At 54.9% G+C, this 230,686-nt stretch carries 199 protein-coding genes, 8 tRNA genes and 3 pseudogenes (2 of these 210 cut by a window edge); 89 read left to right on the forward strand and 121 right to left on the reverse strand.

Translation table 11 applies throughout. The annotated features are described in order from the left end of the window. The 5 genes from rhaD to N1249_RS16770 all read left to right on the forward strand — a co-directional run. A protein-coding gene (gene rhaD / locus N1249_RS16750) for a rhamnulose-1-phosphate aldolase (RefSeq protein WP_014071428.1) crosses the window boundary here: on the forward strand, nucleotides 1-392 show its final stretch. Its footprint begins 436 nt before the window's first position; only the last 392 of its 828 coding nucleotides appear in the window; its start codon lies off the left edge, out of view; the stop codon is at nucleotides 390-392. A 270-nt stretch (nucleotides 393-662) separates the two neighbouring features. Beyond that, nucleotides 663-866 (forward strand): glycogen synthesis protein GlgS, encoded by a 204-nt coding sequence (locus N1249_RS16755; RefSeq protein ID WP_259831328.1) that lies wholly within the window; start codon nucleotides 663-665, stop codon nucleotides 864-866. A gap of 1 nt (nucleotide 867) precedes the next feature. Continuing rightward, nucleotides 868-1,146: a hypothetical protein gene (locus N1249_RS16760; protein WP_217188767.1), complete on the forward strand. Its 279-nt coding sequence runs from the start codon at nucleotides 868-870 to the stop codon at nucleotides 1,144-1,146. 196 nt (nucleotides 1,147-1,342) lie between these two features. Next, nucleotides 1,343-1,699, forward strand: coding sequence for a hypothetical protein (locus N1249_RS16765; RefSeq protein ID WP_259838184.1), 357 nt, complete (start codon nucleotides 1,343-1,345; stop codon nucleotides 1,697-1,699). A 129-nt stretch (nucleotides 1,700-1,828) separates the two neighbouring features. Continuing rightward, nucleotides 1,829-2,404 (forward strand): YceI family protein, encoded by a 576-nt coding sequence (locus tag N1249_RS16770; protein WP_259831331.1) that lies wholly within the window; start codon nucleotides 1,829-1,831, stop codon nucleotides 2,402-2,404. Here the strand turns inward: N1249_RS16770 and N1249_RS16775 are convergent. The 3 genes from N1249_RS16775 to N1249_RS16785 are packed head-to-tail and all read right to left on the reverse strand — an operon-like array spanning nucleotide 2,384 to nucleotide 4,241. Further along, nucleotides 2,384-3,172, reverse strand: coding sequence for an anti-sigma factor (locus N1249_RS16775; protein WP_259831333.1), 789 nt, complete (start codon nucleotides 3,170-3,172; stop codon nucleotides 2,384-2,386). The two genes, N1249_RS16770 and N1249_RS16775, sit on opposite strands and share 21 nt — an antisense overlap. Beyond that, nucleotides 3,169-3,645, reverse strand: a complete 477-nt coding sequence (locus N1249_RS16780) for a sigma-70 family RNA polymerase sigma factor (protein ID WP_311202563.1) — start codon at nucleotides 3,643-3,645, stop codon at nucleotides 3,169-3,171. The genes N1249_RS16775 and N1249_RS16780 overlap by 4 nt, the downstream gene beginning before the upstream one ends. 59 nt (nucleotides 3,646-3,704) lie before the next feature. Next, nucleotides 3,705-4,241 (reverse strand): tetratricopeptide repeat protein, encoded by a 537-nt coding sequence (locus N1249_RS16785; RefSeq protein WP_259838197.1) that lies wholly within the window; start codon nucleotides 4,239-4,241, stop codon nucleotides 3,705-3,707. A gap of 687 nt (nucleotides 4,242-4,928) precedes the next feature. Between N1249_RS16785 and N1249_RS16790 the strand changes: the two genes are divergently transcribed. From N1249_RS16790 to nudI, 7 genes and pseudogenes are all read left to right on the forward strand, one after another. After that, entirely contained in the window at nucleotides 4,929-14,966 is a 10,038-nt protein-coding gene (locus N1249_RS16790; RefSeq protein WP_259831335.1) for a BapA/Bap/LapF family large adhesin, read from the forward strand. A 79-nt stretch (nucleotides 14,967-15,045) separates the two neighbouring features. After that, on the forward strand, nucleotides 15,046-16,446 hold the full coding sequence (locus tag N1249_RS16795; protein ID WP_259831337.1) for a TolC family outer membrane protein: 1,401 nt from the start codon (nucleotides 15,046-15,048) through the stop codon (nucleotides 16,444-16,446). After that, a complete protein-coding gene (locus N1249_RS16800) occupies nucleotides 16,443-18,629 on the forward strand; it encodes a type I secretion system permease/ATPase (protein WP_259831339.1) in 2,187 nt (728 codons plus the stop codon). Before N1249_RS16795 ends, N1249_RS16800 begins: the two co-directional genes overlap by 4 nt. Nucleotides 18,630-18,639: 10 nt before the next feature. Beyond that, nucleotides 18,640-19,809, forward strand: coding sequence for an HlyD family type I secretion periplasmic adaptor subunit (locus N1249_RS16805; protein ID WP_259838199.1), 1,170 nt, complete (start codon nucleotides 18,640-18,642; stop codon nucleotides 19,807-19,809). Nucleotides 19,810-20,629: 820 nt separating this feature from the next. Next, nucleotides 20,630-21,067, forward strand: a complete 438-nt coding sequence (locus N1249_RS16810; protein WP_259831342.1) for a hypothetical protein — start codon at nucleotides 20,630-20,632, stop codon at nucleotides 21,065-21,067. Nucleotides 21,068-21,470: 403 nt separating this feature from the next. After that, nucleotides 21,471-21,668: pseudogene (locus N1249_RS16815) on the forward strand (HigA family addiction module antitoxin); the annotation flags it as partial. 84 nt (nucleotides 21,669-21,752) lie between these two features. Next, complete coding sequence (gene nudI, locus N1249_RS16820) at nucleotides 21,753-22,178, forward strand: nucleoside triphosphatase NudI (protein ID WP_259831345.1); 426 nt, start codon at nucleotides 21,753-21,755, stop codon at nucleotides 22,176-22,178. A 3-nt stretch (nucleotides 22,179-22,181) separates the two neighbouring features. Here nudI and N1249_RS16825 read toward each other — a convergent pair whose 3' ends face one another. The 8 genes from N1249_RS16825 to N1249_RS16860 all read right to left on the reverse strand — a co-directional run bounded on the left by N1249_RS16825 (nucleotide 22,182) and on the right by N1249_RS16860 (nucleotide 30,166). Then, nucleotides 22,182-22,691, reverse strand: coding sequence for a DUF6622 family protein (locus N1249_RS16825; protein WP_259831346.1), 510 nt, complete (start codon nucleotides 22,689-22,691; stop codon nucleotides 22,182-22,184). 82 nt (nucleotides 22,692-22,773) lie between these two features. Next, a complete protein-coding gene (locus N1249_RS16830; protein WP_259831348.1) occupies nucleotides 22,774-23,808 on the reverse strand; it encodes a fimbrial protein in 1,035 nt (344 codons plus the stop codon). A gap of 11 nt (nucleotides 23,809-23,819) precedes the next feature. Then, nucleotides 23,820-26,348 carry a fimbria/pilus outer membrane usher protein gene (locus N1249_RS16835; RefSeq protein ID WP_259831350.1) on the reverse strand — a complete coding sequence of 843 codons (2,529 nt, stop codon included), beginning with the start codon at nucleotides 26,346-26,348 and terminating at the stop codon, nucleotides 23,820-23,822. A gap of 43 nt (nucleotides 26,349-26,391) precedes the next feature. Next, nucleotides 26,392-27,051, reverse strand: coding sequence for a molecular chaperone (locus N1249_RS16840; protein WP_259831353.1), 660 nt, complete (start codon nucleotides 27,049-27,051; stop codon nucleotides 26,392-26,394). Between the two features lie 39 nt (nucleotides 27,052-27,090). Continuing rightward, on the reverse strand, nucleotides 27,091-27,630 hold the full coding sequence (locus N1249_RS16845; protein WP_259831355.1) for a fimbrial protein: 540 nt from the start codon (nucleotides 27,628-27,630) through the stop codon (nucleotides 27,091-27,093). 35 nt (nucleotides 27,631-27,665) lie between these two features. Next, nucleotides 27,666-27,995, reverse strand: a complete 330-nt coding sequence (locus tag N1249_RS16850) for a hypothetical protein (RefSeq protein WP_259831357.1) — start codon at nucleotides 27,993-27,995, stop codon at nucleotides 27,666-27,668. Nucleotides 27,996-28,015: 20 nt separating this feature from the next. After that, nucleotides 28,016-28,630: a LuxR C-terminal-related transcriptional regulator gene (locus N1249_RS16855; RefSeq protein WP_259831359.1), complete on the reverse strand. Its 615-nt coding sequence runs from the start codon at nucleotides 28,628-28,630 to the stop codon at nucleotides 28,016-28,018. 354 nt (nucleotides 28,631-28,984) lie between these two features. Then, nucleotides 28,985-30,166: a PLP-dependent aminotransferase family protein gene (locus N1249_RS16860; protein ID WP_259831361.1), complete on the reverse strand. Its 1,182-nt coding sequence runs from the start codon at nucleotides 30,164-30,166 to the stop codon at nucleotides 28,985-28,987. Nucleotides 30,167-30,655: 489 nt separating this feature from the next. On the opposite strand from N1249_RS16860, the gene N1249_RS16865 reads away from it, so the two are divergent. The 5 genes from N1249_RS16865 to N1249_RS16885 all read left to right on the forward strand — a co-directional run bounded on the left by N1249_RS16865 (nucleotide 30,656) and on the right by N1249_RS16885 (nucleotide 41,772). Further along, on the forward strand, nucleotides 30,656-32,278 hold the full coding sequence (locus N1249_RS16865; protein WP_259831362.1) for a ShlB/FhaC/HecB family hemolysin secretion/activation protein: 1,623 nt from the start codon (nucleotides 30,656-30,658) through the stop codon (nucleotides 32,276-32,278). After that, on the forward strand, nucleotides 32,278-32,826 hold the full coding sequence (locus N1249_RS16870) for a toxin-activating lysine-acyltransferase (RefSeq protein ID WP_259831372.1): 549 nt from the start codon (nucleotides 32,278-32,280) through the stop codon (nucleotides 32,824-32,826). The genes N1249_RS16865 and N1249_RS16870 overlap by 1 nt, the downstream gene beginning before the upstream one ends. Then, nucleotides 32,819-40,747 carry a hemagglutinin repeat-containing protein gene (locus N1249_RS16875; RefSeq protein ID WP_259831374.1) on the forward strand — a complete coding sequence of 2,643 codons (7,929 nt, stop codon included), beginning with the start codon at nucleotides 32,819-32,821 and terminating at the stop codon, nucleotides 40,745-40,747. The genes N1249_RS16870 and N1249_RS16875 overlap by 8 nt, the downstream gene beginning before the upstream one ends. 11 nt (nucleotides 40,748-40,758) lie before the next feature. Then, nucleotides 40,759-41,118 carry a hypothetical protein gene (locus N1249_RS16880; RefSeq protein ID WP_259831376.1) on the forward strand — a complete coding sequence of 120 codons (360 nt, stop codon included), beginning with the start codon at nucleotides 40,759-40,761 and terminating at the stop codon, nucleotides 41,116-41,118. Between the two features lie 93 nt (nucleotides 41,119-41,211). Then, a complete protein-coding gene (locus N1249_RS16885) occupies nucleotides 41,212-41,772 on the forward strand; it encodes an Ail/Lom family outer membrane beta-barrel protein (protein WP_259831379.1) in 561 nt (186 codons plus the stop codon). 38 nt (nucleotides 41,773-41,810) lie between these two features. Here N1249_RS16885 and N1249_RS16890 read toward each other — a convergent pair whose 3' ends face one another. The 6 genes from N1249_RS16890 to N1249_RS16915 all read right to left on the reverse strand — a co-directional run bounded on the left by N1249_RS16890 (nucleotide 41,811) and on the right by N1249_RS16915 (nucleotide 49,113). Beyond that, nucleotides 41,811-42,641 carry an EAL domain-containing protein gene (locus tag N1249_RS16890; RefSeq protein WP_259838201.1) on the reverse strand — a complete coding sequence of 277 codons (831 nt, stop codon included), beginning with the start codon at nucleotides 42,639-42,641 and terminating at the stop codon, nucleotides 41,811-41,813. A 616-nt stretch (nucleotides 42,642-43,257) separates the two neighbouring features. Beyond that, nucleotides 43,258-44,445: a fimbrial protein gene (locus N1249_RS16895; RefSeq protein WP_259831380.1), complete on the reverse strand. Its 1,188-nt coding sequence runs from the start codon at nucleotides 44,443-44,445 to the stop codon at nucleotides 43,258-43,260. 97 nt (nucleotides 44,446-44,542) lie between these two features. Then, a complete protein-coding gene (locus tag N1249_RS16900; protein WP_259831382.1) occupies nucleotides 44,543-47,095 on the reverse strand; it encodes a fimbria/pilus outer membrane usher protein in 2,553 nt (850 codons plus the stop codon). Between the two features lie 30 nt (nucleotides 47,096-47,125). After that, a complete protein-coding gene (locus tag N1249_RS16905; protein ID WP_259831384.1) occupies nucleotides 47,126-47,845 on the reverse strand; it encodes a molecular chaperone in 720 nt (239 codons plus the stop codon). Between the two features lie 59 nt (nucleotides 47,846-47,904). Then, a complete protein-coding gene (locus N1249_RS16910) occupies nucleotides 47,905-48,498 on the reverse strand; it encodes a fimbrial protein (protein WP_259831386.1) in 594 nt (197 codons plus the stop codon). A 60-nt stretch (nucleotides 48,499-48,558) separates the two neighbouring features. After that, on the reverse strand, nucleotides 48,559-49,113 hold the full coding sequence (locus tag N1249_RS16915; RefSeq protein WP_259831388.1) for a fimbrial protein: 555 nt from the start codon (nucleotides 49,111-49,113) through the stop codon (nucleotides 48,559-48,561). Nucleotides 49,114-49,499: 386 nt separating this feature from the next. Here N1249_RS16915 and N1249_RS16920 point away from each other — a divergent pair, with 386 nt between their 5' ends. Both N1249_RS16920 and N1249_RS16925 read left to right on the forward strand, forming a co-directional pair. Next, complete coding sequence (locus N1249_RS16920) at nucleotides 49,500-50,039, forward strand: winged helix-turn-helix domain-containing protein (RefSeq protein WP_259831398.1); 540 nt, start codon at nucleotides 49,500-49,502, stop codon at nucleotides 50,037-50,039. A 330-nt stretch (nucleotides 50,040-50,369) separates the two neighbouring features. Further along, entirely contained in the window at nucleotides 50,370-50,801 is a 432-nt protein-coding gene (locus tag N1249_RS16925) for a hypothetical protein (RefSeq protein WP_259831400.1), read from the forward strand. A gap of 36 nt (nucleotides 50,802-50,837) precedes the next feature. On the opposite strand, the gene N1249_RS16930 is transcribed toward N1249_RS16925, so the two are convergent. Next, nucleotides 50,838-51,719: a LysR family transcriptional regulator gene (locus tag N1249_RS16930; protein WP_259831402.1), complete on the reverse strand. Its 882-nt coding sequence runs from the start codon at nucleotides 51,717-51,719 to the stop codon at nucleotides 50,838-50,840. A 97-nt stretch (nucleotides 51,720-51,816) separates the two neighbouring features. Here N1249_RS16930 and N1249_RS16935 point away from each other — a divergent pair, with 97 nt between their 5' ends. Then, nucleotides 51,817-52,419: a short chain dehydrogenase gene (locus tag N1249_RS16935; RefSeq protein WP_259831404.1), complete on the forward strand. Its 603-nt coding sequence runs from the start codon at nucleotides 51,817-51,819 to the stop codon at nucleotides 52,417-52,419. 60 nt (nucleotides 52,420-52,479) lie between these two features. Here N1249_RS16935 and N1249_RS16940 read toward each other — a convergent pair. The 7 genes and pseudogenes from N1249_RS16940 to N1249_RS16970 all read right to left on the reverse strand — a co-directional run. Continuing rightward, nucleotides 52,480-52,554: pseudogene (locus tag N1249_RS16940) on the reverse strand (SAM-dependent methyltransferase); the annotation flags it as partial. 125 nt (nucleotides 52,555-52,679) lie between these two features. Further along, nucleotides 52,680-54,059 (reverse strand): amidohydrolase family protein, encoded by a 1,380-nt coding sequence (locus N1249_RS16945; protein ID WP_259831406.1) that lies wholly within the window; start codon nucleotides 54,057-54,059, stop codon nucleotides 52,680-52,682. Between the two features lie 16 nt (nucleotides 54,060-54,075). Beyond that, the gene (locus N1249_RS16950) at nucleotides 54,076-55,026 is read right to left on the reverse strand and encodes a carbamate kinase family protein (protein WP_259831407.1); all 951 of its coding nucleotides are present in this window, start codon (nucleotides 55,024-55,026) and stop codon (nucleotides 54,076-54,078) included. Nucleotides 55,027-55,105: 79 nt separating this feature from the next. Beyond that, entirely contained in the window at nucleotides 55,106-56,650 is a 1,545-nt protein-coding gene (locus tag N1249_RS16955; RefSeq protein WP_259831409.1) for a xanthine permease, read from the reverse strand. 11 nt (nucleotides 56,651-56,661) lie between these two features. Further along, on the reverse strand, nucleotides 56,662-58,077 hold the full coding sequence (locus N1249_RS16960) for a DUF1116 domain-containing protein (protein WP_259831411.1): 1,416 nt from the start codon (nucleotides 58,075-58,077) through the stop codon (nucleotides 56,662-56,664). Next, the gene (fdrA, locus tag N1249_RS16965; protein WP_259831413.1) at nucleotides 58,077-59,618 is read right to left on the reverse strand and encodes an acyl-CoA synthetase FdrA; all 1,542 of its coding nucleotides are present in this window, start codon (nucleotides 59,616-59,618) and stop codon (nucleotides 58,077-58,079) included. Before fdrA ends, N1249_RS16960 begins: the two co-directional genes overlap by 1 nt. 106 nt (nucleotides 59,619-59,724) lie before the next feature. Further along, nucleotides 59,725-60,330 (reverse strand): ankyrin repeat domain-containing protein, encoded by a 606-nt coding sequence (locus N1249_RS16970; protein ID WP_259831414.1) that lies wholly within the window; start codon nucleotides 60,328-60,330, stop codon nucleotides 59,725-59,727. Nucleotides 60,331-60,699: 369 nt separating this feature from the next. Between N1249_RS16970 and N1249_RS16975 the strand changes: the two genes are divergently transcribed. Further along, nucleotides 60,700-61,629: a LysR substrate-binding domain-containing protein gene (locus N1249_RS16975; protein WP_014071462.1), complete on the forward strand. Its 930-nt coding sequence runs from the start codon at nucleotides 60,700-60,702 to the stop codon at nucleotides 61,627-61,629. Here N1249_RS16975 and N1249_RS16980 read toward each other — a convergent pair. After that, nucleotides 61,626-61,784, reverse strand: a complete 159-nt coding sequence (locus tag N1249_RS16980) for a YqaE/Pmp3 family membrane protein (protein ID WP_259831416.1) — start codon at nucleotides 61,782-61,784, stop codon at nucleotides 61,626-61,628. The genes N1249_RS16975 and N1249_RS16980 overlap by 4 nt on opposite strands. Before the next feature lie 177 nt (nucleotides 61,785-61,961). Here N1249_RS16980 and N1249_RS16985 point away from each other — a divergent pair, with 177 nt between their 5' ends. The 3 genes from N1249_RS16985 to N1249_RS16995 all read left to right on the forward strand — a co-directional run bounded on the left by N1249_RS16985 (nucleotide 61,962) and on the right by N1249_RS16995 (nucleotide 63,052). Then, entirely contained in the window at nucleotides 61,962-62,261 is a 300-nt protein-coding gene (locus N1249_RS16985) for a helix-turn-helix transcriptional regulator (RefSeq protein ID WP_259831418.1), read from the forward strand. Nucleotides 62,262-62,271: 10 nt separating this feature from the next. After that, the gene (locus N1249_RS16990) at nucleotides 62,272-62,793 is read left to right on the forward strand and encodes a rhodanese family protein (protein WP_259831420.1); all 522 of its coding nucleotides are present in this window, start codon (nucleotides 62,272-62,274) and stop codon (nucleotides 62,791-62,793) included. Between the two features lie 79 nt (nucleotides 62,794-62,872). Next, on the forward strand, nucleotides 62,873-63,052 hold the full coding sequence (locus N1249_RS16995) for a hypothetical protein (protein WP_259831423.1): 180 nt from the start codon (nucleotides 62,873-62,875) through the stop codon (nucleotides 63,050-63,052). Nucleotides 63,053-63,091: 39 nt separating this feature from the next. Here the strand turns inward: N1249_RS16995 and stpA are convergent, their stop codons facing one another. Further along, entirely contained in the window at nucleotides 63,092-63,496 is a 405-nt protein-coding gene (gene stpA / locus N1249_RS17000; protein ID WP_014071466.1) for a DNA-binding protein StpA, read from the reverse strand. 632 nt (nucleotides 63,497-64,128) lie between these two features. Here stpA and alaE point away from each other — a divergent pair. Then, nucleotides 64,129-64,578, forward strand: a complete 450-nt coding sequence (gene alaE / locus N1249_RS17005) for an L-alanine exporter AlaE (protein WP_014071468.1) — start codon at nucleotides 64,129-64,131, stop codon at nucleotides 64,576-64,578. A 33-nt stretch (nucleotides 64,579-64,611) separates the two neighbouring features. On the opposite strand, the gene N1249_RS17010 is transcribed toward alaE, so the two are convergent. Then, nucleotides 64,612-64,956: a DUF2002 family protein gene (locus N1249_RS17010; RefSeq protein ID WP_014071469.1), complete on the reverse strand. Its 345-nt coding sequence runs from the start codon at nucleotides 64,954-64,956 to the stop codon at nucleotides 64,612-64,614. A 160-nt stretch (nucleotides 64,957-65,116) separates the two neighbouring features. Here N1249_RS17010 and N1249_RS17015 point away from each other — a divergent pair, with 160 nt between their 5' ends. From N1249_RS17015 to leuA, 13 genes are all read left to right on the forward strand, one after another. Then, nucleotides 65,117-65,443, forward strand: a complete 327-nt coding sequence (locus N1249_RS17015) for a DUF883 domain-containing protein (RefSeq protein ID WP_014071470.1) — start codon at nucleotides 65,117-65,119, stop codon at nucleotides 65,441-65,443. A 251-nt stretch (nucleotides 65,444-65,694) separates the two neighbouring features. Next, nucleotides 65,695-65,934, forward strand: a complete 240-nt coding sequence (gene nrdH, locus N1249_RS17020; RefSeq protein ID WP_014071471.1) for a glutaredoxin-like protein NrdH — start codon at nucleotides 65,695-65,697, stop codon at nucleotides 65,932-65,934. Beyond that, nucleotides 65,931-66,341 (forward strand): class Ib ribonucleoside-diphosphate reductase assembly flavoprotein NrdI, encoded by a 411-nt coding sequence (gene nrdI / locus N1249_RS17025; protein WP_014071472.1) that lies wholly within the window; start codon nucleotides 65,931-65,933, stop codon nucleotides 66,339-66,341. The genes nrdH and nrdI overlap by 4 nt, the downstream gene beginning before the upstream one ends. Further along, on the forward strand, nucleotides 66,314-68,458 hold the full coding sequence (gene nrdE, locus N1249_RS17030; RefSeq protein WP_259831427.1) for a class 1b ribonucleoside-diphosphate reductase subunit alpha: 2,145 nt from the start codon (nucleotides 66,314-66,316) through the stop codon (nucleotides 68,456-68,458). Before nrdI ends, nrdE begins: the two co-directional genes overlap by 28 nt. A gap of 9 nt (nucleotides 68,459-68,467) precedes the next feature. Continuing rightward, nucleotides 68,468-69,427 carry a class 1b ribonucleoside-diphosphate reductase subunit beta gene (nrdF, locus tag N1249_RS17035; RefSeq protein ID WP_259831429.1) on the forward strand — a complete coding sequence of 320 codons (960 nt, stop codon included), beginning with the start codon at nucleotides 68,468-68,470 and terminating at the stop codon, nucleotides 69,425-69,427. A 365-nt stretch (nucleotides 69,428-69,792) separates the two neighbouring features. Then, nucleotides 69,793-70,995, forward strand: a complete 1,203-nt coding sequence (gene proV / locus N1249_RS17040; protein ID WP_259831431.1) for a glycine betaine/L-proline ABC transporter ATP-binding protein ProV — start codon at nucleotides 69,793-69,795, stop codon at nucleotides 70,993-70,995. Continuing rightward, a complete protein-coding gene (gene proW, locus N1249_RS17045; RefSeq protein WP_259831433.1) occupies nucleotides 70,988-72,052 on the forward strand; it encodes a glycine betaine/L-proline ABC transporter permease ProW in 1,065 nt (354 codons plus the stop codon). Before proV ends, proW begins: the two co-directional genes overlap by 8 nt. Nucleotides 72,053-72,061: 9 nt before the next feature. Continuing rightward, entirely contained in the window at nucleotides 72,062-73,057 is a 996-nt protein-coding gene (gene proX / locus N1249_RS17050) for a glycine betaine/L-proline ABC transporter substrate-binding protein ProX (protein WP_259831436.1), read from the forward strand. Between the two features lie 141 nt (nucleotides 73,058-73,198). Continuing rightward, nucleotides 73,199-74,383, forward strand: a complete 1,185-nt coding sequence (locus N1249_RS17055) for an MFS transporter (RefSeq protein WP_217186773.1) — start codon at nucleotides 73,199-73,201, stop codon at nucleotides 74,381-74,383. 327 nt (nucleotides 74,384-74,710) lie between these two features. Beyond that, nucleotides 74,711-75,241: a transcriptional repressor MprA gene (gene mprA, locus N1249_RS17060; protein WP_259831457.1), complete on the forward strand. Its 531-nt coding sequence runs from the start codon at nucleotides 74,711-74,713 to the stop codon at nucleotides 75,239-75,241. Between the two features lie 128 nt (nucleotides 75,242-75,369). After that, on the forward strand, nucleotides 75,370-76,542 hold the full coding sequence (gene emrA, locus N1249_RS17065; RefSeq protein WP_166717653.1) for a multidrug efflux MFS transporter periplasmic adaptor subunit EmrA: 1,173 nt from the start codon (nucleotides 75,370-75,372) through the stop codon (nucleotides 76,540-76,542). 15 nt (nucleotides 76,543-76,557) lie between these two features. Next, the gene (gene emrB / locus N1249_RS17070; RefSeq protein WP_259831470.1) at nucleotides 76,558-78,105 is read left to right on the forward strand and encodes a multidrug efflux MFS transporter permease subunit EmrB; all 1,548 of its coding nucleotides are present in this window, start codon (nucleotides 76,558-76,560) and stop codon (nucleotides 78,103-78,105) included. Nucleotides 78,106-78,290: 185 nt separating this feature from the next. Then, nucleotides 78,291-79,940, forward strand: a complete 1,650-nt coding sequence (gene leuA / locus N1249_RS17075; protein ID WP_259831472.1) for a 2-isopropylmalate synthase — start codon at nucleotides 78,291-78,293, stop codon at nucleotides 79,938-79,940. Here leuA and N1249_RS17080 read toward each other — a convergent pair. The 19 genes from N1249_RS17080 to mltB all read right to left on the reverse strand — a co-directional run bounded on the left by N1249_RS17080 (nucleotide 79,937) and on the right by mltB (nucleotide 94,590). Continuing rightward, nucleotides 79,937-80,701 carry a helix-turn-helix transcriptional regulator gene (locus tag N1249_RS17080; protein WP_259831480.1) on the reverse strand — a complete coding sequence of 255 codons (765 nt, stop codon included), beginning with the start codon at nucleotides 80,699-80,701 and terminating at the stop codon, nucleotides 79,937-79,939. The genes leuA and N1249_RS17080 overlap by 4 nt on opposite strands. Nucleotides 80,702-80,766: 65 nt before the next feature. After that, nucleotides 80,767-81,282, reverse strand: coding sequence for an S-ribosylhomocysteine lyase (gene luxS, locus N1249_RS17085; RefSeq protein WP_259831482.1), 516 nt, complete (start codon nucleotides 81,280-81,282; stop codon nucleotides 80,767-80,769). A gap of 152 nt (nucleotides 81,283-81,434) precedes the next feature. Continuing rightward, nucleotides 81,435-82,979, reverse strand: a complete 1,545-nt coding sequence (gshA, locus tag N1249_RS17090; protein ID WP_166717650.1) for a glutamate--cysteine ligase — start codon at nucleotides 82,977-82,979, stop codon at nucleotides 81,435-81,437. 83 nt (nucleotides 82,980-83,062) lie between these two features. Then, the gene (locus N1249_RS17095) at nucleotides 83,063-83,491 is read right to left on the reverse strand and encodes a YqaA family protein (RefSeq protein WP_166717649.1); all 429 of its coding nucleotides are present in this window, start codon (nucleotides 83,489-83,491) and stop codon (nucleotides 83,063-83,065) included. Then, nucleotides 83,488-84,054 (reverse strand): fructose-1-phosphate/6-phosphogluconate phosphatase, encoded by a 567-nt coding sequence (gene yqaB, locus N1249_RS17100; protein WP_259831486.1) that lies wholly within the window; start codon nucleotides 84,052-84,054, stop codon nucleotides 83,488-83,490. Before yqaB ends, N1249_RS17095 begins: the two co-directional genes overlap by 4 nt. Before the next feature lie 117 nt (nucleotides 84,055-84,171). Then, nucleotides 84,172-84,248 (reverse strand) — tRNA-Arg (locus tag N1249_RS17105). Between the two features lie 195 nt (nucleotides 84,249-84,443). After that, nucleotides 84,444-84,520: transfer RNA gene (locus tag N1249_RS17110), tRNA-Arg, on the reverse strand. Nucleotides 84,521-84,583: 63 nt separating this feature from the next. After that, a tRNA-Arg gene (locus N1249_RS17115) sits at nucleotides 84,584-84,660 on the reverse strand. A 64-nt stretch (nucleotides 84,661-84,724) separates the two neighbouring features. Beyond that, a tRNA-Arg gene (locus N1249_RS17120) sits at nucleotides 84,725-84,801 on the reverse strand. Between the two features lie 4 nt (nucleotides 84,802-84,805). Then, nucleotides 84,806-84,898, reverse strand: a tRNA-Ser gene (locus N1249_RS17125). Between the two features lie 342 nt (nucleotides 84,899-85,240). Continuing rightward, complete coding sequence (gene csrA / locus N1249_RS17130; protein WP_000906486.1) at nucleotides 85,241-85,426, reverse strand: carbon storage regulator CsrA; 186 nt, start codon at nucleotides 85,424-85,426, stop codon at nucleotides 85,241-85,243. A gap of 241 nt (nucleotides 85,427-85,667) precedes the next feature. Further along, nucleotides 85,668-88,295, reverse strand: coding sequence for an alanine--tRNA ligase (gene alaS / locus N1249_RS17135; RefSeq protein WP_259831488.1), 2,628 nt, complete (start codon nucleotides 88,293-88,295; stop codon nucleotides 85,668-85,670). A 131-nt stretch (nucleotides 88,296-88,426) separates the two neighbouring features. Beyond that, entirely contained in the window at nucleotides 88,427-88,927 is a 501-nt protein-coding gene (recX, locus tag N1249_RS17140; protein WP_259831490.1) for a recombination regulator RecX, read from the reverse strand. A gap of 68 nt (nucleotides 88,928-88,995) precedes the next feature. After that, nucleotides 88,996-90,054 (reverse strand): recombinase RecA, encoded by a 1,059-nt coding sequence (gene recA, locus N1249_RS17145; protein WP_217186778.1) that lies wholly within the window; start codon nucleotides 90,052-90,054, stop codon nucleotides 88,996-88,998. Nucleotides 90,055-90,145: 91 nt separating this feature from the next. After that, a complete protein-coding gene (pncC, locus tag N1249_RS17150) occupies nucleotides 90,146-90,643 on the reverse strand; it encodes a nicotinamide-nucleotide amidase (RefSeq protein WP_014071491.1) in 498 nt (165 codons plus the stop codon). A 130-nt stretch (nucleotides 90,644-90,773) separates the two neighbouring features. After that, nucleotides 90,774-91,652: a metal ABC transporter substrate-binding protein gene (locus N1249_RS17155; RefSeq protein WP_259831497.1), complete on the reverse strand. Its 879-nt coding sequence runs from the start codon at nucleotides 91,650-91,652 to the stop codon at nucleotides 90,774-90,776. Nucleotides 91,653-91,666: 14 nt separating this feature from the next. After that, nucleotides 91,667-92,527, reverse strand: a complete 861-nt coding sequence (locus N1249_RS17160; protein WP_259831500.1) for a metal ABC transporter permease — start codon at nucleotides 92,525-92,527, stop codon at nucleotides 91,667-91,669. Further along, complete coding sequence (locus N1249_RS17165; RefSeq protein WP_259831501.1) at nucleotides 92,524-93,177, reverse strand: metal ABC transporter ATP-binding protein; 654 nt, start codon at nucleotides 93,175-93,177, stop codon at nucleotides 92,524-92,526. Before N1249_RS17165 ends, N1249_RS17160 begins: the two co-directional genes overlap by 4 nt. A 312-nt stretch (nucleotides 93,178-93,489) precedes the next feature. Further along, on the reverse strand, nucleotides 93,490-94,590 hold the full coding sequence (mltB, locus tag N1249_RS17170) for a lytic murein transglycosylase B (RefSeq protein WP_259831503.1): 1,101 nt from the start codon (nucleotides 94,588-94,590) through the stop codon (nucleotides 93,490-93,492). Between the two features lie 273 nt (nucleotides 94,591-94,863). On the opposite strand from mltB, the gene srlA reads away from it, so the two are divergent. From srlA to gutQ, 7 genes are all read left to right on the forward strand, one after another. After that, nucleotides 94,864-95,427, forward strand: coding sequence for a PTS glucitol/sorbitol transporter subunit IIC (gene srlA, locus N1249_RS17175; protein ID WP_014071496.1), 564 nt, complete (start codon nucleotides 94,864-94,866; stop codon nucleotides 95,425-95,427). Beyond that, a complete protein-coding gene (locus N1249_RS17180) occupies nucleotides 95,424-96,395 on the forward strand; it encodes a PTS glucitol/sorbitol transporter subunit IIB (protein ID WP_259831505.1) in 972 nt (323 codons plus the stop codon). Before srlA ends, N1249_RS17180 begins: the two co-directional genes overlap by 4 nt. A gap of 12 nt (nucleotides 96,396-96,407) precedes the next feature. Next, complete coding sequence (srlB, locus tag N1249_RS17185) at nucleotides 96,408-96,770, forward strand: PTS glucitol/sorbitol transporter subunit IIA (protein ID WP_217186784.1); 363 nt, start codon at nucleotides 96,408-96,410, stop codon at nucleotides 96,768-96,770. Nucleotides 96,771-96,785: 15 nt separating this feature from the next. Then, the gene (srlD, locus tag N1249_RS17190) at nucleotides 96,786-97,565 is read left to right on the forward strand and encodes a sorbitol-6-phosphate dehydrogenase (protein WP_217186785.1); all 780 of its coding nucleotides are present in this window, start codon (nucleotides 96,786-96,788) and stop codon (nucleotides 97,563-97,565) included. Between the two features lie 92 nt (nucleotides 97,566-97,657). Beyond that, a complete protein-coding gene (gutM, locus tag N1249_RS17195) occupies nucleotides 97,658-98,017 on the forward strand; it encodes a transcriptional regulator GutM (RefSeq protein ID WP_217186786.1) in 360 nt (119 codons plus the stop codon). 63 nt (nucleotides 98,018-98,080) lie between these two features. Then, entirely contained in the window at nucleotides 98,081-98,854 is a 774-nt protein-coding gene (locus N1249_RS17200) for a DNA-binding transcriptional repressor (protein ID WP_259831513.1), read from the forward strand. Then, complete coding sequence (gene gutQ, locus N1249_RS17205; protein ID WP_259831515.1) at nucleotides 98,847-99,812, forward strand: arabinose-5-phosphate isomerase GutQ; 966 nt, start codon at nucleotides 98,847-98,849, stop codon at nucleotides 99,810-99,812. Before N1249_RS17200 ends, gutQ begins: the two co-directional genes overlap by 8 nt. Here the strand turns inward: gutQ and norR are convergent. Continuing rightward, nucleotides 99,809-101,323, reverse strand: coding sequence for a nitric oxide reductase transcriptional regulator NorR (gene norR, locus N1249_RS17210; RefSeq protein WP_259831517.1), 1,515 nt, complete (start codon nucleotides 101,321-101,323; stop codon nucleotides 99,809-99,811). The two genes, gutQ and norR, sit on opposite strands and share 4 nt — an antisense overlap. A 186-nt stretch (nucleotides 101,324-101,509) precedes the next feature. On the opposite strand from norR, the gene norV reads away from it, so the two are divergent. From norV to N1249_RS17235, 5 genes are all read left to right on the forward strand, one after another. Then, nucleotides 101,510-102,958, forward strand: a complete 1,449-nt coding sequence (norV, locus tag N1249_RS17215; RefSeq protein WP_259831519.1) for an anaerobic nitric oxide reductase flavorubredoxin — start codon at nucleotides 101,510-101,512, stop codon at nucleotides 102,956-102,958. After that, nucleotides 102,955-104,088 (forward strand): NADH:flavorubredoxin reductase NorW, encoded by a 1,134-nt coding sequence (gene norW / locus N1249_RS17220; protein WP_259831521.1) that lies wholly within the window; start codon nucleotides 102,955-102,957, stop codon nucleotides 104,086-104,088. Before norV ends, norW begins: the two co-directional genes overlap by 4 nt. Before the next feature lie 244 nt (nucleotides 104,089-104,332). After that, on the forward strand, nucleotides 104,333-104,491 hold the full coding sequence (locus N1249_RS17225; RefSeq protein WP_259831523.1) for a hypothetical protein: 159 nt from the start codon (nucleotides 104,333-104,335) through the stop codon (nucleotides 104,489-104,491). Between the two features lie 278 nt (nucleotides 104,492-104,769). Next, nucleotides 104,770-106,260: an N-acetylglucosamine-specific PTS transporter subunit IIBC gene (gene nagE / locus N1249_RS17230; RefSeq protein ID WP_259831526.1), complete on the forward strand. Its 1,491-nt coding sequence runs from the start codon at nucleotides 104,770-104,772 to the stop codon at nucleotides 106,258-106,260. Nucleotides 106,261-106,406: 146 nt separating this feature from the next. Further along, on the forward strand, nucleotides 106,407-108,080 hold the full coding sequence (locus N1249_RS17235; RefSeq protein WP_259831529.1) for an SgrR family transcriptional regulator: 1,674 nt from the start codon (nucleotides 106,407-106,409) through the stop codon (nucleotides 108,078-108,080). Here N1249_RS17235 and N1249_RS17240 read toward each other — a convergent pair. The 4 genes from N1249_RS17240 to N1249_RS17255 form a co-directional block, all read right to left on the reverse strand. Further along, nucleotides 108,053-109,075 (reverse strand): HoxN/HupN/NixA family nickel/cobalt transporter, encoded by a 1,023-nt coding sequence (locus N1249_RS17240; RefSeq protein WP_259831531.1) that lies wholly within the window; start codon nucleotides 109,073-109,075, stop codon nucleotides 108,053-108,055. The genes N1249_RS17235 and N1249_RS17240 overlap by 28 nt on opposite strands. 1 nt (nucleotide 109,076) lies before the next feature. Further along, nucleotides 109,077-111,311, reverse strand: coding sequence for a carbamoyltransferase HypF (gene hypF / locus N1249_RS17245; protein ID WP_259831533.1), 2,235 nt, complete (start codon nucleotides 111,309-111,311; stop codon nucleotides 109,077-109,079). Nucleotides 111,312-111,318: 7 nt separating this feature from the next. Then, the gene (hydN, locus tag N1249_RS17250; RefSeq protein WP_259831535.1) at nucleotides 111,319-111,864 is read right to left on the reverse strand and encodes an electron transport protein HydN; all 546 of its coding nucleotides are present in this window, start codon (nucleotides 111,862-111,864) and stop codon (nucleotides 111,319-111,321) included. 133 nt (nucleotides 111,865-111,997) lie between these two features. Next, nucleotides 111,998-113,011, reverse strand: coding sequence for a LacI family DNA-binding transcriptional regulator (locus N1249_RS17255; RefSeq protein WP_259831537.1), 1,014 nt, complete (start codon nucleotides 113,009-113,011; stop codon nucleotides 111,998-112,000). A gap of 214 nt (nucleotides 113,012-113,225) precedes the next feature. Between N1249_RS17255 and ascF the strand changes: the two genes are divergently transcribed. Beyond that, nucleotides 113,226-114,677: a PTS cellobiose/arbutin/salicin transporter subunit IIBC gene (gene ascF / locus N1249_RS17260; protein WP_041162276.1), complete on the forward strand. Its 1,452-nt coding sequence runs from the start codon at nucleotides 113,226-113,228 to the stop codon at nucleotides 114,675-114,677. 18 nt (nucleotides 114,678-114,695) lie between these two features. After that, complete coding sequence (locus N1249_RS17265) at nucleotides 114,696-116,120, forward strand: 6-phospho-beta-glucosidase (protein ID WP_259831539.1); 1,425 nt, start codon at nucleotides 114,696-114,698, stop codon at nucleotides 116,118-116,120. Nucleotides 116,121-116,203: 83 nt separating this feature from the next. On the opposite strand, the gene hycI is transcribed toward N1249_RS17265, so the two are convergent. From hycI to hycA, 9 genes are all read right to left on the reverse strand, one after another. Next, nucleotides 116,204-116,659, reverse strand: coding sequence for a hydrogenase maturation peptidase HycI (hycI, locus tag N1249_RS17270; RefSeq protein WP_259831540.1), 456 nt, complete (start codon nucleotides 116,657-116,659; stop codon nucleotides 116,204-116,206). Then, complete coding sequence (locus tag N1249_RS17275) at nucleotides 116,652-117,062, reverse strand: formate hydrogenlyase maturation HycH family protein (protein ID WP_217186800.1); 411 nt, start codon at nucleotides 117,060-117,062, stop codon at nucleotides 116,652-116,654. Before N1249_RS17275 ends, hycI begins: the two co-directional genes overlap by 8 nt. Beyond that, nucleotides 117,059-117,826 (reverse strand): NADH-quinone oxidoreductase subunit B family protein, encoded by a 768-nt coding sequence (locus tag N1249_RS17280; RefSeq protein ID WP_259831544.1) that lies wholly within the window; start codon nucleotides 117,824-117,826, stop codon nucleotides 117,059-117,061. The genes N1249_RS17275 and N1249_RS17280 overlap by 4 nt, the downstream gene beginning before the upstream one ends. Beyond that, nucleotides 117,826-118,368: a formate hydrogenlyase complex iron-sulfur subunit gene (locus N1249_RS17285; RefSeq protein WP_259831546.1), complete on the reverse strand. Its 543-nt coding sequence runs from the start codon at nucleotides 118,366-118,368 to the stop codon at nucleotides 117,826-117,828. Before N1249_RS17285 ends, N1249_RS17280 begins: the two co-directional genes overlap by 1 nt. Nucleotides 118,369-118,377: 9 nt before the next feature. Then, nucleotides 118,378-120,087: an NADH-quinone oxidoreductase subunit C gene (locus tag N1249_RS17290; protein ID WP_259831548.1), complete on the reverse strand. Its 1,710-nt coding sequence runs from the start codon at nucleotides 120,085-120,087 to the stop codon at nucleotides 118,378-118,380. A gap of 15 nt (nucleotides 120,088-120,102) precedes the next feature. Next, on the reverse strand, nucleotides 120,103-121,026 hold the full coding sequence (locus N1249_RS17295; protein ID WP_259831550.1) for a respiratory chain complex I subunit 1 family protein: 924 nt from the start codon (nucleotides 121,024-121,026) through the stop codon (nucleotides 120,103-120,105). Nucleotide 121,027: 1 nt separating this feature from the next. After that, nucleotides 121,028-122,854, reverse strand: a complete 1,827-nt coding sequence (gene hycC / locus N1249_RS17300) for a formate hydrogenlyase subunit 3 (RefSeq protein WP_259831552.1) — start codon at nucleotides 122,852-122,854, stop codon at nucleotides 121,028-121,030. Then, a complete protein-coding gene (locus tag N1249_RS17305) occupies nucleotides 122,851-123,459 on the reverse strand; it encodes a 4Fe-4S dicluster domain-containing protein (RefSeq protein ID WP_014071523.1) in 609 nt (202 codons plus the stop codon). The genes hycC and N1249_RS17305 overlap by 4 nt, the downstream gene beginning before the upstream one ends. A 70-nt stretch (nucleotides 123,460-123,529) precedes the next feature. Next, nucleotides 123,530-123,994 carry a formate hydrogenlyase regulator HycA gene (gene hycA / locus N1249_RS17310; protein ID WP_259831555.1) on the reverse strand — a complete coding sequence of 155 codons (465 nt, stop codon included), beginning with the start codon at nucleotides 123,992-123,994 and terminating at the stop codon, nucleotides 123,530-123,532. 210 nt (nucleotides 123,995-124,204) lie between these two features. On the opposite strand from hycA, the gene hypA reads away from it, so the two are divergent. From hypA to N1249_RS17360, 10 genes are all read left to right on the forward strand, one after another. Next, nucleotides 124,205-124,555 carry a hydrogenase maturation nickel metallochaperone HypA gene (hypA, locus tag N1249_RS17315; RefSeq protein ID WP_166717628.1) on the forward strand — a complete coding sequence of 117 codons (351 nt, stop codon included), beginning with the start codon at nucleotides 124,205-124,207 and terminating at the stop codon, nucleotides 124,553-124,555. A 2-nt stretch (nucleotides 124,556-124,557) separates the two neighbouring features. Next, the gene (gene hypB, locus N1249_RS17320; protein WP_257272121.1) at nucleotides 124,558-125,421 is read left to right on the forward strand and encodes a hydrogenase nickel incorporation protein HypB; all 864 of its coding nucleotides are present in this window, start codon (nucleotides 124,558-124,560) and stop codon (nucleotides 125,419-125,421) included. Next, nucleotides 125,412-125,684 (forward strand): HypC/HybG/HupF family hydrogenase formation chaperone, encoded by a 273-nt coding sequence (locus tag N1249_RS17325; protein WP_259831559.1) that lies wholly within the window; start codon nucleotides 125,412-125,414, stop codon nucleotides 125,682-125,684. Before hypB ends, N1249_RS17325 begins: the two co-directional genes overlap by 10 nt. Before the next feature lie 2 nt (nucleotides 125,685-125,686). After that, nucleotides 125,687-126,808, forward strand: coding sequence for a hydrogenase formation protein HypD (gene hypD, locus N1249_RS17330; protein ID WP_259831561.1), 1,122 nt, complete (start codon nucleotides 125,687-125,689; stop codon nucleotides 126,806-126,808). After that, complete coding sequence (gene hypE, locus N1249_RS17335; RefSeq protein WP_259831563.1) at nucleotides 126,805-127,815, forward strand: hydrogenase expression/formation protein HypE; 1,011 nt, start codon at nucleotides 126,805-126,807, stop codon at nucleotides 127,813-127,815. Before hypD ends, hypE begins: the two co-directional genes overlap by 4 nt. Nucleotides 127,816-127,881: 66 nt before the next feature. Next, a complete protein-coding gene (gene flhA / locus N1249_RS17340) occupies nucleotides 127,882-129,954 on the forward strand; it encodes a formate hydrogenlyase transcriptional activator FlhA (RefSeq protein ID WP_259838204.1) in 2,073 nt (690 codons plus the stop codon). A gap of 153 nt (nucleotides 129,955-130,107) precedes the next feature. Continuing rightward, complete coding sequence (locus N1249_RS17345; protein ID WP_259831566.1) at nucleotides 130,108-131,106, forward strand: ABC transporter substrate-binding protein; 999 nt, start codon at nucleotides 130,108-130,110, stop codon at nucleotides 131,104-131,106. Beyond that, nucleotides 131,106-132,143: an iron ABC transporter permease gene (locus N1249_RS17350; RefSeq protein WP_014071533.1), complete on the forward strand. Its 1,038-nt coding sequence runs from the start codon at nucleotides 131,106-131,108 to the stop codon at nucleotides 132,141-132,143. The genes N1249_RS17345 and N1249_RS17350 overlap by 1 nt, the downstream gene beginning before the upstream one ends. Further along, the gene (locus N1249_RS17355; RefSeq protein WP_259831568.1) at nucleotides 132,143-132,904 is read left to right on the forward strand and encodes an ABC transporter ATP-binding protein; all 762 of its coding nucleotides are present in this window, start codon (nucleotides 132,143-132,145) and stop codon (nucleotides 132,902-132,904) included. Before N1249_RS17350 ends, N1249_RS17355 begins: the two co-directional genes overlap by 1 nt. Nucleotides 132,905-132,919: 15 nt before the next feature. Next, entirely contained in the window at nucleotides 132,920-134,167 is a 1,248-nt protein-coding gene (locus N1249_RS17360) for an MFS transporter (RefSeq protein ID WP_259831569.1), read from the forward strand. A gap of 2 nt (nucleotides 134,168-134,169) precedes the next feature. On the opposite strand, the gene N1249_RS17365 is transcribed toward N1249_RS17360, so the two are convergent. Next, entirely contained in the window at nucleotides 134,170-134,517 is a 348-nt protein-coding gene (locus N1249_RS17365) for a nitrous oxide-stimulated promoter family protein (protein WP_259831571.1), read from the reverse strand. Nucleotides 134,518-134,693: 176 nt separating this feature from the next. Between N1249_RS17365 and N1249_RS17370 the strand changes: the two genes are divergently transcribed. After that, nucleotides 134,694-134,924 (forward strand): SymE family type I addiction module toxin, encoded by a 231-nt coding sequence (locus N1249_RS17370; protein ID WP_014071537.1) that lies wholly within the window; start codon nucleotides 134,694-134,696, stop codon nucleotides 134,922-134,924. 113 nt (nucleotides 134,925-135,037) lie between these two features. Beyond that, the gene (gene mutS, locus N1249_RS17375) at nucleotides 135,038-137,599 is read left to right on the forward strand and encodes a DNA mismatch repair protein MutS (protein ID WP_259831573.1); all 2,562 of its coding nucleotides are present in this window, start codon (nucleotides 135,038-135,040) and stop codon (nucleotides 137,597-137,599) included. A 158-nt stretch (nucleotides 137,600-137,757) separates the two neighbouring features. Here the strand turns inward: mutS and N1249_RS17380 are convergent, their stop codons facing one another. From N1249_RS17380 to N1249_RS17390, 3 genes are read right to left on the reverse strand one after another with little or no spacing between them, the layout of a single operon-like run. Further along, nucleotides 137,758-137,979, reverse strand: a complete 222-nt coding sequence (locus N1249_RS17380) for a non-oxidative hydroxyarylic acid decarboxylases subunit D (RefSeq protein ID WP_259831575.1) — start codon at nucleotides 137,977-137,979, stop codon at nucleotides 137,758-137,760. Between the two features lie 10 nt (nucleotides 137,980-137,989). Further along, nucleotides 137,990-139,417 (reverse strand): non-oxidative hydroxyarylic acid decarboxylases subunit C, encoded by a 1,428-nt coding sequence (locus tag N1249_RS17385; protein WP_166717616.1) that lies wholly within the window; start codon nucleotides 139,415-139,417, stop codon nucleotides 137,990-137,992. Next, nucleotides 139,407-140,009, reverse strand: coding sequence for a non-oxidative hydroxyarylic acid decarboxylases subunit B (locus N1249_RS17390; RefSeq protein ID WP_259831578.1), 603 nt, complete (start codon nucleotides 140,007-140,009; stop codon nucleotides 139,407-139,409). The genes N1249_RS17385 and N1249_RS17390 overlap by 11 nt, the downstream gene beginning before the upstream one ends. Before the next feature lie 171 nt (nucleotides 140,010-140,180). Here N1249_RS17390 and N1249_RS17395 point away from each other — a divergent pair, with 171 nt between their 5' ends. Both N1249_RS17395 and N1249_RS17400 read left to right on the forward strand, forming a co-directional pair. Continuing rightward, entirely contained in the window at nucleotides 140,181-140,588 is a 408-nt protein-coding gene (locus N1249_RS17395; RefSeq protein ID WP_259831580.1) for a MarR family winged helix-turn-helix transcriptional regulator, read from the forward strand. A 2-nt stretch (nucleotides 140,589-140,590) separates the two neighbouring features. After that, nucleotides 140,591-140,968 carry a DUF4440 domain-containing protein gene (locus tag N1249_RS17400; protein ID WP_259831583.1) on the forward strand — a complete coding sequence of 126 codons (378 nt, stop codon included), beginning with the start codon at nucleotides 140,591-140,593 and terminating at the stop codon, nucleotides 140,966-140,968. Between the two features lie 53 nt (nucleotides 140,969-141,021). Here N1249_RS17400 and rpoS read toward each other — a convergent pair whose 3' ends face one another. Beyond that, a complete protein-coding gene (gene rpoS / locus N1249_RS17405; protein WP_013098493.1) occupies nucleotides 141,022-142,014 on the reverse strand; it encodes an RNA polymerase sigma factor RpoS in 993 nt (330 codons plus the stop codon). Nucleotides 142,015-142,073: 59 nt separating this feature from the next. Beyond that, nucleotides 142,074-143,147, reverse strand: a complete 1,074-nt coding sequence (gene nlpD, locus N1249_RS17410) for a murein hydrolase activator NlpD (RefSeq protein WP_306674095.1) — start codon at nucleotides 143,145-143,147, stop codon at nucleotides 142,074-142,076. Here nlpD and N1249_RS23225 point away from each other — a divergent pair. After that, nucleotides 143,089-143,220, forward strand: a complete 132-nt coding sequence (locus N1249_RS23225) for a peptidase (protein ID WP_306674094.1) — start codon at nucleotides 143,089-143,091, stop codon at nucleotides 143,218-143,220. The genes nlpD and N1249_RS23225 overlap by 59 nt on opposite strands. A 94-nt stretch (nucleotides 143,221-143,314) precedes the next feature. Here N1249_RS23225 and N1249_RS17415 read toward each other — a convergent pair whose 3' ends face one another. The 11 genes from N1249_RS17415 to cysG all read right to left on the reverse strand — a co-directional run bounded on the left by N1249_RS17415 (nucleotide 143,315) and on the right by cysG (nucleotide 152,102). After that, complete coding sequence (locus tag N1249_RS17415; protein WP_014071545.1) at nucleotides 143,315-143,941, reverse strand: protein-L-isoaspartate(D-aspartate) O-methyltransferase; 627 nt, start codon at nucleotides 143,939-143,941, stop codon at nucleotides 143,315-143,317. Further along, nucleotides 143,935-144,696, reverse strand: a complete 762-nt coding sequence (gene surE / locus N1249_RS17420) for a 5'/3'-nucleotidase SurE (RefSeq protein WP_259831591.1) — start codon at nucleotides 144,694-144,696, stop codon at nucleotides 143,935-143,937. Before surE ends, N1249_RS17415 begins: the two co-directional genes overlap by 7 nt. Beyond that, a complete protein-coding gene (truD, locus tag N1249_RS17425) occupies nucleotides 144,677-145,726 on the reverse strand; it encodes a tRNA pseudouridine(13) synthase TruD (protein WP_259831593.1) in 1,050 nt (349 codons plus the stop codon). Before truD ends, surE begins: the two co-directional genes overlap by 20 nt. Beyond that, nucleotides 145,723-146,202, reverse strand: a complete 480-nt coding sequence (gene ispF / locus N1249_RS17430; RefSeq protein WP_043956768.1) for a 2-C-methyl-D-erythritol 2,4-cyclodiphosphate synthase — start codon at nucleotides 146,200-146,202, stop codon at nucleotides 145,723-145,725. The genes truD and ispF overlap by 4 nt, the downstream gene beginning before the upstream one ends. Continuing rightward, a complete protein-coding gene (ispD, locus tag N1249_RS17435) occupies nucleotides 146,202-146,912 on the reverse strand; it encodes a 2-C-methyl-D-erythritol 4-phosphate cytidylyltransferase (RefSeq protein WP_259831605.1) in 711 nt (236 codons plus the stop codon). The genes ispF and ispD overlap by 1 nt, the downstream gene beginning before the upstream one ends. A 19-nt stretch (nucleotides 146,913-146,931) precedes the next feature. Further along, the gene (ftsB, locus tag N1249_RS17440; RefSeq protein ID WP_003862095.1) at nucleotides 146,932-147,243 is read right to left on the reverse strand and encodes a cell division protein FtsB; all 312 of its coding nucleotides are present in this window, start codon (nucleotides 147,241-147,243) and stop codon (nucleotides 146,932-146,934) included. Nucleotides 147,244-147,410: 167 nt separating this feature from the next. Further along, nucleotides 147,411-147,737, reverse strand: coding sequence for a DUF3561 family protein (locus tag N1249_RS17445; RefSeq protein WP_166717716.1), 327 nt, complete (start codon nucleotides 147,735-147,737; stop codon nucleotides 147,411-147,413). A 58-nt stretch (nucleotides 147,738-147,795) separates the two neighbouring features. Next, nucleotides 147,796-148,401, reverse strand: a complete 606-nt coding sequence (gene cysC, locus N1249_RS17450; protein WP_259831607.1) for an adenylyl-sulfate kinase — start codon at nucleotides 148,399-148,401, stop codon at nucleotides 147,796-147,798. Continuing rightward, nucleotides 148,401-149,825: a sulfate adenylyltransferase subunit CysN gene (gene cysN / locus N1249_RS17455; RefSeq protein ID WP_259831609.1), complete on the reverse strand. Its 1,425-nt coding sequence runs from the start codon at nucleotides 149,823-149,825 to the stop codon at nucleotides 148,401-148,403. The genes cysC and cysN overlap by 1 nt, the downstream gene beginning before the upstream one ends. 9 nt (nucleotides 149,826-149,834) lie before the next feature. Continuing rightward, nucleotides 149,835-150,743 carry a sulfate adenylyltransferase subunit CysD gene (gene cysD / locus N1249_RS17460; RefSeq protein ID WP_008499613.1) on the reverse strand — a complete coding sequence of 303 codons (909 nt, stop codon included), beginning with the start codon at nucleotides 150,741-150,743 and terminating at the stop codon, nucleotides 149,835-149,837. Nucleotides 150,744-150,752: 9 nt separating this feature from the next. Beyond that, nucleotides 150,753-152,102, reverse strand: coding sequence for a siroheme synthase CysG (gene cysG / locus N1249_RS17465; RefSeq protein ID WP_259838207.1), 1,350 nt, complete (start codon nucleotides 152,100-152,102; stop codon nucleotides 150,753-150,755). A gap of 246 nt (nucleotides 152,103-152,348) precedes the next feature. Between cysG and N1249_RS17470 the strand changes: the two genes are divergently transcribed. Further along, complete coding sequence (locus N1249_RS17470; protein ID WP_259831618.1) at nucleotides 152,349-153,392, forward strand: aminopeptidase; 1,044 nt, start codon at nucleotides 152,349-152,351, stop codon at nucleotides 153,390-153,392. Between the two features lie 93 nt (nucleotides 153,393-153,485). Here N1249_RS17470 and cysH read toward each other — a convergent pair whose 3' ends face one another. From cysH to cysJ, 3 genes are all read right to left on the reverse strand, one after another. Next, nucleotides 153,486-154,220 carry a phosphoadenosine phosphosulfate reductase gene (gene cysH / locus N1249_RS17475; protein WP_259831620.1) on the reverse strand — a complete coding sequence of 245 codons (735 nt, stop codon included), beginning with the start codon at nucleotides 154,218-154,220 and terminating at the stop codon, nucleotides 153,486-153,488. 76 nt (nucleotides 154,221-154,296) lie between these two features. Next, entirely contained in the window at nucleotides 154,297-156,009 is a 1,713-nt protein-coding gene (gene cysI, locus N1249_RS17480) for an assimilatory sulfite reductase (NADPH) hemoprotein subunit (RefSeq protein ID WP_259831622.1), read from the reverse strand. Then, on the reverse strand, nucleotides 156,009-157,814 hold the full coding sequence (gene cysJ, locus N1249_RS17485) for an NADPH-dependent assimilatory sulfite reductase flavoprotein subunit (protein ID WP_259831624.1): 1,806 nt from the start codon (nucleotides 157,812-157,814) through the stop codon (nucleotides 156,009-156,011). Before cysJ ends, cysI begins: the two co-directional genes overlap by 1 nt. 304 nt (nucleotides 157,815-158,118) lie before the next feature. Between cysJ and queD the strand changes: the two genes are divergently transcribed. After that, entirely contained in the window at nucleotides 158,119-158,484 is a 366-nt protein-coding gene (queD, locus tag N1249_RS17490; protein ID WP_259831626.1) for a 6-carboxytetrahydropterin synthase QueD, read from the forward strand. Nucleotides 158,485-158,573: 89 nt separating this feature from the next. Here queD and queE read toward each other — a convergent pair whose 3' ends face one another. Then, complete coding sequence (gene queE / locus N1249_RS17495; protein WP_259831628.1) at nucleotides 158,574-159,245, reverse strand: 7-carboxy-7-deazaguanine synthase QueE; 672 nt, start codon at nucleotides 159,243-159,245, stop codon at nucleotides 158,574-158,576. 538 nt (nucleotides 159,246-159,783) lie between these two features. Between queE and N1249_RS17500 the strand changes: the two genes are divergently transcribed. Continuing rightward, entirely contained in the window at nucleotides 159,784-160,893 is a 1,110-nt protein-coding gene (locus N1249_RS17500; RefSeq protein ID WP_259831630.1) for an SDR family oxidoreductase, read from the forward strand. 55 nt (nucleotides 160,894-160,948) lie between these two features. Here N1249_RS17500 and eno read toward each other — a convergent pair whose 3' ends face one another. The 5 genes from eno to rlmD all read right to left on the reverse strand — a co-directional run bounded on the left by eno (nucleotide 160,949) and on the right by rlmD (nucleotide 168,627). Further along, nucleotides 160,949-162,244, reverse strand: a complete 1,296-nt coding sequence (gene eno, locus N1249_RS17505) for a phosphopyruvate hydratase (protein WP_014071561.1) — start codon at nucleotides 162,242-162,244, stop codon at nucleotides 160,949-160,951. Nucleotides 162,245-162,326: 82 nt separating this feature from the next. Further along, entirely contained in the window at nucleotides 162,327-163,964 is a 1,638-nt protein-coding gene (gene pyrG / locus N1249_RS17510) for a glutamine hydrolyzing CTP synthase (protein ID WP_259831638.1), read from the reverse strand. A 223-nt stretch (nucleotides 163,965-164,187) separates the two neighbouring features. Next, nucleotides 164,188-164,979 carry a nucleoside triphosphate pyrophosphohydrolase gene (mazG, locus tag N1249_RS17515; protein ID WP_259831640.1) on the reverse strand — a complete coding sequence of 264 codons (792 nt, stop codon included), beginning with the start codon at nucleotides 164,977-164,979 and terminating at the stop codon, nucleotides 164,188-164,190. A 66-nt stretch (nucleotides 164,980-165,045) separates the two neighbouring features. Next, nucleotides 165,046-167,277, reverse strand: coding sequence for a GTP diphosphokinase (relA, locus tag N1249_RS17520; RefSeq protein ID WP_259831642.1), 2,232 nt, complete (start codon nucleotides 167,275-167,277; stop codon nucleotides 165,046-165,048). A gap of 51 nt (nucleotides 167,278-167,328) precedes the next feature. Next, on the reverse strand, nucleotides 167,329-168,627 hold the full coding sequence (gene rlmD / locus N1249_RS17525) for a 23S rRNA (uracil(1939)-C(5))-methyltransferase RlmD (RefSeq protein ID WP_259831649.1): 1,299 nt from the start codon (nucleotides 168,625-168,627) through the stop codon (nucleotides 167,329-167,331). Nucleotides 168,628-168,684: 57 nt separating this feature from the next. On the opposite strand from rlmD, the gene barA reads away from it, so the two are divergent. Continuing rightward, the gene (barA, locus tag N1249_RS17530; protein WP_259831651.1) at nucleotides 168,685-171,444 is read left to right on the forward strand and encodes a two-component sensor histidine kinase BarA; all 2,760 of its coding nucleotides are present in this window, start codon (nucleotides 168,685-168,687) and stop codon (nucleotides 171,442-171,444) included. An 82-nt stretch (nucleotides 171,445-171,526) separates the two neighbouring features. Here the strand turns inward: barA and N1249_RS17535 are convergent, their stop codons facing one another. The 8 genes from N1249_RS17535 to syd form a co-directional block, all read right to left on the reverse strand. Further along, nucleotides 171,527-172,672, reverse strand: a complete 1,146-nt coding sequence (locus N1249_RS17535; RefSeq protein ID WP_259831653.1) for a glycerate kinase — start codon at nucleotides 172,670-172,672, stop codon at nucleotides 171,527-171,529. 87 nt (nucleotides 172,673-172,759) lie between these two features. Then, nucleotides 172,760-174,097 carry a glucarate dehydratase gene (gene gudD, locus N1249_RS17540; protein ID WP_259831656.1) on the reverse strand — a complete coding sequence of 446 codons (1,338 nt, stop codon included), beginning with the start codon at nucleotides 174,095-174,097 and terminating at the stop codon, nucleotides 172,760-172,762. Nucleotides 174,098-174,109: 12 nt separating this feature from the next. Beyond that, nucleotides 174,110-175,453: a glucarate dehydratase family protein gene (locus tag N1249_RS17545; protein WP_259838209.1), complete on the reverse strand. Its 1,344-nt coding sequence runs from the start codon at nucleotides 175,451-175,453 to the stop codon at nucleotides 174,110-174,112. Beyond that, the gene (gene gudP / locus N1249_RS17550) at nucleotides 175,453-176,808 is read right to left on the reverse strand and encodes a galactarate/glucarate/glycerate transporter GudP (RefSeq protein WP_014071570.1); all 1,356 of its coding nucleotides are present in this window, start codon (nucleotides 176,806-176,808) and stop codon (nucleotides 175,453-175,455) included. The genes N1249_RS17545 and gudP overlap by 1 nt, the downstream gene beginning before the upstream one ends. A gap of 338 nt (nucleotides 176,809-177,146) precedes the next feature. Further along, on the reverse strand, nucleotides 177,147-177,596 hold the full coding sequence (locus N1249_RS17555) for a flavodoxin (protein ID WP_014071571.1): 450 nt from the start codon (nucleotides 177,594-177,596) through the stop codon (nucleotides 177,147-177,149). A gap of 21 nt (nucleotides 177,597-177,617) precedes the next feature. Further along, complete coding sequence (truC, locus tag N1249_RS17560) at nucleotides 177,618-178,397, reverse strand: tRNA pseudouridine(65) synthase TruC (RefSeq protein WP_259831664.1); 780 nt, start codon at nucleotides 178,395-178,397, stop codon at nucleotides 177,618-177,620. Then, nucleotides 178,394-178,723: a YqcC family protein gene (locus N1249_RS17565; protein ID WP_259831666.1), complete on the reverse strand. Its 330-nt coding sequence runs from the start codon at nucleotides 178,721-178,723 to the stop codon at nucleotides 178,394-178,396. The genes truC and N1249_RS17565 overlap by 4 nt, the downstream gene beginning before the upstream one ends. Nucleotides 178,724-179,342: 619 nt before the next feature. Next, the gene (gene syd / locus N1249_RS17570) at nucleotides 179,343-179,888 is read right to left on the reverse strand and encodes a SecY-interacting protein (RefSeq protein ID WP_259831668.1); all 546 of its coding nucleotides are present in this window, start codon (nucleotides 179,886-179,888) and stop codon (nucleotides 179,343-179,345) included. 69 nt (nucleotides 179,889-179,957) lie between these two features. On the opposite strand from syd, the gene queF reads away from it, so the two are divergent. The 5 genes from queF (at nucleotide 179,958) to xni (ending at nucleotide 186,386) form a co-directional block, all read left to right on the forward strand. Continuing rightward, complete coding sequence (gene queF, locus N1249_RS17575) at nucleotides 179,958-180,800, forward strand: NADPH-dependent 7-cyano-7-deazaguanine reductase QueF (RefSeq protein WP_259831675.1); 843 nt, start codon at nucleotides 179,958-179,960, stop codon at nucleotides 180,798-180,800. 116 nt (nucleotides 180,801-180,916) lie between these two features. Further along, entirely contained in the window at nucleotides 180,917-182,281 is a 1,365-nt protein-coding gene (gene ppnN, locus N1249_RS17580) for a nucleotide 5'-monophosphate nucleosidase PpnN (RefSeq protein ID WP_014071576.1), read from the forward strand. Nucleotides 182,282-182,797: 516 nt separating this feature from the next. After that, the gene (locus N1249_RS17585; protein ID WP_259831677.1) at nucleotides 182,798-184,087 is read left to right on the forward strand and encodes an HAAAP family serine/threonine permease; all 1,290 of its coding nucleotides are present in this window, start codon (nucleotides 182,798-182,800) and stop codon (nucleotides 184,085-184,087) included. A gap of 63 nt (nucleotides 184,088-184,150) precedes the next feature. Next, a complete protein-coding gene (locus N1249_RS17590; protein ID WP_259831693.1) occupies nucleotides 184,151-185,518 on the forward strand; it encodes an L-serine ammonia-lyase in 1,368 nt (455 codons plus the stop codon). A gap of 112 nt (nucleotides 185,519-185,630) precedes the next feature. Continuing rightward, nucleotides 185,631-186,386, forward strand: coding sequence for a flap endonuclease Xni (xni, locus tag N1249_RS17595; RefSeq protein WP_259831695.1), 756 nt, complete (start codon nucleotides 185,631-185,633; stop codon nucleotides 186,384-186,386). 41 nt (nucleotides 186,387-186,427) lie between these two features. Here the strand turns inward: xni and rlmM are convergent, their stop codons facing one another. From rlmM to gcvA, 3 genes are read right to left on the reverse strand one after another with little or no spacing between them, the layout of a single operon-like run. Further along, the gene (gene rlmM / locus N1249_RS17600; protein ID WP_259831697.1) at nucleotides 186,428-187,528 is read right to left on the reverse strand and encodes a 23S rRNA (cytidine(2498)-2'-O)-methyltransferase RlmM; all 1,101 of its coding nucleotides are present in this window, start codon (nucleotides 187,526-187,528) and stop codon (nucleotides 186,428-186,430) included. After that, nucleotides 187,521-187,916, reverse strand: coding sequence for a DUF423 domain-containing protein (locus N1249_RS17605; protein ID WP_014071581.1), 396 nt, complete (start codon nucleotides 187,914-187,916; stop codon nucleotides 187,521-187,523). The genes rlmM and N1249_RS17605 overlap by 8 nt, the downstream gene beginning before the upstream one ends. Before the next feature lie 40 nt (nucleotides 187,917-187,956). Beyond that, the gene (gene gcvA / locus N1249_RS17610; protein WP_259831701.1) at nucleotides 187,957-188,874 is read right to left on the reverse strand and encodes a glycine cleavage system transcriptional regulator GcvA; all 918 of its coding nucleotides are present in this window, start codon (nucleotides 188,872-188,874) and stop codon (nucleotides 187,957-187,959) included. Nucleotides 188,875-189,314: 440 nt separating this feature from the next. Here gcvA and csdA point away from each other — a divergent pair, with 440 nt between their 5' ends. Both csdA and csdE read left to right on the forward strand, forming a co-directional pair. Next, on the forward strand, nucleotides 189,315-190,520 hold the full coding sequence (gene csdA, locus N1249_RS17615) for a cysteine desulfurase CsdA (protein WP_259831703.1): 1,206 nt from the start codon (nucleotides 189,315-189,317) through the stop codon (nucleotides 190,518-190,520). Beyond that, nucleotides 190,520-190,966 carry a cysteine desulfurase sulfur acceptor subunit CsdE gene (csdE, locus tag N1249_RS17620; RefSeq protein ID WP_259831705.1) on the forward strand — a complete coding sequence of 149 codons (447 nt, stop codon included), beginning with the start codon at nucleotides 190,520-190,522 and terminating at the stop codon, nucleotides 190,964-190,966. The genes csdA and csdE overlap by 1 nt, the downstream gene beginning before the upstream one ends. On the opposite strand, the gene tcdA is transcribed toward csdE, so the two are convergent. Further along, nucleotides 190,957-191,763, reverse strand: coding sequence for a tRNA cyclic N6-threonylcarbamoyladenosine(37) synthase TcdA (gene tcdA / locus N1249_RS17625; protein ID WP_259831707.1), 807 nt, complete (start codon nucleotides 191,761-191,763; stop codon nucleotides 190,957-190,959). The genes csdE and tcdA overlap by 10 nt on opposite strands. A gap of 76 nt (nucleotides 191,764-191,839) precedes the next feature. Further along, nucleotides 191,840-192,937 carry a murein transglycosylase A gene (gene mltA, locus N1249_RS17630; RefSeq protein WP_014071586.1) on the reverse strand — a complete coding sequence of 366 codons (1,098 nt, stop codon included), beginning with the start codon at nucleotides 192,935-192,937 and terminating at the stop codon, nucleotides 191,840-191,842. Nucleotides 192,938-193,145: 208 nt separating this feature from the next. Here mltA and N1249_RS17635 point away from each other — a divergent pair. From N1249_RS17635 to N1249_RS17645, 3 genes are all read left to right on the forward strand, one after another. Further along, a tRNA-Met gene (locus N1249_RS17635) sits at nucleotides 193,146-193,222 on the forward strand. A 171-nt stretch (nucleotides 193,223-193,393) separates the two neighbouring features. Next, nucleotides 193,394-193,470 (forward strand) — tRNA-Met (locus N1249_RS17640). Between the two features lie 42 nt (nucleotides 193,471-193,512). Further along, nucleotides 193,513-193,589, forward strand: a tRNA-Met gene (locus N1249_RS17645). 87 nt (nucleotides 193,590-193,676) lie between these two features. Here N1249_RS17645 and amiC read toward each other — a convergent pair. Then, nucleotides 193,677-194,930 (reverse strand): N-acetylmuramoyl-L-alanine amidase AmiC, encoded by a 1,254-nt coding sequence (gene amiC, locus N1249_RS17650; protein WP_259831717.1) that lies wholly within the window; start codon nucleotides 194,928-194,930, stop codon nucleotides 193,677-193,679. A gap of 227 nt (nucleotides 194,931-195,157) precedes the next feature. Between amiC and argA the strand changes: the two genes are divergently transcribed. Further along, nucleotides 195,158-196,489, forward strand: a complete 1,332-nt coding sequence (gene argA / locus N1249_RS17655; protein ID WP_014071588.1) for an amino-acid N-acetyltransferase — start codon at nucleotides 195,158-195,160, stop codon at nucleotides 196,487-196,489. Nucleotides 196,490-196,524: 35 nt separating this feature from the next. Here argA and recD read toward each other — a convergent pair whose 3' ends face one another. The 12 genes from recD to rppH form a co-directional block, all read right to left on the reverse strand. After that, complete coding sequence (gene recD / locus N1249_RS17660; protein WP_259831725.1) at nucleotides 196,525-198,345, reverse strand: exodeoxyribonuclease V subunit alpha; 1,821 nt, start codon at nucleotides 198,343-198,345, stop codon at nucleotides 196,525-196,527. Further along, on the reverse strand, nucleotides 198,342-201,884 hold the full coding sequence (gene recB, locus N1249_RS17665; protein ID WP_259831727.1) for an exodeoxyribonuclease V subunit beta: 3,543 nt from the start codon (nucleotides 201,882-201,884) through the stop codon (nucleotides 198,342-198,344). The genes recD and recB overlap by 4 nt, the downstream gene beginning before the upstream one ends. Further along, nucleotides 201,881-204,763, reverse strand: a complete 2,883-nt coding sequence (gene ptrA, locus N1249_RS17670; RefSeq protein WP_259831729.1) for a pitrilysin — start codon at nucleotides 204,761-204,763, stop codon at nucleotides 201,881-201,883. The genes recB and ptrA overlap by 4 nt, the downstream gene beginning before the upstream one ends. A gap of 140 nt (nucleotides 204,764-204,903) precedes the next feature. Continuing rightward, nucleotides 204,904-208,278 carry an exodeoxyribonuclease V subunit gamma gene (recC, locus tag N1249_RS17675; protein ID WP_259831731.1) on the reverse strand — a complete coding sequence of 1,125 codons (3,375 nt, stop codon included), beginning with the start codon at nucleotides 208,276-208,278 and terminating at the stop codon, nucleotides 204,904-204,906. Nucleotides 208,279-208,290: 12 nt separating this feature from the next. Then, a complete protein-coding gene (locus N1249_RS17680; protein WP_182062286.1) occupies nucleotides 208,291-208,614 on the reverse strand; it encodes a prepilin-type N-terminal cleavage/methylation domain-containing protein in 324 nt (107 codons plus the stop codon). Beyond that, complete coding sequence (locus tag N1249_RS17685; RefSeq protein ID WP_259831735.1) at nucleotides 208,599-209,003, reverse strand: DUF2509 family protein; 405 nt, start codon at nucleotides 209,001-209,003, stop codon at nucleotides 208,599-208,601. The genes N1249_RS17680 and N1249_RS17685 overlap by 16 nt, the downstream gene beginning before the upstream one ends. Next, nucleotides 209,000-209,560: a prepilin peptidase-dependent protein gene (locus N1249_RS17690; protein WP_259831737.1), complete on the reverse strand. Its 561-nt coding sequence runs from the start codon at nucleotides 209,558-209,560 to the stop codon at nucleotides 209,000-209,002. Before N1249_RS17690 ends, N1249_RS17685 begins: the two co-directional genes overlap by 4 nt. Beyond that, nucleotides 209,551-210,015 (reverse strand): prepilin peptidase-dependent protein, encoded by a 465-nt coding sequence (locus N1249_RS17695; protein WP_259831739.1) that lies wholly within the window; start codon nucleotides 210,013-210,015, stop codon nucleotides 209,551-209,553. The genes N1249_RS17690 and N1249_RS17695 overlap by 10 nt, the downstream gene beginning before the upstream one ends. A gap of 184 nt (nucleotides 210,016-210,199) precedes the next feature. Further along, the gene (gene thyA, locus N1249_RS17700) at nucleotides 210,200-210,994 is read right to left on the reverse strand and encodes a thymidylate synthase (protein ID WP_061097204.1); all 795 of its coding nucleotides are present in this window, start codon (nucleotides 210,992-210,994) and stop codon (nucleotides 210,200-210,202) included. A 6-nt stretch (nucleotides 210,995-211,000) separates the two neighbouring features. Further along, nucleotides 211,001-211,876, reverse strand: coding sequence for a prolipoprotein diacylglyceryl transferase (gene lgt / locus N1249_RS17705; protein WP_259831743.1), 876 nt, complete (start codon nucleotides 211,874-211,876; stop codon nucleotides 211,001-211,003). 194 nt (nucleotides 211,877-212,070) lie between these two features. Continuing rightward, complete coding sequence (ptsP, locus tag N1249_RS17710) at nucleotides 212,071-214,317, reverse strand: phosphoenolpyruvate--protein phosphotransferase (RefSeq protein WP_166717577.1); 2,247 nt, start codon at nucleotides 214,315-214,317, stop codon at nucleotides 212,071-212,073. A 12-nt stretch (nucleotides 214,318-214,329) separates the two neighbouring features. Then, the gene (rppH, locus tag N1249_RS17715) at nucleotides 214,330-214,860 is read right to left on the reverse strand and encodes an RNA pyrophosphohydrolase (RefSeq protein ID WP_014071600.1); all 531 of its coding nucleotides are present in this window, start codon (nucleotides 214,858-214,860) and stop codon (nucleotides 214,330-214,332) included. 442 nt (nucleotides 214,861-215,302) lie between these two features. Between rppH and N1249_RS17720 the strand changes: the two are divergent. From N1249_RS17720 to N1249_RS17735, 4 genes and pseudogenes are all read left to right on the forward strand, one after another. Next, a pseudogene (locus N1249_RS17720) lies at nucleotides 215,303-215,389 on the forward strand (hypothetical protein); the annotation flags it as partial. 154 nt (nucleotides 215,390-215,543) lie between these two features. Then, nucleotides 215,544-216,236, forward strand: a complete 693-nt coding sequence (mutH, locus tag N1249_RS17725; protein WP_259831746.1) for a DNA mismatch repair endonuclease MutH — start codon at nucleotides 215,544-215,546, stop codon at nucleotides 216,234-216,236. A gap of 129 nt (nucleotides 216,237-216,365) precedes the next feature. Next, nucleotides 216,366-216,584 (forward strand): YgdI/YgdR family lipoprotein, encoded by a 219-nt coding sequence (locus N1249_RS17730; protein ID WP_114978579.1) that lies wholly within the window; start codon nucleotides 216,366-216,368, stop codon nucleotides 216,582-216,584. 123 nt (nucleotides 216,585-216,707) lie between these two features. After that, the gene (locus N1249_RS17735) at nucleotides 216,708-217,748 is read left to right on the forward strand and encodes an NADP(H)-dependent aldo-keto reductase (protein ID WP_259831749.1); all 1,041 of its coding nucleotides are present in this window, start codon (nucleotides 216,708-216,710) and stop codon (nucleotides 217,746-217,748) included. A 145-nt stretch (nucleotides 217,749-217,893) separates the two neighbouring features. On the opposite strand, the gene lplT is transcribed toward N1249_RS17735, so the two are convergent. Together lplT and aas are read right to left on the reverse strand one after the other, a co-directional pair. Next, nucleotides 217,894-219,087 carry a lysophospholipid transporter LplT gene (gene lplT, locus N1249_RS17740; protein WP_014071604.1) on the reverse strand — a complete coding sequence of 398 codons (1,194 nt, stop codon included), beginning with the start codon at nucleotides 219,085-219,087 and terminating at the stop codon, nucleotides 217,894-217,896. After that, a complete protein-coding gene (aas, locus tag N1249_RS17745; RefSeq protein ID WP_259831752.1) occupies nucleotides 219,080-221,239 on the reverse strand; it encodes a bifunctional acyl-ACP--phospholipid O-acyltransferase/long-chain-fatty-acid--ACP ligase in 2,160 nt (719 codons plus the stop codon). The genes lplT and aas overlap by 8 nt, the downstream gene beginning before the upstream one ends. 624 nt (nucleotides 221,240-221,863) lie before the next feature. Between aas and galR the strand changes: the two genes are divergently transcribed. Beyond that, the gene (galR, locus tag N1249_RS17750) at nucleotides 221,864-222,880 is read left to right on the forward strand and encodes an HTH-type transcriptional regulator GalR (protein ID WP_259831760.1); all 1,017 of its coding nucleotides are present in this window, start codon (nucleotides 221,864-221,866) and stop codon (nucleotides 222,878-222,880) included. Here the strand turns inward: galR and N1249_RS17755 are convergent. The 4 genes from N1249_RS17755 to N1249_RS17770 all read right to left on the reverse strand — a co-directional run bounded on the left by N1249_RS17755 (nucleotide 222,841) and on the right by N1249_RS17770 (nucleotide 226,939). Then, nucleotides 222,841-223,317: a GNAT family N-acetyltransferase gene (locus N1249_RS17755; RefSeq protein WP_259831762.1), complete on the reverse strand. Its 477-nt coding sequence runs from the start codon at nucleotides 223,315-223,317 to the stop codon at nucleotides 222,841-222,843. The two genes, galR and N1249_RS17755, sit on opposite strands and share 40 nt — an antisense overlap. Then, entirely contained in the window at nucleotides 223,314-224,087 is a 774-nt protein-coding gene (locus N1249_RS17760; RefSeq protein WP_259831764.1) for an FCD domain-containing protein, read from the reverse strand. Before N1249_RS17760 ends, N1249_RS17755 begins: the two co-directional genes overlap by 4 nt. A 91-nt stretch (nucleotides 224,088-224,178) precedes the next feature. Further along, nucleotides 224,179-225,606, reverse strand: coding sequence for a glycoside hydrolase family 1 protein (locus N1249_RS17765; protein WP_259831766.1), 1,428 nt, complete (start codon nucleotides 225,604-225,606; stop codon nucleotides 224,179-224,181). A 7-nt stretch (nucleotides 225,607-225,613) separates the two neighbouring features. Further along, a complete protein-coding gene (locus tag N1249_RS17770; protein ID WP_259831768.1) occupies nucleotides 225,614-226,939 on the reverse strand; it encodes a PTS sugar transporter subunit IIC in 1,326 nt (441 codons plus the stop codon). Nucleotides 226,940-227,238: 299 nt separating this feature from the next. On the opposite strand from N1249_RS17770, the gene N1249_RS17775 reads away from it, so the two are divergent. After that, nucleotides 227,239-228,255 (forward strand): LacI family DNA-binding transcriptional regulator, encoded by a 1,017-nt coding sequence (locus tag N1249_RS17775; RefSeq protein WP_014071611.1) that lies wholly within the window; start codon nucleotides 227,239-227,241, stop codon nucleotides 228,253-228,255. Here N1249_RS17775 and lysA read toward each other — a convergent pair. Then, nucleotides 228,247-229,509, reverse strand: coding sequence for a diaminopimelate decarboxylase (gene lysA / locus N1249_RS17780; RefSeq protein WP_259831771.1), 1,263 nt, complete (start codon nucleotides 229,507-229,509; stop codon nucleotides 228,247-228,249). The two genes, N1249_RS17775 and lysA, sit on opposite strands and share 9 nt — an antisense overlap. Before the next feature lie 123 nt (nucleotides 229,510-229,632). Here lysA and N1249_RS17785 point away from each other — a divergent pair, with 123 nt between their 5' ends. Next, the gene (locus N1249_RS17785) at nucleotides 229,633-230,565 is read left to right on the forward strand and encodes a LysR family transcriptional regulator (protein ID WP_259831772.1); all 933 of its coding nucleotides are present in this window, start codon (nucleotides 229,633-229,635) and stop codon (nucleotides 230,563-230,565) included. Between the two features lie 19 nt (nucleotides 230,566-230,584). Here N1249_RS17785 and N1249_RS17790 read toward each other — a convergent pair whose 3' ends face one another. Then, on the reverse strand, nucleotides 230,585-230,686 hold the final stretch of the coding sequence (locus N1249_RS17790; RefSeq protein ID WP_409193148.1) for a flavodoxin family protein. It continues 447 nt past the right edge of the window; the window shows 102 of its 549 coding nt (coding positions 448-549); its start codon lies beyond the right edge, outside the window; the stop codon is at nucleotides 230,585-230,587.

Below are 230,686 nucleotides of genomic sequence, written 5' to 3' on the forward strand. Positions count from 1 at the left end.
GTGTGGTGCACACGCATCCACTTGAGCTTATCGCCCTTTCCCACCATCCAAAATATGCCCATGACAGCAAAGCCTACACCCAGGCCTGCTGGCAGATGCTCCCGGAAGTTCGCGCCTTCGTTCCGCGCGGTATTGGCATCGTTCCTTACTGTATGCCAGGCAGTCAGGTAATGGCGGATGGCACAACCACGCAGCTACGCCATCACGACGTGGCCATCTGGGAAAAACACGGCGCCGTTGCCACCGGTATTGATGCGTTGCAGGCTTTTGATTTTGTCGATGTCGCCAACAAAGGCGCCAAGCTGCATCTGATGTGCCTTGCAAGCGGCTTCGAGCCTGAAGGCGTAAGCATGAACGATATGCGCGAGCTGGAAGAGACGTTCGGGCTTTAATTCTCCAGCAAGAAGTCATGCTGTTCCCCCGCAGGCAGTGTCAGAAATACACTGCCTGCGTCGTATTGCCCCCTCCCTATCCGCATTGCCGCGCACATTACCCGATAAAATAATCACCCAGGTAAATAACCACATATTTGAACTAACAAATAATAATAACCTGAAAAGCTAAATTGATTTATATCAAGGTTCTTTAAAGCGGTAAGTGGAAAATTATCAGTGCTAGGAAAATTCTTATCTGATAAATAACGGAACTGGATAGAGAATAAAATGGAAATTACACTTCAAAGCCTGGACTTTATCGCGCAATCGTTTGCAATGATGGATGCAACAACCCACGCGCACTCAGTAGACTCTCTGACGGGGAATATGCCGGCAGAGGTGAGAGAGGAGTTTAACACCCTCTACAACAAGTATCTGGATGAAATAACGCACGATACGCATCCTGCCACTGACGGCATTAAAAGAGGCTAACATGATGCTGAAAACTTACGCGGTATCAACCTCTGCGGCCATGAAACGGCTGAACAAAGTGTTCCTCAAAAAAGGGCAAAAAGTTCACAAAATACGGGATAAGCGTGCCCAGGACGTTCTGGGTAAATATTGTATAAAAGATATCATGACCGGCGATATTATTTCATTCTCCAGCCAGCTGACCGACTGGTTAAAAGAGGAGTGGCTGCTGGGGTATGAGGAGTTCGTCACCGACGAAAATACCAACATGGATGGATATCAACAATGTACAGGCCAATAGTGATTGTTCTGTTCATTCTCCTGACGCTCGCGGCCCTGGTCGAAATAGGTTATTTAACACTCGGGTGATCAGGTACTGAAATATCATGCGCGGGAAGTCGCTGACCATTTACAGTTTTTTCCTAAAGCCTTCCCCGCATTCATTATGCCATTCTTAATCACGCTCATAATACGAAAACGTTAATTGAGGATGAATGATGAAAAAAACAATTATTGCATTATCTGCCATTCTGCTGGCTTCTCCTGTTTTTGCCGCGACCACACATGCAACCGACGATACCGTTGCTGCCGCTGCGGCTAATGCCAACGAAGCGAAGCAAAAGCTGCACGAAGAGCAGAATAAAGGCGAAGAGCTTAAGCTGAAAAAGCAACATGCCGCTGAAGGAAAGAGCGAGAGCTTTTCCAGTAAGGTGAGTGAGGACTCCCAGAAAGCCTGGCATAAAACCAAAGAAGGCACCGAGAAAGGTTGGGATGCCACCAAAGAAGGGGCTGAAAAAGGCTGGAATAAAACCAAAGACGGTGCAGCCGAGCTGGAAAAGAAAGTCACTGAATAATGTCCGAAAAGGTCGCGAAAGCGGCCTTTTTTATTTCCCCACCCTTTTTATGCGGGGTTTGTTGTTGCGGGCCGAATAAAATCTCTGCTCCAGGCGTTAACACTATGCCGGATTGATGGAGAGCCCTGTATGACCCGTTTTACCACCCTGTTGATTGTCATTTTATTCAGCCCAATGCTGCTTGCGGCCCCCGTCCACTATGACATCGACCAGCAAAAAACAGGCATTGTGCTGTCGTGGCGCGCATTTGGCGGGATCCTTTCCCAGGCATGGCTGAAAGACGTCACCGGAAAAGTCACCCTCGATCCTGATAACGAATTTAACGATCAGATCCAGGTGACGATCCCGGTAGCGACGCTGGTGGCGTCTAACAGCCTTCTCACCTGGCAGCTCAAAAGTAATATGTTTTTCGACGCCGTGCGCTACCCGACAATCGCCTTTATCAGCGACCGGGTCGTTGCGCTTCAGAAGGGACATTTTCGGGTATTTGGCGTGCTGGACGTGAGGGAGATACGTCGTCCGGTCATTCTGGACGTCACGCTTGAAGAGCAATCTCCGTCATCTCTGACGCTCCATGCCACCACCGCCATCTCGCGTTCGGCATTTGGTCTGGACCGTTTCGCACTGGTTGTAGACGACCGCATTGCTATTGATATCAATATTGGCGCGCATCCACTGGCCGGGTCAGCTAATCACCCGCAGTAGCGCCTGAGCCGTTGCCTCTAGTTCTGAGGCCGGGTTTCGGCCAATCAGGACATACTGATGCCCGCGATGATTCCACCAGGCAAGGTTCATGCTGTGCCGTTTCTCCCGTTTAACCGGCGTTGTTTCCCCCATTTCCGTGGCGGAAATGCACAGCGCCATCGGGCCATAATCGTGATGGAGCCAGGCAATCTGCGCAATCGACGTGCGTTCGTAACGTAAAATACGCACCATCTTCAGCTCAGCCCCCGGCAGCATCAGCTGCTGTTCATCCAGTTGCAGCCCCAGATCCTGTGCGGTGCGGGCCAGACCACGTTTCAGTACCGGCGCGGCACTGTCGGCGTCCACCAGCGTTTCGGTACTGTAAAGCGACATATATTGCGCCTCCAGATCGCGGATCTGCGCACTCTCGTCGCCCTCTCCAGACGATGTTCGCACCAGATACCCCACGCCGGTTCCCAGCACCAAAAAGCTCAGCGATGCCGCAATTAATGCGCGGCGGCTGAAGCGTGCCTGCGGCAGTGGATTGGCGGCCAGATGTGCCTCCAGCCGTCCCTGCATTCGGGCCAGCGGCGCTTCATCAAGTAACGGGGCAAACGCGCGTTGATAATCCTGATGGCTGTTGCGTAATTCAGCCGTGCGCCCGGCAAGCTGCTCATCATGTTGCAGGCACTGCTCAAACTGACGCGCATCCTCGCTTTCCATCTCGCCATCCAGCCAGGTGACAATGGCATCGTCGTGATACGGGGGAGTAAAACGGGTCGCTTTCAAGAGCGTTTCTCCTTTGCAGTGGGCGGCAGATCAAACGACTTCACCAGCGTCGCGCGCGCGGTGGCTAAACGGCTCATGATCGTGCCAACAGGAACCGCTAACGTCTCCGCCGCCTCCTGATAGGTAAACCCTTCGACATACACTAAAAACACGGCATTGCGCTGCGCCTCGGGGAGCGCATTCACCCGCTGCATAATTTGCCGGTAACGCAGGCTGTCATCATTGCTTTCACGGGTATCGGGCGCTTCCAGTTCGTCGCTTTCCACAAAGCCCTGCCCCTGCCGGACACGACGTGCGCGCAGATCGGACACCCATATCGAATGCAGAATAGAAAACAGCCACCTGTCGATGCGCGTACCCGGCGTGAACTGCGCGCTCTTTTCAAGCGCGCGCACGCAGGTGGACTGAACCAGCTCTTCGGCAATATCACGATTTCGCGACAACACCAGCCCGTAGCGCCACAGGCGCGTCAGGTGTGCTGCAAGCTGCTGGCGAACGTCACTGGTTGTGATTTTCTGCTCCTCCCACGGGATCAGGACTCAGGATGTCCGTTAATGGCGGCCTGCAAATCGCGATACTCTTCGCAGCTTTGGCCACAAATACCGGCAATAACTTTCAGCTGTTCTTTCGCGAGGTCAGGGCGACCTTTTACCATCCAGGCTTCGCCCAGGTATTCCCGGGCTTTGGCGTAGTCAGGCGCCAGGGCAAGCGAGCGCTGGTAATAGCCAATCCCCTCATCCGTGCGGCCAAGCTTACGCGTGGCGTAGCCCCGGTAGTTCCAGGCTTCTGCCGTATTGCTGTTTTTCAGGGTATCGAGCAGGTTCAGCGCCGCCTGATACTCCCCTTTTTTCGCCAGATGATAGGCATAGTTGGTTCTGTCCTGATCGCTCAGACTGCTGGTTTTATCCGGTACACATTTCTGGCTTACGCTGTCGTAGACCTGCCCGGACGGGCAATCCGGCGTTTTACTCTCAGTACTATTATTACCCATCGCCAGCACAAGTGGGGATTGCAGGAAAAGCACCAGTGCTGAAACGGCCAGGTAACGAGTCGTGGTCAACGTGTTCATGTTCTGCTCCAGGATAAATGCACAGTGGGTGTTCATGCCGTTAACGCACGGGCTGGATTTTTTATTCATCACCTGGTGCATTTTTTTCAGCGGAAAAACGAAGCGGTACCCACAACAGATAATGCGTATTTTTAATACATATTCATGCTAATAATGATTATAAAAATAGTGGTAGCAGATTATATTTATCACGCCACTACGCTATTAAATAATTTTAAAACACAATATATCATATTCTCCCATTAATATAATGAGACTTAAACATCTGTTAAGCTGCCGTTAAGTTACTATATAAATAAAATAATCCAGCATCACAAAACCGAGGTTCCCTATCGCAAACTCATCACTTTCCCCCTTGAGTCTAAACGTCGAAAATCAAAATAACCAACTGATAAATAAAACTTAAAGCATCAAGCACGATTATCCACTTCATTTGGCATTTATTCACTGGCGCTAAATTTGCGCAATCGCCTGTTTATAGCTATATCCTTTTTATAGGCAATTAAATAATAACAACATTAATGAAAGGGCTTTATCGAAAATAAATACTGAGAATATCGCCATCGACACCAAATAATAGGTCTTACGCACATAGCCACTCTTCAAACTGGCGGGCCTCGTTCGCTCTGAAGAAACCAAAAGAGAGTTGCTAATCCAAATAGCATCGCTGCCGGGAGCCGTTACCCTATGAGCAAAATATCTGTCATCTCAAAACTGACTGGCGTGGAGTCAACCACAGAAGGCACTCAGGTCACTCTGACCCACTCTTCTGTCATTAAGCTTCACCTTGAGCGCTCCGATATTGATCACTTTGCCCGCAGTAGCAACGATCTGGTTATCACCCTGCACTCCGGTGAAACCATCACCATTAAGAACTTCTACGTTGCGGATGCGCAGGGACTTAGCCAGCTGGTGCTTGAAGAGGATGGCGGCCTGCTTTGGTGGGTTGATGATCCTGCGGTGGTGCATTTCGAATCCATCGCCTCGACGGATGTACTGCTTGCCGCTGCGGGTACAGAGTCCACAACCGGTGGCGCCGTATGGCCCTGGGTACTTGGCGGCGTTGCCGCGGCAGGGGGCATTGCCCTTGCCGCAGGTGGCGGTGGCGGCGGCGGTGGCGGTAGCAGTAACGGCGGCAATGGCGGCAATGGCGGAAACCCAGGCACCGATCCAACAGAGCCCGGTACGCCGGTAAACCCGACCGATCCTGATACCACCGCCCCTGCAGCCCCGACGATCAACGGTGCCAGTGATAATGTTGGCTCAGTTCAGGGGGCGCTCTCTCGCGGTCAAAGTACCGATGATACGCGCCCTACCTTCAGCGGCGTGGCGGAAGCTGGCTCGAAGGTGACGATTTATGACAACGGTAAGGCCATTGGCACGGTGACTGCGGGCAGTGACGGCAAATGGCAATTCACCCCCTCTTCAGATTTGAGCGAAGGCGCGCACAGCATTACCTCAAAAGCCACCGATAGCGCGGGTAACACGGGTCCTGCGTCTCCGCCGTTTATCGTGATAATAGATACCACACCACCCGCCACACCCGGCGTACTGAGCGCCAGCGATCACACAAGTTCCAGCGCCGTTCCGATCCTGAGCGGCCAGTATACCCATGCCGGCAAGCCCGTATTGAGCGGAAAGGGTGACCCGGGGGATACCATCACCCTGTATGACAAAGGGGTGAAAATTGGCGAAACCACGGTAGATGCGAAAGGTAACTGGAGCTTTACCCCGGGTAAGGCGCTTTCAGAAGGCGCGCACTCCCTGACGCTCACTGAAACCGATCCCGCCGGCAACACCAGCGGCATGTCCAACCCCCTGAACTTTATTATCGACACTCAACCGCCCGCCACCCCGGTTGCACAGATTAACGGCACGGGGGATCAGGTCACCGGCACGGCCGAAGCGGGCAGCATTGTTACCATCAAAAACAGCGCCGGAACGGTAATTGGGACCACCACCACAGACGGGACTGGCCACTTCACCCTTACGCTCTCGCCTGCTCTCACCAACGGTGAAAAGATATCGGTAATCGCCACTGACGAAGCCGGTAACCCGAGCGCGCCGGCAAACCTGAATGCCCCGGACACCACACCGCCGGCCATTCCTGATGGCGTGGCGGTATCTCATGATGGCGACCACGTTACCGGTACAGCCGAGCCGGGCAGCACCATTATCGTGAAAGGGGAAAATGGCCAGCAAATTGGTACAGGGACCACCGACAATAACGGTCATTTCGACGTCACCATTTCTCCGCCGCAAAAAAACGGTGAGTTACTGGACGTCACGGCAACCGATGGCGCAAACAACACCAGCCAGCCTGCCCATGCCACCGCTCCGGATACCACCCCACCGGCCGCACCAACCGACCTGGATGTCTCGTCAGATGGCACGGAGCTAACCGGTAAAGCTGAAGCGGGCAGCACCGTCACCGTGACCAACAGCACCGGCACCGTGGGAACGGCGCTGGTGGACGATCAGGGTAACTTTACAATCACGCTCAACCCGGCACAAAACAACGGTGAAACCTTAACCGCGCGGGCAACCGACCCGGCAGGTAATACCGGCGCTCCGGCCAGTACCGTTGCGCCAGACACAACGCCTGCGCAAACGCCAGAGATCATCGGCGTGACGGATAACGTCGCTGACTTCACCGGCAGCGTGGCTAACGGCGGCATCACAAACGACAACCACCCCACCATCTACGGTAAAGGCGAAGCGGGCACCACGCTGGATCTGTACACCAACGGCAATAAAATTGGCTCGACGGTGATTTTGTCCGACGGAACCTGGAGCTTCCCGGCGGATGTGCATCTGGTGGAAGGCGGGAACGTCATTACAGCAAAAGCGGTGGACAGCAAGGGCCAGGAGAGCGGCTGGTCCGCCACCTGGAGCGTCACCGTGGATACCCAGGCGCCAGGCACCCCTGTGATTAGCCAGGTGATTGACGATGCCGCGGCCAGCACCGGGAACATCACCAGCGGGCAGCTCACCAACGACACCACTCCAACCTTTAACGGCACCGGGGAGGCCGGTGCAACCATTAACATAATGGAAAACGGCAATATCATTGGTACTGCGCTGGTCGCGCCAAACGGCTCATGGACATGGACGCCGGACAATGCCTCCGCCTTTGTCACCGGGACACACAACCTGAGTTTTGTGGCCGTTGATGCCGCGGGCAACCACAGCACCATCCCCGCCAGTTTTGTGCTTAACCTTTCAACGGTGGCGCCCGGCCAGCCAACCATTGTTAAGGTCACCGATGACGTGGGCAGTGTGAAAGGCCCTATTACCAGCGGTAAACCGACCGATGACACCCAGCCCCTTTTCGAAGGGAAAACGGATGTGGGGAGCACCGTTGCCATTTATGATGGCAACAAATTCCTGGGCAATGCAACGGTCGATGGCTCCGGCAACTGGAGTTTTACGCCGCCTCTGCCTCTTAGCGAAGGGTCGCACAGCATTACGGCGGTCGCCATCAATGCTGCCGGGAACTCTAGCACTTCCACTCCGTTCAACGTGGTGGTAGATACCATCGCGCCAGATGCTCCGTCCACCCCGGTTGTCACCGTCAACCCGGACGGCCCGGACGTCATACTCGCACCCGGGCAGCCAACCCGTGATACCACGCCAACCCTGAGCGGAACCGGTACAAAAGGCGATGTGATTACCATCTACAACGGTAACGCGGTGCTGGGCACCGCCGAAGTTGACGATACAGGCCACTGGAGCTGGACGCCTTCAACACCATTGCCGAACGGCACCTACAACATCACCCTGACCGCCACCGACAAAGACGGCGCGGGCAATGAGAGCGCCGCCTCGAACGGGGCGACTATTATTATTGATACCGATCCACCGGCCACGCCATCGGCCCCGACCATTACCGATAACGTGGATGCCTTCACCGGGGTCATCGCTAATAACGGCACCACCAACGATCCGCGTCCGGTCCTGAGCGGCACGGGCACCGCCGGGGATGTGATCACCATTTACGACGACTATAACGGCACCAAAAGCCCGATTGGTACGGCGACGGTCGATATCAACGGCAACTGGAGCTTCCAGCCGTCGGCGCTGGGCCAGGGCAATCACACCTTTAACACCACCGCCAAAGACGAAGCCGGGAACGTCAGCGCGAATGGCGCGCCAATTACCGTGACGGTCGATACCTTAGCGCCCGCGCAGCCTTCAGATATCACCATTAACGTGCAGGGCACGACGCTGTCCGGTACGGCTGAAGCGGGCTCGACGGTGGAAATCCGCGATGCCAACAACAACCTGATTGGTACAGGCACCGCCGATTCAAACAACCACTTCAGCATCCCCCTGACCAGCCCCCAGACGTCGGGCAATAACCTGACTGTGACCGCCGAAGACAAAGCCGGGAACACCAGCGATCCTGCCAGCTACCAGGTCACGGGCACCGTTCAGCCGCCCACCATCGACACCATTATCGATGACGTTGGCACCCTGGTCGGTAACGTGAAAGGCAGTACTTCGGACGATACACTGCCGGTGCTGAACGGTACGGCAGCCGCAGGCAGCACCGTAACCCTGTATCAGGACGGGTTAATCCTGACCACCATCACGCTGGGCGCCAGCCAGACGAGCTGGAGCTATCAACTGACAACACCGCTTCTCAGTGGCGCACACAGCTTTACCGCCACGGCCACGGTGGGCTCTGCCACCAGCGATCTCTCCGCCGCCGCCAGCGTGACTATCGATCCGATTTCTGTTGGCGTTCCGGTTATTGATGCAGTCACTGACAATGTTCCACCTTACACCGGGCCGCTGACCAACGGGCAGTCCACTAACGACAACACCCCAACCCTGACGGGCACCGCAGGCGTGGGCGATATCATCACCGTGTTTGATAACGGGCTGCCGATTGGCGTCGCGACGGCAGTGGCAAATGGGGCATGGACCTTCACCCCTGCGATCCAATCGGATGGGCTTCACACCTATACCATTACCGTGACTCACCTGGGCATTACCAGCCTGCCTTCCATGCCGTTTGCGGTGGTCATCGACACCACGGCACCGGCTAAACCAACGATTGATACCATCACCGACGACGTCCCGCTGTACGTGGGCGGCATCGACAAGACTGCGTCAACCAACGACACCACGCCAACCCTGAACGGTAAAGCCGAAGCAGGCAGCACGGTGACCATCAGCGACAACGGCACGGTGCTGGGTACGGCACTGGCCGACGTCAACGGCAACTGGACATTCACGCCGTCGAAAGCGCTGGCAGACGGTCAGCACAGCTTCACGGTGGTGGCAACCGATCCTCTGGGCAACCAGAGTACGGCATCGGACAGCTACGACATTACCATCTCCACCACACCGCCCGCCCAGCCGACGCTGGATGCGATCTATGACGATGTGCCGGGTAGTGTTGGCAATCTCACCAACGGCCAGTTGACCAACGACAACCTGCCGACCCTGAGCGGTACGGGCAGCGAAGGCAATGTCATTCACATTCTGGATAACGGGGTGCAGATAGGCACGGCGATTGTGAGCGGCGGTGTCTGGAGCTTTACCCCAACCACGGTGCTGAGCGATGGCGTGCATAACCTGCGTATTTATGCCAATGACGATGCGGGCAACGTATCCACCACCACGCCTGTTTTCGCCATCACCGTCGATGCCACAGCACCGGCCACACCTGCCGTCACCGGCGTGCTGGACGATGTGGGTTCAATTACCGGACAGATAGCCGCTAGCGGTCGTACCGATGACAACCGTCCGACCCTGAGCGGCACCGGGGATGCAGGCACCACCATTCATATCAAGGATGGCGCAAACGAAATCGGCACCGCAGTGGTCACTGCGGGAGGCACATGGACCTTTACGCCGACCGCAAATCTGGCCGACGGGCTGCACAGCCTGGTCATCACCGCCACTGACCCGGCCGGGAATACCAGCACCGGCAGCACTACCGTGACCTTCACGGTAGATACCAGCGCGCCAGTTGCGCCGCTAATCTCAAGCGTTACTGACAACGTGGGCACGACGGTGCCCCTGGGCAATGGCGATTCCACCAACGACACCACACCCGCCTTTACCGGCACCACGGAAGGCAATGCCCAAATCACCATCTACGACAATGGCAAGCAAATTGGCCAGGTCACAGCAGACGGCGCAGGGCTCTGGAGTTACACCCCCGCCGCACTGGCAGAAGGCAGCCACAGCTTCACCTTTACCGCCACCGATGCGGTCGGCAACGTCGGTCCGGCCTCCCCGCCGTATGTGCTGGTGGTTGACCTGACGCCCCCTGCCGCACCGGCCATCACACAGGCAGTGGATGATTTCGGCACCATTCAGGGGTCACTGGGCACCGGGCAACTCACCGATGACGCCCAGCCGCTGCTGAAAGGCACCAGCGAGCCGCTCGCCACGGTCAACGTCTATGACGGAGGCTCGCTCATCGGCACGGCTAACGCCGATATCAACGGCAACTGGTCGTTGCAGTTAAGCACCAGCCTGAGCGAAACCACCCACAGCTTCACGGCACGGGCGGTAGATGCAGCCGGTAACATCAGCACCCCGTCTGCACCGTTCCTGCTGACCGTCGATACCACACCGCCAGCTCCGCCGGTTATCCTCACCGTGGCCGATGACACAGGCCCGAACACTGGCAATCTCACCAACGGCCAGCTGACGGACGACAATAAACCGACCCTCAGCGGCACGGCAGTGGCGGGTTCACTGGTGCGTATTTACGATGGCAGCACCCTGCTGGGCAGCGTTGTCGCCACCAACGGTAGCTGGAGCTTTACCCCAACCAGCCCGCTGGCGGATGGCTCGCACACGCTCAGGGCCACCGCCAGCGATCCGGCAGGCAACGCCAGCGGTGATTCAAACACCTTTACCCTGGTGGTGGATGCGACTGCACCGAACGCGCCAGCCATTACCTCCATCGTGGACGATGTGGGCAGTATCACCGGGCCAGTGACCAGTACAACCCCGACCAACGACACGCAGCCTTCGCTGAACGGCACCGCAGAAGCCAACAGCGTGGTGAGAATTTACGATGGCACCACGCTTGTCGGCCAGGTTACCGCAGATGCCAACGGCAACTGGAGCCTGCCACAGACCACCACCATCCTCAGCGACGGGCAGCATAACTTTACCGTTACCGCCACGGATGCGGCAGGCAACACCAGTGCCGCCTCCCCTGTTACCTCGATTGTGGTGGATACCCTTGCGCCGCAGGTACCGGGTGGGCTGGCGGTGGTTAACGTCGGGACGCGCGTAACGGGTACAGCGGAAGCGGGAAGCACCGTGACCATTACCACCAGCGGCGGCACGGTGCTCGGCACCGCCACGGCGGACGGTAACGGCAACTTTACCGCCACCATCAACCCGGCGCAGACCAGCGGTGAAACGCTGCTGGCCTTTGCCACCGATAAAGCGGGCAACGTCGGGCTGTCTTCCTCTGTCATCGCACCGTTTACCACCCTGCCAGGTGCGCCAGTCATCAACACCGTGACCGATGATTTCGGTACGGTGAAAGGCACGCTGAGTAACGGGCAGAGTACCGACGACACCACCCCAACGCTTGCGGGGACCGCACAGCCAGGCTCAACGGTGACCCTGTTTAATAACGGGGTGTCGATGGGCACAGTGACTGCGGATGTAAACGGCAACTGGAGCTTTACCGCGCCTGCCCTGAGCGAAGGCGCACATACGTTCACGGCAACTGCCTCCAACGGCACGGGCACCGGCCCGGTTTCGGGCAGCATTGCCGTGGTTGTGGATACCACCGCACCCGGCATCCCGACCGGCACCTTTAACGCCGATGGCAGCGTACTGACCGGTCAGGCCGAAGCGGGCAGCACGGTCACTATTCGTCTGCCGGATGGCACTACCTACACCACCACCGCCAACGCCAGCGGTGTCTTCACTCTGACCTTTGCCAACAAGCAAACCGAAGGGGGAACACTGACGCTGAACGCGACCGATGCCGCAGGTAACACCTCGCTGCCGGGGCAGGCCATCGCCCCTAACCTGCCGCTGTCTGCCGCGAATAACCTCGACGAGCTGAACTTCACCACCACGGCGACGGTGACCGATGCCCAGTACAGCGATTACGGTCTGCTGCTGGTGGGCGCGGTAGGTAATGTGCTCTCGCTGCTGGGGAACAACAGCGCGCAGGTCACCTTCACCGTTGACCCGGACGCGTCGGCCAATATCAGCATTAACGCCTACGGGACGGGCGCGGTGCTCAGCTTGCTCAACACCATGCAGATAGTGGTGCAGCACTGGGATGCCAACAACAACATCTGGACCACGGTGGTGGACTCCGGTGATGGCAGCACGCTGAACCTGTTAACCCTCGGGGCGAACGGCGTCTCCCTGAACCTGACCGGGCTGACTCAGGGGCAGTATCGGGTGCTGACCTACAACACCAGCCTGTTGGCGACCGGGGCTTACAGCAGCCTCGATGTGGACGTCACGCAAACCAGCGCGGGCACCATTGTGGGCAGCAATCTGAACGTTGCGGGTAACGTGATCACCGACAACGATGCGGTGTCAGGCAGCGACAATGCGCCGTCCGGCACGCTGGTTACCCAGGTGACGAACGCGCAGGGCCAGGTGACGACGGTTAATGCCACCGGCACCACCGTGGTCCACGGTCTGTACGGTGATTTGACCATTAGCGCCAACGGGACCTACACCTACACGCTGACCACCACCAGCGCCAGCGCCAACGGCCGTACGGAGAACTTCACCTACACCATCGCGCACAACGGCTCAACCGCCAGCGCCCAGCTGGTGATCTCGCTCGGTACCAGCTCCGGGGCAACGGTTGCCCATGCGACGGCGGTGGATGACGCGGCAAGCTTCACCTTCGATACCAGCGTTCATGCCATCGACAACGGGACATCATCCCAGGGCGGGTTCACGGTGGTGGGCGTTGGGCTTGGGAATGTGCTCACCCTCGACGTGCTGAGCAACCTCAGCAACCCGATTATCTATAACGTCGATCAGGGCACCACCCGCACTATGACCTTGCAGGCAAGCGTTGGTGGGGTCGCCATCGGCTCGGTGTTTGACCTTTACGTCTATAAGTTCAACGCCGCGACCCAGACCTACCAGCAGTATCGTTACGATAAAAGCTGGCTGACCGCGCCATTGCTGGGCGGCACGTCCGGCAAGCTCACGCTGGATCTCCCGGCCGGGCAATATCTGTTCCTGCTGAATACCGCATCGGGGATCACCGCCCTGACTGGCTACACCCTGAACGTGCTTGAGGATCACGTTTACACGGTGTCCAGCACCGACGGTTCGACCACCGGTAACGTGATGGCGGACGACATCCTGCCAACCGGCGTGACCGCCACGGTGACCGAGGTGAACGGCGTGCAGGTTAACGCAACCGGCACCACAACCATTCAGGGGCTGTACGGCACGCTGACCATTGATGCTCAGGGTAACTACAGCTACACCCTGAAAGCCGGCACCGGGGCAGACAAAATCCGCACTCCGGATACCTTTGTCTACACCATTACCGATTCAACCGGGCACAAGGACAGCGCGTCGCTCAACATCACCCCAACGCCGCACGCGCTGGATGCCATCGACGATGTCAGCAAACTGGTAACCTTTGATGCCACACAGCACATCGCGGCCTGGAGCGATACCTCCGTCGGCAGCGCAAGCTGGCAGGCCGCCCTGCTGAGTACCACCCGCGCCTCCGGTAGCGGCACCTTTACCGTCGACCCGAACACCGCGCTGCACAATGTGGTGCTGCACTTTGACATTGCATCCGTGCTGCCGCTGGGCGGGCTAGGCGTCACCTGGTCGATTACCCTGCAAGGTTCTTCTACGGCGATTGCCTCCAGTTCGTTTACCGGTGGCTCCACCACCATCAACCTGAGCGGGCTGGATCTGGATGCGGGGACATACACCCTGAGCTTTACCGGTACCGCGGGGCCACTGGGTGTGGGCGGTATTACGATCACCCCATCCGTGACGGGCACATCGGTGTTCCTCAATAACTTCGAAACCACCGCCGGACATCTGGTGACGGGCAATATCTACGACGGTACGGATTCGCAGGGGGCGCTGGATCAGCTGGCATCGGTGAACACCCGTCTGAGCATCACCGGCTATGACGGCCATGTCACCACGCTTGATCCGTACACCACCAGCAACGCCAGCGCGTCGATTGTCGGGCATTACGGCACGCTCTCTATTGGCGTGGACGGCAGCTACACCTACACGCTGAACAGCGGGATCTCGCTTTCCACCATGACCAGCAAGGAGGTCTTCAACTACACCCTGACCGCCGCCAACGGCACGACAGATAGCGCCTCGCTGACCATCAACCTGTCACCGCAGATGACCAGCACCAACCACAACGACATCATGACCGGCAGTGCCTATGGCGACACGCTGATTTATCACGTGCTCGATACCACTACAGGTGCCGGAACCGGCGGCAACGGTAACGGCGATCACTGGACCAACTTCTCTGTTTCGCAGGGGGATAAGATCGATATCGGCGATTTGCTGGTGGGCTGGAACGGCCAGACATCTACGCTCGGTAACTATGTGTCCGTCACCACCAGCGGAAGCAACACCGTGATTTCCATCGACCGCGACGGCACAGGCAGTGCCTACGCTAAAAGCACCCTGGTTACCCTGGATAATGTTCAGACCACCTTCGACGAGCTTGTAAATCAGCACCACAACATCATTACCTGACAGCAGCGAATAATGACCCGGGCGCTCGCCGCCCGGGCATAGACAACATAAAGCGGTACTCTTTTATTAGGGACAAGACATGAGAAAAAGATGGCCTCGCTGGTGGCTCTCGTGCTGCCTGTTTTCTGTACCCGTGTCGCCTGCTCAGGCGGTGGTGATTAACGCCGAACAGCTGAGTGCTGAGCAGGAACTTCCCTCCCTTGAAGGCCGCGTTGCGCTTCCGGCCAGCAAAACGCCTCCGGGCGTATTAAACCTGGATGACGCCGTCGTCCGCGCCGTGAGCTGGCATCCGGCCATCAGCGAAGCGGTGGGAAAACTCTTCCAGCAATCAGAACAGGTCGATGTCGCCAAATCGAAATACTATCCGCAGGTTAACGCCGGGATGGATAACGGCTACACGCACAATGGCGGCGATTCCGGCTTTACCCCTTCTCTGGTGCTCTCGCTTTCGCAAATGCTGTATGACTTCGGCAAAGTGGCAAGCCAGGTGCGCGCCGAAAACGCCGGGGTCGCACAACAACAGGCCAATGTGCTGGTCAGTATCGATACCATTGCCCACGACACCGCCACCGCGCTGGTGCAGGTTCAGACCTGGCAGCAGATGGTTGAAACCGCCAGAGAGCAGCTTGATGCCCTGAATGAAATCGGCAAGCTCACCCGCCAGCGTAACGACGAAGGGGCGACGTCGCTCTCAGACGTGGTACAAACCGATGCCCGTGTTGAAGGCGCACGCGCGCAGTTAATGCAGTATCAGGCCAACCTGGACAGCTCGCGCGCCACGCTGATGAGCAACCTCGGCTGGAATACGCTGGGCGTTATCAGCAATGATTTCCCGGACAGAATGAAACGCAGTTGCGACATCGCCGAGCCTGACGACCGGCTGGTGCCTGCGGTGCTGGCAGCCTGGGCGCAGGCTAATATCGCGCAGGCCAACCTGGACTACGCCAACGCCCAGATGACCCCGACCGTCTCGCTGGAGCCGGAAGTTCGCCACTATCTGAATGACAACTATGCGGGACACGGTTCGCTGGATCGCACCCAGTATTCCGCGTGGGTCAAAGTGGAGATGCCGATCTATCAGGGCGGCGGGTTAACCGCACGGCGCAATGCAGCCGGACACGCGGTTGAAGCGGCGCAGTCCACCATCCAGCGCACGCGGCTGGACGTCAGACAAAAGCTGCTGGAGTCACGCAGCCAGGTGATGAGCCTGCTCAGCACATTGCAGATCCAGTCCCGTCAGGAAACGCTCAGCGTGCGCACCCGCGAGCTCTACCAGCAACAGTATCTTGAGCTTGGCTCACGCCCGCTGCTGGACGTGCTAAACGCCGAACAAGAGGTCTACCAGGCGCGTTTTACCCAGCAGCAAACGCTCGGCCAGTTACACCAGCTCCAGCTGAACTGCCTGTACAACACAGGCCGTATGCGTCACGCCTTCAGCCTGGATAACCGCACGATCCAGTCTGTGGAGATCCAGCCATGAAACACACCGACCCAACGCAAAACGAACCGATTACGGATCAGGCACTGGCGCACTGGGCTCAGGCATTTAGCCATGTTGCCGATCACTACCGGGTAGCCTGTTCCCCCGGCGCGCTGGTGGCGGACGCCCCGTGGCTCAGCGGCAAACCAATGATCAACGCCCTCACCCTGCTGGCGCGCGAAGCCGGGCTTTCGTTCCAGCTTTTGCACTCCACGCAGGATGCGATCAACAGCTGGCGTTTGCCGCTGGTGGTTGAACTGAAAGAGGGCAAGATTGGCGTTATTGAATATTTTGACGGTGAAGACACGCTGGAGATCTGTTTTATCGACAGCACGGTGCAAACTAACCGGCTTTCCCTTCAGGCGCTGCTGCCCGCCATTCACCATGTTGCCGCCCTGCGCCCGCTGGCGGCCTTAAAAGACAGCCGCGTGGATGCCTATATTTCGAAGTATCGCCCGGACTGGCTCTACCGGCTGGTGATGCGCGACCTGCGCCCCTACACATGGGTGATGCTTGCCGCCCTCTTTATCAACCTGTTATCCCTTTCTGGCGTGGTCTTTTCGATGCAGGTGTATGACCGGGTGATCCCCGCCCAGTCGTACCCCACCCTGTATGTGCTGACGATTGGCGTGCTGATTGCCACCCTGTTTGGCTTTGTGCTGCGTATTGCCCGGGGTCACATTATGGATCTGCTGGGTAAACGCGCCGATTTACGCGTCTCCGACCGGGTCTTCGGCCATGCCCTGCGCCTGCGTAACAGCGCGGTTCCTCGCTCCACCGGCAGCTTTATCTCGCAGCTGCGCGAACTGGAGCAGATCCGCGAAATGGTCACCTCGTCAACCATCTCCACCATTGTCGACCTGCCCTTCTTTCTGCTGTTTGTGGTGGTGCTGGCGATCATTGCTCCGCCACTGGCATGGATTGCACCTGTCGCCGCCGTGCTGATGGTCCTGCCCGGCATTCTGTTGCAGAAAAAGCTGGCGGCACTGGCAAAACAATCGGCCCATGAATCCACCCTGCGCAATGCGGTACTGGTCGAAAGCGTTCAGGGGCTGGAAGACATCAAGCTGATGCAGGCGGAAAACCGCTTCCTGCAACAGTGGAACAGCTACATCCAGATCACCGCAGAATCTGGCCTGCGCACCCGCGAGCTGAGCCAGGGGCTGATCAACTGGGGGATGACAATCCAGAGTCTGGTTTACGCCGGGGTGATCGTCTTCGGCGCACCTATGGTTATCGAAGGCTCCTTAACCACGGGTTCCGTGGTTGCCGCCTCGATGCTGGCCTCGCGCATGATTGCGCCGATGGCCACCCTGTGCGGCGTGCTGGCGCGCTGGCAGCAGGTGAAAGCCGCCAAAGAGGGCCTGGACAGCATCATGCAGTTGCCCACCGAAAACCTGCGAGAAGAGACCCCTATTCGCCAGGATGTACTGCGTGGGCACTATCTCTTCGATCAGGCGCAGTTTCGCTACCACCCGGAAGATCCGCGCATGGCGCTGCGCATCAACCGGCTGGAGATCAAACCCGGTGAGAGCATCGCGATCCTCGGGCGCAACGGCGCGGGTAAATCGACGCTGCTGCAGGCGCTGGCGGGCGGTATGGAGCTGGCCAGTGGCGAGCTGCGGCTGGACAACCTCAGTCTGCCGCATCTGGACGTGGCCGACCTGCGGCGCAACGTGGGCTTTATGACCCAGAACGCGCGGTTATTCCACGGCACGCTGCGCGAGAACATCACGCTCGGGATGCCACGCGCCACCGACGAAGAGATCGTTAATGTGCTGGAGATGTGCGGCGCGGCAAGCTTTGTGCAGAAGCTGCCAAAGGGGCTGGACTACCCGATCATGGAAAATGGCGTGGGGTTGTCCGGCGGCCAGCGGCAGTCCATTTTGCTGGCGCGAATGCTCCTGCGCGATCCCAATATCGTTCTGCTCGATGAACCCACCGCCTCCCTCGATGAACATACCGAACGCGAGTTTATTCAGCGCCTGAGTCAGTGGCTGGGCAACCGCACGCTGATTGTCGCCACGCACCGCGTGCCCGTACTGGAACTGGTTGAGCGCGTGGTGGTGCTGAAAGAAGGGATGCTGGTCATGGATGCGCCGAAAGCGCAGGCCCTTAATAACAGCCGAATGCAGCAACAGGCGAACGGACGGGAGTGGAAAAATGAAAACCAGTCAGCATGATGCCGCAACGATGGACGATCTGGACAATACGCTTGATTCAGAAAGCGGCTATTCTGGCGCGCGGCGCATTGTACTGTGGACACTTCTGCTGTTTATCGTCACCGGCGTGTGGGCATGGTTCGGGATACTGGATGAAGTCTCTACCGGAACCGGCAAAGTGATCCCAAGCTCTCGCGAGCAGGTATTGCAGTCGCTCGATGGCGGGATCCTGGCCGGGCTGAGCGTGCATGAAGGGGATCAGGTTCAGGCGGGCCAGGTACTGGCAAGGCTCGATCCGACCCGTTCTGAGTCCAATGTGGGGGAAAGTGCCGCCCGCTACCGCGCATCGCTGGCGTCCAGCGTGCGTTTAACCGCAGAAGTTAACGACCTGCCGCTGGTTTTTCCTGAATCCTTAAAAGCCTGGCCCGACCTTCTCGCCACCGAAACCCATCTCTACAAATCCCGCCGCGCACAGCTTGAAGACACCGTCCGCGAACTGAACTCGGCCCTGAGCCTGGCGAATAAAGAGCTGGCAATCACGGAACGTCTGGTTAAAACCGGCGCCGCCAGCCACGTTGAAGTGCTGCGCCTTCAGCGGCAGAAAAGCGACCTGGAACTCAAGCTGACGGACGTGCGTTCGCAGTATTACGTGCAGGCGCGCGAGGCATTGTCAAAAGCCAATGCCGAAGTGGATATGCTCTCCGCCATCCTGAAAGGACGTGAGGATTCCGTCACCCGCCTGACGGTGCGCTCCCCTGTTCGCGGGATTGTGAAAAACATCAAAGTCACGACCATCGGCGGCGTGATCCCGCCAAACGGCGAGCTGATGGAGATTGTGCCGGTGGACGATCATCTGCTGATTGAAACCCGCCTCTCGCCGCGTGACATCGCGTTTATTCATCCCGGACAAAAAGCGCTGGTGAAGATAACCGCCTATGACTACGCCATTTACGGCGGTTTGCACGGGGTGGTGGAAACCATCTCCCCGGATACCATTCAGGACGAAGCCAAACCGGAAGTGTTTTATTACCGGGTGTTTATCCGCACCAGCCAGGATTTTCTGATGAATAAAGCGGGAAGGCATTTTTCGATTGTGCCAGGGATGATTGCCACGGTGGATATCAAGACCGGCGAAAAAACTGTGCTGGATTATATGATTAAGCCGTTTAACCGGGCGAAAGAGGCGCTCAGGGAGCGGTGATTTTGGTTTTCTCCCTCTCCCTGTGGGCTGAGGGTTCCCCAGTAATTTGTGTCTTTAATTCAGCGATGACATTACGCCATTGAAATAAAAGGCTTACAGCGGTGCCATGGTCCGGCCGAAAATCGCCGAAGCGTTTCCTGTAGGCCGGGGCGAGGCGCATGGATGCGCCGAGAGGGCGCGACTTGCATGGACGCTGCATCGCGCCCGGCCCGAAAGCCGAAAGGAATAAGCTGAGGGTACCGCGAAGCGGCGATTTTCTTGCCGGGAGCCCGGGTCGCCAGGGTAGCGGCGGTGAGCTACCCTGGCACGTTCACCGGTAATGTAGTGACAGAGTAGCAAGGAATATAAAGTGAACGGAATGACCACCTGAGCTGTATGTTCCCCCTCACCCCAACCCTCTCCCCAAAAAGGAGAGGGAGCCGTCCGTGCTCGTATTTTTGTGGGGATTCCTCAACCCACAGGGAGAGGGTTGGGGTGAGGGCAACAGACCGCAAATAATTGCAACGTCATACATCTTTCCTGAAGCCGCCTCGCAGGTTTCAACTTCTCCTTTCTTACCCTCTTTTTTATAAGGTTATTCGAGCGTAAGTTTCTTCCACGCCAGCAAAATCTGGCGTCGGGATTGGCATCCTGGTTATCATTGGAGACGGCGTAAGTTCTTGTTGCGCCGCACGTCTGGCTACATCTCAATGGTGGGCTGGACGGGGGCGTCGCAAGACGCGCCGGTACACTCCAAGCCGGTAATGCCAACTCCGTTCAGACCTGCCACCCGGGAAATTGGCATTTCCCTGGTCGGTTTATCAACTGATTGGAGAAAAATATGAATACCAGCAACGCGCTTTTCACTACCCCATTCGATCACAACACCGACTTCATCGACCTTGCCGACAACTGCGAACGTTTTTGTGAGGCTCTGGTAGAAGAAACCGATCCCGCAAGAAAAATGGCTCTTTGTGGCCGTCTTGCCACCAGCCTCGCCCTGCTCCGCCCGATGCTGCTGGAGCCTGTTCCTGAATATTTACAGGAACGTCTTACCGTCGATGCCCTTCCCTTCGTTCGACCTGTATTTGCCCCTGAGCCAGATCAGCAGTGCCGCTACTGCGAAGAGATCACCCAATTGCTCATTAGCGGCGTACTTGCACCCGAAGCCGCGCGCGTTATGGGGGATTTGCTGTTTGAACTGACCGGATATTTTGCCGATCGACTGAAAGAACCTCGCTGGCTGAGAACGGATGCGGGAGTGGCATTGCTGGGTTAAATGTAAAAGCCGGGTGGCGGCTACGCCTTACCCGGCCTACTCGGTAAGCGATTAAATAACTTCATTAGAATAAAACACTTACAGCGGCTCCATGGTCCGGCCGAAAATCGCTGAGGCGTTTCCTGTAGGCCGGGGCGAGGCGCATGGATGCGCCGAGAGGGCGCGACTTGCATGGACGCTGCATCGCGCCCGACCCGAAAGTCGAAAGGAATAAGCCGAAGGCACCGCGGAGCGGCGATTTTCTTGCCGGGAGCCCGGGTCGCCAGGGTGGTGGCGGTGAGCCCCCCTGGCACGTTCACCGGTAATGTAGTAACAGAGTAGCAAGGAACATAAAGTGAACGGAATGACCACCACAGCCGTATGTTCCCCCTCACCCTAGCCCTCTCCCACAGGACCAGGCGATGTGTTGCTATACGAGTATCTTAAACCGCTTAATATGAAAATCTCCGATCTGGCCGATACGCTGAACGTAGACTGCAATACAGCCAGCGCGCTGATAAACAATAAAATCATTCTTACCGCTGATATGGCTTCTCGTCTCGCAAAGACATTCGACACCAGTGTCGAATTCTGGCTGAACCTACAGCAAAATCCTGATATCCCGCGGTAAAAATCCACCGTCAGTAACACACCTGGCACCACGTACCTGCTACCATAAACCACTCTCATTTTTCAGGAAGAAACCATGCGTCAACGTACAATTGTCTGTCCGATCATTCAGAACAACGGGGCTTATCTGCTGTGCAAAATGGCCGATGACCGTGGGGTATTCCCCGGCCAGTGGGCGATTTCCGGTGGAGGGATGGAGCCAGGAGAAACCATGGAGCAGGCACTGCGCCGCGAAATTCGCGAAGAGCTGGGCGATGCGCTTGAGATAACCGACGTGAAGCCCTGGGCCTTCCGCGATGATATCCGCGTGAAAACCTACGCCGACGGCAGCACGGAAGAGATTTACATGATTTACCTGATCTTCGACTGCTACAGCGCCAACCGTGAAGTGACGTTCAACGAAGAGTTTCAGGAGATAGCCTGGGTGCAGCCAGAGTCGATTAAGGCCCTGGATCTGAACGAAGCCACGCGCATCACCTTCGCCCAGAAAGGGTTGCTGTAATCCTCACGTGGGTACGCGGGCGAGAAAAACGCTCGTGTACCGGATAAATTTGCCAATAAACACCCCGGCAAACACCCCACCGGAAACAATCGCGAAGGCGCTCATGGCAGGCTGTTGCAGTGTCTGCGGCGAAATGGCGCTCATTACACCCAGCACATATTTCACCACAAACGCCAGCATCATAAACGGCAGCGCCGAATAATCCGCCTGTCGGGAAATACTGCGCGGTGCGGCAGCGCGCGTAATAGCAGCCGACTTTATCAGCACAAAGCCCAGCGCCGCGCCCGCAACTATTCCTGCAATCCACAACGTAACGGTGGCAAGAGTAAGCTGACGGTAAATCACCAGATCGTAAATATCCCAGACCAGAAAAATGGCAGGAATAATGGCGAGTTTTTCGAGCGTCACAATGGCGGGCTTACGGGCTTTAATCCCACGAGATATCAGAAAAATAAACAGCACCCACACCCAGACAGGGGTACGGGTAAGGATACCCATCAAAAAATCGGACATGGCATTCACTCTGCGTGACATGCGACCTTTATCGCACCGGATAAGTATCGCGCAAAATAAACCCCATGCAATCCTCTGTACGTTATTTAAACGTTACCGTAAACGTCGCGGTCGCACTGAAGCTCCCCAGTAATGGCGTATTGGTGAGCCAGATAAATCCCGCATAATAATCCTGCGTGAGCTGATCTCCACTGATAACGCCTATTTCCTGCGGCGTATTAAGCGATATCCTTGGTGCCATCGTGCCATTCCCGGAGATTATAAATCCGAAACCACTGTCTGCAGCGGGCATAATGATGGCGCCTTGCGTCACTGGATTAGTCGAACTTAACGTCATTAATAGCGTCTCCCCGGTACAGGTTTTACCGCTGGTTTCCCGGGTTAAATCCACCAGCAAGGTGAAAGGTTTTGTCATCTCGATTTTTCCCGCCGTCGCACGGGTGGCGTTGATGACCCCAAAGTTGAGGATATCCGGCACAAGGGACACCTTTGGCGTACAGGCCAGAAACGTAATTTTATCCAGCCCGGTAATGGTGAGGTTAAAGTTGCCGTCCTGGCTAACTGAACCGCCCCGGATGCCCCCTTTCCCGTCCACCTGGAACAGAGACAGACTCACATCGCCCATCACCTTGCCATCGCTGGAAGCAGGATACCCCGTGGTTTTGATATAGACCTGATAAGTCAGTGTAAAGGTCTGCGACGTGGCCGGTGAACTGCACCCCCCTCTTCCGTTGGGCCGGCAAACTGTCCCGGGGCCAATTTCAACTTTCTCGCCATTCTGGAGTTTGTAATCGACGTTGTTCCATGTAATCCCAATCTCGAGAGAGTTATGGAGATTCTTCACCGCGTCTTTGGGATCCAGCCACAGGAAAGCGCTTTCACCCTGAGGATAACTATCGGTATCCGAGCAGGTAAACGTCGCGGTAATGGGCGACGATACCCAGATTTTAGTGTTAGCGCCGAAATCCCCCACAGAGGCCTTAATCACGCTATCAATTGCAACGTACTGGCTAACCGAGCCTTGTGCTTTACAGGTCAACGCCATGGCGGTTGACGAAAATAAACCAAAGAAAAAGACCACGACCGCATACACCAGATGTCGTCCATGAAATTGCATTGTTAACTCCTTTATCGACAAATTGCGTTTATCTCGCGGTAGCCGGCTTTACCCCGCGCATCAGCGTGCAGATCCGGAAGCTGGATGAGGCACTGTTCGCCCTGGCTCTCTCCCCAGCGAATCGTTAGCGCCTCCCCGGCGGTAACGCCGGAGACAAAGATGTCACCCTCTGGCCCCACGACACCATTACTGCGATTGCCGCGGCTGTATGCCTGCGCACCGACAGGCGGCACGTTGTTATCCGGTAACCGGCTGTGAATCAACACGCTTTCCCCCCGATATGTTTCAAAGGGTACATACGCAATCGCCCCCCGGCTCGGTACGCTGTTTTTGGTGGCCAGAGGCACGTCCAGTCCATCCGGGAAATCGCGGGTATTCAGCGACCAGGTGTTGTTACGGTAAGGAACGGCGTTTGGTACGATGGCGTAGCCAGAAGAATCAATACGCACCCCGGACTGGTTGGTGACTCGCACCCCCTGGGCATTCGGCGCCTCGATCAGGGCGAATGTCGTCCCGAGTGGTTGTGCAAGCGTAACGCCGCCCCGATGAGCAACCACGCCCCCCGCCAGATTGAGGCTGCTCTGCCGGACATGCTCTGCATTGGAATACCCCAGCCAGAGATTACCGGCCTGCCCTTTATAGCCCATGCTGAGATCCCCAGCCGTACGTTCAGATTTGTTCTGTTGCACCTGCATGGCATAGCTCAGACGGTTATCGTCCAGCAGCGAACCGCTTAAACCAGCGGAAGTTGAGGCATAGCCTGAGCGGTCGGAACGCATAGTGGCTGTCGCCGTTGCGGGATAGCTGCCGAAATTCAGCGGTAAAGTGAGCCGCAGGTTAATGCTGCTGTCATTTGAGGCGTAATGGTTACGGGTGTTCTGGTAATAAAGGCTCCAGGTGACATTACCCAGCCGGGAGGTTAATCCAGACTGGATGGTGGTGTCGGTACTGGCATCTTTCCAGTAGGTCTGCTTACTGAGTGTCAGCCAGAGCTGGCCGATATCCCACAACTGCTGGCTCATCGAAACATCAAGCCGGGCCTTTTTCGTGGCATAGTTGCTGGCGTAGCTCACCTCTGGCTCGGAAATCACCCACTGTTCAGCATTCTCGTCAGTATCATCCCAGTAATAGGTTTTATAGCGCCCATTTTCCCAGCGACGGCGCTCCTGCACTGACTCCTGAAAATCGTAATAGCCGGACGACGAGTAACGATAACCGGCAACCTGGAAATCAGTGCGAGAATCCAGAAACGATTTGGCATACAAAAACCGGGCGCTGGCACCTTGCTCCGAATCGCCCCGCGCAAGGCGCGTATCAGAGAACGACAGGTCGACCGATAACGCCCCCAAATCTCCCATGTTTTTGCCCACGCCGAGCCCCGCGCTCTGATAGTGTTCGGCAGAGAGCAGGCCTGCGGATAAGGTCACTGAATCTGTTGCGCCATAAGAGAACTGGCTTTCAGCAAAGGCAGGTGCGTAGCCGTCGGCACCATCGTGATATTTCCCGGCGACGATTTCATAGTTCAACTGACCGTTGCGCACCAGGCCTGGCAATACTGTGTAAGGGATAACCAGGTTGGTTCGGCTCCCGTCGGTTTCAATGATCGTCACATACAGATCGCCACTCTGGCTGACCGGAACAATGTCATCAAACGCAAAAGGGCCTGGCGGTACGTTGGTGGTGTATATCAGGTACTTATTTTGACGAACTTCCACGCGGGCGTTGCTCTGCGCAACGCCCCGGACCACAGGGGCATAGCGCGACTGACTTTCCGCGCGCATCATCGGTTCTGATGCCAGCTGCACCCCGCGAAAAGGGATGCTATCGAACACAGTTGTCCCTGTGCTCGCCTGTCCAAAAAGCAACTGGCTTTGCAGTGAAGGCACAGCCCTTTCGGCCCATGCTGAGACGCTTTGCCAGTGGCTGTTTTGACCGCTTCGTTTGGTCAGGTTCCCCATGTTCCGCAAACGCCACGCACCAAGGTTTATCCCGCTATTCAGATACAGATTGGCATACTGGCTATCCTGTCCGTCGTTGTTGACATGGCTCGCCGCCAGATTGTAATTCACAAAGGCCGCGTTAATACCGTCGTCATAACGCGTCGCAGGGATCGCGCCGCGTGGCTGGGTATGCATATAAATCTGGGGCACCTGAATATCAAGCCGATGGTCAACCATCGTAAAAGCCACAGAAGCGCCTTTAAGATGGCGATCCAGTGCATAACAGGTCGCATCAGCATCAGCGGGAATATCCACCGACCAGGCCCGAAGTTGCCCGGCGCTCAGGCAGGGGTGCAGGGTTTTATCCTGCTCATCACGCATGATCTCAACATCACGCTGCTCGACGAGTTTATGGTTAACGTAGATATCCAGCGTGTATGTTCCGGGCACAATACCCGAGTCTGGATCAATCAGGTTAATCAGCGACTGATTGTCAGCACCATAAAAAAAGGAGGTGTTATATTCACTTTGTGCCACGCATTCAGTGCCGGTCACCAGCAAAGAGGTCAGCGCACATAAAGATATCCATGAGCGTTGCATAATCGTTCATCCATGACATTATTCATTTATCCGCAACGATGGCTTAATTCATTTTTACGTCGGCAACTCCGCCATAATCATTAATGTAGGTTAAGCCAACTACCTGCGATCCTTTTGTAAAACGGATGCTTTCATTGCCAAACGGCGGCACCATCGGCGCCAGTATTTTTTGTTCTTTCCCCTGCGGAGTCTTAATAATTAACTGACTCAGGCTGATATACATTGGCCCCGCATTTTTCACTTCCAGTGCGTTATCTGTTTTGCTGAATGTTAATTTGCGTACCTGTTCATCAAGCTTTGTTTTTAGTCCCGGCGGCCGATAAAACAATTTAAGGCGTGTTCTAATCGCCAGTTGCATCACATTCGCCTGGGTTGCGCGTGGTGGAATTTCCTGCACATTAATCCAGTACACACTTTCACGATCGGTGGGTAATCCTTGCCCGGAATAAATAAAGCGCAGCACGGCAGACTGATCCGGTTGTATTTTGACAATAGGCGGCGTCACCATCATATCTTTACGCGGCTTGCCCTCTGCATCTTCCAGCCAGGTTTGGACAATATAATTTTTGGTGGCCGCATTATGGAGAGATAAAGAGGCTGATTTATATTCGCCCTGATAAATAACACGCGAACTGTCAATCTGGATAGCGGAGGAGGCAAAACCAGAATACAGTGCCAACAATCCAATAATAAGCGATTTCATAATATCACCTGGAAACAGGCCCCGTAGGGCCTGGCACTGTTATTGTTGAACCACGGTAAAGTTTGCTACCGCATCTGCGGCACCTGGGGACAAGGTGCCTTGATTGAAGGCGTAATAATGCGCTTTCAGACGGAAGGTGCCTTCGCCACTCTCATTCACCACAACATTTAAATCATTCGCGTAATCAAGCGTGTTGGATAAGGTAATTTTTTTGTTGGCCATATCCGTGATAATAATCCCGACGCCCTTAGCCGTTTCTGCCTCATTAGGGTTCTCCAGCTCCAGGACATCCTGCTGACCCGCTGGCGTAACGCCATTCAGGACCAGATAATAGGTTCCGGGCTCGCATCCGGTCATATTAATATCAAATCCCACATCAGGTCCGTTTGCGGTATTTTGTAAATCCGCAACGGATACCCCGGCCATAGGCACCGTAATTTCGGCCGTATCTTGTCCCTGGATCTTGCACGTTGACGAGGTGATCGTCCCCTCAAATTTTAATGTGCCATCAGCAGCATATGCAAAAGTGGTAGACAGCCCCATAACAACCATTGCCATGCAAAGTGATTTAAGTTTCATATACAGCTCCTTCTGTGTGTAAACCTGCTAACTATTTATCCGTGCATCATTTCCTGACGGGATATCGTGATGTAATTCTCGAGTGCGTTCCATCTGACTATCTCCCGATGAAGATCCGTCAGCTGGATAAATAACTGAAAGTAAACTTTTTGCGTAATGCCTTTCCCTGCTGAGCAAAACAATTCATCAATAACCGTTCGCAGTTCATTATAACCACCGCGAATAACACCCGGTACATCAAGCGGATCCACATGGCAGAGATAAAGGCTCCAGACATGGTGAATTTTCTCTTCCACAGGAATATTATGCGCAAGGGTAAGTAAACACTGATATAGCATCTCCTCGGCATATTTCTGTCTACTCATCTGAGTGTCCCTCCTCAGGTTTATTTAACTTCTCCAGTAAAGTAGTGATAGAGCCCAGTTAAATTACCGACGTGTAATTTGTTATAAATATTACGCCTGTGGATACTGACCATTTTCTCACTAATATCAACCTGGCGAGAGATTTCCTTATTCCCTTTGCCGGCGATAATAAAGGGTATCATGTCTATTTCACGGTGCGTCAGGCAGGCATTTTTTTTGATCCGGGCCCAAATCTTATTAGTCACCGATTTTGACACAACCTGACCTTCGAGCCCTTTGGTCATAAAGTCATTCAGCTTCTCGCATGACTCACGGGTATCGATTAAACAATCCGCAACGGAATCGAGCACAATATTCTCGGATACATCGGCAAGCTGTTCATTTTTTGTCACCACCAGAATGGAATTGTTGGCACTCTGGCGTTTAATTTTGAGCAACGAGAATAACAGGCTATGGTCGGGAGAGGTGTAGTCAACAACAATCGTTGCAGATTTACCCCACGTCATCTCTGCAAGCGCGCTTTTAGCTTTCTGATAACTCAGCGAATAAAACGCTCCCCGATGGCTGGCGCAATGTTGTACGAGCTCGCTCAGCCCTGATTGAAACCATATGTTATCTGATACACAAATAATCATTTTCCGTAACCTTATACTCGTCCATGTATAACATTCCGGGAATAGCATCTCTGCACTGATTACGCCGCATTCCTTGCAGCAAACTACTCAGCCGTCTTGCGTATTCCATGGAGACATTATTTGACCTAATCACAAAGATATGCAATTAAGAACATAGGCACTTTGATTAAGAATATTCCTAAGAACAAGGGTACACCAACGTTGTCCGGGGGAAAATTGGCATATTTTTTAAATTGTTAGGTGATGTAAAAAAACAAATTAATTACGATGAGTAATTAATAAAAAAGGATGGATGAGGCAGGATGTACTATTGTGGCGTTTTCGGGTGCCAGAACGAATCTGGCACCCGGGGAATTACAGCGATATTTTCAGGCGTCGTACGGCCTCTTTCAGTTGCTCATCCGTTGGCGTAACGAACGACATACGCAGCGTGGTGTGATCCGGCTCGTTGCAGTAGAAGAACTCACCCGGCACAAATACCACACCGTTGCTGAGCGTTTTTTCCAGCCAGCGGGTCGTATTGATGCCGTTATTCATTTTCGCCCACAGGAACATGCCGCCTTTTGGCTTATGGAATGACATTACATCACCCAGCTCCGCTTCCAGCTCACTGGCGAAGGTCTGGTATTTCTGGCGATAGGCTTCGCGGATCATTTTAATTTGATCTGCCAGACGGCCGGTTTTCAGATATTCATAAGTCATCAGCTGCGACAGAGTGCTGGTGTGCAAATCGGTCGTCTGCTTCAGATTCACCACCGCGCGTTTCAGCCACTCCGGCACCAGCACCCAGCCAACACGAGTTCCCGGGGCGAGGATTTTAGAGAAGGTGGAGGTATAAACCACGTTCTCTTCATTGCCAATATCTTTGGCATGGGCAATCAGCGGGCGGAAGACTTCGTTAGTGTAATTAATTTCGCTGTACGGATCGTCTTCAATAATCACGAAGTCATAACGCAGGGATAATTCCACCAGCTGTTTACGACGGGCTTCAGACAGCGTTACGCCGCCAGGATTACCAAAGGTCGGGACAATATAAACCGCTTTGATGGCCTTTTTAGCCACCAGCGCTTCAAGTTCATCCACAATCATGCCGTCGCCGTCGGTACCCACAGATTCAAACTGCGCCTGCGCCAGACCAAATACCTGCAAAGCAGCCAGATAAGTAGGACGTTCCACCACGACGATATCGCCTGGGTTAATTAATGCACGGGCCAGCACATCAAGGGATTGTTGCGAACCGGACGTAATAACCACATCATCAGCATTACAGGTAATTCCGCGGCCAATACAAATCTGTTGAATCGCCTCGCGCAGACCCGGAACCCCCTCTGTCAGACCATACTGAAAGGCCTCACCAAAATGCTGTGATAAAACAGCATCTGCGGCAATTTTAAGGCCTTCGTGATCGAAAAGCGCCGGATTAGGAATACCACCACCCAGCGAAATCACTCCCGCCATTTTGCTATGTTTTAATAATTCACGGATGGCAGATGATTGCAGGCCTTGTGCACTGCTGGCGAGTTTATTAACAGACATTCTCTTGTAACCTTATTTTTTATGATGTGCTCAATCTTAGTATCACATGCAGATCGCTTTGATAACCCTTTTCAGCGCTGGCCGCACGAATGTTCTGCCTGCAAGTGCGCCAACACTCGCCACAAGGCAGAATAACCATCCAGAATGGTAAGAATAAGCCACATTAAAAACTACACACACTTATGTCACCCGCCATCGGGAAAATGGGCGAGGAAATAACAACATCAATCGCGGTGAGGATATATTTTCCCTGAGTGCACCAAACGCAAATATATTTCACGATTTCACCTGACCTACCAGATTTAAGGATATTCAGGCTCAGAATCTTCCGAGCTTTAGGATTAATCCCCCTTTTATTACCTCGCCAATATTTAAACAATCTTACACAAATTCACATTGCTTCCTTTTTTCTTACATTGCGCGGAACGTTTGATGATAGCCCGACAAAATATAGCGATAATAATATCCACAGCCACTGGCCTGTCTTTAATGCTCTCTGCCCATGCTGCCGAGCCGAATGATCAGTTTATTATTCAGCAGCAACGTCAGAAAGCACTTGAGCAGCAACTGACGCCGCCCGTCCCGGATGTGCGTCTTTCGGAGCCATCATCAAGCTTTGGCAGGATTGATTTCCCCACTGAAACACCCTGCTTCCCCATTCAGCGCATAGCGCTGAGCGGCCAGGATGCCCTTCCCCACTGGCTGCCGTTGCAGCGCCTTGCCGATCAGGCCCAGGGGCGCTGTCTTGGCGGCAAAGGTATTAACCTGCTGATGAGCACGATGCAAAACCGCATTGTCGATCACGGCTGGATCACCACCCGCGTTCTTGCCCCCTCGCAGGATTTAAAGAGCGGCACGCTGAAGCTGGCGATTGTCCCGGGCTATGTCCGCCACGTAACACTCACCAAAGAGAGCGACGATTACATCCAGCTATACAGCGCCTTCCCTGCCCATGAGGGCAATCTGCTGGATCTGCGTGACATTGAGCAGGGGCTGGAGAATTTACAGCGCCTGCCCACCGTGGAAGCCAGCATGGAGATCCTGCCCGGCGAAAAACCCGGCGAGAGCGACGTGGTGATCACCCGTAAGCAGAGCAAGATGTGGCGTCTTGGACTGTCGCTGGACGACGCAGGAACCGAAACCACCGGGCGCTACCAGGGCGGCGTCACCTTATCCCTGGATAACCCCTTCTCCCTGAGCGACCTGCTGTATGTCTCCGCCAGCCACGACCTTAACGACAAGAGCGGCAAGGGCAGCAAAAACTACACCGCACACTACTCGGTGCCGTTTGGCTACTGGATGCTGGGGGTCACCGGCAGCGACTATGACTATCACCAGACCATCGCCGGGCTGAACGGGGATTACCGCTACAGCGGCAAAAGCAAAAACCTCGACGTACAGCTCAGCCGTGTTCTGCATCGCAGCGGCTCGCAAAAAACCACCTTCACGTACGACGTGCTGGCACGCGAGACACGCAACTACATCGACGACACCGAAGTGGGCGTACAGCGACGCCAGACGGCGGGCTGGCGCGTAGGGCTGGAACATCGCCACTACATCGGCCAGGCCACGCTGGATGCGGGCATCAGCTATCAGCGTGGTACGCGCTGGTTTGGCGCCCAGCCTGCCCCGGAAGAATTTACCGGCGATGCCACCGCCCTGAGCAAAATTACCCAGTTGAGCGCCCAGCTCGATCTGCCGTTTGACATCGGTTCGCAGAACTTCCGCTACAACGTGCAGTACCTGCGCCAAATCAGCAACACGCCGCTGACGCCGCAGGATCAGTTTGCCATCGGTAACCGCTGGACGGTGCGTGGCTTTGACGGGGAACGCACCCTGAATGCCAGCCACGGCTGGTACGTGCGTAACGACCTGGCCTGGAGCACGCCACTGCCAAACCAGGAGCTTTACCTCGGTGCGGATTACGGTGAAGTGGGCGGTTACAGCTCTGACTATCTGATTGGCAAACATCTGGCAGGCGGCGTGGTGGGGCTGCGCGGCAGCGCCTTCAACACCGGGTATGACCTGTTTGCCGGTACGCCGTTCTCGAAGCCGGATGGGTTCACCACCAGCAACCTTACCCTCGGTTTTAACCTCAACTGGAGCTGGTGATGCGCATCGGAAATCTGGATATCAAAGCCCCGCTGATCCTCGGCGGCGAAGAGAGCGAAGCAGAAGTGCTGGGTGCCACCGTCTGGCTGTGGATGCACTCACCCATGCACCGGGATGCGCCCCTGCACGCGCTGCCAACGCTGCTGTTGCCCATTATCAAACGCCGCCAGTACGTTCTGATCAGCGAAAACGAACGCCCGGTGTTTTTCCTGAGCTGGGCCTGGCTTAACGAAGAATCGGAAGCGCGCTACCTCACCCGCCCGTCGATTGAGATGAAAGAAGAGGACTGGGACAGCGGAGACCGGATGTGGTTTTGCGACTGGATCGCCCCGTTTGGCCACACCAGCGCCATCAAAAAACTGATCCGCGATGACATCTTCCCTGACCACTGCTGGCGCGCGCTCTATCACCGTGGGGCTGAGCGCGGCAAACGTGTCGTGATGTTCCACGGCGGACGCATCAGCCGTACCACCGCACGTGAATGGCAACTGAAACACCCGCTCACCGTCAATCTGCCGGAAGCGCTGAAAGGAACGAACCATGAATAAGAACCTGTACCGGATAGTCTTTAACAAAGCGCGCGGCATGTTGATGGTCGTGGCGGATATCGCCCGCTCTGGCCGCGCCGGTTCGTCCCGCTCATCCGGCATCGGTCACACCCATAGTCGTCTTGTCGGCAAGGTGAGTGCCCTGAGCTTTAGCCTGTGGATGGCAATGGGAGCCATACACAGCGCCGAAGCGGCCATTGTCGCTAACAGCGGCGCACCGAAAAACCAGCAGCCAACGGTCATCAAAAGCGCCAACGGCACGCCGCAGGTGAACATTCAGACGCCGTCCAAAGCCGGGGTATCACGCAACAACTACACCCAGTTCGACGTGGATAAAAACGGCGCGATCCTCAACAACTCCCACAAAAATGTGCAGACCAACCTTGGCGGCATGGTGGCGGGTAACCCCTGGCTTGCCAAAGGGGAAGCCAAAGTCATTCTTAACGAAGTGAGCTCGCGCGATCCGAGCAAGCTCAACGGCATGATCGAAGTGGCAGGGAAAAAAGCGCAGGTGGTGATCGCCAACCCGGCGGGCATCACCTGTAGCGGCTGCGGTTTTATCAATGCCAACCGCGCCACGCTCACCACCGGCCAGGCGCAGATGAAAGACGGCAACCTCACCGGTTTTAACGTCGAGCGCGGTGAAGTGGTGGTGGACGGTAACGGGATGGATACCTCCGGCGCAGATTACACCGATATCATCGCCCGCTCGGTGAAGGTCAATGCCGGGCTGTGGGCGAAGGATCTGAAAATCACAACCGGGCGCAACAAGGTCGATGCCGCCCACGAGAAAATCGAAAAAGGCAGCGATGATGACGCCACGCGTCCTCAGCTGGCGGTGGATGTTTCCAGTCTTGGCGGCATGTACGCCGGTAAAATCCGCATGGTCGGCACCGAGCGTGGTGTGGGCGTACGCAATGCCGGTGCCATTGGCGCGCAGGCTGGCAGCGTAACCCTCACCGCCGATGGCCGTATCGAAAACAGCGGAACCCTTCGCGCCAGCGACAGCGCAGCACTGCGCACCGCTGGCGAGGTATCCAACACCGGCGTGCTGACGGCGGCAAACAACGTGCAGGTTAATGCGGCGAGTCTGACCAGCAGCAAAGAGAGCGTTCTGGCCGCCGGGGTGAACACCGACGGCAAGCTGGCGGATGCCGGTGATTTGCAGCTAACAACCAGCGGGCAGCTCAGCGCCCACGGCCAGACGCTGGCTGGCGGTAACCTCAGCGCCAGCGGTCAGGGTGTGGATGTGAGCGGCAGCCAGACTCAGGGTAAACGTGTCACCCTGAACGGTGGCGCACAGGATGTAACGACTGCCAGCGCCAACGTCCGCGCCAGCGAGCTAACGGTCCGTACCGGTAAAACGCTCAATAACACCGGCGGGACGCTTAGCGCTGAGACGGTGAACGTCAGCGCTCAGGATCTGGCAAACCAGAAAGGCAAGCTGCTCCAGAGCGGCAGCGGCGCGCTTGCGGTGACACTGCCGGGCAATATTGATAACCAGCAGGGGCAGATTGGCGCGGCGAATGGCGTGCAGCTCCGCGCGGGTACCCTTAACAACACCGAAGGCCAAATCGTTGCCGTGGCGGGGAAAACCGGGCTTGATACCGGCATCCTGAATAACGAGCAGGGGCTGATTTCCGCAGCCGCAGGCGACGGCGAAATTCGCAGCCAGCAAAGCGTAAACAACACCAAAGGGCGTATCGAAGCGGCAAAAGCCCAGCACATCAGCGCGGGCGACGTAAACAACCAGCAAGGGGTGATTGTCGCCAGTGGCACCACCCTCGCGCTGGGCAGCGGCACGCTTGATAACCGCTCCGGCTCCCTGCTTTCTCAGGGCGCACTCAACGTTGACAGCGGTGCTATCAATAACCAGGACGGCTTTCTTGCCAGCGACGGTAATTTTGCGCTTAACAGCGGGGATGTGGATAACACCCGCGGCCAGATTGGCGCAAACCAGAGCCTGAACGCCACCTTTGCCGCGCTGCACAATACCGGCGGGGCCGTGAAATCGGTCGGCGCGATGACGCTTGCTGGCGGCGAACTTGATAACTCCGGCGGCACCACCTTCTCAGGTGCCAGCCTCGCGTTCACAGGCGATACGCTGAATAACTCCAGCGGGCAGCTGGCAGCAGCCGATGGCCTGTCGCTGAACGCAGCGAGCCAGCTGCTTAACACTTCGGGCGTGCTTCAGGGCAACGGCATTAACCTGACCACAGGCGCACTCGATAACAGCGCCGGAACGCTCAACAGCCTGGACGCACTGAACCTCACGGCAGGCAGCCTGAACAACCAGGCCGGTACACTTGCCGCCACGGGTGCGGCCGATATCGCGGCAAACACCGTAGATAACCGCAGTGGTGGGCGCATTATCGGCAAGTCGGATGCCGCACTGCACACCGACAGCCTGCAAAATGGCGGCGGGCAGATCCAGACCGTTGGCGACCTGTTGCTCGATAGCGCCAGAGGCCTGGTCGATAACGCGTCCGGGCTTATCCGCAGTGGTAAACAGCTGACGGTCACGGCGCTTAACGTCGTCAATCAGAACACCCAGGGCGAAAATCAGGGGCTGGAGGGGCAAAATGTTGCCCTCAATTCAGAGACGCTCGACAACCAGAGCGGCAGCATTCTGGCGAACAACGCACTGGCCATCCGCAACAACGGCGTGCTGAACAACACCGCCGGTGTTCTCTCTTCAGCGGGCACGCTTGATGCCAGTGGCAGCGGGCTGAACCTCATCAATGGTAGCGGTACGCTAAAAGCCGGTGAAAACCTGAACGTGCAGGCCGATACCCTCGATGGCAGCGGCCAGCTGTTATCGCTCGGGAATATGACCCTGAGCAGCGCAAACGGCGTCGCCCTCAGCGGCAGCACCCTTGCCAACGGCAATCTCACCTTCACCACGCCAGGGGATATCACCAACAGCGGTAAGCTGATGGCAGGCAGCGCGCTGAATGTGCAAAGCGCTAACCTCACCAACGTTGCCAGCGGTGAAATTAATGCCGGAAGCACCACCCTGAATGCCTCCGGCGCGGTGCTGAACTATGGCCTGATCGACGGCATTGCCACGCGTATCAACGCCGACACGCTGACCAACATCGGCACCGGGCGTCTTTATGGCGATACGGTGGGCGTCAACGCCATCACCTTCAACAACCTGGCAGAAAACGGCACGGCGGCCACGCTTGCCGGGCGCGAGCGCGTGGATCTGGGCGTGCAGACTCTGAACAACAGCGGCCACGGGCTGATTTACAGTGCCGGGTCAATGCACATTGGCGGCGCGCTGGATGAGAACGGTACGCCTGTTGGCCAGACTCAGGCCATTAACAACCACAGCTCAACCATTGAATCTGCGGGTGATATGACCATCGCCGCCTCGCAGATCAATAACATCAACGATAACTTCTCAACCGAAGTGGCGCTGGTTTCGCAAGAACAGCTGACCGAATACCAGCACACCGGCTCCACCAGCCGCTGGAAAGCGGGCGATGAAGGCGTCTGGGTCGACGGGAACTCTTCCGATGGCCTGCGCAACCTCAACACCCCGGAAAAGAGCGGCCACGGTAACGACAATTTCAACCAGTACGACTACACCCGTACCGTTGAAGAGACTCGCATCAAAGAGAGCGACCCGGCGAAGATCCTCGCGGGCGGCAATATGACCCTGACGGGCGACCGCCTGTTTAACGACAAAAGTCAGGTTGTCGCAGGCGGTACGCTGCTGATTGACCAGCTGGGCAGCGTGCAAAACGACGATGTAACCGGCGAGCGCTATACCACCGATAACGGCAGCGTGACCCACTACTACCGTATTCGCCACAAGGGCGATGACGAACAGGGGCGCAGCAGCACTGCGTACACCCCACCGACGGCGATCCAGAGCATTTCCCTGAAGCCGGGCCAGCTTGTGAGCAACGGCAGCGTAGAGGGCAGCAATCTCAGCATCACCCCGCTGGTGTTGCAGGGAACCAATGTGGCGATTGGTCAGGCGGCAGGCGTCAACGCCACGCCTGAGCAGACCGTCTCCCCGGGCGAACCGGTGACGCCACCTGCCGGACAGCAGTTTGAAGTGACGCCTGCCGACGGTGCAATCCGCATTATCGGCCCGAACACCACCCTGCCGGACAACAGCCTGTTCAAGGTCAACCCGAACGCCGACGTGCCGTATCTGGTGGAAACCGATCCGCGCTTTACCAACGAGCGGCAGTGGCTTGGCAGTGACTACATGCAAAATGCCTTCACCGACGATGGCGATAACACCCTGAAACGCCTGGGCGATGGCTATTACGAGCAGCGCCTGGTGCGCGAACAGGTGGTTGGCATTACCGGGCAACGTTATCTGGATGGCTTCACCAATGACGAAGATCAGTTTAAATCGCTGATGGACAAAGGGATCACCTTCGGCAAGCAGTATTCCCTGAAGCTGGGTGTGGCGCTCACGCCAGAGCAAATGGCGCTGCTGACTGGCGATATCGTCTGGCTGGTCAACACCCGGGTCAAAATGCCGGACGGCTCGATGCAGACCGTGCTGGTACCACAGGTTTACGCCAAAGTGAAACAGGGTGATATCGACGGCTCCGGGGCGCTGATTGCGGGGAATAACGTATCGATGAAGCTCAACGGCGATCTGTTTAACAGCGGAACCATTGCCGGACGTAAGGTGCTGCAACTGGATGCGGACAACATCACCAACCAGTCCGGCACGATCCAGGCGGCAGACGTAAACCTCAACGCGCGGACCGACATCAACAACATCGGCGCGGCCATTGTGGGCGACAACAGCGTGCTGGCTAACGCCGGGCGCGATATTAACGTCACGACCACCACCACCAGCGCGCAGAGCGTTAACGGCGAAAACAGCTTTACCCGCACCACCATCGACAGCGTTTCCGGCATTTACGTGCAGGGCGACGACGGCAAGCTGGCGCTACAGTCCGGGCGCGACATTACGCTCACCGGGGCGCAGGTGATCGCCAGCGGCGAAAACGGCAAGGCGCAGCTGGTGGCCGGGCGTGACCTGAACCTGAACACCGTGACCACCGCCAGCAGCGACAATCTGGTCTGGGATGCGGATAACACCCTCAAACAGAGCAGCACAGATCACAACGCCAGCACCGTGCAGGGCGTGGGCGGCGTCGCGCTGGCGGCCAATAACGACATCAACGTGCGTGGGGCGCAAATCACCTCAGACGGTGCGCTGACCGCTGCCGCGAAGCATGACGTGAACATCGAAGGCGTGCTCAACGACAGCCAGCTTGATGAGAAACATAAAGTGGTGGGCGGCAACGGCTTCTTATCCAAAACCACCACCAAAACCCGCGACACGGTAGACCGACAAACCGTTCAGGGCAGCGAACTGAGCGCGGACTCGGTGAACATCGCTGCCGGAAACGATCTCACCGTGGCGGGCAGCAGCGTGGTTGGCTCGGGCGACGTGGCGCTGCGGGCAGGTAACGATTTAACCCTCACCAGCATGGGCGGGCGCAATAACGAAACCCATCTGAAAGAAGAGAAAAAATCCGGCCTGATGGCCTCCGGCGGCATTGGCTTTACCGTGGGCTCGCGTAAAGAAACCACCGATCAGGCAAGCCAGGCGCTGGCGGGACAAGGTTCGACGATCGGCAGCCTGAATGGCGATACCGTCCTGCTGGCGGGTAATAACTACCGCCAGACCGGCAGTACGGTGGCCTCACCGAACGGCAACGTGGCGATCCAGGGTAAAAACGTCACCATCGAGGCGGCGCAAAACACCTATGCCTCGCAGTACAAACGCACCGTTGAGCAAAAAGGCTTTACCCTCGCGGTGAACGTACCTGTGGTGCAGGCGCTACAGAGCGTGATTGCGTCGACAGAGAAGGTCGGGCAAAGCAAAGACGATCGTATCAACATGATGGCGGCTGCTAACGCCGCGTGGGATAGCGCGCGGGCGGCCAACACCATGATGAATGCTGCTCAGGGGGTGATGGCGAACGGCGCACAGGCGGCGGCGCAGAACGTCAGCGTCTCGCTGACCTACGGCGAGAGCAAGCAGACCCACACTCAGACCAACGACAGCACCACGGCGCTGGCCAGTAAAGTGAATGCCGGGAAGCAGGCCGTGGTGGTCGCCACTGGCGGCGAACAGTCTGACATCAATATCATCGGCTCGGACGTGAGCGGTAAACAAGGCACCACGCTGTTTGCGGATAACGACATCAATATTCTGGCGGCGCAGCAGGAGAGCCACGACCGCAGCACCGACAACTCCAGCGGCTGGAACGCCGGGATAGCGGTGAGCTACGGTCAGGGTGGAGCATCCTTTGGCGTAACCGCAGGTGCCAACAAAGGCAAAGGTTACGGCAACGGGGATGAAGTCTCCTGGCGCAACAGCCACGTGGGCGATATGGACGGCCAGACCCGCATCATCAGCGGCGGCGACACCACCCTGCGCGGCGGGCAGTTGCTGGGCAAAGGCGTGGATATCACCGCCGATAACCTGTACATCGAAAGCCTTCAGGACACCATGACCTACAAAGGCGAGCAGAAAAGCATGGGCGGCCAGGTCACCGTGGGCTACGGCTTTGCGGCATCGGGTAACTACGGCCAGTCGAAAGTGGATGCGAACTACGCCTCGGTGCAGGAGCAGTCCGGCGTCTTCGCGGGTAACGATGGCTATAACATCAACGTGAAAGGCAATACCGACCTGACAGGCGGGCTGATTACCTCCAGTGAAAGCGCCGAGCTTGCCGGGAAAAACCAGTTCAGCACTGGCACGCTGAGCTGGCGCGACGTTCACAATACCTCGGAATTCGAAGGTAACGGCTTTGGTATTGGCGCCTCGGTCAGCAACAACCCTGACACCGGAAAAGATAAAAACGTCACCTTCGGTATTGGTCACGACAGCGGGAACGACAGCGGCACCACCCGCAGCGGGATTAACACCGGTAATATCACCGTTACCAACCCGGATGCGCAGCAGCAGGCTGTCGATGGTGTGAAAACGGATATCACCACCGAAACCGCAGCAGCGAACTCAGGGGCGATTAAGAACAACTTCGACAGAGACGAGGTATTTAAAGAGCTGAACCTGCAAGTCAGCGTGACGCGTGATTTCAAAGAGAATGCGAATCGCCAGATTGGCGAGTTTCTCGATGACAAGCAGGCCGCTGCCCGTAAAGATCTTCAGGATGCCATCGATAAAGGCGATAAAGCGAAGCAAGATGCTGCGATCGAAGATATCTACAAGCTGCAATATCAGCGCCGCTTCCTGCAAACACTGGTTGGTATCGTTGCCGGGTCGCCGGATGCTGCGATAACCCAGGGCACGCTGTCGCTGGCGGCGACGAAAATGCGCGAAGAGACGCTGAAAAACTCCCTGCTCTTCCCGGGGGTTGTCGACAAAAATGGCAATGAAATCAGCAACGTTTCAGGGCCAAGCGACGGGCTTTACGATGGTATTAAACTCGGTGGCGTCAGGGTCGGTCTTGACTTCGTCTGCGGTGAAGACAACCGGCGCTGCGTAAACGACGGGACGAACAATCACGCGCTGATCCTCGACAGCAAAGGCCGGGTTCAGTATATCGGCGATGATAAACATGAGACATTCCAGGCCCTGTTAAAAGACAGGACGTTGTCTGACGGACTGTATGGCCCGACCGGCGGGTTCCAGGGCGGCGTGGGGATGATGAGCAAGTGGACCTATTCGCCGGGCTCCTTCTTCGACGATCTGGTGGAAAGCTATGCCGGTACCCATGATTTGGTTGGCGGTCAGTTGCCTGGTTTTTATGATAACGAGGGGAATACCACCCGGGATCGCAATCCGCTTGTTACCACGGCGGCCAATACCTGGACCATTGCAGCCATTCCCATTGCAACACCGTTTGCCATGAGCGAGCTGGTGTCGCCTGAGCTGCTGCAATTTATTTTCTCAACCTCTCAGTGAGTGCGCGAACCATGAAGAAAAGTCTGCTTGTTATTTTGCCCTTCCTGCTCACTGGCTGTGTGGTGGACAGTAAGGATTCATCCAATTACCAGTATGTGAAATACGCCCAGACCTTCCAGAAGCTGGATAAAACCGGGCGTACCGACACCGCTCAGCGTAAAGAAGACCTCTACAGCTGCGGCGTAGAGAGAACGGCCAATCTGGACGATGGCAGCTATAGCGGCGGTAGCGCCCGCCGGGATCAAACCCTTCAGGAAATTGTGGCCAGAAACGAGAAAATATCGAGCTGCATGAAAGCGAAAGGCTATACGGTCTACGGCTACGATGAGTGCGGCCCGCTGAAAGCCCCGACCGGGCTGTGCCCGAATTAACTTTATCACCTTATTTGGCGTGGATTACCCCGCCTGTATTGCCGGAGCTTTCCGGCAATCATTTTAAAAAAAACGACGAAAGGATGACGGTAAATGAAAAAAATATCTCTGGCGGTATTTATTGCGGCAAGCCTGGCAAGCGGCGCTGCTCTGGCGGATAACCAGACGGTTTCTGTTGGTTATGCGCAGAGCAAAATCGAAGACTTCAAAAATATCCGCGGCGTGAACGCTCAATACCGTTATGAATGGGATTCCCCGTGGAGTGCAGTAGGCTCATTCACCTATATGAGTGGCGATCAGGATGACCATTATTATGTGGATTCCGACTCGGTGAAAAACCACATTGAAGCGAAATATTACTCCCTGCTGGTTGGCCCGGCGTACCGTATTAATGAGTACGTTTCCCTGTATGCGCTGGGTGGCTTTGCGCACACCAAAGCCGACGTCGACACCAAATGGGTGAACGCTGGCGATGGCTTTACCCAGAAAGAGAGCCGCTCCGAGAAATCGACCTCTTTCGCTTACGGCGCGGGCGTGCAGTTTAACCCAACCCCTGAGCTGGCGATTAACGTCGGCTACGAAGGCACGAATGCGGATCTGGACGGTAATTACGCTATAAACGGCTTTAACGTTGGCGTGGGTTATCGTTTCTAAGCCAGGATGCCTCCTCTCTTTCTTTAGAGAGGGGGAAATCATTGTCCATTGAGGACATAGCTCTCTACAAACATATCCATACCCATCGGACGCGCGAGGTAATAACCTTGCAAAGTGCTGACACCGGCTTTGTTAAGCAACGCCATTTGTTCTTTGTTTTCTACTCCTTCAGCCGTCACTGACAAACCAAGAGAGCGAGACAACATGACAATCGCATCAATCACTTTTTGATAAACCAGTTCTCCACGAAGCGCGACTGTCAGCTCACGATCTATTTTAATAGTCGAAAAACCAGTGTGTTCAATGTACTTCAGAGAAGATGTTCCAGCGCCGAAATCATCAATGGCAAAACGGATACCTTCCGCATTTAACGCATCCATTGTATCAATGGTTGTATCATCAAGATGTAATACACCGCGTTCAACAATTTCAATCACCAGCGTCGCGTAGCCTGCATACGCACGGTTAAAAGTACGAGCAGCATGGAGCACCCGTTCGCTTTGAAGCTGACTGGCACAGAGATTAAAGGAAAAATAGAAACCCTCAGGCAATGCATCTTTAATCTGGGAAAAATGCCCTTCCACCTGCTCAAAAAGATTGCAGGTAATACTGTCCATCATGTCGCTTTTTTCTAATTCGCTGATCCACGCGGCTGGCGTAAAGTAACCATCATGTCGTTTTATACGAAGCAAGACTTCACATCCCACTAAGCTTTCCCCATTGGCTGAAAAAATAGGTTGGATGAATGGGCAAAATTTAACATCACGCAATGATGACTTGAGCATATTCATCCCAATTTTGTTCTTAAGTGAGTTGGTATTTCTCGCCAGTTTTTTTAACAATCCATAGGTATATTTATAGGGTATCATCACAACCTTCTCATTTAATATATACAATTTACGTTAGAGTGATTATTAACAAATGCGCTACACCACAAGAAAAGCGAGTAATCACTATTAATTTTAAGCTTACGCTTGATGGATGTTTTAATACGACTATAAATTTTCACATTTATATCCATCGCATAAACAATATCATTTCGATAGTTGGTATCTGAAGCATGTCCACCGCTACTGAGGTGAATGAACTGCATCTCCTGCGTGGTCATTGAACTTACAACCTTGCAATGAATACAACTTCCACGAACCCCTCGCCTCCCGTAAAAAAAATCATCAATACTACGAGGATGGATTGTTTTAAGCAGTGGTGAAACCACTCCCTTCCGACACTCATCGAGTATAAAAAACAGTTTCGGGTATATTTTTCGACTCACACATCGCGATGCGTAGTATATGTAATCACAAATAACATACACATGATGATAATTATTAACGACGTCATAATCCAGAGATGAAACCACTTCAACAATAGCATTTGGATTTAACGTTCGAAATATCTGCATATAACCGAGATTACGGAAGGTGTTGTTGTCCGTAAAGCAAACACCTACAGTTTGTTCAATAAGCATATTCAAACTTCATTATGTTACTGGTAATTAATAGTGAATATAACCTTTCCGTCTGCTGGGCCTGGTGTTACTACTGAACCGGTCTGGTAATAACGAGCTGCCAGAGGAATACGAAAATTTGCCGTACCATTATTCGGTGGATTAACCTCCCAGGTATCGCCATTTTTCCAGATAGTCGTCGGTGTCGTCGGACTAGCACTGACATCTGGGGTGTAGCCTAATTGCAGACCGATACCCGTTGCCGGGCTGCCCCCGTTACTCGCATTCACACCAAACACCCCATTGCCGTCATCAATAAAGCTGGTCATGGGTTGCAGCGACACGCGGAGAAAGTTGCTGGTTATCGCAGTGCCGGAAGGCGACCCTGATCCTGAAACTGACTGGGCAGTGTTGTGACCGTGATAACCCGTAAATGTCGGGCAGTTTTCAAGCCGTATCGACGAATCTATCCACGGCGTTGTTGAGCCCACGCCCTGGAAATATTGACGGGACTCATAACTTCCCATCGTGACATTCACATCCGGCGTCTGGCAGGTTTGGGTTGTAAAATTAATGCTGCCGCTAAAATTCACCGTCCAGGTTCTAATCGGTAAACCGGTGTATCCAGCCTCCTCCCCGGCATACATAATTACTGTCGGAATTGAAATACCATTAACCACACTGCCTGAATCAACCGGGCCAGTTTTAATCAATGAGATGTCAAAAGTCCCGCTAACACCATAGGTGCCATTTGGTGATTCATGCGTGTAAGGCTGATTCGTGCGCTGCAATGGCGAAGATTTGGTAAACGTTTTACTGGAATACCACAGAGCAACACCAATCCCGGGGATATTAGTTGGGTAAATATCACCGGTATAAGGTGAACCACTCATACTAAATGGTTGCCCGGAGGGTTCTGTAGAGACAGAAAAGTAACGATTTACTGTAAAAGCAGCATCGCAGGTAATATTTGGCGTTCCGATTGTTTTTACCGTCGAGCGGTAAATTACGCTACCAACAGGTAAATCGTTGCCTGCATAAAAAGAACCTGAAAGCACTACTAATGACGTTTCTGCCGCCGTGCCACCAGCCTTGCAATTGATAACTGCCGCTGCCTGATGGCAATTAAAGGCAACCAACAAAAAAATGCATACAGTAAGCAACCTGCGAATCACTACAGTACTCAATGTATCTTCTTGATTGTATGACTCACTAAATATTTTCATAGAAACTCCATTCAACCCGGATAAATAAATAAAAATAGAATTAGTTGCACCTAATTTTATTGATGTTTATTTCCAGGCAAAAACTATTACGGATAACTTAGTTTGTACAGGTTACTGAAAGCTGGATCAGTGCATCACTGTTTATCTGAGCATCTGTCAGGCTGTAGCGAATATTGCACTGCTCACTGGCGGAAGTCCCCCACTGCACGTGCAGGATGTCACTTTGTGCTTCCACGCGGGCATAGACTTCTCCCCCCTGTCCAACCACTCCAACACTGTTACCTTTGGTGTCGGTGACTTCCGCACCAAACGGAATGGTGGTTGCCCCTTTGTTCAGACGCATCAGCACCGGGTAGCCTTTCCGTGTTTCGTATTTCAGCCGAACAACCGATCCTGCATGAGGAGCCACGCGCTGGCTGGTGTTGTCCAACTCAATATTTTGCGATGTTCCTTTAGGATCCAGCGCCACTTCGTTCATTTCATACGGGTTCAGGTATGGCACGGCTGCATGACCAAAGCTATCAACCTTCACGCCTGTATAGTTCCCCACGGCAGCACCGGTTGCACCTTTCGCTTCGACAATGGCAAAGGTGTCGCTGGTATAGGGGGTTGCCAGGATGCCACCAGAGTAGGCCAGCAATGTACCGCTCGCCCCTGCTGAGACACTGTTGTAGTTTTTACCTTTACTGACCGATGCACTGAGATTAGTGAATGGCGAACGATACTGTCCGTTCAGATTTCCGCTGCTGCCTGTACCATTGTCATAATGAGAGGCAGTAGCACCGTAGCTGTATTCATGCTCCTGACCCACTGTGCCGGAAATACCAACCTGCTGGCCGTAATTACCGTTGCCATCACGGCTCAATGCTGCCGTCAGGTTTGGTGTGTTCGACGCGCCAGTGCTGCCAAGCGGCATACTCATGTTGAACATGAAGGTTGTCTCCATATTCCCCATACCGTTACGGGTACGTCCGGCGTTAATGCCATAAGCCACAGATTTAAAGCTGTTGTTATAGCCGAGCTGGTATTGCAGATCGGATCCCGTACCTTTGTTCCAATAGTCCTGGGTGTAGCCCGTGACATAGAACTGTCCGTAGCCGTCCGGTAGCCCCTGGTTAAGTGTTGTGGTGAAGCGGTTTTTCGGACGATAAATATTCTCCGGGCTACGTCCATTCTCAACCTCGTCAATCATCAACATTGCGGTGCGATAATCCAGATATCCGGAGGTGGAGTAACGGTATGCTGCCACCGAGAAGTTAGACTTCGTTTCTGGCACAAACTTACTGTAGCTAATACGGTAACTCTGCCCGGCCATCACATTCTCTTTCAATGGATTACCATTAAAATGTGTACGCGCCTGACTGACATCAAATGCCAGCGCACCAACTGGCGTATTCAGAGCCGTCCCTAGCTGAAGCGAGTAGTAATCATCATTACTGCTTTGCATCCCGCCATACCCGGTGAACATATTGGTAAGACCGCGCTGGTAGGTTGCCTGATACAATGGGCGACGTTTAGACACACGGGAATCGTTGAATTCAGCAATAACCACGTCGTAATGATGACTCCCTGGGCGCAGTAACTGACTTACAGCAGCATAGGCCACGTTAAAATGCTGAACGGTGCCATCCGCTTCCGTTACTGTTACTTCCAGATCGCCGCCATACCCGTTTGGATAAAGGTCATCGATATTAAATACCCCCGGGGCAACCGTAGTTTCACGAATAATTTGCCCGTTCTGACGCACCGTGACTTTGGCGTTGGTACGTGCAATCCCACGAACTTCCGGGGCATATCCTCGCTCGGATTGTGGTAACATCCGCTCTTCATCTTTCAGCTCGACACCACGGTAAGAGAGTGTGTCGAAGACGTTGCCGCTAGTATTATTTTCCCCGGCAATAAAACGCCCGCTGATAGCCGGAATATCACGCTCGACATAAGTATTAATGCGCTGATAGCTCCCGCCCGTATCCTGCATCCAGTTATAGTTACCGTTATGGCGCAGTTTCCACGCACCGATATTCAACCCGGCATTCAGTCCCAGATAAGCTGAGTCATAACGCTGGCCATTTGATGACATAGAGTAGTAGTTGCTCTGATAGCCCAGCATCAAAGCATTAACGCCTTCATCCCAATACTCCGGACTAACGTAACCGTTATTGACGTTGTGCAAATAGGCCTGTGGAATGACCAAATTCAGACGCTGCGCGCCGGAATCATAATCAATGGTGACTTCAGGCAGCAGGGATTTCAGCATCAGGCATTCATCACTCTTCTGCTGGATCAACCTGACGCTCTCTGAAGGTAGCTCTTTGTAGTTGAAATTCATTTTGCGTAAAGTGGACGGCAGCAGACAGAGGTTGACGTTACCCTGTTCATCCTCTTTGAAGGTCACACTCTCGTTACCCAGCCCCATATCGTTAATGAAGATACTCGCTGAATATGTCCCGGGCATCGCAGCCGCACCTTTTTCGAAACGCTTGAGGTTCGCTTTTTTAGCCGCACCCGGACTTAAAAAAATGGGGTCAAACGTGACGCTATCAGCCGCATTTTTAGCATCATCTCCCCGAACCATCGTCGGTACTACGACAAAAATAGAGATGATAAAAGCCGCCAGCGTTTTCAGCCGGAATTGTGGAATACGTTTCATTTTTCTAAGCCCGTATATCAGATTCAGTGATTACAGTGTGGTATCTGCTTTTTTAATCGCGCCCCAGTCATTGATGTACTGCCAGGAAATATGCTGGCCGCGCGCAAAGCTACCGTTCTTGTTTTTAATTGAGATGCGTCCAAAGGGTGCAACCATATCACCGGAACCCTCGGTTTTATTGTTATCAGCCCTAACACCCAATATCGTGATGTAATAGGGTGAATTATTCACCGCGATAATCTGACCACCGTTAACTTCCCACTTTATTGACTCTGCGGCTTTAGTGCTGTCTTCTCGCAGTGCAGCAGGGCGATAAAACATTTTGATACGAGAACGAAACGCAACCTGAAGTTTATTAATATCCACACCTTTCGCATTGCTCGGTGGAATTTCCAACACATTCAGCCAGAAAACACTTTCACGATCGCTCGGTAAACTCGAACTTGCTGTATAGGAAATTCGAAGCGTCTGTCCTTTCGCCGCATCCACACGGTTCATGGGAGGATTAATAATAAAAGGGACACGAATTGTATCCGGACTGGCATTAGCATCACCATTATCTATCCAGGCCTGAATTAACACTGGTCCTTTCCCTTTATTATTGACCTTGACAGAGATTTCCTTATCACCTGCCGGGTAAATTGCACGCGTCCCGGTAATCACAATATTTGCCATCGCGTTTGACGCAAACATCAGGCTAAGCAAAAGCGAAGCCGCCTTGCGGAATAAAGATTTAACAGATTTCATCATTTTTCTCTCAATGAATATCTGACCCTAAGGCCAGACATTTAAACTTGAGCAGTACGGCGTTAGTTATACTGCAAATTATAAACAACATTGGACGTTACGACCCCAGAGGTGACCTTGTCTTCTGCATAATATTCAACCAGGTAAGGTAATTTTATTTCCTCACCTTTTTTACCGGTGGCATCAGCAAAGAAATTATTTTTCCTCTGTTCCTGGCTTCCTGCGACAATCACATTATTATTTGTGCCATCACGCAGTTGCAGGGAAACATTTTCCGCACCAGAAGCGGTCGTTTGTTTGAGTCGACCAGTCATGCTGTCAACCGTTGCCCCCGACTGGAAGAAAGCGGAAACAAAGCCGTCACTCATTGTTGCCTCCTCATCATCGTTTGCAGGAGGGAAGTATTGTTGGGTGCAATCCGTCAGCGTCATCATAAATTGGGTTCGGCCTGCGGTTTTCCCCGGTGAGGCTAATTCAGTTGCAGCAACAGTTGGCAGGGTTACTGTCGCGTTTACTCCCTGACCATCGACACTAACATTACAAGTACTGGCAGTAACATAGCCTTTAAATTTCACTGTTCCGGTAGATGCGGCATTCGCTGCTAACACGGTAGTTGCCAGAAGGGACGCTGCGGTCAATAAAAGACGTTTTTTCATTTTATTTTTACCTGAAAAACCTGACACGCCGTGCCAGGTATTTAATGAGCAAATCAGTGCTTATTTGTACTGCAAGTTGTAAACAACACTGGAAGTCACAACGCCGGAGGTCACCTGTGCTTCAGCGTAATATTCAACGGAGTAAGGCAGCGCAATTTCTTCACCGTCCTTAATTTCAGCAAAGGCGTTAGTGGTGGCCTGATTCTGATTACCCGCGAAAATAATGTTATCGTTAGTGCCGTCGCGAAGTTGGAGAGAGACGTTCTCAGCACCAGCAGCAGAAGTCTGTTTCAGACGGCCAGTATTGTTATCAACTGTCGCCCCTGTCTGGAAGAACGCAGCAACGGTATTTTCACCTTCGGTACCCACAACGCAATCACTCAGCGCCATGTTGAAGTTAGTACGGCCAGTCGTTTTGCCTGCCGCAGCTAATTCGGTCGCTGGAACAGTAGGCAATGTCACTGTCGCATCAACCCCCTGGCCGTCAACATTCACGTTACAGGTAGTATCAGTCACCATTCCGTTAAAGGTAATTGTCCCGGTGGATGCTGCATTTACAGTAAAAGCGGAACCCATCAGCACGGCAATAGCGGTCAGTGATGCAATCTTTTTCATTTTATCCTCAAGTAAGTTTTAGATTATTTGTGACAGTAGTGTCTTCATACAGGAAGAAGGAACTCCTCTTCCCCGAGATAAAAGCACGCTAATAAAGAAAGATTATTTAACAGGGCTTTCATCACTCCGCTCTGGAGATGGGACATATTTTACACACCGAGGGACTCCGCGATACATTGTATCGATAATTATCAATACTACGGAGTTTAATTCTTATTTACATGTTTTTTATCAAACCTTATAGATTAATATATAAAATATACTATTAATTACCATATTAAGACTGATATGGTTTTCTCCGATTTATCAATTATCCACACATAAATAATTCTCTGTTTGAACGTTTTCGTATAGAACGTGACGTTTTTTATTAAGGGGGCCATACCGTGATTTACTTGATCAATGAACGAATACATTTCCGTCCTGAGGATGGAGCTATTTGGGAAGGGAGTAAAAAAGAGTCAGAAGTGACCATCACAATTACCATGAGCCGTCTACTGACTTTACTTTTACAAAGAAAAGGAGATGTTGTTACTCGCGATGAAATACTTGATAAAGTATGGGATGCTCATGGACTAAGATCATCGAACAACAGTCTTAACAAATACATTGCTGAACTTCGAAAAGTATTCACGAGCTTTGAAGTTCACGATGAAGTTATTACTACTGTTCCGCGTGTCGGCTTTATGCTTTCGGGGAATATAATTGTCGACATTCTGGAAGAAAAAATCGATAATGACATTACAGAAATCGATATACCATCCGTTAAAACTGTCTCTCTAAGCAGAGACCTTAAAATAGACAAAGCATCACCTAAGATTCTCATTTGGGCTCTATCAGTTCTTTCTTTAATTATTATTTCAGCATTCCCATTCAATTTTCACAACAACTTTTCAATCACTCATTATTTAACACACCTCCATTAGATGAGAGAAAAACCTTTTCACTAGGAACATTTGAGCAATGTGAGATCCGTACGATACAGCAGAGTTCGAAGGAAATGACGAATGTTAAAATGATGATTGCTAAAGATGTAATAAATCATTCAGGAATGGCATGTTTACCCAACACTGAGTTTTATTTTCAGCCTTCAGATCCGGTTGTATATGGAATGCCTGGCCGAGTGTTCTTATCACGCTGCACATTTAATAAAGACAATCACGACAAGTTTGCCGCATGTAAAAGTTACTATGAGGTCAATTATGTATTCAATAAATAAGACAACAATGTGGGTATCAACCGCAGGGATCGTTCTGATGGTTATGTTTGCCCAGATACTATGGCTTCAGAATGAAAGCCAGGAAGCACTTGATATAAATTGCACTACTGTATTTAGCGTAAATAATAAAGAGTTGAAATTTTCATCATCATTAAATGGCTTTTTTGCTTTCCGGCCCAACGGCACTGGCTACAGTGAACTTGCAGGAAATGCCACATCAGGCGATTTTAACCACGTTATCTCACGAGGGGTCACATTTGATTATGAAAAGCAAAGCAGCAACACCTATATTTTGAAATCACTGAAACTGGTGAAACATACCAGCGATACCGCCGATGACGACCTGATGGATCGTGCCTTTTTTAGTATGAGCAATGAGCCTTATCGCTATATGTCGCTCTATAAAATCAAAAATGGTTTTATCATGGGAAATCTACACTCTCCAGTACTGGTATGTGTAACGAAGTAACGCCTCCCCCGCTCTTAATGCGAATAAAGAGCGGGGTTATTTAACGCCAGCCATAATATGCGCAATAAACTGCGTAAGCTTTGGCAGCGGGCGTAAATCCTGCCGCCAAAGCAGATGCACCGGCCTCGGCTCCGGGGTGTAATCCTCAAGCACCCGCACCAGCCTGCCGCTCGCCAGCTCTTCCGCCACCAGCACTTCCGGTTGCAGGAGTAATCCCGCCCCTGCTCTTGCCGCCATGCGCAGTCCGTAGCCGTCGTTACATCTTAAGATAGCATCGCGCTTCCAGCGCACCTCCCCTTCCACACCCGGCAGTCGCCACTCGTTGCGCGCGGTCCAGACCGTGTGCGACAAACACAGATGATCCACCAGGTCGGCGGGCGTTTGCGGTGTGCCGTGACGGGTCAGATAGTCCGGCGCAGCGCAAATCACCATCCGGTACGGGCAGAGGTATTTCGCCACCAGGTCATCGTGATGGATGTCGCCAATACGAATGGCCAGATCGACGCCCTCGTCCACCAGATCCACCATCCGGTTAGTCAGATCCAGCTCGACCCGCACTTCCGGGTAACGCTGTAAAAACGTGGCGGTGAGTGGGGCAACCACGCAGCCACCGAACGACGTGGGCGCGGATACCCGCAGGGTTCCGGCGGGCGTTGCGCGCAGCCGTTCAACGGCGCGTTCAGCCACCGACACCTGCTCCAGCACCCGCTTTGCTTCGTCGAAATAGACACGTCCGGCGTCAGTCAGGCTCTGGCGGCGCGTATTTCGCTCCAGCAGCCGCGTGCCCAGCTGAGACTCCAGCAACGCAATGTACTTCCCGACCATCACCGCCGACATCCCAAGGCGCGATGCGGCAAGGGTGAAACTGCCGCTTTCCACCACGGCGATAAAGGTCTCCATGCCGCGAAGCTTATCCATATTGCAAACCTCTGGTTAGTAATCATCTAACTTTAGCCCAGTTTATCTGACTTTTTATTTATTAAAGAATGAGGGCTCACAACATAAGGAGTCTGCTATGAAAATCGTCATTATTGGTGCCAGCGGTACGGTCGGTCGCGCAGTAACGGAAGAGTTAAGTCGTCGCCATGAGGTTATCCGCGTGGGGCGTACGCAGGGTGATTATCAGGTGGATATCACCTCCCAGGAGAGCGTGCAGGCGCTGTTTGAAAAAATCGGCCCGGTGGATGCCATTGTCTCGGCCAGCGGTGGTTTACACTTCGGCCCGCTCGCCACGATGAAAGACAGCGATTTCAACCAGGGCTTGCAGGACAAACTTCTGGGGCAGGTGCGCCTGGCGTTGACCGGCCAGCACTACCTGAATGAGGGCGGTTCGATTACTTTGATTAGCGGGATTGTGGCGCACGAGCCCATTGCTCAGGGGGTTAATGCCACCACGGTGAATGCCGCGCTGGAAGGGTTTGTCCGTGCGGCGGCCTGTGAACTGCCGCGCGGTATTCGTATTAACCTGATTAGCCCGACGGTGCTTACCGAATCCGCCGAAGCATACGACGGTTTCTTCCCCGGTTTTGAAAGTGTGCCAGCGGCGACCGTGGCTCTGGCCTATCGCCGCAGCGTGGAAGGTGTGCAGAGCGGGCGGGTGTATAAGGTGGGTTATTAAGCCTTACGGGCTGAAATCAACACCAGCATCGGGCATTCAGCCTCTTCGGCCAGCGCAGGCCAGGCCGTGCACCGAATGTGGAAGCTGGGCGTAGCCTTCGAAAAACGCCGGGTTGTCATAGATGTTTTGTGCCATGGCAGAGCCCTCTTTAAGAGTGTGCATAGCAGTATACTGCATTGTCGGGTGGCGGCTTCGCCTTACCCGACCTACAAAATCTCCGAACCGTAGGCCGGGTAAGCGCAGCGCCACCCGGCATCACATTAGCCCACCGAACCCCAGACCAGATTGCCGTTATGGAAGGTCGCGGTACGCGGGGAAATGCGCGCCACGGCTTCGGCGGAACAGGAGGCATCCACCAGCACAAAACTGGCGGCGTCCTGCGCTTTTGGCCACACGCGCTCGCCTTTGTCGTTGAGCGGCAGCACGTCACCGGTGGCGATACCCAGTGCGCGGGAAAGGGTTTGCTCGTTCGGGCGGATATAAAGCTGGGCGTAAAGGTTAGCTTTTTCCAGCATATCGCCCAGGCCGTAAGGCGACCAGTGGTCGATCACGCTGTCGGTGCCCGTCATCACAAACACGCCTTTATCACGCAGCTGCTTCAGCGGCATATGCAGCGTGCCAATCGGCACGGTGGAGGCAATCGTCACCTGCTGAGCCGCCATGCGGGTGGCAATCTCATCCACCTGCTGCTCGTTGAGCGTGGCCAGCGCGAAGGCATGACTGATGGTCAGCTTGCCCTTCAGCGCAGGTGTTTTCTCCACGATTTCGACCATGTAATTCACCGCCGCCACGCCCGCCGGGCTGGTTTCGTGCAGGTGAATATCCACCCCTTTGTTGTAGTCCAGTGCAATCTGGAACATGGTGTCGAGGGATTTTTCCATCGCGCCATCGACATTGGTAGGATCAAGCCCGCCAACATAGTGCGCCCCGGCCTGCATCGCTTCGCGCATCAGCTTTTCAGAATGGGATAACAGCAAACCATGCTGCGGGAAGGCGACAATTTCGCAGTCAAAACCGGGCTTGCGCCGGGATAATACGGCCTGCAGGTTTTCCAGATTTTTCAGGCCGGATACCGGCTCAATATTGCAATGACTGCGGGCAATGGTGGAGCCTTTCGACTGGATCAGGTCGATCAGTTTTTCCGCACGCTCCTGGGTATAGGGTTGCAGCTCCGGCAACAGCTTCTGCTCCAGGCGGATCATGTCCTGGATGGTGGTCCCGGCCGGGCGATTCAGCGAACGCCACGGGCCGCCGTAAAACGTTTTATCCAGGTGGATGTGCATGTCGCGCATCGCCGGAAGCATCAGTTTACTGCCCGCATCGTAGTGCGGCAGTGTGGCATCGGCGTGGCTGTTGTTATCCCGCAGGGCGACTATTTTCCCGTCTTTGATTTCCAGCGTTTTCAGCTCGGTGCGGGTGCTGGTCGCAACGCTGCCGTCGAAATTGAACCCGGCTTCCAGCAGGACGTTATCCAGATAGTAGTGTTTTGCGGTGATGCTCATCGGTTTGCCTGTCTCACAGATTTGCTTCGCGGGATCCGCAGCATACGCGACAGAGCCGGTAGTACCAAACAGCGCGCAGGCAGTGACCATTTTGCCGCTCTGGCTGATAAATTCACGGCGGCTTTTATTCTCACTCATCTTTTCTTCCTTTTGCTTATACATTCACAATGTGGGTGCCGGTTTCACCGCGCAACGCCGCGGGCAGGCAGTCCGGCGAGGTAATCACCACCCGTTTGCCGCCATGGTGCAGGAATTCCAGGGAGGCGACGATTTTCGGCAGCATACTGCCCGCCGGGAAATGCCCCTCTTCCATATAGCGTGTCATCTGCGCCACGTTCACTGTGTCCAGCGCCTGCTGAGTCGGTTTACCGAAGTTCACGCACACTTTTTCCACCCCAGTGGTGATAACCAGCACATCTGCGCCGATCTCGCGCGCCAGCAGCGCGGTGGAGAGATCTTTATCGATCACCGCATCCACGCTCTGGTAATCCCCCTGCTCGCTGCGAACGACCGGAATCCCGCCGCCACCGGCGCCGATCACCACAAATCCCCTTTGCGTCAGCGTTTTGATGGCATCGGCCTCAACGATACGTAACGGCTGCGGTGAAGCCACTACGCGGCGATAGCCCCGGCCAGAATCCTCTACAAAATGCCAGTCCGGGTGCGCCAGCTGTAATTCGTCGCGTTGTGCTTCACTGAAGAACGCACCGATGGGCTTGGCAGGATGGGTGAAGCCAGCATCGTTTTTATCCACCTCGACCTGTGTTACCACCGTCACCGCCTTTTTCTCACCGCGCGCGGCAAGGCGGTTGTTTAACGCCTGCTGGATCAGGTAGCCGATCCCGCCCTGAGTATCTGCCACACAGTTCGCCAGCGGGGTCAGCGGCAACCCTTCGCGCTCGTGGGCGATTTCCGCCCGGCGCAGATCCAGCCCCACCTGCGGGCCATTACCGTGGGTGAGCACAATGTCGTAATCGGATGCCAGCATCTCCAGCACCGACTCCGCAACGGCTTTAACCGCCTGGGCCTGATGTTCAATCGACTGGCTGGCGTTATCTTTGATAATGCTGTTGCCGCCAATGGCAACGACCATGAGCTCTTTCATTTTTGTTCCTTTGAGAAGGTGCGATCTGGTGCCCTCACCCGGCCCTCTCCCCGTGGGAGAGGGGGAAGGTACGGCATTATCAGGATTCAGAAACGGGTGCACTTGTGCTCGCCACTTCACGGCTGTCGAGAACATGCTTCACCACAAACATGCCGCCCATCATCAGGTAGGCCGTGACGAACATCAGCGAACTGCCTTCGGCAAAGCCCACTACCGGCGCGTGGATCACACCAAACAGTGCCAGCAGCGCGCCGACAGCGGCGGCAATGGCCCCACGCAGCGGTTTATTGATGATAGAGAAGATGGCGATACAGCCCCAGAGCATACTGGCGAGCGGAGCACCGTTGCCCAGATGCACCAGCCCCTCGTAGTAGATGCCTTTGCTGTGCAGCACGTCGGTACCGATTTTCGCCGCACTGGTGCCTGCCGCCCCCATCACGCTGTTCATCATGGTCAGCGCCCAGTTAGCGATCCACGGGAACAGACAGATGAAGATAACGGGCACCTCCACTTTGGGCGTTTCCCTCACCACCTGGTTGGCAGTCACCACGCCGATAAACACCAGAATCGGCACAATGGCGGTCATCGGAATGATGGCGAGCATAAACGCCCCCAGCCCGAACAGCGGCACGATGAACATGGTCACACCGGACGCCAGCGTATAACCGATGCTCGCCCCCATGGCTTTCCAGCCCGCGTGGCCCACGTAGACCGTCACCGGGAACGGGTTGCCCATCAGGCAGCCCAGCATCGACGCCAGACCGTTCGCCAGCATCACCTTACGGGTCGGGTATTCATCCCCTGCCGCGTGGGCGCTTTCGATGTTTTCCAGGTCAAAGATGTAGTTTGCCAGCCCCAGAGGAACCGCTGATGCCAGGTACGGCAGCGCGTGCGGCAGCCCTTGCAGGAAGCCTTCCACATGCACTTGCGGCGGGTTAAAACCAAACGACGACATAGACGCTTTAATCGCTTCCGGGCTTTGCAGGCCGGAGATCCACGCCAGGGCCGTACCGGCAATCAACAGCAGCAGGCCGGTCGGGATTTTGGCGAAGATCGGCTTTTTGCCAAACCAGTTAATGAAGATCAGCAGCAGCACGATAAACGACACGGTCGGCGCTTCGAAGGCCTGGAGCATCGGGTTCATCGCCAGCAGCAGCAGACCCAGCCCGGACAGGCACGACAGCAGCACGGTGCGCGGGATCATCTTGCGGATGGTTTCCCCTAAAAACGAACCGCCCGCCAGGATCATCGCTTCCACGAAGCACCACACCAGACCAATCTGGATAGCAAAATCGGCATCGCCGGTTTGCTGGTAGACCGGCATCAGCACCAGGAAGGTCACGGTAAAAATCGACGGAGCACTCGGACCGGACGGCAGCGCGGTAACGTCGTTACGCCCGGTCTGGCGCGCCATTTGCAGGCCAAACCACGCATAGCAAATGCTCGCGACCAGTACCGCCAGCCCGAAGGCTGGCGCGATGCGTCCATAAACAATCTCTTTCGGGATGCCGACGACAAAAATGAGCAACCCCATCATGGTCAGCAAATTGGTCAGGTTGTTGGTCATCAACCCGAAATATGCCGCCCAGTCACCTCTTTTCCACTCCAGTTTCATGTTTTTCATGGATGCTTGCCTTATAAAAAGTAGCGATCGCGGAAGGTCAACAGCGCCTTTTCAAAACAGCTAAACGGCGGGTGAACGATGCCCGCCCCAATCATGCCAATACCCGCATCTTTGTGGGCAATCGCAGTGTTGATCACCGGCAAAATGCCGCTGCCTGCGACTCTGGTGATGTCGATGGCGGTCGGGATGCCCATAAACGAGAGCAGCGGAATGGTGACGTTCGGGTTTTCGCCGAGCGTGATTTCACGCATCTGGCGGGAGAAGTCGATGGCTTCATCCACCGTGCCGCCCACCAGCGCCACAATCGCCGGGGCCGTTGCCATCGCAAAACCGCCGATACCGTAGGTTTCCGTGATGGCGCTGTCGCCGATATCCAGACCGGAGTCTTCCGGTTTGTAGCCCGCGAACATCGGGCCAATCACCTGCTGCGCCGGGCCGGTGAACCACTGCCCCGGCAGGCCGGAAATGCGCAGGCCGAATTCATAGCCGTTACGCGCCATAGTGGTGACCACGGTGCTGTACTCAATGCCGTGGGCGGCATCCAGCGCGGCTTTGCACATCGCCATCCACGTTGGGCCAGAGAAGTAATCGCTGCTGGCGACAAACTCAAACACGTCACGCTGTTGTTCCACCGGATAGCCCGCCTGAATAAGGCCCGGCGTCAGCGCCTGGATCAGCAGCGTGGTGCCTGCATTGTTACGGTTGTGGCACTCGTCGCCCATGTGCAGGGCCTGCGCCAGCATTAAGCGCAGGTCGATTTCGCCGATGATTTTCATCGCATCGCGCAGCATCGGGCCGAGCACGTCACGCATCCAGTTCAGACGGTCGATCACGCTCTGGTCATTGGCACCCATACGCAGGATTTTCGCCATCTGCTCGCTTAAGTTGGTGAATGCGCGGTTGCCGTAAGTTTTGTTTTCGACGATATGCATGAACATCGAGGCTGAGGTGACGCCCGCCATCGAGCCGACGCAGTCATGCTCGTGGCATGGCGAGAAGGTGATCTCACCGGATGCCGCCAGCCTGGCCGCGTCTTCCAGGTTTTTCGCCAGCCCTTCAAATACCAGCGCACCGGTTACCGCCCCTTTCATCGCCCCACACATGTTCTGCCACGCCACCGGTGGGCCCGCGTGCAGGATGGTGGTGCGGGTCATACCCGGCACTACGTTAATCGCCTGGTCGTAACCCACCAGCACCGGATGAGACTGAATAATGCGCTCAAGGGCAATTTTGTTGGCGGCGGCAATTTTGTCGGCCAGCGGTTTGCCCGCCAGCTGATCAAGCGCTTCCACCACCTGCATATTGCCCTGCCCCGGCGGCGTCCAGTCCAGCTGAGTCACGAGAACATGCTGCTTTTTGAGGTCGTCACTGAACATCGCAATGCCGACGTTAATGACGTTCAGCGGCTGATTAAATAAAGTCGTCATTATGCTTTCTCCCCTTTGCAGACAAATTCGCGTGCCAGTAATCCGGTATTGGTGCTGCTGCTGGCCCAGATAACGCCAGCATCGGTCAGAAGCTGGCACTGCTGAGCCAGTGACGGTGCGTCCTGGTCTGTACCCAGCACGTAGCCGAGGATCTCCAGCGGACGGTTATCGGCTTTCGCAATCGCCTGCGCCTCTTTAATGGCGTCGATCATCACCCCGACCGGATCTTCGTGCGAGCCAAAGCCCAGTACGAAGTCCATCACGATCACCCCCACTTCCGGGTCACGTGCTTCCTGCAACAGGCGGCTGATGCGGTTGGTCGGGTCGATCATCGGGTGCGGTTTACCGTTGGTGAAGTCGTCGTCGCCAAAGTCGAGGAAGGTATGGGCTTTACTGACGTTGATGTCGCTGAGACGTTTCGCCGGATCCGGCTGAATGTTGCTGTAGACGTCGTCGAATTTATCCAGCGCGGCAAACATCGCTTCATCGCACAGCGTACCGCCGCAGAACAGGCCGCGAATGTACTTTTGCTGTGGGGTCAGACGGGCGCGCACCTCTTCGATCAGCGGCCAGTTGAGCGGATGCAGATCAAGAGACTCTTTTTTGATGCCGGTCAGCAGCACCGCTTTCAGCGCAGCTTCTTTGGTGCCACGGGCAAACTGCAATCCGTCTTCATCGGCAGGCGGTGCGTTGCGACCGAGGAAGCACGCGATCACAGGTTTGCGGCAGGCGCGCGCACGGGCCAGCACTTTTTCTGCCACCGCAGGCGCAGGCGGCTTGGAGATGAGCGCAATCACCTGCGTGGCGTCATCGGCTTCCAGCATGTCGATGGCATCGAGCATCATCAGCCCGCCGATTTTTTCACTCAGATCGCGGCCACCGGTCCCAATCAGCTGTGACACGCCGCCGCCGAACTCATGAATGCGCACGCTCAGCTCCTGGCTGCCGGTGCCGGACGCCCCGACGATACCAATCGGCCCACGGCGCACCGCGTTGCCAAAGCACAGCGCCGCGCCGTTGATAATAGCGGTGCCGCAGTCTGGCCCCATCATTAACAGCCCTTTCTGGTGCGCCAGTTGCTTCAGCGCCAGCTCGTCGTCGAGGCTCACGTTGTCAGAAAACAGCATCACGTTGAGATCGTTTTCCAGCGCCTGACGCGCTTCGCGAGCGGCAAAGGTGCCATTCACCGAAATCACCGCAAGGTTTGCGTCCGGGCGATGGGTTTTGGCGCTGGCAATGGTGGCATAGCGTGCTTCATGGCTTCCGCTGCTCTCTTTGCGGGTGAACAGCGCTTCAATGGCCGCCAGCGTTTCTTCATTCGCCGCATCGCCTTTAATGACAATCATCAGGTCGCCGTTTTTGGCTTCATTTAATTCCGGCGTTAACAGCCCGAGGTTTTTCAATACGCCTTTATTCATTTCCGTCGCCATGGCCACAAAGGCCTGCTCAACGCCCGGCAATTTATTGGCTTTGGTGGAAACAGACATTAATGAGACGGAATCAAAATAAGTGTTCTTTTTTATCACGATTTTCGTTGGCATTATTTTCTCCTGAACGCGGATAAAAGGGGGCCGCCACCGTGCAAAAGGCACGACGGTAAAATGCTGTGTTTATTCATGGCCAGCCCGGTCAGGCTGGCCGGTTTATTTACGCGCCAGCTGCCAGCAGCAATTCGGCAATTTCATGGAAGCCTTTTTCCCGCGCCAGCTCAAGCGGGGTTTTGCCGTATTTGTCGGTCATGTGCGGGTTCGCGCCGTGATCCAGCAGCAGCTTGACGATCTCCTGCTGCTTCACGCCGCCATCGTTGAGGACAATGGCTTCCAGCAGCGGCGTCCAGCCGACAAAATTGGTGTGGTTGACGTTGATATCCGTTTTTTCCAGCAGCTCGCGCACGATCTCCACGTGCCCTTTTTCGCTGGCAGGCGTGATGCCCACACCGCCAAAGCGCGTCAGGCGGTCAAGATCCGGGTTTGCCGGAAGCACAAGGCGCAGCAGGGTAATATCGTTGGTCAGGCAGCTAATCAGGAAGGGGTTAAAGCAGGTCTGGTCCTGTTTATCAATATCCGCACCGGCGGCAATTAATAGCTCCACGCAGGAATAATGCTTTTTCAGGCTGGCAATAATAACCGCCGTTCTTTTCTGGCGGTTGGTGGCGTTAATATCCACGCCTTTATCCAGGCACGCTTTTAGCGCGTTGATATTCCCTTGTTCTGCCGCCAGCAGAAATTCAGTAACGAGTTCATTTGCAGACATATTCAGACTCCCGATGTTTTCATTTCTGATGCACTGAGAATAGCAACAGCCCCTTCGGAAAAGAATCCGCTTAAATATCATTCACCGGAACATGACAGATTGTTGAATAAAAATTAATAATTGAGCCAAAACGTGCGCCGGTACAATGTTTTTCTTATGTTTGCCTGCTTTTAATGGCGAAAAACAGCATTCTGCTTATACCTCACAATCCCTTACCAGGCGCGGCTCACAACAAATTTCAGGAAGTGTGATGCTGTTCAAATCAGTTGTAACGTCAGTGTTAAAATCTGTTCAAAACTGGTTGCTCCTGAGGGGGATTACAAATAGATTCAACAATGCCGCGCTGGCCTGTATGCCTGGAGCCTGATGATGAATTCCATTTTTACCGAAGAGAACCTGCTGGCCTTCACCATGGCGGCACGCTACAGCAGCTTTAGCAAGGCAGCAGAAGAGCTGGGCCTGACGACATCGGCCATCAGCTACACCATTAAACGCATGGAAACCGGGCTGGACGTGGTGCTGTTTGTGCGTAATACGCGAAGCATTGAGCTTACCGAATCCGGCTTTTATTTTTATCGGAAAGCCACCGACCTGCTGAACGACTTTCACGCCATTAAGCGCGGGATAGATACCATTTCCCAGGGAATCGAGGCGCGGGTGCGCATCTGCATCAACCAGCTTTTATATACGCCACGCCACACCGCCAGGCTGTTACAGGTGCTGAAAAAGCAGTTTCCGACCTGCCAGATAACCGTCACCACCGAGGTGTACAACGGCGTCTGGGATTCCATCATTAATAACCAGGCCAATATCGCGATTGGCGCGCCGGATACCCTGCTCGACGGTGGCGGGATTGATTACACCGAAATCGGCGCTATCCGCTGGGTCTTTGCCATTGCCCCGGAACACCCGCTGGCGTTCACGCCTGAGCCGATAGCTGAAAGCCAGCTGCGCCTGTATCCGAATATCATGGTAGAAGACACCGCGCACACCATTAACAAAAAAGTCGGCTGGTTGCTGCACGGGCAGGAAGCGATTCTGGTGCCGGACTTCAACACCAAATGTCAGTGTCAGATCCTCGGCGAAGGGATTGGTTTTTTACCGGAATATATGGCGCGGGATGCGGTAGAAGACGGGCTGCTGGTGACGCGGCGTATTAATAACCCACGCCAGGATTCGCGCATGTTGCTTGCCACACAACATGCAGCGACCGGCCAGGTCACACGCTGGATCAAACAAGAGTTTGGCCCACAGGGTGTGCTGACCGGAATATACAGTGATTTGCTCTGGCGCGCTTAATCGCGGGTTTGTACCCAGAACGCATGAATAAGACCCGGAATATAGCCAAATAGGGTCAGAATGATGTTCAGAATAAACGCCCAGCCGAAACCTTTACCCAGCAGCACGCCCAGCGGCGGCAGGATGATCGTGAAAACGATACGCCAAAAACCCATACAAACTCCGTGCAAGCGAATTCATTAAAGATAAAAAGAGGACACCCTCTAAGCGTAGTCAGTTTAGCGGGTGGTATTTCTCTGCGTTGGCCTTTTACCCTCTTTTACGCTTTTGACACTGGCTTAATCCACGCCTTTAGTTTAGCATTCACTTAATTAAGCAAATACTAAACTAACATGACTGAACTCGAACAACTTCAGGCCAGCGCTGAGCAGGCCGCAGCACTCCTGAAAGCAATGAGCAACGCCCGCCGGCTGCTGATCCTGTGCACGCTGTGCGGTGCCCCGGGCACCAGCGCGGGTGATTTGGCGCGTGCCACGGGGCTTAGCGCATCGGCCACCTCGCAGCACCTGGCGCGAATGCGTGAAGAAGGGCTGATCGGCAGCACCCGCGATGCCCAGCGCATTCTCTACTTCATTAAAAACGATGCGGTGAATCAGCTCATCAGCACCCTGAAAACCCTTTATTGCCCGTAAGGAGCCGCAAATGTCTCTTCCTCTTATCTCCCCGCAGCAGGCGAATGCGCTAATTGCTGAAGGCGCAACGCTGATTGATATTCGTGATACCGATGAATATGCCCGGGAGCATATTCCGCTTGCCCGTTCCGTTCCGCTGGATACGCTCCCTGCCGGGCTTCAGACCCAGCAGGGTGAAACGGTTATCTTCCACTGCCAGTCGGGGGCGCGTACCTCGGGCAATGCAGCGCGACTTGCGCAGGCAGCATTACCCGCACAGGCATATGTTGTTGAAGGCGGAATTCAGGGCTGGAAACAGGCCGGGCTACTGACCGTTGAAGACACATCACAGCCGCTCCCGCTGATGCGCCAGGTGCAAATTGCTGCCGGACTGTTGATTTTGTGCGGTGTGGTGCTGGGATATAGCGTCTCCAGCGGCTTTTTCCTGCTCAGCGGTTTTGTTGGTGCCGGGCTGCTGTTTGCCGGGCTGAGCGGCTTTTGCGGAATGGCGCGTCTGCTGAAAGTGATGCCGTGGAACAGACGTACCTCATAAGCAGTAATTCATTGAATACACTGTACCCTGCGCCAGACGTGGGCTAAGGTGAAGAACACCACAATGATGAGGAGGTACTATGTTTTCAGTCGGCGATTTTGTGCAACCACGTATGGGCGGCCCAAAACTAAAAGTGATCGAAGTGAATGGCGAGAGCATCGTGGCAGTACAGGCCAGCAATGAGCAAGGCGAGAAATTTACACTGAAGGCGGCGGATGTCACCCTTTATAACGAAGACGGTGATTTCGGCGTCTGCTAAAGAACGCAGCCGGGCGGAGCCTTCCGCCCGGCACACGAATTAAATCAGGAAATCATCCAGTGATTTACCGTTTGCCAGTGCGCTCGCAATAGGTTTTGGCGTGCGGCCCTGACCGGTCCAGGTTTTTTCTTCACCGTTAACGTCGATAAAGCGATATTTTGCTTCACGCGCTTTACGTTTTTTCGCCTGTTGACCCGCATTGCTCGCTTCAGAGCCCAGCAGATCGGCTGGAGAAATACCGTCAGCTTTCATTCGTTCCAGCAGAGCATTAATTTTATCCTGCTGTTCAGCACGTTGCTGTTCGAATTCAGCCAGCTCGTTACGTTTTTCTTCAGTAACGATCCTGACTTTTTCCAGCATCTCTTCGAGCGCTTCAATAGAGAATTCACGCGCCATTGCACGAAGTGTGCGGATATTATTAAGATTCTGTAACGTCAAAGACATATTAATTGAAAACCTTTTCTTTGTGATAAATCGAAAAATCAACTGACAGAGTAATTCATTTCCCCTGCATTATCCACCCATCGAAACTTAAAGCCATTATTGTAAATATTTTAAAATATAATTTTGGATGCCGGTTATGTTTCCAGGAAGAGGGTTTATTTCTCTGGAGGATAATGGCCTGCGTAACAGTATAAATCGCATCGCGTTGCCCCTTGCGAAAAAACTGAATACCCATGCATTTATAATGAATAAATCAACCTCCTTGCAGACAGAATTTTTATCTACAAAAAAGAATAATGAAGAACAATCATCATGGAATGGTCGGTTTTCACACAAACCAAAGAATGCCATGCTGAACACCGCACCAGGAGCAAAAACCCACCCATGCAAAAACAACCTAAATAACTGATTTAAAACAAAATAAAACAACATGAGAGAGAAAATAGCGAGGCGATTAACAAATACACAATTTCAGAGAATTTTGTGGACAAAAAGGCAATAAATAAAAATTAATCACTAATTGTTAGTTTCAAAGCAGAGATATACGCTATACACGTCAAACAAACCAACCTAAAGCACTAAAAGCCGAACGGTAAAGCCCCATTATTATGTTCTTCTCAAGGAGTTCAGACATGTTCTCACCGCAATCTCGCCTGCGCCATGCGGTAGCGGATACTTTCGCGATGGTTGTCTACTGTTCAGTCGTGAACATGCTGATCGAAATATTCCTCTCCGGAATGTCCTTCGAGCAATCACTTTCTTCTCGCCTGGTCGCTATCCCGGTGAACATTATTATTGCATGGCCTTATGGATTGTACCGCGATGCTGTCATGCGCCTTGCCCGCCGTATCAGTCCGGCAGGTTGGGTGAAAAACCTGGCCGACGTGCTGGCCTATGTCACTTTCCAGTCACCGGTATATGTCGCGATTTTGCTGACCGTGGGTGCAGACTGGCACCAAATCGCCGCTGCGGTAAGTTCGAATATCGTGGTGTCGATGTTGATGGGTGTGGTGTACGGCTATTTTCTCGACTACTGCCGTCGACTGTTTAAAGTCAGTCAGTACAACCAGGCTAAAGCGTGATGTATCGCGACTGGCGCATTGCCAGTCGCACGCTTACTGCTGTTCGCCAAACAGTCCCTTCAGAAAACGCTCCAGCGCCATGCGAGAGCTGAAACCATGCGGAATACCATAATGTTCATGCGTTTCACCGCCTAAATAGAGCGGGAATTGCTGGTAGTGATCGCAGGTTTTTATATCCGAGGCAGGCTCAGCAAATGAGAGACTTCTGTCTTTCAGCGTCGGGTGAATAATGAGAGCAGTGCGTCCCATTCTGGCTTCACGGTTGACGTAAACATAATTCTCGCCGCGGCGATATCCATAGGCTTTTGATGTCACTTCGTCCATGGTAAATCCCGCTTTTTCAAGAACGCGCGCCACCTCATCAGGTCGTAAATACATATTTAATCCTCGTTATCTTTTCCTGCCCGGCAACCTTACAGTATTCAGCATTAGCAGCGCTTTCAGAATATTCCATAAACCGCCGGATAAGTCGTGACTCGCTTCAGATAATAAAATCCTGGGCTAAACTCAATGAGAATGCAAAATGACGGAGGATCGTATGTTTAACAGACCGAACCGAAACGATATAAACGACGACGCTCAGGATATTCGTAATGATGTCAGCCAATTAGCGGACACGCTGGAGGAAGTGCTGAAATCCTGGGGGTCAGATGCGAAGGATGAAGCAGATGCCGCAAAACGTAAGGCTCAGTCTCTGCTGCGTGAGACCCGCGCCAGAATGCATGGCCGTTCTCGTACCACGCAGGCCGCCTGTGACGCAGTCAGTTGCGCCAATACCTTCGTCCGAGAAAAACCGCTCTGCGCGCTTGGCACGGTGGCGGCGGTCGGGATTTTTGTCGGCGCCCTGCTCAGCCTGCGTAAGTAACCCACAATGAGATGTGCGTCAGCCCCGGTTTGCCACTGGCACCGGGGTTTTTCTTTACCTGTCGGCTGAAAATCCCGTACAGCCTGCCCTGCCCCGCTGTGCTCATCATCGTGGCGATATTCATCTAAATTTCCCATATCTTGTATGGTTGAAACTTATCATAACTACATCTAGTATTCCCTTTAGCAAGATACACACAACCTGACGCGACAATTCGCGCCGCTCCTTCATTCTAAATGGAAATACGAATCATGAGCATTATTATTTACACTCGTAACGATTGTGTTCAGTGCCACGCCACAAAACGCGCAATGGAAAGCCGCGGCGTCCAGTTTGAGATGGTGAATGTCGACCTGGTCCCGGATGCTGCCGACACCCTGCGTGCGCAGGGCTTCCGCCAGCTGCCGGTGGTGGTCGCCGGAGAAACCAGCTGGTCTGGTTTCCGCCCGGACATGATTAACCGCATCGCCGCTCAGGCCGCCAGTGCATGAGTGGGCTGGTCTACTTCTCCAGCAGCTCGGAAAACACGCTCAGATTTATTGAGCGCGTCGGGCTGCCTGCGATACGTATTCCGCTCAATGAGCGGGAGCGTATTCAGGTAGACGAACCTTACATCCTGGTGGTACCGAGCTATGGCGGTGGCGGGACGGCAGGGGCCGTTCCCCGCCAGGTGATCCGCTTTCTAAACGATCCACAGAACCGGCAGCTTATTCGCGGCGTGATTGCCGCAGGCAATCGTAATTTTGGCGATGCGTTTGGCCGTGCCGGTGATGTCATCTCTCAAAAATGCGGCGTGCCGTATCTCTATCGTTTCGAACTGATGGGGACACAGCAGGACGTAGAGAACGTGCGTAAAGGAGTAAACGAATTTTGGCAACGACAACCGCAGAACGTGTAATTCAGGCCGCGCCGGATTACCACGCATTAAACGCCATGCTTAACCTCTACGACAGCGAGGGGCGCATTCAGTTTGCTAAAGACCATGAAGCGGTAGACGTTTTTTTTAGCGCCCACGTTCGCCCGAACAGCGTCCCTTTTTCCAGCCAGCATGAACGCCTCGACTATCTGGTTAAAGAGGGTTACTACGAAGAGCGCGTGCTCACCCGGTATTCCCGGGGCTTTGTGGTGACGCTGTTTGAACGCGCCCATGCCAGCGGCTTTCGTTTCCAGACATTCCTCGGCGCGTGGAAGTACTACACCAGCTATACCCTGAAAACGTTCGACGGCAAACGCTACCTGGAAAGCTTTGAAGATCGCGCCGTGATGGTGGCGCTGACGCTGGCACTGGGGGATGAAAAACTGGCACAACAGCTGACGGATGAAATTCTGTCGGGTCGTTTCCAGCCCGCCACCCCAACATTCCTGAACTGCGGCAAAGCCCAGCGCGGCGAACTGGTGTCGTGCTTCCTGCTGCGCATTGAAGACAATATGGAGTCGATTGGCCGCGCGGTGAACTCGGCGTTACAGCTTTCAAAGCGCGGCGGCGGCGTGGCGTTTCTGCTCTCTAACCTGCGTGAAGCAGGGGCGCCAATTAAGCGCATTGAAAACCAGTCCTCCGGCGTGATCCCGGTAATGAAAATGCTGGAAGATGCCTTCTCTTATGCGAACCAGCTTGGCGCGCGTCAGGGTGCCGGAGCGGTGTATCTGCACGCGCACCACCCGGATATTCTGCGGTTCCTGGACACCAAACGGGAAAACGCCGACGAAAAAATCCGTATCAAAACCCTGTCGCTGGGGGTCGTTATCCCGGATATCACCTTTGCTCTCGCCAAAGAGAATGCGGAGATGGCGCTGTTCTCCCCCTACGACATTGAGCGTATTTACGGCAAACCTTTTGGCGATGTAGCCATCAGCGAGCTTTATCACGAGCTGGTAGCCGACCATCGCATCCACAAAAAATTTATCAATGCCCGCGATTTCTTCCAGCGGCTTGCAGAGATCCAGTTTGAGTCCGGTTATCCTTACATCATGTACGAAGACACGGTGAACCGCGCGAACCCGATTGCCGGGCGCATTAACATGAGCAACCTGTGTTCGGAGATTTTACAGGTTAACAGCGCTTCCACCTACGACGAAAACCTGGACTACGACCAGACCGGAAAAGATATTTCCTGCAACCTGGGCTCGCTGAATATCGCGCACACGATGGATTCCCCGGACTTTGGCCGCACGGTGGCAACCGCCATCCGCGGCCTGACGGCGGTGTCAGACATGAGCCACATCCGCAGCGTGCCGTCCATTGAGGTGGGGAATGCCGCATCGCACGCCATTGGCCTGGGGCAGATGAACCTGCACGGTTATCTGGCGCGCGAAGGGATTGCCTACGGCAGCCCGGAAGGACTGGATTTCACCAACCTCTATTTTTACACCATTACCTGGCACGCGCTGCATACCTCGATGCTGCTGGCCCGCGAGCGTAACCAGCGTTTCGCCGGCTTTGAGCAATCCCGCTATGCCAGCGGCGAGTATTTCCATCAGTATCTGGAAGGCGACTGGCAACCCAAAACAGAGAAAGTCCGTGCGCTGTTCGACCGTGCCGGTATCACCCTGCCCTCGCGTGAAATGTGGCTCCAGCTGCGCGATGAGGTCATGCGTCATGGCATCTATAACCAGAATTTGCAGGCCGTGCCACCAACCGGGTCTATCTCGTATATCAACCACGCCACCTCGAGCATCCACCCGATTGTGTCGAAAATTGAGATCCGCAAGGAAGGGAAAACCGGGCGTGTTTACTATCCTGCCCCATTTATGACCAACGAGAACCTGGCGCTATATCAGGATGCCTATGAAATCGGCCCGGAAAAGATTATCGATACCTACGCTGAGGCGACAAAACATGTGGATCAGGGGCTGTCACTGACGCTGTTCTTCCCGGATACCGCTACCACGCGCGATATTAACAAGGCGCAAATCTACGCCTGGAAGAAAGGCATCAAGACGCTGTACTACATTCGTCTGCGCCAGCTGGCGCTGGAAGGCACCGAAATCGAAGGCTGCGTGTCCTGCGCGCTGTAAGGAGAAAGGATGAAACTGTCACGAGTTAGCGCCGTTAACTGGAACAAAATCCAGGACGACAAAGACCTGGAGGTATGGAACCGCCTGACCAGCAACTTCTGGCTGCCGGAGAAAGTGCCTCTGTCTAACGATATTCCCGCCTGGGAGACGCTAAGCCACGCCGAGCAGCAGCTGACGATCCGCGTCTTTACCGGCCTGACGCTGCTGGACACCATTCAGAACACCACAGGTGCACCCGCGCTGATGGCCGATGCGCTGACGCCGCATGAAGAGGCCGTGATGTCGAACATCAGCTTTATGGAAGCGGTTCATGCCCGCTCCTACAGCTCGATTTTTTCAACATTGTGTCAAACCAAAGATGTGGATGAGGCCTACAGCTGGAGTGAAGCGAGCGAGTCGCTCCAGCATAAAGCCCGGCTGGTGCTGGAGTATTACCGTGCCGATGAGCCGCTGAAGAAGAAAATCGCCAGCGTGTTTCTGGAATCGTTCCTGTTCTATTCCGGCTTCTGGCTGCCGATGTACTGGTCAAGCCGGGGTAAACTCACCAACACGGCAGATTTGATTCGCCTGATCATTCGCGACGAAGCCGTTCACGGATATTACATTGGCTATAAATATCAGAAAGGGCTGGAGAGTATTAGCGAGGCTAAGCGCGAGGAATTGAAAGGGTTCGCGCTGGATTTACTGATGGATTTGTACGAAAACGAGCTGAGCTATACCGAAGAGCTGTATGCCGGAACCGGCTGGGAAGAGGATGTCAAAGCCTTCCTCTGCTACAACGCTAATAAAGCGCTGATGAACCTCGGCTATGAAGCGCTATTCCCGCCAGAAATGGCCGCTGTGAACCCGGCAATCCTGGCGGCACTTTCACCCAATGCTGATGAAAACCACGATTTCTTCTCCGGGTCGGGTTCGTCGTATGTGATGGGCAAAGCGGTGGAAACCGAAGACGAGGATTGGGATTTTTAATGGTTATTGCCCCTCTCCCCACAGGGGAGAGGGGCAGGAAAATAACGATCATTAATTAAATATAAATCCCATTATTCTCCCCACAATATTTCCCTGACATCTATACTGTAATTCCACCGTCATATTCGCCTGAATCATTCCGATTCAGACGAAATTTCCCGACCGCGCGACAAAAATCTCAGAAAAATTCAACACCCGCTCAGCCCTTTACTCATGGGAAATTCAGCGATTTGGTCTTCGGCAAAATTCGTGCCATAAGCGGACTGAGGGTTGTCTCAGATTCTGAGTATGTTAGGGTATTGTCAGGTAATTATTCCAACTGGAAACCATATCGACACAATAAATAACGGGAAATACTCTATTGCATGGCAATTAAATTAGAAGTTAAAAATCTCTATAAAGTATTTGGCGAGCATCCACAGCGTGCGTTCAAATATATTGAAAAAGGACTTTCAAAAGAGCAAATTCTGGAAAAAACAGGGCTATCGCTTGGCGTTAAAGACGCCAGTCTGGCCATTGAAGAAGGCGAGATTTTCGTCATCATGGGGTTATCCGGTTCGGGTAAATCCACTATGGTTCGCCTTCTCAATCGCCTGATTGAACCCACCCGCGGGCAGGTACTGATTGATGGTGAGGATATTGCCAAAATATCAGATGCTGAGCTCCGCGAGGTGCGCAGAAAAAAGATTGCGATGGTGTTTCAGTCATTCGCCTTAATGCCACATATGACGGTGTTAGATAATACCGCATTCGGCATGGAATTAGCAGGGATTCCGGCCCAGGAACGGCAGGAAAAAGCGCTTGATGCATTACGCCAGGTTGGGCTGGAAAATTATGCTCATGCCTATCCTGATGAACTATCGGGCGGGATGCGACAACGCGTTGGATTAGCCCGCGCATTAGCGATAAATCCCGATATATTATTAATGGATGAAGCCTTCTCGGCGCTCGATCCATTAATTCGTACCGAGATGCAGGATGAACTGGTAAAACTGCAAGCTAAACACCAGCGTACGATCGTATTTATTTCCCACGATCTTGATGAAGCGATGCGTATTGGCGACCGAATTGCCATTATGCAAAACGGCGAAGTGGTGCAGGTGGGAACGCCGGATGAAATCCTTAATAATCCGGCCAACGATTATGTGCGCACCTTCTTCCGTGGCGTGGACATCAGCCAGGTATTTAGCGCAAAAGATATTGCCCGCAGAGCGCCAAACGGCATTATTCGCAAAACCCCAGGTTTCGGCCCGCGTTCGGCGCTGAAGGTCTTACAGGATGAAGACCGTGAATTTGGCTATGTGATTGAACGTGGTAATAAATTTGTAGGCATTGTCTCCATCGACTCCCTGAAAACAGCGCTTGGCGAAAATCGGGGACTCGATGCGGCGCTTATCGCGTCCCCGCTTGCGGTCGACGCCGAAACGCCGCTCAGCGAGTTGCTCTCCCATGTCGGTCAGGCGCCCTGCGCCGTGCCGGTGATTGGGGAAGAACAACAGTATGTCGGCATCATCTCCAAAGGGATGTTGCTTCAGGCTTTAGATCGCGAGGGGGCAAACAATGGCTGATCAATCAAACCCGTGGGGAACCACAGAAGCCGCAGACGGCGCAGCACAATCTGCCGATGCCTGGGGTTCATCAACGCCTGCGCCAGCTGATGGCGGTACGGCAGACTGGCTCAGCAGCGCGCCTGCACCTGCGCCAGAGCACTTCAATATTATGGACCCGTTCCACAAGACGCTGATCCCGCTGGATAGCTGGGTAACGGAAGGGATTGACTGGGTGGTGACTCACTTCCGCCCGCTGTTTCAGGGGATCCGCGTCCCGGTGGATTACATTCTGAACGGTTTCCAGCAGCTGTTGTTAGGAATGCCGGCACCTGTCGCCATCGTGGTATTTGCCCTGATTGCCTGGCAGTTTGGTAGCGCCGGCATGGGGATCGCCACGCTGGTTTCGCTGATTGCCATCGGTGCGATTGGCGCGTGGTCACAGGCGATGATTACGCTGGCGCTGGTGCTGACCGCCCTGCTGTTCTGCGTGGTGATTGGGTTACCGTTAGGGATCTGGCTGGCGCGCAGCCCGCGGGCGGCAAAAATCATCCGCCCGCTGCTGGATGCGATGCAAACCACTCCGGCGTTTGTCTACCTGGTGCCTATCGTGATGCTGTTCGGGATCGGGAATGTGCCGGGCGTGGTGGTCACCATTATTTTTGCCCTGCCGCCGATTGTTCGTCTGACGATACTTGGGATCAACCAGGTGCCAGCCGATCTTATTGAGGCTTCACGCTCGTTCGGCGCCAGCCCGCGCCAGATGCTGTTTAAAGTTCAGCTCCCGCTGGCGATGCCAACCATTATGGCAGGTGTTAACCAGACGCTGATGCTGGCGCTCTCCATGGTCGTTATCGCCTCAATGATCGCCGTTGGCGGTCTTGGGCAGATGGTGCTGCGCGGCATTGGCCGCCTCGATATGGGGCTTGCCACCGTAGGCGGCGTGGGCATTGTGATCCTCGCTATTATTCTTGACCGCCTGACGCAGGCTGTCGGTCGCGATTCACGCAGTCGCGGCAACCGTCGCTGGTATACCACCGGCCCTGTCGGGTTAATCACTCGCCCATTCGTAAAATAAGGAACAACGATGCGACATAGCGTACTTTTTGCCACAGCGTTTGCCACCCTTGTCTCCACCAGCACCTATGCGGCTGACCTGCCTGGCAAAGGCATTACCGTGCAACCGGTTCAGAGCACCATTTCGGAAGAGACCTTCCAGACCCTGATTGTCAGCCGCGCGCTGGAAAAACTGGGTTATACGGTCAAGACGCCAAGTGAAGTGGATTACAACGTGGGCTATACCTCTATTGCCTCCGGCGACGCTACTTTTACCGCCGTAAACTGGCAGCCGCTGCACGACGATATGTATGCGGCAGCGGGCGGCGATAAGAAATTCTACCGTGAAGGCACTTTCGTGACCGGCGCAGCGCAGGGTTATCTGATCGACAAAAAAACCGCTGACCAGTACCACATCACCAACATTGAGCAGCTTAAAGACCCGAAAATCGCCAAACTGTTCGATACCAACGGTGACGGTAAAGCCGACATGATGGGCTGTTCACCGGGCTGGGGCTGCGAAGCGGTCATTAACCACCAGAACAAAGCGTTCGACCTGGCCAAAACCGTCGACGTGAGCCACGGTAACTACTCCGCGATGATGGCCGACACCATTGCTCGCTTTAAAGAAGGCAAACCGGTTATCTATTACACCTGGACGCCGTACTGGGTCAGCGACGTGCTGAAGCCGGGTAAAGACGTGGTGTGGTTGCAGGTTCCGTTCTCTTCTCTGCCGGGTGAGCAGAAAGACATCGACACCAAACTGCCAAACGGCATGAACTACGGCTTCCCGGTGAACACCATGCATATTGTGGCTAACAAAGCCTGGGCTGAGAAAAACCCGGCGGCCGCGAAGCTGTTCTCGGTGATGAAGCTGCCGCTGGCGGACATCAACGCGCAGAACGCCATGATGCATGAGGGCAAATCCTCTGAAGCAGACATCAACGGCCACGTTGACGGCTGGATCAAAGCCCACCAGCAGCAGTTTGATGGCTGGGTGAAAGAAGCGCTGGACGCGCAGAAGTAAAAACAATCCCCTCCCCCTCTTCCCAAAGGGGTGAGGGGGTAAACCGCACAAACCCACACATAACAATCCCCCAACATTCACAATCATTGGTTATCATGGTTTCTGGAAAAATAATCACTTAACTTACGATCCCAGAATCTGATGACAAAAAATCCACAAGGGCTTAGCCCGGCACTGATCCTGTTAATGTCCGTGGCGACGGGTCTTGCCGTCGCCAGCAACTACTACGCGCAGCCACTGCTCGACACCATCGCCCGCGCTTTCAGCCTTTCTGCCAGCTCCGCAGGTTTTATTGTGACGGCGGCTCAGCTTGGCTATGCCGCGGGCCTGCTGTTCCTGGTGCCACTGGGCGATATGTTTGAACGCCGGATGCTGATTGTCTCCATGACCTTACTCGCCGCAGGCGGGATGCTGATCACCGCCAGTAGCCAGTCGTTAACCATGATGATTGTCGGTACCGCCCTGACCGGGCTGTTCTCCGTTGTGGCGCAAATCCTGGTGCCGCTGGCGGCAACGCTCGCCTCACCGGAAAAACGCGGCAAAGTGGTGGGCACCATTATGAGCGGCCTGCTGCTCGGGATTTTGCTGGCGCGTACCGTGGCCGGTCTACTGGCAAGCCTTGGGGGCTGGCGTACCGTTTACTGGGTGGCCAGTGTGCTGATGGTTATCATGGCGCTCGCGCTGTGGCGTGGGCTGCCGAAAGTGAAGCAGGAAAACCACCTGAATTACCCGCAACTGCTGGGCTCCGTGTTTACGCTATTCACACAAGATAAACTGCTACGAACCCGCGCACTTCTTGGTTGTTTCACCTTTGCCAACTTTAGCATTCTGTGGACGTCGATGGCCTTCCTGCTGGCCTCGCCACCCTTTAACTATTCCGAAGGGGTGATTGGCCTGTTTGGTCTGGCGGGCGCAGCTGGTGCGCTGGGTGCGCGTCCGGCTGGCGGCATGGCGGATAAAGGCAAATCTCACCTGACGACAACCTCCGGGCTGATTTTACTGCTGCTCTCATGGGCGGCTATCTGGTTCGGGCATTCCTCCGTACTGGCGTTAATTGTCGGTATCCTGGTGCTCGACCTCACCGTGCAGGGCGTGCATATCACGAATCAGACCGTGATTTATCGCGTCAAGCCGGAGGCGCGTAACCGCCTTACCGCAGGTTACATGACCAGCTATTTCATCGGCGGCGCGGCAGGTTCATTAATTTCAGCGTCGGCATGGCAACACGCTGGCTGGGCGGGTGTTTGCAGCATCGGGGCAATTGTTGCGGCACTTAATCTGCTGGTGTGGTGGCGCGGATTCCATCGCCAGGAGGCGATTTCTTAAGCTTTACATTGCATTGGGACGTCTTAGGGTGTTAAGGCGTCCCTATGTCTGTTAAGGTTAGCGTAATCATTTATCCCAGAAATTTTAATGTGGCTGACATATTAACAAGCAGCATGAATAGCTCATACCTGTTGGCTTATCCCGGTCCTCACATCCCGTCTTCCAGGGGCTCACGCCCACCCTTTTTTGTGCTCACCGGGTCATGGATTTACCCGGCGCTTTCTGATGGTGACATACGTTTGGCGGATATAACCGCACAAATAATTCATTTACATTATTTGTCACTATCGTTACTATATCGGCTGTAATTAATGAGGTTATGCCCAAATGGATAGTTCGTTTACGCCCATTGAACAAATGCTTAAATTCCGCGCCAGTCGTCATGAGGAGTTTCCGTATCAGGAAATTCTGCTGACCCGCCTGTGTATGCACATGCAGGGGAAACTGCTGGATAACCGTAATAAGATGCTGAAAGCTCAGGGGATTAACGAGACGTTATTTATGGCGTTGATTACGCTGGAGTCTCAGGAAAACCACAGCATTCAGCCGTCTGAGCTGAGCTGCGCGCTGGGTTCGTCCCGTACTAATGCCACCCGTATCGCTGATGAGCTGGAAAAACGCGGCTGGATTGAGCGCCGTGAAAGCGACAACGACCGCCGTTGCCTTCATCTGCAACTGACCGACAAAGGTCACGAATTCCTGCGTGAGGTGCTGCCACCTCAGCACAATTGCCTGCACAAACTCTGGTCTGCCCTCAGCACTGCCGAGCGCGATCAACTTGAGCACATCACTCGCAAACTGCTCACCCGTCTGGATCAGATGGATGAAGACGGTGCCATCCTTGAGGCGCTGCGCTAACGCGACGACACGCTCGAACATCCAGATTTAAAAAAGAAAACTGACAGGCCAGCACGTAACACTGCTGGCCTTTCTGACAACAGGTCGGCTCAGCCGATGTGAAAATAAGAAGATCGTGGAGAACAACAATGAGCGCAAATGCGGAGAACACAACCCCGCAGCAACCGGCCAACAAGAAAGGCAAACGTAAGAGCGCCCTTCTTCTGTTGACCTTGCTCTTTATCATTATTGCCGTGGCATATGGGATCTATTGGTTTTTAGTATTGCGTCATGCTGAAGAAACAGACGATGCATACGTGGCAGGAAACCAGGTACAAATTATGGCGCAGGTGTCGGGCAGCGTGACGAAAGTCTGGGCTGACAATACCGACTTTGTGCAACAAGGGGATGTGCTGGTCACGCTTGACCCGACCGATGCCCAACAGGCATTTGAAAAAGCACAGACTGAGCTGGCATCCAGCGTCCGTCAAACCCGCCAGTTGATGATCAACAGTAAACAACTCCAGGCCAGCATCGATGTGCAGAAAACCGCACTGGCGCAGGCACAAAGCGACCTGAATCGTCGTGTTCCTCTCGGTACAGCCAACCTGATTGGCCGTGAAGAGCTGCAACACGCGCGTGATGCCGTTGCCAGCGCCCAGGCGCAGCTGGATGTTGCTATTCAGCAGTACAACGCCAATCAGGCGATGGTTCTGGGGACTAACCTGGAAAACCAGCCTGCGGTTAAACAGGCCGCGACCGAAGTACGTAACGCCTGGCTTGCGCTGGAACGTACGAAGATTGTCAGCCCGATGACTGGCTACGTCTCCCGTCGTTCTGTACAGCCTGGCGCGCAGATTAGCCCAACCACTCCGCTGATGGCGGTAGTACCGGCTAACAATCTGTGGGTGGATGCTAACTTCAAAGAGACGCAGCTTGCGCATATGCGTATCGGCCAGACGGCGACCGTCATCAGCGACATCTACGGTGACGACGTGAAGTACACCGGTAAAGTGGTCGGTCTTGATATGGGTACGGGTAGCGCGTTCTCCCTGCTGCCTGCGCAGAACGCCACCGGCAACTGGATCAAAGTGGTTCAGCGCTTGCCTGTACGTATCGAGCTGGATCCAAAACAGCTGGCAGATCACCCGCTGCGTATCGGCCTGTCTACGCTGGTCACCGTTGATACCGCGAACCGCGAAGGTCAGATCCTGGCAAGCCAGGTGCGGAGCAGCCCGGCTTATGAAAGTAACGCCCGTGAAATTAGCCTCGATCCGGTCAATAAGCTGATCGATGACATCGTGAAAGCAAACGCCGGTTAATCCGAGGTGAGCGTTATGCAACAGCAAAAGCCGCAAAAACCGCTGGAAGGCGCGCAACTGGTCATTATGACCATTGCGCTGTCACTGGCGACATTCATGCAGGTGCTGGACTCCACCATCGCGAACGTGGCAATTCCAACGATTGCCGGGAACCTGGGCTCGTCACTGAGCCAGGGGACGTGGGTGATTACTTCATTCGGTGTGGCAAACGCCATCTCGATCCCCATTACCGGCTGGCTGGCGAAGCGCGTTGGTGAGGTGAAGCTATTCCTCTGGTCGACCATCGCCTTTGTGCTCGCGTCCTGGGCTTGCGGCATGTCCACCAGCCTGACGATGCTGATTTTCTTCCGCGTCATTCAGGGGATTGTGGCCGGGCCGTTAATTCCGCTGTCACAGAGTTTACTGCTGAACAACTACCCGCCCGCTAAACGCTCTATCGCGCTGGCACTGTGGTCGATGACGGTGATCGTCGCGCCGATTTGCGGCCCTATCCTGGGCGGCTATATCAGCGATAACTATCACTGGGGCTGGATCTTCTTTATCAACGTACCGATTGGCGCCATCGTGGTTATGATGACGTTGCAGTCGCTGCGTGGCAGAGAAACGCGAACCGAGCAGCGGCGGATTGATGCCGTGGGGCTGGCTTTGCTGATCCTCGGTATCGGTAGCCTTCAGGTTATGCTCGACCAGGGTAAAGAGCTGGACTGGTTCAACTCGCAGGAGATAATCATCCTGACGATTGTCGCGGTGGTGTCGCTAAGCTTCCTGATTGTCTGGGAGTTGACCGACGATAACCCGATAGTCGACCTGTCCCTGTTTAAGTCGCGAAACTTCACCATAGGCTGTCTGTGTATTAGCCTTGCCTACATGCTCTACTTCGGCGCCATTGTTCTGCTGCCGCAGCTGTTGCAGGAGGTATACGGTTACACCGCAACCTGGGCGGGTCTGGCCTCTGCGCCGGTAGGGTTAATTCCGGTCCTGCTGTCGCCGATTATCGGCCGTTTTGCCCACAAGCTCGACATGCGCAGGCTGGTGACGTTCAGCTTTATCATGTACGCCGTGTGCTTCTACTGGCGCGCGTATACGTTCGAACCGGGAATGGACTTTGGCGCTTCTGCGTGGCCGCAGTTTATTCAGGGCTTTGCGGTGGCGTGCTTCTTTATGCCACTGACCACCATCACGCTTTCCGGCTTACCGCCTGAGCGCATGGCGGCGGCATCGAGCCTGTCGAACTTTACCCGTACGCTGGCAGGCTCCATCGGGACGTCGATTACCACAACGCTGTGGACTAACCGTGAATCGATGCACCATGCACAGCTAACGGAAGCGGTGAACCCGTTCAACCCGAATTCTCAGCAGATGTATAACCAGCTGCAGGGTATGGGGATGACGGAGCAGCAGGCGTCAGGGTGGATTGCCCAGCAGATCACCAATCAGGGGCTGATTATCTCTGCCAATGAGATTTTCTGGGTATCGGCAGGGATCTTTATCATCCTGCTGGGGCTGGTGTGGTTTGCCAGACCACCGTTTGGTGCCGGTAGCGGCGGCGGTGGGGCGCACTAGCCTTGTGCGCTGGTCGCCGGGTGGCGGCTATGCCTTACCCGGCCTACAAAACCCGTAGGCCCGGTAAGCGCAGCGCCACCGGGCAACTTTCACGGTTGTCCAAAATGCGACAGCGATTGTCCGTTCCGATAAAGCAGCGCTCCTGAGATCGATTCACGATAGTGAAAAGACAACAGGAGCGCATCATGCTGAACACACCCGCCGACAAATACCAGCCTTACCCTGCGATTTCCCTTCCCGACCGTCGCTGGCCGGAGCAACGCATTACCCACGCCCCACGCTGGCTTTCCACCGATTTACGTGACGGTAATCAGGCGCTTGCCGAGCCAATGGACAGCGCGCGTAAGCTGCAATTCTGGGATCTGCTGCTGAACTGCGGATTTAAAGAGATTGAAGTGGCCTTCCCGTCAGCCTCGCAGACCGACTTTAACTTTGTCCGCCAGCTGATTGACGAAAAACGCATCCCGGATGACGTCACCATTCAGGTGTTAACCCAGGCGCGGGAAGACTTGATCCTTCGTACCTTCGAATCACTGAAAGGTGCGCATCAGGCAACGGTGCATCTCTATAACGCCACCGCCCCGCTGTTCCGCCGCCTGGTGTTTGGCATGGAAAAAGCGCAAATCGTTGAGCTGGCAACACGCTCCACTCGCCTTATTCGTAAGCTGTGTGAAGAGAACCCTGAAACCCGCTGGCAGTACGAATACTCCCCGGAAACCTTCTGCTTTACCGAGCCGGAATTCGCGCTGGAGATTTGTGAAGCCATGTCGGAGATCTGGCAGCCCTGCGCCGAACGCCCGATGGTTATCAACTTGCCGGCCACCGTCGAAGTCAGCACCCCGAACGTGTATGCCGACCAGATTGAGTATTTCTGCCGTCACTTTAGCCGACGCAGCGACGTCTGCATCAGCGTTCATCCACATAACGATCGCGGTACCGGTGTCGCCAGTGCGGAGCTGGCGGTCATGGCAGGTGCCGACCGCGTGGAAGGCTGCCTGTTTGGTAATGGTGAGCGCACGGGAAATGTCTGCCTGGTCACGCTGGCAATGAACCTCTACAGCCAGGGAATAAGCCCAAATCTGGACTTCAGCGACATGAATCGCGTGGTCGAAGTGGTGGAGAGCTGTAACCAGTTGCCGGTACATCCACGCCATCCGTGGGCGGGTCGTCTGGCCTATACCGCATTTTCAGGCTCACATCAGGATGCCATCAAGAAAGGGTTTGATGCACGTAAACCAGACGAGCGCTGGGAGATGCCCTACCTGCCTGTCGATCCCCAGGACATTGGCTGTACCTATGAGGCGGTCATCCGTGTGAACAGCCAGTCGGGTAAAAGCGGCAGCGCATGGCTTATCGAACAGAATCACGGCCTGAAACTGCCCCGCGCGTTGCAGCAGGATTTTAGCCAGCATGTTCAGCAAGAAACCGACAACCACGGCAAAGAGATGACGCAGAACGCGCTGTGGCAGCTTTTCCGCAGCCGTTACGGGCTGGTTGCAACCCCTCGCTTCGCGCTGCAAACCTATCGCAGTGAAAGCCAGCAGGATGGGCAGTTACGCTTAACCGCCACGGTTGCCACCGGTGGTTGGACTCGTCAGCTGGAGGGACACGGTAACGGGCAGTTATCGGCAGCTGCCAATGGACTCAGCCGCTGGCTCAATACCCCGTTTGTGATTAAGGATTATCACGAGCATTCGCTGGGGGAGCGCAGCGATAGCCGCTCGGTGGCGTATATCCGCTGCCTGTTCCAGGACGGCAGCAGCCGCTGGGGGGTGGGAATAGACAGTGACGTTGCGCGCGCATCCATTCAGGCGCTGTTCAATGCCGTGGGTTAGTCGTTCCTGAAATAATCGCTGGGTGATATCCCCATCACCCGGCGAAACATCGCCGTAAACGCGCTGTGACTGCCGTATCCCAGGTCCAGCGCAACGCGCAACACCGGCTGACCTTGTGCCAGACGCAGTAAAGCCTCCATAAGGCGCGCCCTTCTCACCCATTCGCTATAGCTTAACCCGGTCTGCTGCTGGAAATGGCGGTTCAGGGTGCGTTCGCTCATCCCCAGGATGCTCGCAGCCTGGCTGCTGTTCCAGCTTTCTCCCGGCCTTTGCCGGATTTTCTGGCACAGGTTACGTAAAGCTTCACTTTCCGGCTCCGGCAGGTGAAACGGCAGCACCGGCATAATGCGGATTTCATCCAGGATCAGCTCATACACCCGCTCATCCCGGCTGCCGGGCACGTAGGATTCGGGAAGCGCAAGGGAGGTGAGGATCAGTTCGCGTAACAGCGCAGAGATCTGCACGATCTGACATGACGCGGGCAGATCGGCTCGCGCCAGCGGATCGACAAACAGCGTTCGCGCCGCAACATTGCCGGTAATGCGAATCGCGTGCGGTGTGCCGGCCGGTAACCAGACACCACGCCCGGGGGGAACGACCCAACAACCCGATGCGGTATCAACTCGCACCACGCCACTCAGGCTGTGCAACAGCTGCGCGCAGTCGTGCTGATGCCACGGTTCGCTGGCGCCATGAACATAGTCATGCGCAAAGGGAACAAGTGGACGATGGGTAAAGGAGAAGGTCGTGGTGGTGGTCATTTTGCCAGAGACTACCCTTGTAGGCCCGGTAAGCGAAGCGCCACCGGGCATCCACAGGCACAGGACTAGATGTGCAGTTCCTGCAATTTGTCTTTCGGCAGGGCCAGCTCTTCGTTGCTGTTTACGCGAACATCACGTTCGATGATATGACGCGCGATCTCCTGTGCTTCTTCCAGAGAGTGCATCTGGTAGGTGCCACACTGGTAGACGTTCAGCTCAGGGATCTGGTTCTGCTCTTTAACTTTCAGCACGTCCTGCATTGCCGCTTTCCACGCCTCTGCAACGCGGGTTTCTTCCGGCACACCAATCAGGCTCATGTAGAAACCGGTACGGCAACCCATTGGGGAGATGTCGATAATCTCAACACCGTTGCCATTCAGGTGATCACGCATAAAACCAGCAAACAGGTGCTCCAGAGTGTGAATACCTTTCTCAGGCATCACTTCTTTGTTTGGCACGCAGAAGCGCAGATCGAATACGGTGATCGTGTCGCCGTGCGGGGTATGCATGGTCTTCGCCACACGTACAGCAGGTGCTTCCATACGGGTATGGTCGACAGTAAAGCTATCTAATAACGGCATACGTCACCTCCGATAGTGATTTTTTTTAAAATAAACTGAACTCTTCTACAGAATGCGCGTCTGAGTATATGAAAGACGCGCATTTGTTATCATCATCCCTGAATTCAGAGATGTATATTTTGGCCACAGCGATGTGGCCTTTTTCTTTTGTGTCAGGCGTTCTTCGCCAGAAATGCATCAAACGACTCAGTATCTGCCGCTTCCACCTCTTTCTGACGCACCAGTGATGCTTCCCGTTCGGCAACAAATTCCGCTTCGCTCAGGATCTCTAACGGTTCCTGCCGCAACATTTCGCGGTATTCTGCGCCCAGTGCGCGCCCTGTACCACCAATGCCCTGATCAATCATAGAACGCAGAATACGCGCAGAGAACGTCAGTTCAGGATTATCAAAGCTTTCAACCAGCTGGTCGCACACTTTCTGATACTCATCACCGCCGTAAACGCTATCCATCGTCTGCGCGACGCGCTTCAGGTCACGGAACAGATCTTTACCCACTTTAGCCAGCGGGAATTGCGCCGTTTCACACCCGATACCCAGAGTCAGACCCGGCTTGCGCCCTTCCAGAATCACGCGATTCCAGTTAGTACGGGTACAAAGCAGTTCGTCAGAACTCATTTCCGGCGCATCCGCCAGCACGCACCAGACCATAAACAGATCGAGGAAGCGAACCTGCTGCTCATCCACGCCAATTGGCGAGAACGGGTTGATGTCCAGTGAACGCACTTCGATGTATTCGATCCCGCCACGCTGCAATGCATCAGACGGCGTTTCACCGCTGCGCGTCACGCGCTTAGGACGAATTGGCGCATACAGTTCGTTCTCAATTTGTAGAACATTACTGTTGATTTGCAGGCGCTTACCGTCTTTTTCGAGGCCGATTTTTTCGTACTCTTCCGACGGCGTTTTGATCGCCCGCTTCAATCCTGCCACATATTCATGCAATTCGTTAAACGTAATACCGAGATTGCTTTGCGATTTATTGGTATAGCCAAGATCGCTCAGGCGCAGGGACGTTGCGTACGGTAAATAGTACATACCGCATTCGGTCTTCTCGAACGGCAATGTGGTCGGTTTCCCTTGCAGGAACGACGAGCAAATTGCCGGCGAAGCACCAAACAGATAAGGAATGACCCAGCCAAAACGGTAATAGTTGCGGATCAGGCGGAAATAACCCGCTGAAATCGCTTCTTTGTCCGTTTCACCACACTTTGCCTGCCAGAAAGCCATCGGCAGAGAGAAATTGTAGTGCACGCCGGAGATGGTCTGCATCAGCGCGCCGTAGCGGTTTTTCAGCCCTTCACGATACAACGTTTTCAGACGGCCAATATTTGAGGTGCCGTACTGAGCAAGCTCAATCTCCTGCCCCTGCTCGATATAGCACGGCATACTGAGTGGCCACATACGCTCATCACCCAGGTTACGGGCGGTATAACGATGAACGTCACGCAACAGCTTCAGCATATGATCGATATCGTCATCTACTGGGGTAATAAACTCCAGCAGCGCTTCGGCGAAATCAGTTGTGATCCATTTATGTGTCAGCGCCGAGCCCAACACCTGTGGGTGGCCCGTTGTCGCTAAGCTACCATCTGCGTTAACACGCAGCGTTTCTCGCTCAAGACCACGCTGAATACCCTTCAGAGCCTGAGGGTGGTTTTCCAGCCAGGCCAGCGCCTGTGATACGTCCGGGATCAAATTGACCTCCCGCCTGTCAAAGTAATGTTACTCAGCATAATTGTAATGGTTGACGATTGAAGGTCGCGTATTCATTCCACCAATTAGTGCCACCACGTCATACCCTGTAGTGTTACCCATGCCACGAGAACATAGCGCAACGCCTTGCCAAGGCACAAAAAAAAGAGCACCGGCCCCCAGGAGATGCGCATCCATCCCGCCAGCAGGCACAGCAAATCACCTATTACAGGCATCCAGCTTAATAACAGCGTGGCAGCGCCATAGCGTTTTAGCCAGCCAACTGCCTTTTCCTGCCAGCGCGATTTTTCACGCAGCGGAAAGAAACGCCCAAGAATAACGTTAGTCAGCCCTCCAAGGCTATTACCCATTGTTGCTATTAATACCAGCAACCACGGCTGACTCACTCCCGATAACAGCATGGCGACCAGCACAACCTCGGAATTACCCGGCAGAAGTGTGGCGCTTAAAAAACTGCTGGCGAATAGTGACGAAAGTGACAGCAGGTCACTCACAGAAGACGGACATCCACTGCATCCATGCCAGCATCGCATGCGGCTTGCAGACCAAAATCTGCATCTTCAAAAACAACGCATTTAGCCGCAGGCACACCCATTAGCTCTGCACAAAGCAGAAAAGTGTCCGGTGCGGGTTTATGGTTTTTAACATGATCGGCGGCAACCACAGCAGAAAAATAGTGACGCAAGCCAAGATGGCTGAGCAGCGCCTCTGCAATTGCACTTTCACTGCCCGTCCCAACCGACATAGGACGACGCCCATGCCACTCTTTCACCACATCAATTAATGGTAAAGGACGAACCGTGTCTAAAAGCATGGATTTTACTGCATCTGTTTTTTCGCGCGCGAGCTGGTGCGGATCGAGATCGGCCTGATTCAGTTCAATCACCGCCTCGGCAATGCGCCAGGTGGGAGAGCCATTGAGGGCAACCATTGACTGCAAGTCGAAACGCATCCCGTATCGGCCCAGGACTTCAGTCCAGGCTTTGCGGTGTGTGGGTTCGGTATCCAGGATGGTGCCATCCATATCGAAGATCAAACCGTCATACTGTGCGTACATCGTGCTCTCGCTAAACGATTAACAAAGCATTACTTTATCGTAAACGGTGGTTTTTGTCGCTGACAGAGAGAATGATTACTGACGGAACGTCGAAGGAATAAACAAAGAGGGAGAATATGGTGCATCCGGGAGGATTCGAACCTCCGACCGCTCGGTTCGTAGCCGAGTACTCTATCCAGCTGAGCTACGGATGCATCGGGATTTACTGCTGTACTACTTGATACTCATATCACTTCTAAGCAATATGAAGTAATAAATGGTGCATCCGGGAGGATTACTCGGCTGCGCCTCGCCCTTCGGGCCGTTGCTAAAGCAACGTTATCCTCCCTGGTGCTCGCGGTTAATCCGCAGACCTTGAAACAACAGCCTTACTGTTATCTCGGAGAATATGGTGCATCCGGGAGGATTCGAACCTCCGACCGCTCGGTTCGTAGCCGAGTACTCTATCCAGCTGAGCTACGGATGCATCGGGATTTACTGCTGTACTACTCGATACTCATATCACTTCTAAGCAATATGAAATAGTAAATGGTGCATCCGGGAGGATTCGAACCTCCGACCGCTCGGTTCGTAGCCGAGTACTCTATCCAGCTGAGCTACGGATGCATCGGGATTTACTACTGTACTACTCGATACTCATATCACTTCGAAAGCAATATGAAGTAATAGATGGTGCATCCGGGAGGATTCGAACCTCCGACCGCTCGGTTCGTAGCCGAGTACTCTATCCAGCTGAGCTACGGATGCAAAATGGCGGTGAGGCGGGGATTCGAACCCCGGATGCAGCTTTTGACCGCATACTCCCTTAGCAGGGGAGCGCCTTCAGCCTCTCGGCCACCTCACCACACAACGCCTCTTTCGAGTGCTTCGAGTAACTCGTTAAGAGCTTCTCGTCGCTGCGTGGCGCATATATTACTTTCTGGGACTTATAAGTCAAACAATTTTCCACATGCTTTTATCGTTTGCACAAATCACAGGCAATTCGCATGTAAAAGCTGCAAAGAGGGTGTTTTATAAGCGGATTTTGCAGGGTTCTGAACAGTATTCATGAGGCATAGCACTGCTATTGGTAAGAGATAAGGCAAAGAGAAAGACGAAAAAGCGAGCAGTTGAAATCGAATGGTAACTTTAGGCAGGAAAAATGTCTGGAAGGTTGCGTCTCGCCAGACAGCGAGACGCGATAATATCAGTAACTGGACTGCTGGGATTTTTCAGCCTGGATACGCTGGTAGATCTCTTCACGGTGGACAGATACTTCTTTAGGGGCGTTTACGCCGATGCGTACCTGGTTGCCCTTCACCCCTAAAACTGTCACGGTGACCTCATCCCCAATCATGAGGGTCTCACCAACTCGACGAGTCAGAATCAGCATTCTTTGCTCCTTGAAAGATTAAAAGAGTCGGGTCTCTTGTATCCCGGCATTATCCATCATATAACGCCAAAAAGTAAGCGATGACAAACACGTAAAGTGTAAGCAGTCACGGCATCACATTCTGTTAAACGTAAGTTTAGCCGATATACACAAACTCAACCTGACTTTATCGTTATCGATAGCGTAGTGAACAAGACGCCATAACGTTTCCGCTATGACGTCTGCTTACGCTTTGTAATTATTACAGTTTTGCGCTTACCCAGCTTTCAACGCTGGCCAATGCTGCAGGAAGTGCCGCTGCATCCGTACCACCGGCTTGCGCCATGTCCGGACGACCGCCACCCTTGCCACCCACCTGCTGGGCGACCATACCAACCAGTTCCCCTGCTTTAACGCGGTCAGTCACATCCTTAGAGACGCCCGCAATCAGAGAAACCTTACCTTCTGCCACTGTCGCCAGAACGATAACCGTTGAACCCAGCTGGTTCTTCAGATCGTCGACCATAGTGCGAAGCATCTTAGGCTCAACGCCTGCCAGGTCACTGACCAGCAGTTTGACGCCTTTAATCTCTACCGCTTTGCTGGAGAGGTTTGCACTTTCCTGCGCAGCCGCTTGTTCTTTCAGCTGTTGCAGTTCTTTTTCCAGCTGACGCGTGCGATCCAGTGCAACACGCACTTTCTCGCCCAGATTCTGGCTATCGCCTTTCAGCAACTGTGCAATATCATGCAACTGGTCGCTCTGCGCGTGCAGGCTGGCAATTGCGCCTTCGCCGGTAACCGCCTCGATACGACGAACACCCGCCGCAGTACCAGACTCAGACACGATACGGAACAGACCGATATCACCGGTGCGCGCTGCGTGAGTACCACCGCACAGTTCGGTAGAGAAATCGCCCATGCTCAGTACGCGAACACGTTCGTCATATTTCTCGCCAAACAGCGCCATAGCGCCTTTCTTCTTCGCCGCATCGAGATCCATGATGTTGGTTTCGATGGCCAGGTTACGACGGATCTGTGCGTTCACCAGATCTTCAACCGCGCGGATTTCAGACGGTTTCATCGCTTCAAAATGCGAGAAGTCGAAACGCAGCACTTTGTCGTTAACCAGAGAACCTTTCTGCGCAACGTGCGTACCCAGAACCTCACGTAGTGCGGCGTGCATCAGGTGCGTAGCGGAGTGGTTCAGACGAATGCGCGCACGGCGTGCTTCGTCAACGTTCGCCTGAACGCCCTCGCCTACTTTCAGTGAACCGGAAACCAGTTTGCCCTGGTGACCAATTGCCTGACCGTATTTCTGGGTGTCAGTAACACTGAAGCTAAAGCCGTCGCCTTTCAGTTCGCCTTTATCGCCAACCTGGCCGCCGGATTCAGCATAGAACGGCGTTTTGTCCAGAATAACCACGGCTTCCTGGCCCGCGCTGATGCTGTCTACGGATTTACCGTCAACAAACAGGGCAGTCACTTTGCCGGTCAGTTCCAGATTTTCGTAGCCTTTGAACTCGGACGCGCCATCAACGCGGATCATCGCGTTGTAGTCAGCACCAAAACCGCTGGACTCGCGCGCACGACGGCGCTGCTCTTCCATGGCGGCTTCGAAGCCAGCTTCGTCAACTTTGATGTTGCGCTCGCGGCAAACGTCAGCCGTCAGGTCAACCGGGAAGCCGTAGGTGTCGTACAGACGGAAAGCGGTTTCGCCATCCAGCGTGTCGCCCTTAAGTTTCGCCAGCTCTTCGTCCAGCAGCGCCAGGCCGCGTTCCAGAGTACGTGCAAACTGCTCTTCTTCGGTTTTCAGAACATGCTCAACCTGCGACTGCTGGCGTTTCAGTTCATCACCTGCCGCACCCATCACGCTAACCAGTGGACCAACAAGTTTATAGAAGAAGGTGTCCTTCGCGCCCAGCATATTGCCGTGACGGATGGCACGACGAATGATACGACGCAGCACGTAGCCACGGTTTTCATTCGACGGGATCACGCCGTCAGCAATCAGGAACGCACAGGAGCGAATATGGTCTGCAATCACGCGCAGCGATTTATTGCTCAGATCGGTCGCACCGGTCACTTCCGCCACGGACTTGATCAGCGTGCTGAACAGGTCGATGTCATAGTTGGAGTTAACGTGTTGCAGAACCGCAGCAATACGCTCCAGACCCATACCGGTATCAACGGACGGTTTCGGCAGGGGTTCCATCGTGCCATCGGCCTGACGGTTGAACTGCATGAAGACGATGTTCCAGATCTCAATGTAGCGATCGCCATCTTCTTCCGGGCTTCCTGGAGGGCCACCCCAGATGTGATCCCCGTGATCGTAGAAGATTTCGGTGCATGGGCCGCAAGGACCGGTATCACCCATCTGCCAGAAGTTGTCAGACGCGTATGGCGCGCCCTTGTTATCACCGATGCGAATAATACGTTCGCGCGGGATACCCACTTCTTTTTCCCAGATTTCGTAGGCTTCGTCATCGGTTTCATAGACGGTAACCCACAGACGCTCTTTCGGCAGCTTGAACCAGTTTTCACCGGTCAGCAGTTCCCACGCGAACTGGATAGCATCGTGTTTGAAGTAGTCGCCGAAGCTGAAGTTACCCAGCATTTCGAAGAAGGTGTGGTGACGTGCAGTGTAACCGACGTTTTCCAGGTCATTATGTTTACCGCCCGCACGCACACAACGCTGTGAGGTTGTCGCACGGGAATAATTACGCTTGTCGAGACCAAGGAACACATCCTTGAACTGGTTCATCCCGGCGTTGGTAAACAGTAAAGTCGGGTCGTTATTCGGTACCAGGGAGCTGCTGGCAACAACCTGGTGTCCTTTACTATGGAAAAAATCGAGAAACGCCTGACGGATCTCAGCGGTGCTCTTGCTCATAATTATCCTGAAATCAAGCTAACGAAATGTCGCAGCCAGTCTGTACCTGTAATCAGTTGGACAGACCAGCTACTGGAAAAAGTGGGAATAAGATAAGTTTTCTTGGGAGGGAAGTAAAATCCCTCATGCGTTCAATCGGCAAAATTACGCCATATATCCTGAATATCTTCCATCAGGAAGCCGCGATAGAGCAAAAAGCGCTGGATTTTAACTTTTTCTGCAAACTCACGCGGCAGCGGCTCGCCGTATTTGCGAATTGCCTGATCTCTCGCGAGTTCTCCCCACGCGATGTCACATTCGCGCATGGCCTTTTCGGTCGATTCACGCGCGATCCCTTTTTGGTTAAGCTCCTGGCGGATACGTGCAGGGCCGTAGCCTTTCCGACTGCGGCTGGCAATAAACCGTGAGACAAAGCGGTCATCATCCAGATACTGATGCTCATAGCACCAGGCGATAACCCGGTCGTAATCTTCCGCCGTGGCATCTATCTCTTCCGGCCCATTTTTGCCCATCACCGGGGCCGCGAGTTTACGCCGTAACTCTTGCTCGCTGTGGTCGCGCACGGCCAGAATACGCACAGCGCGATCCAGTAAGCGGGCATAGGCAGGGCGACGAGTTGTGGGTTCGGTCATACAAAACCTGCTGGTTCAGAAATGCAAAAAGGGCCGCATTCGCAGCCCTTCATTTTTAAACGAGAGAATTAAAAGTCTTCGTTAGTTTCTTCAACGTCCGCGCCATCAACCGCGAAATCAGGCGTTGAGTCCTGGTTGTTCAGCAGCAGTTCACGAACTTTCTTCTCAATTTCTTTCGCCGCAGCCGGGTTCTCTTTCAGCCAGGAGATAGCATTCGCTTTGCCCTGACCAATCTTGTCGCCGTTGTAGCTGTACCAGGCGCCCGCTTTTTCAATCAGCTTCTCTTTCACGCCCAGGTCAACCAGTTCGCCGAAGAAGTTGATACCTTCGCCGTAGAGGATCTGGAATTCAGCTTGTTTGAACGGTGCAGCGATTTTGTTCTTCACAACCTTCACGCGGGTTTCGCTACCGACCACGTTCTCGCCCTCTTTCACCGCGCCGATACGGCGGATATCAAGACGGACAGAGGCGTAGAATTTCAGGGCGTTACCGCCGGTGGTGGTTTCCGGGTTACCGAACATCACACCAATTTTCATACGGATCTGGTTGATGAAGATAAGCAGCGTGTTGGATTGCTTCAGGTTACCCGCCAGCTTACGCATTGCCTGGCTCATCATACGTGCCGCGAGGCCCATGTGAGAGTCACCGATTTCGCCTTCGATTTCCGCTTTTGGCGTCAGTGCAGCAACGGAGTCGACCACGATGACGTCTACAGCACCGGAACGAGCCAGCGCGTCACAAATTTCCAGCGCCTGCTCACCTGTGTCTGGCTGAGAACACAGCAGGTTGTCGATATCAACACCCAGCTTACGGGCATAGACCGGGTCCAGCGCGTGCTCGGCATCGATAAACGCACAGGTTTTACCTTCGCGCTGCGCGGCTGCAATAACCTGTAAGGTCAGGGTCGTTTTACCGGAGGATTCTGGCCCGTAGATTTCTACGATACGGCCCATTGGCAAACCGCCAGCGCCCAGTGCGATATCCAGAGAAAGCGAACCGGTGGAGATAGTTTCCACGTCCATGGAACGGTCTTCACCCAGGCGCATGATGGAGCCTTTACCGAATTGCTTTTCGATCTGGCCCAGTGCTGCCGCCAACGCTTTCTGTTTGTTCTCGTCGATAGCCATTATTACTCCTGTCATACAGTAAATACGTTTACGTATTTACCGGGGTGAATTCTGTTCTGTTGGTGCAATTATACTGTATGGTCATACAGTATCAAGTATTTTGTAGAAATTGTTGCCAGAGCGTTTTTAACGCATATTCCGTTGCCTGACGACGCACGCTTTCGCGATCGCCGCTAAAGCATTCACGGCGGGTGATCCCCTCGCCTTTCGAGGTTGCAAAACCAAACCATACGGTGCCAACGGGTTTTACATCGCTACCGCCGTCTGGCCCGGCAATGCCGCTGATCGAAATAGCATAATCCGCCCGTGCTGCTTTAAGGGCACCAATGGCCATTTCAATTACCACCGGCTCACTGACTGCGCCATGCTGTTCGAGCGTGGATTCACGCACGCCAATCATCTGCGCCTTTGCTTCATTACTGTAGGTCACAAAGCTACGCTCAAACCAGGCGGAACTGCCCGCAATATCCGTAATCACTTTCGCTACCCAGCCGCCAGTACAGGACTCTGCGGTTGTTACTGTCGCACCGCGCTGCTTTAACGCCAGCCCTACCACTTCGCTAAGCTGCATCAATTCATGGTCAGTCATTATCGCTCCAGGCCTTTGAAAAACGTGCAGCACAAGATAACACTTTCTCGTCAGATATGGGGATGAGGTTCAGGTTTTACGAGGGGGCTTCAGAAAAAAGCCGATGCGGGCGCACCGGCTTTGGCGGTTATTATTTCATGCTGTCGGCGATAGTATCAACATTGTGGCGAAACGCCTTAACGTAGGTATCCGCTACACCACCTTTTGCCGAAAGCGCTTCAGGGTAGAGTTCGCCTCCTGGCTGTGCGCCTGTTGCACTGGCAATCTGTTTCACCAGCCGTGGATCGAGCTGGTTTTCCATAAACCAGGTTTTCACGCCATCGGCTTTAATCTGGTTGATAATCTCAGCCACCTGCGCCGCGCTGGCTTCGCTCTCAGACGACAGCCCTTGTGGCGCCATAAAAGTCACACCATAGGCGCGGCTGAAATAGCCAAAGGCATCATGGCTGGTCAGCACTTTACGTTTTTCCTGCGGGATCTGGCTAAAGCGTGTTTTGGCCCAGCTATCCAGCTGGGTCAGTTGTGCGATATACGGCTTGCCGGTGCCTTCCAGCGCAGCTTTATCTTCCGGGTCGGCCTTCACCAGCCCATTCAGGATATTTTGCGCATACAGAGCACCGTTCGCGGCGCTGTTCCACGCATGTGGATCAGTCACGGTTTTCCCGTCCTCTTCCAGCGTGTGTGTTTTCACGCCAGTCGATGCCACCACCAGCTGGCCTTTAAAACCAGAGGCCTTCACCAGACGGTCAAGCCATCCCTCCAGCCCCAGGCCGTTCACCACCACCACATCAGCCTTACTCAGCGCAGCGCTATCTTTGGGTGACGGCTCAAAGGTGTGCGGGTCGCCATCCGGTCCCACCAGCGTTGTCACGTTTACGTTTTTACCGCCGACTTCCTGGGTGATATTTCCCAGGATCGAAAAGCTGGTCACCACATTGAGCGTTTTCGCCATCACAGTGTGCGACATCATTCCGAGCGCGAGCGCCACGACTAACCCTGTACGTTTCATTTTTTCCCCTTGCGTTAAAAAAGCGCACGCAGACTGCCAGCCAGCCTGCTGCGCGTGCCAAATAAAACCGAAATAAAGAACAGCGCGCTGGCGGTCAGCACGATGGACGGCCCGGCAGGTAAACTCACCGCCCAGGAGAGGCTTAACCCCAGCCATGCGCAAAAAATACCGCTAATGCCGGCCATCAGGAGCAACCCCGGCAAAGTACGTACCCAGCAGCGAGCTGCTACCGCAGGCAGCATCATCAACCCGACCGCCATCAGCGTGCCGAGCACCTGGAAACCGGCCACCAGATTGAGTACCAGCAGAGCAAGAAACAGGCCGTGAAGCAGGCCCGGCAACCAGCGGGCGTTAACCTGCAACCAGGCGGTATCGAAGGCTTCCGTTACCAGGCCACGATAAAAAATAGCCAGCGTAATCAGTGTGAAGATACACACGCCTGCCACGAACATCGCCGCATCGTTATCCACCGCCAGAATGGAGCCAAACAGCAAATGCAGCAGGTCAACGTTTGAACCGCGCAGCGACACCAGCGTGACGCCCAGTGCCAGCGAGCCGAGATAAAAACCGGCAAAACTGGCATCTTCTTTCAGCGGTGTGCGACGGCTGACCAGACCGGCCACCAGCGCCACCACGATCCCGGCGATAAAACCGCCGAGGCTCATCGCCAGCAGTGACATCCCGCTCAGTAAGTACCCCACCGCCACGCCAGGTAAAATCGCGTGCGACAAGGCATCGCCCATCAGGCTCATGCGGCGTAACAGAAGAAAGACCCCGAGCGCCGTGGTGCTGACAGATAGCGCAAGGCACACCACCAGCGCGCGACGCATAAAGCCGTACTCAATGAACGGCTGGAAAAAGAGATGCCAGATCATGCCACCCTCACCCGTTCGCTTTGAAATAAAGGGATTTCAGGATCCAGCCGTAACGTTTGCGGGAAGTGGCGAGCCACGCGTTCGCTGTCATGCAGCACCGCCAGCAGCGTTTGCCCCTGCTGGTACATCTCCAGCATCAGCGACATCAGCACGTTGCAGGTTGCTTCATCAACGCCGGTAAAGGGTTCATCGAGCATCACCAGCGGTGCCTGTTGGACTAAAACGCGGGCAAATAACATGCGCTGAAACTGGCCGCCAGAGAGTTCATCGATGGTGGAATGCGCCATCGACTCCAGCCCCACGCGCTCAAGAGCGCTGGCGACACGCAGTCGCGCTCCCCGTCGTAATCCGGCCAGCAGCGAGATCCCCGGCCAGCAGCCCATGCTGACAACGTCCTGCACGGTGAGCGGAAATTGGGCTTCAAGGGCATGACGCTGCGCAAGCCAGCCGATCACCGGGCGTTTTCCCTGCCAGTGAAAGCTGCCGCTCACCGGCGGGATAAACCCGGCAAGCGTTTTCAGCAGCGTCGATTTCCCGCAGCCGTTGGCACCGACAATGGCGGTCATGCTCCCGCGTTCAATCACGCCGGTAATGGCCCGCGTGACCGGCAGACGTTCATAACCCGCAGTCAGTTGATTCATGACGATCATGGCAAGGCCACCGCCCAGCACACGGCCAGCCCGATAAAGACAATAAGCACCAACGCCAGCAGACATCGCGTCAGTGCGGAAAGGGAGAAAAAGGACGTTGACATCTCAGCACCACATCAAATGTTATAACATAACAATAATGAAAGATAATTAAGATGTAAATGAGAGAGGTAAAAGGGAGTGTGGCGAAATGTTTCTGCGGGATGACCCTCTCCCGTGGGAGAGCGTCAGGGTGAGGGCATCAGGCCGCACCGTGTATGCAGCCATGCCGGGTGGCGTCGTTGCCTTACCCGGCCTACCCGTCAGAATGAGTTACTGACTAAACGGTGATGCAGCCGGGACACGCGCCTGTGACACCGCCAGCCCCAGCTGCCACACCGCCATCGCATAATGGGTGCTGTGGTTATAACGGGTAATGGTGTAGAAGTTCGGCAGCCCGTACCAGTACTGATACCCCGTACCAATATCCAGACGCAGCAGGCTCGCCTGCTGTGCATTACCCAGCGATTGCGTTGGCGTTAAGCCTGCCGCTGCCAGCTGCGAAATGCTGTAATTGGTTTTGAAGCCATTTTCCAGGCCCGGAGCCTGGCCATTCGCCTGCACGGCAACCTGGCCGCCCTGTACCCAGCCGTGCGCTTTGAAGTAGTTTGCCACGCTGCCGATGGCATCCACCGGATCCCACAGGTTGATGTGACCATCACCGTTAAAGTCGACGGCGTATTGCTTATAGGAAGACGGCATAAACTGGCCATAACCCATTGCCCCGGCAAACGACCCTTTCAGATCCAGCGGATCGTCCTGTTCGTTACGGGCCATCAGCAGGAAGGTTTCCAGCTCAGATGAGAAGTATTCAGCACGACGCGGATAGTTAAAGGAGAGCGTTGCCAGAGCATCCAGGATGCGGGTTTTACCCATCACACGGCCCCAGCGGGTTTCCACGCCAATGATCCCGATGATAATTTCAGGCGGCACGCCGTACACCTGCCACGCGCGGTTCAGGGCATCTTCATACTGGTTCCAGAAAACCACACCATTTTGCACGTTGTCCGGGGTAATAAACTGTTTGCGATAGCGCAGCCATGCGCCATTCGGCCCGGTCGGCACCTGTGCGGTCGGAGCTTGTCTGTCCATCAGACGCAGCACGTAATCCAGACGTTTCGCCTGAGAGAGGATTTCATGCAGCTGCTGTCTGTCAAAACCGTGTTTGCTCACCATTTTATCGATGAACTGTTCGGCCGCCGGGTTATTCGCGAAGTCGCCGCCCATCTGCATCGTGTTGTGCTGAGGCTCCAGCAAGAATCCCCCTGAAGGCGCACCAGTCGTAGGCTGAGCAGTTTCAGATTTTGGTTTGCTACTACAGGCAGAAAGCAGAATAAGCGCAGGTAACAGCGCTGCATAACGACGCTTGAACATGGGACATCCATTTAACGAGTTCGACAAGATGCCAGTATGGTAAAGCATCCCCGACACCTCAAGGAAGCGGTACTCGCGCCCGCCGCCAAATCTTTACGCTCCCCAACGCAAATCTGCGCTTTTTTCAACCAAAATGCTTTTCCCCTGCCCATTAACTTTCAAAATAATACATTTTTCTTTCATTGTGAGATCTGATTAACACTTTAAAACCTTTCAAAGTGATTATTATTAGCCGCAGTTATACAAAAACAAGAAGCCCCACAGGAGAGAAGAATGATAGATACCATCACCCACGGCGCCGAGTGGTTCATCGGGCTATTTCAGAAAGGCGGAGAAGTGTTTACCGGCATGGTGACCGGGATCCTGCCGCTGCTGATAAGCCTGCTGGTTATCATGAACGCGCTGATTAACTTTATCGGCCAGAAACGCATTGAACGCTTTGCCCAGCGCTGCGCCGGGAATCCGTTATCCCGTTACCTTGTTCTGCCCTTCATCGGCACCTTCGTGTTCTGTAACCCAATGACCTTAAGCCTCGGCCGCTTTATGCCAGAGAAATACAAGCCGAGTTATTACGCCGCCGCATCCTATAGCTGCCACTCGATGAACGGCCTGTTCCCGCACATTAACCCCGGCGAACTGTTTGTTTACCTCGGTATTGCCAGCGGCCTGACGACGCTTGGCCTGCCGCTTGGCCCGCTGGCGGTGAGCTATTTGTTGGTCGGCCTGGTCACTAACTTCTTCCGTGGCTGGGTGACCGACCTCACCACCGCGATTTTTGAGAAAAAAATGGGCATTCAGCTTGAACAAAACGTCCAGCTTTCAGGAGCCACAGCATGAGCCGTATTCGTATTGAAAAAGGAACGGGCGGCTGGGGCGGCCCACTGGAGCTCGACGCCACGCCGGGTAAAAAGATTGTTTACATCACCGCGGGCACACGCCCGGCGATTGTCGACAGACTGCGTGAATTGACCGGCTGGGAAGCAGTTGACGGTTTCAAAGAGGGCGAGCCACCCGAGTCCGAAATCGGCGTTGCCGTTATCGACTGCGGCGGCACATTGCGTTGTGGCATTTACCCAAAACGCCGTATCCCGACCGTAAATATCCATTCAACCGGGAAATCCGGCCCACTGGCACAGTACATCGTTGAAGACATTTATGTTTCCGGCGTGAAAGAAGACAACATTCGTCTGGCTGATGGTTCTGCTGCCCCACAAAAAACAGAGGCGAAAGCGGCGCCACGTGATTACGACACCAGCAAGAAAATCACCGAACAGAGCGACGGCCTGCTGGCGAAAGTCGGGATGGGAATGGGCTCGGCGGTGGCGGTACTGTTCCAGTCCGGGCGCGACACCATCGACACCGTACTGAAAACCATCCTGCCGTTTATGGCATTCGTTTCGGCGCTTATCGGCATCATCATGGCATCAGGTCTGGGCGACTGGATTGCCCACGGTCTTGCCCCGCTTGCCAGCCACCCACTTGGGCTGGTGACGCTGGCGCTGATCTGCTCCTTCCCGCTGCTGTCGCCGTTCCTCGGCCCGGGCGCGGTGATTGCACAGGTAATCGGCGTGCTGATTGGCGTGCAAATTGGTCTGGGCAATATTCCCCCACACCTTGCCCTGCCCGCTCTGTTTGCCATTAATGCCCAGGCGGCGTGCGACTTTATCCCGGTTGGACTTTCGCTTGCCGAAGCGCGTCAGGACACCGTGCGCGTTGGCGTGCCATCGGTACTGGTGAGCCGCTTCCTGACGGGCGCACCAACGGTGCTGATTGCCTGGTTTGTCTCCGGATTTATTTATCAATAAGAGGTTCCTGTGATGACCGTGATTTACCAAACCACCATTACCCGCATCGGCCAGAGCGCGGCCGATGCGCTCAGCGACCAGATGCTGATTACCTTTCGCGAAGGCGCACCGGCGGATATCGAAGAGTTCTGTTTTATTCACTGCCATGGCGAGCTGAAGGGTGAACTCAAACCCGGCAGCCAGCTGGAGCTGGGTGAAACGCGTTATGCCGTAACCGCGGTGGGCGATGTGGCTGAACAAAATCTGCGTGAACTGGGGCATATCACCCTGCGGTTCGACGGCCAGCCTCAGGCGGAATATCCCGGCACCGTTCATGTGGATGGCCCTGTTCCACAGGCTGTTACCCCGGGCTGCACATTAAAATTTGTTGCGTAATTTAAGGAGAGAAATATGAGTCAGGTTGCCGTTGTCATTGGTGGGGGACAAACCTTAGGAGAGTTCCTCTGCCGTGGGCTTGCTGCAGAAGGTTACCGCGTGGCGGTTGTCGATATTCAGAGTGAAAAAGCCGCCCGCGTGGCGGACACCATTAATACCGAATTTGGTGAAGGGATGGCGTACGGGTTTGGCGCCGATGCCACCAGCGAGCAAAGCGTTATGGCGCTTGCCCGCGGCGTGGACGAAATTTTTGGCCGGACCGACCTGCTGGTTTACAGCGCCGGGATCGCCAAAGCCGCGTTTATCAGCGACTTTGCGCTGGGCGATTTCGACCGCTCCCTGCAGGTGAATCTGGTGGGCTATTTCCTTTGTGCCCGCGAATTTTCTCGCCTGATGATCCGCGACGGCGTTCAGGGCCGCATCATCCAGATCAACTCAAAATCCGGCAAAGTGGGCAGTAAACACAACTCGGGTTACAGTGCGGCCAAATTTGGTGGCGTAGGGCTGACGCAATCCCTGGCGCTGGACCTCGCCGAGTACGGGATCACCGTGCACTCGCTGATGCTGGGCAACCTGCTGAAATCACCGATGTTCCAGTCCCTGCTGCCACAGTATGCCACCAAGCTTGGGATTAACGCCGATGAGGTCGAGCAGTATTACATCGATAAAGTGCCGCTGAAACGAGGCTGTGACTATCAGGACGTGCTGAATATGCTGCTGTTTTACGCAAGCCCCAAAGCCTCGTACTGCACCGGGCAGTCGATCAACGTGACCGGCGGGCAGGTGATGTTCTGAGTTCATTCCCCGGTGGCGCTGCGCTTACCGGGGCTACAAAACCCCGTAGGCCGGGTAAGGTGCAACCGCCACCCGGAAATTAAGGAGCCAACATGGTTACAGCACTCATCACCGTTGCCGCTATCGCCTGGATCTGCCAGATGGCCTTTGGCGGCTGGCAAATCCATCAGTTCAACCGCGCGTTTGATGCCTTGTGTCAGAAAGGCCGCGTGGGCGTCGGGCGCTCTGGCGGGCGTTTCAAACCGCGTGTGGTGGTGGCGATTGCGCTGGATGAACATGACAATGTCTGCGATTCACTCATCATGCGCGGGCTGACGGTTTTTGCCCGACCGGCGAAAATCCAGGCAATTAACGGCAAATCGTTGCAGGAATTGCAGCCTGATGTGATCTTTCCCCATGATTCACTCTGTCAGAATGCACTATCATTAGCGCTTAATCTGAAACATGGATAATTTCGTTGTGAACGCTATAAGCTTGCGAAATTATCATTTTGCAACTTAAGGAACAGAGCGCCTATGAAACCACGTCAGCGGCAGGCGGCCATTCTGGAGCATCTGCAAAAGCAGGGAAAATGCTCGGTAGAGGAACTGGCGCACTACTTTGACACCACCGGCACAACGATACGCAAAGACCTGGTGTTGCTCGAAAACGCCGGTGCCGTCATCCGTACCTACGGTGGAGTGATGCTCAATAAAGACGAAGCCGATCCCCCTATCGACCACAAAACGCTGATCAATACCCACCAGAAAGCGCTGATTGCCGAAGCTGCCGTGAAGTTTATCCACGATGGCGACTCTATCATCCTGGATGCCGGCAGCACGGTATTGCAGATGATCCCGATGCTCAGCCGTTTTAACAACATCACCGTGATGACCAACAGCCTGCATATCGTCAACGCCCTGTCGGAGAACGACTGTGAGCAAACCATCCTGATGCCAGGCGGGACGTTCCGTAAAAAATCGGCCTCATTTCACGGTCAGTTAGCCGAGAATGCCTTCGACCACTTTAGCTTTGATAAACTGTTTATGGGGACGGACGGCATCGACCTGAACGCCGGGGTGACCACCTTTAACGAAGTATTCAGCGTCAGCAAAGCCATGTGTAACGCCGCACGGGAAGTCATTTTGATGGCGGACTCGTCGAAATTTGGCCGTAAAAGCCCCAATATTGTGTGCAGCCTTGAAAGTGTCGATAAGCTGATTACCGATGCGGGCATCGATCCGGCGTTTAAAAAAGCGCTGGAAGAGAAAGGAATCGACGTTATCGTAACCGGAGACAAAGATGAGTGATTTTCTGTTAAACGCTGGCCGCCAGACCCTGATGCTCGAATTACAGGAAGCAAGCCGCCTGCCGGATCGCCTGGGCGATGATTTTGTCCGTGCGGCGAATACCATCATTCAGTGTGAAGGCAAAGTGATCGTCTCCGGTATGGGCAAATCCGGCCATATCGGCAAGAAGATTGCCGCCACGCTTGCGAGTACCGGAACGCCTGCGTTCTTTGTTCATCCGGCAGAAGCGCTGCATGGCGATCTCGGGATGATTGAAAGCCGCGACGTGATGCTGTTTATCTCCTACTCCGGCTCGGCAAAAGAGCTGGATCTCATCATTCCGCGCTTGCAGGAAAAAGCCGTTGCCCTGCTGGCGATGACCGGAAAATCGCGCTCGCCGCTGGCGCTGGCAGCAAAAGCGGTGCTGGATGTTTCCGTTGAGCGTGAAGCCTGCCCGATGCACCTGGCCCCTACTTCCAGCACCGTAAACACCCTGATGATGGGCGATGCGCTGGCGATGGCGGTTATGCAGGCGCGCGGCTTTAATGAAGAAGATTTTGCCCGCTCTCACCCGGCTGGCGCCCTGGGCGCACGGCTACTCAATAAAGTGCACCATCTGATGCGCACCGACGATGCCATTCCGCAGGTAACACTGGACACCAGCGTGATGGACGCGATGCTGGAGCTGAGCCGTACCGGGCTTGGGCTGGTTGCCGTCTGCGATAACGGCGGTTTTGTGAAAGGCGTCTTTACCGACGGCGACCTGCGTCGCTGGCTGGTCGGCGGCGGTAAGCTGGAATCGCAGGTTTCTGAAGCGATGACTCAGGGCGGGCTGACGCTGAACGCAGACAGCCGCGCCATCGAAGCCAAAGAGGTGCTGATGAAGCGCAAAATCACTGCCGCCCCGGTGGTGGATGAGAGCGGCAAGCTGTGCGGTGCAATCAACCTGCAGGATTTCTATCAGGCTGGGATCATCTAGCCTTTCAGACCCAGACGTTTCGCCAGCCGGTGCAGGTTGGCGACGTCCGTTTCCAGCGCCCGCGCGCACGCCGCCCAGCTGCGGTTATTCTGCTCCAGCGCGCGGGTGATCATCTGCCGCTGAAACTCTTCCGTTGCTTCGCGCAGGTTCTCGTTACTGATTTCCGGGATCTCCTGCGTCACAACATGCGTGGTTTCATCATGCAGCGCAAAGTGACGCGCGTGGATCACCACTTCATCACCGGTACGCGCGGCCCGCGCCAGAACGACCGCACGGTGGATGGCATGTTCCAGCTCACGCACGTTGCCCGGCCAGCCGTAACTCAAAAGATGGGTTCTCGCCCCGGAGCTTAACACCACGCGGGAAAGCCCCATCCGCAGACGACACTGTTCGCAGAAGTAACCCGCCAGCAGAACCACATCCTCACCGCGCTCACGCAGCGCAGGGACGGAAAGCGGGAAGACGCTCAGGCGGTGGAACAGGTCGGCGCGGAAATTCCCGGCCAGCACCTCTTCACGCAGGTCGCGGTTGGTCGCCGCCAGCACGCGCACATCCACTCTTAAACTGCGATCGTCCCCCACGCGCTGAATATCGCCGTACTGCAACACACGCAGCAGTTTGGCCTGTAGCGACAAAGACAGCTCGCCAATCTCGTCGAGGAACAACGTGCCGTTATCCGCCATTTCGAACTTACCGCTGCGGTTGCTGATGGCCCCGGTAAACGCCCCTTTGACGTGACCAAACAGCTCACTTTCCGCCACGCTTTCCGGCAGCGCAGCGCAGTTGAGGTACACCAGCGGGTTCACCGCGCGCGGTGAGGCTTCGTGAATCGACTTTGCCACCAGCTCTTTACCGGTGCCGGTTTCGCCGAAAATCAGCACGTTCAAATCAGAGGCCGCCACAATGTCGATCTCTTTTTTGAGCTGCACCATGCCCGGCGAAAGACCAATCATCTCGGTGTGGGCCACCTGTTCAAACGCCGCCGGGCTTCCCGGCAGAATGTTCTGGCTCTCCAGCTGTTCAATCAACAGTGCATTGTTCAGCGCGCCGGAAGCCAGGGCCGCAATCAGCCGCAGCTCTTCGTCGCTGAAGGTATCGAACTGATCCGGCGACATTCCATCGAGCGTCAGGGCGCCAATCAGATTCTGCCCGGCAAACAGCGGCAGGCCGATACAGGCGTGTACTTTGAGGCTCTCCTGCCCCGGGATCAGCCCATCATAGGGATCGGGCAAGTCGCTGTCAGCCGGGAAACGTACTACATCACCCGCACGGGCAATGGTTTCCAGGCGTGGATGGCCTTCCAGCGTAAAGCGCCGCCCCAGCACATCCTGGGCCAGGCCATCGATGGCCAGCGGAATAAACTGCCGCCCTTCGTAACGCAGCAGCGCCGAGGCATCACACTCCAGCACGTCGCGCAGCGTGGAAATCAGCCGCTGAAATCGGTCCTGATGACCAATACCGGTTTGCAGTTCAATGGCGATCTTCGCCAGTACGTTCACAGAAAAGCTCATTCCGACCTCGCTGTCATTTTGACAATACATAGTGTCATATTGACAGCTTTTAAGATAGTCATAATGACTACCCATTCCGAGTGATAAATAATTAAACAGATAAAAATCAATTACATAAAAAGTTGGCACGCAACTTGATATAGCTAAAACATCTTATTTGAAAACGCCGTATTAATTGAGGTTGCTATGTCTATTCTGGTTAAAAATAACATTCATTGGGTTGGCCAACGTGACTGGGAAGTTCGTGATTTCCACGGGACTGAATACAAAACGCTGCGCGGCAGCAGCTACAATAGCTATCTCATCCGTGAAGGTAAAAACGTTCTGATCGATACCGTCGATCACAAATTCAGCCGCGAGTTCGTGCAGAATCTGCGTAGCGAAATCGACCTGGATGCTATCGACTACATCATTATCAACCATGCAGAAGAAGACCACGCCGGTGCGCTGACCGAGCTGATGTCTTACATCCCGAATACCCCGATTTACTGCACCACCAATGCTATCGACTCTATCAACGGTCACCACCACCACCCGGAGTGGAACTTCCACACCGTGAAAACCGGTGACTCACTGGATATCGGTAACGGCAAACAGCTGATCTTCGTTGAAACGCCAATGCTGCACTGGCCAGACAGCATGATGACCTACATGACCGGCGATGCGGTGCTGTTCAGCAACGATGCCTTCGGCCAGCACTACTGTGACGAACGTCTGTTCAACGACGAAGTGGATCAGACCGAACTGTTCGAGCAGTGCCAGCGCTACTACGCCAACATCCTGACGCCATTCAGCCGCCTGGTGACGCCAAAAATCACCGAGATCCTCGGCTTCAATCTGCCAGTGGACATGATTGCCACCTCTCACGGCGTGGTGTGGCGTGAAAACCCAACCCAGATCGTTGAGCTGTATCTGAAATGGGCGGCGGATTATCAGGAAGATCGCATCACGATTTTCTACGACACCATGTCCAACAACACCCGCATGATGGCGGATGCGATTGCCCAGGGCATCAACGAAGTTGACCCGAACGTGGCGGTGAAAATCTTCAACGTGGCGCGCAGCGATAAAAACGACATCCTGACCAACGTGTTCCGTTCCAAAGGCGTGCTGGTGGGGACTTCCACCATGAACAACGTGATGATGCCGAAAATCGCTGGTCTGGTGGAAGAGATGACAGGTCTGCGCTTCCGTAATAAACGCGCCAGCGCTTTTGGTTCACACGGCTGGAGCGGCGGCGCGGTTGACCGTCTGTCTACCCGCCTGCAGGACGCCGGTTTTGAGATGTCCATGAGCCTGAAAGCCAAATGGCGCCCGGATATCGACGCACTGGAAATCTGCCGCCAGCATGGTCGCGAGATTGCACGTCAGTGGGCGCTCGCTCCACTACCAGACGCCACGGTAAAAACCCCCGTACAGCAAGAAGCCTGCGCCTGTGCGGCTGCCGCGGCGGCAAATCTCGGCCCGCGGATGCAGTGCAGCGTGTGCCAGTGGATTTACGACCCGGAACTGGGCGAACCGTTGCAGGACGTCGCACCTGGCACACCGTGGAGCGATGTCCCGGACAACTTCCTGTGTCCTGAATGTTCACTGGGTAAAGATGTCTTTGACGAACTGGGTACGGAGGCAAAATGAATAACGGGATCGTGATCATCGGCTCGGGCTTTGCCGCCCGCCAGCTGGTGAAAAATATCCGCAAACAGGACGCGAACGTGCCGCTGACGCTTATCGCCGCCGACAGCATGGACGAGTACAACAAGCCGGATTTAAGCCATGTCATTAGCCAGAATCAGCGTGCAGAAGATCTCACCCGCCAGACGGCGGGAGAGTTCGCGGAGCAATTTAACCTGCGCCTGTTTCCCTACACCTGGGTTACGGATATCGATGCCTCCGGTCATGTCGTGAAGAGCCAGGATAAAACCTGGCAGTACGACAACCTGGTGCTGGCAACAGGTGCGGCCGCTTTTGTCCCACCGGTTGAAGGTCGCGAGTTGATGGTGACGCTGAACAGCCAGCAGGAATATCAGGCAAACGAAACCAGGCTGCGGGACGCACAGCGGGTGATGATTGTCGGCGGTGGCCTGATTGGCACCGAGCTGGCGATGGATTTTTGCCGCGCCGGTAAAGCGGTCACCCTGGTTGACCATGCCGCGAGCATCCTTTCCGCACTGATGCCAGCTGAAGTAAGCAGTCGTTTACAACACCGGCTGACCGATATGGGCGTACATCTGCTGCTGAAATCTCAGCTGCAAGGTCTGAGCAAAACCGAAAGCGGCATCCGTGCCACGCTTGATCGTCAGCGTAGCGTAGAGGTCGACGTGGTGATTGCCGCCACCGGCCTGCGCCCGGAAACTGCGCTTGCCCACCGTGCGGGTGCAGAAACGAATCGCGGCGTGAAGGTCGACAGCTACCTGCAAACCACACAGCCGGATATTTATGCCCTGGGTGACTGCGCAGAGATCAACGGACAGGTATTGCCTTTCCTGCAACCTATTCAGCTCAGCGCCATGTATCTGGCAAAAAACCTGCTCGGGACCAGCGCGCCGCTGAAATTACCCGCCATGCTGGTGAAGGTGAAAACGCCGGAATTACCGCTGCATCTGGCTGGCGAAACACAGCGACAGGATTTGAACTGGCAGCTGACCATTGAGCCGCAGGGCATGGTGGCCCGCGGTGCTGATACTGGCGGTCAGCTACGTGCCTTTGTGGTTAGTGAAGATCGGATGAAGGAGGCTTTTGCGCTGTTGAAATCACTGCCCGCTTAGTTTTCAGCCTGTTACCACGCTTACTTAACCTTAGGATTTTATTATCCGCCGCCCCGATGTCCCGGGGCTTTTTTTTGCGCATCCTATTCGCCATATAAATACAAAAAAGATAAATCATTGCTTACAGTCCTTTGTTTATTACACTCATCAATATATAAATGCGGAACACCTGAAAAACAGCAACCTGTTTTATTCCCTGTTACCGGCATAGTCTACTCCTGTATTCACTTGCCGGAGACATCACATGGCTGCTTTTACGAAAGAACTCAACTATCTTGCTACCTATTTCAAACAGGCAAAGCAGAAAGAACGTATATTATTTCGCTGGCTTTACCTTAGCCCGGAAGCGCGCATTGAACGTCTGCGGGAACTGATGATACCGGTGAGCAATAATAAACGGTGACGCCCAGCGGCGCAAGGCGTACCCGACAGGCTAACCCCGCAAGCGCGTTCTGGTACCGCGCTACCGGGGAGCGGGCAAGCTCGCCGCCTATATTTCATGACAGTAAAACCGGAACTGATTATTTATCACTTCATTGTTTATATAGAAAAAGAATCACAACAAAAACCAACCAGGAATTAATTTACCTCACATCACTTTTTTATTTCTTACGCTTTCACATTAAAATAAAAACTGTTATTTTTCGACGTGAATTAAGTCATCTTTTCGGAACATACTCTATGAACGCATTTAGCTATTTACAGCGTCTGGGCAAAGCCCTGATGCTGCCTATCGCAACCTTGCCAGTTGCAGCAATATTATTACGACTGGGTCAGCCCGATGTCTTTAATATTCCGTTTATCGCCAGCGCCGGCGGCGGTATTTTTGACAGCCTGCCGCTGCTCTTTGCCCTGGGGATTGCCATCGGTCTGGCAAAAGACAACGCGGGTGCGGCGGCACTGGCGGGGGCCGTGGGTTTCCTGGTTCTGACCAAAGCCACGGCAGTGATTAACTCGTCAATTAACATGTCGTTTTTTGCCGGGATTATCGCAGGCGTGGTGGCAGGCCACTGTTATAACCGCTTCAGCGACACAAAACTGCCTGACTTCCTCGCTTTCTTTGCCGGTAAACGCCTGGTGCCGATCATGACCGGGCTTATCTGCCTGCTTATCGCCTGGGTTTGCGGTTACGTGTGGCCTTCCGTACAACACGGGATTGATACCTTTAGTCTGCTGGTTTCCCGCAGTGGTGAGCCGGGCTGGTTTATCTACGGCGTGCTTAACCGCGCGTTAATTCCCTTCGGCCTGCACTACATTCTGCACTCGGTCTTCTGGTTCAGCCTGGGCGACTGCCTGAAAGTGACCTATGACGCGGCAAGCGCCGTACATAACATCTGCCTTGCGCCGGACGTGGTGAAAGGCATGGTGGTTGGCGGTGCAGTACCGGGGATCGATGGCTCCAGCATTACGCAGATTGCCACCGACCTGACCCGTGGCGATCTGAACCGCTTCTTCGCCGGCGACCCACACGCAGGCGTATACATGGCATGGGCGTACCCCATCTTTATGGGCGGCCTGCCTGGTGCCGCGCTGGCAATGTACTTCGCTGCGCCAAAAGCGCGTCGCTCCGCCGTAGGCGGGATGTTGCTCTCGGTAGCGCTGACGGCATTCCTGACCGGGATAACCGAGCCTATCGAATTCTCCTTCCTGTTCCTCGCCCCTGCGCTGTATGCCCTTCACGCGGTGCTGGCGGGTGTGAGTATGGTTATTGCCAACAGCCTGGGCGTATTGCACGGCTTTGGGTTCTCGGCAGGGCTGATCGACTTTGTACTGAACTGGGGGCTCGCCACCAAACCGTGGATCCTGATCCCACTGATTGCCCTGTTCTTTGTTATCTACTTTGTGGTGTTCAGCTTTGCCATTCGTTTCTTTAAGCTGAAAACGCCTGGCCGTGAAGAAGATGAAACCGTGACGGGTGAATCGGACGATCAGCGTGAAGCCATCGCGCGGTACATCACCGCACTCGGCGGCAAAGATAACCTGAAAATGGTTGATGCCTGCATCACCCGCCTGCGTTTAACGCTGGGTGATAACAGCGTGCTTGATGAGCCTGCACTGAAAGCGCTGGGGGCTAAAGGCATTCTGAAAATGGGGACTCAGAACACACAGGTGATCCTGGGGCCACAGGCTGAAAGTATTGCGCTAAAAATCAGGGCACAGCTCGACAGCTAACGTGATATCCGTTTTCCCTCTCCTCGCTGAGGAGAGGGTGAATGTGCCGGGAAGATAAAACCGGAACACTTTACTTAACCAGACCTTATTTATTCCGCAAAACACCCTACACTCTCAGCATCCCTTTTTGTCAGTGGAATGCCCTCATGCGCCAGCTTCAGAAAATCCGTCAGTATCAACGGCTTTATCAGCATTACGGAGCAGATCCGAAGCCAACAACCATCGCCGAGGTTGCCGAAACGGCCCTGTGCAGCGAGCGCCATGCGCGCACCCTGCTTCGCCAGCTCACCCAGAGCGGATGGTTAAGCTGGAGCGCACAGCCAGGGCGCGGGCACCGCGCCATCCTGCACTGCCTGGCAACCACCAGCGAACTCAGCGCACCGCTGATGCACGCCTGCCTGGAAAAGGGAGACTACCAAAGCGCATTGCAACTGGCAGACGGCGATCCGGCCAGCCTGCATCACATCATCACCCCATTTCTGGGGGGAAAATGGCTTAAGCACCAGCCAACCCTGCGTATTCCCTGGTATCGTCCTCTCACCTCGCTTTATCCGGCGCTGCAGCGCCGCCGCGCGGAACAACACATTATCTGTGCGGTACATGCGGGACTGACGCGCTACACACCCGGACAGCCACACCCCGTGCCCGACCTGGCGCACCACTGGGAAACCCGAGATAACAACCTCTGCTGGCGGTTTTACCTGCGCAGCGGCGCGCACTGGCATAACGGCCAGGCCATCAGTGACGAAGATATCCTCGCAGGAGTACAACAGCTGCTGGCCGATCCGGCGCGCAACGCGGGGCTTAAGCATGTTCATCAGGTTTCGCTCGCTGCCCCCTGGTGTCTTGATATTACCCTGCACGCGCCGGATGCCATGCTGGCGCATCGTCTGGCGCACCACGTCTGCCGCCTGCCTCATCCGCAACAGCCGGAAATCGGTGCCGGACCGTTTGCCATCGCCCGCCATCACTCCCACTATTTACGCCTGGAGCGCCAGCCCTGGTACTTTGCTGCCCACCCGCTTTTGCACGCGATAGAGTTCTGGCGAACCAGCGCCGGGGCACAAAAACCGGCCTGGATAACCGTCGGGAAAGGGAAAAGCGCTCAGGAGGCCGCCTCTTCCACCAGCGGTGGCTTCGCATGGTTAATGGTAAATACCGCACTGTCACAGCCGCTTGCCGCCTGGCTGCGTCAGGAGATCGTCCTTATAAGCCAGCGCAACTTCGCCCAGCGTGACGATCTGCAAACCCGTACCGAAGTCCTTCCCGGGCTGCAAACACCGTCGCTCCCGACGGCACCAGACGTCCCGTTGCCACGCACGTTAAACCTGGTTTGCTATCACACACCGGAACTTCGCGAGCTGGCCGATACGCTTCATGCGGCGCTGAAAAAACGCCATTGCACGCTGTCTGTTGTCTGGAAAGACCGCGATGAGTGGCACACTCCCGGCGCGCAGGAAGAGGCCGACCTGGTGCTGGGGGATTATCTGGCGGGTGAATTACCTGACTTTGCCCTGGCGGAATGGTTTACCGATGAGCCGACGTGGGCCACCGCACTTGGCGCAGCCCGCTGGCAGGAAGAGAAACAACAGCTGATGGGATTTTGCGAAAGCGAAGAGCGCCTGAACACACAGCTCGTCCCCTTTTTCCGGCGGCTGCTGGAGAGCGGCGCCTGTACGCCGCTGTTCCACTATCGCTATCGCATTAACACCATGGAAAACGTGCAGGATATTGTCCTGACCGCAGGCGGCTGGCTGGATTTCACCCGCGCCTGGCTGCCCCCGGCGATGCCTCAGGAGCGCACAACCAGCGCATCATAACCGCGCCAGCGGTAGTTGAGCATTGAGACAAGCCAGCAGACGACAAACAGCCCAACCACCACAAAACCGGCGTTACCGAGATTGTCATTAACCGCACCAACGGCATCCCAGATACCGCCGCTCAGGGCAAATTTATCCATCAGTAAACCGAGCGCTTCCAGCCCGCCAATAAACAGGGCAACTACTACAGAAGTACCGGTGATGGTCATGTTGTAATAGAGCTTACGCTGCGGTTTGTTGAACGCCCAGCCGTAGGCGCCCACCATCAGCAGGTTATCCAGGGTATCAACAAGCGCCATCCCGCTGGCGAACAGCGCAGGGAAGATCATGATAGACCAGACCGACATACCGTTAGAGGCGCTGGCGGCAGAGATCCCCAGCACGCCGATTTCAGTTGCGGTATCAAACCCAAGCCCAAACAGGAAACCGACCAGATACATCTGCCAGCTTTTGTTCACCAGGCGGAACGTGGTGCCAAACAGCCAGCTCATCATCCCGCCCGCAGCCGGAAGCGTGACGTCGCCATTCATCGCCTGACCGTTCTTCAGCGCCTGAAAACTGCGCCAGACGCCGTGCAAAATCACCATATTGACCAGCGCCATCGCCAGTAGAAACGTCGCTGATACCGCTGTCCCGATCAGGCTGCCAGTTTCGTGAAACCAGGCCATGTTCTTCTGAAACGCCGTGGCGGTAGCCGCAATCGCCACCGAAGCCAGCACCACGATGGTGGAGTGGCCCAGCGAAAACCATGCACCCACGCCAGAGGGCCGCTGACCCTGCTGCATCATCTTACGCGTCACGGTATCAATGGCCGCGATGTGGTCGGCATCCACCGCGTGGCGCAACCCGTAACACCAGGCCAGCAGGCTTGCTGCCATCAGCGCCGTACTGCCGCTGAAGGTTCGCCATGCCCAGCCCCAGGCGAGCAGATTGGCCATCACCAGAGCCAGCAGCAAAAACGCTGCGCGCGGTTCGTTGCGTAAGAGTCGTAACATTTTAAGTCCTTTGTGAACATGACCGGGCCGCAGCAACCACTGCCTGCCCGAAGGAGATAGCCCCATCGCCTGCGGGCAGGTGACACGGCAAAAGAAGAGTAAAGTCAGAAAGATAATGACGCAGGCGTGCGCGCAACAAGCGGTTATGTAACACCCCACCGCTACAGCACACCGTAGAGAGGGACGCGCGCCGGGCGTGGAAGGCGGCGAGTTCTGCCAGCCCTTTTGCCAGCGCATCGTGAAACGCCCACGCGCGTTCGCACGGCTCGGCCTGCCAGTCCAGCCACTGTTGCCAGAAGACGTTCAGCGCCAGGTTGCCGTTTGTCACCGGCAGCGTGACCGGATGTGCAACACCACGACAACGGGCAGCCAGCGCTTCCAGCCGACATGCTGCTTCACCTTCATAGCCCTGCATATCCGGCGTGAGATCCAGCGCGCAGGCAATTGCGTCAAATAACCGCCCACATGACGATGCCAGTGGTGTATTGATGCCGCGTGATATCGCCGTTGCCAGCAATGGCCAGTTTTGCGCCTGTACCGTGTGAGTTTCCCTGCGCTGCTGCCAGCCCGGCACAAAGGCCAGGCAGTGTGCGAGTAAATTGCGCCACGGCTGAACGGCCGCCAGATCGCCGCCAGGCAGCGCCACCGCAGGCAGCCCACCGAGGTGCTCGCAGTCACGATAGTTCACCCGCAAACATTCCCCGCCCCACAGCGCGCCGTTATCACCCATGCCGATACCGTCCAGCGTCAGGGCGATAACATCACCGCCGTCGAGCGGCCAGCCGTTTTCCGCCATGCAAGCGGCCGCGTGGGCGTGATGATGCAGTACCGTTTCGGTGGCCAGTGCCTGTTCATCTGCCCAGCGCCGGGCGCGGTATCCCGGGTGCGCGTCACACACCACACGCACAGGTTGAAACGCATACATTTGCTGCATCACCGACAGCGCGGTGCGCCACTGTTGCTCCACGCCGTCATCACTGAGATCGCCAAAATGCTGGCTCATCACCGCCTGGTTGCCGCGCACCAGACAGAAGGTGTTTTTCATCTCTGCCCCCAGACACAACATGGCGGGAATATCATGAAATCCGGCAGGCAACGTGATGGCATCTGGCACAAAACCGCGGGCGCGACGCAGCATAGTGCCATCCGCATCCACCACGGAATCATCCATCCGTTGCAGGATGTCACGGTTATGCAGCAGAAAGCCGTCGGCAATATCCCTGAGGTCGTCCTGCGTCTGCGCATTAGTCGTGGCCGGGGGTTTGCCGCTGAGATTCCCGGAGGTCATCACCAGCAGGCGCTGTACATCCGCCATCAGCAGATGCTGGAGCGGATTCGCCGGCAGCATGATGCCGACACAGTCCAGACCTGGCGCTATCGCCTCAGGCAGTTCAGGCAGCCAGGCTTTTGGCGTGAGCACAATGGGTGCCGCGGGTGAACTCAGCAGGTGACTGACGGACTCCGGCAGGCCATCAGCATGGGGAATCATCACCGCCAGGGGTTTTGTCGGGCGTTGTTTTCGCGCCCGCAGCCTTGCCACTGCGCGCGGATTTTGGGCGTCACAGGCCAGGTGGAAACCGCCAAGACCTTTGACGGCCACAATCCCGCCGTCTCTCAGCATCGCAACGGCCGCCGCCAGGGCCTGCTCGCGCGTGGCGTGCGTGTTTTCGCCGCGCCATTCAAGCTGTGGCCCGCAGTCCGGGCAGGCGACAGGCTGCGCATGGAAGCGCCGGTCAGCGGGGTTGCGGTATTCTGCTTCGCACGGCGCGCAGAGCGGAAACCCGGCCATCGCCGTGGCCGGACGGTCGTACGGCATGGCGCGGATAATGGTAAAACGCGGGCCACAGTGGGTGCAGTTAATAAACGGGTAGCGGTAACGGCGCTCGTGCGGGTCGCGCATTTCGGCCAGACACGCCGGGCATGTGGCGGCATCCGGCACAATCTGCGTATCCATCGCCCCGCCCGCGCTGTGGCGGATGGTGAAGCCGTCAGGGGCGCTTGGCCACTCAAACGGCTGGGTCTGGATCATATCGATACGGGCCAGCGGTGGGCACAGCTGGCGCAGCCTTGCGGTAAAGTCCCCCCCATTACCCGCAAGACGCACCAGCACGCCCTGTCCATCATTGCTGACATCGCCCGCCAGCCCGAGCTGGTGCGCCAGCTGCCAGACGAAGGGACGAAACCCGACGCCCTGCACTTTGCCGCGCACCCGCACCTGTATGCCGTTACAGCGCATGGCTAAATCAGAACAGCATGGACGAAGAGGTGTCGAACGCCGCACGACGACGTTTTTCGGCGCTCATCTGTTCGAGCTTGTTACGATCGACACACACCAGCGCGTGCGTCGGGCAGGCTTCCATGCAGGCCGGGCCCGTTTCACGGTGATAGCACAAATCGCATTTGTTGGCTTCGGCTTTATCTGCCCGCACGCTCAGCCCCATGCCGCTGTTGCGCACAACCGGGCGAACCACCACTTCCATCGCGCCGTAAGGGCACGCCACCACGCAGGTTTTGCAGCCAATACAGCGCTCCTGCATCACATGGACAAAGCCTTTTTCACGTTTGATCGCCCCGTTAGGGCAGACATTGGCGCAAGGCGCGTCTTCGCACTGGCGGCAAATGGCGGCCGTAGAAATATTCACGCCCTTGATAACGTGAATACGCGGCAGGAAGGATTCAGGGGTGAGTGATGCGCAATCCTGATCCGCCTGATGCGATACCACGCACGCCACTTCACAGGTACGGCAGCCAATGCACTTACTGGCATCGGCCATAATAAAACGGTTCATCTGCTTCTCCAGCATAACAGTCATGCGCGGAAACATTCATAAACCGTGCCAGTTTTTAACTCACTGATTTACATTGATTTAAAATTCAGGCGGGGACTGTCATCGTCACTTCTGACGATGACAGATGTCGATGTCAACGATGCGGGCCGTCGATAACCGAGTCGCGTAACACCAGCTCACCAGAGAAGGTTTGCTGACAGGTGAACTCACCGCCATCCAGCATAAAGATCAGGCGGCTGATGGTTTCTTTGATCATCTCCGTGACCGGCACGCGTACGCTGGAGAGCGACGGCACCATGTAAGGCGCAATGGCCACATCATCAAACCCAATCACTGACACTTTCTCAGGCGTAGCGATGCCGCTGTCGTGCAGCTGCTTCATGGCACCGATGGCCATATCGTCATTGCTTGCCACCAACGCCGAAAATGTTTCGCCCCGGGAGAGCAGCTCCGTCACTGCCGCCGCGCCGCTTGCCGGGTTCCACTTCCCTTGTGCAATCAGCGCCGGGCGCAGCGGAATGTCGTGCCGGGCCAGCGCCTCTTTGTAGCCCGAAAGACGCTCAATCCCGGTAGGTGAGTCCAGCGAACCGGTGATAAACGCAATCTCCCGGTGCCCTTTCTCAATCAGCTGCCCGACCGCCGCCTGGCAGGAGGCTTTATGATCGGACCAGACGCAATGGCTGCTATTTTTCCGCAGACGGCGGTTGAGCACCACGATGGGCTGCTCACATTTGTCGATGATCTCGTCCATCTCATCCACGCTCAGGAAACGCGGATAAATAATGACCGCATCGCAGCGCATATCCAGCAGATACTGAATCGCCTCGCGCTCTTCATCCGCGCTGTGCTTACCGTCCGCCAGGATCAGCTGCCGCCCTTTCTCTTCGGTCATCCGGGCGGCATGGAACAGTAACTCGCTGAAATAAACGCCGTGATACAGGGTGTTGGTCACCACCAGCCCCAGGGTTTGCGTGCGTTTGGTTGCCAGGTTGCGCGCCAGTAAATTGGGGCGATATCCACTCTCTTCAATCGCCTGAAACACCCGGTCTTTAGTCTCCTGGCTCACGTAGCCATTTCCCGACAATACCCGGGAAACCGTCGCTTTCGAAACGCCCGCCCGCTTCGCCACTTCCAGCATCGTGGTCATGTTTTTATTCCGTCTGAAACTGATGGGGCGCAGTGTACTGCACCGCAGGAAAATTGTCGCAGCGGCAATGTCACGCTTTCAACACCTCAAAGTGATCATCATCACGAATATAAAAAATGCACAAAACCTGATCTTGTTTCATTCAAAGAAACTCATGATGATTATGTGGAACCGGTTTCCTACATTTCTCACAACGATAACAGGTAACAATCCGATGGCCAAAAATTATGCCGCGCTGGCGAATGATGTTGTCAGCGCGCTTGGCGGCAAAGACAACATCGTCGCCGTCACCCACTGCATGACGCGTCTGCGTTTTGTCCTGAAAGAGGAAGCCCTCACCGACGCCGCTCGCCTGAAAAGCATCAGCGGCGTACTTGGCGTGGTGCGTAACGATAACCAGTGCCAGGTGATCATTGGCAACACCGTCTCCCAGGCCTACCGTGAAGTCGTAAGCCTGCTGCCGACGGAGCTGCAACCTGCCGTGCCCGAAGGCCCGCAAAAGCTCACCTTCCGCCGTATTGGCGCGGGGATCCTCGATGCGCTGATCGGCACCATGTCCCCACTGATCCCGGCGATCATCGGCGGCTCGATGGTCAAACTGCTGGCGATGATCCTTGAGATGACCGGGGTGCTGCCGAAAGGTGCGCCCACGCTCACCATTCTGACCGTGATCGGCGACGGGGCGTTCTTCTTCCTGCCGCTGATGGTGGCGGCCTCTGCGGCGGTGAAATTCAAAACCAACATGTCGCTGGCGATTGCCATTGCGGGCGTACTGGTCCACCCGAGCTTTATCGAGCTGATGGCGAAAGCGGCACAGGGTGAACACGTCGAGTTCGCGTTTATCCCGGTCACTGCGGTGAAATACACCTACACCGTGATCCCGGCGCTGGTGATGACCTGGTGCCTGTCGTATATCGAACGCTGGGTTGACCGTATTACCCCTGCCGTCACCAAAAACTTCCTCAAACCGATGCTGATCGTGCTGATTGCCGCTCCGCTTGCCATCGTGCTGATTGGGCCGCTGGGGATCTGGATCGGCAGCGCTATCTCTGCGCTGGTCTACACCATTCACGGCTATCTCGGCTGGCTGTCCGTGGCGATTATGGGTGCGCTCTGGCCACTGCTGGTGATGACCGGGATGCACCGCGTGTTTACGCCGACTATCATTCAGACCATTGCCGAAACGGGCAAAGAAGGGATGGTAATGCCGTCGGAAATTGGCGCCAACCTGTCGCTCGGCGGATCGTCGCTGGCGGTGGCGTGGAAAACCAAAAACCCGGAACTGCGTCAGACGGCGCTGGCGGCGGCGGCCTCTGCCATCATGGCAGGTATCTCTGAACCGGCTCTCTACGGCGTGGCGGTCCGCCTGAAACGTCCGTTGATTGCGAGTCTTATCAGCGGCTTTATCTGCGGCGCGGTGGCCGGGATTGCCGGTCTTGCCAGCCATTCGATGGCCGCACCTGGGCTGTTTACCAGCGTCCAGTTCTTCGACCCGGCGAATCCAATGACCATCGTCTGGGTATTTGGCGTCATGGCGCTGGCCGTGGTGCTGTCGTTTGTCCTGACGTTAATACTCGGCTTTGAAGACATTCCGGTTGAGGACGAAGCAGAAAAAGCGCGCGCCCTGCAAACCGCACCGGTTCAGGCCAAAGCAGCACAAGCATAATTTTATAGCGAGGTAAAAATGTCTGTTTTTCCACAAGGATTTTTATGGGGCGGCGCACTGGCCGCCAACCAGAGTGAAGGTGCTTACCGTGAAGGCGGTAAAGGGCTGACAACAGTCGATATGATCCCCCACGGCGCGAATCGCCTGGCGGTGAAGCTCGGTAAGGAAAAGCGTTTTTCGTTACGTGACGACGAGTTTTACCCAAGCCACGAGGCGATTGATTTTTACCATCGCTATAAAGAAGACATCGCCCTGATGGCGGAAATGGGCTTCAGGGTGTTCCGCACCTCCATTGCCTGGAGCCGCCTCTATCCGAATGGCGATGAGCCGCTGCCGAACAAAGAGGGCATTGCCTTTTACCGCGCGGTGTTTGAAGAGTGTAAAAAGTACAATATCGAACCGCTGGTGACGCTGTGCCACTTCGACGTGCCCATGCATCTGGTAACGGAGTACGGCTCCTGGCGTAACCGCAAGATGGTCGATCTGTTCGCCCGCTACGCCCGCACCTGCTTTGAAGAATTTAACGGGCTGGTGAAATACTGGCTGACCTTCAACGAAATCAACATCATGCTGCACAGCCCGTTCTCGGGTGCGGGGCTGGTGTTCGAAGAAGGCGAAAACGAAGATCAGGTGAAATATCAGGCCGCGCATCACGAGCTGGTGGCAAGCGCGCTGGCGACCAAAATCGCCCACGAGGTGAACCCGGAAAACCAGGTCGGCTGTATGCTGGCAGGCGGCAATTTCTACCCGTACTCCTGCAAGCCGGAAGACGTGTGGATGGCGCTGGAGAAAGACCGCGAGAACCTGTTCTTTATCGACGTGCAGGCACGTGGCAGCTACCCGGCTTACTCTGCCCGCGTGTTCCGCGAAAAAGGGGTGGTGATTGTGAAAGAGCCTGGCGACGACGACCTGCTGAAAAACACCGTCGATTTTGTGTCGTTCAGCTATTACGCCTCCCGCTGTGCCTCGGCGGATATGAATGCACAAAACACCAATGCGGCGAACATCGTGAAATCTCTGCGTAACCCGCACATCGAGGTGAGCGAATGGGGCTGGGGTATCGACCCGCTGGGTCTGCGCATCACCATGAACATGATGTACGACCGTTACCAGAAACCGCTGTTCCTGGTGGAGAACGGCCTCGGTGCGAAGGATGTGATTGAGGCAAACGGCGAGATTAACGACGACTACCGCATCAGCTACCTGCGCGAGCATATCCGCGCGATGGGCGATGCCATTGAAGACGGCGTGCCGCTGATGGGTTACACCACCTGGGGCTGCATTGATCTGGTGGCGGCCTCTACGGGTGAAATGAGCAAGCGCTACGGGTTTGTGTACGTTGATCGCGATGATGCCGGGAGCGGCACGCTGGACAGAAAGCGCAAGAAATCGTTCTGGTGGTATAAGAAGGTGATTGCGAGTAACGGGACGGATCTGGCGTAACCTGTTTTTGCCGGGTGGCGGCTTCACCTTACCCGGCCTACAAATCCGTAGGCCCGGTAAGCTTAGCGCCACCGGGCACCGGTTCAGAGCCTGGCAAATCCCCCATCCCCAACCCACGCACCCAGCCGGGAATAAACCACGTCCACCGCCTCTTTTACCGGCGGTGTCATCGGGTAATAAAAGCCCACGATATCCGGCTGAATCCCCAAAAACAGCACTTCGCCCACGTCGTCCTTAATCTGATCGACCAGGTAATTGAGCGGCATGTTGTGGGTCGTCATCATAAACATCTCTGCGATATCGTCGGGGTCGATAAGGCGCATCTCGCCGGGGTTTAGCCCCATATCGGTAGCATCGACAATCAACAGTCTGTCCGGATGCAATTCACGGATCGCCACTACGTCATTTTCCGGCGCACTGCCACCGTCGATAACCACCCAGTTGCCCTGGGGAGTGGCCGCGCACATTTCTGCCAGCAGCGGGCCTGCGCCATCATCGCCCATCATGCTGTTGCCAACACACAGTAAAACGTCAGTCACGTAATCTCCTCACCATCAGGTAGATGGCGCTCTCCTGATGAATATCATGCAGCATCCCGAGCAGGGTTTTGCTCCACGCCTGCTGCTCGGGGGTTTGTCGGCTTATGGCCGCGTCGAACGCATTAGCAAGCATCGCAATATGGTTAGCGTCGATAACAATCTCGCCGTATTTCGGGACACCTTCCATCTTGCGCCGCGCCGTGCTGCCCTCTTCCAGCGTGGCAATCCACGCCAGATACGCTGACCACGGGCAGCTTAACGCCGCCTCCAGGCAGTCGATCACCCCCAGGTGGTGACCAATCGCCAGGCTGTAATAGACCACCTGCTGCGCCGCATCCGGCGTGGCATCGTTCTCATCAATAAACTTACGGCTCAGCTGACTGAATACCACCGTTTCACTCATCGGATACGCGCCTCATCCACCACCTGATTCAGGTTTGCGACAATCTCATTCAGACGCGGATCGTTTTCCGCCTCCAGCCAGCGCGCGACCTGATGATCGCCCTGACTGAGCAGACGCAGATAATCATCCGCAATCTGGCGGCCATAGCGATAGCCCGCCAGTTTGCGCGCCATGCGGTCGACCTTCACGCGCAATGGCTGCACCATATCCGGGTGCAGAATGGTGGCAGGCTGGCTGTCTAGTTCACCCGGTGCGCGGGCGTGGATCTTCTGCTCCAGCAGGCCGAGTGCCATCGCAAATCCGTACAGCGTTGCGGCAGGTGTTGGCGGACAGCCCGGAATATAAACGTCCACCGGGACAATTTTGTCAGTGCCCCCCCACACGCAGTAAAGGTCATGGAAGATACCGCCGCTGTTACCGCACGCGCCGTAAGAAATACAGATTTTCGGATCCGGCGCTGACTGCCAGGCACGCAGCGCAGGCGATCGCATGGCGCGGGTTACCGCCCCGGTAAACAGCAAAATGTCGGCATGACGCGGGGACGGCACCACTTTGATGCCGAAGCGTTCGGCATCAAACAGCGGCGACAGCGTGGCGAAAATTTCAATTTCGCAGCCGTTACAGCCGCCGCAGTCCACGCGGTAGACGTAGGCCGAGCGTTTGATTTTTTTCAGCAGCGACGTCTTCATGCTGGCGATGGATTCGTCCACCGTCATCGGCACCGGAATGCCGTTATCGTCGCGTGGGCCGAGTAAGTTTTCCATCAGCTGGCCTCTCTCATATGACGGGTTAAATCGATGCGGTCAGACGGCAGCAGGCATTTCTGACGTTTGCATTCCGGGCAGGTTTCAAAGCTTTCCCGGTGGTGCTCTGCGCGGGCGTCACCGTTGTGTTTTAACAGCGCAATGGCGTAGTCGATCTCTTTTTGCACGGCAAACGGGCGGTTGCAGACGCGGCAGTTACACAGCGCGAAACGCGACTGTTGCAGGAAATCCTCTTTCTTCCATACCGCCAGCTCGTATTCCTGAGAAAGACGGATAGCCACCGTCGGGCACACCTCTTCGCAGCGGCCACAAAAAATGCAGCGCCCGAGGTTAAACTGCCAGGCCAGCTCGCCGGTTTTCAGGTCCGTCTCCACCGTCAGGGCGTTGGACGGGCAGGCATTCACGCAGGCGGCACAGCCGATGCACTGCTGCGGATTGTGCTCTGGCTTACCGCGAAAGTTTTTATCCACCGGCATCGGCTCCAGCGGATAGCTGCTGGTCTGGGTGCCGGTTTTGATGACTTTTTTGATAAAGGTAAACATCACGAGTCCTTATTTCAGCGGCGAGTTCTTACGCTCGATGCTGTAGCGCTCAAGCTCTTTGTACGGCACCACCTGGCTTTTCTTCTTGCGCACGTCCACGACGGTCATGCGGTCTGTGCAGGAGTAGCACGGGTCGAGGCTGCCGATGATCAGCGGCGCATCAGACACGGTGTTGCCGCGCAGCATATAGCGCAGGGTTGGCCAGTTGGCGTAGGTTGCCGCACGGCAGCGCCAGCGATAGAGCTTCTGGTTGTCGCCGGTCATGCTCCAGTGGATGTCGTCACCGCGCGGCGCTTCGGCAAAACCAAGGGCAAAGCGGTTTGGAATATAGGTGAAACCTTCCACCATCAGCGGGCCGCCAGGCAGGTTATCCAGGCCGAAGTCGATCATATTCAGCGCGGTGAATACTTCGTTGATACGCACCTTCAGGCGAGAAATCACGTCGCAGCCCTGTTCGCTGTGTACCGTCATCGGCAACAGACCGTAGCCCACAAACGGGTGATCCGCGCGGGTGTCACGGGCGTGGCCGCTGGCGCGTACCATCGGGCCGACGTTGCTGAAGTCGCGGGCAATCTCAGGATCCAGGCGGCCAATACCGACGGTGCGCTGCTCGATGTTTGGCGTGCTGAGCAGCATATCCACCAGATCCTGCACATCGCGGCGCATCTGCTGCGCAAGCAGGCGGGTCTGGATCATGTCGTCTTTCAGCAGGTCGCGGCGGATCCCGCCGATCAGGTTTAGGCCGTAGGTTTTACGCGCCCCGGTAAGGATCTCCGCCATCTTCATTGAAGCTTCACGCACGCGGAAGAACTGCATAAACCCGGAGTCGAAGCCGACAAAGTGGCAGGCCAGGCCGAGGTTCAGCAGGTGCGAGTGCAGGCGTTCCACTTCCAGCAGAATGGCGCGGATCATCTGTGCGCGCTCCGGCACCACGATGCCCATGCTGTTTTCCACCGAGGTGGTGTAGGCGGTGCTGTGGGCAAAGCCACAAATACCGCACACGCGATCGGAGAGGAAGGTCACTTCGTTGTAACCCATGCGGGTTTCTGCCAGCTTTTCCATGCCGCGATGAACGTAGAACAGGCGGTAGTCGGCGTCGATAATGTTCTCGCCGTCAACGAACAAACGGAAATGCCCCGGCTCATCAGAGGTGACGTGCAGCGGGCCAATTGGCACCACGTTGTTCTTTTTACTGCCCAGCTCGTTGATGAATTCGTAAGTTTCGCTGTCGGTGGTCGGTGCCGGGCGCTGACGATAATCCATGCTGTCTTTACGCAGCGGATAGAGTTCGTCCGGCCAGTCGTCCGGCAGCACCAGACGGCGTTCATCCGGCAGACCGACAGGCACCAGGCCGTACATGTCGCGCACTTCACGCTCGCCCCAGACGGCGGCAGGCACGCGCGGCGTAACCGACGGATACTCCGGTTTGTTCGGGTCCACTTCGACGCGCACGGTTACCCAGCACTTCTCGAACTGCTCCATCGACATCACGTAATAAACCGCATAGTTCCCGCACAGCTGACGTTCGTCGTTGCCGAACAGCACGGAGAGCCAGCCGCCCTGCTGGTAATACAGGAACTCCACCACCTCTGGCAGGTAGTTCACCTTCACGGTGAGGGTGATCTGGTCTTTGGTCTGCCAGGACTCTTCCAGCACCACGCCGGGAAACGCCTGATGCAATGCGGCGAGATACTGCTGACCTTTTTTCTCTTCAGACATAAAAATTCTCTTTAATCACGCCACCAGCAAGGAGACGAATGCTAAAAATGCAAAACCAAAACCGGCCCAGGTGATCCGGGACGTCGCCACAAAACGCAGACGCGCCATGCTGTTCTCAAACAGCGCAATCACCAGCACGCCGATAAGCAGCTTGAGGACGGCCACAACCACTGCCAGCACCAGGCCGCCAGCGGTAAAGTGCGTCATCTGTCCCCACGGGAAGAAAACGCCGACAAACATTTGCAGCACTACCAGCTGTTTGAGGCTGATGCCCCACTTCAGCACCGCAAAGCCGTAGCCGCTGTACTCGGTCAGTGGCCCTTCCTGCAATTCCTGCTCTGCTTCTGCGAGGTCAAACGGCAGTTTGCCCATCTCAATAAAGGTGGCGAACGCGCAGGCGCACAGCGCCAGGATCAGCGGAATGGAACGTGCAACAGGCCAGTGGTAGACGGTGTCGGTGATAAAACTGATATGAGTTGAACCCGCAACCTGCGCGGCAACCCACAGCCCCAGCAGCAGGATCGGCTCAACCAGCACGCCCAGCATCGCCTCGCGGCTGGCGCCAATGCCGGTAAACGGGCTACCGGTGTCCAGGCCAGCAATGGCAAAGAAGAACCGCGCGATGGCAAACAGATAGATAAGGGTGATCAAATCGCCCAGTACCGGCAGCGGAGAGCCAACGGTCACCACCGGCAGCGCAGTGGCGATGGTCAGCATGACGCCTACCATCACAAACGGCGTCAGGCGAAACACCCAGCCTGCCGCATCGGGCGCAACGCTCTGGCGGGTGAGCAATTTGAACAGGTCGCGGTACTCCTGGAGGACACCCGGCCCGCGACGGTTATGCATCCGGGCGCGCAGCACACGGCTCACCCCGGAAAGCAGTGGCGCAATGGCGAATAACACCAGCGCCTGAAGTAATGCCAGTAACAGACTCATGTCAGGCTCCTCGTGAAATCACAATCACCACCAGCACCGCCAGCTCGATAACCGCCAGACGGCGGAACAGCGCAGGCACGGCAGCACTCTGCCAGCCAGGGATCCACGCCACCGGATTCAGCCAGTGACGCAGCTTCAGCACGGCAGCAAAGTTCTCTTTCACCGGCATGGCAAAGCCGTGGGCGGTGATCACCATGGATTGCTCGTGTTCATAACCGCAGGCCCACGCCGCACCGCGCGAGCGGGAAGAGAGACGGTCGCGTTTGAAGAACAGCATCAGAATGAATGGCAGTAGCGGCGCGGCAATCAGCAACAGCGCAATCATCGGCTGAGAAACAGTGGTGTGCGCCGTCGTGAGCGGCAGCGGTATCGCGCTACCCAGTAGCGGCAGCAGCCACGGCGCAGCGACACCGCCGATAACGCAGCACAGCGCCAGAGCGACCACGCTTGCCGCCATCAGCACCGGCGTGCAGCAGGCCTGTTCCGCCTCTTTCGTGCGCGGTGCGCCGAGGAAGGTCACGCCATAGACTTTCGCCATACACATCGCCGCCAGCGCGCCGGTGATAGCAAGCCCCATCGCCAGCAGCGGGCCGAGCAGACGCGCAATAAACGCATCACTCTGGCCGAGTGCGAAGAAGGACTGATAAATCACCCACTCACCGGCAAAGCCGTTCAGCGGCGGCAGCGCGGCCATCGCCATCAACCCCACCAGCATGGCAAGGGAGATAACCGGCATCTTTTTACCGATGCCGCCCAGTTTTTCGATATCGCGATGGCCGGTACGGAACCAGACGCTACCCGCGCCGAGGAACAGTGTGCTTTTAAACAGGCTATGGTTGACGAGATGATACAGACCACCGATAAACCCGGCGGCAATCAGTGCAGGCTGGTTAAGCGCCAGTCCCGTTACGCCCGCGCCAAGACCGAGCAGAATAATGCCGATATTCTCCAGGGTGTGATACGCCAGCAGACGCTGAATGTTGTGTTCCATCAGCGCGTACAGCCCTCCGACAAATGCGGTCACCATACCCGCCAGTAGCAATACCACGCCCCACCACAGCGGCGGTTGCCCGCCCGCCAGCGACAGGGTAAGAATGCCGAACAGCCCAACCTTCATCACCACGGTGGAGAACAGTGCCGCCGCCGGAGCCGGGGCATTGGCATGGGCCTGCGGCACCCAGCCGTGCAACGGGATGATCCCGGCCAGCAGGCCAAAGCCCACCACGCCCGACAACCAGATGTCAGCGCCAAACGGCAACTGCTGCGCCCGCTCGTTCAGCAGGGCAAAATCCAGGGTGCCGTAGCGCTGCCACACCAGCCAGCAGGTCAATGCCAGCAATAGCGTGCCGAGTCGCCCCAGCGCAAACCACAGCTTGCCGGAAGCACTGCACCCGGTCAGGAACACGCCGCACAGGGCCATGATTTCGGCCATCACCACCAGCGCGCCCAGGTTGCTGGCCGTCACGGTGCAGACCGCCGCCGCCATCAGCACATTCACCAGCAACCCGTTTGCTTTGGTGCTGTGATGGCGGTGCCAGTCAATATTAAACAGGCTGATAAACAGCCCGCACAGGCCAAAGGTCACCAGCCAGATGGCATTCAGCGGGGTGACCTGAACTGCGTGATGTACCAGCGGAATGATGGCTTCAGCAGATTGCCCGCCGAGCAGAACTACCCCACCCGCGGCCAGCGTCATCAGGCTGCCTGTCGCCCCGCCAATCCCGGCAATCCAGCCGCTCAGGGTTTTATGGAACGAAAAAATCAGCGCCAGAACGGCAGCTGCGGCAAACCAGGCCACAGCGCTGTTAATCATCGTCACTGCGTTCATTTCGCCCCCTCGTTGTATTCCTGAAGCAGCGAAAGATCGCCAAAATCGGTGTTGATCGTCAGCTCACGCTTGCGCTTACTTGTACGGGCAATATCGCGAATGTTGACCAGAATGAGCGCTTTGGTCGGGCAGGTGCGCACACAGGCCGGGCCTTGTTCATCAAAGCTGCACAGATCGCACTTCACCGCGACGGCGCGCACGCCGGGAACCCAGTCCAGCAGCGTACTGACGCGTGCCGGAGCCGGTGGCGCTGGCGGCGCTTTCGGGGTATTGGCATTCGCCGGAATATGCAGCGGGCGGCTGCCGGAAAACTCAATCGCGCCAAACGGGCAGGCAATACCGCACAGCTTGCAGCTTACGCACAGGCTTTCATTGAGCTGTACCGCGCCATCAACACGGGTGATGGCATTAACAGGGCAGACACCCGCGCACGGGGCATCCTCACAGTGGTGGCAGAGCTGCGGCGCAGACTCTTTTTCATTTCGCATGACGCGCAGGCGCGGCATTGACTGCAACCCGTGCAGGCGATGTGTTTCCGAACACGCCGCTTCACAGGTTCGACAGCCGATACAGACCGTCGAGTCGGCAATTACAAAACGGTTCACCGGGTAATCCTCTGGTGATGGTCATTTTTGACGAAAATCTGTCTTATCGACACTTCTCGACACGCAATACTCAGGCAACGTTTGCCGATGAATTTCCGTTCATCAGCTGTTGCAGGTTGACCGGTAAATCGTGCTCAACCGCGCTGTACAGGCCGTTGTAGACCGGCGCGATTTTTTCCAGGTAATGTTCCAGCACCTGCTGACGATCGCGGTTGCTGACGTGACCATCAACCATGCCATCAGCCATCAGCTGCGCCTGCGCAATGCGTTGTTTATCCCCGTCTTTTGTCTCGACGTAATACTCGATGGTGTGGCTGTTGAAGCTGTCTGCCAGGGTGACGTAAATCGTGAAGTGTCCGAACAACACAAAGCGCATATCGCCCTGTGCCGCGCAGCTCATGGCATGGTGTAGCCGGGCTTTCGACAGGGTGATCCCCTGAACCAGAGAATTGCAGTAAAGATGCCACTGCTCCTGTAACTGCTGATGCCGCTGCGCGATGTAATCCGCTTTTTCGCTGATTTCCCAAATAGTCATGTCAGATATCCGGTTAATGGAGATTGCGGCTACTAAGCAGATTCCATGCCAGTTTTTAATGCATTGATTTTTAATGATTTAAATACAGAACACACTATTAAAATGGCAGTGTCGACGTGTCATTTCGACAGCGTTGACATCGTCACGCCTTAACAAAAATCAAGATGGCATCGTTATTGCATTAAAGGCGCAATTCACTGAGGAGGCGTCATGCACGAAATCACCCTCTGCCAACGGGCTCTGGAGTTAATCGAACAACAGGCGGCACAACACCACGCAAAACGCGTGACCGGTGTCTGGCTGAAACTCGGCGCGTTTTCCTGCGTCGAAACCAGCGCCCTCACCTTTTGCTTTGAGCTGGTGTGCCGCGACACGCTGGCGGAAGGCTGCCAGCTTCATATTGAAGAACAGCAGGCGGAATGCTGGTGCGAACAGTGCCAGCAGTACGTCACGCTGCTGTCGTCGAAAGTACGAAGCTGCCCGCAGTGTCAGAGCACCGGGCTACGCATCGTGGCCGATGACGGAATGCAGATCCAGCGCCTCGAAATCGAGAGGGAATAATTATGTGTAGTACCTGCGGTTGCGCCGAAGGCAACCTTTATATAGAAGGGGATGAGCATCGTCCTCACTCTGCGTTTCGCTCCGCGCCCTTCTCTCCTGCTCCCCGTCCATCAGGAGCCTTTACCGGCCTGGCCTTTACGCCAACACAATCTGCTGACGGCGACCTGCATTACGGCCACGGCGAAGCCGGCACGCACGCGCCAGGCATCAGCCAGCGGCAGATGCTGGACGTCGAAATCAACGTGCTTGATAAAAATAACCAGCTGGCTGCGCGTAATCGCGCCCGTTTTGCCGCCCGCAAGCTGCTGGTGCTAAACCTGGTCTCCAGCCCGGGCTCTGGCAAAACGACCCTGCTCACCGAAACGCTTAAACGCCTGAACGGACGCGTCTCTTGCGCAGTTATTGAAGGCGATCAGCAGACGGTTAACGATGCCGCGCGGATCCGTGAAACCGGCACGCCGGCCATTCAGGTGAACACCGGCAAGGGCTGCCATCTTGATGCGCAGATGATAGCCGATGCCGCGCCGCGTCTGCCGCTGGCGGATAACGGCATTCTGTTTATTGAGAACGTGGGTAACCTGGTCTGCCCGGCGAGCTTTGATCTGGGTGAACGGCATAAAGTGGCCGTGCTGTCGGTAACCGAAGGGGAAGACAAACCGCTGAAATACCCGCACATGTTTGCTGCCGCATCGGTGATGCTCCTTAACAAAGTCGACCTGCTGCCGTACCTGAATTTCGACGTCGATAAATGTCTGGCGTATGCCCGTGAAGTGAACCCGGATATTGAAATCCTGCTGGTTTCCGCCACTGGCGGGCAAGGTATGGATAACTGGCTGAACTGGCTGGAGAGCGAACGATGTGCATAGGCGTCCCGGGGCAAATCCACGCGATTGACGGCAATCAGGCCAAAGTAGACGTGTGCGGCGTGCTGCGCGATGTCGATCTGACGCTGGTTGGCAGTGTGGATGAAAACGGTGTGCCCCGCACCGGCCAGTGGGTGCTGGTACACGTTGGCTTTGCCATGAGCGTGATTAACGAAGCAGAAGCGCGCGATACGCTGGATGCCCTGCAAAACATGTTTGATGTGGAGCCTGATGTCGGGGCGCTGCTGTATGGCGAGGAGCGATAACCATGCGCTATGTTGATGAATATCGCGCGCCCGAACAGGTGATGCAGCTTATTGAACACCTGAAAATGCGGGCAAAACATCTGCGCTACACCGCTGAAAAACCGCTGCGCATCATGGAGGTGTGCGGCGGGCATACCCACGCCATCTTTAAATTTGGCCTCGACCAGCTGTTGCCGGACAACATCGAGTTTATTCACGGCCCGGGCTGCCCGGTGTGCGTACTGCCAATGGGGCGCATCGACAGCTGTATCGAGATTGCCAGCCAGCCTGACGTTATTTTCTGTACCTTCGGCGACGCCATGCGCGTGCCGGGGAAAAATGGCTCGTTACTCCAGGCCAGAGCGCGGGGAGCGGACGTGCGTATCGTCTATTCCCCGATGGATGCCTTAACGCTTGCCGCCGACAATCCCACGCAAAAAGTCGTCTTTTTCGGCCTGGGCTTTGAAACCACCATGCCTGCAACGGCCATCACCTTACAGCAGGCCAAAGCGCGCAACATCAGCAATTTTTTCTTTTTTTGCCAACACATTACGCTTATCCCGACCCTGCGCAGCCTGCTGGAAGAGCCGGGCAACGGCATTGATGCGTTTCTGGCGCCAGGGCACGTCAGCATGGTCATCGGTACAGAGGCTTACGGGTTCATCGCCAGCGACTTTGATCGTCCTTTAGTGGTCGCTGGTTTCGAACCTCTTGATCTACTGCAAGGCGTGACCATGCTGGTTGAGCAGAAAATAGCAGCCCTGAGTACGGTGGAAAATCAGTATCGCCGCGTGGTCCCGGATGCCGGGAATGTGCTTGCCCAAAAAGCCATTGCTGAGGTTTTCAGTGTGGAAGGTGACAGCGAGTGGCGCGGCCTGGGATTGATTGCCGAATCGGGTGTGCGCCTGACGTCTGCATACCGTGCGTTCGACGCCGAAGCCCATTTCCACCCGCAACCGCAACAGGTTTGCGACGATCCCCGCGCCCGCTGTGGCGACGTACTCACCGGTAAATGCAAACCACATCAATGCCCGTTATTTGGCAACACCTGTAACCCGCAAACTGCATTTGGCGCACTGATGGTTTCATCAGAAGGCGCGTGCGCTGCGTGGTATCAGTATCGCAATCAGGAGTGTGAAGTATGAACAGGGTAGAAATGGCGCACGGTAGCGGCGGACAAGCCATGCAGCAGCTGATTAATCAGCTGTTTATGGACGCCTTTAACAATCCCTGGCTGGCCGAGCAGGAAGACCAGGCGCGCATTGCTCTCTCTACCCTCACCGCTCAGGGCGACAGGCTGGCGTTTTCTACCGACAGCTACGTTATTGATCCGCTGTTCTTCCCTGGCGGTGATATCGGCAAGCTGGCCGTCTGCGGTACTGCAAACGATGTGGCGGTCAGCGGCGCCATTCCGCGCTTTCTCTCCTGCGGCTTTATCCTTGAAGAAGGGCTGCCAATGGACACCCTGAAGGCCGTTGTCGCCAGCATGGCATCCACTGCGCAGGAAGCAGGGATCGCCATCGTGACCGGGGACACCAAAGTAGTCCAGCGCGGTGCGGCTGACAAACTGTTCATCAACACCGCCGGAATGGGGGCAATTCCTGCCGATATTCACTGGGGTGCGGGGCAATTGACCCCGGGTGACGTGTTGCTGGTCAGCGGAACGCTGGGCTGCCACGGCGCGACTATACTCAACCTGCGCGAAGGTCTGGGGCTGGATGGCGAATTGCGTAGCGACTGTGCCGTGCTGACCCCGCTTATTCAGACCCTGCGTTCATGTCAGGGCGTAAAAGCCCTGCGCGATGCCACGCGCGGCGGCGTTAATGCGGTGGTGCATGAGTTCGCGGCAAGCAGCGGATGCGGTATTGAACTGACCGAGCGCGGACTACCAGTCAAACCCGCAGTACGCGGGCTTTGTGAACTGCTTGGGCTGGACCCGCTAAACTTTGCCAATGAAGGCAAGCTGGTTATCGGCGTGGAACGCCATGCCGCCGAAGCGGTACTGGCACAGCTACGTGATCATCCCTCAGGGAAAGAAGCCGCGATTATCGGTGAAGTGGTTGAGCGCAAAGGGGTGCGCCTGACCGGGCTTTACGGCGTTAAACGTACGCTGGATCTGCCGCACGCCGAACCTTTACCCCGAATTTGCTAGAACCGCGCCAACAGCGGGCAGCACAGGATTTTCCCTTTTTTTGCCAGTTTCAATTGGAAAGCAATGATGCCGTATACACCGATGAGCGATCTTGGACAGCAGGGCCTGTTCGACATTACGCGCACTCTTTTACAGCAGCCGGACCTCGGCTCGCTGAGCGACGCCCTGACGCGGCTGGTCAGGCAGTCGGCACTGGCGGACAGCGCTGCCATTGTGCTCTGGCATAGCGGGAGTCATCGCGCGAGCTATTTTTCCGCGCACGACAACGGCAAACCCTTTCAGTACGAAGATGAAACGATCCTGGCTCATGGCCCGGTGCGGCGGATCCTCTCCCGCCCTGAAGCCCTGCATTGCAGCTTCGACGAGTTTCGCCAGGCCTGGCCGATGCTTGCAGAGAGCAACCTGTATCGTCCTTTCGGGCACTACTGCCTGCTGCCGCTGGCGGCTGAAGGGCATATTTTTGGTGGCTGCGAATTTATCCGCAAGACGAACCAGCCCTGGAGCGAGGCGGAGTACGAGCGTCTGCATACCTTTACCCAGATTGTGGGCGTGGTGGCAGAGCAGATCCAGAACCGGGTGACCAACAATGTCGACTACGACCTGCTCAGCCGTGAACGCGACAACTTCCGCATTCTGGTGGCGATCACTAACGCCGTGCTCTCGCGCCTGGATATGGACGAGCTGGTCAGCGAAGTCTCTAAAGAGATCCACCACTATTTCAAAATTGATGCGATCAGCATCGCGCTGCGGGGCCATCGTAAGGGCAAACTGAACATCTACTCAACGCACTATCTCGACGAAGCCAATCCGGCTCACGAGCAGAGCGAGGTGGATGAAGCGGGAACCCTTTCTGAACGCGTGTTTAAGAGCAAAGAGATCCTGCTGCTCAATCTGAACGAACACGATGCACTGGCACCCTACGAACGATTACTGTTTAACACCTGGGGCAACAAGATCCAGACGCTGTGCCTGCTCCCGCTGATGTCCGGCAATACCATGCTGGGCGTGCTGAAGCTGGCACAGTGTGAAGAAGGCGTGTTCAACACCGCCAACCTGAAACTACTGCGCCAGATTGCCGAACGTATTTCCATTGCGCTTGATAACGCGCTGGCTTATCAGGAAATTCATCGCCTGAAAGAGCGGCTGGTGGATGAAAACCTGGCCCTGACGGAACAGCTCAACAACGTCGACAGCGAGTTCGGTGAAATCATCGGTCGCAGCGAAGCGATGTACAGCGTGCTCAAGCAGGTCGAGATGGTGGCGCAAAGCGACAGCACGGTGCTAATCCTGGGGGAAACCGGGACGGGCAAAGAGTTAATTGCCCGCGCGATCCACAATCTCAGCAACCGCAACAGCCGCCGGATGGTGAAGATGAACTGCGCCGCCATGCCTGCGGGCCTGCTGGAAAGCGATCTCTTTGGCCATGAACGCGGTGCCTTCACTGGCGCCAGCAGCCAGCGGCTGGGTCGCTTTGAGCTGGCGGATAAAAGCTCGCTGTTCCTGGACGAAGTGGGCGATATGCCGCTGGAGCTCCAGCCCAAGCTGCTGCGCGTGTTGCAGGAACAGGAGTTTGAACGCCTGGGCAGCAATAAGCTTATTCAGACAGACGTGCGGTTGATTGCCGCCACCAACCGCGATCTGAAAAAAATGGTCGCAGACCGCGAATTTCGCAGCGACCTCTATTATCGTCTGAACGTCTTCCCGATTTATCTGCCGCCGCTGCGGGAGCGCCCGGAGGATATTCCGCTGCTGGTGAAAGCCTTTACCGCGAAGATTGCCCGCCGGATGGGGCGCAGTATCGACAGCATTCCTGCCGAAACGCTGCGCACGCTTTCGTCAATGGAGTGGCCGGGCAACGTGCGCGAACTGGAAAACGTCATTGAACGTGCCGTGTTACTGACGCGCGGCAGCGTGTTGCAACTCTCGCTGCCCGAAGTGACGATGCCAGAAGAACCGCTGGTCGCGGCAGAAGTAGCACAGGCGGGCGAAGACGAATTCCAGCTGATTATGCGCGTGCTGAAAGAAACCAACGGCGTCGTTGCGGGGCCGAAAGGCGCTGCGCAGCGTCTGGGCCTGAAACGGACCACGCTGCTTTCACGAATGAAGCGACTGGGTATTGATAAAGAGAGCCTGGTGTAACTTGTCTTGCCGGGCGGTGTTTCCTGATGCCGCCCTTTGTCACTCTGCGAAATTGTCCCTCATTGACACAATATATTTTCCTCTGTATAAAATTCCGCCTTAATAATGAGTTTCATTTGCATTAAAAATACAATAAATGAAGGGTAGCGTTTCATGAAAAAGGTCATCTGCGCGCTGGGAATGGCGTTCGCATCGGTCGGTTCTGCTCTGGCAACAACATATCCTCTCACTCTTGAAAACTGCGGATATAAAGAAACATTCACCAAAGCGCCCGAGCGCGTTGTTGCCCTGGGGCAAAATACCGTCGAGATCCTCTTACTGTTAGGCCTGCAAAATAATGTCACCGCCAGTGCATTCTGGCCCACAAAAGTGTTACCGGCGCTGGCTGAGCAAAATGCAAAAATTAAAACGCTGACGGTAGAAATCCCGACCCTTGAATCCATTCTCGCCCAGAACCCTGATTTCGTGCCTGCACAGCTGCCGCTGCTGCTGGGGCCAGAAAGTAAAGTCGCAAAACGCGAAGACCTGGCCACCGTGGGGGTCAACAGCTATTTATCCCCTGGCATGTGCGCCACCAAAAAAGCCGCCGGTGATATGTACGGCAGCCGCCAGAAGCTGTGGGATATGACCTATCTCTATAAAGAGATTGAAGATTTCGCCGCCATTTTTAATGTGCAGCCTCGCGGTGAAGCACTAATTGCCGACTTTAAAAAACGTGAAAACGATCTGCGCGCTGAGTTTGGCAAGAATAAAAAAGACCTTTCGTTTGTCTTCTGGTTCTCCAGCGCCTCACCTTCTGCTGATGCCTACGTCGGCGGTAAAAACAGTGCATCCGGTTTTATTGCCAACGTTCTGGGTGGGCATAATGCCATTACCTCTGAAACAGAGTGGCCAACGGTGAGCTGGGAAAGCGTTATCGCCGCTAACCCGGATGTGATTGTCGTTTCCAGCCTGGACCGCAACCGCTGGGCACTCGATAACGCAGAGGAAAAAATCAAATTCCTGAAAAGCGATCCTGCCGTCAGCCAGATGGATGCCGTTAAAAAAGGTCACATCGTCGTGATGGACGGCCAGGCAATGAACCCGACCATTCGTACCCTCTACGGTGCTGAACAGGTGGGCGAGCAGCTCAGAAAACTGGGGCTTAACTGATGACCGCTGTTGTTCAACAAGCGCGACAAGGATTCATCCTGACAACCTCGTGTTTGCTTTCCATCGTGCTGTTGTTCCTGGTGATCGCCGTTGGCGTCAGCGTGGGTGAGCTTTCTATTCCACTGCAAAACGTCTTTTACGCCATCAGCAATAAAATGGGGCTGACCGCAGTCCCGCTTAACCGCATTTATGAAAGCGTGATTTGGGATTTTCGCCTGAGTCGTGCGCTGGTAGCGGCGTGCTGCGGCGCGGGCCTCGCTATTTGCGGGGCGGTGCTGCAAAGCCTGTTGAAGAACGCGCTGGCTGAGCCTTACGTGCTTGGCGTGTCTGCGGGGGCCTCAACGGGCGCAGTCTCGGTGGTGGTATTAGGTATCGGCACCGGCGCGGTGTCCCTCTCGGCGGGCGCATTTGCCGGGGCGTTTGCCGCCTTTGTCTTCGTGGCGTTCCTGACGAATGGCGCGCGCGGTGGCAACGAACGCACCATTCTGGCGGGGGTTGCGGCGTCTCAACTTTTCAACGCCATTACCGCTTACACCATCAGCACCTCGGCAAGCGCGCAGCAGGCTCGCGATGTGATGTTCTGGCTGCTGGGCAGCTTCAGTGGCGTGAGATGGCCTGAGTTTCAGCTCGCTCTGGTGGTTGTTCTGGCCGGGCTGGCGGTGTGCCTTTATTACTCGCGCGCGCTGGATGCCTTTACCTTTGGCGATGACGCTGCCGCGTCACTGGGCATTGCCGTGCCCTGGGTACGCCTGATCCTGTTCACCACGACTGCGCTCATCACCGCCACCATTGTCAGCATGGCAGGCTCCATCGGCTTTGTCGGGCTGGTTGTGCCGCATGTGATGCGCTTCTTCTTTGGGCCATTGCATCGCATCCTGCTTATCGCCAGCGCGCTGGCCGGCGCCATTCTGATGGTGCTGGCAGATATTGCGTCGCGTTTACTGATTGCGCCGCAAAGCCTGCCTGTAGGCGTGGTCACCGCGCTGGTTGGGGTGCCTTTCTTTGCTGTTATCATCTACCGTTCAAGGAATAAGTGATGAGTATCACCGCTGAAAATATCACCTGGAAGGTAGGCAATAAAGTCATCGTCAACGATGTCTCGCTGAACATCGCGCGCGGGGAAACCGTTGGGCTGCTGGGCCCTAACGGCTGTGGTAAATCGTCACTTTTACGCGTGCTGGCGGGACTGCGTCGCCCGGATGCCGGTTGCGTGAAGCTTGACGGGCATAACATCGCTCGGATGCCCAAAAAGCAGCTTGCCCGCCGCGTGGCATTCGTTGAACAGCATGGCATGACCGATGCCAACATGCGGGTGCGTGATGTGGTGAAACTGGGGCGTATTCCGCACCATTCGCCCTTCTCCAACTGGAGCGCGCAGGATGACGAAACCGTCACCTCCGCCCTGCAACGTGTCGATATGCTGGATCGCAGCGAACAAGGCTGGCTGAGCTTATCCGGCGGGGAGCGCCAGCGCGTGCATATTGCCCGTGCTCTGGCGCAATCGCCTACCGAAATCCTGCTGGATGAACCGACCAACCACCTGGATATTCATCACCAGATCCAGCTGATGCATCTGATAAGCGAGCTGCCGGTAACCAGCATTGTGGCGATCCACGACCTCAACCACGCAGCGATGTTTTGTGATTCGCTGATTGTGATGCAAAAAGGGCAAATCATCGCCACCGGGACACCGCAGGAAATCCTGAGCGAAGAGCTGCTCTGGGAAGTGTTCCGGGTCAAAACCAAAATTGAGATCTCTGCATACCATGGCAAAAAGCATATCCACTTTATTGTTTAACGCCGGGTAATACGCATGTCCCTGTTTTCTCTACGCCCCGCGACAACGCTCTGGCCGCCCGTATTACTGGGCAGCCAGTTCGTTTTTAATATTGGCTTTTATGCGGTTGTCCCCTTTCTGGCGATTTTCCTGCGTGACGATTTGATGCTCTCCGGCGGACTTATCGGGCTGGTTCTTGGGCTGCGCACGTTCTCGCAGCAGGGCATGTTTATCGTCGGCGGCGCACTTTCCGACCGGTTTGGTGCCCGGTTGATTATCCTGTGCGGCTGCCTTGTCCGCATCGCGGGGTATCTTCTGCTGGCGTTTGGCCAGTCCCTGTGGCCCATCATTCTGGGTGCGTGTCTGACGGGTATCGGCGGTGCGCTTTTCTCTCCGTCCATTGAAGCGCTGCTGGCAAAAGCGGGAACGCAGAGTGAAGCAAAGGGCAAGCGCAGCCGCGCAGAGTGGTTTGCGCTGTTTGCCGTATGCGGTGAACTGGGCGCCGTACTCGGCCCGGTGGCTGGCGCCCTGCTTACCGGGCTTGGCTTTCGCCAGATTGCTCTGGCAGGTGCAGGCGTCTTTGTGGTTGCGCTGATCGTGTTGTTTTTTTGCCTTCCTCCTGCGCAGCACAGTAAGCAAACGCTGGAGATCCAGCCGTGGTGGAGCACGTTCCGCCAGCCGCGATTTGTCGCTTTTATTATCGCCTACAGTTCGTGGCTGTTGAGTTACAACCAGCTTTATCTGGCGCTGCCGGTGGAAATTGAGCGCGCTGGCGGCAGTGAGAAAGATCTTGGCCCGCTCTTTATGCTGGCGTCGGTGCTGATCATCCTGTTTCAGCTGCCGCTTGCGCGTTTCGCCCGTCGGATGGGGGCTGTCAGAGTCTTACCGGCGGGGTTTCTGCTGCTGTCGGCATCGTTTGCGAGCGTGGCCCTGTTTGCCGCCCACCCGCCACCGGAAGGCTGGCTGAGGCTTCTGCCTGCGGGGTGCTTTGTGACGCTACTGACGTGCGGGCAAATGCTGCTGGTGCCGGCCGCGAAAGATCTCATCCCGTGGTTTGCGAAAGAGTCCACGCTTGGCGCTCACTATGGCGCGCTCTCCACCGCCGGGGGCTGCGCGGTGCTGGCGGGGAATTTACTGTTCGGCAGCCAACTGGATCACGCGCTAACGCCGTCACCTCAGGCCATTTTCCCGTGGTTACAGCTGGCGTTTTTCCCTTTATGCAGCGCAGTGGCCCTGGTGTTCATCTGCCACCCGATGCGTGCAGCACTGGCTACCCGGGTTTAGGTTTACTCTTTTTTCGGCCGGTATTTTTCCGGTAATTCAGGAACCGGGCGGCGATCGTCAATCAGATGACGGATAGTCAGGATGGGGTGTCGCCAGAGCATTCGTGGCCCCGCCCAGCGCATCACCTGTTTCATCTCTTCACGTTTTGCCGGCTGGTAGCAGTGGACGGGGCACTGCTTGCAGGCGGGCTTCTCCTCACCAAAAACACATTTATCCAGGCGTTTATCTGCATAAGCATTAAGCGCCTGATAATGCCCCTCTTCTTTCAAAGCCTGCGGGCACTTGTTCTCATACAGCGCGATCATTTTACCGATCGTCTCTTTTTCTCGTGCGATGCGTTTTCCAGACATGGTGGATCACCCAACAATAACATGCATTTATAATACCCTTTTATGCACACGATTTCAGCCGTTGCATTCCATTTGCTGAAGACGCCTTCCAGTTTTACCCCTGCCCGTCGCGATATTTACTGGTATTTTATCCAGTAAATATCATCGTCACGTTGTGCTTAACTACCGGAGCGCGTATGCAAGAGATCGCTATCACCAAACCCTATCGCCACCTGAAGGTCGGTTACTTCAGAAAGCGTCACGAAGACCGTAAAACCAAAATCCCGACCCGCTATAGCGTCCACGCAGCGCTAAGCCTGAAAGGGGACTGGCTGGAAAAAGCCGGATTTACCACAAACTCACAGGTAAGAGTGGGTGTTGAACATGGAAAAATCGTCATTGAGTTAATGGCGGAAGGCGTCTCGTAAACACGCGACATTTTTCTGCGCCGCGCCATTTTTTCATGCGACAATAGAGGGAACTAACGGCCAATGAGCCGCTCAAAGCTCAATATTATCAAAGAAATGGATATCATAACTCCATGACCACAATCGACAATTTCGACGCACATACGCCGATGATGCAGCAGTACCTGAAGCTTAAAGCTCAGCATCCGGAAATCCTGCTGTTTTATCGTATGGGCGATTTTTACGAGCTTTTTTATGACGATGCAAAACGCGCATCGCAGCTGCTCGACATCTCCCTGACCAAGCGTGGCGCATCGGCAGGTGAACCTATCCCGATGGCGGGTATTCCGCATCACGCGGTTGAAAACTACCTGGCGAAGCTGGTGAACCAGGGCGAATCCGTCGCCATTTGCGAACAGATTGGCGACCCGGCCACCTCAAAAGGCCCGGTAGAGCGTAAAGTCGTGCGTATCGTCACGCCCGGGACCATCAGTGATGAAGCCCTGTTGCAGGAGCGCCAGGATAACCTGCTGGCCGCCCTCTGGCAGGACAGCAAAGGTTTTGGCTACGCCACGCTGGATATCAGCTCCGGGCGTTTTCGCCTGAGCGAACCGGCAGACCGCGAAACAATGGCAGCCGAATTGCAGCGTACAAATCCCGCGGAGCTGCTTTATGCCGAAGATTTTGCGGAAACGTCGCTGATTGAAGGCCGTCGTGGATTACGCCGTCGTCCTTTATGGGAATTCGAAATTGATACCGCGCGTCAGCAGCTAAACCTGCAATTTGGTACGCGTGACCTGATCGGTTTTGGTGTTGAAAATGCGCCGCGCGGCCTGTGCGCTGCGGGTTGTCTGCTGCAATATGTGAAAGATACCCAGCGTACTGCCCTGCCGCATATCCGCTCAATCACCATGGAGCGTCAGCAGGACAGCATCATTATGGATGCCGCAACACGCCGTAACCTGGAGATCACCCAGAATCTGGCGGGTGGCGTGGAAAACACCCTGGCTTCGGTGCTCGACAGCACGGTTACCCCGATGGGCAGCCGAATGCTCAAGCGCTGGCTGCACATGCCTATCCGCAATACGGAAACGCTGATCGGCCGCCAGCAAACCATCGCCGCCTTGCAGGATCGCTTTAGCGAATTACAGCCGGTGCTGCGCCAGGTTGGCGATCTGGAACGTATTCTGGCGCGTCTGGCCTTGCGCACAGCGCGCCCGCGAGATTTGGCGCGAATGCGCCACGCTTTCCAGCAATTGCCTGAGCTGCGCGCTCAGCTTGCCGAAGTGAACAGCACACCGGTGCAAAAGCTGCGGGAAACCATGGGCGAGTTTACAGAACTGCGTGAACTGCTCGAACGCGCCATCATTGACGCGCCACCGGTACTGGTGCGCGACGGCGGTGTTATCGCTCCGGGTTACAACGAAGAGCTGGACGAATGGCGCGCGCTGGCAGACGGCGCAACGGATTACCTCGATAAACTGGAAATCCGCGAGCGTGAGCGTCTGGGTCTCGACACCCTGAAAGTGGGCTATAACGCGGTTCACGGATACTATATTCAGATCAGTCGTGGACAGAGCCATATGGCGCCTATCCACTACGTGCGCCGCCAGACGCTGAAAAATGCCGAACGCTACATCATCCCTGAACTGAAAGAGTATGAGGACAAAGTTCTCACCTCGAAAGGCAAAGCGCTGGCGCTGGAAAAACAGCTGTACGACGAGCTGTTCGACATGCTGATGCCGCACCTTGCCGACCTGCAATTAAGTGCTGGCGCGCTGGCAGAACTGGATGTGCTGGTAAACCTGGCCGAACGTGCCGATGCGCTCAACTACACCTGCCCGACCTTTACCGACAAACCCGGCATTCGCATTACCGAAGGGCGTCACCCGGTGGTAGAACAGGTGCTGAACGAGCCATTCATCGCCAACCCACTGAGCCTGTCGCCACAGCGGAGAATGCTGATCATTACCGGCCCGAACATGGGCGGTAAAAGTACTTACATGCGCCAGACTGCGCTGATTGCGCTTCTGGCCCATATCGGCAGCTACGTTCCGGCGCAAAAAGTCGAGATTGGCCCGATTGACCGCATATTTACCCGTGTGGGTGCCGCGGACGATCTGGCAAGCGGGCGCTCAACCTTTATGGTGGAGATGACCGAAACGGCCAACATCCTGCATAACGCAACGGAACACAGCCTGGTGTTGATGGATGAAGTAGGACGAGGCACCTCAACCTATGACGGCCTGTCACTGGCATGGGCGTGTGCTGAAAACCTGGCGAACAAAATCAAGGCGATGACGTTGTTTGCGACCCACTACTTTGAACTGACTCAGCTGCCAGAGAAAATGGAAGGCGTGGCAAACGTCCACCTCGATGCGCTGGAGCACGGCGATACCATCGCCTTTATGCATACGGTGCAGGATGGCGCAGCCAGCAAGAGCTATGGTCTGGCCGTTGCGGCGCTGGCTGGGGTGCCGAAAGAGGTCATCAAACGTGCACGTCAGAAACTGCGTGAGCTGGAGAGCCTGTCACCTAACGCTGCGGCGACGCAGGTTGACGGGACGCAGATGTCACTGCTGATGCCTGCGGAAGAGACATCCCCAGCCATGGAAGCACTGGAAAATCTCGACCCGGATTCTCTGACGCCGCGTCAGGCGCTGGAGTGGATATACCGCCTGAAGAGTTTGGTTTAAGACTTCTGCGGATTATTGCCCGGTGGCGCTACGCTTACCGGGCCTACGGGTTTTGCAGACCGGGTAAGCCCGCGCCACCGGGCCTACGGGTTTTGCAGAGCGCCACCGGGCCCAGGGGTTTTGTAGGCCGGGTAAGGCAAAGCCGCCACCCGGCTTTTTTACAGCAGCGGCGGAATAGTCGGCAGCTGCGGTGCGTCATCAATATCCTTCTGCGTCATTCGAAACGCTTCCGGGTAGTGCTCACGGCTGGTACGGCGTAGCGGTTCAGTATCACGCCAGGTATACAGACAATGCTGGCACTGGTAGACAGTCCAGACATCCTTCACCGGGGATGTCGCCATCACTTCAATATGCTCATCGGCACAACGTGGACAAATCATGTTTTCCTCCTTATTGGCGAGCTGCGAGCATCGCGGTCAGTTTTTCAGCCCAGGCTTTGGTTTCAGGTAAATCCTGTACCGGCTGGCTATAGTGGCCACGGTTGTCCGGTGCGACAGGCGTGGTGGCATCGATGATCAGCTTGTCGGTGATCCCTGCCGGGCTGGAGCCAGGGTCGAGTTCAAGTACCGACATGTTTGGCAGCTGCACCAGGTCCCCCGCAGGGTTAACTTTCGATGACAGCGCCCACATCACCTGCGGCAGATTAAACGGATCGACATCCTCATCCACCATAATCACCATCTTTACGTAACCCAGTCCGTGTGGCGTGGTCATGGCACGTAATCCCACGGCACGGGCAAAACCGCCGTAACGCTTTTTGGTGGAGATAATCGCCAGCAGACCGTGGGTGTACATGGCATTCACCGCCTGTACTTCCGGGAATTCAGCTTTAAGCTGCTGGTAAAGCGGCACGCAGGTTGCCGGGCCCATCAGGTAGTCAATTTCCGTCCACGGCATCCCGAGATAGAGCGATTCAAAAATGGGTTTAGTGCGATAAGAGACTTTATCAATACGCACGACGGTCATATTACGGCCACCGGAATAGTGACCGGTAAATTCACCGAACGGCCCCTCGATTTCACGTTTGCGCCCCTCAATCACCCCTTCGAGGATCACTTCAGAGCCCCACGGCACGTCGAACCCGGTCAGCGGTGCGGTCGCGATGGGATACGGGCTTTCACGAAGCGCGCCGGCCATTTCATATTCAGACTGGTCATATTTCAGCGGCGTTGCCCCCATCAGGGTAATAATCGGATCATTGCCCAGCGTGATCGCAATCGGCAGATCCTCCCCGCGCTCTTCTGCTTTATGCAGGTGCAGAGCGATATCGTGCATAGGAACAGGTTGCAGGCCCAGCTTGCGCTTGCCCTTGACCTCCATACGGTAGATCCCGACGTTCTGCTTGCCGAAATGGTCCGGGTCCAGCGGATCGCGTGATACCACGCAGGCTTTATCAAGGTAAAAACCACCGTCACCGTCGTTCAGGCGAAACAGCGGCAAAATATCGAACAGGTTAATGTCCTCCCCATCGACCGTATTTTCGGCCCACGCCGGGTTTGCGCGGCGCTCAGGTGCAACGGGGAATTTATCCCAGCGGCGAATAAATTCGTCTATCTGGCTCTTCACCGGCGTATTTGCTGGCAGCCCCATTGAAATCGCATGGTTTTGCCAGGAGCCGATGGTGTTCATCACCACGCGGGCGTCGGTAAAGCCGCGAATATTGTCAAACCACAGTGCCGGTGCGCCGTCGCCAATACGCCCGGTGGCATTGGCCGCTGCCGCCAGATCGGGTTCAGCGTTGACCTCTTCCTCAATTTTCAACAGCTGCCCTTGCTCATCGAGCGCCTGGAGGAAGCTTCTCAAATCATCAAATGCCATCTTTGTTCTCCTGTGAAAAATGTCTGGCCTCCTGCAACCCGTTCCAGCGGCGCGCTTTTTTATGCTCCAGACCAAACTGGTCAAGCACTCGCGTCACAATATGCTGGGTAATGTCATCGGCGGTTTGCGGGTGGTTGTAATACGCGGGCATAGGCGGCACCATTGCCACGCCCATACGGGAAAGTGCGAGCATGTTCTCCAGATGGATCGTACTGAGCGGGGTTTCACGCGGAACCAGCACCAGCTTGCGTCCCTCTTTCATCACCACATCAGCAGCGCGTCCCACAAGCCCTTCGGCGTAGCCTGCGCGGATACCGGCAAGGGTCTTCATGCTGCATGGAATAACAATCATGCCGTCGGTACGAAACGAGCCGGACGAGATAGTCGCGGCCTGATCGGCCGGGCTGTGGACAACATCCGCGAGGGCAGCAACGTCCTGGGCGGAATACGGCGTTTCCAGCTCAATGGTTGTTTTTGCCCACTTCGACATCACCAGATGCGTCTCCACTTCTGGCATATCGCGCAGCGCCTGAAGCAGCGCCACGCCGAGTGGTGCGCCAGTCGCCCCTGTCATCCCAACGATCAATCTCATGCTTAACCTCGCCATTTCGTTCGCATACGAACATATTATGTAAACTACGCCCGGATCCTTAACCTGACAATATCGTTCGCACACGATCACACAAAATGTTAAAAATGGTCGCGTTAAAATCCCCAGAGATAACGGATATTATAGAGACGTCATTTTTATGCCGGAGAGTTCATGGAACTGAGACAAGAAGCGTTCCACCTGTTACGTCAGCTTTTTCAACAGCATACTGCCCAATGGCAGCAAGCATTACCGGAGCTCACTAAGCCACAGTATGCGGTGATGCGCTCTGTGGCTGAAAACCCGGGTATCGAGCAGGTGGCCCTGACCGAAGTTGCGGTCAGCACTAAAGCCACACTCGCAGAAATGCTGAGCCGCATGGAAACGCGCGGGCTGGTGAAACGCGAACACGATCCTGCGGACAAGCGCCGTCGTTTTGTCTTTTTGACGCCAGAAGGTGAAGCCCTGCTTGCAAGCAGCAAACCCGTGGGCAATCGCGTTGATGAGGCATTCTTAGGACGCCTGACCGATAACGAACGCCAGCAGTTCGCCGAGTTGATCCACAAGATGATGAAGGAATAAGCATGACAAATTACGAAAGCGAAATTATCGATGCGCATGTCGCCATAGAGGACTGGCTTGGCCGGGGTGAAGGGGATTTTCCCGCGCTGCTCGCCCGCTTCCGCCAGGACTTTATGATGATTGCCCCGTCCGGCGCGCACTTTGATCACGCGGCGCTGGCAAGTTTCTTTGAAAGCCTGGGTGGAAGCCGCCCGGGTCTGAAAATCGTCATTGATGAGTTAACCACGCTGCAAACCTGGGACAACGGGGCGGTGCTTCATTACCGTGAAACCCAGACGCGCCCGGACCTGCCCGTCAACGTGCGCTGGTCAACTGCGGTGCTTAATCAGGATGGCGATAAGATAATGTGGCGGCTGTTACACGAAACAGCGCAGCCATAGCGCAAAAGAAAAAGGCCCGTCTCACGACGGGCCTTTTTTTGACGAAAAGTTGCTTATTCGCGGAACAGCGCTTCGATGTTCAGTCCTTGCCCTTGCAGGATCTCCCGCAGGCGACGCAGACCTTCAACCTGAATCTGACGAACACGTTCACGGGTCAGGCCAATTTCACGGCCGACGTCTTCCAGTGTCGCAGCTTCATACCCCAGTAAACCGAAACGACGTGCCAGCACTTCACGCTGTTTGGCGTTCAGTTCGAACAGCCATTTGACGATGCTCTGTTTCATGTCATCGTCCTGCGTGGTGTCTTCCGGGCCGTTGTCTTTTTCATCGGCCAGGATGTCCAGCAGCGCTTTTTCGGAGTCGCCACCCAACGGGGTGTCAACTGAGGTAATGCGCTCGTTGAGACGCAGCATACGGCTTACGTCATCAACCGGTTTATCCAGTTGCTCGGCAATCTCTTCCGCACTTGGCTCGTGGTCCAGTTTATGGGACAACTCGCGCGCGGTACGCAGATAGACGTTCAACTCTTTGACGATGTGAATCGGCAGGCGGATCGTACGGGTCTGGTTCATAATAGCCCGTTCGATGGTCTGACGAATCCACCAGGTCGCGTAGGTGGAGAAGCGGAACCCGCGTTCCGGGTCAAACTTCTCTACTGCGCGGATAAGCCCTAAGTTGCCCTCTTCAATCAGGTCCAGCAAAGCCAGACCACGATTGCCGTAACGACGGGCAATCTTCACGACCAGACGCAAGTTACTTTCAATCATGCGACGACGTGAGGCTACATCACCACGCAAAGCACGACGTGCGAAATAGACTTCTTCTTCGGCCGTTAACAGTGGGGAGTAACCGATCTCCCCAAGGTAAAGCTGAGTCGCGTCCAGTACACGCTGTGTGGCACCCTGCGATAGCAGCTCTTCTTCAGCTAAATCGTTATCACTGGGTTCCTCTTCTACTAAGGCTTTTTCGTCAAAAGCCTCTGCTCCGTTCTCATCAAATTCCGCATCTTCATTTAAATCATGAACTTTCAGCGTATTCTGACTCATAAGGTGGCTCCTACCCGTGATCCCTGAACGAGACACCCTGGCTGGCATGTCCCGTCAAATTATCGCTGCGGTAAATACTGCAGCGGGTTTACGGATTTCCCCTTGTAACGAATTTCAAAATGCAAGCGTGTAGAACTGGTGCCGGTGCTACCCATGGTAGCTATTTTTTGCCCCGCCTTAACTTCTTGTTGTTCCCGGACCAGCATTGTATCGTTATGGGCGTAGGCACTCAGGTAATCATCGTTATGTTTGATGATAATTAGATTACCGTAACCGCGCAGAGCGTTACCGGCATACACAACGCGCCCGTCTGCGGTCGCGATGATAGCCTGTCCCTTACTCCCTGCGATATCGATCCCTTTATTCCCACCTTCGGTAGAAGAGAAGTTCTCGATAACCTTGCCGTCAGTTGGCCAGCGCCATGCAGAAATTGGCGAACTGGTGGACGTACTGCTGGCAGTCGGTTCGATAGAGCTAACCACAGGTGCCGTAACCGGTGCTGTGACAGTCGTCGCAGTCCCTTTATTATTCGGCAACATTTTGTTAGCACTCTGATCACCTGAATCCTCAGAATACGTAATTACTGGTTGCGAAGCAACCACTGTGCTGGATTTTTGTGCAGGCTTCACACTGTTGTTTTGCGCGGTCACGTCGGCCGCTGAAACCGTGTTGCCAGGCGTGAGCGGCGTGCCTGTCGCGTTGCCAACCTGGAGCGTTTGCCCCACTTCCAGGCCGTACGGCGCCTGGACGTTATTGCGCTGCGCCAGGTCACGGAAATCGTTCCCGGTGATCCAGGCAATATAGAACAGCGTATCGCCGCGTTTCACGGTGTAGGTACTGCCACCGGTATAGCTACCTTTAGGAATATTCCCGTACTTTCGGTTATACACGATGCGGCCATTTTCGGTCTGCACCGGTTGTTCCACAGGCTGAATCTGTGTCGGTTGCGAAACCGGGCGCTGAACGGGCTGAATTTGCGGCGTCTGTTGAACCGTTGATGTGCCCATTTTAGGTGGAGGGGTAATCAACATTCCGCCGGACGTACTACCCGAGCTGCTGTTCCCGCCTACCGAGCTGACCGGCGCAGGTGCGTTACCAGAACTTGAACAGCCTGCCAGCCATAGCGAAACCAGTGATAATGCCGCAACACGGCTGATGGTGAATTTTGGGCTTCCCGCGCTCATTTATCCCCCAGGAATGTGTTAACTACCAGTGACTTAAAAATAACCGTGATGGCACGAACCTTTTGCGCCACACCATACGCTGAATTTGCCTTAATAACCCTGGATAATTCTGAGTCTCAGGCCAGTTCTCCCTTCACAAGAGGCACAAAGCGCACGGCTTCCACAGTATCGATAATAAACTCGCCGCCACGCCGACGAACGCGCTTCAGAAGCTGCTGTTCGTCACCCACGGGCAGGACAAGAATACCGCCTTCATCCAGCTGCGATAAGAGGGCTGCCGGGATCTCAGGCGGCGCTGCCGTCACGATAATGGCGTCAAACGGGGCGCGAGCCTGCCAACCCTGCCACCCATCACCATGACGTGTCGAAACATTATGTAAATCAAGTTGTTTCAGGCGACGACGCGCCTGCCACTGTAAACCTTTAATTCGCTCGACCGAACAGACATGGTGAACCAGATGCGCCAGGATCGCGGTTTGATAACCCGACCCGGTGCCAATCTCCAGCACGCGGGATTCTGGCGTCAGTTCCAGTAATTCCGTCATGCGCGCTACCATGTAGGGCTGCGAAATAGTCTGACCCTGCCCGATCGGCAGCGCCACGTTTTCCCACGCTTTGTGTTCAAACGCCTCGTCTACAAATTTCTCACGCGGAACCTGGGCGAGCGCATCCAGCACATGCTCGTCAGCGATCCCCTGAGCGCGTAATTGTTCCAGAAGAGTTTGTACACGTTTGCTTACCATTGCGTGTTCACCCCAACGCGATCCAACCAGCCCGACACCACATCATGCGCGTTATAAGCGGTTAAATCTACGTGCAATGGCGTAACCGAAACGTACCCTTCATCCACCGCGGCGAAATCGGTATCCGGCCCGGCATCGTGTTTTTCGCCCGGCGGCCCAATCCAGTAAAGCGTATTGCCACGCGGATCCTGCTGCGGGATCACCTGATCGGCCGGATGGCGGCTCCCGCAACGGGTTACGCGAATACCTTTGATTTCATCCAGAGGCAGGTCAGGAACGTTGATATTGAGAATACGACCCGTACGCAACGGTTCACGGCTGAGCGCGCGCAAAATGGAACAGGTGACTGCCGCTGCCGTGTCGTAATGCTTATGGCCGTTTAACGAGACTGCCAGCGCGGGAAATCCCAGATGGCGGCCCTCCATTGCGGCAGCAACCGTGCCGGAATAAATAACATCATCCCCCAGATTCGGGCCTGCATTGATACCGGATACGACGATATCCGGACGCGGGCGCATAAGCGCATTCACGCCCAAAAACACGCAGTCCGTCGGCGTGCCCATCTGGACAGAAATGTCGCCATTTTCAAAGGTAAAAGTGCGAAGCGACGACTCCAGCGTCAATGAGTTAGACGCCCCACTGCGGTTACGATCGGGCGCCACAACCTGCACATCGGCAAATTCACGCAGGGCTTTCGCCAGCGTCTGAATGCCTGGGGCGTGGATCCCATCATCGTTACTCAGCAATATTCGCATAGTCACCCGACGTGTTGATAAGTTCCCTGACAACACTGGTGGCAAAGCTACCTGCCGGCAGCCAGAAGCGTAACTCGACGGTTACATCATCCCACCAGTTCCAGCTCAACTGTTGCGGGTAGAGCAGCATCGCGCGGCGTGCTGCTTCGACTTTTTCCCGCACCAGCAATGATTGTAATTCTGGCGCATCCGCCACGGCTGACTGCTCAGCGGCCAGCGCTTCGCCCTGAGTTCCCCACTCGCCCGTACCGGGCAATGCAGCGGTAATCATCAGAGATTTGGCCTCCACGCGCGACTGCACATCGGCCATTTCTTCGGCCGTTGCCACAAACCAGCTCCCGCGTCCCGCTAATTGTAGCGCATCGCCGACAACAACTTGATTCGCGTCCGTTTTTTTCAGTCTTTCGCTCACAATTTGATTAAACAACGCGCTTCGGGCTGCCGACAACCAAAAACTGCGTTTATTCCTGTCACGAACCGGGGCATCGCTTTGCGCCCAGCGCAGCGCGCCCTGAAGGTTACTGCCGCCAATACCGAAACGCTGCGCACCAAAGTAGTTCGGCACGCCCTGCTCGCGAATGGCATTCAGCCGTTTTTCAACGTCGTCGCGCTTCGTGACCTCACGTAGTACCAGCGTGAAGTCGTTACCTTTCAGTGCCCCCAGGCGCAGTTTGCGCTTATGGCGGGCATATTCCAGCACTTTACAGCCTTCAAGCTCAAACTTGCTTAAATCCGGCATCCCGTTGCCCGGGACTCGCGCGCAGAGCCATTGCTCCGTGACCGCGTGTTTATCTTTTTGACCGGCAAAGCTCACCTCACGGGCGTGGATTTTCAGAAATTTAGCCAGCGCATCCGCCACAAAGCGGGTATTGCAGCCGTTTTTCAGGATGCGGACCAGGATGTGCTCGCCTTCCCCGTCCGGTGCGAAACCTAAATCCTCGACCACGACGAAATCTTCCGGGCTGGCTTTCAGCACGCCGTTACCCAGAGGTTTGCCGTACAGGTACGTCAGGTTGTCGAAGTCTGTCATTTTGCCGCCTTCACCAGAAGCGCCACGGCCTCACAGGCGATACCTTCACCGCGGCCGGTAAAGCCGAGTTTTTCGGTGGTGGTGGCTTTCACGTTAACGTCATCCATATGACAGCCCAGATCTTCGGCAATAAATACGCGCATCTGCGGGATGTGCGGCAGCATTTTCGGCGCCTGAGCGATGATCGTCACGTCGACGTTGCCGAGGGTGTAGCCTTTAGCCTGAATGCGACGCCAGGCTTCGCGCAGCAGCGCGCGGCTGTCAGCCCCTTTGAACGCCGGGTCAGTGTCCGGGAACAGCTTGCCGATATCACCCAGAGCGGCAGCGCCCAGCAGCGCATCGGTTAATGCGTGCAGCGCCACGTCGCCATCAGAATGCGCCAGCAGCCCTTTTTCATAAGGAATACGTACGCCGCCAATGATAATTGGGCCTTCTCCGCCAAAGGCGTGTACATCAAAACCGTGTCCAATTCGCATTATGCCTTCTCCTGATGGGTCGAACGGGTAAGATAAAATTCCGCGAGCTGTAAATCTTCAGGACGTGTCACTTTTATATTATCAGCACGTCCTTCAATCAGCTCGGGGTGAAAACCGCAATACTCCAGCGCCGAGGCTTCATCAGTGATGATCGCACCTTCTTTAAGCGCACGCGTTAAGCAATCGTGGAGTAACTCGCGGGGGAAAAACTGCGGCGTCAGCGCGTGCCACAAATCAACGCGCTCAACGGTATGCGCGATCGCCTGTTTGCCCGGTTCGGCACGTTTCATGGTGTCGCGCACCGGCGCGGCCAGAATACCGCCTACCGTGCTTGTTTCGCTCAGCGCCAGCAGGCGTGCAAGGTCGTCCTGATGCAGGCACGGACGAGCGGCGTCATGCACCAGCACCCACTGCGCGCCAGCGGCAGCCTGAATGCCCGCCAGCACGGAGTCGGCGCGCTCTGCGCCGCCATCAACAACGGTAATTTGCGGGTGATTCGCCAGCGGCAGTTCGGAAAAACGAACATCGCCGGGGCTGATGGCGATAACGACGCGCGTCACCCGTGGATGCGCCAGCAGCGCCGCCACGGAGTGCTCAAGGATCGTTTTATCGCCAATTGAGAGGTATTGCTTTGGACATTCTGTCTGCATACGCCGGCCGAAACCTGCGGCTGGCACCACGGCGCATACGTCCGAAAAAGTAACTGCCATGTCGTAATCCTGGGCCTGATTATCGATTGTTTTGTGCTGAGCCCTGATTGCGTTTAGACGCATCCGGTACCAGACGATAAAACGTTTCGCCCGGCTTAGTCATACTGAGTTCATTGCGTGCGCGTTCCTCAATCGCCTCTTGCCCGCCATTGAGGTCATCAATTTCAGCAAAGAGTTGATCGTTTCGCGCCTTAAGTTTGGCGTTTGTTGCCTGCTGAGCCGCGACGTCATCGCTCACCCGGCTATAGTCGTGTAGGCCGTTCTTACCGAACCACAGCGAATATTGCAGCCAGACCAGCAAAGCCAGCAACAGCAGCGTTAGTTTACCCATCCTGCCCCCTGAAAAACGGCATCATCATCCCATAACTTTCCCCGGGACTCTTCGCCGGGGTTACAGAGATGCCGCAACATCGCGGGCAAATGTACCACATTTTTTCCGCAGAATCGCCCTGCACAATATCGTCACACAGTTGGTTACGGTTTGAATTATGGCTGAAGTTAGCCCATGAGCCACAAAAATAACAGACCAAACATCAAGACCACCGTCACAATCGTGACGATAGCACTATATAAGAGTTTGCCATTAAGTAGCGAATGAAGCGCAATGCCGACCACGACAGCAACGGGCATCAGCGCAAGGAAGAAAGGCCAGGTGTAGAGAAAGAAGAACAGCGTGTTACCGCCGTAGATAAGAAAAGGGATGCCCAGCGCCAGCAACCACGCGACGAAGCCGACTATGGCCCCAGGAAATGACCAGGTCGTCTCGTCGTCGGTCGATAACGGCTCCGACCCGGTGGTGATAATGTAGTTTTCACTGTTGCGCATAGCTAATCCTGTGACCATGACTCATCGTTCGGGAAGACAGCTCCCGAACGATACCGTCTCAGGATCTGATAATATCGTCCCGTCTGAGCAGGTCTAATAATTGGCTCACTAAATTTGTTACCAATTGTTGACCTTCCAGGTGAATCTCCGGGGATTCAGGCGCTTCGTATACAGAGTCAATTCCGGTGAAGTTTCGCAGCTCACCCGCGCGGGCTTTTTTGTAGAGTCCTTTTGGATCGCGAGCTTCGCAGATTTCCAGCGGGGTATCAACAAACACCTCGATAAAGCGATCGTGACCCACGCGCTCGCGCACCATCTGGCGCTCGGCGCGGTGAGGCGAGATAAACGCGGTCAGCACCACCAGCCCGGCATCGGCCATCAGGCCTGCCACTTCTCCGACCCGGCGGATATTCTCTTTACGATCGTCATCGCTGAACCCTAAGTCGCTGCACAGGCCGTGGCGCACGTTGTCGCCATCCAGCAGGTAGGTGCTCACCCCCTGCTGATGTAACGCCTCTTCCAGCGCCCCCGCAACCGTGGATTTCCCTGAGCCAGACAGCCCGGTAAACCACAGCACAACCCCACGATGACCGTGGAGTTGTTCACGCTGAGCAATCGTCACCGGATGAGGATGCCAGACGACGTTCTCATCATGCGCGGCCATTACTTGCCTCCCAGCAGATCGCGCGCGCCCCAGTGCGGGAAGTGCTTACGCACCAGTGCATTCAGCTCCAGCTCAAATTCGCTGAATTCAGAGGCTACAGCAGCCTTGTCATTTGGCTCACGTACCATCCCGGCACCCACGGTCACGTTAGAGAGTCGGTCGATAAAGATAAGCCCACCAGTCACCGGGTTCTGCTGGTATTGATCCAGCACCAGCGGCTCGTCAAAGGTGAGATCCACCAGACCGATGCCGTTCAGCGGCAGCTCTGCCACTTCACGCTGCGTCAGGTTGTTGATATCCACCTGGAACTGAATGCCATCCACGCGGGCACGGGTTTTCTTACCGGCGATTTTGATGTCGTAGCTTTGGCCAGCTTTCAGCGGCTGCTCGGCCATCCATACCACATCCACGGCAGCGCCCTGCACGGCCGTCAGCGTTTCATGGGCATCCACCAGCAGGTCACCGCGGCTGATATCAATTTCGTCTTTCAGCACCAGAGTCACCGCTTCACCAGCGCCCGCCTCAGGCAGATCGCCATCGAAGGTCACGATGCGCGCAATGGAAGACTCCACGCCCGAAGGCAGCGCTTTCACACGTTGCCCGACTTTCACACTGCCAGAGGCAATAGTGCCGGAAAAACCGCGGAAATCGAGGTTCGGACGGTTAACGTACTGCACCGGGAAACGCATCGGCTGGGTATCGACCACACGCTGAATTTGAACGGTTTCCAGCACTTCCAGCAGCGTCGGGCCGCTGTACCACGGCATGTTCTCACTCTGGGAAGCCACGTTATCGCCTTCCAGCGCAGAGAGCGGCACAAAGCGGATGTCCAGGTTACCCGGCAGCTGTTCGGCAAAGGTCAGGTAGCTCTGGCGGATCTCGTCGAATTTCTCTTCGCTGAAATTCACCAGATCCATTTTATTGATTGCCACCACCAGGTGCTTGATCCCCAGCAGCGTGGAGATAAAGCTGTGACGACGGGTTTGATCCAGAACGCCTTTACGCGCGTCGATAAGCAGGATCGCCAGCTCACAGGTCGATGCGCCGGTGGCCATATTACGGGTGTACTGTTCATGCCCCGGGGTGTCGGCGATGATAAATTTGCGCTTTTCGGTAGAGAAGTAACGATAAGCGACATCAATGGTGATGCCTTGCTCGCGCTCTGCCTGTAGGCCATCCACCAATAATGCCAGATCCAGCTTTTCACCCTGCGTGCCGTGGCGTTTACTGTCGTTGTGCAGAGAAGAGAGCTGGTCTTCGTAAATCTGGCGCGTATCGTGCAGCAGGCGGCCAATCAGGGTGCTTTTCCCGTCATCGACGCTGCCGCAGGTCAGAAAACGCAGCAGGCTTTTGTGCTGTTGCGCGTGCAGGTAGGCTTCAACGCCACCTTCATCAGCAATTTGTTGAGCAATAGTGGTATTCATGGCGGCTCCTTAGAAATAACCCTGACGTTTCTTCAGCTCCATGGAGCCTGCCTGGTCGCGGTCAATCACACGACCCTGTCGCTCGCTGGTGGTGGACACCAGCATCTCCTCGATGATCTCCGGCAGCGTCTGCGCGTTAGATTCCACCGCGCCGGTCAGCGGCCAGCAGCCGAGGGTACGGAAACGCACCATCTGTTTTTTGATCACTTCGCCAGGCTGCAAATCAATGCGATCGTCATCGATCATCATCAGCATCCCGTCACGCTCCAGCACCGGGCGTTCAGCGGCCAGGTACAGCGGAACGATTTCGATGTTTTCCAAGTAGATGTACTGCCAGATATCCAGCTCGGTCCAGTTGGAGAGCGGGAAGACGCGAATACTTTCGCCTTTGTTGATCTGACCGTTATAGTTGTGCCACAGCTCCGGGCGCTGGTTTTTTGGGTCCCAGCGGTGGAAGCGGTCGCGGAAGGAGTAGATACGCTCTTTGGCACGGGATTTTTCTTCGTCGCGGCGCGCGCCGCCGAAGGCCGCATCAAAACCGTACTTGTTCAGCGCCTGCTTCAGCCCTTCGGTTTTCATGATATCAGTGTGTTTGGCGCTGCCGTGGACGAACGGGTTAATGCCCATCGCCACCCCTTCCGGGTTTTTATGCACCAGCAGCTCACAGCCGTAGGCTTTTGCGGTACGGTCGCGGAATTCGTACATTTCGCGGAATTTCCAGCCGGTATCTACGTGCAGCAGAGGGAACGGCAGCGTACCCGGATAAAACGCTTTACGCGCCAGATGCAGCATCACGCTGGAATCTTTACCGATGGAGTACATCATCACCGGGTTAGAGAATTCGGCAGCCACTTCGCGGATAATATGAATACTCTCCGCTTCGAGTTGCCGCAGGTGAGTCAGTCGTTTTTGGTCCATAACCGTTCCTTAAGCCAAATTTATAACAGAAGCGCCGAAGCCTTCTGTGTCGGTTGTGTGTTGAAACCAGGCGAGCGTGCTGTGCAGCTGCACCACTTCCCCCACCACAATCAGGGCGGGCATAGGGGCGTCTTTCGCAAGGTGTACAAGGTCTTGTAGTGTGCCGGTGGCAACGTGCTGGTCGACGCGCGTCCCGCGAGAGATCACGGCCACTGGCGTTGTCGCATCGCGACCATGCTGAATAAGCTGTTCGCTGATTTCCGCCGCTTTCATCGTGCCCATATAAATGGCCAGCGTTTGTCGGCTCTCGGCCAGATGCGACCAGTCAAACGGTGTGCTGTCGGCCTTGTAGTGGCCGGTCACAAAGGTCACACTCTGGGCGTAATCACGGTGGGTCAGCGGGATACCGGCGTAAGCTGTCACCGCTGAAGCAGCCGTAATACCTGGCACGACCTGGAACGGTATGCCCGCCTCGGCAGCGGCCTGAAGCTCTTCCCCACCACGGCCAAAGATGAACGGATCGCCACCTTTCAGGCGCACCACGGTTTTGCCTTCTCTGGCGGCCGTAATCAGCATCTGATTGGTATCGTGCTGTGGCACGGAGTGTTCACCGGCGCGTTTGCCCACGCAGATTTGTTCGGCATCACGGCGGATCAATTCGCGCACGCCGTCGCTCACCAGGTGGTCGTAAAAGACGACATCCGCATCCTGAAGCACCTGCAGGCCACGCAGGGTTAACAGCCCGGCATCACCCGGCCCGGCACCCACCAGAATGATTTCACCGGTTCCGCTGCCGGGATTATCCAGCTCATCTTCCAGAATCTGCTGCGCCGCGGCTTCATTACCGGCGTGCATCAGGCTGGCAAAACGGCCGCGGAAAACGCGCTCCCAAAAGCGACGGCGCTCGGCCACGCTGGTCAGACGCGTTTTCAGATGGTTGCGCCAGTAACTGGCTTTCTCTGCCATACGCCCGAGGCTTGTGGGCAGCAGCGCTTCAATTTTTTCCCGCAGCACGCGCGCCAGAACCGGAGCCGTGCCGCCAGAAGAGATAGCCACCAGCAGCGGCGAGCGGTCAACAATCGACGGGAAGATAAATGAGCACAGTGAAGGATCATCCACCACGTTTACCAGACGAAAACGGGACTGCGCCGCCAGAGAGACCCGACGGTTCAGTTCACGATCGGGGGTTGCGGCGATCACCAGCACCACGCTGTCGATTTGTGATTCGTCGAACTGCGCGTCAGTAACGACCTGCACCTGTGCGCCAGCACGATGCAAGAAGGCAATTTTGCGATCGGCAATCTCACCCGTACCAACCACCAGCACAGGCCTGTCTTTTATGGCAGCAAATAAGGGCAGATAGTCCACAAGCACCAACTCACTAACAACCAGGAATAGTGGGACTATAGGGGGCGGTTTAGATCGAATGAAATTACGAATTGGAATGAGTAGTTACTCAATGGAATAACGCCATGAAAAAGCAAATATCAAAAAGTGCTTAACACACGAAATTTCGGGCATTTAAGAGCAATTCAAATTGTGTATACCGGGTCACAGTTTCATACTAAGCCAGTTAAAATTTTGCTCTGTTTTTAAGGACTCACTATGTTTTCCGCAACGCGCCACCGTATTGCTGCCCTGGCGCTCGGCGTTTGCTTTATCCTCCCCGCCCGGGCAAAAAATCCATCGTACGGCGAAATTGCCAGTACGCAGGCGCGGCATATTGCGACTGTCTTTCCTGGCCGTATGACCGGCACGCCAGCCGAGATGCTCTCCGCCGACTACATCCGCCAGCAATTTGCCGAAATGGGCTACCAGAGCGATATCCGGGCTTTTCACAGCCGGTACATCTATACCTCGCGCAACAACAGCAAAAACTGGCATAACGTGACCGGCAGTACGGTCATTGCGGCACATGAAGGCAAGAGCGCTCAGCAAATCATTATTATGGCGCACCTGGATACCTTCGCCCCGATGAGCGATGCCGATACCGACAATAACCTCGGCGGCCTGACGCTTCAGGGAATAGATGATAACGCGGCGGGGCTCGGCGTGATGCTCGAACTGGCCGACCACCTGAAGAATATCCCGACGAAATACGGGATTCGCTTTATCGCGACCAGCGGTGAAGAGGAAGGCAAACTCGGCGCTGAGAATATCCTTAAGCGCATGAGCCCTGAAGAGAAGAAAAACACCTTGCTGGTGATTAATCTCGATAACCTTATCGTCGGCGACAAACTCTATTTTAATAGCGGACAGAGTACGCCAGGCAGCGTGCGCAAATTAACCCGCGACCGGGCGCTGGCGATTGCCCGCAGTCAGGGCGTCTATGCCACCAGTAATCCGGGTGGAAACCCGGGGTATCCACGCGGAACCGGCTGTTGTAACGACGGAGAAGTGTTCGATAAAGCCGGCATTCCGGTATTGTACGTGGAAGCGACAAACTGGGCGCTGGGCAAAAAAGATGGTTATCAGCAGAGAGCCAAATCTAAAGCCTTCCCGAACGGAACCAGCTGGCATGATGTGAGGCTTGATAATCAGCAGCACATTGATAGCGCACTACCGCAGCGCATTGAACACCGTAGCCGCGATGTGGTGAAAGTGATGCTGCCGCTGGTGAAGGAGCTGGCGAAAGCGGGTAAAGCCTGATGTCGTTAAGCCCGGTGGCGGCTACGCCTTACCGGGCCTATGTTTCGTGCCTTTGTAGGCCCGGTAAGCGCAGCGCCACCGGGCGAAAGAACATTACCCTTCGTGCAACCCGCACTCGCGCTTCAGCCCAAAGAATCGCGTCTCTTCTTCCGCCATTCCCGGTTCCCATTTACGCGTGGTGTGGGTATCGCCCACCGACAGATAACCCTGGTCCCACAGCGGATGGTACTTCAGCCCATGTTTTTGCAGATACTGATAAACCGTACGGTTGTCCCAGTCGATAATCGGCAGCACTTTGAACACACCGCGCTGAACCGCCAGCACCGGCAACGTGGCGCGGCTACCAGACTGCTCGCGGCGTAAACCGGCAAACCAGGTCTGTGCGTTCAGATCTTTCAGCGCACGGTTCATCGGCTCGACTTTGTTGATTTCATTGTATTTCTCAATGCCTTCAACGCCCTGCTCCCACAGTTTGCCGTAACGCGCCTCCTGCCAGGCCGCGCTCTGTTCAGCGCGATACACCTTCAGGTTCAGCCTGAGCTTGTCCGTCAGCTCATCGATAAACTGGTAGGTTTCCGGGAACAGGTAGCCGGTATCGGTGAGGATCACCGGGATATCCGGGCGGATCTGATTCACCAGATGCAGGCTGACCGCCGCCTGAATACCAAAGCTCGACGAGAGCACATAGTCACCCGGCAGATTTTCCAGCGCCCACGCCACACGCCCTTCGGCGTCCAGCTTTTCCAGTTGTGCGTTGGTTTCTGCCAGTGCCAGAATGCGTTCGACTTTTGGCAGGTCGTTAAGGGCGTTTAGATCGAGTACGGACATAAGAACCTCGTTTGCCTGTTTTGCCGGGCGGCACTGCGTTTGCCCGGCCTACAAAACCTGTAAAACCGTCGGGATGTTACTCCCAGAAATCCCTCGCGGGATCGAGCACCGGGCGAATGATGCCCGCACGCACCGTAAAGTCGCCGAAGCCTTCACCCGCTTCGCGCTCTTTCGCCCAGCGCCCGACAAGCTCGTCAACGGAATCAAGAATTTCTGGTTCCGTAATGTTCTCGCGATACATACGCGGAATACGCGTCCCCATCCGGTTACCGCCCAGATGCACGTTGTAGCGACCCGGTGCTTTACCCACCAGACCCAGCTCAGCCAGCATCGCACGGCCACAGCCGTTCGGGCAGCCGGTCACACGCATCACGATATGCTCTTCAGGAATACCGTGTTTTTCCAGAATCGCTTCCACTTTGTCGGTGAACGACGGCAGGAAGCGTTCAGCTTCGGCCATTGCCAGCGGACAGGTCGGGAATGACACGCAGGCCATCGAGTTTTCACGCTGCGGTTTCACCGCATTCATCAACCCATGGTCGCGCGCCAGTTTCTCGATTTTAGCTTTCTGGTTCTCCGGCACGCCGGCAATGATGAGATTCTGGTTGGCGGTAATGCGGAACTCACCTTTGTGGATCTTAGCAATTTCCAGTAAACCGGTTTTCAGCGGACGGCCCGGATAATCCAGAATACGGCCGTTTTCGATAAACAGCGTCAGGTGCCATTTATTGTCGATGCCTTTTACCCAGCCAATGCGATCGCCGCGACCGGTGAATTCGTAAGGACGGATCGGCTCAAATTTGATGCCTGCGCGACGCTCCACTTCTTCTTTAAAGGTCTCAACGCCCACGCGCTCCAGGGTGTATTTGGTTTTGGCGTTTTTACGGTCGGTACGGTTACCCCAGTCGCGCTGCGTGGTAACAACTGCTTCCGCCACCGCCAGCGTGTGCTCAAGCGGCAGGAAGCCGAACTCACTCGCCGTACGGGCGTAGGTTTTCTTGTTACCGTGCTCGATGGACAAACCGCCGCCCACCAGCAGGTTAAAGCCCACCAGCTTGCCGTTTTCCGCAATCGCCACGAAGTTCATGTCGTTAGCGTGCAGATCGATATCGTTCTGCGGCGGGATCACCACTGTGGTTTTGAACTTACGCGGCAGATAGGTCTGGCCGAGGATCGGTTCTTCGTCAGTGGTGGCAACCTTTTCCTGATCGAGCCAGATCTCCGCATAGGCGCGGGTACGTGGCAGCAGGTGCTCAGAAATCTTCTTCGCCCATTCGTACGCTTCAGCATGAAGCTCAGACTCAAACGGGTTCGAGGTGCAGAGCACGTTACGGTTCATGTCGTTGGCGGTCGCCAGCGCGTCCAGCCCTACCGAGTGCAGCATCTGATGTACCGGCTTCACGTTCTTCTTCAGAATGCCGTGGAACTGGAAGGTCTGACGGTTGGTCAGACGGATGCTGCCGTAAATGGTGTTGTCATGGGCAAACTTGTCAATTGCCTGCCACTGTTTGGTGGTGATAACCCCACCCGGCAGGCGGCAGCGCAGCAGCATCGCGTGACGCGGCTCCAGCTTTTGTTCTGCACGTTCGGCGCGGATATCGCGGTCATCCTGCTGATACATACCGTGGAAACGGATCAGCAGGAAGTTGTCGCCTTTAAAACCGCCAGTCAGACCGTCATTCAAATCTTCGGCAATGGTGCCGCGCAGGTAGTTACTGTCAACCTTCATGCGCTCGGCATCAGTCAGTTTGCCTTCGACCACCAGTGGGCCAGGGTGTTTTTCGCTCATTAGTAGACATCTCGCTGATAACGGCGCTCTACGCGCAGCTCACTTAAATATTCATCCGCCGTTTCGGCATCCATACCACCGAATTCGGCAATCACTTCCAGCAAAGCCTGCTCAACGTCTTTCGCCATGCGATTGGCGTCGCCGCAGACATAAATGTGGGCACCGTCATTGATCCAGCGCCACAGCTCTGCGCCCTGTTCGCGCAGTTTGTCTTGTACGTATACTTTTTCTTTCTGGTCACGCGACCAGGCCAGGTCGATGCGGCTCAATACGCCTTCTTTAACATAGCGCTGCCATTCAACCTGGTAGAGGAAATCTTCCGTAAAGTGCGGGTTACCGAAGAACAACCAGTTTTTGCCGGATGCATCATCTGCCGCACGCTGCTGCATAAAGGAACGGAACGGTGCAATACCGGTACCTGGGCCAATCATAATGACCGGCGTTTCCGGGTTTGCCGGCAGACGGAAGTTGTCGTTGTGCTCGATAAAGACGCGAACTTCACCTTCTTCTTCGACACGGTCAGCCAGGAAGCTGGATGCACCGCCCGCGCGAGCACGGCCTTCGATGTCATAACGCACCACACCCACGGTCACGTGAACTTCGCTCTCTACTTCCGCCTGTGAAGAGGCGATAGAGTAAAGACGCGGCGTCAGCGGACGTAACAGGCCAACCAGCGCTTCTGCATCCAGCTGCGCCGGCGCGAAACGCACCATATCAACAATCGGCGTGGTGGCCGCATAGTGCTGCAACTTCGCTTTATCACCCACTAACGGCAGCAAGGATTCGCTACGCGTTACGGTGGCGTAATTCTCAACGATGTTGGCCGTGTTCACGGTCAGCTCAAAGTGCCATTGCAGGGCTTCTGCAAGCGTCTGCGTTTTGCCTTCAACGGTGACCGGCTCGTCGCCTTTCAGCCACAGCAGCTCTACCAGCTCTTTCACTAATGCGGGGTCATTCTGATACCAGACACCCAGCGCATCGCCCGGCTGATAACGTAAACCGGAATCGCCCAGATCGATTTCGATATGGCGAACATCTTTCTCTGAGTCGCGACCCGTGATCTTCTGATTCACCGACAGGCTTGCCGTCAGCGGCGCCTCTTTAGTGTACGGGCTGGTGTGAATATCATTAACGGCGCCAGTGGCGCTGAATGCTGCCTGCGCGGAAGTCTCTTTCGGGACGCGCGCTTTCAGCACCTCGACCACACGGGCACGCCATTCCGCCGCCGCTGGCTGGTATTCCACATCCGCATCAACGCGGTCCAGCAGACGCTCAGCACCCAGCTCAGCCAGCTTGCTGTCGAAGTCTTTACCGGACTGGCAGAAGAATTCATAAGAGGTGTCGCCCAGACCAAACACGGCAAAGGCAGTGCCATCCAGTTTTGGTGCTTTCTTCGAGAACAAGAACTTATGCAGCGCCACTGCCTCTTCAGCAGGTTCGCCCTCGCCCTGAGTTGAGGCCACAACCACCAGCAGTTTTTCTGACGCGATTTGTTTGAATTTATAATCCCCGGCGTTGACCAGGTTCACGTTCAGTTTGGCGGCAAGCAGATCGTCACGCAGCGCTTCTGCCACGCGGCGGGCGTTGCCCGTCTGCGAGGCGGAGATAAGCGTAATTGCCGGGATCTCAACGGCAGCAACAGGCGCGGCAACAACGGCCCCTGGCTGTTGGTTAAGCATTCCCCAGAAATAGCCGGACACCCAGGCAAGCTGAGTGGGTGAAAAATCAGTGGTGGCGGCCTGTAGGCGCGCCAGTTGCTCCGGGTTAAGGGGAAGCAAATTTGAAGGTGGGGCCTGTGTTGTCATGCGTCGTTATGTTCCAGTAGCAAAGCGGAATTTATGCAAAAAGACCAAACTAGAGATAAGGTTAACGGCGGGGATAATAACAATTAAAGAAGGGATGGAAATAATAAATAACCAAATGGACTAACCTGTTTTAGCTATCGTTCTTAACGATAAAACCGATTATCTAATCCATTGAAATATAAATACAAAAACCAGATAAAACGCCGTTTCCACCATCAATGAAGGTAAAGGCCGTTTTAGTTAATGCTAAAAAATGTGCTTTCCGGTACTATGCGGCGGTTTTTTCCGCATTACTTGAGAGTTCATGATGTCCACCACACTGTTTAAAGATTTCGTCTTCGAAGCCGCACACTATCTTCCACACGTCCCTGCCGGGCATAAATGTGGCCGTTTACACGGGCACTCGTTTATGGTGCGTCTTGAAATCACGGGTGAAGTCGATCCGCACACCGGTTGGATCATGGACTTTGCTGAACTGAAAGCGGCGTTTAAGCCGACTTACGATCGTCTTGATCACTACTATCTGAATGATATCCCGGGCCTTGAAAACCCAACCAGCGAGGTGCTGGCAAAATGGGTTTGGGATCAGATGAAACCGCTGGTGCCACTGCTGAGCGCGGTGGTGATTAAAGAAACCTGTACGGCAGGCTGCGTGTATCGCGGAGAGTGATGCTTGCCGGGTGGCGGCTTCGCCTTACCCGGTCTACAAAAGCCTCGAACCGTAGGCCCGGTAAGGCGAAACCGCCACCGGGCTTTTTTTTAATCTATATTCAAATACTTGTGCGTCTGCATCGACAGGCGCCAGTTGCGGGCGATGCAGGTTTCAATGCACAGACGCGTGGCGTCATCTTTCTGGCTGATCGGCTGTAGCGCAATGACGCGCTGCTTTTCATCGGTCAGCGTTGCAAGCAGTTCATCCAGCGCTTCGATATCACGTACGCGGCCAACCGGATGTTTGATTTCGTCAGCACGCTCCAGCGCCTGCGACAGCACATCGTAGCCACCGCGCATATTCACTTTCGGTGAAACCGTCACCCAGGTCGCATGGGAACAACGTACTTCATGCGTTCCACTGGTTTCAATCTGACAGCTATAACCGTTCTTTTCGAGCAGCTCCGTCAACGGTGTTAAATCGTGAATGCAAGGCTCACCACCGGTGATCACCACATGGCGCGCCGTCCAGCCCTGACGACCGATAATCGCCAGCAGATCTTCTGAACTCCCCGCGCCCCACTTATCGCTCTCTTTGGTTTTAGCCAGAATGCTAAACAGCGACACTTCCCGATCTGCGAGTTTATCCCACGTATGTTTGGTATCACACCAGGCACAGCCAACCGGGCATCCCTGTAAACGAATAAAGATAGCGGGAACGCCGGTAAAGTAACCCTCGCCTTGCAGGGTCTGGAACATCTCGTTAATCGGGTACTGCATAGTCTTCTCAGTTAAGGGGGTAATTGTTAATTATCGCAGATCCCCGTCGAAGGATCATGCTCCATCGGTGCTTTGCCCGCTAATTACCGGGGCAAACCGTCACAACACCCGCTGCAGAGGACCTGACAAAACCGCAGATAGCAAGTGCAACACTTCCTCCATGATTATAACAATTATTTAGCCAGTTATTTTATTTCGGCCTGTTACGCTATTCGCTGTTTGTTTCACCGGTTTTACTTTGGGAAATGACAATTCGTTTTAGCTTTCCATTATGGTGTAACAAACCATTTTTATTTTTACATTTGGAATCAACTAAAAAATATAAAACAAACAAATTAATTCATTAAAAAACAACATATTAAATATTTTAAAATATTTAATTGAATCATTCATTATGCGCCGTTGTCGAATATCTCCTCCTGATTTCCTTACCTTAAAATAAGCTTAAGATACGGCCTTTAACGGCATTTCTTTATTTAAACGCCGTTTACTTTTCCCCGCCTACAATCCGCTCATCTATCAGCATGAGACAGTATCCATGAATACGTTATTCATTACGGGCGTGACCGGGTTTCTTGGCGGAGCAGTACTCGAAAAAATCCTTAATAGCGATCAGGCAGTAAACCTGCTGCTGCTGGTGCGTGCCGGCAACCCGCTGGAAGGGCTTGAGCGCGTAAAGGAGAATATGCGCAAATTCCATGTTCATGAGAACACGCTGGCCAGGCTGAAAGCGGATGACATCCTCATCGGCGATCTCGCTAACGCGCACGATTTTCTGAGCGATCCGCGACTGGAGCAGGTGACTCACGTACTTAACTGTGCAGCCGTCGCGTCCTTTGGCAATAACCCGCTTATCTGGAAAGTGAACGTCGAAGGCACGCTGGCACTCGCCACCAGAATGGAACAGGTAACAGGCTTACAGCGTTTCCTGCACGTGGGGACGGCCATGTCATGCACCCCGGAACAGGATAGTCTGGTTGCTGAAAGCGCAGAGTTCAGAGAGAACGCCGAACATCTGGTGGAATACACCTACTCGAAATCCACCATTGAGCAGCTGATGCGCCAGCAATGCCCGCGCTTACCGCTGTTGATTGCCCGCCCGTCAATTGTGGTCGGCCACACGCGTCACGGCTGCACGCCTTCAAGCAGTATCTTTTGGGTCTTCAGCATGGGGCTGATGCTGCAAAAATTCATGTGCTCGATGGAAGATAAAGTCGATGTCGTGCCTGTGGATTACTGTGCTGATGCGTTGCTGATGCTGCTCAACAGTTCTGCCCTTCAGGGCGAGGTGGTTCATATTTCAGCCGGGGAAGAGAGCAGCGTTCGCTTTGCTGATATTGATATGGCGATGGCGGAAGCGCTGGAGAAAGCGCCGGTCGGAGACAAATACGCGCAGGTGAGTTATGAAACGCTGGTGAAAATGCGCCGGGAACTGAAGCACATTTTTGGCCCCTGCAACGAGCGCCTGATGCTTAAGGCGATGCGTTTGTACGGCGCCTTTGCCACGCTTAACGTGCGCTTTAGCAACGACAAGCTGTTGAGTATGGGGATGCCAAAACCGCCCCGCTTTACGGACTACATCGCCCGTTGTGTACAGACCACTCAGGGGCTGACCATTCCGGAACAAATGGCGGTCGATTTTAAATAGCCAAAAAAAATGCCAGTCATTCGACTGGCATTTTCATTTTAAGACTTAAAGGCTATTACTGGCCTTTGATCTCTTTACGACCGTTGTATGGTGCTTTTTCGCCCAGCGCTTCTTCGATACGAATCAGCTGGTTGTATTTAGCAACACGGTCAGAACGGCTCATAGAACCGGTTTTGATCTGGCCTGCAGCGGTACCAACAGCCAGGTCAGCGATGGTAGCATCTTCAGTTTCGCCAGAACGGTGAGAGATAACAGCGGTGTAGCCAGCGTCTTTCGCCATTTTGATCGCAGCCAGAGTTTCGGTCAGAGAACCGATCTGGTTGAATTTGATCAGGATGGAGTTAACGATGCCTTTCTCGATGCCTTCTTTCAGGATCTTGGTGTTGGTTACGAACAGATCGTCACCAACCAGCTGGATTTTGTCGCCCAGTACTTTAGTCTGGTATGCGAAGCCAGCCCAGTCAGACTCGTCCAGACCGTCTTCGATAGAAACGATTGGGTACTGTTTGGTCAGGTCTTCCAGGAAGTGAGTGAACTCTTCAGAGGTGAACGCTTTGTTGCCTTCGCCAGCCAGAACGTATTTACCGTCTTTGTAGAATTCAGATGCTGCACAGTCCATCGCCAGGGTGATGTCTTTGCCCAGCTCGTAGCCAGCAGCTTTAACTGCTTCTGCGATTACTGCCAGAGCTTCTGCGTTAGAACCCAGGTTTGGCGCATAGCCACCTTCGTCACCAACAGCAGTGTTCATACCTTTAGCTTTCAGAACTTTAGCCAGGTTGTGGAACACTTCAGAACCCATACGTACCGCTTCTTTCAGGGATTTCGCGCCAACTGGCTGAATCATGAATTCCTGAATATCAACGTTGTTGTCCGCGTGCTCACCACCGTTGATGATGTTCATCATTGGTACTGGCATGGAGTATTTGCCTGGGGTGCCGTTCAGTTCAGCGATATGCTCGAACAGTGGCTGACCTTTTGCAGCAGCTGCTGCTTTGGCGTTCGCCAGGGAAACAGCCAGGATTGCGTTCGCACCGAAGTTAGATTTGTTTTCAGTACCGTCCAGATCGATCATGATCTTGTCGATGCCAGCCTGGTCTTTGGCGTCTTTGCCAAGGATTGCCTGAGCAATAGGACCGTTTACAGCGCCAACAGCTTTCAGTACGCCTTTGCCCATGAAACGGGATTTGTCGCCATCGCGCAGTTCCAGCGCTTCGCGGGAACCAGTAGAAGCACCTGATGGAGCAGCTGCCATACCGACGAAACCACCTTCCAGGTGAACTTCGGCTTCAACGGTCGGGTTACCACGGGAGTCGATGATTTCACGACCGATGACTTTAACGATTTTGGACATTAGATTTTCCTCAGTACAAGTTAAACTAAAACTCCAGACAAACAACGCGTACCAATGGTACGCGTTGCCGTTCTAACTTTTTTTACTTCGCCTGACGCTTCTGGTAATCGCTGGCGGCTTTCACAAAGCCTGCAAACAGCGGATGCCCGTCACGCGGCGTTGAAGTAAATTCCGGGTGGAATTGGCAGGCAACGAACCACGGATGGTTTGGCACCTCAATGATCTCGACTAACTGATCATCCCCGGAACGGCCCGCAACACGCAGACCCGCAGCTTCAATTGGTTTCAACAACATGTTGTTGACTTCATAACGGTGACGATGGCGTTCGGTGATGGTTGACTCGCCATACAGCTTGCGAACAACGCTATCGTCGGACAGCTGGCAGGCCTGTGCGCCAAGGCGCATAGTGCCACCCAGATCGCTCTTCTCGGTACGGACTTCGACGTTACCGTCTTCGTCGCGCCATTCAGTGATAAGCGCCACTACAGGGTACTTACAGTCTGGCACAAATTCCGTAGAGTTCGCGTTTTCCATTCCCGCTACGTTGCGCGCAAATTCGATCAGCGCAACCTGCATACCCAGACAGATGCCGAGGTATGGAATATTGTTTTCACGCGCATAGCGTGCGGTGGCGATCTTGCCTTCTACACCACGGTAGCCGAAGCCGCCAGGGATAAGGATAGCATCCAGATCTTTCAGAATTTCGACGCCACGCGTTTCTACATCCTGCGAATCAATCAGCTTGATGTTAACGGAGACGCGGTTCTTCAGACCACCGTGTTTCAGCGCTTCGATAACTGACTTATAAGCATCTGGCAGTTCAATGTACTTGCCCACCATACCGATAGTCACTTCGCCTGCCGGGTTAGCTTCTTCGTAAATCACCTGTTCCCATTCGGACAGATTTGCTTCCGGGCAGTTCAAGCTGAATCGTTTACAAATATAATCGTCCAGGCCCTGTGATTTCAACAGGCCCGGGATTTTATAAATGGAATCGACATCTTTCATTGAAATAACGGCTTTTTCTGGCACGTTACAGAACAATGCAATTTTCGCACGTTCGTTGGCCGGAATAGCGCGATCGGAGCGGCAAACCAGGATATCAGGCTGAATACCGATAGAGAGCAGCTCTTTAACGGAGTGCTGAGTTGGTTTGGTTTTCACTTCACCTGCGGCAGCCATGTAAGGCACCAGTGTCAGGTGCATGAACAGCGCGTGCTCACGACCAATGTCTACTGCCAGCTGACGAATCGCTTCAAGGAACGGCAGGGATTCGATATCACCCACAGTACCGCCGATTTCAACCAGCACAACGTCATGGCCTTCGCCACCAGCAAGAACACGTTCTTTGATTGCGTTAGTGATGTGCGGGATAACCTGCACGGTTGCGCCCAGGTAGTCACCGCGGCGCTCTTTACGCAGAACGTCAGAGTAGATACGGCCAGTCGTGAAGTTATTACGACGGGTCATTTTGGTACGAATGAAACGCTCGTAGTGGCCAAGATCCAGATCGGTTTCAGCGCCGTCTTCAGTAACGAACACTTCCCCGTGTTGGGTTGGGCTCATGGTGCCCGGATCGACGTTGATATACGGATCCAGTTTCATCATGGTCACATTGAGGCCACGGGCTTCAAGAATGGCTGCGAGGGAGGCTGCGGCAATGCCTTTACCCAGAGAGGATACGACCCCGCCGGTCACAAAAATATAGTTCGTTGTCATGCTGAACCTGAGAAGTTAGGGTGAAACGATGGAATAACCAGGACGGGAAAGTAGTATACCCGAACACAGCGAGCGCCACAAACTTTCATTCTCCGTCTCCTTTCCAGGCTATGACAAACATAAGGAGTGAGAAAATAGCCCGTTTCGGGTAAATGTTTTTGACGCAAATCAAGCGCTTGTCATTTAAAAAATCACACAAATTGCGCTTGATCGCAAAAATCCGTTAGAGATCAGATTCATGGCGTTTTACTTCCTGCCAGACTTCTTCCATCACATCGAGGTCTACGCCCGTCATTTCCAGGCCACGCGAGGCCACAATCCGCTCAACTTCGCGAAAACGACGCTCGAACTTAATGTTGGCTTTTTGCAGCGCGGTTTCCGCTTTTACACCCAAATGGCGCGAAAGATTGACAGTCGCAAACAGCAGGTCGCCCATTTCTTCTTCCAGTTTTGCTTCATCCACGACGGCCTGTTGCGCTTCGTGCATCACTTCGTCGATCTCTTCATGCACTTTGTCCAGCACCGGGCCAAGAGAGGTCCAGTCGAAACCGACGGTGGAGCAGCGTTTCTGAATTTTATGCGCGCGCATCAGCGCAGGCAGATTCAGAGGGATGTCATCCAGCGCGGAATGCTGGGATTTTTCGGCGCGCTCTGCGCTTTTAATTTGTTCCCAGCGGGTCAGCACTTCCGCGCTGTTACCTGCGGTGGCGTCGCCGAAGATATGCGGATGCCGACGTTCCAGCTTGTCGCTGATGGCGGCACAGATATCGTCAAAATTAAAACGCCCTTCTTCCTGTGCCATCTGGGCGTAAAACACCACCTGGAACAGCAGGTCGCCCAGCTCACCGCGCAGGTCGTCGAAATCTTCACGGGAGATGGCGTCCAGCACTTCATAGGTTTCTTCGAGGGTATATGGCGCGATGGTGGAAAAGGTCTGCTCTTTGTCCCACGGGCAGCCGTTTTCCGGGTCGCGAAGACGTTTCATGATGCCGAGCAGGCGGTCGATTTGAGTCATAGTACTGTCCTGATGAAAAAATGCCGGGTGGCGGCGTTGCCTTACCCGGCCTACAGAAGAGGATGTTTAGCCGCCGTGCAGACGACGTGCGTCAATCACATCCGGCACCTGGTTCAGTTTGCCAAGCACGCGGCCCAGCACCTGCAGGTTATAGATTTCGATAGTCATATCGATGGTGGCGAGCTGTTCGCGGGTATCGCTGCGGCTGGCTACGCCCAGCACGTTGACCTTTTCGTTGGCGAGAATGGTCGTGATATCACGCAGTAAACCACTGCGGTCATTTGCCGTAACGCGTACCACCAGCGAATAGCCAGCAGAGTAGCTCTCGCCCCAGACTGCATCGACAATACGCTCCGGTGCATGGGATTGCAGTTCGGCGAGCTGGTCGCAATCCGAACGGTGAATGGAGATCCCGCGCCCCTGAGTGATAAAGCCGACAATATCATCACCCGGAATTGGCTGACAGCAGCGGGCGATGTGATGCATCAGATTCCCGACGCCCTCTACCACCACGCGGCCGTTATCTTTGCTGCGCTGCTGCGGAGCGTAGCTTTTCTGCTGAAGCTGTTTCAGCGCGGCGGCATCCTGCTCTTCTGCACTTGGCTTGTTGAACTGAGCTTGCAGGAAATTCACCATCTGATTCAGACGGATGTCACCCCCGCCGATAGCGGCTAACAGTTCATCCAGCTCGTTAAAGTTGTAGCGCGGCAGCAGGAACTTCTCCGCTTCTTTCAGGCTGATGCCAATATGCTCTAGCTCGTCGTCCAGGATCTGACGGCCTGCAAGGATGTTCTTGTCACGATCCTGCTTGCGGAACCAGGCATGAATTTTGGAGCGCCCGCGGCTGGTAGTCACGTAGCCCAGGTTCGGATTCAGCCAGTCACGGCTTGGATTCGGCTGCTTCTGGGTGATAATTTCAATCTGATCGCCCATCTGGAGCTGGTAGGTGAACGGCACGATACGCCCACCAATTTTGGCCCCGATGCAGCGGTGCCCCACATCGCTGTGGATGTGGTACGCAAAGTCGAGCGGTGTAGACCCCGCCGGCAGGTCAACGACATCACCTTTCGGGGTAAAGACATACACCCTGTCATCAAAGACCTGGCTGCGAACTTCGTCGAGCATTTCGCCGGAATCCGCCATCTCTTCCTGCCACGCAATCAGTTTGCGCAGCCAGGCAATGCGGTCTTCATGGCCAGAACGTGCGCCGCCGGTTGTGCCTTCTTTGTATTTCCAGTGCGCGGCAACGCCCAGCTCGGCATCTTCATGCATCTGTTTGGTTCGGATCTGGATTTCAACCGTTTTGCCGCCAGGGCCAAGCACCACGGTATGAATAGACTGGTAGCCATTCGGTTTTGGGTTCGCGACATAGTCATCAAACTCATCCGGCAGATGGCGGAAGTGGGTGTGCACTATCCCCAGCGCGGCATAGCAGTCCTGCAAGCGCTCGGCCACGATACGCACCGCACGCACGTCAAACAACTCGTCAAAGGCGAGGTGCTTCTTCTGCATTTTGCGCCAGATGCTGTAGATGTGTTTTGGTCGACCGTACACTTCGGCACGCACATTCTCTTCTTTCATCGACTGACGCAACCCGCCGACAAACTCATCGATATAGTGCTCGCGGTCAATGCGACGTTCATGCAGAAGCTTGGCAATACGCTTATATTCCGCCGGGTGCAGGTAGCGGAAGCAGTAATCTTCCAGCTCCCATTTCAGCTGCCCGATACCCAGACGGTTCGCCAGCGGCGCATAGATATTTGTACACTCTTTGGCCGCCAGCACGCGTTCATCTTCCGGCGCATCCTTCACTTCGCGCAGGTGCGCAATACGCTCGGCAAGTTTAATGACCACGCAGCGGAAGTCATCCACCATGGCCAGCAGCATCCGACGGACGTTATCGACCTGTTCAGAGGAGACAGAATCAGTATGGGCAGCTTTCAGCTGGCGGATAGCCGCCATGTCACGTACGCCATGGATCAACGCCACAACGGGTTTGCCGACGCTCTCAACCAGCACATCCTCAGAAACCACGTCCGCATCTGCCAGTGGGAACAGGAGCGCTGCCTGTAGCGTTTCGATATCCATGTTGAGCATGGAGAGGATTTCGACCATCTCAATACCGCGCCACAGCAGTAGCTCAGCATCAGAATGCCCTTGCGTGGTGCGCAGACAATAAGCCCAGGTTTCGGTTAAGCGTTCACACGATTGCTGGCTGGAAATCCCCAGACTTGCTATCCATTTTTGTGGGTCAAACTCACCAGCTTTATTGAGATGTGCACTTCTTACCGCAACCATTGTCCTCTCCTTTAGGGACCAGGGCCTGTCGAAGTCGACAAGCCAAACTCATCATATGTGCTCGAACAACACCATTGATTCCAGATGCCCAGTGTGCGGGAACATGTCCAGCATTGCCAGACGCTGAATTTGGTAACCCGCCTGGGTTAATGTCTCGCTATCTCTGGCAAGCGTGGCCGGGTTACAGGAAACATAGACCACGCGCCTGGGTGCGAGTTTAATAATATGCTGCATCACGCCAGGTGCGCCAGCGCGCGCCGGGTCGAGTAAAATCTTGTCAAAGCCCTGCTTAGCCCACGGCTGCCGGGTGACATCTTCCTCCAGATTTTGATGAAAGAATGTCACATTTTGCAACCCATTCAGTTGAGCGTTCTCCTGCCCTTTTGCCACCAGCGCCTCGACGCCTTCCACGCCCACGACGCTTGACGCTTTCTGGGCCAGCGGCAGCGTGAAATTACCCATACCGCAGAACAGATCAAGCACCCGATCAGTGGGTTGTACATCCAGCCACGCCAGCGCTTTTTCTATCATTTGCTGATTCACGCCGTCGTTTACCTGAATGAAATCACGCGGACTGAACGTTAAGCGTAGCCCGTTTGACGCATACCAGGGAGCCTCTCCTGTAACCTGCTCAAGTATCTCGCTTTGTGGCGCGAGGAAAAGCGCAAGCTCGTGAGAATGCGAAAAGCGTTCCAGTTTTTCACGGTCTTTTTTCGACAGTGGTGCGGTATGGCGCAGCACCATAAGCGGCCCATTGTTTGCCAGCACCAGTTCAACGTGCCCCAGATGACGAATGCCATCCAGCTCAGACAGGCAGGAACGCACTTCCGGGAGCAATGCCTCAAGTTGGGGCACCAAAATGGGGCACTGTCGGATATTTACAATATCGCTGGAGCCTGCTTTGCGAAAACCCATTTCCAGCTGTTCGGTTTTGGGCTGATAGCTGAGGCTCAGACGGGCGCGGCGGCGGTAACCCCAGGGCTTATCGGCAATAATGTCATTAACCTCATGCCTGATAAGACGCGCCAGCGCGTGACTTTTACTTTTTTGCTGAAGGGCGACGCTGGCGTGCTGCTGCTGGCAACCGCCACATACGCCATAATGAGGACAACGTGGTACAACACGTTCAGGGCTTTCACTCAGGCGACGTTTGACCTGGCCGCGGGCATACTGACGTTTATCTTCCGTCAGGGTAATTTCTGCTCGTTCATCAGGCAGCAAACCTGTTATAAACAAGGCCTTACCATTATGACGAGCGACCCCCTGACCAAAGGGATCGAGGTCTGTGGCTTCAACAGTTATGATCTGACGCGTCGTCACGCGTCGCTTTGCAGAGTAGAATTGCGCCATCGCCGAGATTGTTCTCACATAAACATAATTAGCTTAATTGTCCCATAACGGAACTCCATGACCAACTACAGCCTGCGTGCACGCATGATGATTTTGATCCTCGCCCCTACCGTTCTCATCGGTTTGCTGCTGAGTATCTTCTTTGTGGTGCACCGCTATAACGATTTGCAGAGACAGCTGGAAGATGCCGGCGCCAGCATTATCGAGCCGCTGGCAGTGTCCAGTGAATATGGTATGAACCTGCAAAACCGCGAGTCCATTGGTCAGCTCATCAGCGTGCTCCACCGGCGTCATTCCGAGATTGTGCGCGCGATATCGGTCTACGATGAACATAACCGCTTGTTCGTCACCTCTAACTTTCACCTCGATCCGGCCGAGCTGAAAATCCCGGATGGTTCGCCGTTCCCGCGTCATCTCAGCGTGCTGCGCCGGGGTGATATCATGATCCTGCGCACGCCTATCATTTCGGAAAGTTATTCGCCTGATGAATCCGCCATGTCGGATGCCAAATCCAGCAGCAATATGCTGGGATATGTGGCGCTGGAGCTGGATCTCAAGTCGGTGCGTCTACAGCAGTATAAAGAAATCTTCATTTCTGGCGTGATGATGCTGTTCTGTATCGGCATTGCGCTGATATTTGGCTGGCGCCTGATGCGCGACGTCACCGGGCCTATCCGCAATATGGTAAATACCGTCGACCGCATTCGTCGCGGGCAGCTCGACAGCCGCGTGGAAGGTTTTATGCTGGGCGAGCTGGATATGCTGAAAAACGGCATCAACTCGATGGCGATGTCGCTGGCAGCCTATCACGAAGAGATGCAGCATAACGTCGACCAGGCGACTTCCGATCTGCGCGAAACGCTGGAACAGATGGAAATTCAGAACGTCGAGCTGGATCTGGCGAAAAAACGTGCTCAGGAAGCCGCACGTATCAAGTCAGAATTCCTGGCGAACATGTCTCACGAACTTCGTACGCCGCTGAATGGCGTTATCGGCTTCACCCGCCTGACGCTGAAAAGCGAGCTGAATCCAACCCAGCGCGATCATCTGCACACTATTGAGCGCTCCGCCAACAACCTGCTGGCGATCATTAACGACGTGCTGGACTTCTCCAAGCTGGAAGCCGGAAAACTGATTCTGGAAAGCATTCCTTTCCCGCTGCGCAGCACGCTGGACGAAGTGGTGACGCTGCTTGCCCACTCCTCGCACGATAAAGGGCTGGAGTTAACACTCAACATTAAAAATGACGTGCCGGATAACGTGATTGGCGATCCCCTGCGTTTGCAGCAGGTGATCACGAACCTGGTGGGTAACGCCATTAAATTCACCGAAAGCGGTAACATTGATGTGCTGGTGGAAAAGCGGGCGCTCAGTAACAACAAGGTGCAGATTGAAGTGCAGATCCGCGATACGGGCATTGGTATCCCGGAACGTGACCAGTCGCGCCTGTTCCAGGCCTTCCGTCAGGCGGATGCCAGTATTTCCCGCCGTCATGGCGGCACGGGGCTTGGGCTGGTTATCACGCAAAAACTGGTGAAAGAGATGGGCGGGGATATCTCCTTCCATAGCCAGCCAAACCGCGGTTCAACCTTCTGGTTCCATATTAGCCTCGACCTCAATCCAAACGTGCTCACGGATGGCCCGGTCACAGACTGCCTGAAAGGGATGCGTCTGGCCTATGTCGAGCCTAACGCCGCAGCGGCCCAGAGCACGCTGGACGTTTTAAGCTCTACGCCGCTGGAGATTATCTACAGCCCGACTTTCTCCGCCCTGGCGGTGGAGCATTACGATATCCTGCTGATGGGTATTCCGGTCACCTTTACCGGCGAGCTGACCATGCAGCAGGAGCGCCTGGCGAAAGCCGCATCGATGACCGATTACCTGCTGCTGGCGCTACCGTGCCACGCCCAGATTAATGCCGAAGAGCTGAAAAACGACGGTGCGGCCGCCTGCCTGCTTAAACCGCTCACCGCCACGCGACTCCTGCCGGCGTTGACGGAATACTGCCGCCTGAGCCAGCACGCTTTGCCGCTGGTTAATGATGAACAGAAGCTGCCGATGAGCGTCATGGCGGTGGACGATAACCCGGCGAACCTGAAGCTCATCGGCGTATTGCTGGGGGATCAGGTTCAGCATGTCGAGCTCTGTACCAGTGGCGCTCAGGCGGTCGAGCAGGCCAAACAAATGCAGTTCGATCTGATCCTGATGGATATTCAGATGCCGGGCATGGACGGCATTCGCGCCTGTGAATTGATTCGTCAGCTTCCTCACCAACAGCAGACCCCGGTGATTGCCGTTACGGCGCACGCGATGGCGGGCCAGAAAGAAAAACTACTCAGCGCCGGAATGAACGATTATCTGGCAAAACCTATCGATGAAGAGAAGCTGCACAATCTGCTGTTGCGCTATAAACCGGGCCATATTGGCGGAACGTACACGCCACCGGCAGAAACCGTTGAGAGCACGATAAACCATAACGCCACGTTCGACTGGCAGCTGGCGCTGCGCCAGGCCGCGGGCAAACCCGATTTGGCGCGCGAAATGCTGCAAATGCTGGTGGCGTTTTTGCCGGAAATCCGCAACAAGATCGAAGAACAGCTGGTGGGTGAACATCCCGAAGAGCTGCTGGAAGCGATCCACAAACTCCACGGCAGCTGTGGTTACAGCGGCGTACCGCGGCTGAAAAACCTGTGCCAGCTGGTGGAACAACAGCTGCGCGCCGGAACACCGGAATCAGAGCTTGAACCTGAGTTCCTGGAACTGCTGGATGAGATGGATAACGTGACGCGGGAAGCGATGAAGGTATTGGGGAGCTAGAGGAAATGCCGGGTGACGGCTTCGCCTGACCGGGCCTACAAGTGCGTACCTGTAGGCCGGTCAGCGGAGCGCAACCGGGCGTTTACAGCCGAAGCCCTTGTCCCGCTCGCAAGGTTGCCGCGATATTCCTCGCGGCCATCTGCACATTTTCACGCGCATTTTCCAGCGCATCTTCCAGCGAGCAGATGGTGTAAATCACGCTAAACACCGCGTCGATACCATGATCATGAACCACACCTACATCCGCAGTCAGGCTTCCCGCAATTCCGATAACAGGTTTGTTAAAGCGTTTCGCGACCTTTGCCACGCCAACGGGCACTTTGCCATGAATAGTCTGGCTGTCGATACGACCTTCCCCGGTGATAACCAGATCCGCATCAGCAACCTGCTCGTCAAGGTGCAATGCGTCGGTCACAATTTCGATACCCTGGCGCAGCTGCGCGCCGCAAAACGCGTACAACGCGGCGCCCATGCCACCAGCCGCACCACCGCCCGCCAGATGTAAGACATCGATATCCAGATCCCGGGCGATCACTTTCGCGTAATGGGCAAGCGCGTTATCCAGCATCACGATCATCTCTGGCGTGGCGCCTTTCTGTGGCCCAAACACCGCCGATGCACCCTCTTCACCGGTTAACGGATTTGTGACGTCGCAGGCGACTTCTATCCGGCAATCGGCAAGGCGTCTGTCCAGGCTGCTTCTGTCTATTTTCACCAGCCGCTCCAGCTCGCTGCCGCCAGGGCCAATGGCGTGCCCCTCGGCATCCAGCAGCCTGGCACCCAGCGCCTGCACCATGCCTGCACCGCCGTCGTTGGTCGCGCTGCCGCCAATGCCAATAATAATATGCTTAACCCCCACATCCAGCGCATGACGGATGAGTTCACCGGTTCCCCAGGAGGTTGTTTTTAATGGGTTGCGTTGAGAAGGGACGACCAGCTCCAGGCCGCTTGCCGCCGCCATTTCAATAAATGCGCTTTGTTCGTCGCCGGATAACCCGTAGAACCCTTCCACGCGTTCACCCAACGGGCCCGTGACGGGTACGTGAACAATTCGCCCACCGGTGGCAGCAACCATCGCCTCAACGGTACCTTCACCGCCATCAGCGACCGGCAGTTTGACGTACTGCGCTGACGGGAAGATCTCGCGAAACCCCTGCTCTATCGCTGTCGCTACCTCAAGAGCACTCAAACTTTCCTTATACGAGTCCGGTGCGATAACTATTTTCATAAGCCATCCTTACGCATGTTAACTACGTTAAGCATACACCCGCCAGGTTGTCGAAAATGCCGATTCCCTCAGGAACCGGCAATACGCTTAACGCACCATGCAAGGGCGTTTGTTGTTGAAGGTCCAGTTCGGGATCAGATACTGCATCGACATTGCGTCATCACGCGCGCCCAGACCATGCTTCTGGTACAGCTCATGCGCCTTCATCACCTGATCCATATCCAGCTCAACGCCCAGACCTGGCGTTGAAGGAACCTGCACCATACCGCCTTTGATTTCGAACGGCTGTTTGGTCAGACGCTGGTTGCCTTCCTGCCAGATCCAGTGGGTATCGATAGCGGTAATATTGCCGGGGGCAGCGGCAGCGACATGGGTAAACATCGCCAGCGACACGTCGAAGTGGTTATTGGAGTGTGAGCCCCAGGTCAGGCCAAACTCGTGGCACATCTGCGCGACGCGTACAGAGCCCTGCATCGTCCAGAAGTGCGGGTCAGCCAGCGGAATATCGACAGATTGCAGAGAGAGCGTATGCCCCATCTGACGCCAGTCGGTCGCAATCATGTTGGTTGCCGTTGGCAAGCCGGTGGCGCGACGGAATTCCGCCATCACTTCACGCCCGGAGAAGCCTTGCTCAGCGCCGCACGGATCTTCTGCATAGGCCAGCACGCCTTTCAGCTGCTTGCCAATTTTAATGGCTTCATCGAGCGACCAGGCCCCGTTTGGATCCAGCGTTACACGCGCCTGCGGGAAACGTTTTGCCAGGGCGGAAATCGCTTCAGCCTCTTCCTCACCCGCCAGTACGCCGCCTTTCAGTTTGAAATCGTTGAAGCCATATTTTTCGTAAGCGGCTTCTGCCAGGCGAACCACCGCATCCGGGGTCATCGCCTCATCATGGCGGAGGCGATACCACTCGCATTTTTCATCCGGCTGGCTCTGGTACGGCAGTGGCGTTAGCTTACGGTCACCGATAAAGAACAGATAACCAAGCATTTCTACTTCACTACGCTGTTGTCCCTCGCCCAGCAGTGACGCCACGTTTACGCCCAGATGCTGACCGAGCAGATCCAGCATCGCCGCCTCAATACCCGTGACAACGTGAATAGTGGTCCGCAGATCAAAGGTTTGCAGACCACGCCCGCCGGCATCCCGATCGGCGAAGGTGCTACGCACCGCATTCAGCACGTTTTTATACTCGCCGAGGGTTTTACCCACGACCAGAGGAATGGCATCTTCCAGCGTCTTACGGATTTTCTCTCCACCCGGAATCTCGCCCACCCCGGTATGGCCGGAGTTGTCTTTGATAATCACAATATTGCGGGTGAAGAATGGGGCATGTGCGCCACTCAGGTTCATCAACATGCTGTCATAACCCGCAACCGGAATGATCTGCATGGAGGTAACTACAGGGGTAGAAAATGTGCTCATCGTTCAATCCTTTTATTTGTGACGTCCAAAAACAGGGCGTTTGCGATCAAATGTCCAGCCAGGGATAAGGTATTGCATCGGGCCTGCGTCATTACGCGCGCCGCCCGGCAGTTTTTTATACGCCTCATGCGCTTTGTGGATCTGATCCCAGTCAAGCTCCACACCCAAGCCTGGCGCATCGGGTACCGCGATTTTGCCGTTTTTGATTTCCAGCGGGTTTTTCGTCAGACGGGCTTCGCCCTCCTGCCAGATCCAGTGGGTGTCGATGGCGGTTGGGTTGCCCGGAGCCGCTGCCCCCACGTGGGTAAACATTGCCAGCGAAATATCGAAATGGTTGTTAGAGTGGCAACCCCACGTCAGGCCCCAGTCATCGCAAAGCTGCGCAACCCGCACCGCACCGGAAAGCGTCCAGAAATGCGGGTCGGCCAGCGGAATATCAACTGAATTCAGCATGACCGCATGACCCATTTCGCGCCAGTTGGTCGCAATCATGTTGGTTGCCACCGGCAATCCAGTGGCGCGACGGAATTCCGCCATCACTTCACGGCCGGAGAAACCCTGCTCTGCGCCGCATGGATCTTCCGCGTAGGTCAGCACATCACCCAGGCCTTTGCATAAAGCGATAGCTTCATCGAGCAGCCACGCGCCGTTTGGATCGACGGTGATACGGGCATCCGGGAAGCGCTTTTTCAGCGCGCGGGCACTTTCAATCTCTTGCTCGCCCGGCAATACGCCGCCTTTCAGTTTGAAATCTTTAAAGCCGTAACGATCCTGCGCCGCTTCAGCCAGGCGAACCACCGCCTCACTGGAAAGCGCCTCCTGATGGCGCAGGTGATACCACTCGTGGCCACCCGGTGAACTTGCCAGGTATGGCAGGTCCGTTTTGTTTCGGTCGCCAACATAGAACAGATAACCCAGAACCGTTACCGCATCGCGCTGCTTGCCAGGCCCTAACAGTTCACACACCGGGACATTCAGCGCCTTGCCCAGCAGGTCCAGGAGCGCGGCTTCCAGCGCGGCAACCGCATTCACACGCAGTTCAAACGTCCAGGCGCCTTTGCCGAAGGTATCAAAATCAGCAGACTGGTTGCCCTTATGCACCCGCTGAACCACTTTATTCAGACGGCCCACTTCCTGCCCCACAACCTGTGGAATAGCATCGACCAGCGTCTGGTAAATCACCTCACCACCCGGCGCTTCACCAACACCTGTATTGCCGGCGCTATCGGTCAGCACCACGATATTGCGGGTAAACCAGGCATTATGCGCGCCGCCGATATTGAGCAGCATACTGTCCTGCCCCGCCACCGGGATGACCTTCATTTCCGTGACGATTGGGCTTGATTGCGTTGTCATCATCCACGCTCCGCAACAGGTTTCAGTTCGATACGTTTGATATCACCCACCAGCACCAGGTAGCTCAGTACGGCAACCAGCGCATGGACACCCACGTAAATCAGCGCGCCGTTAAAGGAGCCGGTAGTGCCAACGATGTAACCGATCGCGATAGGGGTAACAATGCCGGAAATGTTGCCGAACATGTTGAACAGACCACCGCTCAGGCCGCTGATCTCTTTTGGCGCAGTATCCGCCATCACCGCCCAGCCCAGTGCACCGATCCCTTTGCCGAAGAACGCCATCGCCATAAAGCCGATAATCATCCATTCCGCACTCACGTAGTTACAGAACACCATGGTCATCGAAAGCAACATGCCGAGCACGATTGGCGTTTTACGGGCGATATTCAGGGAGCCGGTACGACGCATCAGCCAGTCAGAAATTACGCCCCCCAGCACGCCGCCGACAAATCCGCAGACCGCAGGGATTGAGGCAACAAACCCTGCTTTGAGGATAGTCATCCCACGCGCCTGGACCAGATAAACCGGGAACCAGGTGATGAAGAAGTAGGTTAAGGCGTTGATGCAGTACTGGCCCAGGTAAATACCGATCATCATGCGCGAGCCAACCAGCTGTTTGATTTGCCCCCACTTCTGGCTGAACGGCACTTTTGTTTGCGTGTTCTTCTGATCCATATTGATCAGCGCACCGCCTTCAGCAATGTACTCCAGCTCTTTCTTGTTCACGCCAGGATGCTGGTTTGGTTCGTGGATCACTTTCAGCCAGATGAAACTGATGATGATCCCAAGCCCGCCCATAAAGAAGAAGACGTGCGACCAGCCCACTTCCTGCGTCAACCAGCCCATAATCGGGGCGAAGATCACCGTGGCGAAGTACTGTGCGGAGTTAAAAATGGCTACCGCCGTTCCCCTCTCCTGCGCCGGGAACCAGGCCGCTACTATACGGCTGTTGCCGGGGAAGGAAGGTGCTTCGGCTAACCCTACCAGGAAACGCAGGGTGAAGAGCGCAACGATAATGCCAAAGCCGCTGAAGATATCGACGAACCCCTGCAACAGGGTAAACATCGACCAGATAAAGATGGACCAGAAATAGACACGTTTGGAGCCAAAGCGATCAAGCAACCAGCCACCCGGGATCTGACCTATAACATAGGCCCATGAAAATGCAGAGAAAACGTAACCCATGCCAACCGGATCAAGCCCGATATCTTTTGCCATTTCAGACCCGGCAATCGACAGCGTGGCGCGGTCACCATAGTTAAAGGACGTGACGATAAACAACATCACCACAATCCAGTAGCGAGCATTCGTGCGCTTCTCAGCGCTGCTGGCAGCCTGGCTTAATGTACTCATAGTTGCACTCCTGAATCCTGGCTTTCGCCGGTTCATTCTGTACAGCACCTGTAGGGTAATCAGAATGAGGTTAGTGTTTAGCAGTTTTGGTACGGCTTAACGCCGTTTTATAGTGAAGCACTGCCTTTTTAGTAACTGACGGGGAAAGTATATGAAGGAGTCACCCTTTCCCTCACCGTGCATGAACACAACATTGACGGCAAGGTAAGAGGTTGTTTGTGGCATAAGCCCAAACCACTGGAAGGTACTTCACGGAAATGAGGATTTTGAGTGGTAGGTCTCGCCGGGTGGCGGTAGCGCCTTACCCGGCCTAAAAAACCTGTTGGCCAGGAATGGTATTATTTTAACAGTGTCGCCCAGTGTTCAACCCACGGGTTTGATTCGCTTTCCGGCTCCGGATGTTCACCGGCGTCAATCAGCAGCATCTCACCCACGCGCTGAGCGCTTTGCTCCTGCAACAGAGCGTCGAACTGCTTGCCGCCGCCGCAGAAATTAGCGTAGGAGCTGTCGCCCAGGGCAATGATGCCGTAGTGAACGTCAGGCTGATAGCCAAGCTGGTCTTTGATCCCCTGGAAAAGCGGAACGATACTGTCCGGCAGATCGCCCTGGCCGGTGGTCGAGGTCACCACCAGGATGTATTTGTCCTGGTACTTTTTCCAGTCGTCCAGCTCCGGGTCTTCATACACCGTGGCCTTGTGGCCCTGGTTTGCGAGGATCGCTTCGGCTTCTTCTGCCACCAGCAGTGAGTTACCGTACATCGTGCCAACAAAAATGCCGACTTCAGCCATGTGTTGCTCCGTTAATTTTTGCTATTGCTGTTCATCCTGAACGCTGCCTGACACAAACTCAACCCTTTCATTTTCGGGGAGTTGCCCCATCCAGCCAAACTGTGACAAGGCCTGCATCCAGACATCGTCCAGCCCCGCATGGATTGTCAGCGGTTCACCGGTAAACGGGTGCGTAAGACTTAGTTCGCTTGCGTGCAGCATCAGACGATGGCAACCAAAGTGCTCGGCCGCGCTGCGGTTCTGGCGCAAATCACCGTGCTTGCTGTCGCCGATAATCGGATGGCGCAGATGCGCAAGATGGCGGCGCAGCTGGTGTTTGCGCCCGGTTTTGGGCAAAAGCTCAACCAGGCTGTATCGCGTGGTCGGAAACTTGCTGGTGGCTACCGGCATTTCCGTGGTCGCCATGCCGCGATAGTCTGTCACCGCGGGCTGCGGGCCTTTATCATCGCGGGCAAATTTATCGGCAATTTTATCCAGTTCTTCCACCAGCGGATAATCCAGCCGGGCGGCATCTGTCAGCCAGCCGCGCACGATAGCGTGGTAACGTTTCTGGATCTGATGCTGTTCAAACTGCTGTGACAGCAGGCGCCCTGCCTCGCTGGAAAGCCCCATCAGCAACACGCCGGATGTCGGCCTGTCCAGGCGATGCGCGGTAAACACATGCTGACCAATCTGGTCACGCACGGTCTGCATCACCACCACTTTTTCGTCGCGATCGAGCCAGCTACGGTGAACCAGCCAGCCTGAAGGTTTATTCACCGCCACCAGCCATTCATCCTGATACAGGATTTCAAGCGTCATTCATCATCACCCGCAAACAGCGCATCCAGACGTTCCAGCTCAATCAGGAGTATTTCACGCGCCGGGTGGGTGACGTCCAGCGCCATTTCATAATACGGCGACACGGCAAAAGCCTGAGGGAGCGGATGACCTCCGTCCAGTAACGCGTGCATACGTGGGACAAGTACCCATTGCAGCCACTCAACAGGCTCAAGCGTATCCAGGCAAAAAGGCTGTGTACTTGCGAATGCTTCCGGCTGCGGAGAGACCGCCTGCCAGAGCTGATGCTGACGTAATACTGCTTCAATGGCGTGCAGCTGGGCACGCACGTTGTCGTGACGCGTCATGAAAACCTCGACCGAAAAACACAATGGCGCGAAGCATAACACTGCCGAAGGGGGAAATAAAAAAAGGGAGCACTGTATAAACAGTGCTCCCGGTTCGTTTCGCAGCATTCCAGCTACAATTCGTGCTCCCTGCTCATCCTTGACAACTTTTCCTGAAGCCCGAAGGCCTGGTCATCCGTAAACCTTTGCATCCTGCTCACATCATCCTGACGTGAATGTTTCATCCTGAAACGTCCCGGTATTCCTGACCCACCGCCCATCCTGACCGGCTCTCATTCTCCTTCCTGGAGGTGTCCCTTACGCGTCCTGCGTGATCCTTTTGCTTCATCCTGAAGCCTTCCTGAAGCGCCATCCTGACGTGTCCTGTGTGAGAAACGCCATCATCCTGATGTTCGTTTCTCGTGTCGGCATCCTGTCGACAGAGATAGAATCCGCTATTCCGCTTCGTCTTACAACCCACTCTGTCAGCGCTGTAAGACTCATCTCAACACGCAAAATTAATTATCTTATTGAAAATAATAAATTTAATAGAAAAAGGTGGATGAGATTTAACTTAACGATGCGTCGATCTCTCACAAACCTTGTAAGAGATCTCTCACACGCGCTATAGCATGATGGATTACAGAAGAGGCTCAAGCCGGATAAGGAAATCCGCAAGTGAAGGGGCGAGAACGTCGCGATTGCGGGTGCCGAGTGTCTCTTTAATCACTTCACCAGACAGATTGCAGACGGAGATAACGTCCAGTTCACTGTCGAGCGTGGCAATAAAAAGTGTCGGAGAAAGTTTAAGACGCTTTTGCGTGACCAGATGGCCAATCAGGTTTTCCTGAACACGCTGGAGATCGTCTTCGCTCCAGGTTTGCAGCAATGTTAGCGATATGTCGGCAAAGCGCGCGGTCATATCCCCTGCAAATTGCGTGGTGTAAAACGCATGAACCGCTGGTTGTACCACAAGGTCCATTGCGCGTTCAACCGCATTTACATTTGGCTCCCCGCTGAACAGCTTCGGCTGCCAGATAACGCAATCGTCCAGAGTCGAGATGACGCATGGTGAAGGAACGCCATATAAGTCAGCGCTTTGCGGCCATGTTCCTTTCGCTTCTTGCCATGCATCGCAGTAGCAAGTTGTAAATGTGGTCAGGGCATTTGCAGTTTCGATATCCACCGATTTCTCTCTTCTCGTAAGACAGGATAAACTCAGCCCTTAAGTGTACCTGCAAAGTGGCAATGAAACATGTCTTACGAAAATCATCAGGCGTTAACGGGCTTAACGCTGGGGAAATCGACCGATTACCGCGACACCTACGATGCAACCCTGTTGCAGGGGGTGCCGCGCAGTTTGAACCGTGATCCTCTCGGACTGCACGCCGATGCACTGCCATTTGTGGGTGGTGATATCTGGACACTGTACGAACTCTCCTGGCTGAATGCGCGCGGTCTGCCACAGGTGGCGGTAGGCCATGTAGAGCTGGATTACGCCAGCCTTAATCTGGTGGAGTCAAAAAGCTTCAAGCTGTACCTCAACAGCTTTAACCAGACCCGATTTGACAGCTGGGACGATGTTCTGCACACCCTGGAGCGCGATTTAGGCGCCTGCGCGAAAGGCGACGTTACGGTATCGTTGTATCGTCTGCATGAGCTGGAAGGCCAGCCCATTGCCCATTTCAATGGAACCTGTATCGACGAACAGGATATTGACATTGATAACTACGAGTTCAGCACCGACTACCTGGAAAACGCGGCCGGTGGCAAAGTGGTGGAAGAGACGCTGGTCAGCCATCTGCTGAAATCCAACTGCCTGATCACCCATCAGCCAGACTGGGGTTCAGTGCAGATCCAGTATCGCGGGCCGAAGATCGACCGGGAAAAGCTGCTGCGCTACCTGGTGTCTTTCCGCCATCACAACGAATTCCACGAACAGTGCGTAGAACGCATCTTCAATGACCTTCAGCGTTTCTGTCAGCCCGAGAAGCTGAGCGTTTATGCGCGCTATACCCGCCGTGGTGGCCTGGACATTAACCCGTGGCGCACCAATACCGATTTTGTGCCTGCTACCGGTCGTCTGGTGCGTCAGTAATATAAATATTTTCACAATATGCGGGCGGTATTCCGCCCAAACTGTTGTGAAACCTCATAAGCCAGGGCTATTGTAATCAACAGGGAAAGACGATAATCGTCCCGTAAGGAGCTCACTTGATTACACATATTAGCCCGCTTGGCTCAATGGATATGTTGTCGCAGCTGGAAGTGGACATGCTTAAACGCACGGCCAGTAGCGACCTTTATCAACTGTTTCGTAATTGTTCTCTTGCCGTACTGAACTCCGGAAGCCTGACAGACAACAGTAAAGAACTGCTGTCCCGTTTCGAAAGCTTTGATATCAACGTGCTGCGTCGTGAGCGCGGTGTAAAACTTGAAGTCATTAATCCGCCGGAAGAGGCCTTTGTTGACGGGCGAATTATTCGCTCACTCCAGGCCAACCTGTTCGCGGTGTTGCGCGATATCCTGTTTGTTAACGGGCAAATCCACAACGCGGGCCGTTTCCAGCACCTTGACCTGGAAAGCTCTGTTCACATCACTAACCTGGTCTTCTCTATCCTGCGTAACGCCCGTGCCCTGCACGTGGGTGAAGCGCCGAATATGGTCGTTTGCTGGGGTGGTCACTCGATTAACGAAACCGAATACCTCTACGCCCGCCGTGTAGGGACCCAGCTCGGCCTGCGTGAACTGAACATCTGTACCGGTTGCGGCCCGGGCGCCATGGAAGCACCAATGAAAGGGGCGGCGGTCGGCCACGCCCAACAACGCTATAAAGAGGGGCGCTTTATCGGGATGACCGAGCCGTCCATCATTGCGGCCGAGCCACCTAACCCGCTGGTCAATGAACTGATTATCATGCCGGATATCGAAAAACGCCTTGAGGCGTTTGTCCGTATCGCCCACGGGATAATCATCTTCCCAGGCGGTGTGGGTACGGCGGAAGAGCTGCTTTATCTGCTGGGTATTCTGATGAACCCGGCCAACAAAGATCAGGTACTGCCGTTGATCCTGACCGGACCAAAAGAGAGCGCTGATTACTTCCGCGTTCTGGACGAATTCATTGTGCATACGCTGGGCGAATCTGCCCGCCGTCACTATCGCATTATCATTGATGATGCGGCAGAAGTGGCGCGTCAGATGAAGAAAGCCATGCCGCTGGTCAAAGAGAACCGCCGCGATACCGGTGATGCTTACAGCTTCAACTGGTCAATCCGTATTGCGCCGGATCTGCAAATCCCGTTTGAGCCTTCTCACGAGAATATGGCCAACCTGAAACTGTACCCGGATCAGCCGGTTGAAGTTCTGGCGGCCGATTTACGACGCGCCTTCTCCGGTATCGTTGCAGGTAACGTGAAAGAGGTCGGCATCCGCGCTATCGAAGAGTTTGGCCCGTATAAAATTCATGGTGACCGCGAGATGATGCGCCGCATGGATGACATGCTACAGGGCTTTGTTGCTCAGCATCGTATGAAGCTGCCGGGTTCTGCCTATATTCCTTGCTACGAGATTTGCACCTAACTCCCCGCAAGTGACCCCCATCAAGCCGGATAGTGCTGAAGCGCTATCCGGCTTTTTTATTACCGTTACAACTCATACTTATCTCTTATGTGATTTACATAATTTAATCAGACGCAAACGATTACCTCGATTTACAGACCGTAAATTATCAGCCTTAATCCAAATTAATCGTCAGAAAACACTAAAAAGCCTCTTCTTTACAGCGTAAGACTCCTATCTCACTGGTCAGTCTTTCAGGCCACATGTTGTTAATGGTAGCCTTCGCGCCCGTAAATTCTCTTTGATGATTTTTTAACAGATAAATGGTCTAAAGATACCCATATCAAAAGTGGATTATTGCATTTGGGATCAGGATCACTGATAGATTCATAACTAGAATGTATCTTTCCGCCCGCCAATAGTTACGGGCAAAAATTATTAAAAAACCGTCACTGAACGAATTTCATATTACCGTCAGGCACTTTTTCATCGGATTTGACTAGAAACCTGACAATTTGCTTCCTCCAGGAGATACAGATGGAAACCACTCAAACCAGCACCGTTGCTTCGATTGAATCCCGAAGTGGTTGGCGCAAAACGGATACCATGTGGATGCTTGGCCTTTACGGCACAGCAATCGGCGCTGGTGTACTGTTCCTTCCTATCAACGCAGGTGTCGGCGGTCTGATCCCGCTGATCATCATGGCCATCATCGCTTTCCCGATGACCTTCTTTGCACACCGCGGTCTGACCCGTTTTGTGCTGTCCGGTAAAAACCCGGGCGAAGACATCACTGAAGTGGTTGAAGAGCACTTCGGCGTTGGCGCAGGTAAACTGATTACCCTGCTCTACTTCTTCGCGATTTACCCAATTCTGCTGGTGTATAGCGTGGCAATCACCAACACCGTTGAAAGCTTCATGACGCACCAGTTGCACCTGACGCCACCACCGCGCGCCATTCTGTCGCTGATCCTGATCGTCGGCATGATGACCATCGTGCGTTTCGGTGAGCAGATGATTGTTAAAGCGATGAGCATTCTGGTGTTCCCGTTTGTGATTGCACTGATGGTGCTGGCCTGCTACCTGATCCCACAGTGGAACGGTGCAGCGCTGGAAACCCTGTCCCTGAGCAACGCATCTGCAACCGGCAACGGCCTGCTGTTAACCCTGTGGCTGGCAATCCCTGTGATGGTGTTCTCGTTCAACCACTCACCAATCATCTCTTCCTTCGCGGTAGCGAAGCGTGAAGAGTACGGCAATGGTGCAGAGAAAAAATGCTCCAGCATCCTGGCTCGCGCTCACGTGATGATGGTTCTGACCGTGATGTTCTTTGTCTTCAGCTGCGTGCTGAGTCTCTCCCCGATGGATCTGGCGGCGGCAAAAGAGCAGAACATCTCTATCCTGTCTTACCTGGCAAACCACTTTAACGCACCGGTTATCGCCTGGATGGCGCCAATCATCGCGATTATTGCAATCACCAAATCCTTCCTGGGCCACTACCTGGGCGCACGTGAAGGCTTCAACGGTATGGTGATTAAATCTCTGCGCGGTAAAGGTAAGAGCATTGAAATCAACAAGCTGAACAAAATGACCGCTCTGTTCATGCTGGTTACCACCTGGGCGGTAGCAACCCTGAACCCAAGCATTCTGGGCATGATTGAAACCCTGGGCGGCCCGGTTATCGCGATGATTCTGTTCCTGATGCCGATGTACGCGATTCAGAAAGTGCCTGCGATGCGTAAATACAGCGGCCATATCAGCAACGTGTTCGTTGTGATTATGGGTCTGATTGCCATCTCCGCCATCTTCTACTCACTGTTCAGCTAATACCTCGTGTGCCGCCTTCGGGCGGCACACTCCTCCCTCCTGACTGATAGCAATGGACGCATCATGATTAGCGTATTCGATATCTTCAAAATCGGTATTGGTCCTTCCAGCTCTCACACCGTCGGACCAATGAAAGCCGGTAAACAATTCACGGATGACTTGATTGCACGCGGCATTTTGCACGACATCACCCGCGTGGTTGTCGATGTATACGGCTCGCTTTCCCTGACGGGTAAAGGCCACCATACCGATATCGCCATTATCATGGGCCTGGCGGGAAACCTGCCGGACACCGTTGATATTGACGCAATCCCTGGTTTCATCCAGGACGTAAATACCCACGGTCGTTTGCTGCTGGCAAACGGCGAGCACGAAGTGGAATTTCCGGTTGATCGGTGCATGAACTTCCATGCCGACAACCTCTCCCTGCACGAAAACGGGATGCGTATTACCGCACTGGCCGGCGATACCGCCGTCTACAGCCAGACCTATTACTCCATCGGCGGCGGTTTTATCGTCGACGAAGACCATTTTGGTCAGACCAACAATTCTGCTGTTGAAGTACCGTATCCGTACAAAAACGCGGCGGATTTACAGCGTCACTGCCAGGAGACGGGTTTGTCGCTCTCTGGCCTGATGATGAAAAACGAACTGGCGCTGCACAGCAAAGAAGAGCTGGAGCAACACTTCGCGAACGTCTGGGAAGTGATGCGCGGCGGTATCGAACGCGGGATCACCACCGAAGGCGTTCTGCCAGGCAAACTGCGCGTACCGCGCCGTGCGGCAGCGCTGCGCCGGATGCTGGTCAGCACCGACAAAACCACCACTGACCCAATGGCGGTTGTTGACTGGATTAACATGTTCGCGCTGGCGGTAAACGAAGAGAACGCCGCAGGTGGCCGCGTGGTTACCGCACCGACGAACGGTGCGTGCGGTATTGTTCCGGCCGTGCTTGCCTACTACGACAAGTTCATCCGCGAAGTGAACGCCAACTCTCTGGCGCGCTACATGCTGGTTGCCAGTGCCATCGGCTCGCTCTACAAGATGAACGCCTCCATTTCCGGTGCGGAAGTGGGCTGTCAGGGTGAAGTCGGTGTAGCCTGCTCAATGGCTGCTGCGGGCCTGGCTGAACTGCTGGGCGCGAGCCCGACTCAGGTATGTATCGCCGCCGAAATCGGCATGGAGCACAACCTGGGGCTGACCTGTGACCCTGTCGCCGGGCAAGTTCAGGTACCGTGCATCGAGCGTAACGCGATTGCGTCCGTTAAGGCCGTCAATGCGGCACGAATGGCGCTGCGTCGCACCAGCGAGCCGCGCGTGTGTCTCGATAAGGTTATCGAAACCATGTACGAAACAGGTAAAGATATGAACGCCAAATACCGTGAAACCTCTCGCGGTGGTCTGGCAATGAAGATCGTGACCTGCGATTAAGCCGCTTAAGAAGCCTCGTTTTGCGAGGCTTCTTCCTGTTTTTCCCCGCACTATTCGTTTCATCCTGCCGACAGTGTTACCCTTTACCCAGTAGATCTAAGGGAGATTATCTGTGGCTGTTCACTTGCTTATCGTCGACGCACTTAACCTGATTCGCCGTATCCATGCGGTGCAGGGCACCCCCTGTAAAGACACCTGTCTGCACGCGCTGGAGCTGCTTATCCGCCACAGTGAGCCAACCCATGTGGTTGCAGTGTTTGACGACGAAGCCCGAAATACCGGCTGGCGCCACCAGCGGTTGCCGGACTACAAAGCCGGGCGCGCGCCGATGCCGGACGATCTGCACGCCGAAATGCCCGTAATCCGCGCCGCCTTTGAACAGCGTGGCGTGCCTTGCTGGGGCGCAGAAGGCAGTGAAGCCGACGACCTGGCGGCAACGCTTGCGGTAAAAGTCGCAAGCGCAGGACATCAGGCGACAATTGTCTCAACCGACAAAGGCTACTGTCAGCTGCTCTCCCCCACGATCCGCATTCGTGACTACTTTCAAAAGCGCTGGCTTGATGCGCCGTTTATCGCCAGTGAGTTTGGCGTCTCGCCTGAACAACTACCTGATTACTGGGGTCTTGCCGGGATCAGCAGCTCGAAGGTACCCGGCGTTGCCGGTATCGGACCAAAGAGTGCCGCGCAGCTCCTGAATGATTTTCAGGATCTGGAGGGGATTTACGCCCGGCTGGAAGACGTGCCTGAAAAATGGCGTAAGAAGCTGGAAGCGCATAAAGAGATGGCATTTATATGCCGGGATGTGGCGACATTACAGACGGATTTACAGCTGGACGGGAATTTGCAGCAGTTAAGGCTGGTCTTGTAGGCCCGGTAAGCGTAGCGCCACCGGGCAAAACAACGCTGGCGCTATCGCTCGTCGCGACGCCCGCCCACAGCCGCCCACCAGCGACGAATGTGCACCGTCACCTCTTCGCGGTCGTGATACAGCTGACGCGCCTGAATGACCACGTTAATACCGTGCTCATCCAACTGCTCCTGAATGTACGCCAGGTTCTGAGAAACTTCCTCATAGCGCTTTTTCATCGGCAATTTGAGGTTAAAAATCGTTTCGCGGCACCAGCCGTTCACCAGCCAGGATGCCATCAGCGCAGCGACTTTCGCGGGCTTCTCCACCATATCGCACACCATCCAGGAGATGTTGTTACGAGTTGGGCGATAGCGGAAACCGTCTTCGCGAAGCCAGGTCACCTGCCCGGTATCCATCAGGCTTTGCGCCATCGGGCCGTTATCAACAGAAGCGACCCACATGTTGCGTTTCACCAGCTGATAGGTCCAGCCCCCCGGACACGCGCCGAGATCGACGGCGTGCATCCCGTTTGCCAGACGCTCGTCCCACTCATCCGCCGGAATAAAGACGTGAAACGCCTCTTCCAGTTTCAGCGTCGAACGGCTTGGGGCGTCGGACGGGAACTTCAGGCGCGGGATGCCCATAAAGAACGGCGAGTTGTTAGTGGTGTAGGAATAGCCCGTATAGCAACAGCCCGGCGCAATAAAGAAGATATGCACCACCGGGCGTTTCGGCGTCTCGTAGTTCGTCAGGATCCCGGCCTCGCGAAGTGCAGCGCGCAGCGGAACGGTGAACTTGCGGCAGAACTTCATCAGCTCTTTGCTTTCGTTAGTGTCAGCCACCTCAACGCGCAGGTCGCCGCCCTTCTCCACGACGCCCTGCAACATCCCCACAACCGGTGTAATGCGGTCTTCAGGCGGAAGATCTTTAAGCAGCTCACCCGCGACAAACATCTGACGCGCAAAGATAAGCGAACTGAACGGCAGCTCACGTGCCAGCTTGTCGGCATCTTCAGGCTGATAGCATTCAAACACTACGTAGCCCGCGTTTTCTTTGACGCGAGCAAAACCGAACACTTCGCGGCGTGCAGCCTTATCAGTAATTTCCGCGGCGCACTCTTTCTCAAACCCCGGGCGACAATATAAAACAACCTTATTCATGAACAACGCCCTTGCGTTTCAGACGGATAGCTCCGATAAACATTAATACCCAACCGGCCAGGAAGCATACGCCGCCGACAGGTGTAACAAACGCCCACAGGCGCAAATGCGAGAGCGCCAGGCAATACAGGCTGCCACTGAACAGCACCGTGCCCAGCGCCAGAAAGACGCTGCTCCAGTAAAACCAGATACTAATCCGACGCTGCATCGCCACGGCCAGTCCGAAGATAGCCAGCGTGTGGAACGCCTGATATTCGAGGCCGGTCTGGATCCAGCCCATTTCTACAACCCCTAAGGATTTACTTAACACATGCGCACCAAAGGCGCCCAGTGCGACAAAAATAAAGCCACTCACCGCGGCAAAAATCAGCATGAATCGGCTGGTCATGTTTCGGTCCTAAAGTTATGCGTGCCCTGCACACAAAAAGTTATTGTTCATATCTGAAGCGGAATTTTTCTTGCTCGCTCGCCGCTTTCGCCAGGATCCACTGCCGGAAGGCGGCTATTTTACCCAGTTCTGCCTGGCTGTCATGGCAAACCAGATAAAACGCATTCTTGCTGACCAGAACATCATTAAAAGGGCAGACCAGACGGCCTGCCTCAATTTCGGACTGAGACATGACGTTGTTTGCCAACGCCACACCCTGCCCGTGAATCGCAGCCTGTAACACCATCGCACTGTGGCTAAAAATGGGGCCTTGCTGCACGTTTATATGATTAAGACCTAACTGGCGGGTATAAGTTTGCCAGTCCCGACGAGAAGCATCGTGTAAAAGGGTGTGTTGCGCCAAATCTGATGGCGTTTTCAATGCTTTATCGCCGGTAAGTAAAATCGGAGAACAGACCGGAAGCAGATATTCTGCGTATAATTTCTCGACGCGTAAACCCGGCCAGTTGCCACGGCCATAAAAAATCGCCACATCGACATCATCCGCCAGTTTATCCTCCTGACGGTCAACAGCCTGGATTCGGACATCAATTCCCGGATAAGCTGAGTTAAAGCTTGAGAGTCTGGGCACCAGCCATTGAATCGCAAAACTGGGCAATAAACTTACGGTTAGCGCGCCTTTTGCGCTGCGTGCCTGTAGCTTGCGCGTGGCTTCGGTGAGCTGGGAGAAAATCTCTTTAATATCCTGAAAATAGCTCTGCCCCTCTTCCGTCAGAAGCAACGAACGGTTGCGACGACGAAACAGCTTAAGCCCCAGGAAATCCTCCAGAGACTTGATTTGGTGACTTACTGCGGCCTGTGTCACAAAAAGCTCATCTGCTGCGCGGGTGAAACTCAGGTGACGTGCTGCTGCATCAAAAACACGTAATGCATTTAGGGGTGGCAATCGCTTCGACATGGTTATCTGGCTTAGATGTTAACGAGATTTAACATATAGGAAACAACGTTTAACCTATTAGTTTTTTTTATCTGAGACATTATAATTTGTCCGTTGAGGAACTACCAGCAAATACCTATAGTGGCGGCACTTCCTGAGCCGGAACGAAAAGCTTTTTTTGGAATGCGTGTTCTAAAAGGTTTTTGGCTTACGGTTGTGATGTTGTGTTGTTGTGTTTGCAATTGGTCTGCGATTCAGACCACGGTAGCAACGCTACCAATTTTTCACTTCCTGTACATTTACCCTGTCTGTCCATAGTGATTAATGTAGCACCGCCGATTTGCGGTGCTTTTTTTTGTCCATTTTTTACCTCCCTGCTTTCTCAACCCTGCCTTTCCTCTAACGACCTTGCCCTGCCGCCAAATTTGCGCGACGATCTAAGGACAGAAATGAGGAATTCCATGAACGCTTTCAGTCCCGCACATTTTCGCGAACAGTTTCCGGCGCTGGCCGATGCCGGTGTCTATCTTGATAGTGCTGCCACCGCGCTCAAACCGCTGGCGGTTATCGAAGCAACAGAGCAGTTCTATAGCCTGAGTGCCGGTAATGTTCACCGCAGCCAGTTTGCCGAAGCACAACGCTTAACCGCTCGCTATGAAGCCGCCCGCGATCAGGTGGCGCGCCTGCTGAATGCCGAAAGCGGTAAAAATATCGTCTGGACGCGCGGAACCACTGAAGCCATCAACATGGTTGCGCAGTGTTATGCCAGGCCGCTCCTGCAACCCGGCGACGAGATTATCGTCAGTGAAGCCGAACACCACGCCAACCTGGTTCCCTGGTTAATGGTTGCCGGGCAAACCGGGGCACAGATCATCAAACTGCAGCTGGGGGCCGATAACCTGCCCGATGTGGCACGTTTACCTGAGCTTATCACCCCCCGCAGCCGGATCCTGGCACTGGGACAGATGTCTAATGTCACCGGTGGCTGCCCGGATTTAGCGCGGGCCATTACCACCGCCCATGCCAGCGGCATGGTGGTAATGGTTGATGGCGCGCAGGGTGTTGTGCACTTTCCGGCAGACGTGCAAAAACTCGATATCGACTTCTACGCGTTCTCAGGACATAAACTCTATGGGCCGACCGGCATTGGTGCCCTGTATGGCAAACCTGAACTGCTGGCGCAGATGACGCCGTGGCTTGGCGGCGGCAAGATGATTACCGAAGTCACGTTCGATGGTTTTAAAACTCAGGATATCCCTTACCGTCTGGAAGCCGGCACTCCCAATGTGGCTGGGGTCATTGGGCTAAGCGCAGCGCTGGAGTGGCTTGGCGAAACGGACATCGTCCAGGCTGAAAGCTGGAGCCGTGGGCTGGCGACCCTTGCGGAAGAAGAACTCAAAAAGCGCCCGGGATTCCGGTCGTTTCGCGTTCAGGACTCAAGCCTGTTAGCTTTTGATTTTGAAGGTGTTCATCACAGCGATATGGTGACACTGCTTGCCGAATATGGCATTGCCTTACGCGCCGGACAGCATTGCGCACAACCGTTACTGGCCGCTCTGGGCGTCAGTGGTACGCTGCGTGCCTCTTTTGCTCCGTACAATACAAAAAGCGATGTCGACGCGCTGGTTGCAGCCGTCGATCGCGCCCTTGAATTACTGGTGGATTAATGACTAGCCCAGCTTTAGCCGGACACCCGTTTGGCACCGTCATCACAGAAGAGACGCTGAAACAAACCTTCGCCCCGCACACCCAGTGGGAAGATAAATACCGTCAGCTGATTATGCTGGGCAAGCAGTTACCTGCGCTTTCTGACGCGCTTCGGGCACAGGCAAAAGAGATTGCCGGGTGTGAAAATCGGGTCTGGCTGGGGTTTAGCGTCTCAGGCGAAACGCTGCATTTCTTTGGTGACAGCGAAGGCCGCATTGTTCGTGGCCTGCTGGCGGTACTGCTGACCGCCATTGAAGGCAAAAGCGCCGCGCAGCTGCTGGCGCACTCGCCCTTAACGCTGTTTGATGAACTGGGCCTGCGTGCGCAGCTTAGCGCCTCGCGCAGTCAGGGGCTGACCGCGCTTAACGAAGCGGTGCTGGACGCGGCGCGACAGGTTCAGGCCTGACGTTCCGCCTTCGCCATCATTTTCTTCAGCGCGTGTGACACCGCAATAAAGCCGAAGGACGCGGTCACCATGGTGGCCGCACCAAAGCCGGAGGCACAATCCATCCGTTTTGGCCCTTCCGCCGTGCTTTTCATGGCACAAACAGACCCGTCAGCCTGCGGGTAAACCAGCGCTTCTGTCGAAAACACACAGTCCACGCCCAGCTTACCTTTGCTGTTTTTCACCACGTTAAAGTCGCTTTTTAATCTTTCGCGCAGTTTGGCTGCCAGGGGATCCTGAATCGTTTTCGCCAGATCGGCCACCTGGATCTGCGTCGGGTCGATTTGCCCACCCGCGCCACCGGTGGTCACCAGCGGAACCTTGTAGCGACGGCAGTAAGCAATCAACGCCGCCTTTGGACGTACGCTGTCGATGGCATCAATCACGTAGCTATAGTCTTTGTTCATGTACCCGGCAACGTTATCTGCCGTCACGAAATCATCAATCACCGTGACCTGACACTCAGGGTTGATCAGGCGAATGCGCTCGGCCATCACCTCAGATTTGGCAAGACCGACGTTATCCCGCAGCGCGTGGATTTGTCTGTTGGTGTTGGTGACGCAGACATCATCCATATCAATCAATGTGATGGCACCAATACCGGTTCTGGCCAGCGCTTCTGCCGCCCAGGAGCCGACACCACCGATCCCCACCACGCACACGTGCGCCTCTGCAAACAGTTGCAGGGCTTTTTCGCCATATAAACGTGCCGTACCGCCAAAACGCTGGCGCCAGGCATCGCTGATTACCACAGACATAACACCTCAGATGTAAAAAGGGTGAGGTTATCCCTCACCCTGAACAGTAATCCGTATTCCGATCAGAATACCATAATCAGCCGCTGAATACGTTGCCGCCCGGTGCTGCCGCTTTCAGCACCCAGACGCGTCCGTAGTGGTTATACCAGCCAGCACGGTGACCAGCATCCGGGCCAATCCCCTGATAAATATCAAAATGCTGGCCCTTGATCGCGCCACCGACATCCAGGGCAACCATCAGGCGTAATTCATACTGGCCGCTGAATTTCCCGTTGTTATCCAGCAGAGGCACTTCAGCCAGCAGCGTGGTACCCGCCGGAATAATAGAACGATCCGATGCCACGGAAGCGCGGCCAATCAACGGTACGGCACTTGCCCCTTTCACCGGCGCATAGTTTTGCGGTTTGAAGAAGACGAAGGATGGATTTTGCTCCAGCAGCTCGCGCACTTCGGCTTCACTGTGTTTTTCGCCCCACTCGCGGATCGCCTGCATCGACATATCTTCTTTCTTCACTTCACCACGGTCGATCAGCACTTTGCCGATACTGCGGTAGGCATGTCCGTTTTTGCCGGAGTAGCTGAAGAAGTTAAGCGGAGAGCCATCTCCAAAATCGATATAACCGCTGCCCTGCACGTCCATGATGAAGTTGTCCATCAGGGAGTTACTGTAGGCCAGCACATAGCTGTCACTTAAGCCACCCGAGTAGATCTCTGCGCGGGACGGTAAACGCCCGCGTTTTGGCGGCATCCGGTAGATTGGGTACTGGAATTCACCCTGACGAGTGTGTCGCGCCTGGATGACTGGCGTGTAGTAGCCGGTAAACTGGACGTTGCCGTAGTTGTCTGCACCTTCCATCTGCCAGGCATCAATACCAAACTGGCGCATATTGCGCGTATCGCCGCCCGAGCGCAGCCAGTCCTGTACTGCACTGTAAACGTTATTCTGTGAGCCATACAGGCGCGGCGACGCACTGCGGATCTGATAGACCTGCTCGGAGAAATCCCCGGCGTTAATCGGTGCGCCTACGGCATCGGGTTGGTTAACTAAAGAGAAAGGCTGGGACAATTTCCCGTCTTTATACTGTTGACCGCGATCGGTCGGTTTAGAGGAGCACGCAGCAAGAATGGCTACCATCGCCCCTGTCATCAGATACTTCGCCCAACGTCCTTTCATTATGTCTCGTCTTTAAGTTGCTCGTTTCCGCGTGATGAAGATAACAAACCGCCCGTTCTAAAGAAATGCAATCGCACACCCTTTGGCAAATTTTGCGCAAAAAACAATCCACAGGATGCGATGTCGTTCAATTTACATACAAATTTCATCAATTATGTAAAAAGGGGTTGCATCACAAAGCTATCCGCGTATAGTGCGCATCCACGGACGCGGGGTGGAGCAGCTTGGTAGCTCGTCGGGCTCATAACCCGAAGGTCGTCGGTTCAAATCCGGCCCCCGCAACCAATTAAAATTTGATGAAGTATCTTCTACGATAGAAGAGATTTTTGTTAAGTAGTTCGAATCACAGCAAGGCGGCGACGCAGTGAATCCTTAGGAGCTTACTCCAGTAAGTGACTGAGGTGAACGAGGAAAGCCAACGCAGATGTGATTTGAAATACGAAGCAAAAAGACGGACGCGGGGTGGAGCAGCCTGGTAGCTCGTCGGGCTCATAACCCGAAGGTCGTCGGTTCAAATCCGGCCCCCGCAACCAATCAAATTTGAAGAAGTAAGTTCTGCAAAAGCAGAAGACGGACGCGGGGTGGAGCAGCCTGGTAGCTCGTCGGGCTCATAACCCGAAGGTCGTCGGTTCAAATCCGGCCCCCGCAACCAACACTTCTAAAACAATAAACACCCTTCCGGGTGTTTTTTTGTATCTGCGAAAAGTGAATTTGCCGGGTAGCACCCCGGCATCAGTCACTACCCTCTTCTGGCGAGCGTTGCGCCGTCAGAGAAATAGGCTTTAATTCCCGACAATATCGATTCCGCCACTTCCTGCTGGAACTTCGCCGTTTTGAGCTTACGCTCCTCTTCAACGTTACTGATAAACGCCGTTTCGACCAGAATAGACGGTATTTCCGGTGCCTTCAGCACCGCAAAGCCGGCCTGCTCCACGCTGTTTTTATGGAGTTTGTTGACGTTACCAAGCTTGCCGAGTACCGCTTTACCAAATTTCAGGCTGTCAGTAATCGTCAGGGATTGCACCATGTCGAACATGGTGTGGTCGACATAGCGATCGCCGCTTTTGCTCACACCACCAATCAGGTCAGAGGCGTTCTGCGTGTCGGCCAGGTATCGCGCAGCGGTACTGGTTGCCCCTTTGGTCGACAGCGCAAACACTGAAGAACCACTGGGCTGACGGCTGGTAAAGGCATCGGCGTGGATAGACACGAACAGATCTGCGCGCTGCTTTTGCGCTTTTGCCACACGAACTTTCAGCGGAATAAAGATATCTTCATTACGCGTCATGTAAGCGCGCATGTTGCCCTCTTTGTCGATCAGGGCCTTCAGACGACGCGCAATTTGCAGCACCACATCTTTTTCACGGGTGCGATACTTCCCGACAGCACCGGAGTCCTCTCCACCGTGCCCCGGATCAAGCATGATCACAATAGGACGATCGCGTCCGGCTTTACCTGGCTGCGGCCCGCTTTGCGCAGGCGGAACCTGACGCTGGAGATCGCCTTTGTTGTAATCTTCCAGCAGTGCCAGCAGCGGATCCTGGATATCCGTGGCATTTGACGGATAGAGATCCATCACCAGGCGCTCTTTAAATGTCGCAACCGGCGCCAGAGCAAAGAGCTGCGGTTTAACGTTCTGCTTAAGCTCAAACACCATACGCACGGTCTGCGGATCAAACTGCCCTACTCGCGCAGATTTGATAAAGGGATCGTCACCGCGGATCTGCGCGCTCATCCCTTTCAGAACGGAGTTCAGGTTAACGCCTTCGAGATCCACCACGACACGTTCAGGGTTACTTAACGCAAACTGCTTATACTTCAGCACCTGATTAGATTCGACAGTCACACGTGTATAGGTTGACGACGGCCAGACACGCACCGCCACCACCTGACTGACAGCAGCAAACGCGACCTGACTGACGCTAAGCAACCACATCGCTCCGGCCCCTTGTAGCAAGCGGCGGCGGCTTATTGTTGATTTGGATCCCGACATGCTTCTCCCGAGCAAGAAATCAAATTAATACACAAAACGCCCAAATTGACCGAAAACTTTAACGAATGACGCATAAACTGTCATCTATAAAAGGGTAAACAATCATACGTTAACGCACGCATTACTTATAAATTTCTATGCTTCGCGGAAAATTTAGGCTTGCACGCGCGGTCACAATCGAATAAAAATACAGAAATTACGAATAAACATTCATTAAGGGTTGTGTCATGGTGAAGGAACGTAGAACCGAACTGGTCCAGGGATTCCGCCATTCTGTTCCCTATATCAATGCCCATCGGGGAAAAACGTTTGTCATCATGCTGGGCGGTGAAGCCATCGAGCATGAAAACTTTTCCAGTATTGTCAATGACATTGGCTTACTGCACAGCCTCGGCATTCGTCTTGTCGTGGTCTATGGCGCGCGTCCGCAAATCGACGCCAATCTGGCCGCGCATCATCATGAGCCGATTTACCATAAACACACCCGCGTAACGGATGCGAAAACCCTCGAGCTGGTCAAACAGGCCGCCGGGCTGTTGCAGCTGGATATCACTGCGCGTTTATCCATGAGCCTGAACAACACGCCGTTGCAGGGCGCACATATTAACGTTGTCAGCGGCAATTTTATCATCGCTCAGCCGCTCGGCGTGGATGATGGTGTGGATTATTGCCACAGCGGTCGTATTCGTCGTATTGATGAAGAGGCCATTCACCGTCAGCTGGACAGCGGCGCTATCGTGCTGATGGGGCCCGTGGCGGTTTCCGTGACCGGTGAAAGTTTTAACCTCACGTCAGAAGAAATTGCCACCCAGCTGGCTATCAAGCTGAAAGCGGAAAAAATGATTGGCTTTTGCTCCTCACAGGGCGTCGTTAACGATGAAGGCGTGATTGTGCCGGAATTATTCCCGAACGAAGCGCAGGCCCGGGTCGAAGAGCTGGAAGCGAAAGGTGATTACCATTCCGGTACGGTGCGTTTTCTGCGTGGGGCGGTAAAAGCCTGCCGCAGCGGTGTGCGTCGTAGCCATCTCATCAGCTACCAGGAAGATGGTGCCCTGTTGCAGGAGCTGTTCTCCCGTGACGGTATCGGTACGCAGATTGTTATGGAGAGCGCCGAGCAGATCCGTCGCGCCACTATCAACGATATTGGCGGCATTCTTGAGCTAATCCGCCCGCTGGAACAGCAAGGTATTCTGGTGCGTCGCTCTCGCGAACAGCTGGAAATGGAGATCGACAAATTTACCATTATTCAGCGCGACAACCTGACCATCGCCTGCGCCGCGCTCTATCCCTTCCCGGAAGAGAAGATCGGTGAAATGGCCTGTGTTGCCGTGCACCCTGACTACCGCAGCTCATCACGCGGCGAAATGCTGCTGGAGCGCATTGCGGTGCAGGCACGCCAGATTGGCCTGAGTAAATTGTTTGTCCTCACCACCCGCAGCATCCACTGGTTCCAGGAGCGTGGTTTTACGCCTGTGGATATCGATTCCCTGCCGGAAAGTAAGAAAGAGATGTACAACTATCAGCGCCGTTCTAAAGTGCTGATGGCCGACCTGGGATAGCCCATACAGCCCTCACCTGACGTGAGGGCCAGCCTTCAGCTTGCCTCAAATATCGCGCTTAACCCGCTACGACGCTCCGTACGGGTGACAATGGCCTGCACCAGTACACGCTCATCGGTATACAGCGACAGGCGCTTACGTGCACGGGTGATCGCGGTATAAATCAGTTCACGGGTCACCACCGGCGAAAGCTGCGAAGGCAGGATCAGCGCTGCGTGGTTGAACTCAGAGCCTTGCGATTTATGCACCGTCATCGCCCAGGCCGTTTCATGTTCGGGTAAACGGCTTGGCTGCACCGACTTCACGCTGCCATCAGGCATCAGGAACCACACACGCAACCCCTGACCACGGTCAAGCGCAATACCAATGTCGCCGTTAAACAGCCCCAGCGCACTATCGTTACGGGAGATCATCACCGGACGCCCTTCATACCAGCGCGAATGCGGGAGTCGGGTAATTTTGCGCTTCTGCGCCAGTACCTGCTCCAGCCTCTCGTTCAGACCTGACACGCCAAACGGCCCTTCCCTCAGGGCACACAGAAGCTGATACTCACCAAAGGCGGCGATGACCCGCTCTGGAGGATGTTGCTGCTGCACGCTGGCAAGGAAGAGCTGATACCCCAGCAAGGCCTCATCAAGCATGGCCTGATACTCTTCGCCATTTTGCAGCGATTTCTTTTCAATATCGTCAAACTCGCCGCTAAAGACCGCACGTGTTGCGTTGCGATCGCCACGGTTTACCGCCGCCGCTAGCTGGCCAATGCCCGAATGGCTGCCAAAACGGTAGCTTTTTTGCAGCAGGCAAAGGCTGTCGCGTAATGCGCCTGCGAGCGAGTTGTCGTTGCCTTCCAGCGCGCATCCGGTCAGACGCACCAGCTCCTGCGCACGTGCCGCTGTGTAGCCTAGGCTTGCGTAGGTGCAAATATCCCCCAGCACCGCGCCCGCCTCTACAGAGGCAAGCTGGTCACGATCGCCCAGGAAAATAACGCGCGCATGGGCAGGCAATGCCTCGATCAGGCGCGACATCATCGTGAGGTCAATCATGGAGGCTTCGTCCACCACCAGCACATCAAGATGCAGCGGGTTGCCGGCATGATAGCGCAGACGCTGACTACCGGGCTGCGCACCCAGTAAACGGTGCAGCGTGCTGGCCTCATTGGGGAAAAGCGCTAACTGTTCTTGCGTGAGGGGCAGTTTTTGCAGAGCACCGCCTAACGATTCCGTCAGACGTGCCGCCGCTTTTCCGGTAGGTGCCGCCAGGCGAATACGGCATTTTTGTTCGCCAGAAAGCTGGATAAGCGCTGCGAGTAATTTTGCCACCGTGGTTGTTTTGCCCGTACCAGGCCCACCAGAAATAACCGAAATCCGGCGCGTCAGCGCCACGGCAGCGGCCACTTTTTGCCAGTCAATCGGCTCCTGAGAGGTAAACAAACCATCCAGCGTTTGACGCAGCAGTACCTCATCGCAGGGGAGGGGCGCGTTGGCCTCGCTAAAATACCGGGCGACGGTCAGCTCATAGCGCCACAGACGATTCAGGTACAAACGCCCGCCGGTGAGGATCAGCGGTGCGGGTGTCGAACCGTCACTGACGGCGGATGAACTGAGCAACACGCCTTGCCAGTCCACGGCGTCACCCAGCAGAGCAAAACAGGATTGCAACGCGGGCGGGGTTTTGTCATCACAGACCAGTCGTGAAAGCGGCAGACATACATGGCCCTCGCCAGCATCCCGGCTCAGGATGGCGGCGGCAAGCATCACGGCAGGCTGCTCGCCAGCCACCATAATGGCGAATTGCACATCAAGTTGACGCAGCAGGTGCTGTTCTGTGGCCCCAAGCAATAATTCCTGCATTGTCATGCTACGTCCTCCGTGATTGCTGCAAACAGGCTATCCATGTTTTCAATCAAGGCCGCATCCGGGCGGGTGCGATATACCCCCGACTGCGGATCGGCGGCATCAACCCCACGCAGGAACAGGTAGATAACGCCGCCAAAATGTTCTTCGTAACTGTAGTCAGCAATGCGGTGACGCAGATAGCGATGCAACGCCAGGGTATAAAGTTGATACTGCAAATCGTAGCGATGAGACTGCATTGCAGCGGCCATCGCCTGCTGCGTATAGGCTTCGCTGTTCTCACCCAGCCAGTTCGATTTGTAATCCAGCAGGTAATAGCGTCCTTCATGGCGGAAAATAAGGTCGATAAAGCCTTTCAGCATTCCCTGTACCTGGCGGAAATCCAGCGGCGGACAGCCCGCAGACAACGGATCATGTGCACGAATAATCGCATCAAGCTCGTTCGCGTTAAGCGGGCTGGCGATAGGAAGGTAAAACTCCATCTCTACCTGTTTGTCTTTGGCGGTGAGCTGGTTCAGTGAGATACCGTTTTCCGTCAGCGGCGCTTGTAAGATTGCGCTCACCCAGGTTGTCAGCACCGGTTGCCAGGCGGCATCGTAACCGCCCTTCTGCAACATCTCCTGCACCCATTCCGGGGAAACAGATTGCGTAAAATCAAGCTCTTCAAACAGACCGTGTAAAAACGTGCCCGGCGATGCCCCGCGCGGGAACTGGTGCGGCGTAAGCACCGGCTCAGCCTGTACGTCACCCACCCCTGCGGCATCCACATCCAGCTTCGGCATCAGATCCTGCGCGATGCTCTGGCTATGCTGCTGCAAACCGGAGTAACTCGTCACACGCCAGTTATCCGCAACGGTTCTCGTTATTTTTCGGGCATCCAGGTCGGGTTCACGTTGTTCAGGCATTTCCCAACGATTGTTATCGGGCAGGCCTGGAAGACGTAGCGCGATATCCTTGCCACAAATGGATTCAAGGCACTGACGTAATCCTGCCGCATCTTTTGGCTCGCCCTGCTGGATAAGCCGCCCCACCGCGCTCAGATGGAAATCGGACTCTCCCGCTTTCTCGCCACGTCGACGGAACAGCGGTGCAATACCCAGGCTGCAATGCCAGACCGAACGGGTCAGGGCAACATAGAGCAGTCGCAAATCTTCTGCCAGGCGTTCGGCTTCCGCCAGCTCTACGCTTGCATCAGCCTTGCTGAGGTCGAGTACGGCTTCAAAGGAGTCCCGGTCGTGATAAAACGCCTGATCCTGTGCCCGGTAATTCGCAATAAAAGGTAGCCAGACCAGTGGATATTCCAGACCTTTCGATTTGTGGATAGTCACGATCTGCACCAGATGTTTATCGCTTTCGAGGCGCATTTGCTGGCTTGAAGAGTTACTGTTGGGATCGGCAATTTGCTGCCCAAGCCAGCGCACCAGAGCGTGTTCGCTCTCAAGCTGTGTGCCGGCCTCCTGCAAGAGTTCGCTGATATGCAGGATATCCGTCAGGCGGCGTTCTCCGCCCGGCGTTGCCAGCATATTTTCGGCAATATGACGCTGGGTCATCAGCTCTCGCAGCATCGCCATAACGCCGCGTTTTTGCCAGCGCTCACGATAGCGAACAAACTCCTCAACCACCGCATCCCAGGCGATTTCATCGTTGTTAAGCGCATCGATATCCCGGGCGTTCAACCCCAGCATTGAGCTTGCCAGCGCACTGCGAAGCGTACTTTCCCGCTCCGGTGACAGCACCGCCTGCAACAGCCAGAGCAACTCCTGAGCCTCAAGGGTTTCGAACACGCTATCGCGATTCGACAGGTAGACCGAGGGGATATTCAGGATGGTCAGCGCATCGCGGATAAGCGCTGCTTCCTGGCGGCTACGCACCAGCACCGTAATGTCGGACGCCTTCACCGGTGAGGCGGTTTCGCCTTTCCACAGCAGCGCCTCACCCCGCACGCCAGCACTGAGCCAGTCGCGAATTTGAGCCGCACAGTGCTGGGCCATGGCATTCTGGTAGTCGCTTATCCCGAAGCCTTCCCCTTCCAGCAACCAGAAACTCATTGCTGGCTGAAGTTCACCATTGAACTCAAAACGAAGGGCGGCATTTTTAGGTGCGGATTTGACCGGTAAAAACGGAATTTCCCGGAACATGAATGCGGCATCCATGCGCTCAAACAGCATATTTACGCTCCCGACCATGCCGGGTGATGAACGCCAGTTGGTGTCCAGCGTATAGTGTGCTTCTACCTCACTACGGGCTTTCATGTAGGTAAAAATATCCGCGCCTCGGAAGGCATAAATAGCCTGTTTCGGATCGCCAATCAGCAGCAGCGCCGTGTCCGGCTGCTGCCGCCAGATACGACGGAAGATACGGTATTGTTGTGGATCTGTGTCCTGAAATTCGTCGATCATCGCCACCGGGAAACGGGTACGAATGGCGGCGGCCAGGGCTTCACCGTTTTCGCTGCGCAGCGCAGCATCGAGCCGGCTCAGCATATCGTCAAACCCAAGCTCACCGCGACGCTGCTTTTCACGAGCCACGGTTTCGCGGATCTCAGCCATCGCGCGGGTGATCATCAGGTCATTAAGGGTTAATGGCTCGGCCAGCAAGGCCTCAATGGCAACAAACAGAGGATGCTCAGGGACGATACCGTCAGCCTTCGTTCGCTCAATCAGGAATCGCTGCGAGAATTTTTCCAGCGCGTCCGGAAGCTGATAGCCCCGGGACTCTTCCTGCGCCCAGATGCTGATTTTTTCAATCCACTTTGCCTGGTTACCGCGATTGAACTTGCGCCTGTCGATACCTGAATTTTCGACAATGGCCTCAATGTCCCCGACCGACTCGTTCCATTTCTGCTTCAGGGCGGCAATTTGCGACACGATTTTTTCATGACGAGATGCCAGCGTTTCATCAGCCGGAGGGGGCGATTTAATCACCGGCGCTTCGCCCTGCAAATAACGGTCAATAGAGCGCAGAAGCTCTTCCGGTCCTTTCCATAACGCATGAACCGCTTCAGCAATTTCGCGGGGCAATGGATAGCAATGACGGCGCCAGAAATCCGCGCAGGCCTGATAGCGCAGTTCAGATTCGTCTTCGATAAGCTGTTGTTCAAACAACATGCCGGATTCAAACGCATTCAGGCTCAGCATTCGCTGGCAGAAACCGTGAATGGTAAAGACTGCGGCTTCATCCATTTGCCGCTCAGCTAACAGCAGCCACTGGGCCGCTTGCTGCTTATCGACAATCTCGTCCAGAAGACGCGCGTAAAGCGGGTTATCCGTGCTCTGACGCAAACAGGCGATGCGCAGTTCGTGAATATTGGAACGAATACGTCCGCGCAGCTCAGCGGTGGCGGCTTCGGTAAAGGTCACCACCAGCAGCTCTTCCACGCTCAGCGGGCGTGAAAAAGCCGCGTTTCCTCCAAGCCCGAGCAGCAGGCGCAGATAAAGCGCGGCAATGGTAAAGGTTTTTCCCGTTCCCGCTGAGGCTTCAATCAATCGTTCACCTTGTAGAGGTAAACGTAAGGGATCAAGGGACTCAGCGGTATCGGTCATTCTTTCTTACTCCAGGGCATAGATTGCTGCAATGCGCTGACGCTCTTCCAGACTTTCCAGCCTTTCGGGTTTACGTATTCCGTTTTCCCGTTCTGGCTGCCGGAAACCTGAGACAAGATGGCCATTCCCTGCGGTTTCACTACCGCCTGATGGAAGAAATCGGCAACCTTTTGAGGCGTCAGCTGTTTTATCTCTGCCACTACTTTATCACGCGAATCGAAACTGAGATTACCGCGATCAAAATCTTTGCTCAGTTGCGAGGCTTCTTCACCCAGCGTTTGCGGCGGCTGCATCACCTGGGCGATAACCGCCTGCTGGATCTGAGCAAATTCTTCCGGCTTCATTGCACGCAGTTTTTCTTCTGCCTGCGGGAAGAAGGCCTGATAGCGCTTCCAGAGATAGGCTGGCTGTTTATCACTGCTTTGCAGCAGGAAACCTAACCCCCACTGGCGCCCCACGTTCATTGAGAACGCAAAGACCGCGTAACCCAGCTGCTCTTCAGTGCGCAGCTGATTGTAGAACCAGGGTTGAATAATCTGACCCAACACCGCACTCTGCGCCGAACTGGCGAATTCGTCATAACCGGTTGGGACAAATACCGCAGCCAGAGCGGAATCGGTACTGGTCCCCGGCTTTTCAAAAATCACATTCTGTTTTTTCTCAACCAGCACATCCTGGTTACGGCACCAGACTTCACCTTTCGAACCTAACTGAGTACGCACATTTTGTGCCAGCGTTTTGGCCTGTTCTTCACTCATATTCCCGACAATCAGGAATTCAGGACGGGTGTTCGTTTTCAGAGAATCACGGTAGTCCAGCACATCTTTCAGCGAAACAGACGGCAGCAGCGCACGGCGGTCTTCACGCTGGAAATACGGGATCTGCGACAACATCTGCGCCGGCATAATCGCCTGGTCGTAGGCTTTACCTTTCTCCGCAGAGTCCATCATCTGTGCATACCAGGACTTCGCCTGCTCAAGCTGCTCTTCCGTTGGCGTGTAGCTGAAATACCCTTCAAGCAAGGCCTGGAACAGTTGAGGTAAGCGCTGGGTATAACCGTTAGCATTAACCATCAGTCCGTTATTAGCATTGGTGGAGAAGCTAATCCCGCCAACCGCAGCCTGGTTGCTGAGCTGATCCAGCGCGATACCTGCCAGATAATCGTTAAGCGCAAACAGCACCTGGTTTTTTGCGCTGTCCATCGCTTTTGGATTACGCAGCACCACGCTGACATCCACTTTTGGCTCGCTCGCAAAATAACGGCTCGGTGCGTAGACCACACGCAGCGTTGGCTCATCAACGATAAGCTCCGGGTGCGGGTACGCTTTTGTGGTTTTAATCAGCGAGAAATCATCCGGGATGTAGGGGTTCAGCTCCGGTAATTTAAGCGCGATCTCTCCGGCTTTTTTCTGCCAGTCAGAGAAAGTCTGTTCGCTGATTTTATCCACCTGATACGGGGCTTCCACGAAATAAGCCGTTTTATTGTGCGGCTCGTTCGGGCTGATATACCAGATACGTGCATTTTGCGGGGTCATCATGGCCAGGCGGGCTTTTACCGCCGCGGCATCGTACTGATCGGCAATATTGACCGCATCCAGCGTGTGCTCCACCGGCACGCGGATCATGGTGTCGGCGAGCCATTCCACATAATCCATATCACGGGTGATAGACGGGTAGCGGAAATCGAGATCCAGCACGTGTGCCAGCTCATCGAAATAACTTTTATCGATGCCTTTATCGCGTAACAGATTGAGGTAGCTGAAAATCGCGGCGACCACTTCATCACGGTTGGCAAGGCCTTTGTCTGTCAGGGTTGCGGAAATGGCCAGGACACCGCTGTTACCGTTCACAACAGGATCGGAATCCGCGCGAATACCTTCCACCAGGCCCTGTTTTTGCAACCAGTCGGAAAGCGTTCCCGGGCTACGGTTGCCGATAAGGTAGGTGACGAGTTCATCCGTTTTGCTGCGGAACTGCGCCGTATTGTTATCGATACGGAATTCAACGCGTAACACCTTGCGAGGAAGCGCGGGCACGTAATGGATCACAATACCTTTCTGCGCGTCCGTGACTACCGGCACGTTAATCTGCGGTAACTCAATGTTCTTATTCGGCACGCGGCCAAAAGTTTGCGCGGCGATACCCGCCAGTTCTGGCAACGGTTTATTGCTGTAGATAACCGCTTTCATCAGGTTGGCTGAGTAGTATTTATCACGAAACTCATGCAGAGCATCGAGCACCGGGCTGTTGGGTTTGTCGCTCAGGGTTTCCAGGTTACCGCCCGAGAAGCGCGACCCCGGGTGCGCCGGGTTGATCGTTTCGGCGCTGACCTGCGCCATTCGCATCCCGTCTCGCGTACGAGCCAGGGTCAGCTCCGCATTGACGGCATTGCGTTCGCGGTCGGCGTATTTTTTGTCCAGCAGCGGTGCAGCGATTGAATCCGCAAGGCGATCGACTGCCCCTTCCAGCGCATCGTTCTCAACTTCGAGATAAAAAGCGGTACGGTAAGGTGCAGTACTGGCGTTGTGGCTACCGCCATGCATTTTCAGGAATTCAGACAGGCTATCCGGCTGCGGGTATTTTTTAGACCCCATCAGCGTCATGTGCTCAAGGTAGTGCGCAAGCCCCGGGTGGGCTTCAGGATCTTCAAGTGATCCCACCGGCACAACCAGCGCAGAAAGAGATTTCACCGCCTGCGGATCGGAAACCAGCAGCACAGTCATCCCGTTATCAAGGCGAATAGCCTGATACTGGCGGGTATCTTTTTCGCTCTTACGGATAGTTTCCTGAACGGGTTGCCAACCGGAATCTGCCTGAGTGATGGGTGCCCAAAGGGCGACAAACAAAACAAACGCTTTGAACAAGGTGCTGCCTGGCATTAACGGACCTCTTTATCACGGCTACATCATTAACAAACTACGTGCTGGACACGCCAACATCTCTTTATCTGGTACATCAGTCCGTGACAGGAATTGCATAATAAATGAACAGTCAAATATGCGCAATTTTTATACGGCCATCAGGACTGATTAAATTTGAACAAAGGTAACAGGTAGCGCTGCGCCTCTTCCGTGATAGCGTCGAAGTATTCTGGCGCAAGCGTTCGCCATAAACGTTGATACCAGACATCTTCCCCTTCGCCGCGCACGATCATGTTTCCTTCGTACGCCTGAATAAATTTACTCCGGGCTTTTTGCAGCGAAATGTCATCCGTTAACATGGCATCATTCTGCGCGTCATAACAGGCTTTTATCCACGCACCACCACTTTCTGGCAGCAGCAGCAGAGGTTTGGTCATCCCCTGTCGATACCCTTCGATGAATATCGAGAGATACTCCCTGGCCTGCCCGGCAGCCATTGGCGGGAAGCGCCATTCCCCTTCTTTACGCACAAATAACCGGCTTTCACCTTCGTTGCCACCCGCACTGTAGACAAGGTGTTCGAGCCAGAGTTGCAATCCTTGTGAAACACTGAGCATCGAAGGTCGCCAGCGTAACAGCCCATCTTGCTGAACCTGGGGCAGCCAACCCGTAAGCTGGACACCGTTACAGTTGAGATCGATCTCAATACTTTTACCGGGCTGGCGGCATTCAATGACGCGCTCAGCAAGGGCCTGCATCTCCTGACACTGCGCATCCCAGGCGATTTCGCCAAACGCACCATAAGGCAGTTGCCCTGCTGCGCGATAGCGGCGGAAAAGTTTGTGCGCATCTTCCTGCTCAACCAGCGCATTCAAAAGCTGAAGGTTGAGCTGATAGCGCTCAAGCCCGTCCAGCGTAAAGGGTTCAGAGTCCGGAATATCGTTCTCTTCAGAACGGAAGTTGACCTGCAATCGTTGCTGGAAGAATGCCCGCACCGGATGGGCCCAGAATCGCTGGAGCTGCTCAAAGGTCAGGGTGTCAAAAGGACGAGGTTCAAGTTCCTGAATAAAATCAGTGTGCGCGTCGCCCTCTTTCTTCGCCGCAGGCAGCCACTCACGAGCATAGCTTCTGTACTCGTTTGCCCCGTAGTTCACCGGGTCAAACGGCATTCGGGTATGGCTACAGGTAATATGTGCCTTAACCCGCTGCTCGCTTTCATCACAATTGCGCTTTTCATCACCGGGCAGATAGTGGCTCTGCCCGATGTAGTCCACCAGCTCCTGCACCAGTACGGACGGGAAGCGCTCGCTGTTGTCCTGAATGGAACGCCCGATGTAGCTGATGTACAGCTTACTCTGGGCGGAAATCAGTGCTTCGAGGAACAGGTAACGGTCATCGTCACGGCGGCTACGGTCACCACGTTTGGGCTGCGGGCTCATCAGATCAAAGCCGAGCGGCGCTAATGCCCGCGGATAGATGCCGTCGTTCATACCCAGCAGGCAAACCACTTTGAAGGGGATAGAACGCATAGGCATTAAGGTACAAATATTGACCGGCCCTGCGAGGAAACGCTGGCTGATACGTTCCTGGTCAAGACGTTGTGTCAGTTCGTCACGTAGCAGCGATAACGGAACTGCTTCCGTGTAGTGCGAGCCGACTCCCTCATCCACGATGGCCTGCCACTGCTTTTCAATTAGTGCCATCGCCGCTTCGGTTTCACTGTCAGGCAGGAAGAAATCACTGAGCATCTCTCGGCATACCGGCAGCCACTCTTCCAGCGGACGAGGCTGCATCAGCTCATGGCGCCAGCGGTTGAGCTGCATCAGGAGTGAAGCAAGATGTCCCACCAGCCCGGCAATTAACCCGCTGGATTCGTCATAAGGAAGCACCTCATTCCACTCGCCCTGGCTGCTTTCCATGGCATAGCCAAGCAGCATTCGCGTCAGCCCAAACTGCCAGGTATGTTGACCTGTCGGCGGGAGTTCGAATTCCTGAACGTTATAGTCGTCGATTCCCCAGCGCACGCCGGATTCATTAACCCACTGGCGAAGATAGCGCAGCCCCTCTTCGTCAATGTCAAAGCGTGCGGCCAGTACGGGGACATCCAGCAGAGCCAGCACATCTTCAGATATGAATCGGCTATCCGGCAGCGACAGCAGGCTCACAAAGGCCTGTAATGCGGGATGAGACTGGCGCGCACGGCGGTCGGAAATCGCGTACGGCAGATAGCGTTCTCCCGTTGCACTGCCAAATACCGCCTGAATGAATGGGCTGTAGCTGTCGATATCCGCCACCATCACCACAATATCGCGCGGCGTAAGGGTTGGATCGTCCTGCAACATCGCCAGTAACCGGTCGTGCAGGATCTCGACCTCACGCTGCGGGCTATGGCAAACGTGGACGGTGATACTGCGATCGTCAGGATCCAGCCGTCTTTTATTGTCGCTGCGCGCAAATTCTTCCGCGGTGATGCCCATGACCGCGCGATTTTCCAAATCGAGAATATCTAACTGAATGTTGTGCAGCAGGCTATCCGGCGTTATTTCAGCAAATGCATCCACGTCGCCTTCACCCGACGAGGTGATATCAGAAAGCATGTGGATATAGTCGCGCCCCAGTTTCCCCCAGGATGCCAGCAGAGGATTAGGCAGGTTTTGAATCCCCTCTTCATCGAAAAGCTGCGAGGCGGTTGCACTGTCTTTAAACAACGGAACGGTACGCTCCTCAAAGATGCGTCGTCTTTGGCGGGTAACGAGCCGTGAGAGCCACCGCGAATCCTGGATGTCACCCCAGTAATGGCGGCACGGGTTGGTAAAGAGAATATGGATATCAACATGCTTACCTAACGCTTTCAGGGCGTCCAGGTAAACCGGAGGTAAGGCCGATATGCCGCAGATAAACACCCGCGATGGCAGGCCTGGCGGGGTTTCAGAAGCCGTTTCCAGTATGGATATAAACTTGTCATATAAGTTAGCACGGTGCCATTTCGGCTGACCCAGCGCCTCAGTATGCTCTACCAGCGCTTTCCACAGCGGTGCCTGCCAGATTTGCGCTTCGGGCAAACCCTCTACAAGTTCCCCGGCTTCCCAGCGAATTAACCAGTCGGAACGGTAAACCAGGTACTGGTCATAGAGATCGGCGGTACGCGACGCCAGCTGGAATAACTTGCGCTTGTCGGTGTCATCAGTGAGGTAGTGGCGCAGCATAGCAAACTCATCGCGCGGCAGCATTCCAGGCAGCAACGACATCAGCTTCCAGCTCATGCTTTGCTTGTTAAAGGCGCTCTGCTTTGGAATATCAGGCAGCACGCGAACAAACATGTCCCAGATAAAGCTCGCAGGCAGAGGGAACTCAATGTTGGCCGCGATACCAAACTTTTGTGACAAGGACATTTGCAGCCACTGTGCCATACCGGTGCTTTGCACCAGCACCATTTCAGGCTCAAAGGGATCGTCAAGGCGCTCTCGCTCAACGATAAATTCCATCAGCGCTTCCAGCACATCCAGACGATTTGAGTGATAGACCCTTAACATAGACGCTCCCGACTACTGGCTAACCGGGCAGTGCAGGCGTGTCATCTCACCGCGCTGCCCCAGAGGAGAAATAATAATAGCTGTGATGCTGACACATCCGGACTGCAATGTCTGCACCCGACTCACCTGCCAGCCCGCGGGTAACGCGTTGACGTCGACCTGAGACTGATTCCAGGCGTTATGCCAGAGCTGACGATACTGGTTTAGCGTCACGAACCGGGACGCCAGAGCCCGGTAATAACCAGACAATGCAGTGACGGTCATCACCAGAAGTACCATTGCCAGCAAGACTTCAACCAGACTAAAACCCTGCTGTCTGTTCAGGGCAACTGACATAGTGCATCCTCCTTCAGTGGGCAAAAATCACTCCAGCCATGGGGTGAAAAGTGTATGTGCCCTTCGGTTATGTCCCCCAGCCGCCACAACAGCAGGTCATAGTTTCCTGCGATCAGTAACACCTGCTTGTCATTCAGCAGCCGCACACAGACTCGTGACTGTTGCGCGGGTTGCCTGCACTGGACATCAGGCTGTAGCGCCCATTGCTGGACCTTTCCCCATTCCAGCGCCGACTGTACACCCGCCTGATGGCGGATGGCGTTGCTCTCGCCGCTGACCAGTTTGCTAAAAGTTTCAAGCTGTTGGTTTAGACCCGTCAGGATCAAACTGCCGAGCACCAGCAAAAGCAGAACCATAGCCAGTGACGATACCCCGGATTGCCGGTTCACAGATTAAACCCCGTCACGCCATAGCGCGCCAGATAAGCGTCGCCCTGCCCACTTTTCCGGCTGGCGGTCAGCTCAATATTCAGCTCCGTAGCGGAACCTGAACGCTCATGCTTGCTTACCACGAATGACTGGATAAGGAGCCTGTCCGGGTCGGTCAGTTTTTCCCAGCCTTTACTTTCGCAGGATGTCGCACCGCGCAGGGTTTCCAGTGAACCGGACTCCAGGCGAAACCCCGTGCTGTCGTTTTCCGATGCCGACACATCCCAGGTACCATTGCTGTTCGCATCCCATTGCACTATTACGCAACGCCCTTGCCTGCCAATGACCAGCCCTTCTCCCGGGCAATTTCCCGCGCAGTAACCCGCTCGCTGAAGATGCTTACCTATTGAAAAAAGCCGTTGCCAGACCTCCTCTTCAAGCTCCTGTCGACCTGATTGCAGCAGAACAGCCCGCTGCATCCCGGGTAAAAACCGGGCGGTGCTCAACAGCAGAATGCTGCCAATCAGCATGGCAATCAGCACTTCTGTCAGCGAGAAGCCGCGTTGCTTTAACGACATACACTCCCTCCGCCGGTATTACACATCCTGATTCGACCTGTGTTAGAGACAATCACCAGCCATTCACCCGCAACACTGCCCACCCGAACGTGCCCGGCCCATGCCGTATCTCGTAGCCCATAGAACCCGAGCGCGGGAGTCAACTCACGGATTGTGACCTCCGGCCAGAGTGGCTTGAGGACAAAGACACCACCCGCTTCACAGGCCGGGACAACGGAGCTGAAAAGGCACCCGCTCTCCCCGTTCTCCTGAAGGGCAATTTTATGTTCACGGTTATGTCTGTTGGCATCGTTGCGCAGGAACACAAGGTAGTCGCGCACCTGGCTGGCGGTTTGCCATAAACGCTGCTGCTGTTGCCAGCTGTTCCAGCTGTAAAGCCCGGTGGCGCTAAGAATGGCAACCAGTAAAATAGCGACCAGGGTTTCGATTAGCGTAAAGCCCGTCTGTTTTTTCATGGCAGTAGTGTGGTTCAGCTCAGCGAGGCTGACGAGTCAGAAATCAGGACATTACGAGGCGCTTTCCAGTGAATTCACCTTGTTGCAGGGCGTTGCAAAATCGCTGGAAACCGGCTCGAAAAACTAAACGGAGGCGAAAAAAAACCGGCGCGAATAAGCACCGGTTGTGTCAGGATTTGCGCTATCAGATAGCGACAGGGGCTTTGATGCCTGGATGCGGGTCATATCCCTCAATTTCGAAATCGTCAAAGCGATAGTCGAAGATTGATTCTGGTTTACGTTTGATAACCAGTTTCGGCAGTGCGCGCGGCTCACGGGTGAGCTGAAGATGCGTCTGTTCCATATGGTTGCTGTACAGATGGGTATCACCACCTGTCCAGACAAAATCACCCACTTCCAGATCGCACTGTTGCGCCATCATGTGCACCAGCAGCGCATAGCTTGCAATGTTAAACGGCAGGCCGAGGAACACATCGCAGGAACGCTGATAGAGCTGACAAGACAGTTTTCCGTCTGCGACATAGAACTGGAAGAACGCATGGCAAGGTGCCAGTGCCATTTTGTCCAGTTCGCCAACGTTCCACGCCGAAACGATAATACGACGCGAATCCGGGTCGTTTTTCAGCTGGTTCATCACGGTGGTGATCTGGTCGATATGGCGGCCATCAGGCGTTGGCCATGCACGCCATTGCTTACCGTAAACCGGGCCGAGGTTACCGTTCTCATCTGCCCATTCGTCCCAGATAGAGACGTTGTTTTCGTGCAGATAGGCAACGTTGGTATCGCCTTGCAGGAACCAGAGCAGTTCATGAATGATCGAGCGCAGGTGGCAGCGCTTCGTCGTCACCAGTGGGAAGCCTTCTTGCAGATTGAAGCGCATCTGGTGGCCAAAAATGGAGAGCGTGCCGGTACCGGTACGGTCATTTTTCGGCGTGCCCTCATCGAGCACTTTTTTCATCAATTCAAGATACTGTTTCATGGTTCCTCAGGAAAATTGTTGCTGTGGACGACGACGATACGCCCAAATCATCATAATGGCACCCGCGACAATCATCGGAATGGAGAGGATCTGCCCCATACTGATGTACTGTACCCACTCGCCGGTAAACTGCGCATCCGGCTGGCGGAAGAACTCGACGATGATACGGAACGCGCCGTAGCCAATCAGGAACAGGCCAGAAACAGCCCCCATCGGGCGCGGTTTGCGGATAAACAGATTCAGGATGATAAACAGCACCACGCCTTCCAGCGCCAGCTCATAAAGCTGGGACATATGGCGCGGCAGAACGCCGTAGGTATCGAAAACAGATTGCCACTCAGGGTGAGATGGCAGCAGCGCCACATCTTCTGCACGAGAGCCCGGGAACAGCATGGTCCAGGAGACACTCGGGTCGACACGGCCCCACAGCTCACCGTTGATGAAGTTACCAAGACGCCCGGCACCCAGACCAAACGGGATCAGAGGTGCAATAAAATCAGCGACCTGGAAGAAGTTACGTTTGGTGCGTTTGGCGAAGATCACCATCACCAGGATCACACCAATCAGGCCGCCGTGGAACGACATGCCACCGTCCCAGACGCGGAACAGATAGAGCGGATCGCTCAGGAATACCGGGAAGTTATAGAACAGGACATAGCCGATACGGCCCCCGAGGAATACGCCGAGGAAGCCTGCGTACAGCAAGTTTTCCACTTCGTTCTTCGTCCAGCCACTGCCTGGACGGCCGGCGCGACGGCCCGCAAGCCACATAGCGAAAACAAAGCCCACCAGGTACATCAGTCCGTACCAGTGAAGCGCTACAGGTCCTACTGAGAAAATGACCGGATCAAATTCCGGAAAATGCAGATAACCACTGTTCATCTGTCACCACAAGATGTTGTTATTCCGCTGAAAGTGGACAGCGGTAAAAATGCGTCCCCGCCGTTGGCAGGTGCTCCAAGGTTGCGAATCATAGCATAAGCCTGAAGCTGAGGATGCGCCTGAGATGTAAAAGATGTGTATAGAGTTTTGTGCCGACTAATGCCCTCTTCCCGCGGGAGAGGGCGAAAAATGGCTTAGCGACCGCCGCGGATCAGCCCGCCCATACCACGGCGCTCCATAAAGGCAGCAACCTGATGACGCACCTCGGTTGCCAGTTGCGCTTCGAGGCTTCGTGCGGCAAGTTCACGGGCATCGTCAAATTCGATATGACGTAGCAGGTATTTCACGCGCGCCACGGAGCGTCCGTTCATCGACAAATGGCGGAATCCCAGTCCGATAAGGATTGCCACACACATGGAATCACCGGCCATTTCACCACACAAACGCAGGTCGATCCCGTACTGGTCAGCTTCGCGGGCAATCATGGACAATGCCCTCAGCATGGCGGGATGCAGGCTGTCATAGATGCTGGCGACGCGGGTGTTGTTACGATCGACGGCCAGAATATACTGGGTCAGATCGTTGGTGCCGACAGAGATAAAATCAACGCGATTAGCCAGTTGCGGCAGCATAAAGACCATTGACGGGACTTCAAGCATCACGCCGATACGCGGTTTGGGGATCGCGTAACCGATCATCTCTTCGACTTCACGCCCGGCACGTTCGATCAACCGCCGTGCTTCGTCGATCTCATCAATGCTGGTGACCATAGGCAGCAGGATACTGAGATTACCGGTCGCAGCGTTTGCACGCAGCATGGCGCGCACCTGGATCAGGAAGATCTCTGGCTGATCGAGCGTAATGCGTATCCCACGCCAGCCGAGGCACGGGTTTTCTTCACTGATTGGCATGTAGGGCAGTTGTTTATCTGCCCCGACATCCAGGGTGCGCAGCGTAACCGGTTTATCGTTAAACATCTGCAACATACCCTGATACTGCGCGACTTGCTCTTCTTCTGACGGGAAGCCGCTTTGCAGCATGAACGGGATTTCAGTGCGATATAAGCCAATACCGTCTATCCGGCTGCCGAGCTTTTCTTCATGCTCGGGGCTTAAGCCAGCATTGAGCATCACTTTGACCCGTTCGCCGCTTTTCAGCTGCGCAGGCAAATTAACGTCATCTTCTGCCAGCTTGCTTAATTCATTCTCTTCGCTGATAAGACGCTGGTATTCCTGAAGCAGAACGGGTTCAGGATCAACCAACAGTTCACCACGATAACCATCCACCACCAGCGTACGTCGGTGCAGCACCGATGGCTGGATATCAGCCCCCATAACCGTCGGGATGCCAAGTGCACGCACCATGATGGCGGCATGAGAGTTGGCAGCACCATCGCGCACCACTACACCGGCCAGCCGGTCTTGCGGCAGCTCTGCGAGTGTCGTGGCCGAGAGTTCATCGGCAACCAGTACAAAGCGTTTTGGCCAGGCATTGGCCCCCTGAATAGTGTCGTCGAGATGGAACAGCAGGCGCTGGCCCAGGGAGCGTAAATCCCCTGCGCGCTCTTTCAGATAACCGTCAGTCAGCGCAGCAAACTGTTCGGCAAATTTCTCGATAACCTTTTTAACAGCCCACTCAGCAACAAAGCCTTTATCCACCTCGGCAAACAGCTCCCGGCGCAAACGCGCATCGGAAAGCAGGTGTGAATAAAGGTCAAAAATTGCAGCCGTCTCTTTTTGCGCCCCCGCAGCAAAGCGCTTGCTGTAACGACGAAACTCGTTTGCCGCCTCTTCCAGTGCCGCGGTGAGGCGCTCACGTTCAAGGGCTTCATCCAGCGTCGAGGCTTCGTACACCTGCTCCATCAGCGGCAGCGTGGCGTCCATCCAGCCTTCTGCGATGGCAACGCCCGGTGAAGCAGGGAGCGCACGAATACGGGTGTGACGATACTGCCCGAACAGTGCGGTGAGCTGAGACTGCGAAAGAATGGCCGCCATCTGCGTGGCAAGCGTCACAAGGAATGACTCTTCGCTTTCATCGTACTGACGCAATTCGCGCTGCTGAACAACCAGCACGCCGAGAAGCTGACGGCGCTGAATGATAGGCACACCCAGAAACGCACGGAAGCGCTCTTCTTTCACGGAAGGAATGTATTTGAAGCTAGGGTGTTTTTGCGCATCGGCAAGGTTGATGGGTTCAGCAAGCCGACCGACCAGGCCGACAATACCTTCATCAAATGCGAGCGTAACGGTGCGTCCGCGTGGTTTTTTCAAACCACGGGTCGCCATCAGGTAATAGCAACGCCGGTCATGGTCGGCCAGATACACCGAACAAACCTCGGTCTCCATCGCAAGACAGATGTCAGTGACCAGAATGTTGAGCGCCTCGTTAAGACGAGGCGCACTGGCCACCTTTTCGACTATTTCTCGCAAGCGGGTGAGCATGATTTGCGTAGCTTAACCTCTTTTACGTCGCCAGGCAGGTGCGCTTTGCGGCTTAGGAGGTGTCTCCTGAAGCGACATCACCACACTTGCGAACTCTTTCATCACCCTACGGTAAACATCGCGCTTAAAGGACACGACCTGACGAACCGGATACCAGTAACTCACCCAGCGCCAGCCATCAAATTCCGGCGTGCTGCTGGTTTGCATATTGATATCTGAATCGTTGCCCACCAACTGCAATAGAAACCACTTCTGTTTCTGGCCGATACAAACCGGCTTTGTGTCCCATCGCACCAAACGTTTCGGTAACTTGTAACGCAACCAGTTGCGGGTTGAAGCCAGGATGCGAACATCTTTCCGGCTTAAACCGACCTCTTCAAACAGCTCCCGGTACATCGCTTGTTCTGGGGACTCTCCCGGATTGATCCCGCCTTGCGGGAACTGCCAGGAGTGCTGACCATATCGCCGGGCCCACATCACCTGGCCCTGACGATTACAAATTACAATTCCTACGTTTGGGCGGTAGCCATCGTCATCTATCACCGGACTACCCCAAACTAAACCTTATATATGAATGATTGTTTCACACTCCAGGGAGGCGGTAAACCACTCTCTTACAGGCCTGCAACCTAATAACATTTGAATAACCCACAACTATGAGTGGAGTTATAAACAGATGAGGTGCCATAAGGCCAATTTTATTCACCTTTTCTGTGGATATAGTTGTGAAGAAGTACGGAATTACCGATGAACAACCTGAACGGACGTTGAAATCACCTGCAAAGCGAAATAAATATACTCTTTGTTTTTCATATGATTAATGCTTATTTCTTGCAAGAATACATCAATAACGTGATGATCATCACACGAGAGATCGTCGTACTGATGAAAGATCGAACAGAGTCGGTTTTATCCACAGATTGTGCCAATAAGTTAGACACAATTTGTGTGAAAATTCGATTTTCGTCGCACGTCAAGGCTGTAAATTGAAACAGTAGTAGGGGTTATTCCCAGTTATCCCACTTTTCTGTGGATAACATGGTGTAAGATCCTGTTTATTGTCAGTGACCAGATTTGAACAACCTGTTTTTCGCACCCATCTGATTTCTAAATAAAAGATAAAATCACATACAAATCATATACATGGCATATTCGTACAGAAAAAGTTAAACTCTATCCACAGGGCACAAAAACTTAGTTCATTTTTTAATCAAAAGGTTATCTTCATGTATTCGCTTACGCCGCTGCTCTCTCCTCCCACCAGCGAAGACCAATTGCTGCATCAGGCACAGCGCCTGGCGGGTTTTTCGCTTGGCGAGCTGGCCGCGATGGCAGGCTTACCCATTCCCAACGATCTCAAACGTGACAAAGGCTGGATTGGCATGTTGCTCGAGCTGTGGCTTGGGGCAAGTGCCGGCAGTAAACCCGAACAGGATTTCGCGGCACTTGGCGTTGAACTGAAAACGATCCCGGTGGATAGCCAGGGAAAGCCGCTGGAAACCACCTTTGTCTGTGTAGCGCCGTTAACCGGCAATACAGGCGTAACGTGGGAAACCAGCCATGTACGCCATAAACTGAAACGCGTGTTGTGGGTTCCTGTGGAAGGCGACAGGCAAATTCCGCTCGCTGATCGTCGCGTCGGTGCGCCATTGCTGTGGAGCCCCGATGAAGATGAAGAGAGACAGTTGTGTCTGGACTGGGAAGAGTTGATGGATATGATCGTGCTCGGGCACGTTGAGCGCATTACCGCCCGGCATGGCGAAGTTCTACAGCTACGCCCAAAAGCTGCCAACAGTAAAGCGCTCACAGAAGCTATCGGCGCTCATGGCGAGCCGATCCTGACGCTGCCCCGCGGCTTTTATCTCAAAAAGAATTTCACCGGCGCTCTGCTTGCTCGCCATTTCTTACTAAAAACATAGATTTTTCACGAAATTTGCGATGTATCAAACACAATCACCTGGTTTTTAAGATTTTACCGCTTTCTCCTGTCGGATTATCGGGTTATTACTACACTATGATTTGATACGAGCCAGGTGAGGACGATAACGATGAAAAAATGGGCAGTGTTAATTTCAGCAGTCGGTTTAGCGTTTGCAGTATCGGGCTGTAGCAGTGATTACGTTATGGCGACCAAAGATGGCCGGATGATCCTGACAGACGGCAAACCTGAAGTTGATGACGATACCGGGCTGGTCAGCTATCGCGATCAGGAAGGCAACAAAATGCAAATCAATCGCGACGAAGTTTCGCAAATCATCGAGCGGTAAACAGATAAAGGTCAGTAGCTTGCTGGCCTTTTTGATTTTTCTCTTCCCCTTTTGTCTCCCCTCTGCCATGTTTATATTCCTTCGTCGGGGAGTTCCTGACGCCCATTGTAAAGGAAGCCGGCTATGCATTATCACCGTATCCCCCACAGCTCTCTGGAGATAAGCCAACTGGGGTTGGGCACGATGACATTTGGTGAACAAAACAGCGAAGCCGATGCCCATGCGCAACTCGATTATGCCGTGAGTCAGGGGATTAACCTGATTGACGTTGCAGAGATGTACCCTGTTCCTCCGCGCCCGGAAACACAGGGCTTAACCGAAACGTATGTCGGGAACTGGCTGGCAAAACGCGGTAATCGTGAAAAGCTGATTGTCGCCTCTAAAGTCAGCGGCCCGTCGCGTAACAATGATGCCGGGATCCGTCCAAACCAGATCCTCGATCGCAAAAACATCCGTACTGCGCTGGATGCCAGCCTTCAGCGCCTGCAAACCGACTATCTCGATCTTTACCAGGTGCACTGGCCACAGCGCCCGACAAACTGTTTCGGAAAGCTTGGCTATAGCTGGAACGAAAGCGCGCCGGTCGTCACCCTGCTCGAAACGCTGGAAGCCCTGGCAGAATGCCAGCGCGCAGGCAAAATCCGCTACATTGGCGTCTCTAACGAAACGGCATTTGGCGTGATGCGCTACCTGCATCTGGCGGATAAACACGATCTGCCGCGTATCGTCACTATCCAGAACCCGTACAGCCTGCTGAACCGCAGCTATGAAGTCGGTCTGGCCGAAGTGACACAGTATGAAGAGGTCGAGCTGCTCGCCTACTCATGCCTGGGCTTTGGCACGCTCACCGGTAAATACCTGAACGGTGCGAAGCCTGCCGGTGCACGTAACACCCTGTTTAGCCGCTTTACCCGTTACAGTGGTGAGCAAACGCAAAAAGCCGTCGCGGCATATGTTGATATCGCTAAACGACACGGACTGGATCCGGCGCAGATGGCACTGGCCTTCGTGCGTCGTCAGCCGTTTGTTGCCAGCACCCTGCTGGGCGCGACCACTATGGAACAGCTGAAGACCAATATTGAGAGTTTCCATCTTAACCTCAGCGAAGAGGTGTTAGCGGAAATTGAAGCGGTGCATCAGGTTTATACCTACCCGGCACCGTAATAAGCGCAAAACGGCAACTCATGTTGCCGTTTTTTTGCACCGCAGAATACCGTAGGCCGGGTAAGGCGAAGCCGCCACCCGGCTTTTCATCGGTGTCAGTGCCTGCCATTGCCCGGTGGCGCTACGCTTACCGGGCCTATAACACTCAACGCCGACGCTGCCAGACCCACAGTCCGGCAATCGCCAGCGCAAAGATAGCACCGAACCCAACCCCAATCGCCACGGCCGGTGTACCCACTTTCACCGCCAGCGAGTAAAGCCCAAGCATCAGCAGCATCGCTGCGTTCTCACCCAGGTTTTGCACCGCAATAGCATTTCCCGAGCCAACGGTCTGCTTACCGCGATCCTGAAGCAGCGCATTGAGCGGCACAACAAAGAAACCGCCGAGAATACCAATCAGAACGAGCAAGACATACGCCGGAAGTAATGCGTGTTGCAGAGAGAAAATCAGCACAACAACGCCTATCAGTATCCCCGCCGGCATACAGCGCGCAACGGTATCAAGCGTAACCAGTTTCGCCGCAGCGCCTGCACCAACCACAATCCCGATCGCCACCATCGCGTTAAGATAGGTTGGTGTAGCATTATCAGTGATCCCCAACGCCACCGGAACCCACAGAACCAGCAGGAAGCGCAACGTCACGCCCGCGCCCCAGAACATGCTGGTTCCGGTTAACGAAAAACGCGTTTCGCCATTACGCCACAGCACGCGGCAGGCATTAAAGAAGCTGGCAGTCATTGGCGTAAAGCGCCAGGATTGCCCTGGTCTTGCCACGGCCAGTTTCGGGATAAACAGGTTTGCCACTACCGCGCCGCCATACACCACGGCGCAAATGCCTAGCGCTGCCAGCACATGCCAGTCGGCCAGCACACCGCCAGCTACAGAGCCGAGCAGAATGGCGGCTATCGTTGAGGACTCCATCAGGCCGTTGGCTTTCACCAGCTTGTCGCCGGTGGTCAGTTCACCGAGAATGCCATATTTGGCCGGAGAATAGGCCGCCGCGCCAATGCCCACCAGCGTATAGCCGATAAACGGGTTGAAACCAAAACAGATACTGGCTGCGCCCAGTAGCTTTAGGCTGTTGGCAAACATCATGACCCGGCCTTTCGGGAAGCTGTCCGCCACTTGCCCCACAAAAGGGGCAAAAACAATGTAAGCACCCACAAACACCATCTGGAGGATCGGCTGGCTCCAGTCAGGGTAGAACTCCGCTTTCAGCAGTGCCAGGGTGGCAAACAGCAAGGCGTTATCACCAAAGGCTGACAGGAACTGGGCAGCAATCACTGCCATCATGCCTTTTGACCAGATTGAGGTGTTAGTGTGCACTGACTCACGCATTCTGCTGTTCCGCCTCTTCAAGCATCCCTTTCAGGGTGACAAAATCGGGCTTACCGCTGCCCAGTACCGGCAATTGTTTCAGATAACGGATATCGCGTGGCACGGCCAGTTCAGGAATGCCGTGTTCACGGGCATGGCGCAGCAGCTGTTCGCGTTTAAGTTCACTGTCGGTCGTGAACAGCACCAGCGCTTCACCTTTACTGGCATCGCTTTTCACGACCGTCGCGTGAAGTTTGTCGGCAGAAACCGCCGTCGCCAGCTGTTCGACCATCTCCAGCGAAATCATCTCGCCTGCTATCTTGGCAAAGCGTTTTGCCCGCCCCTGGATTTGCACAAAGCCCTGTTCATCGAAGCGAACGATATCACCCGTGTCGTACCAGCCTGTTTCAACAACACCGTCTATGTTTTCCGCCGTTGGCACTTCCAGCACGCCCGGGTTTTCGACTCGCAGATACCCGTTCATCACGTTTGGCCCCTTCAGCTGCAAGCGGCCACCGTCTTCAATCCCCGGTACAGCCAGCAAACGTGCGTCCATGGCTGGCAGAATTCGCCCAACGGTAGCGGGTTTTGAGGCCATTGGCACGTTAATAGACACCACCGGCGCACACTCCGTCACCCCGTAGCCTTCCAGGATGCGCAGACCAAATTTGTCCTGCCAAATCTGACGGGTGCTGTCCTGAAGTTTTTCCGCCCCGGCAACCACATATCGCACACGATAGAAGTCATAAGGATTAGCAAAACGGGCGTAGTTTCCGAGGAAAGTGGAGGTCCCGAAAATCACGGTGCAGTTACGGTCATACACCAGTTCCGGCACAATGCGATAGTGCAACGGGCTTGGATAGAGGAAAACCTCGGCACCGGTCAAAAGCGGTGTAAACAACCCGACCGTCAGGCCAAACGAGTGGAACAGCGGCAGCGCCGACATAAAGCGGTCATTGGCCGTAAAGTCAGCAATGGTTTTGATCTGCTCGACGTTGGCCAGAATGCTCTTGTGGCTGTGAACGACCCCTTTCGGGTTCCCTTCCGAGCCAGAGGTAAAGAGGATAATCGCCGCGTCTTCCGGCTGCTGTTTTACCTGCGCCAGGCGCGGCATCAGCAGGTGGGCAAAGATCCACAGCTTGTCGCCCGTTGTCACGTCCGCTTTGAGATCCTCCAGGAATACCCAGCGAACCTGAGTCAGCTGTTCCGGCAGATGCCACAACTTGCCTTTATCGAGGAACTGACGCGAGGTAAAGACGGTTTTAAGTTGCGCCGCCGTGATAGCGCTGGTCAGCCCTTTAACACCCGCCGTGTAGTTCATCATTGCCGGAATGCGACCGCGGGAGACAGCGCCAAAAATCACCGCCGCACTGATACCGGCGTTAGGCAGCATCAGACCAATCTTTTCGCCTTTCTGGCTGTATTTTTCAAGAATACGGCCAACAAACAGCGTTTTGGTCAGCAGCTTGCGGTAGGTATCTGGCGTAAAGTTGATGTCTTCAATGCAGTTTTTCTTCGCGCCATAACGATGTTGCGCCGACAACAATGATTCGTAGAGCGTTTCGCGTGGGCGGATCGCCATGCGCGCTTCCATCATTATCTGGTGCAGCATTTCACCCGCAATTTTACGGCGGTCGCGCGCACGTGGCGCATCAGGCATCGGCAGCGTGGTCGGCGGCAGAATATGCAGGGTAATCTTCGGGAACAAACGCTGCTTCACCAGCCCTTTCAGGCGGCTGAAATGGCTCAGCTCAGCCCCTTCAATACGCAGCGGTACAACGGTTGCTTTCGATTTCGCGGCCACAAAACCTGCGCCATCGTAGATTTTCATCAGCGACCCGGTCACCGAGATACGCCCTTCCGGGAAAATCACTACCGGGCGACCCTGCTCAACCAGACGCACCAGATGTTTAATCATCATCGGTTTTGTCGGGTCAAGTGGAACGAAATCAATCAGCGGCGCCAGCCAGCGCATAAACCACTGCTGGCTGATAGAGGTATAAACGGCAAAAACCGGACGTACGGGCAAAAACAGTGCCAGTAAAATGCCATCAATAAAGGAAACGTGGTTTGGGGTGATAAGAACGCGCTCGCCTTTTAGCGCCTGGGTATCACCGGTGACGCGAATGCGAAAAAGGATACGAAAGAGTGTACGGAAGAACCCAAAAAGCATTTCAACTCCCTTTGCCAGCCAGAGTGGGATGTTCTTTAAATGGTGGCAGATTACACGAGAAGTGCAGCAGGAGCGATAGCTAAAACCGGGCAAAAAAAAACCTGCGCATCCGCGCAGGTTGGTGCAAGTGATGAGTACGAGATGCGTACTAAGAATTCTCACCAATCAATACCTCTGGGATCTTGATTGTGGATGTTCGACATGTGCTTCGCCAGCGGGAAAACGCAAGGGAATGAGCCGAAGTGCAACCAGTTGTGAATATTCTCTGTTGCTGTTACAGGTTGAACTGTGAGGCAAAAAAAAAACCTGCGTAGAAACGCAGGTTGGTGTAAATCGTGTTAATCAACCGGAGTTGATTTCACCTATCAATACCTCTGGGATCTCGACTCTATCAATCCGCCAACAGTCCCGACTATCAGACAATCGCAACAGCCTAAGGCAAAGTGTAACTAAAGGTTCAGATTGACATTATTTTGACATGTCTTGCTGTGTAACGATTACACCGTCAGGGTATGTTCTGCGTCACGTTTGTCGATTGCGAAAACCCCCGCCCCTTGTATGCGCGCTACTTTTCCGCAACACTAGTTCGTGTGTAAACGCTTACCCCCACTAAGAAGGTATTAAATGGCGACAATTAAGGATGTGGCCCGTCTGGCAGGTGTTTCCGTCGCGACCGTCTCGCGCGTGATTAACAACTCACCGAAAGCCAGTGACGCATCGCGCCAGGCAGTACAAAGCGCCATGGAATCGCTGAATTACCACCCCAACGCTAACGCCCGCGCCCTGGCGCAGCAGTCGACAGAAACCATTGGTCTGGTCGTGGGTGATGTGTCAGATCCCTTTTTCGGCGCCATGGTTAAAGCCGTCGAACAGGTGTCTTATCAGACGGGGAATTTCCTGCTGATTGGCAACGGCTACCATAGTGAACAAAAAGAACGTCAGGCCATCGAACAGCTGATCCGCCACCGCTGTGCCGCGCTGGTCGTCCATGCCAAAATGTTGCCCGATGCAGAACTCATCAGCCTGATGAAACAAATTCCCGGCATGGTGTTAATCAACCGCATCATCGCCGGATATGAAAAACGCTGCGTTGCGCTCGATGACCGTTACGGTGCCTGGCTGGCGACCCGCCATCTGATCCAGCAGGGTCATACCCGCATCGGCTATCTCTGTTCTAACCACCCCATTTCGGATGCAGATGACCGCCTGCAAGGCTACTACGACGCACTGCGCGAAAACGGTCTGCCGTGTAACGACCGTCTGGTTGCCTACGGTGAGCCTGACGAAAGCGGTGGCGAGCAGGCCATGACGGAGCTGTTAGGCCGCGGGCGGAATTTCACCGCCGTTGCCAGCTATAACGACTCCATGGCCGCAGGTGCGATGGGGGTGTTAAATGACAACGGAATTGACGTGCCGGCAGAAATTTCACTGATTGGCTTTGATGATGTACTGGTGTCTCGCTATGTGCGTCCACGTCTGACCACCGTGCGTTATCCTATCGTGACGATGGCAACGCAGGCGGCAGAGCTGGCATTAGCGCTGGCAGATAAACGCCAGCCGCCGGAAATTACGCATCTGTTCAGCCCAACGCTGGTGCGCCGTCACTCCGTGGTGCCACCCGCTGAAGGACAAAGCGAATAACGATACAGATGGACCGTTTTGTTCGGGTATTCCAGACCATCACCGATATAGCGCCAGCCGTAACGTTCGTAAAAGTCGCGGCAGGCAGACCAGAGGTGTAATTCGGAATACCCGGCCTGTGCGGCAAAGGCGATGACATGTTCCTGCAACAGCCCCGCCAGCCCCTTGCCGCGAGCCGCCTCATCAACGTACAACGCGGCAAGCCAGGGATAAAGATCCTGACGGCTAATCAAATCACAGCGCCATAATCCCACCGTCCCCAGAAGCTGCTCGCCCTCTACGGCGATAAACGTCAGCGGCAATGCGCCCGGAGCCTGGCTATGATCAACCACGCTCTGGAAAAACTCACGCGGCAGCCCGTCGCCAAAAGCTTGCCAGATCCAGTCGATAACCTTTTCTGCAAACTGCGGGGCGGCATAAAGCGGCAGAATTTTCACACCAGCTTCCCCTGAAAAACAGGTACGGATTCAAAAAGATAACCGTCAAAATCTGGCGCATCTTCATCAGACAGCTCGAGAAGGCTCTTTTTCACATTTTCGAGATGCTGGAACATGGCCTGCCATGCGCCCATCACATCGCGCCGACGCAGTGCCGCGAGGATAGTCTGACGATCGCCAAGCCACTTCAGACGCCAGGCACGGCTGCCGATATGCACGTTGAACTGCTGCCACAGCGGGCTGCTGTCCATGTGATGCCAGATGCTTTCAACCGTTGCCAGCAGCATCTGATTTTGCGTTGCCCCCGCCAGCACCAGGTGAAACATCTTGTTGTTATCCTGGCTTTTATCGTCGGCGGCAATGGCCCGCTGCTCTTGCTCGATAATGCGACGCAGGTTATCGATGTCCGCGCGGGTGGCCATTTTTGCGGCAAACGCGGCGATGTTACTTTCAAGCAGCTGGCGCGCCTGTAAAATCTCAAACGGGCCAACATCGCTATTCAGGAAACGCTCTTCTTCACTTTCATGTTCTTCAGGAATGCGCATCACATAGACGCCCGACCCCTGGCGAATATCCACGGTGCCCTGCAATTCCAGCATCAGTAATGCCTCTCGCACGATTGTGCGGCTTACGCCGTAGGTCTCGGCAATGTTCCGCTCCGGCGGCAGGCGCGAGCCAACGGGATAATGCCCCTGGATAATTTGCGCGCGCAAATCCTCGCCAATCTCCTGGTACTGTTTTTTTTCCGGCGGGACGACTGCCTGATCCACGATATCACCTGTACTTAGCTGTTAATGCGCAGGCCGGGCATCCTCCCGGCCAGTTTGTGCACTATTTTACCAGAACCCACACTGTTTGCGCTTACTTCCATTCATCGTCAATACAGAGCGTGAGCATGCGCGCATCGCGCAGTTGCCGGAACCAGGCGGCCGACTTTTTGGCGCGTCGGGCACGGTTGTCATCCAGATCGATCTCAATCAATCCATAGCGATTTTTGAACGCGTTCATGGGCGAGACGTTGTCCGTGAACGCCCATAGCATATAGCCGTGACAGTTTGCCCCCTCTTCCCGCGCCAGCAGCGTGTAGTAGAGATGTTCGCTGATAAAATCGATCCGGTAATTGTCTTCGATGATGCCATCACGATTGCGGAACTGCGCTTCGTTCTCAACGCCCATACCGCTTTCCGCCACAAACCAGCGGATGTTGCGGTAGTCGTTTTTAATGCGCATCGCCATGTCATAGATAATGCGTGGATAGATTTCCCAGCCGCGGGATTTGTTCATCCGCCGCCCCGGCAGTTCAAACGGCTCATAATAGTACGCCGGATGGAACGGCGTTTCCGGGTGCCAGGCGCGGGATGGCGCTTTCACCCGGTGCGGGTAATAGAGGTTGATCCCCAGCTCATCAACGGTGTTGTCGGCAATCAGCGTCAGCTCTTCTGGCGTGTGATCCCACTGAACATGGTGCTGCTCCAGCAGGGTAAAAAGCGCCTGCGGATAATGCCCGTGAACCAGCGGATCAAGGAATACGCGGTTATAAAACAGATCGTACATTTCGGCAGCGCGTACATCATGCGGCGCACGCGAACGCGGATAGGTCACTTCCGGGTTAAGAATGCAGCCCACTGAGCCGCGATAGCCTTTCTCGCGAAACAGCTTCACCACCTTCGCCGTCGCCAGCACTTTATGGTGGTTCCACTGCATCCAGGTACTGGTGTTCTGCTCATATGGCCAGCGTAGCGCATCCAGATAAACCCGGGTTTGCACCACAATCGGCTCGTTGAAGCTAAACCAGCGCGTCACTTTGGTGTGGTAGCGCTCAAACACCTTTTCAGCGTAACGCACAAACAGCTCGACGACATGCTTCGACCCCCAGCCGCCGTAGATTTCCAGCAACACGCCAGGCTGCTCGTAATGCTCCAGGCAGATCATCGGTTCGATCCCCTGACGGTGCATTTCGTCAAACAGGGCGTCGTAATAGGCGGCGTACTCTTCGTCCACCGTGGCATTTTCGTAGTCAGTCAGAAAGCGCGACCAGTTGATAGAGGTGCGATAGTGCGTCAGCCCTGCCTGTTTCATCAACGCGACGTCTTCGCGAAAGCGGTTGATAAAATCGGTCGCCACTGCCGGGCCATAGCCGTTATGCCAGACGTGACGATCGTTTTTGTACCAGAGGTCGAGCCAGGAGTCTTGCCCCGTCTTCTTGCCACTCCAGCCTTCCGTCTGCCAGGCGGACGCCGCTGCCCCAAGGATAAAATCGTCCGGTATTGTTATCTGTTTGGTGCTCATCAGGTCCTCACGCGTTGTTGGTGGCTTGTTGCAGTGCAGCCTGTTCAGCACGGCGGGAAGCGATCTTCACAAACGGCAGGTAAATCAGCACGGCCGTTACAATACAGATAAGCTGAGTAACAACCGCCCCCATTGAGCCCGCGGTCGAAAGCCAGGCGTTAATCAGTGGCGGCGTGGTCCAGGGCACCATCACCACGGCTTTTCCGGCGAACCCGGTGGCCGTTGCGAAATAGCCGATGGAGCCTGTCACCAGCGGGGTGATGATGAACGGGATCGCGAGGATCGGATTAAGCATGATCGGCATCCCGAAGATAACCGGTTCATTAATGTTAAAGAGGCCAGGGCCGATGGACAGCTTGGCTATCTCTTTCATCTCTTTGCGTTTGGTGGCAATCATCACCGCAATCAGCAGACCAATGGTTAAACCTGAACCACCGATACTCATATACACATCCCAGAACGGCATGGTGATGATGTTCGGTACCTCTTTGCCCTGCTCAAACGCACTCATGTTGACGGTGATCGCCCCCAGCAGCAGCGGTTCGCGGATCGGTTTGATCATCTGGTTGCCGTGAATACCGATAACCCAGAACAGCTGAGCCACAAACATCAGTAGCAGAATACCCGGCAGGCTTTGTACCACGCGCTCCAGCGGTTGTTGCACCACCTGATACACCGCATCGTAAAGGTACATGCCGGTGATTTGATGGAAAACGAAGCCAAACGTTGCAATAGCGGTAGTAGTGATGATGGCGGGGATCAGCGCCGAGAAGGACGCCGCCACGTTAGGAGGCACCGTGTCCGGCATCCGAATCTTCAGGCCTTTGCGGGTTTCCAGCCAGCAGTAAATCTCAACGGAAAGGATGGCGATAAACATGCCGAGGAATAAGCTGCGGGTATCCGAGAACTGGCGCAGCAGCACGTCTTTCACCACATGCATCTGCCCGTCGACCATCATTTCAACCGTCGTCGGTGTAACGCAGATAAAGCAGATCACCGCCAGAAGACCCGGGAACAGCGATTTTATCCCGTTGATACGCCCCAGTTCGATACCAATTAAAAACACCGCGCCAATGTTCAGAAAGTTCAGGGTAGCGTAGTTAATCGCACTGGTAATCGGTTTCAGCGCGGCGAGAAAAGAGAGCGATTCGAAGCTCGCCAGGCCGTTTTTCGGATCCAGCACCATGTTGGAGATCAGCACAGAAAATGCGCCAACGATGATGACCGGCATTAAGGTAATAAAAGAGGACTTGATCGCCATGATATAGCGATAGCTATTGAATTTGGTGGCGAAACTGCCCAGAGCGTCGATCAGTTTTTCCTGCAATGCCATAGGGTAATACCTCAGTGAAGGGCTTTTATTGGAGTAGATCTACAGCCGCCTGCTATTGGCATACCAAAAATAGCTTTCTGGTGCTATTCGTTCTGTGATTAATCTCCCATCGTGGCAAAAGGTATTCCAAATCATGATTTATAACCACTTTGGTATGCCACTTATTCGGTTTTATGCTGTGGTGATAGCCCGTTGCCAAAAAGCGTGATCGTGGTGGGGATTTTGCCCTCGCCGCTGCGCATATGTGCCTGAGTGTCTGTGATAAACTGCGAACGATTACGTGAAAGCAGGAATTTCTAATGGCAACAATGCTGGATGTCTCATTACGCGCTGGTGTTTCAAAAGCCACCGTCTCACGCGTGTTGAACGGCACAGGTCAGGTAAAAGAAAGCACGCGCAAGCAGGTGTTTAAGGCAATGGAAGAGTTAGGCTATCGGCCGAACTTTCTTGCGCGCTCGCTGGCGAACCAGACCAGCAACAGCATTGGTCTGGTGGTGTCGACGTTTGACGGTTTTTACTTCGGACGCCTGTTACAGCAGGCATCGCGCCAAACGGAAACGCACGGCAAGCAGCTGATCGTCACCGACGGGCACGATGCGCCTGAGCAGGAAGAGATGGCCGTGCAAATGCTGGCCGACCGCAAATGCGATGCCATCGTGTTGTATACCCGCTACATGAGCGAAAAAACGATCATGAAGCTTATCCATTCCGTGCAAACGCCGCTGGTGATCATCAACCGTGAAGTGAGCCAGGCGGCCGACCGCTGCGTGTTCTTCGAACAACAGGATGCCGCCTTTAAAGCCGTGGATTATCTGATAAGTCAGGGCCACCGCGAGATTGCCTGCATCACCGTTCCGATCCACACGCCAACCGGTAAAGCGCGCCTGATGGGCTATCGCAAGGCGCTGGAAAAGCACGGAATTGTCTGGGACGATCGTCGGGTGAAATATGGCGATGCGGGAATGACGCGGGGATATGAGCTGTGCAAAGAGCTGATCGCTGAAAACGTGCCGTTTAGCGCGCTTTTCGCCTGTAACGACGATATGGCTCTGGGTGCGTCGAAGGCGTTACATCAGGCCGGGCTGCGTATTCCTCAGGATATTTCGCTGTTTGGCTTTGATGATGCGCCGAGCGCGAAGTGGCTAGAGCCTGCACTCTCTTCGGTCTATTTGCCTATCGATAATATGATAGTGACGGCTATTGATCAGGCGATCCGGCTGGCAAAAAACCAGCCGGTCGAAACGATCCCGCCGTTTACCGGCACGCTGGTGTTGCGTGACTCAGTAACCACGGGCCCGTATTTTCACTCAAAATAGTTCCAGCGCCAGCAGTTCCTGAATGGTCTGGCGGCGGCGAATCAGCCGCGCCACGCCATGATCGAACAGCACTTCCGGCAGCAGCGGGCGGCTGTTGTAGTTCGAGGACATTGACGCTCCGTACGCTCCGGTATCATGCAGCACCAGGTAATCACCCGGTTTCACTTCAGGCAGCGCGCGGGTTTCCACTTTACCGCCCTCTTGCTGAGTGAACACATCGCCCGATTCGCACAGCGGGCCTGCCACTACAGTTTCGACCCGCGGTGCCTGCGTTAAATCGCGCCCGTCTGCGGCCAGCGCCGTAATGTGGTGGTAACTGCCGTACATGGCAGGGCGCATCAGATCGCTAAAGCCTGCATCAATCAGCACGAAATGACGTGAACCCATCTCTTTCACGCTACGCACCTGCGACACCAGCACGCCAGACTCCGCCACCAGGAAGCGACCCGGTTCGATTTCCAGCTTCACCGCGTGCCCCAGATGGGCGGCAATTTTATCGCGCGCCGCGCTCCACAGGCCGTAATAGTGATCGGTATCGATAGCCTCTTCGCCTTCACGATACGGGATAGACAGGCCGCCACCGGCGGAGATCGCCTCCATATCCTGACCAAAATCGATAACCTGGCGCACCATCGCGCCGCACACCTGCTCCAGGTGGCCGTAATCGACACCCGAGCCAATATGCATATGAATACCCACCAGCTCCAGGCTGTAGCGCTGAATCACTTCAAGCGCAGCAGGCAGATCGGTATACCATATCCCGTGCTTGCTGTTTTCGCCGCCGGTGTTGGTTTTTTGGCTGTGACCGTGGCCAAAACCCGGGTTCACGCGCAGCCAGACGCGATGGCCAGCAGAAACCTGACCGAGCTGCTCCAGCATGTCCACCGAACCCGCATTCACCGGAATGCGCAGTTCATGTACGCGAGCCAGTGTAGGTTCATCAATCAGGTCAGCCGTGAACACAATGGCATCGCTGTCGCTCTTCGGATCGTATCCGGCCGCCAGCGCACGCTCAATTTCCCCCAGAGAAACCGAATCGACCTTCACCCCCTGCTCACGCATCAGGCGCAAAATATGGATATTCGAGCAGGCTTTCTGGGCAAAACGCACCACGTCAAACTGATGCAGCGCGGCAATCTTCTCGCGGACGATCTGTGCGTCGTAGACCCATACCGGGCAACCAAATTCGGCAGGCAGGCGCAGTAAATTATCGGCGTTCAAATCGGTATCAGTCTGGTTAAGCGGGCGTGGCATGGTCTTCTCCGGGGGATGGCATTTTTTTATGATTACGCCACAGCACGAAGAGAATAAAAAATATCGTTTTATCGTTAGTCTATGCAAAAATGATATGGATAACTCTTAGTCATCAGGTGCCCAATGCCCGCCGTCAACTTACGCCACATCGAGATTTTTCACGCCGTGATGACCACGGGGAATCTCACCGAAGCTGCACTCATGCTGCATACCTCTCAGCCAACGGTCAGCCGCGAGCTGGCGCGCTTTGAGAAAGTGCTGGGGCTAAAGCTGTTTGAACGTACGCGCGGCAGGCTGCATCCCACAGTGCAGGGGTTACGCCTGTTTGAAGAAGTGCAGCGCTCCTGGTACGGCCTGGACAGGATCGTCAGTGCGGCTGAAAGTCTGCGGGAATTCCGCCAGGGTGAGCTGTCGATTGTCTGCCTGCCCGTCTTTTCGCAGTCCTTTCTGCCCATGCTGCTACACCCTTTTCTGACGCGCTATCCCGAGGTCAATCTCACCATCGTGCCGCAGGAGTCGCCGCTGCTGGAAGAGTGGCTTTCGGCTCAGCGCCATGATCTCGGCCTGACCGAAACGCTTGTCACCCCTGCGGGAACACAGCGCACCGAACTGCTCTCTTTAGATGAAGTTTGTGTACTGCCAGCAGGACACCCGTTAGCGCAAAAACAGATCCTGACGCCCGCTGATTTTCAGGGCGAAAATTACATCAGCCTTTCACAGACCGACAGCTACCGGCAGCTACTGGACACCCTGTTTGCCGAGCATCAGATTAAACGCCGAATGGTGGTAGAGACGCACAGCGCCGCCTCAATTTGTGCGATGGTGCGTGCTGGCGTGGGGATTGCGGTGGTAAACCCTTTAACGGCGCTTGATTATGCCGGAACCGGGATTGCTATCCGCCGTTTTAGCGTATCCGTTCCCTTTACCGTGAGCCTTATTCGCCCGCTTCACCGCCCGGCATCAGCACTGGTGGATGCATTCAGTGAACATCTGCAAGGAGGGCTTAACGCGCTCACCGCAAAGCTGGACGATGTGCTTAACAATATGCCCGGCTAACTGCCGGGCATTCGTCAACTCAGTTGAAACGTTTTGCGACAGAAGCCACACGTTCACCGAATTTCACTGCGGTTTCCAGATCGCCAGATGCAATCGCACCTGCGTCCGCGTCTGACGGCGA

It is taken from the genome of Enterobacter sp. CP102 (assembly GCF_025152625.1).
Taxonomy (GTDB): Bacteria; Pseudomonadota; Gammaproteobacteria; order Enterobacterales; family Enterobacteriaceae; genus Enterobacter; species Enterobacter soli.

Bases quoted from the DNA above. Each gene is read 5' to 3' on its own strand.
- N1249_RS16790 (WP_259831335.1), top strand. From the start codon at position 4,929: ATGAGCAAAATATCTGTCATCTCAAAACTGACTGGCGTGGAGTCAACC.
- truD (WP_259831593.1), bottom strand. From the start codon at position 145,726: ATGACAGACTTCGACAACCTGACGTACCTGTACGGCAAACCTCTGGGT.
- N1249_RS17155 (WP_259831497.1), bottom strand. From the start codon at position 91,652: ATGAAACGTACAGGGTTAGTCGTGGCGCTCGCGCTCGGAATGATGTCG.
- N1249_RS17055 (WP_217186773.1), top strand. From the start codon at position 73,199: ATGACAAAAAATCCACAAGGGCTTAGCCCGGCACTGATCCTGTTAATG.
- cysD (WP_008499613.1), bottom strand. From the start codon at position 150,743: ATGGACCAAAAACGACTGACTCACCTGCGGCAACTCGAAGCGGAGAGT.
- emrA (WP_166717653.1), top strand. From the start codon at position 75,370: ATGAGCGCAAATGCGGAGAACACAACCCCGCAGCAACCGGCCAACAAG.
- N1249_RS17390 (WP_259831578.1), bottom strand. From the start codon at position 140,009: ATGAGATTGATCGTTGGGATGACAGGGGCGACTGGCGCACCACTCGGC.
- N1249_RS17225 (WP_259831523.1), top strand. From the start codon at position 104,333: ATGGCTGCTTTTACGAAAGAACTCAACTATCTTGCTACCTATTTCAAA.
- pyrG (WP_259831638.1), bottom strand. From the start codon at position 163,964: ATGACAACGAACTATATTTTTGTGACCGGCGGGGTCGTATCCTCTCTG.
- N1249_RS17605 (WP_014071581.1), bottom strand. From the start codon at position 187,916: ATGACCAGCCGATTCATGCTGATTTTTGCCGCGGTGAGTGGCTTTATT.
- proV (WP_259831431.1), top strand. From the start codon at position 69,793: ATGGCAATTAAATTAGAAGTTAAAAATCTCTATAAAGTATTTGGCGAG.
- N1249_RS17015 (WP_014071470.1), top strand. From the start codon at position 65,117: ATGTTTAACAGACCGAACCGAAACGATATAAACGACGACGCTCAGGAT.
- N1249_RS16870 (WP_259831372.1), top strand. From the start codon at position 32,278: ATGCGCATCGGAAATCTGGATATCAAAGCCCCGCTGATCCTCGGCGGC.
- N1249_RS17165 (WP_259831501.1), bottom strand. From the start codon at position 93,177: ATGATCGTCATGAATCAACTGACTGCGGGTTATGAACGTCTGCCGGTC.
- norV (WP_259831519.1), top strand. From the start codon at position 101,510: ATGTCTATTCTGGTTAAAAATAACATTCATTGGGTTGGCCAACGTGAC.
- nudI (WP_259831345.1), top strand. From the start codon at position 21,753: ATGCGTCAACGTACAATTGTCTGTCCGATCATTCAGAACAACGGGGCT.
- N1249_RS17730 (WP_114978579.1), top strand. From the start codon at position 216,366: ATGAAAAAATGGGCAGTGTTAATTTCAGCAGTCGGTTTAGCGTTTGCA.
- N1249_RS17360 (WP_259831569.1), top strand. From the start codon at position 132,920: ATGTCCCTGTTTTCTCTACGCCCCGCGACAACGCTCTGGCCGCCCGTA.
- N1249_RS17785 (WP_259831772.1), top strand. From the start codon at position 229,633: ATGCCCGCCGTCAACTTACGCCACATCGAGATTTTTCACGCCGTGATG.
- stpA (WP_014071466.1), bottom strand. From the start codon at position 63,496: ATGTCTTTGACGTTACAGAATCTTAATAATATCCGCACACTTCGTGCA.
- mutS (WP_259831573.1), top strand. From the start codon at position 135,038: ATGACCACAATCGACAATTTCGACGCACATACGCCGATGATGCAGCAG.
- ptrA (WP_259831729.1), bottom strand. From the start codon at position 204,763: ATGCCAGGCAGCACCTTGTTCAAAGCGTTTGTTTTGTTTGTCGCCCTT.
- N1249_RS17370 (WP_014071537.1), top strand. From the start codon at position 134,694: ATGCAAGAGATCGCTATCACCAAACCCTATCGCCACCTGAAGGTCGGT.
- N1249_RS17765 (WP_259831766.1), bottom strand. From the start codon at position 225,606: ATGAGCACCAAACAGATAACAATACCGGACGATTTTATCCTTGGGGCA.
- cysN (WP_259831609.1), bottom strand. From the start codon at position 149,825: ATGAATACCACTATTGCTCAACAAATTGCTGATGAAGGTGGCGTTGAA.
- N1249_RS16990 (WP_259831420.1), top strand. From the start codon at position 62,272: ATGTCTCTTCCTCTTATCTCCCCGCAGCAGGCGAATGCGCTAATTGCT.
- N1249_RS17775 (WP_014071611.1), top strand. From the start codon at position 227,239: ATGGCAACAATGCTGGATGTCTCATTACGCGCTGGTGTTTCAAAAGCC.
- N1249_RS17280 (WP_259831544.1), bottom strand. From the start codon at position 117,826: ATGGAAAACTTACTCGGCCCACGCGACGATAACGGCATTCCGGTGCCG.
- yqaB (WP_259831486.1), bottom strand. From the start codon at position 84,054: ATGTACGCACAGTATGACGGTTTGATCTTCGATATGGATGGCACCATC.
- N1249_RS17380 (WP_259831575.1), bottom strand. From the start codon at position 137,979: ATGATTTGTCCACGTTGTGCCGATGAGCATATTGAAGTGATGGCGACA.
- N1249_RS17770 (WP_259831768.1), bottom strand. From the start codon at position 226,939: ATGGCATTGCAGGAAAAACTGATCGACGCTCTGGGCAGTTTCGCCACC.
- N1249_RS16910 (WP_259831386.1), bottom strand. From the start codon at position 48,498: ATGAAAAAACGTCTTTTATTGACCGCAGCGTCCCTTCTGGCAACTACC.
- srlD (WP_217186785.1), top strand. From the start codon at position 96,786: ATGAGTCAGGTTGCCGTTGTCATTGGTGGGGGACAAACCTTAGGAGAG.
- mltA (WP_014071586.1), bottom strand. From the start codon at position 192,937: ATGAAAGGACGTTGGGCGAAGTATCTGATGACAGGGGCGATGGTAGCC.
- N1249_RS16985 (WP_259831418.1), top strand. From the start codon at position 61,962: ATGACTGAACTCGAACAACTTCAGGCCAGCGCTGAGCAGGCCGCAGCA.
- N1249_RS16935 (WP_259831404.1), top strand. From the start codon at position 51,817: ATGAAAATCGTCATTATTGGTGCCAGCGGTACGGTCGGTCGCGCAGTA.
- N1249_RS16845 (WP_259831355.1), bottom strand. From the start codon at position 27,630: ATGAAACTTAAATCACTTTGCATGGCAATGGTTGTTATGGGGCTGTCT.
- norR (WP_259831517.1), bottom strand. From the start codon at position 101,323: ATGAGCTTTTCTGTGAACGTACTGGCGAAGATCGCCATTGAACTGCAA.
- hypB (WP_257272121.1), top strand. From the start codon at position 124,558: ATGTGTAGTACCTGCGGTTGCGCCGAAGGCAACCTTTATATAGAAGGG.
- queD (WP_259831626.1), top strand. From the start codon at position 158,119: ATGATGTCCACCACACTGTTTAAAGATTTCGTCTTCGAAGCCGCACAC.
- N1249_RS16980 (WP_259831416.1), bottom strand. From the start codon at position 61,784: ATGGGTTTTTGGCGTATCGTTTTCACGATCATCCTGCCGCCGCTGGGC.
- N1249_RS17400 (WP_259831583.1), top strand. From the start codon at position 140,591: ATGACAAATTACGAAAGCGAAATTATCGATGCGCATGTCGCCATAGAG.
- aas (WP_259831752.1), bottom strand. From the start codon at position 221,239: ATGCTTTTTGGGTTCTTCCGTACACTCTTTCGTATCCTTTTTCGCATT.
- N1249_RS16800 (WP_259831339.1), top strand. From the start codon at position 16,443: ATGAAACACACCGACCCAACGCAAAACGAACCGATTACGGATCAGGCA.
- relA (WP_259831642.1), bottom strand. From the start codon at position 167,277: ATGGTTGCGGTAAGAAGTGCACATCTCAATAAAGCTGGTGAGTTTGAC.
- pncC (WP_014071491.1), bottom strand. From the start codon at position 90,643: ATGACTGACCATGAATTGATGCAGCTTAGCGAAGTGGTAGGGCTGGCG.
- emrB (WP_259831470.1), top strand. From the start codon at position 76,558: ATGCAACAGCAAAAGCCGCAAAAACCGCTGGAAGGCGCGCAACTGGTC.
- barA (WP_259831651.1), top strand. From the start codon at position 168,685: ATGACCAACTACAGCCTGCGTGCACGCATGATGATTTTGATCCTCGCC.
- ispF (WP_043956768.1), bottom strand. From the start codon at position 146,202: ATGCGAATTGGACACGGTTTTGATGTACACGCCTTTGGCGGAGAAGGC.
- lplT (WP_014071604.1), bottom strand. From the start codon at position 219,087: ATGCGTGAGTCAGTGCACACTAACACCTCAATCTGGTCAAAAGGCATG.
- nrdH (WP_014071471.1), top strand. From the start codon at position 65,695: ATGAGCATTATTATTTACACTCGTAACGATTGTGTTCAGTGCCACGCC.
- N1249_RS17555 (WP_014071571.1), bottom strand. From the start codon at position 177,596: ATGGCTGAAGTCGGCATTTTTGTTGGCACGATGTACGGTAACTCACTG.
- N1249_RS16770 (WP_259831331.1), top strand. From the start codon at position 1,829: ATGACCCGTTTTACCACCCTGTTGATTGTCATTTTATTCAGCCCAATG.
- proW (WP_259831433.1), top strand. From the start codon at position 70,988: ATGGCTGATCAATCAAACCCGTGGGGAACCACAGAAGCCGCAGACGGC.
- rlmD (WP_259831649.1), bottom strand. From the start codon at position 168,627: ATGGCGCAATTCTACTCTGCAAAGCGACGCGTGACGACGCGTCAGATC.
- N1249_RS17590 (WP_259831693.1), top strand. From the start codon at position 184,151: ATGATTAGCGTATTCGATATCTTCAAAATCGGTATTGGTCCTTCCAGC.
- alaS (WP_259831488.1), bottom strand. From the start codon at position 88,295: ATGAGCAAGAGCACCGCTGAGATCCGTCAGGCGTTTCTCGATTTTTTC.
- recA (WP_217186778.1), bottom strand. From the start codon at position 90,054: ATGGCTATCGACGAGAACAAACAGAAAGCGTTGGCGGCAGCACTGGGC.
- proX (WP_259831436.1), top strand. From the start codon at position 72,062: ATGCGACATAGCGTACTTTTTGCCACAGCGTTTGCCACCCTTGTCTCC.
- recD (WP_259831725.1), bottom strand. From the start codon at position 198,345: ATGACAATGCAGGAATTATTGCTTGGGGCCACAGAACAGCACCTGCTG.
- N1249_RS16755 (WP_259831328.1), top strand. From the start codon at position 663: ATGGAAATTACACTTCAAAGCCTGGACTTTATCGCGCAATCGTTTGCA.
- N1249_RS16785 (WP_259838197.1), bottom strand. From the start codon at position 4,241: ATGAACACGTTGACCACGACTCGTTACCTGGCCGTTTCAGCACTGGTG.
- N1249_RS17365 (WP_259831571.1), bottom strand. From the start codon at position 134,517: ATGTCTGGAAAACGCATCGCACGAGAAAAAGAGACGATCGGTAAAATG.
- N1249_RS17325 (WP_259831559.1), top strand. From the start codon at position 125,412: ATGTGCATAGGCGTCCCGGGGCAAATCCACGCGATTGACGGCAATCAG.
- hypF (WP_259831533.1), bottom strand. From the start codon at position 111,311: ATGCGCTGTAACGGCATACAGGTGCGGGTGCGCGGCAAAGTGCAGGGC.
- truC (WP_259831664.1), bottom strand. From the start codon at position 178,397: ATGACGCTTGAAATCCTGTATCAGGATGAATGGCTGGTGGCGGTGAAT.
- N1249_RS17735 (WP_259831749.1), top strand. From the start codon at position 216,708: ATGCATTATCACCGTATCCCCCACAGCTCTCTGGAGATAAGCCAACTG.
- lgt (WP_259831743.1), bottom strand. From the start codon at position 211,876: ATGAACAGTGGTTATCTGCATTTTCCGGAATTTGATCCGGTCATTTTC.
- fdrA (WP_259831413.1), bottom strand. From the start codon at position 59,618: ATGCCAACGAAAATCGTGATAAAAAAGAACACTTATTTTGATTCCGTC.
- mprA (WP_259831457.1), top strand. From the start codon at position 74,711: ATGGATAGTTCGTTTACGCCCATTGAACAAATGCTTAAATTCCGCGCC.
- N1249_RS17695 (WP_259831739.1), bottom strand. From the start codon at position 210,015: ATGAAAAAACAGACGGGCTTTACGCTAATCGAAACCCTGGTCGCTATT.
- hypE (WP_259831563.1), top strand. From the start codon at position 126,805: ATGAACAGGGTAGAAATGGCGCACGGTAGCGGCGGACAAGCCATGCAG.
- queE (WP_259831628.1), bottom strand. From the start codon at position 159,245: ATGCAGTACCCGATTAACGAGATGTTCCAGACCCTGCAAGGCGAGGGT.
- N1249_RS17500 (WP_259831630.1), top strand. From the start codon at position 159,784: ATGAATACGTTATTCATTACGGGCGTGACCGGGTTTCTTGGCGGAGCA.
- N1249_RS17010 (WP_014071469.1), bottom strand. From the start codon at position 64,956: ATGTATTTACGACCTGATGAGGTGGCGCGCGTTCTTGAAAAAGCGGGA.
- nagE (WP_259831526.1), top strand. From the start codon at position 104,770: ATGAACGCATTTAGCTATTTACAGCGTCTGGGCAAAGCCCTGATGCTG.
- N1249_RS17415 (WP_014071545.1), bottom strand. From the start codon at position 143,941: ATGGTAAGCAAACGTGTACAAACTCTTCTGGAACAATTACGCGCTCAG.
- N1249_RS16885 (WP_259831379.1), top strand. From the start codon at position 41,212: ATGAAAAAAATATCTCTGGCGGTATTTATTGCGGCAAGCCTGGCAAGC.
- N1249_RS17255 (WP_259831537.1), bottom strand. From the start codon at position 113,011: ATGACCACGATGCTGGAAGTGGCGAAGCGGGCGGGCGTTTCGAAAGCG.
- tcdA (WP_259831707.1), bottom strand. From the start codon at position 191,763: ATGTCTGTGGTAATCAGCGATGCCTGGCGCCAGCGTTTTGGCGGTACG.
- N1249_RS17545 (WP_259838209.1), bottom strand. From the start codon at position 175,453: ATGACAACGCAATCAAGCCCAATCGTCACGGAAATGAAGGTCATCCCG.
- hycC (WP_259831552.1), bottom strand. From the start codon at position 122,854: ATGAACGCAGTGACGATGATTAACAGCGCTGTGGCCTGGTTTGCCGCA.
- queF (WP_259831675.1), top strand. From the start codon at position 179,958: ATGTCTTACGAAAATCATCAGGCGTTAACGGGCTTAACGCTGGGGAAA.
- N1249_RS16810 (WP_259831342.1), top strand. From the start codon at position 20,630: ATGAATACCAGCAACGCGCTTTTCACTACCCCATTCGATCACAACACC.
- lysA (WP_259831771.1), bottom strand. From the start codon at position 229,509: ATGCCACGCCCGCTTAACCAGACTGATACCGATTTGAACGCCGATAAT.
- N1249_RS17160 (WP_259831500.1), bottom strand. From the start codon at position 92,527: ATGATCTGGCATCTCTTTTTCCAGCCGTTCATTGAGTACGGCTTTATG.
- N1249_RS17295 (WP_259831550.1), bottom strand. From the start codon at position 121,026: ATGAGTCTGTTACTGGCATTACTTCAGGCGCTGGTGTTATTCGCCATT.
- N1249_RS16895 (WP_259831380.1), bottom strand. From the start codon at position 44,445: ATGAAAATATTTAGTGAGTCATACAATCAAGAAGATACATTGAGTACT.
- gudD (WP_259831656.1), bottom strand. From the start codon at position 174,097: ATGAGCACATTTTCTACCCCTGTAGTTACCTCCATGCAGATCATTCCG.
- N1249_RS17470 (WP_259831618.1), top strand. From the start codon at position 152,349: ATGTTTTCCGCAACGCGCCACCGTATTGCTGCCCTGGCGCTCGGCGTT.
- hypD (WP_259831561.1), top strand. From the start codon at position 125,687: ATGCGCTATGTTGATGAATATCGCGCGCCCGAACAGGTGATGCAGCTT.
- N1249_RS16880 (WP_259831376.1), top strand. From the start codon at position 40,759: ATGAAGAAAAGTCTGCTTGTTATTTTGCCCTTCCTGCTCACTGGCTGT.
- N1249_RS17585 (WP_259831677.1), top strand. From the start codon at position 182,798: ATGGAAACCACTCAAACCAGCACCGTTGCTTCGATTGAATCCCGAAGT.
- luxS (WP_259831482.1), bottom strand. From the start codon at position 81,282: ATGCCGTTATTAGATAGCTTTACTGTCGACCATACCCGTATGGAAGCA.
- srlA (WP_014071496.1), top strand. From the start codon at position 94,864: ATGATAGATACCATCACCCACGGCGCCGAGTGGTTCATCGGGCTATTT.
- hypA (WP_166717628.1), top strand. From the start codon at position 124,205: ATGCACGAAATCACCCTCTGCCAACGGGCTCTGGAGTTAATCGAACAA.
- nrdF (WP_259831429.1), top strand. From the start codon at position 68,468: ATGAAACTGTCACGAGTTAGCGCCGTTAACTGGAACAAAATCCAGGAC.
- N1249_RS17355 (WP_259831568.1), top strand. From the start codon at position 132,143: ATGAGTATCACCGCTGAAAATATCACCTGGAAGGTAGGCAATAAAGTC.
- amiC (WP_259831717.1), bottom strand. From the start codon at position 194,930: ATGTCGGGATCCAAATCAACAATAAGCCGCCGCCGCTTGCTACAAGGG.
- gutM (WP_217186786.1), top strand. From the start codon at position 97,658: ATGGTTACAGCACTCATCACCGTTGCCGCTATCGCCTGGATCTGCCAG.
- N1249_RS16955 (WP_259831409.1), bottom strand. From the start codon at position 56,650: ATGAAAAACATGAAACTGGAGTGGAAAAGAGGTGACTGGGCGGCATAT.
- rlmM (WP_259831697.1), bottom strand. From the start codon at position 187,528: ATGAATAAGGTTGTTTTATATTGTCGCCCGGGGTTTGAGAAAGAGTGC.
- thyA (WP_061097204.1), bottom strand. From the start codon at position 210,994: ATGAAACAGTATCTTGAATTGATGAAAAAAGTGCTCGATGAGGGCACG.
- N1249_RS16865 (WP_259831362.1), top strand. From the start codon at position 30,656: ATGCTCTCTGCCCATGCTGCCGAGCCGAATGATCAGTTTATTATTCAG.
- N1249_RS17180 (WP_259831505.1), top strand. From the start codon at position 95,424: ATGAGCCGTATTCGTATTGAAAAAGGAACGGGCGGCTGGGGCGGCCCA.
- gutQ (WP_259831515.1), top strand. From the start codon at position 98,847: ATGAGTGATTTTCTGTTAAACGCTGGCCGCCAGACCCTGATGCTCGAA.
- cysH (WP_259831620.1), bottom strand. From the start codon at position 154,220: ATGTCCGTACTCGATCTAAACGCCCTTAACGACCTGCCAAAAGTCGAA.
- csrA (WP_000906486.1), bottom strand. From the start codon at position 85,426: ATGCTGATTCTGACTCGTCGAGTTGGTGAGACCCTCATGATTGGGGAT.
- N1249_RS17690 (WP_259831737.1), bottom strand. From the start codon at position 209,560: ATGTCGTTAAAGCAACGCGGCTTCTCGCTGACAGAAGTGCTGATTGCC.
- surE (WP_259831591.1), bottom strand. From the start codon at position 144,696: ATGCGAATATTGCTGAGTAACGATGATGGGATCCACGCCCCAGGCATT.
- flhA (WP_259838204.1), top strand. From the start codon at position 127,882: ATGCCGTATACACCGATGAGCGATCTTGGACAGCAGGGCCTGTTCGAC.
- N1249_RS17565 (WP_259831666.1), bottom strand. From the start codon at position 178,723: ATGACGCGTCACGACAACGTGCGTGCCCAGCTGCACGCCATTGAAGCA.
- N1249_RS17265 (WP_259831539.1), top strand. From the start codon at position 114,696: ATGTCTGTTTTTCCACAAGGATTTTTATGGGGCGGCGCACTGGCCGCC.
- N1249_RS16915 (WP_259831388.1), bottom strand. From the start codon at position 49,113: ATGAAAAAGATTGCATCACTGACCGCTATTGCCGTGCTGATGGGTTCC.
- cysI (WP_259831622.1), bottom strand. From the start codon at position 156,009: ATGAGCGAAAAACACCCTGGCCCACTGGTGGTCGAAGGCAAACTGACT.
- N1249_RS16840 (WP_259831353.1), bottom strand. From the start codon at position 27,051: ATGAAATCGCTTATTATTGGATTGTTGGCACTGTATTCTGGTTTTGCC.
- cysJ (WP_259831624.1), bottom strand. From the start codon at position 157,814: ATGACAACACAGGCCCCACCTTCAAATTTGCTTCCCCTTAACCCGGAG.
- recC (WP_259831731.1), bottom strand. From the start codon at position 208,278: ATGTTAAGGGTCTATCACTCAAATCGTCTGGATGTGCTGGAAGCGCTG.
- N1249_RS16945 (WP_259831406.1), bottom strand. From the start codon at position 54,059: ATGAGTGAGAATAAAAGCCGCCGTGAATTTATCAGCCAGAGCGGCAAA.
- hycA (WP_259831555.1), bottom strand. From the start codon at position 123,994: ATGACTATTTGGGAAATCAGCGAAAAAGCGGATTACATCGCGCAGCGG.
- eno (WP_014071561.1), bottom strand. From the start codon at position 162,244: ATGTCCAAAATCGTTAAAGTCATCGGTCGTGAAATCATCGACTCCCGT.
- N1249_RS16830 (WP_259831348.1), bottom strand. From the start codon at position 23,808: ATGCAATTTCATGGACGACATCTGGTGTATGCGGTCGTGGTCTTTTTC.
- N1249_RS17395 (WP_259831580.1), top strand. From the start codon at position 140,181: ATGGAACTGAGACAAGAAGCGTTCCACCTGTTACGTCAGCTTTTTCAA.
- N1249_RS16795 (WP_259831337.1), top strand. From the start codon at position 15,046: ATGAGAAAAAGATGGCCTCGCTGGTGGCTCTCGTGCTGCCTGTTTTCT.
- N1249_RS16850 (WP_259831357.1), bottom strand. From the start codon at position 27,995: ATGAGTAGACAGAAATATGCCGAGGAGATGCTATATCAGTGTTTACTT.
- N1249_RS16805 (WP_259838199.1), top strand. From the start codon at position 18,640: ATGGACGATCTGGACAATACGCTTGATTCAGAAAGCGGCTATTCTGGC.
- ispD (WP_259831605.1), bottom strand. From the start codon at position 146,912: ATGGCAGTTACTTTTTCGGACGTATGCGCCGTGGTGCCAGCCGCAGGT.
- norW (WP_259831521.1), top strand. From the start codon at position 102,955: ATGAATAACGGGATCGTGATCATCGGCTCGGGCTTTGCCGCCCGCCAG.
- N1249_RS16855 (WP_259831359.1), bottom strand. From the start codon at position 28,630: ATGATTATTTGTGTATCAGATAACATATGGTTTCAATCAGGGCTGAGC.
- csdA (WP_259831703.1), top strand. From the start codon at position 189,315: ATGAACGCTTTCAGTCCCGCACATTTTCGCGAACAGTTTCCGGCGCTG.
- N1249_RS17385 (WP_166717616.1), bottom strand. From the start codon at position 139,417: ATGGCATTTGATGATTTGAGAAGCTTCCTCCAGGCGCTCGATGAGCAA.
- cysC (WP_259831607.1), bottom strand. From the start codon at position 148,401: ATGGCCGCGCATGATGAGAACGTCGTCTGGCATCCTCATCCGGTGACG.
- alaE (WP_014071468.1), top strand. From the start codon at position 64,129: ATGTTCTCACCGCAATCTCGCCTGCGCCATGCGGTAGCGGATACTTTC.
- N1249_RS17240 (WP_259831531.1), bottom strand. From the start codon at position 109,075: ATGTTACGACTCTTACGCAACGAACCGCGCGCAGCGTTTTTGCTGCTG.
- N1249_RS16765 (WP_259838184.1), top strand. From the start codon at position 1,343: ATGAAAAAAACAATTATTGCATTATCTGCCATTCTGCTGGCTTCTCCT.
- ptsP (WP_166717577.1), bottom strand. From the start codon at position 214,317: ATGCTCACCCGCTTGCGAGAAATAGTCGAAAAGGTGGCCAGTGCGCCT.
- N1249_RS17345 (WP_259831566.1), top strand. From the start codon at position 130,108: ATGAAAAAGGTCATCTGCGCGCTGGGAATGGCGTTCGCATCGGTCGGT.
- csdE (WP_259831705.1), top strand. From the start codon at position 190,520: ATGACTAGCCCAGCTTTAGCCGGACACCCGTTTGGCACCGTCATCACA.
- rpoS (WP_013098493.1), bottom strand. From the start codon at position 142,014: ATGAGTCAGAATACGCTGAAAGTTCATGATTTAAATGAAGATGCGGAA.
- N1249_RS17285 (WP_259831546.1), bottom strand. From the start codon at position 118,368: ATGTTTACCTTTATCAAAAAAGTCATCAAAACCGGCACCCAGACCAGC.
- N1249_RS17080 (WP_259831480.1), bottom strand. From the start codon at position 80,701: ATGACCACCACCACGACCTTCTCCTTTACCCATCGTCCACTTGTTCCC.
- srlB (WP_217186784.1), top strand. From the start codon at position 96,408: ATGACCGTGATTTACCAAACCACCATTACCCGCATCGGCCAGAGCGCG.
- N1249_RS16890 (WP_259838201.1), bottom strand. From the start codon at position 42,641: ATGATACCCTATAAATATACCTATGGATTGTTAAAAAAACTGGCGAGA.
- ascF (WP_041162276.1), top strand. From the start codon at position 113,226: ATGGCCAAAAATTATGCCGCGCTGGCGAATGATGTTGTCAGCGCGCTT.
- N1249_RS16860 (WP_259831361.1), bottom strand. From the start codon at position 30,166: ATGTCTGTTAATAAACTCGCCAGCAGTGCACAAGGCCTGCAATCATCT.
- N1249_RS17535 (WP_259831653.1), bottom strand. From the start codon at position 172,672: ATGAAAATAGTTATCGCACCGGACTCGTATAAGGAAAGTTTGAGTGCT.
- gudP (WP_014071570.1), bottom strand. From the start codon at position 176,808: ATGAGTACATTAAGCCAGGCTGCCAGCAGCGCTGAGAAGCGCACGAAT.
- leuA (WP_259831472.1), top strand. From the start codon at position 78,291: ATGCTGAACACACCCGCCGACAAATACCAGCCTTACCCTGCGATTTCC.
- mazG (WP_259831640.1), bottom strand. From the start codon at position 164,979: ATGACTCAAATCGACCGCCTGCTCGGCATCATGAAACGTCTTCGCGAC.
- ftsB (WP_003862095.1), bottom strand. From the start codon at position 147,243: ATGGGTAAACTAACGCTGCTGTTGCTGGCTTTGCTGGTCTGGCTGCAA.
- N1249_RS17680 (WP_182062286.1), bottom strand. From the start codon at position 208,614: ATGTCAGTTGCCCTGAACAGACAGCAGGGTTTTAGTCTGGTTGAAGTC.
- recX (WP_259831490.1), bottom strand. From the start codon at position 88,927: ATGACCGAACCCACAACTCGTCGCCCTGCCTATGCCCGCTTACTGGAT.
- N1249_RS16760 (WP_217188767.1), top strand. From the start codon at position 868: ATGATGCTGAAAACTTACGCGGTATCAACCTCTGCGGCCATGAAACGG.
- N1249_RS16930 (WP_259831402.1), bottom strand. From the start codon at position 51,719: ATGGATAAGCTTCGCGGCATGGAGACCTTTATCGCCGTGGTGGAAAGC.
- N1249_RS17200 (WP_259831513.1), top strand. From the start codon at position 98,081: ATGAAACCACGTCAGCGGCAGGCGGCCATTCTGGAGCATCTGCAAAAG.
- N1249_RS16960 (WP_259831411.1), bottom strand. From the start codon at position 58,077: ATGACGACTTTATTTAATCAGCCGCTGAACGTCATTAACGTCGGCATT.
- N1249_RS17445 (WP_166717716.1), bottom strand. From the start codon at position 147,737: ATGCGCAACAGTGAAAACTACATTATCACCACCGGGTCGGAGCCGTTA.
- N1249_RS16905 (WP_259831384.1), bottom strand. From the start codon at position 47,845: ATGATGAAATCTGTTAAATCTTTATTCCGCAAGGCGGCTTCGCTTTTG.
- N1249_RS16835 (WP_259831350.1), bottom strand. From the start codon at position 26,348: ATGCAACGCTCATGGATATCTTTATGTGCGCTGACCTCTTTGCTGGTG.
- N1249_RS16970 (WP_259831414.1), bottom strand. From the start codon at position 60,330: ATGTCTGCAAATGAACTCGTTACTGAATTTCTGCTGGCGGCAGAACAA.
- N1249_RS16995 (WP_259831423.1), top strand. From the start codon at position 62,873: ATGTTTTCAGTCGGCGATTTTGTGCAACCACGTATGGGCGGCCCAAAA.
- N1249_RS17290 (WP_259831548.1), bottom strand. From the start codon at position 120,087: ATGTCTGAAGAGAAAAAAGGTCAGCAGTATCTCGCCGCATTGCATCAG.
- N1249_RS17235 (WP_259831529.1), top strand. From the start codon at position 106,407: ATGCGCCAGCTTCAGAAAATCCGTCAGTATCAACGGCTTTATCAGCAT.
- N1249_RS16875 (WP_259831374.1), top strand. From the start codon at position 32,819: ATGAATAAGAACCTGTACCGGATAGTCTTTAACAAAGCGCGCGGCATG.
- argA (WP_014071588.1), top strand. From the start codon at position 195,158: ATGGTGAAGGAACGTAGAACCGAACTGGTCCAGGGATTCCGCCATTCT.
- nrdI (WP_014071472.1), top strand. From the start codon at position 65,931: ATGAGTGGGCTGGTCTACTTCTCCAGCAGCTCGGAAAACACGCTCAGA.
- mutH (WP_259831746.1), top strand. From the start codon at position 215,544: ATGTATTCGCTTACGCCGCTGCTCTCTCCTCCCACCAGCGAAGACCAA.
- galR (WP_259831760.1), top strand. From the start codon at position 221,864: ATGGCGACAATTAAGGATGTGGCCCGTCTGGCAGGTGTTTCCGTCGCG.
- N1249_RS17275 (WP_217186800.1), bottom strand. From the start codon at position 117,062: ATGAGTGAAACGGTGGTATTCAGTCAGCTGAGCCGTAAGTTTATTGAT.
- recB (WP_259831727.1), bottom strand. From the start codon at position 201,884: ATGACCGATACCGCTGAGTCCCTTGATCCCTTACGTTTACCTCTACAA.
- mltB (WP_259831503.1), bottom strand. From the start codon at position 94,590: ATGTTCAAGCGTCGTTATGCAGCGCTGTTACCTGCGCTTATTCTGCTT.
- gcvA (WP_259831701.1), bottom strand. From the start codon at position 188,874: ATGTCGAAGCGATTGCCACCCCTAAATGCATTACGTGTTTTTGATGCA.
- N1249_RS16950 (WP_259831407.1), bottom strand. From the start codon at position 55,026: ATGAAAGAGCTCATGGTCGTTGCCATTGGCGGCAACAGCATTATCAAA.
- N1249_RS16975 (WP_014071462.1), top strand. From the start codon at position 60,700: ATGAATTCCATTTTTACCGAAGAGAACCTGCTGGCCTTCACCATGGCG.
- N1249_RS16825 (WP_259831346.1), bottom strand. From the start codon at position 22,691: ATGTCCGATTTTTTGATGGGTATCCTTACCCGTACCCCTGTCTGGGTG.
- N1249_RS16925 (WP_259831400.1), top strand. From the start codon at position 50,370: ATGGTTATGTTTGCCCAGATACTATGGCTTCAGAATGAAAGCCAGGAA.
- N1249_RS17350 (WP_014071533.1), top strand. From the start codon at position 131,106: ATGACCGCTGTTGTTCAACAAGCGCGACAAGGATTCATCCTGACAACC.
- hydN (WP_259831535.1), bottom strand. From the start codon at position 111,864: ATGAACCGTTTTATTATGGCCGATGCCAGTAAGTGCATTGGCTGCCGT.
- N1249_RS16900 (WP_259831382.1), bottom strand. From the start codon at position 47,095: ATGAAACGTATTCCACAATTCCGGCTGAAAACGCTGGCGGCTTTTATC.